220 protein-coding genes and 3 tRNA genes (1 of these 223 running past the window's edge) are annotated in these 224,270 nt (G+C 62.8%); 111 read left to right on the top strand and 112 right to left on the bottom strand.

What is annotated here, in order from left to right; genetic code table 11:
- Nucleotides 1-1,586 carry the 5' portion of a DNA polymerase I gene (gene polA, locus NKI25_RS08460; RefSeq protein ID WP_352998366.1) on the bottom strand. The gene continues 1,363 nt to the left of window position 1, outside the view, so only the first 1,586 of its 2,949 coding nucleotides appear in the window; the start codon lies at nt 1,584-1,586; the stop codon falls past the left edge of the window.
- Between the two features lie 448 nt (nt 1,587-2,034).
- On the opposite strand from polA, the gene NKI25_RS08455 reads away from it, so the two are divergent.
- The 5 genes from NKI25_RS08455 (at nt 2,035) to NKI25_RS08435 (ending at nt 7,797) form a co-directional block, all read left to right on the top strand.
- Nucleotides 2,035-3,420, top strand: a complete 1,386-nt coding sequence (locus tag NKI25_RS08455; protein ID WP_352577442.1) for a M20/M25/M40 family metallo-hydrolase — start codon at nt 2,035-2,037, stop codon at nt 3,418-3,420.
- Between the two features lie 103 nt (nt 3,421-3,523).
- The gene (locus tag NKI25_RS08450; RefSeq protein WP_254816792.1) at nt 3,524-4,144 is read left to right on the top strand and encodes a ribonuclease D; all 621 of its coding nucleotides are present in this window, start codon (nt 3,524-3,526) and stop codon (nt 4,142-4,144) included.
- 43 nt (nt 4,145-4,187) lie between these two features.
- Complete coding sequence (locus NKI25_RS08445; RefSeq protein ID WP_352998346.1) at nt 4,188-4,439, top strand: hypothetical protein; 252 nt, start codon at nt 4,188-4,190, stop codon at nt 4,437-4,439.
- A 291-nt stretch (nt 4,440-4,730) separates the two neighbouring features.
- Nucleotides 4,731-6,983, top strand: a complete 2,253-nt coding sequence (locus NKI25_RS08440; RefSeq protein WP_352998345.1) for a transglycosylase domain-containing protein — start codon at nt 4,731-4,733, stop codon at nt 6,981-6,983.
- Between the two features lie 61 nt (nt 6,984-7,044).
- Complete coding sequence (locus tag NKI25_RS08435; RefSeq protein ID WP_023675240.1) at nt 7,045-7,797, top strand: SDR family NAD(P)-dependent oxidoreductase; 753 nt, start codon at nt 7,045-7,047, stop codon at nt 7,795-7,797.
- A gap of 91 nt (nt 7,798-7,888) precedes the next feature.
- Here NKI25_RS08435 and NKI25_RS08430 read toward each other — a convergent pair whose 3' ends face one another.
- Nucleotides 7,889-8,338 carry a baeRF12 domain-containing protein gene (locus NKI25_RS08430; RefSeq protein ID WP_023675241.1) on the bottom strand — a complete coding sequence of 150 codons (450 nt, stop codon included), beginning with the start codon at nt 8,336-8,338 and terminating at the stop codon, nt 7,889-7,891.
- A gap of 440 nt (nt 8,339-8,778) precedes the next feature.
- Between NKI25_RS08430 and cysG the strand changes: the two genes are divergently transcribed.
- The 6 genes from cysG (at nt 8,779) to NKI25_RS08400 (ending at nt 14,518) form a co-directional block, all read left to right on the top strand.
- A complete protein-coding gene (cysG, locus tag NKI25_RS08425) occupies nt 8,779-10,230 on the top strand; it encodes a siroheme synthase CysG (protein ID WP_352577445.1) in 1,452 nt (483 codons plus the stop codon).
- Nucleotides 10,227-10,532: a DUF2849 domain-containing protein gene (locus NKI25_RS08420; RefSeq protein ID WP_352453967.1), complete on the top strand. Its 306-nt coding sequence runs from the start codon at nt 10,227-10,229 to the stop codon at nt 10,530-10,532. Before cysG ends, NKI25_RS08420 begins: the two co-directional genes overlap by 4 nt.
- Before the next feature lie 73 nt (nt 10,533-10,605).
- Complete coding sequence (locus NKI25_RS08415) at nt 10,606-12,276, top strand: nitrite/sulfite reductase (protein ID WP_352577446.1); 1,671 nt, start codon at nt 10,606-10,608, stop codon at nt 12,274-12,276.
- Nucleotides 12,251-13,015, top strand: a complete 765-nt coding sequence (locus NKI25_RS08410) for a phosphoadenylyl-sulfate reductase (protein ID WP_352620259.1) — start codon at nt 12,251-12,253, stop codon at nt 13,013-13,015. Before NKI25_RS08415 ends, NKI25_RS08410 begins: the two co-directional genes overlap by 26 nt.
- Nucleotides 13,016-13,223: 208 nt before the next feature.
- Nucleotides 13,224-13,760 carry a DUF934 domain-containing protein gene (locus tag NKI25_RS08405; protein WP_352453969.1) on the top strand — a complete coding sequence of 179 codons (537 nt, stop codon included), beginning with the start codon at nt 13,224-13,226 and terminating at the stop codon, nt 13,758-13,760.
- A gap of 137 nt (nt 13,761-13,897) precedes the next feature.
- On the top strand, nt 13,898-14,518 hold the full coding sequence (locus tag NKI25_RS08400) for a DJ-1/PfpI family protein (protein ID WP_352703057.1): 621 nt from the start codon (nt 13,898-13,900) through the stop codon (nt 14,516-14,518).
- Nucleotides 14,519-14,665: 147 nt separating this feature from the next.
- Here the strand turns inward: NKI25_RS08400 and NKI25_RS08395 are convergent, their stop codons facing one another.
- Together NKI25_RS08395 and NKI25_RS08390 are read right to left on the bottom strand one after the other, a co-directional pair.
- On the bottom strand, nt 14,666-15,688 hold the full coding sequence (locus NKI25_RS08395; protein ID WP_352832312.1) for a fatty acid desaturase: 1,023 nt from the start codon (nt 15,686-15,688) through the stop codon (nt 14,666-14,668).
- 127 nt (nt 15,689-15,815) lie between these two features.
- Nucleotides 15,816-16,019, bottom strand: coding sequence for a hypothetical protein (locus NKI25_RS08390; protein ID WP_023675249.1), 204 nt, complete (start codon nt 16,017-16,019; stop codon nt 15,816-15,818).
- Between the two features lie 236 nt (nt 16,020-16,255).
- Between NKI25_RS08390 and grpE the strand changes: the two genes are divergently transcribed.
- Complete coding sequence (gene grpE, locus NKI25_RS08385; protein WP_023675250.1) at nt 16,256-16,891, top strand: nucleotide exchange factor GrpE; 636 nt, start codon at nt 16,256-16,258, stop codon at nt 16,889-16,891.
- Between the two features lie 97 nt (nt 16,892-16,988).
- Here the strand turns inward: grpE and olsB are convergent, their stop codons facing one another.
- From olsB to NKI25_RS08350, 7 genes are all read right to left on the bottom strand, one after another.
- Nucleotides 16,989-17,864 carry a l-ornithine N(alpha)-acyltransferase gene (gene olsB / locus NKI25_RS08380; RefSeq protein WP_023675251.1) on the bottom strand — a complete coding sequence of 292 codons (876 nt, stop codon included), beginning with the start codon at nt 17,862-17,864 and terminating at the stop codon, nt 16,989-16,991.
- A 149-nt stretch (nt 17,865-18,013) separates the two neighbouring features.
- Nucleotides 18,014-20,302: a PAS domain-containing hybrid sensor histidine kinase/response regulator gene (locus NKI25_RS08375; RefSeq protein ID WP_352998344.1), complete on the bottom strand. Its 2,289-nt coding sequence runs from the start codon at nt 20,300-20,302 to the stop codon at nt 18,014-18,016.
- 88 nt (nt 20,303-20,390) lie between these two features.
- The gene (acuI, locus tag NKI25_RS08370) at nt 20,391-21,380 is read right to left on the bottom strand and encodes an acrylyl-CoA reductase (NADPH) (RefSeq protein WP_352644096.1); all 990 of its coding nucleotides are present in this window, start codon (nt 21,378-21,380) and stop codon (nt 20,391-20,393) included.
- A 51-nt stretch (nt 21,381-21,431) separates the two neighbouring features.
- A complete protein-coding gene (lspA, locus tag NKI25_RS08365; RefSeq protein ID WP_352588495.1) occupies nt 21,432-21,908 on the bottom strand; it encodes a signal peptidase II in 477 nt (158 codons plus the stop codon).
- A gap of 26 nt (nt 21,909-21,934) precedes the next feature.
- Nucleotides 21,935-22,798: a TrmH family RNA methyltransferase gene (locus tag NKI25_RS08360; RefSeq protein WP_352998343.1), complete on the bottom strand. Its 864-nt coding sequence runs from the start codon at nt 22,796-22,798 to the stop codon at nt 21,935-21,937.
- Complete coding sequence (locus tag NKI25_RS08355; RefSeq protein ID WP_023675256.1) at nt 22,799-23,860, bottom strand: RsmD family RNA methyltransferase; 1,062 nt, start codon at nt 23,858-23,860, stop codon at nt 22,799-22,801. It lies immediately after the preceding gene.
- Between the two features lie 88 nt (nt 23,861-23,948).
- Nucleotides 23,949-24,434, bottom strand: a complete 486-nt coding sequence (locus tag NKI25_RS08350; protein ID WP_023675257.1) for a DUF1772 domain-containing protein — start codon at nt 24,432-24,434, stop codon at nt 23,949-23,951.
- Nucleotides 24,435-24,540: 106 nt separating this feature from the next.
- Here NKI25_RS08350 and NKI25_RS08345 point away from each other — a divergent pair, with 106 nt between their 5' ends.
- Complete coding sequence (locus tag NKI25_RS08345) at nt 24,541-25,224, top strand: helix-turn-helix transcriptional regulator (protein WP_352468341.1); 684 nt, start codon at nt 24,541-24,543, stop codon at nt 25,222-25,224.
- A gap of 86 nt (nt 25,225-25,310) precedes the next feature.
- On the top strand, nt 25,311-25,679 hold the full coding sequence (locus NKI25_RS08340) for a VOC family protein (protein WP_352506606.1): 369 nt from the start codon (nt 25,311-25,313) through the stop codon (nt 25,677-25,679).
- 128 nt (nt 25,680-25,807) lie between these two features.
- Here NKI25_RS08340 and lhpI read toward each other — a convergent pair whose 3' ends face one another.
- The 4 genes from lhpI to sppA all read right to left on the bottom strand — a co-directional run bounded on the left by lhpI (nt 25,808) and on the right by sppA (nt 28,531).
- Nucleotides 25,808-26,776: a bifunctional Delta(1)-pyrroline-2-carboxylate/Delta(1)-piperideine-2-carboxylate reductase gene (gene lhpI / locus NKI25_RS08335; RefSeq protein WP_352633757.1), complete on the bottom strand. Its 969-nt coding sequence runs from the start codon at nt 26,774-26,776 to the stop codon at nt 25,808-25,810.
- Nucleotides 26,777-26,828: 52 nt separating this feature from the next.
- Nucleotides 26,829-27,161: a LapA family protein gene (locus NKI25_RS08330; RefSeq protein ID WP_352633755.1), complete on the bottom strand. Its 333-nt coding sequence runs from the start codon at nt 27,159-27,161 to the stop codon at nt 26,829-26,831.
- A 47-nt stretch (nt 27,162-27,208) separates the two neighbouring features.
- Nucleotides 27,209-27,493 carry an integration host factor subunit beta gene (locus tag NKI25_RS08325; protein ID WP_023675261.1) on the bottom strand — a complete coding sequence of 95 codons (285 nt, stop codon included), beginning with the start codon at nt 27,491-27,493 and terminating at the stop codon, nt 27,209-27,211.
- An 81-nt stretch (nt 27,494-27,574) separates the two neighbouring features.
- Nucleotides 27,575-28,531, bottom strand: coding sequence for a signal peptide peptidase SppA (gene sppA / locus NKI25_RS08320; RefSeq protein WP_352998342.1), 957 nt, complete (start codon nt 28,529-28,531; stop codon nt 27,575-27,577).
- A gap of 308 nt (nt 28,532-28,839) precedes the next feature.
- Here sppA and lptC point away from each other — a divergent pair, with 308 nt between their 5' ends.
- The 6 genes from lptC to ptsN all read left to right on the top strand — a co-directional run bounded on the left by lptC (nt 28,840) and on the right by ptsN (nt 34,081).
- Nucleotides 28,840-29,553, top strand: a complete 714-nt coding sequence (gene lptC / locus NKI25_RS08315) for an LPS export ABC transporter periplasmic protein LptC (protein ID WP_352633751.1) — start codon at nt 28,840-28,842, stop codon at nt 29,551-29,553.
- Nucleotides 29,540-30,139 (top strand): LptA/OstA family protein, encoded by a 600-nt coding sequence (locus tag NKI25_RS08310; RefSeq protein WP_023675264.1) that lies wholly within the window; start codon nt 29,540-29,542, stop codon nt 30,137-30,139. The genes lptC and NKI25_RS08310 overlap by 14 nt, the downstream gene beginning before the upstream one ends.
- Nucleotides 30,139-30,957: an LPS export ABC transporter ATP-binding protein gene (lptB, locus tag NKI25_RS08305; RefSeq protein WP_023675265.1), complete on the top strand. Its 819-nt coding sequence runs from the start codon at nt 30,139-30,141 to the stop codon at nt 30,955-30,957. The genes NKI25_RS08310 and lptB overlap by 1 nt, the downstream gene beginning before the upstream one ends.
- Nucleotides 30,958-31,154: 197 nt before the next feature.
- Nucleotides 31,155-32,681, top strand: coding sequence for an RNA polymerase factor sigma-54 (gene rpoN / locus NKI25_RS08300; RefSeq protein ID WP_352998341.1), 1,527 nt, complete (start codon nt 31,155-31,157; stop codon nt 32,679-32,681).
- A gap of 291 nt (nt 32,682-32,972) precedes the next feature.
- Nucleotides 32,973-33,557, top strand: coding sequence for a ribosome hibernation-promoting factor, HPF/YfiA family (gene hpf / locus NKI25_RS08295; RefSeq protein WP_023675267.1), 585 nt, complete (start codon nt 32,973-32,975; stop codon nt 33,555-33,557).
- 59 nt (nt 33,558-33,616) lie between these two features.
- On the top strand, nt 33,617-34,081 hold the full coding sequence (ptsN, locus tag NKI25_RS08290; RefSeq protein WP_023675268.1) for a PTS IIA-like nitrogen regulatory protein PtsN: 465 nt from the start codon (nt 33,617-33,619) through the stop codon (nt 34,079-34,081).
- Nucleotides 34,082-34,192: 111 nt separating this feature from the next.
- On the opposite strand, the gene NKI25_RS08285 is transcribed toward ptsN, so the two are convergent.
- Complete coding sequence (locus tag NKI25_RS08285; protein WP_023675269.1) at nt 34,193-34,450, bottom strand: BQ00720 family protein; 258 nt, start codon at nt 34,448-34,450, stop codon at nt 34,193-34,195.
- Between the two features lie 63 nt (nt 34,451-34,513).
- Nucleotides 34,514-34,939, bottom strand: a complete 426-nt coding sequence (locus NKI25_RS08280; protein ID WP_023675270.1) for an Hsp20 family protein — start codon at nt 34,937-34,939, stop codon at nt 34,514-34,516.
- A gap of 144 nt (nt 34,940-35,083) precedes the next feature.
- Here NKI25_RS08280 and NKI25_RS08275 point away from each other — a divergent pair, with 144 nt between their 5' ends.
- Entirely contained in the window at nt 35,084-36,025 is a 942-nt protein-coding gene (locus NKI25_RS08275; RefSeq protein ID WP_352453985.1) for a nucleoside hydrolase, read from the top strand.
- Between the two features lie 490 nt (nt 36,026-36,515).
- On the opposite strand, the gene NKI25_RS08270 is transcribed toward NKI25_RS08275, so the two are convergent.
- The 5 genes from NKI25_RS08270 to NKI25_RS08250 all read right to left on the bottom strand — a co-directional run bounded on the left by NKI25_RS08270 (nt 36,516) and on the right by NKI25_RS08250 (nt 41,041).
- On the bottom strand, nt 36,516-36,884 hold the full coding sequence (locus NKI25_RS08270; protein WP_245274634.1) for a hypothetical protein: 369 nt from the start codon (nt 36,882-36,884) through the stop codon (nt 36,516-36,518).
- Between the two features lie 52 nt (nt 36,885-36,936).
- Entirely contained in the window at nt 36,937-37,551 is a 615-nt protein-coding gene (locus NKI25_RS08265; RefSeq protein ID WP_292663261.1) for a LysE family translocator, read from the bottom strand.
- Between the two features lie 104 nt (nt 37,552-37,655).
- Nucleotides 37,656-39,116, bottom strand: a complete 1,461-nt coding sequence (locus NKI25_RS08260; protein WP_352998340.1) for an amidase — start codon at nt 39,114-39,116, stop codon at nt 37,656-37,658.
- Between the two features lie 6 nt (nt 39,117-39,122).
- A complete protein-coding gene (locus NKI25_RS08255; protein WP_352588331.1) occupies nt 39,123-40,031 on the bottom strand; it encodes a ribokinase in 909 nt (302 codons plus the stop codon).
- A 116-nt stretch (nt 40,032-40,147) separates the two neighbouring features.
- Nucleotides 40,148-41,041 carry a methylated-DNA--[protein]-cysteine S-methyltransferase gene (locus NKI25_RS08250; RefSeq protein ID WP_352644102.1) on the bottom strand — a complete coding sequence of 298 codons (894 nt, stop codon included), beginning with the start codon at nt 41,039-41,041 and terminating at the stop codon, nt 40,148-40,150.
- 162 nt (nt 41,042-41,203) lie between these two features.
- Here NKI25_RS08250 and NKI25_RS08245 point away from each other — a divergent pair, with 162 nt between their 5' ends.
- Nucleotides 41,204-41,971 (top strand): class I SAM-dependent methyltransferase, encoded by a 768-nt coding sequence (locus tag NKI25_RS08245; protein ID WP_352576236.1) that lies wholly within the window; start codon nt 41,204-41,206, stop codon nt 41,969-41,971.
- A 9-nt stretch (nt 41,972-41,980) separates the two neighbouring features.
- Here the strand turns inward: NKI25_RS08245 and NKI25_RS08240 are convergent, their stop codons facing one another.
- Complete coding sequence (locus NKI25_RS08240; protein WP_023675281.1) at nt 41,981-42,475, bottom strand: DUF2244 domain-containing protein; 495 nt, start codon at nt 42,473-42,475, stop codon at nt 41,981-41,983.
- 22 nt (nt 42,476-42,497) lie between these two features.
- Between NKI25_RS08240 and nth the strand changes: the two genes are divergently transcribed.
- A complete protein-coding gene (gene nth / locus NKI25_RS08235) occupies nt 42,498-43,319 on the top strand; it encodes an endonuclease III (RefSeq protein WP_023675282.1) in 822 nt (273 codons plus the stop codon).
- Nucleotides 43,320-43,353: 34 nt separating this feature from the next.
- Here nth and NKI25_RS08230 read toward each other — a convergent pair whose 3' ends face one another.
- The 4 genes from NKI25_RS08230 to NKI25_RS08215 form a co-directional block, all read right to left on the bottom strand.
- On the bottom strand, nt 43,354-44,865 hold the full coding sequence (locus tag NKI25_RS08230) for a tripartite tricarboxylate transporter permease (RefSeq protein WP_352588322.1): 1,512 nt from the start codon (nt 44,863-44,865) through the stop codon (nt 43,354-43,356).
- A gap of 9 nt (nt 44,866-44,874) precedes the next feature.
- Nucleotides 44,875-45,342 carry a tripartite tricarboxylate transporter TctB family protein gene (locus tag NKI25_RS08225; RefSeq protein ID WP_352998339.1) on the bottom strand — a complete coding sequence of 156 codons (468 nt, stop codon included), beginning with the start codon at nt 45,340-45,342 and terminating at the stop codon, nt 44,875-44,877.
- A 79-nt stretch (nt 45,343-45,421) separates the two neighbouring features.
- Complete coding sequence (locus tag NKI25_RS08220; protein WP_023675285.1) at nt 45,422-46,399, bottom strand: tripartite tricarboxylate transporter substrate-binding protein; 978 nt, start codon at nt 46,397-46,399, stop codon at nt 45,422-45,424.
- Nucleotides 46,400-46,581: 182 nt separating this feature from the next.
- On the bottom strand, nt 46,582-47,037 hold the full coding sequence (locus tag NKI25_RS08215; RefSeq protein WP_352998338.1) for a DUF2214 family protein: 456 nt from the start codon (nt 47,035-47,037) through the stop codon (nt 46,582-46,584).
- A 226-nt stretch (nt 47,038-47,263) separates the two neighbouring features.
- Here NKI25_RS08215 and NKI25_RS08210 point away from each other — a divergent pair, with 226 nt between their 5' ends.
- The 6 genes from NKI25_RS08210 (at nt 47,264) to NKI25_RS08185 (ending at nt 53,254) form a co-directional block, all read left to right on the top strand.
- Nucleotides 47,264-47,803, top strand: coding sequence for a GNAT family N-acetyltransferase (locus tag NKI25_RS08210; protein WP_352568213.1), 540 nt, complete (start codon nt 47,264-47,266; stop codon nt 47,801-47,803).
- 205 nt (nt 47,804-48,008) lie between these two features.
- On the top strand, nt 48,009-48,986 hold the full coding sequence (locus tag NKI25_RS08205) for a Bug family tripartite tricarboxylate transporter substrate binding protein (RefSeq protein WP_023675288.1): 978 nt from the start codon (nt 48,009-48,011) through the stop codon (nt 48,984-48,986).
- 158 nt (nt 48,987-49,144) lie between these two features.
- A complete protein-coding gene (locus NKI25_RS08200) occupies nt 49,145-49,678 on the top strand; it encodes a tripartite tricarboxylate transporter TctB family protein (RefSeq protein ID WP_023675289.1) in 534 nt (177 codons plus the stop codon).
- A 4-nt stretch (nt 49,679-49,682) separates the two neighbouring features.
- Nucleotides 49,683-51,206 (top strand): tripartite tricarboxylate transporter permease, encoded by a 1,524-nt coding sequence (locus tag NKI25_RS08195; RefSeq protein ID WP_023675290.1) that lies wholly within the window; start codon nt 49,683-49,685, stop codon nt 51,204-51,206.
- 15 nt (nt 51,207-51,221) lie between these two features.
- Complete coding sequence (locus NKI25_RS08190; RefSeq protein WP_352698507.1) at nt 51,222-52,406, top strand: CaiB/BaiF CoA transferase family protein; 1,185 nt, start codon at nt 51,222-51,224, stop codon at nt 52,404-52,406.
- Nucleotides 52,403-53,254, top strand: a complete 852-nt coding sequence (locus NKI25_RS08185; RefSeq protein ID WP_352465928.1) for a citryl-CoA lyase — start codon at nt 52,403-52,405, stop codon at nt 53,252-53,254. The genes NKI25_RS08190 and NKI25_RS08185 overlap by 4 nt, the downstream gene beginning before the upstream one ends.
- A gap of 78 nt (nt 53,255-53,332) precedes the next feature.
- Here the strand turns inward: NKI25_RS08185 and NKI25_RS08180 are convergent, their stop codons facing one another.
- From NKI25_RS08180 to NKI25_RS08120, 13 genes are all read right to left on the bottom strand, one after another.
- Nucleotides 53,333-53,842, bottom strand: coding sequence for an NUDIX hydrolase (locus NKI25_RS08180; RefSeq protein ID WP_352465927.1), 510 nt, complete (start codon nt 53,840-53,842; stop codon nt 53,333-53,335).
- Between the two features lie 130 nt (nt 53,843-53,972).
- A complete protein-coding gene (locus tag NKI25_RS08175) occupies nt 53,973-54,278 on the bottom strand; it encodes a hypothetical protein (RefSeq protein ID WP_023675294.1) in 306 nt (101 codons plus the stop codon).
- Between the two features lie 121 nt (nt 54,279-54,399).
- A complete protein-coding gene (locus tag NKI25_RS08170; RefSeq protein ID WP_023675295.1) occupies nt 54,400-55,092 on the bottom strand; it encodes a response regulator transcription factor in 693 nt (230 codons plus the stop codon).
- Nucleotides 55,089-57,830: a DUF4118 domain-containing protein gene (locus NKI25_RS08165; protein ID WP_352588308.1), complete on the bottom strand. Its 2,742-nt coding sequence runs from the start codon at nt 57,828-57,830 to the stop codon at nt 55,089-55,091. Before NKI25_RS08165 ends, NKI25_RS08170 begins: the two co-directional genes overlap by 4 nt.
- Nucleotides 57,831-57,883: 53 nt before the next feature.
- On the bottom strand, nt 57,884-58,453 hold the full coding sequence (kdpC, locus tag NKI25_RS08160) for a potassium-transporting ATPase subunit KdpC (RefSeq protein ID WP_023675296.1): 570 nt from the start codon (nt 58,451-58,453) through the stop codon (nt 57,884-57,886).
- Nucleotides 58,454-58,465: 12 nt separating this feature from the next.
- Nucleotides 58,466-60,559: a potassium-transporting ATPase subunit KdpB gene (gene kdpB / locus NKI25_RS08155; RefSeq protein WP_352998337.1), complete on the bottom strand. Its 2,094-nt coding sequence runs from the start codon at nt 60,557-60,559 to the stop codon at nt 58,466-58,468.
- Nucleotides 60,560-60,772: 213 nt separating this feature from the next.
- Complete coding sequence (kdpA, locus tag NKI25_RS08150; protein WP_352698511.1) at nt 60,773-62,476, bottom strand: potassium-transporting ATPase subunit KdpA; 1,704 nt, start codon at nt 62,474-62,476, stop codon at nt 60,773-60,775.
- A 25-nt stretch (nt 62,477-62,501) separates the two neighbouring features.
- Complete coding sequence (locus tag NKI25_RS08145) at nt 62,502-62,591, bottom strand: K(+)-transporting ATPase subunit F (protein ID WP_352588296.1); 90 nt, start codon at nt 62,589-62,591, stop codon at nt 62,502-62,504.
- A gap of 334 nt (nt 62,592-62,925) precedes the next feature.
- Nucleotides 62,926-64,407: a hypothetical protein gene (locus NKI25_RS08140; RefSeq protein ID WP_352465924.1), complete on the bottom strand. Its 1,482-nt coding sequence runs from the start codon at nt 64,405-64,407 to the stop codon at nt 62,926-62,928.
- A 113-nt stretch (nt 64,408-64,520) separates the two neighbouring features.
- Nucleotides 64,521-64,703, bottom strand: coding sequence for a hypothetical protein (locus NKI25_RS08135; protein WP_254816845.1), 183 nt, complete (start codon nt 64,701-64,703; stop codon nt 64,521-64,523).
- Nucleotides 64,703-64,891 (bottom strand): DUF3606 domain-containing protein, encoded by a 189-nt coding sequence (locus NKI25_RS08130; protein WP_023675302.1) that lies wholly within the window; start codon nt 64,889-64,891, stop codon nt 64,703-64,705. The genes NKI25_RS08135 and NKI25_RS08130 overlap by 1 nt, the downstream gene beginning before the upstream one ends.
- Nucleotides 64,892-65,123: 232 nt before the next feature.
- Nucleotides 65,124-65,354 (bottom strand): hypothetical protein, encoded by a 231-nt coding sequence (locus NKI25_RS08125; RefSeq protein WP_023675303.1) that lies wholly within the window; start codon nt 65,352-65,354, stop codon nt 65,124-65,126.
- 407 nt (nt 65,355-65,761) lie between these two features.
- Nucleotides 65,762-66,196: a DUF3597 domain-containing protein gene (locus NKI25_RS08120; protein ID WP_352998336.1), complete on the bottom strand. Its 435-nt coding sequence runs from the start codon at nt 66,194-66,196 to the stop codon at nt 65,762-65,764.
- Nucleotides 66,197-66,517: 321 nt separating this feature from the next.
- Between NKI25_RS08120 and NKI25_RS08115 the strand changes: the two genes are divergently transcribed.
- From NKI25_RS08115 to NKI25_RS08095, 5 genes are all read left to right on the top strand, one after another.
- Nucleotides 66,518-66,943 (top strand): cupin domain-containing protein, encoded by a 426-nt coding sequence (locus NKI25_RS08115; protein WP_352998335.1) that lies wholly within the window; start codon nt 66,518-66,520, stop codon nt 66,941-66,943.
- A 120-nt stretch (nt 66,944-67,063) separates the two neighbouring features.
- The gene (locus NKI25_RS08110) at nt 67,064-67,663 is read left to right on the top strand and encodes a YdeI/OmpD-associated family protein (protein ID WP_352465922.1); all 600 of its coding nucleotides are present in this window, start codon (nt 67,064-67,066) and stop codon (nt 67,661-67,663) included.
- Between the two features lie 462 nt (nt 67,664-68,125).
- Entirely contained in the window at nt 68,126-68,398 is a 273-nt protein-coding gene (locus NKI25_RS08105; protein ID WP_031211351.1) for a hypothetical protein, read from the top strand.
- A 268-nt stretch (nt 68,399-68,666) separates the two neighbouring features.
- Complete coding sequence (locus NKI25_RS08100; RefSeq protein WP_023675307.1) at nt 68,667-69,074, top strand: hypothetical protein; 408 nt, start codon at nt 68,667-68,669, stop codon at nt 69,072-69,074.
- Between the two features lie 382 nt (nt 69,075-69,456).
- A complete protein-coding gene (locus tag NKI25_RS08095) occupies nt 69,457-69,732 on the top strand; it encodes an Arm DNA-binding domain-containing protein (protein ID WP_352448286.1) in 276 nt (91 codons plus the stop codon).
- 111 nt (nt 69,733-69,843) lie between these two features.
- Here the strand turns inward: NKI25_RS08095 and NKI25_RS08090 are convergent, their stop codons facing one another.
- Nucleotides 69,844-70,149: a hypothetical protein gene (locus tag NKI25_RS08090; RefSeq protein WP_352998334.1), complete on the bottom strand. Its 306-nt coding sequence runs from the start codon at nt 70,147-70,149 to the stop codon at nt 69,844-69,846.
- Nucleotides 70,150-70,696: 547 nt separating this feature from the next.
- On the opposite strand from NKI25_RS08090, the gene NKI25_RS08085 reads away from it, so the two are divergent.
- From NKI25_RS08085 to NKI25_RS08070, 4 genes are all read left to right on the top strand, one after another.
- On the top strand, nt 70,697-71,005 hold the full coding sequence (locus NKI25_RS08085) for a hypothetical protein (protein WP_352998333.1): 309 nt from the start codon (nt 70,697-70,699) through the stop codon (nt 71,003-71,005).
- A 398-nt stretch (nt 71,006-71,403) separates the two neighbouring features.
- Nucleotides 71,404-75,072, top strand: a complete 3,669-nt coding sequence (locus NKI25_RS08080) for a hypothetical protein (protein WP_352998332.1) — start codon at nt 71,404-71,406, stop codon at nt 75,070-75,072.
- Between the two features lie 612 nt (nt 75,073-75,684).
- Nucleotides 75,685-75,984 carry a hypothetical protein gene (locus NKI25_RS08075; RefSeq protein ID WP_352998331.1) on the top strand — a complete coding sequence of 100 codons (300 nt, stop codon included), beginning with the start codon at nt 75,685-75,687 and terminating at the stop codon, nt 75,982-75,984.
- Nucleotides 75,985-76,225: 241 nt separating this feature from the next.
- Nucleotides 76,226-77,086, top strand: a complete 861-nt coding sequence (locus NKI25_RS08070) for a hypothetical protein (protein WP_352998330.1) — start codon at nt 76,226-76,228, stop codon at nt 77,084-77,086.
- Between the two features lie 7 nt (nt 77,087-77,093).
- On the opposite strand, the gene NKI25_RS08065 is transcribed toward NKI25_RS08070, so the two are convergent.
- Nucleotides 77,094-77,924, bottom strand: a complete 831-nt coding sequence (locus NKI25_RS08065) for a hypothetical protein (protein WP_352998329.1) — start codon at nt 77,922-77,924, stop codon at nt 77,094-77,096.
- A gap of 503 nt (nt 77,925-78,427) precedes the next feature.
- On the opposite strand from NKI25_RS08065, the gene NKI25_RS08060 reads away from it, so the two are divergent.
- From NKI25_RS08060 to NKI25_RS08030, 7 genes are all read left to right on the top strand, one after another.
- On the top strand, nt 78,428-79,039 hold the full coding sequence (locus NKI25_RS08060; protein WP_352998328.1) for a recombinase family protein: 612 nt from the start codon (nt 78,428-78,430) through the stop codon (nt 79,037-79,039).
- A gap of 796 nt (nt 79,040-79,835) precedes the next feature.
- On the top strand, nt 79,836-80,057 hold the full coding sequence (locus tag NKI25_RS08055) for a hypothetical protein (protein WP_352998327.1): 222 nt from the start codon (nt 79,836-79,838) through the stop codon (nt 80,055-80,057).
- Nucleotides 80,051-80,209 (top strand): ribbon-helix-helix protein, CopG family, encoded by a 159-nt coding sequence (locus NKI25_RS08050; RefSeq protein WP_352998326.1) that lies wholly within the window; start codon nt 80,051-80,053, stop codon nt 80,207-80,209. The genes NKI25_RS08055 and NKI25_RS08050 overlap by 7 nt, the downstream gene beginning before the upstream one ends.
- Nucleotides 80,206-80,490 (top strand): hypothetical protein, encoded by a 285-nt coding sequence (locus NKI25_RS08045; protein WP_352998325.1) that lies wholly within the window; start codon nt 80,206-80,208, stop codon nt 80,488-80,490. The genes NKI25_RS08050 and NKI25_RS08045 overlap by 4 nt, the downstream gene beginning before the upstream one ends.
- Nucleotides 80,487-80,936, top strand: coding sequence for a hypothetical protein (locus NKI25_RS08040; RefSeq protein WP_352998324.1), 450 nt, complete (start codon nt 80,487-80,489; stop codon nt 80,934-80,936). Before NKI25_RS08045 ends, NKI25_RS08040 begins: the two co-directional genes overlap by 4 nt.
- Nucleotides 80,937-81,276: 340 nt before the next feature.
- A complete protein-coding gene (locus tag NKI25_RS08035; protein WP_352998323.1) occupies nt 81,277-85,419 on the top strand; it encodes a tape measure protein in 4,143 nt (1,380 codons plus the stop codon).
- 3 nt (nt 85,420-85,422) lie between these two features.
- Nucleotides 85,423-85,722: a hypothetical protein gene (locus NKI25_RS08030; RefSeq protein WP_352998322.1), complete on the top strand. Its 300-nt coding sequence runs from the start codon at nt 85,423-85,425 to the stop codon at nt 85,720-85,722.
- Between the two features lie 126 nt (nt 85,723-85,848).
- Here the strand turns inward: NKI25_RS08030 and NKI25_RS08025 are convergent, their stop codons facing one another.
- The gene (locus NKI25_RS08025) at nt 85,849-87,186 is read right to left on the bottom strand and encodes a tyrosine-type recombinase/integrase (RefSeq protein WP_352998321.1); all 1,338 of its coding nucleotides are present in this window, start codon (nt 87,184-87,186) and stop codon (nt 85,849-85,851) included.
- 128 nt (nt 87,187-87,314) lie between these two features.
- Nucleotides 87,315-87,404: transfer RNA gene (locus NKI25_RS08020), tRNA-Ser, on the bottom strand.
- A 427-nt stretch (nt 87,405-87,831) separates the two neighbouring features.
- On the opposite strand from NKI25_RS08020, the gene NKI25_RS08015 reads away from it, so the two are divergent.
- The 3 genes from NKI25_RS08015 to NKI25_RS08005 all read left to right on the top strand — a co-directional run bounded on the left by NKI25_RS08015 (nt 87,832) and on the right by NKI25_RS08005 (nt 90,088).
- Complete coding sequence (locus NKI25_RS08015; RefSeq protein ID WP_023675308.1) at nt 87,832-88,155, top strand: hypothetical protein; 324 nt, start codon at nt 87,832-87,834, stop codon at nt 88,153-88,155.
- A gap of 65 nt (nt 88,156-88,220) precedes the next feature.
- Nucleotides 88,221-88,883: a peptide-methionine (S)-S-oxide reductase MsrA gene (msrA, locus tag NKI25_RS08010; protein ID WP_352633718.1), complete on the top strand. Its 663-nt coding sequence runs from the start codon at nt 88,221-88,223 to the stop codon at nt 88,881-88,883.
- Between the two features lie 215 nt (nt 88,884-89,098).
- A complete protein-coding gene (locus tag NKI25_RS08005; RefSeq protein ID WP_023675310.1) occupies nt 89,099-90,088 on the top strand; it encodes a BMP family lipoprotein in 990 nt (329 codons plus the stop codon).
- 85 nt (nt 90,089-90,173) lie between these two features.
- Here NKI25_RS08005 and NKI25_RS08000 read toward each other — a convergent pair whose 3' ends face one another.
- Nucleotides 90,174-90,383, bottom strand: coding sequence for a SlyX family protein (locus NKI25_RS08000; RefSeq protein WP_031194007.1), 210 nt, complete (start codon nt 90,381-90,383; stop codon nt 90,174-90,176).
- A 182-nt stretch (nt 90,384-90,565) separates the two neighbouring features.
- On the opposite strand from NKI25_RS08000, the gene NKI25_RS07995 reads away from it, so the two are divergent.
- Genes NKI25_RS07995 through deoA form a run of 6 tightly spaced genes read left to right on the top strand, consistent with a single transcriptional unit; the run spans nt 90,566 to nt 96,740 of the window.
- Nucleotides 90,566-92,098 (top strand): ABC transporter ATP-binding protein, encoded by a 1,533-nt coding sequence (locus tag NKI25_RS07995; protein WP_352454009.1) that lies wholly within the window; start codon nt 90,566-90,568, stop codon nt 92,096-92,098.
- On the top strand, nt 92,095-93,234 hold the full coding sequence (locus tag NKI25_RS07990; RefSeq protein ID WP_023675313.1) for an ABC transporter permease: 1,140 nt from the start codon (nt 92,095-92,097) through the stop codon (nt 93,232-93,234). The genes NKI25_RS07995 and NKI25_RS07990 overlap by 4 nt, the downstream gene beginning before the upstream one ends.
- Nucleotide 93,235: 1 nt before the next feature.
- The gene (locus tag NKI25_RS07985) at nt 93,236-94,207 is read left to right on the top strand and encodes an ABC transporter permease (RefSeq protein WP_352588275.1); all 972 of its coding nucleotides are present in this window, start codon (nt 93,236-93,238) and stop codon (nt 94,205-94,207) included.
- Between the two features lie 6 nt (nt 94,208-94,213).
- The gene (gene cdd / locus NKI25_RS07980; RefSeq protein ID WP_292657331.1) at nt 94,214-94,606 is read left to right on the top strand and encodes a cytidine deaminase; all 393 of its coding nucleotides are present in this window, start codon (nt 94,214-94,216) and stop codon (nt 94,604-94,606) included.
- Nucleotides 94,603-95,421, top strand: a complete 819-nt coding sequence (locus NKI25_RS07975) for a purine-nucleoside phosphorylase (RefSeq protein WP_352588272.1) — start codon at nt 94,603-94,605, stop codon at nt 95,419-95,421. The genes cdd and NKI25_RS07975 overlap by 4 nt, the downstream gene beginning before the upstream one ends.
- Nucleotides 95,421-96,740, top strand: coding sequence for a thymidine phosphorylase (deoA, locus tag NKI25_RS07970; protein ID WP_352588269.1), 1,320 nt, complete (start codon nt 95,421-95,423; stop codon nt 96,738-96,740). Before NKI25_RS07975 ends, deoA begins: the two co-directional genes overlap by 1 nt.
- A gap of 111 nt (nt 96,741-96,851) precedes the next feature.
- Here deoA and NKI25_RS07965 read toward each other — a convergent pair whose 3' ends face one another.
- The 3 genes from NKI25_RS07965 to NKI25_RS07955 all read right to left on the bottom strand — a co-directional run bounded on the left by NKI25_RS07965 (nt 96,852) and on the right by NKI25_RS07955 (nt 99,251).
- A complete protein-coding gene (locus tag NKI25_RS07965; protein ID WP_352588266.1) occupies nt 96,852-97,412 on the bottom strand; it encodes a TIGR02281 family clan AA aspartic protease in 561 nt (186 codons plus the stop codon).
- Between the two features lie 100 nt (nt 97,413-97,512).
- On the bottom strand, nt 97,513-98,142 hold the full coding sequence (upp, locus tag NKI25_RS07960) for a uracil phosphoribosyltransferase (protein WP_023675320.1): 630 nt from the start codon (nt 98,140-98,142) through the stop codon (nt 97,513-97,515).
- Nucleotides 98,143-98,276: 134 nt separating this feature from the next.
- Nucleotides 98,277-99,251, bottom strand: coding sequence for an adenosine deaminase (locus NKI25_RS07955; protein WP_352588263.1), 975 nt, complete (start codon nt 99,249-99,251; stop codon nt 98,277-98,279).
- Between the two features lie 167 nt (nt 99,252-99,418).
- Between NKI25_RS07955 and ubiE the strand changes: the two genes are divergently transcribed.
- The 3 genes from ubiE (at nt 99,419) to coaBC (ending at nt 103,363) form a co-directional block, all read left to right on the top strand.
- On the top strand, nt 99,419-100,195 hold the full coding sequence (ubiE, locus tag NKI25_RS07950; protein WP_352998320.1) for a bifunctional demethylmenaquinone methyltransferase/2-methoxy-6-polyprenyl-1,4-benzoquinol methylase UbiE: 777 nt from the start codon (nt 99,419-99,421) through the stop codon (nt 100,193-100,195).
- A gap of 70 nt (nt 100,196-100,265) precedes the next feature.
- Nucleotides 100,266-101,840 carry a 2-polyprenylphenol 6-hydroxylase gene (gene ubiB / locus NKI25_RS07945; protein ID WP_352998319.1) on the top strand — a complete coding sequence of 525 codons (1,575 nt, stop codon included), beginning with the start codon at nt 100,266-100,268 and terminating at the stop codon, nt 101,838-101,840.
- 65 nt (nt 101,841-101,905) lie between these two features.
- Entirely contained in the window at nt 101,906-103,363 is a 1,458-nt protein-coding gene (coaBC, locus tag NKI25_RS07940; RefSeq protein WP_352998318.1) for a bifunctional phosphopantothenoylcysteine decarboxylase/phosphopantothenate--cysteine ligase CoaBC, read from the top strand.
- Here the strand turns inward: coaBC and NKI25_RS07935 are convergent.
- On the bottom strand, nt 103,360-104,817 hold the full coding sequence (locus NKI25_RS07935) for an MFS transporter (protein WP_352755056.1): 1,458 nt from the start codon (nt 104,815-104,817) through the stop codon (nt 103,360-103,362). The two genes, coaBC and NKI25_RS07935, sit on opposite strands and share 4 nt — an antisense overlap.
- Before the next feature lie 1,059 nt (nt 104,818-105,876).
- On the opposite strand from NKI25_RS07935, the gene NKI25_RS07930 reads away from it, so the two are divergent.
- From NKI25_RS07930 to NKI25_RS07920, 3 genes are read left to right on the top strand one after another with little or no spacing between them, the layout of a single operon-like run.
- Entirely contained in the window at nt 105,877-107,391 is a 1,515-nt protein-coding gene (locus NKI25_RS07930; protein ID WP_352998317.1) for an efflux RND transporter periplasmic adaptor subunit, read from the top strand.
- A gap of 12 nt (nt 107,392-107,403) precedes the next feature.
- Complete coding sequence (locus tag NKI25_RS07925; protein ID WP_352998316.1) at nt 107,404-108,147, top strand: ABC transporter ATP-binding protein; 744 nt, start codon at nt 107,404-107,406, stop codon at nt 108,145-108,147.
- Nucleotides 108,148-108,184: 37 nt separating this feature from the next.
- Nucleotides 108,185-109,363: an ABC transporter permease gene (locus NKI25_RS07920; protein ID WP_352998315.1), complete on the top strand. Its 1,179-nt coding sequence runs from the start codon at nt 108,185-108,187 to the stop codon at nt 109,361-109,363.
- Nucleotides 109,364-109,510: 147 nt separating this feature from the next.
- Here the strand turns inward: NKI25_RS07920 and NKI25_RS07915 are convergent, their stop codons facing one another.
- The 5 genes from NKI25_RS07915 to NKI25_RS07895 form a co-directional block, all read right to left on the bottom strand.
- On the bottom strand, nt 109,511-109,984 hold the full coding sequence (locus tag NKI25_RS07915) for a DUF992 domain-containing protein (RefSeq protein WP_352588240.1): 474 nt from the start codon (nt 109,982-109,984) through the stop codon (nt 109,511-109,513).
- A 136-nt stretch (nt 109,985-110,120) separates the two neighbouring features.
- On the bottom strand, nt 110,121-110,966 hold the full coding sequence (locus NKI25_RS07910) for a tetratricopeptide repeat protein (protein WP_352588237.1): 846 nt from the start codon (nt 110,964-110,966) through the stop codon (nt 110,121-110,123).
- Nucleotides 110,967-111,127: 161 nt separating this feature from the next.
- Nucleotides 111,128-111,400, bottom strand: coding sequence for a 30S ribosomal protein S21 (rpsU, locus tag NKI25_RS07905; protein WP_023675331.1), 273 nt, complete (start codon nt 111,398-111,400; stop codon nt 111,128-111,130).
- Between the two features lie 263 nt (nt 111,401-111,663).
- The gene (locus NKI25_RS07900) at nt 111,664-112,050 is read right to left on the bottom strand and encodes an SET domain-containing protein (RefSeq protein ID WP_352454023.1); all 387 of its coding nucleotides are present in this window, start codon (nt 112,048-112,050) and stop codon (nt 111,664-111,666) included.
- 129 nt (nt 112,051-112,179) lie between these two features.
- Nucleotides 112,180-112,938: an SDR family oxidoreductase gene (locus tag NKI25_RS07895; protein ID WP_352755045.1), complete on the bottom strand. Its 759-nt coding sequence runs from the start codon at nt 112,936-112,938 to the stop codon at nt 112,180-112,182.
- Between the two features lie 196 nt (nt 112,939-113,134).
- On the opposite strand from NKI25_RS07895, the gene NKI25_RS07890 reads away from it, so the two are divergent.
- Entirely contained in the window at nt 113,135-113,875 is a 741-nt protein-coding gene (locus NKI25_RS07890; protein ID WP_352588231.1) for a hypothetical protein, read from the top strand.
- A 46-nt stretch (nt 113,876-113,921) separates the two neighbouring features.
- On the opposite strand, the gene NKI25_RS07885 is transcribed toward NKI25_RS07890, so the two are convergent.
- Complete coding sequence (locus NKI25_RS07885; protein ID WP_352588229.1) at nt 113,922-114,296, bottom strand: YrdB family protein; 375 nt, start codon at nt 114,294-114,296, stop codon at nt 113,922-113,924.
- A gap of 200 nt (nt 114,297-114,496) precedes the next feature.
- Between NKI25_RS07885 and NKI25_RS07880 the strand changes: the two genes are divergently transcribed.
- Genes NKI25_RS07880 through NKI25_RS07855 form a run of 6 tightly spaced genes read left to right on the top strand, consistent with a single transcriptional unit; the run spans nt 114,497 to nt 120,316 of the window.
- Nucleotides 114,497-115,750 carry a sarcosine oxidase subunit beta gene (locus NKI25_RS07880; RefSeq protein WP_352588227.1) on the top strand — a complete coding sequence of 418 codons (1,254 nt, stop codon included), beginning with the start codon at nt 114,497-114,499 and terminating at the stop codon, nt 115,748-115,750.
- Nucleotides 115,750-116,172, top strand: a complete 423-nt coding sequence (locus NKI25_RS07875) for a hypothetical protein (protein WP_352588224.1) — start codon at nt 115,750-115,752, stop codon at nt 116,170-116,172. The genes NKI25_RS07880 and NKI25_RS07875 overlap by 1 nt, the downstream gene beginning before the upstream one ends.
- An 8-nt stretch (nt 116,173-116,180) precedes the next feature.
- The gene (locus tag NKI25_RS07870; protein ID WP_292519105.1) at nt 116,181-116,477 is read left to right on the top strand and encodes a sarcosine oxidase subunit delta; all 297 of its coding nucleotides are present in this window, start codon (nt 116,181-116,183) and stop codon (nt 116,475-116,477) included.
- Entirely contained in the window at nt 116,474-119,467 is a 2,994-nt protein-coding gene (locus tag NKI25_RS07865) for a sarcosine oxidase subunit alpha (RefSeq protein ID WP_352588221.1), read from the top strand. The genes NKI25_RS07870 and NKI25_RS07865 overlap by 4 nt, the downstream gene beginning before the upstream one ends.
- On the top strand, nt 119,460-120,038 hold the full coding sequence (locus NKI25_RS07860; RefSeq protein ID WP_023675340.1) for a sarcosine oxidase subunit gamma: 579 nt from the start codon (nt 119,460-119,462) through the stop codon (nt 120,036-120,038). Before NKI25_RS07865 ends, NKI25_RS07860 begins: the two co-directional genes overlap by 8 nt.
- A gap of 53 nt (nt 120,039-120,091) precedes the next feature.
- Nucleotides 120,092-120,316, top strand: a complete 225-nt coding sequence (locus NKI25_RS07855; RefSeq protein WP_023675341.1) for a hypothetical protein — start codon at nt 120,092-120,094, stop codon at nt 120,314-120,316.
- Nucleotides 120,317-120,419: 103 nt separating this feature from the next.
- Here the strand turns inward: NKI25_RS07855 and NKI25_RS07850 are convergent, their stop codons facing one another.
- Nucleotides 120,420-120,659, bottom strand: a complete 240-nt coding sequence (locus NKI25_RS07850) for a DUF680 domain-containing protein (RefSeq protein ID WP_352588218.1) — start codon at nt 120,657-120,659, stop codon at nt 120,420-120,422.
- Between the two features lie 177 nt (nt 120,660-120,836).
- Nucleotides 120,837-121,478: a TetR/AcrR family transcriptional regulator gene (locus tag NKI25_RS07845; RefSeq protein ID WP_352588215.1), complete on the bottom strand. Its 642-nt coding sequence runs from the start codon at nt 121,476-121,478 to the stop codon at nt 120,837-120,839.
- Between the two features lie 343 nt (nt 121,479-121,821).
- Between NKI25_RS07845 and NKI25_RS07840 the strand changes: the two genes are divergently transcribed.
- Nucleotides 121,822-122,181: a hypothetical protein gene (locus tag NKI25_RS07840; protein ID WP_352998314.1), complete on the top strand. Its 360-nt coding sequence runs from the start codon at nt 121,822-121,824 to the stop codon at nt 122,179-122,181.
- 41 nt (nt 122,182-122,222) lie between these two features.
- Here the strand turns inward: NKI25_RS07840 and NKI25_RS07835 are convergent, their stop codons facing one another.
- The 3 genes from NKI25_RS07835 to NKI25_RS07825 form a co-directional block, all read right to left on the bottom strand.
- Entirely contained in the window at nt 122,223-122,717 is a 495-nt protein-coding gene (locus NKI25_RS07835) for a MaoC family dehydratase (RefSeq protein WP_031211357.1), read from the bottom strand.
- A 39-nt stretch (nt 122,718-122,756) separates the two neighbouring features.
- Entirely contained in the window at nt 122,757-123,572 is an 816-nt protein-coding gene (locus NKI25_RS07830; RefSeq protein ID WP_023675346.1) for an SDR family oxidoreductase, read from the bottom strand.
- A gap of 506 nt (nt 123,573-124,078) precedes the next feature.
- Nucleotides 124,079-124,906: a MurR/RpiR family transcriptional regulator gene (locus tag NKI25_RS07825; protein WP_023675348.1), complete on the bottom strand. Its 828-nt coding sequence runs from the start codon at nt 124,904-124,906 to the stop codon at nt 124,079-124,081.
- A 145-nt stretch (nt 124,907-125,051) separates the two neighbouring features.
- Between NKI25_RS07825 and NKI25_RS07820 the strand changes: the two genes are divergently transcribed.
- From NKI25_RS07820 to NKI25_RS07750, 15 genes are all read left to right on the top strand, one after another.
- Nucleotides 125,052-125,876, top strand: coding sequence for an N-formylglutamate amidohydrolase (locus tag NKI25_RS07820; protein ID WP_352998313.1), 825 nt, complete (start codon nt 125,052-125,054; stop codon nt 125,874-125,876).
- A 22-nt stretch (nt 125,877-125,898) separates the two neighbouring features.
- On the top strand, nt 125,899-127,461 hold the full coding sequence (locus NKI25_RS07815; RefSeq protein ID WP_352998312.1) for an amino acid permease: 1,563 nt from the start codon (nt 125,899-125,901) through the stop codon (nt 127,459-127,461).
- A 100-nt stretch (nt 127,462-127,561) separates the two neighbouring features.
- Nucleotides 127,562-128,932: a glutamine synthetase family protein gene (locus NKI25_RS07810; RefSeq protein WP_352588202.1), complete on the top strand. Its 1,371-nt coding sequence runs from the start codon at nt 127,562-127,564 to the stop codon at nt 128,930-128,932.
- 111 nt (nt 128,933-129,043) lie between these two features.
- Nucleotides 129,044-129,439, top strand: coding sequence for a helix-turn-helix domain-containing protein (locus tag NKI25_RS07805; protein ID WP_352588199.1), 396 nt, complete (start codon nt 129,044-129,046; stop codon nt 129,437-129,439).
- Complete coding sequence (locus NKI25_RS07800) at nt 129,423-129,848, top strand: type II toxin-antitoxin system VapC family toxin (protein ID WP_352588196.1); 426 nt, start codon at nt 129,423-129,425, stop codon at nt 129,846-129,848. Before NKI25_RS07805 ends, NKI25_RS07800 begins: the two co-directional genes overlap by 17 nt.
- Entirely contained in the window at nt 129,811-131,247 is a 1,437-nt protein-coding gene (locus NKI25_RS07795; protein ID WP_352998311.1) for an aldehyde dehydrogenase family protein, read from the top strand. The genes NKI25_RS07800 and NKI25_RS07795 overlap by 38 nt, the downstream gene beginning before the upstream one ends.
- A gap of 42 nt (nt 131,248-131,289) precedes the next feature.
- Complete coding sequence (locus NKI25_RS07790; protein ID WP_352588190.1) at nt 131,290-131,781, top strand: DUF2569 domain-containing protein; 492 nt, start codon at nt 131,290-131,292, stop codon at nt 131,779-131,781.
- A 38-nt stretch (nt 131,782-131,819) separates the two neighbouring features.
- Nucleotides 131,820-132,992: an iron-containing alcohol dehydrogenase gene (locus NKI25_RS07785; RefSeq protein WP_352588187.1), complete on the top strand. Its 1,173-nt coding sequence runs from the start codon at nt 131,820-131,822 to the stop codon at nt 132,990-132,992.
- A gap of 241 nt (nt 132,993-133,233) precedes the next feature.
- Nucleotides 133,234-134,340 (top strand): ABC transporter substrate-binding protein, encoded by a 1,107-nt coding sequence (locus NKI25_RS07780; protein WP_352588184.1) that lies wholly within the window; start codon nt 133,234-133,236, stop codon nt 134,338-134,340.
- 64 nt (nt 134,341-134,404) lie between these two features.
- A complete protein-coding gene (locus NKI25_RS07775) occupies nt 134,405-135,319 on the top strand; it encodes an ABC transporter permease (RefSeq protein WP_023675356.1) in 915 nt (304 codons plus the stop codon).
- Complete coding sequence (locus NKI25_RS07770; protein ID WP_352588181.1) at nt 135,316-136,107, top strand: ABC transporter permease; 792 nt, start codon at nt 135,316-135,318, stop codon at nt 136,105-136,107. The genes NKI25_RS07775 and NKI25_RS07770 overlap by 4 nt, the downstream gene beginning before the upstream one ends.
- Nucleotides 136,108-136,123: 16 nt before the next feature.
- On the top strand, nt 136,124-137,188 hold the full coding sequence (locus NKI25_RS07765) for an ABC transporter ATP-binding protein (RefSeq protein ID WP_023675358.1): 1,065 nt from the start codon (nt 136,124-136,126) through the stop codon (nt 137,186-137,188).
- A 169-nt stretch (nt 137,189-137,357) separates the two neighbouring features.
- Complete coding sequence (locus tag NKI25_RS07760; protein WP_352620344.1) at nt 137,358-138,908, top strand: cation:proton antiporter; 1,551 nt, start codon at nt 137,358-137,360, stop codon at nt 138,906-138,908.
- 89 nt (nt 138,909-138,997) lie between these two features.
- Nucleotides 138,998-139,912, top strand: a complete 915-nt coding sequence (locus NKI25_RS07755; RefSeq protein ID WP_352690468.1) for an endonuclease/exonuclease/phosphatase family protein — start codon at nt 138,998-139,000, stop codon at nt 139,910-139,912.
- 7 nt (nt 139,913-139,919) lie between these two features.
- Complete coding sequence (locus NKI25_RS07750) at nt 139,920-140,765, top strand: EamA family transporter (protein WP_023675361.1); 846 nt, start codon at nt 139,920-139,922, stop codon at nt 140,763-140,765.
- Here NKI25_RS07750 and NKI25_RS07745 read toward each other — a convergent pair whose 3' ends face one another.
- The 13 genes from NKI25_RS07745 to NKI25_RS07685 form a co-directional block, all read right to left on the bottom strand.
- Nucleotides 140,766-141,074, bottom strand: coding sequence for a Dabb family protein (locus tag NKI25_RS07745; RefSeq protein WP_352690471.1), 309 nt, complete (start codon nt 141,072-141,074; stop codon nt 140,766-140,768).
- A 10-nt stretch (nt 141,075-141,084) separates the two neighbouring features.
- Nucleotides 141,085-142,713: a GMC family oxidoreductase gene (locus NKI25_RS07740; RefSeq protein WP_352998310.1), complete on the bottom strand. Its 1,629-nt coding sequence runs from the start codon at nt 142,711-142,713 to the stop codon at nt 141,085-141,087.
- Nucleotides 142,714-142,725: 12 nt separating this feature from the next.
- Nucleotides 142,726-143,487 (bottom strand): 3-ketoacyl-ACP reductase, encoded by a 762-nt coding sequence (locus tag NKI25_RS07735; protein ID WP_352588169.1) that lies wholly within the window; start codon nt 143,485-143,487, stop codon nt 142,726-142,728.
- Nucleotides 143,484-144,998 carry a GMC oxidoreductase gene (locus tag NKI25_RS07730; RefSeq protein ID WP_352998309.1) on the bottom strand — a complete coding sequence of 505 codons (1,515 nt, stop codon included), beginning with the start codon at nt 144,996-144,998 and terminating at the stop codon, nt 143,484-143,486. The genes NKI25_RS07735 and NKI25_RS07730 overlap by 4 nt, the downstream gene beginning before the upstream one ends.
- A gap of 5 nt (nt 144,999-145,003) precedes the next feature.
- Nucleotides 145,004-146,119, bottom strand: coding sequence for an ABC transporter ATP-binding protein (locus NKI25_RS07725; RefSeq protein WP_352576144.1), 1,116 nt, complete (start codon nt 146,117-146,119; stop codon nt 145,004-145,006).
- Nucleotides 146,120-146,123: 4 nt separating this feature from the next.
- A complete protein-coding gene (locus tag NKI25_RS07720; protein ID WP_023675367.1) occupies nt 146,124-147,068 on the bottom strand; it encodes a carbohydrate ABC transporter permease in 945 nt (314 codons plus the stop codon).
- Nucleotides 147,065-148,024 carry a carbohydrate ABC transporter permease gene (locus NKI25_RS07715; protein WP_023675368.1) on the bottom strand — a complete coding sequence of 320 codons (960 nt, stop codon included), beginning with the start codon at nt 148,022-148,024 and terminating at the stop codon, nt 147,065-147,067. Before NKI25_RS07715 ends, NKI25_RS07720 begins: the two co-directional genes overlap by 4 nt.
- Nucleotides 148,025-148,168: 144 nt before the next feature.
- Nucleotides 148,169-149,422, bottom strand: a complete 1,254-nt coding sequence (locus tag NKI25_RS07710) for an ABC transporter substrate-binding protein (RefSeq protein ID WP_031194023.1) — start codon at nt 149,420-149,422, stop codon at nt 148,169-148,171.
- 59 nt (nt 149,423-149,481) lie between these two features.
- A complete protein-coding gene (locus NKI25_RS07705; protein ID WP_023675370.1) occupies nt 149,482-150,993 on the bottom strand; it encodes an aldehyde dehydrogenase family protein in 1,512 nt (503 codons plus the stop codon).
- 15 nt (nt 150,994-151,008) lie between these two features.
- Nucleotides 151,009-151,785, bottom strand: coding sequence for an enoyl-CoA hydratase/isomerase family protein (locus tag NKI25_RS07700; RefSeq protein WP_352620358.1), 777 nt, complete (start codon nt 151,783-151,785; stop codon nt 151,009-151,011).
- Entirely contained in the window at nt 151,778-153,379 is a 1,602-nt protein-coding gene (locus NKI25_RS07695; protein WP_352998308.1) for an acyl CoA:acetate/3-ketoacid CoA transferase, read from the bottom strand. The genes NKI25_RS07700 and NKI25_RS07695 overlap by 8 nt, the downstream gene beginning before the upstream one ends.
- Entirely contained in the window at nt 153,376-154,392 is a 1,017-nt protein-coding gene (locus NKI25_RS07690) for a Gfo/Idh/MocA family protein (RefSeq protein ID WP_352998307.1), read from the bottom strand. The genes NKI25_RS07695 and NKI25_RS07690 overlap by 4 nt, the downstream gene beginning before the upstream one ends.
- Complete coding sequence (locus tag NKI25_RS07685; RefSeq protein WP_352998306.1) at nt 154,389-155,444, bottom strand: LacI family DNA-binding transcriptional regulator; 1,056 nt, start codon at nt 155,442-155,444, stop codon at nt 154,389-154,391. Before NKI25_RS07685 ends, NKI25_RS07690 begins: the two co-directional genes overlap by 4 nt.
- A 242-nt stretch (nt 155,445-155,686) precedes the next feature.
- Here NKI25_RS07685 and NKI25_RS07680 point away from each other — a divergent pair, with 242 nt between their 5' ends.
- Entirely contained in the window at nt 155,687-156,841 is a 1,155-nt protein-coding gene (locus NKI25_RS07680; RefSeq protein ID WP_352998305.1) for a dihydrodipicolinate synthase family protein, read from the top strand.
- 155 nt (nt 156,842-156,996) lie between these two features.
- Nucleotides 156,997-157,959 carry a GDP-L-fucose synthase gene (fcl, locus tag NKI25_RS07675; RefSeq protein ID WP_352682495.1) on the top strand — a complete coding sequence of 321 codons (963 nt, stop codon included), beginning with the start codon at nt 156,997-156,999 and terminating at the stop codon, nt 157,957-157,959.
- Nucleotides 157,960-158,024: 65 nt separating this feature from the next.
- Here the strand turns inward: fcl and NKI25_RS07670 are convergent.
- Both NKI25_RS07670 and cpdR read right to left on the bottom strand, forming a co-directional pair.
- Nucleotides 158,025-158,099 (bottom strand) — tRNA-Val (locus NKI25_RS07670).
- A 104-nt stretch (nt 158,100-158,203) separates the two neighbouring features.
- Entirely contained in the window at nt 158,204-158,566 is a 363-nt protein-coding gene (gene cpdR, locus NKI25_RS07665; RefSeq protein WP_006199474.1) for a cell cycle two-component system response regulator CpdR, read from the bottom strand.
- A 153-nt stretch (nt 158,567-158,719) separates the two neighbouring features.
- Between cpdR and NKI25_RS07660 the strand changes: the two genes are divergently transcribed.
- From NKI25_RS07660 to NKI25_RS07650, 3 genes are all read left to right on the top strand, one after another.
- Nucleotides 158,720-159,661: an N-formylglutamate amidohydrolase gene (locus NKI25_RS07660; protein WP_352682493.1), complete on the top strand. Its 942-nt coding sequence runs from the start codon at nt 158,720-158,722 to the stop codon at nt 159,659-159,661.
- A 328-nt stretch (nt 159,662-159,989) separates the two neighbouring features.
- Nucleotides 159,990-160,763, top strand: coding sequence for a histidinol-phosphatase (gene hisN, locus NKI25_RS07655; protein ID WP_352682491.1), 774 nt, complete (start codon nt 159,990-159,992; stop codon nt 160,761-160,763).
- 100 nt (nt 160,764-160,863) lie between these two features.
- Nucleotides 160,864-161,373, top strand: a complete 510-nt coding sequence (locus NKI25_RS07650; protein WP_352682489.1) for a DUF1579 domain-containing protein — start codon at nt 160,864-160,866, stop codon at nt 161,371-161,373.
- Nucleotides 161,374-161,393: 20 nt separating this feature from the next.
- On the opposite strand, the gene NKI25_RS07645 is transcribed toward NKI25_RS07650, so the two are convergent.
- Entirely contained in the window at nt 161,394-162,365 is a 972-nt protein-coding gene (locus tag NKI25_RS07645; RefSeq protein WP_352998304.1) for an alpha/beta fold hydrolase, read from the bottom strand.
- Nucleotides 162,366-162,839: 474 nt separating this feature from the next.
- Between NKI25_RS07645 and NKI25_RS07640 the strand changes: the two genes are divergently transcribed.
- Nucleotides 162,840-163,304 carry an Hsp20 family protein gene (locus NKI25_RS07640; RefSeq protein WP_023675381.1) on the top strand — a complete coding sequence of 155 codons (465 nt, stop codon included), beginning with the start codon at nt 162,840-162,842 and terminating at the stop codon, nt 163,302-163,304.
- A gap of 89 nt (nt 163,305-163,393) precedes the next feature.
- On the opposite strand, the gene NKI25_RS07635 is transcribed toward NKI25_RS07640, so the two are convergent.
- Entirely contained in the window at nt 163,394-164,446 is a 1,053-nt protein-coding gene (locus NKI25_RS07635; RefSeq protein ID WP_352682485.1) for a threonine aldolase family protein, read from the bottom strand.
- 475 nt (nt 164,447-164,921) lie between these two features.
- Between NKI25_RS07635 and gltB the strand changes: the two genes are divergently transcribed.
- Together gltB and NKI25_RS07625 are read left to right on the top strand one after the other, a co-directional pair.
- Complete coding sequence (gene gltB / locus NKI25_RS07630) at nt 164,922-169,652, top strand: glutamate synthase large subunit (RefSeq protein WP_352998303.1); 4,731 nt, start codon at nt 164,922-164,924, stop codon at nt 169,650-169,652.
- Nucleotides 169,653-169,795: 143 nt separating this feature from the next.
- The gene (locus tag NKI25_RS07625) at nt 169,796-171,250 is read left to right on the top strand and encodes a glutamate synthase subunit beta (RefSeq protein WP_023675384.1); all 1,455 of its coding nucleotides are present in this window, start codon (nt 169,796-169,798) and stop codon (nt 171,248-171,250) included.
- 22 nt (nt 171,251-171,272) lie between these two features.
- On the opposite strand, the gene NKI25_RS07620 is transcribed toward NKI25_RS07625, so the two are convergent.
- Both NKI25_RS07620 and NKI25_RS07615 read right to left on the bottom strand, forming a co-directional pair.
- Nucleotides 171,273-172,520 carry an SGNH/GDSL hydrolase family protein gene (locus tag NKI25_RS07620; RefSeq protein ID WP_352633669.1) on the bottom strand — a complete coding sequence of 416 codons (1,248 nt, stop codon included), beginning with the start codon at nt 172,518-172,520 and terminating at the stop codon, nt 171,273-171,275.
- Nucleotides 172,521-172,546: 26 nt separating this feature from the next.
- A complete protein-coding gene (locus tag NKI25_RS07615; RefSeq protein WP_023675386.1) occupies nt 172,547-173,773 on the bottom strand; it encodes a lytic murein transglycosylase in 1,227 nt (408 codons plus the stop codon).
- A 207-nt stretch (nt 173,774-173,980) separates the two neighbouring features.
- On the opposite strand from NKI25_RS07615, the gene galU reads away from it, so the two are divergent.
- On the top strand, nt 173,981-174,886 hold the full coding sequence (gene galU / locus NKI25_RS07610) for a UTP--glucose-1-phosphate uridylyltransferase GalU (RefSeq protein ID WP_023675387.1): 906 nt from the start codon (nt 173,981-173,983) through the stop codon (nt 174,884-174,886).
- A 132-nt stretch (nt 174,887-175,018) separates the two neighbouring features.
- Here galU and NKI25_RS07605 read toward each other — a convergent pair whose 3' ends face one another.
- Complete coding sequence (locus tag NKI25_RS07605; protein ID WP_502896702.1) at nt 175,019-176,758, bottom strand: outer membrane beta-barrel protein; 1,740 nt, start codon at nt 176,756-176,758, stop codon at nt 175,019-175,021.
- Between the two features lie 177 nt (nt 176,759-176,935).
- On the opposite strand from NKI25_RS07605, the gene NKI25_RS07600 reads away from it, so the two are divergent.
- The gene (locus NKI25_RS07600) at nt 176,936-177,937 is read left to right on the top strand and encodes a KpsF/GutQ family sugar-phosphate isomerase (RefSeq protein WP_023675389.1); all 1,002 of its coding nucleotides are present in this window, start codon (nt 176,936-176,938) and stop codon (nt 177,935-177,937) included.
- A gap of 7 nt (nt 177,938-177,944) precedes the next feature.
- Here the strand turns inward: NKI25_RS07600 and NKI25_RS07595 are convergent, their stop codons facing one another.
- The 7 genes from NKI25_RS07595 to NKI25_RS07565 all read right to left on the bottom strand — a co-directional run bounded on the left by NKI25_RS07595 (nt 177,945) and on the right by NKI25_RS07565 (nt 185,838).
- A complete protein-coding gene (locus NKI25_RS07595) occupies nt 177,945-178,409 on the bottom strand; it encodes an NfeD family protein (RefSeq protein WP_023675390.1) in 465 nt (154 codons plus the stop codon).
- 10 nt (nt 178,410-178,419) lie between these two features.
- Entirely contained in the window at nt 178,420-179,370 is a 951-nt protein-coding gene (locus NKI25_RS07590) for an SPFH domain-containing protein (protein ID WP_352539357.1), read from the bottom strand.
- A 131-nt stretch (nt 179,371-179,501) separates the two neighbouring features.
- Entirely contained in the window at nt 179,502-180,566 is a 1,065-nt protein-coding gene (gene hemH, locus NKI25_RS07585; protein WP_023675392.1) for a ferrochelatase, read from the bottom strand.
- A 150-nt stretch (nt 180,567-180,716) separates the two neighbouring features.
- The gene (locus tag NKI25_RS07580) at nt 180,717-182,744 is read right to left on the bottom strand and encodes a 5'-nucleotidase C-terminal domain-containing protein (RefSeq protein ID WP_352568137.1); all 2,028 of its coding nucleotides are present in this window, start codon (nt 182,742-182,744) and stop codon (nt 180,717-180,719) included.
- Between the two features lie 189 nt (nt 182,745-182,933).
- Nucleotides 182,934-183,308: an outer membrane lipoprotein Omp10 gene (omp10, locus tag NKI25_RS07575; RefSeq protein ID WP_023720183.1), complete on the bottom strand. Its 375-nt coding sequence runs from the start codon at nt 183,306-183,308 to the stop codon at nt 182,934-182,936.
- A gap of 186 nt (nt 183,309-183,494) precedes the next feature.
- Nucleotides 183,495-184,940: a homospermidine synthase gene (locus NKI25_RS07570; protein ID WP_352568136.1), complete on the bottom strand. Its 1,446-nt coding sequence runs from the start codon at nt 184,938-184,940 to the stop codon at nt 183,495-183,497.
- A gap of 391 nt (nt 184,941-185,331) precedes the next feature.
- A complete protein-coding gene (locus tag NKI25_RS07565) occupies nt 185,332-185,838 on the bottom strand; it encodes a substrate-binding domain-containing protein (RefSeq protein WP_352568135.1) in 507 nt (168 codons plus the stop codon).
- Between the two features lie 158 nt (nt 185,839-185,996).
- Here NKI25_RS07565 and NKI25_RS07560 point away from each other — a divergent pair, with 158 nt between their 5' ends.
- Nucleotides 185,997-186,440, top strand: coding sequence for a DUF6640 family protein (locus NKI25_RS07560; RefSeq protein WP_352568134.1), 444 nt, complete (start codon nt 185,997-185,999; stop codon nt 186,438-186,440).
- A 98-nt stretch (nt 186,441-186,538) separates the two neighbouring features.
- Here NKI25_RS07560 and NKI25_RS07555 read toward each other — a convergent pair whose 3' ends face one another.
- The 6 genes from NKI25_RS07555 to NKI25_RS07530 form a co-directional block, all read right to left on the bottom strand.
- Entirely contained in the window at nt 186,539-187,477 is a 939-nt protein-coding gene (locus NKI25_RS07555) for a heme-dependent oxidative N-demethylase family protein (protein WP_352568133.1), read from the bottom strand.
- Complete coding sequence (locus NKI25_RS07550; RefSeq protein ID WP_352454072.1) at nt 187,474-187,761, bottom strand: YciI family protein; 288 nt, start codon at nt 187,759-187,761, stop codon at nt 187,474-187,476. Before NKI25_RS07550 ends, NKI25_RS07555 begins: the two co-directional genes overlap by 4 nt.
- A 17-nt stretch (nt 187,762-187,778) precedes the next feature.
- Nucleotides 187,779-188,441, bottom strand: a complete 663-nt coding sequence (locus tag NKI25_RS07545) for an aminotransferase class IV family protein (protein ID WP_352620392.1) — start codon at nt 188,439-188,441, stop codon at nt 187,779-187,781.
- On the bottom strand, nt 188,390-189,541 hold the full coding sequence (locus NKI25_RS07540; protein ID WP_352588086.1) for an aminodeoxychorismate synthase component I: 1,152 nt from the start codon (nt 189,539-189,541) through the stop codon (nt 188,390-188,392). The genes NKI25_RS07545 and NKI25_RS07540 overlap by 52 nt, the downstream gene beginning before the upstream one ends.
- Before the next feature lie 155 nt (nt 189,542-189,696).
- A complete protein-coding gene (locus NKI25_RS07535) occupies nt 189,697-190,485 on the bottom strand; it encodes a helix-hairpin-helix domain-containing protein (protein WP_352620394.1) in 789 nt (262 codons plus the stop codon).
- A gap of 391 nt (nt 190,486-190,876) precedes the next feature.
- Nucleotides 190,877-192,712 carry a M3 family oligoendopeptidase gene (locus tag NKI25_RS07530; RefSeq protein WP_352641179.1) on the bottom strand — a complete coding sequence of 612 codons (1,836 nt, stop codon included), beginning with the start codon at nt 192,710-192,712 and terminating at the stop codon, nt 190,877-190,879.
- A gap of 152 nt (nt 192,713-192,864) precedes the next feature.
- On the opposite strand from NKI25_RS07530, the gene NKI25_RS07525 reads away from it, so the two are divergent.
- The 3 genes from NKI25_RS07525 to NKI25_RS07515 all read left to right on the top strand — a co-directional run bounded on the left by NKI25_RS07525 (nt 192,865) and on the right by NKI25_RS07515 (nt 196,840).
- Nucleotides 192,865-194,442: a sigma-54-dependent transcriptional regulator gene (locus NKI25_RS07525; RefSeq protein WP_352616227.1), complete on the top strand. Its 1,578-nt coding sequence runs from the start codon at nt 192,865-192,867 to the stop codon at nt 194,440-194,442.
- Between the two features lie 359 nt (nt 194,443-194,801).
- Nucleotides 194,802-196,685, top strand: coding sequence for a peptidoglycan L,D-endopeptidase MepK (gene mepK / locus NKI25_RS07520; protein ID WP_352998302.1), 1,884 nt, complete (start codon nt 194,802-194,804; stop codon nt 196,683-196,685).
- Between the two features lie 81 nt (nt 196,686-196,766).
- A tRNA-Gln gene (locus NKI25_RS07515) sits at nt 196,767-196,840 on the top strand.
- Between the two features lie 53 nt (nt 196,841-196,893).
- Here NKI25_RS07515 and NKI25_RS07510 read toward each other — a convergent pair.
- The gene (locus NKI25_RS07510) at nt 196,894-197,532 is read right to left on the bottom strand and encodes a 2-dehydro-3-deoxy-phosphogluconate aldolase (protein ID WP_352998301.1); all 639 of its coding nucleotides are present in this window, start codon (nt 197,530-197,532) and stop codon (nt 196,894-196,896) included.
- On the opposite strand from NKI25_RS07510, the gene NKI25_RS07505 reads away from it, so the two are divergent.
- Both NKI25_RS07505 and trhO read left to right on the top strand, forming a co-directional pair.
- Nucleotides 197,522-197,683: a hypothetical protein gene (locus NKI25_RS07505; RefSeq protein ID WP_352588071.1), complete on the top strand. Its 162-nt coding sequence runs from the start codon at nt 197,522-197,524 to the stop codon at nt 197,681-197,683. The genes NKI25_RS07510 and NKI25_RS07505 overlap by 11 nt on opposite strands.
- An 18-nt stretch (nt 197,684-197,701) precedes the next feature.
- The gene (gene trhO / locus NKI25_RS07500; RefSeq protein ID WP_502897341.1) at nt 197,702-198,622 is read left to right on the top strand and encodes an oxygen-dependent tRNA uridine(34) hydroxylase TrhO; all 921 of its coding nucleotides are present in this window, start codon (nt 197,702-197,704) and stop codon (nt 198,620-198,622) included.
- A 22-nt stretch (nt 198,623-198,644) separates the two neighbouring features.
- Here trhO and NKI25_RS07495 read toward each other — a convergent pair whose 3' ends face one another.
- Nucleotides 198,645-199,004: a YybH family protein gene (locus tag NKI25_RS07495; protein WP_352682433.1), complete on the bottom strand. Its 360-nt coding sequence runs from the start codon at nt 199,002-199,004 to the stop codon at nt 198,645-198,647.
- Between the two features lie 255 nt (nt 199,005-199,259).
- Between NKI25_RS07495 and NKI25_RS07490 the strand changes: the two genes are divergently transcribed.
- Together NKI25_RS07490 and NKI25_RS07485 are read left to right on the top strand one after the other, a co-directional pair.
- Nucleotides 199,260-200,006, top strand: a complete 747-nt coding sequence (locus tag NKI25_RS07490) for a tellurite resistance TerB family protein (RefSeq protein WP_352682432.1) — start codon at nt 199,260-199,262, stop codon at nt 200,004-200,006.
- Between the two features lie 223 nt (nt 200,007-200,229).
- On the top strand, nt 200,230-200,985 hold the full coding sequence (locus tag NKI25_RS07485) for an SDR family oxidoreductase (RefSeq protein WP_023675411.1): 756 nt from the start codon (nt 200,230-200,232) through the stop codon (nt 200,983-200,985).
- A 23-nt stretch (nt 200,986-201,008) separates the two neighbouring features.
- Here NKI25_RS07485 and NKI25_RS07480 read toward each other — a convergent pair whose 3' ends face one another.
- Complete coding sequence (locus NKI25_RS07480) at nt 201,009-201,389, bottom strand: YciI family protein (protein ID WP_352702855.1); 381 nt, start codon at nt 201,387-201,389, stop codon at nt 201,009-201,011.
- 22 nt (nt 201,390-201,411) lie between these two features.
- Nucleotides 201,412-202,596, bottom strand: a complete 1,185-nt coding sequence (locus NKI25_RS07475; RefSeq protein ID WP_352488769.1) for a pyridoxal phosphate-dependent aminotransferase — start codon at nt 202,594-202,596, stop codon at nt 201,412-201,414.
- 83 nt (nt 202,597-202,679) lie between these two features.
- Between NKI25_RS07475 and NKI25_RS07470 the strand changes: the two genes are divergently transcribed.
- From NKI25_RS07470 to denD, 4 genes are all read left to right on the top strand, one after another.
- Nucleotides 202,680-203,366, top strand: coding sequence for a GNAT family N-acetyltransferase (locus NKI25_RS07470; RefSeq protein ID WP_352702853.1), 687 nt, complete (start codon nt 202,680-202,682; stop codon nt 203,364-203,366).
- Between the two features lie 114 nt (nt 203,367-203,480).
- Complete coding sequence (locus NKI25_RS07465; protein ID WP_352998300.1) at nt 203,481-204,464, top strand: cation diffusion facilitator family transporter; 984 nt, start codon at nt 203,481-203,483, stop codon at nt 204,462-204,464.
- A gap of 62 nt (nt 204,465-204,526) precedes the next feature.
- A complete protein-coding gene (locus tag NKI25_RS07460; RefSeq protein ID WP_352448198.1) occupies nt 204,527-204,733 on the top strand; it encodes a hypothetical protein in 207 nt (68 codons plus the stop codon).
- Nucleotide 204,734: 1 nt separating this feature from the next.
- Nucleotides 204,735-205,712: a D-erythronate dehydrogenase gene (gene denD / locus NKI25_RS07455; RefSeq protein WP_352702850.1), complete on the top strand. Its 978-nt coding sequence runs from the start codon at nt 204,735-204,737 to the stop codon at nt 205,710-205,712.
- A 25-nt stretch (nt 205,713-205,737) separates the two neighbouring features.
- Here the strand turns inward: denD and NKI25_RS07450 are convergent, their stop codons facing one another.
- From NKI25_RS07450 to NKI25_RS07435, 4 genes are all read right to left on the bottom strand, one after another.
- On the bottom strand, nt 205,738-206,874 hold the full coding sequence (locus NKI25_RS07450; RefSeq protein ID WP_502897340.1) for a nickel/cobalt transporter: 1,137 nt from the start codon (nt 206,872-206,874) through the stop codon (nt 205,738-205,740).
- A gap of 5 nt (nt 206,875-206,879) precedes the next feature.
- Nucleotides 206,880-207,548: a DUF1007 family protein gene (locus tag NKI25_RS07445; RefSeq protein WP_352564924.1), complete on the bottom strand. Its 669-nt coding sequence runs from the start codon at nt 207,546-207,548 to the stop codon at nt 206,880-206,882.
- Between the two features lie 86 nt (nt 207,549-207,634).
- Nucleotides 207,635-208,534: a LysR family transcriptional regulator gene (locus tag NKI25_RS07440; RefSeq protein ID WP_352588045.1), complete on the bottom strand. Its 900-nt coding sequence runs from the start codon at nt 208,532-208,534 to the stop codon at nt 207,635-207,637.
- A gap of 1 nt (nt 208,535) precedes the next feature.
- Nucleotides 208,536-209,735 (bottom strand): amidase, encoded by a 1,200-nt coding sequence (locus NKI25_RS07435; protein WP_352588042.1) that lies wholly within the window; start codon nt 209,733-209,735, stop codon nt 208,536-208,538.
- Nucleotides 209,736-210,297: 562 nt separating this feature from the next.
- Between NKI25_RS07435 and odc2 the strand changes: the two genes are divergently transcribed.
- Nucleotides 210,298-211,431: an ornithine/lysine decarboxylase gene (gene odc2 / locus NKI25_RS07430; protein ID WP_023675424.1), complete on the top strand. Its 1,134-nt coding sequence runs from the start codon at nt 210,298-210,300 to the stop codon at nt 211,429-211,431.
- Between the two features lie 208 nt (nt 211,432-211,639).
- Nucleotides 211,640-212,242, top strand: coding sequence for a GNAT family N-acetyltransferase (locus NKI25_RS07425; RefSeq protein WP_352588490.1), 603 nt, complete (start codon nt 211,640-211,642; stop codon nt 212,240-212,242).
- A gap of 54 nt (nt 212,243-212,296) precedes the next feature.
- Here NKI25_RS07425 and NKI25_RS07420 read toward each other — a convergent pair whose 3' ends face one another.
- Nucleotides 212,297-212,581, bottom strand: coding sequence for an SCP2 sterol-binding domain-containing protein (locus tag NKI25_RS07420; protein WP_352588487.1), 285 nt, complete (start codon nt 212,579-212,581; stop codon nt 212,297-212,299).
- Between the two features lie 336 nt (nt 212,582-212,917).
- Between NKI25_RS07420 and NKI25_RS07415 the strand changes: the two genes are divergently transcribed.
- The gene (locus NKI25_RS07415) at nt 212,918-214,651 is read left to right on the top strand and encodes a chloride channel protein (RefSeq protein WP_502896888.1); all 1,734 of its coding nucleotides are present in this window, start codon (nt 212,918-212,920) and stop codon (nt 214,649-214,651) included.
- Between the two features lie 57 nt (nt 214,652-214,708).
- Here NKI25_RS07415 and NKI25_RS07410 read toward each other — a convergent pair whose 3' ends face one another.
- Nucleotides 214,709-215,719, bottom strand: a complete 1,011-nt coding sequence (locus tag NKI25_RS07410) for a nucleoside recognition domain-containing protein (protein WP_352830137.1) — start codon at nt 215,717-215,719, stop codon at nt 214,709-214,711.
- A gap of 118 nt (nt 215,720-215,837) precedes the next feature.
- Here NKI25_RS07410 and NKI25_RS07405 point away from each other — a divergent pair, with 118 nt between their 5' ends.
- Complete coding sequence (locus NKI25_RS07405; protein ID WP_023675430.1) at nt 215,838-216,290, top strand: Lrp/AsnC family transcriptional regulator; 453 nt, start codon at nt 215,838-215,840, stop codon at nt 216,288-216,290.
- 237 nt (nt 216,291-216,527) lie between these two features.
- Nucleotides 216,528-216,926, top strand: coding sequence for a GFA family protein (locus NKI25_RS07400; protein ID WP_352785702.1), 399 nt, complete (start codon nt 216,528-216,530; stop codon nt 216,924-216,926).
- A 90-nt stretch (nt 216,927-217,016) separates the two neighbouring features.
- Here NKI25_RS07400 and NKI25_RS07395 read toward each other — a convergent pair whose 3' ends face one another.
- The 9 genes from NKI25_RS07395 to NKI25_RS07355 all read right to left on the bottom strand — a co-directional run bounded on the left by NKI25_RS07395 (nt 217,017) and on the right by NKI25_RS07355 (nt 222,981).
- The gene (locus NKI25_RS07395; RefSeq protein ID WP_352785704.1) at nt 217,017-217,580 is read right to left on the bottom strand and encodes a GNAT family N-acetyltransferase; all 564 of its coding nucleotides are present in this window, start codon (nt 217,578-217,580) and stop codon (nt 217,017-217,019) included.
- 200 nt (nt 217,581-217,780) lie between these two features.
- On the bottom strand, nt 217,781-218,059 hold the full coding sequence (locus tag NKI25_RS07390) for a GNAT family N-acetyltransferase (protein ID WP_352998299.1): 279 nt from the start codon (nt 218,057-218,059) through the stop codon (nt 217,781-217,783).
- 87 nt (nt 218,060-218,146) lie between these two features.
- On the bottom strand, nt 218,147-218,869 hold the full coding sequence (locus NKI25_RS07385; protein ID WP_352998298.1) for an MFS transporter: 723 nt from the start codon (nt 218,867-218,869) through the stop codon (nt 218,147-218,149).
- Nucleotides 218,870-218,886: 17 nt separating this feature from the next.
- Nucleotides 218,887-219,276, bottom strand: coding sequence for a hypothetical protein (locus NKI25_RS07380; protein ID WP_352998297.1), 390 nt, complete (start codon nt 219,274-219,276; stop codon nt 218,887-218,889).
- A 91-nt stretch (nt 219,277-219,367) separates the two neighbouring features.
- Entirely contained in the window at nt 219,368-219,802 is a 435-nt protein-coding gene (locus NKI25_RS07375) for a lipocalin-like domain-containing protein (protein ID WP_352576070.1), read from the bottom strand.
- Between the two features lie 58 nt (nt 219,803-219,860).
- On the bottom strand, nt 219,861-220,877 hold the full coding sequence (locus NKI25_RS07370; protein WP_352576068.1) for a zinc-dependent alcohol dehydrogenase family protein: 1,017 nt from the start codon (nt 220,875-220,877) through the stop codon (nt 219,861-219,863).
- A gap of 26 nt (nt 220,878-220,903) precedes the next feature.
- The gene (locus NKI25_RS07365) at nt 220,904-221,299 is read right to left on the bottom strand and encodes a (R)-mandelonitrile lyase (RefSeq protein WP_352576066.1); all 396 of its coding nucleotides are present in this window, start codon (nt 221,297-221,299) and stop codon (nt 220,904-220,906) included.
- 12 nt (nt 221,300-221,311) lie between these two features.
- Entirely contained in the window at nt 221,312-221,794 is a 483-nt protein-coding gene (locus NKI25_RS07360; protein WP_502897339.1) for a cyclophilin-like fold protein, read from the bottom strand.
- Complete coding sequence (locus NKI25_RS07355) at nt 221,791-222,981, bottom strand: MFS transporter (RefSeq protein WP_031211387.1); 1,191 nt, start codon at nt 222,979-222,981, stop codon at nt 221,791-221,793. The genes NKI25_RS07360 and NKI25_RS07355 overlap by 4 nt, the downstream gene beginning before the upstream one ends.
- Before the next feature lie 151 nt (nt 222,982-223,132).
- Between NKI25_RS07355 and NKI25_RS07350 the strand changes: the two genes are divergently transcribed.
- Nucleotides 223,133-224,026: a LysR family transcriptional regulator gene (locus NKI25_RS07350; RefSeq protein ID WP_023675440.1), complete on the top strand. Its 894-nt coding sequence runs from the start codon at nt 223,133-223,135 to the stop codon at nt 224,024-224,026.
- The last annotated feature ends 244 nt before the right edge of the window (nt 224,027-224,270 follow it).

Below are 224,270 nucleotides of genomic sequence, written 5' to 3'. Positions count from 1 at the left end.
GAACCGGCCAGTTCCTTCAGCGGAATGGTCGCGTGGCCGAGCCATTTATCGGCCAGCGCCTCCAGGCCATGGCCACCATGAGTGCCGGCCTCAAGCACGTAGGAGATCAGCATGGTGTCGTCATAGGGGCCGATCTCGATGCCGTGACGGCTCATGACGACAAGGCGGTATTTCATGTCGTGCACGATCTTGAGGACGGATTTGTCCTCGAGCAGCGGCTTGAGCAACGCCAGCGCGTCGCGGATCGGGATCTGGTTTTCGACCGCGCCGCCGCCGAGCAGGTCGCCATTGCCGTTTTTGTGGGCAAGCGGCACGTAGGCGGCGTGGCCGGGCGCGACGGCCATGGCAAGGCCGATCAGTTCGGCCCGCATCGGATCGGGCGAGGAGGTCTTAACGTCGAAGGCGACGATGCCTCTCTCCATCGCCTCGGCGATCCAGACCTTCAGCGTCGCGGCGTCGCGGATGCAGGCGTAGGCGCTGGTGTCGATCTTGCGGGCGGTGGCAGCCTCCAGGCGAAGCGCCGAAAGCAGGGATGGGGTGTCGCCTTGCTTGGCTGCGGCCTGGGCTTCGAGTGCCGCTTTGTCCGACGGCGGTGCGCTCTCGGCGGCCGCGGGCGCGCCAAAACCCATATCGGGGCCATGCGCGGTATCGGCACGCTCTATGGTGACGGGGGTGGCTGGAACGTCGCCCGCGTCGGTTCCGGTCGCTTCGGCCACGCGGCGGGTCAGCGTCGAGAATTCCATGGTCTTGAGAAAGCCGATCAGCCTTGGGCCGTCCGGCGCGTGCAACACGAACTCGTCGAGCCCCTCGGTCACCGGCACGTCGTTCTTCAGCGTCACCAGGTCACGCGAGATGCGCGCCTTGTCGGCATTGGCGATGATCGATTCGCGCCGCTTGTCCTGCTTGATCTCGCCGGCGCGGACGAGCAGCGTGTCGAGGTCGCCGAACTGTTCGAGCAATTGCGCCGCCGTCTTCGGCCCGATGCCGGGCACGCCCGGCACATTGTCGACCGAATCGCCGGTCAGCGCCTGCAGGTCGATCATTTTCTGTGGCGGCACGCCCCATTTCTCGATCACCTCGGGAACGCCGATCTGGCGGTCCTTCATCGGGTCGTACATGGCAACCGTTGGGCCGACCAGTTGCATCAAGTCCTTGTCGGAAGAGATGATGGTGGTGTCGGCGCTGGCTTCGCAGGCAAGCCGGCAATAGGTGGCGATCAAATCGTCGGCCTCGTAGCCTTCCGTCTCAAGGCATGGCAGGTTGAAGGCCCTGGTCGCCTGGCGGATCAGGCCGAATTGCGGGATCAAATCTTCCGGCGGCGCCGAGCGGTTGGCCTTGTATTCGGGGTAGAGGTCGTTGCGGAAGGTCTTCGACGAATAGTCGAAAATCACGGCGAAATGCGTCGGCACGATGCCGACATCGGTGTTGCGGGCGTCCTGCGTCAGCTTCCAGACCATGTTGCAGAAGCCGAGCACGGCACTGGTCGGCAGCCCGTCGGACTTGCGGGACAGCGGCGGGAGCGCGTGATAGGCACGGAAGATGTAACCGGAGCCGTCGACAAGGAAGAGATGATCGCCTTTTTTCATGGCACGAGGGATAGCGCGGCGCAGCGCCGCGGTCCATGCCAAAGGCGGCTTCCGCCAAGGGTTCCGGCAACACCCTGACAAATGGCGTGCGAGCTTGGCCGGCCCTGCCGGCGTGGCCGGAGCTTTGTTCGCTCACGCCTATGTTACAAAAGTGTAATTTTTGTGCCCTTGAATCGCCACGTTCGCAGACACAGATAAACGCCATCGGCAGTTTTCGCCGAAGTCCGGAGCAAGGCCCGTCCCCCGCCTATCCCGGACACTTGCGGCAGCCTATCCCCCCTCTCCGGGCTGCCGCATCGTTTCGAGTAAGGCCGCCGTGGTTCCCCCTCCACCACGGCGGCATTTTTTTGCCTTTCGACAAGATCCTGCCTTGTGGCCTAACGGTCGCGGGCTTTCCGTTTCGCCGTATGGGCTCTAGATTCGCCGCCAGAATCGAAAGGCCCGCCAGATGTCCGCAGTTTCCCCTGTTCTCGACCGCCTCGACAAGAACTTCGACCAGAGCCTGGAACGCCTGTTCGGCCTGCTCGGCATCAAGTCGATCTCCACCGATCCGGACTACGCCGCCGACTGCCGCAAGGCCGCCGAATGGCTGGTCGCCGAGCTCAAGCTGATCGGCTTCGACGCCAGCGTGCGCGACACGCCGGGGCATCCGATGGTGGTCGCGCATCACGATGGGCCGGCGGGCGCGCCGCATCTGCTGTTTTACGGCCATTACGACGTCCAGCCGGTCGATCCGATCGAGCTGTGGGAAAGCGACCCGTTCGCGCCGGCGGTTAAGGAGATCGAGCCCGGCCACAAGGTGATCACCGGCCGCGGCGCGGCCGACGACAAGGGCCAGCTGATGACCTTCGTCGAGGCCTGCCGCGCGTGGAAGCAGGTGCATGGCGGATTGCCGTGCCGAATCACAATCCTGTTCGAGGGCGAGGAGGAGTCCGGATCGCCGTCGCTGAAACCGTTTCTCGAGGCGAATGCGGATGAGCTCAGGGCCGATTTCGCGCTGGTCTGCGACACCGGCATGTGGGACCGCGATACGCCGTCGATCTGCGTCTCGCTGCGCGGGCTGGTCGGCGAGGAGATCACGGTGACTGCCGCCGACCGCGACCTGCATTCCGGGCTCTATGGCGGTGCGGCCGCCAATCCGATCCGCATCCTGGCAAAGATCCTGGCCGACATCCACGATGCGGATGGTCACGTCACCATTCCAGGTTTTTATGACGGCGTCGAGGAAACGCCGTCGCAGATATTGCAGTCGTGGCTGTCGCTCGGCGAGACGGCCGAGACCTTCCTCGGTCCGATTGGCCTGTCGATCCCGTCCGGCGAGAAGGGCCGCTCGGTGCTCGAACTGACCTGGGCGCGACCGACGGCCGAGTTCAACGGCATTATCGGCGGCTATACCGGCAAGGGCTTCAAGACGGTGATCGCCGCGCAAGCCTCGGCAAAAGTCTCCTTCCGCCTCGTCCACAAACAGGATCCGGAAAAAATCCGCGCCGCCTTCCAGGCATTTGCCAGGCAGCGCGTGCCAGCGGACTGCTCGGTCGAATTTCATCCGCATGGCGGCTCGCCGGCAATCCAGCTTTCCTACGACTCGCCCTTCCTCGCCAAGGCCAAGCAGGCGCTGTCCGACGAATGGCCGAAGCCAGCGGTGGTGACCGGCAGCGGCGGCTCGATCCCGGTGGTCGGCGATTTCCAGACCTATCTCGGCATGGAATCGCTGCTGGTCGGTTTCGGTCTTGACGACGACCGCATCCACTCGCCGAACGAGAAGTACGAGATGAGCTCCTTCCACAAGGGCCAGCGCTCCTGGGCGCGCATTCTCGAGGCGCTGACACGCTGAAATTGCGCCAGACTCAAGTTTTTGTTGATTTTTCGCCGGATCGCGGCAAGGACGGGCACGGTCCGTCGCGCATCGCTGCACGGGGCCGCGACCGGAGAAGACGATGAGCGACATACGTTTCCACAAAAACGATCTGCCCGGCCTGCTGCATTACGATGTCGGGGCGGTCGCCATCGACACCGAGACGCTGGGGCTGAACCCGCATCGCGACCGGCTCTGCGTCGTGCAGATCTCGCCGGGCGACGGCTCGGCCGACGTCATCCAGATCGCGCCCGGCCAGAAGAAGGCGCCGAACCTCGTCAGCCTGCTCAAGAACCGCAGCATCACCAAGCTGTTCCATTACGGCCGCTTCGATCTCGCCGTGCTCTACAACGCCTTCGGCGTCATGCCGGAGCCGGTGTTCTGCACCAAGATCGCGTCGCGGCTGACGCGCACCTACACCGACCGGCACGGGCTGAAGGACATCTGCTTCGAGCTTCTCGGGATCGGCCTGTCGAAGGCGCAGCAATCCTCGGACTGGGCCGCCGAGACGCTGTCGCCCGAGCAGCTCGAATATGCCGCCTCCGACGTGCTCTACCTGCACCGGCTGCGCGACGTACTGAGCGCGCGGCTGGCGCGCGACAACCGGACCAGGGAGGCCGATGCCTGCTTCCGCTTCCTGCCGACGCGTGCGAAACTCGACCTGATGGGCTGGGATGAAGAGGACATCTTCGCCCACAGCTGATGGCCCTCTGGCACTCTAACGCCGTCGGCCGGGAGGAACTGAAATGGCTGCGCGAAAACCAATCGAGACGGCACCAAGGGACGGCTCCAAGGTCACCGTCTACTGGCAGGACAGCGACGGCGTGATGAACGAGAGCATCGCGCAATACCGTTCGCTCGACCGGCTGAAGGCGGCCGGCGGCGACTGGGACGAAAGCGATGCCGGCTGGTGGGCCTATACTGACGGCCATACGCAAAGGAAGATCGAACCGATCAGCTGGCGCCCGGCCTCCAACGATCCGGATGCCGACGACTGAGGGTTGTCGCAACGGTCGAACTGAAGTGATTATTCTGAGGCAAAGCATATTTTGTTCTTGCTTTGTGCCGGCAGCTATGCTACTAATTTCGCTATGGTGCTCATTGGCTCCAACGACCCGCCCGCCGAGGCGGGTTTTTCATTTCCGGCTTTGGCGCTGTCGCGGGCCGCAGCCGTTCGGCAAGCGACTGAATACAGTTTATTTCGATTTCTCCCGACTTAACCCGCCTTTAAACCGCCGCATCTAGTCTTCAACCCCAACGCCATAGGCATGGGGAAGACAGCACAGCGCATGGCGAACCGGAAAGACAGCCGCATCGAGCCCAGCTTCGAGGCATCGCCGGGGGCGAGATCCTCGGCCGGTTTTTCAGTGAGCGAGGAGGACCGCGTCGTGCCGAGCAACCGAAAAGCCGCTGCAAAGCGCAAATCGTCCAAGGCCAAGCCGCCGCGCGGCGGGCGCGGCAAAGGCCGGCGCGGCGTGTTCGGCGTGCTTGCCCGGCTGTTCTACTGGTGCTTCGTGCTGGCCATCTGGGGCGGTATCGCCACTGCCGGCATCGTCGTCTATTACGGCGCGAAAATGCCGGCGGCCACCACCTGGGCCATTCCCGACCGCGCCCCCAACATCAAGATCGTCTCGGTCGACGGCCAGCTGCTTGGCAATCGCGGCATGAGCGGCGGCGAGGCCGTCGGCCTGCACGAAATGTCGCCCTATATTCCCGAGGCCGTTATCGCCATTGAAGACCGCCGCTTCTATTCACATTTCGGCATCGATCCGATCGGCCTTTCCCGGGCCATGGTGACCAATGTTCTGGGCGGGCATTTCTCACAAGGCGGCTCGACGCTGACCCAGCAGCTGGCCAAGAACCTGTTCCTGACGCCGGACCGCACGCTGGAACGCAAGGTGCAGGAAGTGCTTTTGGCGCTGTGGCTGGAGCACAAGCATACGAAAGACCAGATCCTCGAAATGTACCTCAACCGGGTTTATTTCGGCTCGGGCGCCTATGGCGTCGAAGCGGCCTCGCGCCGCTATTTCGGCAAGAGCGCGCGTGACGTCACGCTGTCGGAGGCGGCACTTCTCGCCGGCCTGCTCAAGGCGCCGTCGCGGCTGTCGCCGGCGCGCGACCCGAAGGCGGCCGAGCAGCGCTCGCAGCTGGTGCTCGCCGCGATGCGCGACGAGGGCAAGATCAGCGCCAAGGAGATGACAACGGCGATGAGCGCGCCGGCGACGCGTTCGCCGTCCTACTGGACCGGCTCGGAAAACTATGTCGCCGATACGATCATGGAAGAACTGCCCGACCTGATCGGCGACGTGCGCCGCGATATCGTCGTCGACACGACCGTCGATCTGACGCTGCAGAAGCTCGCCGAGCAATCGATCCGCCGGCTGATCGACCAGAGCGGCAAAAAACTCAATGTCAGCCAGGGCGCGCTGGTGTCGATCGACAATTCCGGCGCGGTGCGCGCGATGGTCGGCGGTTACGACTATTCGACCAGCCAGTTCGACCGCGCCTCGGAAGCGCGCCGGCAGCCGGGCTCGGCGTTCAAGCCGTTCGTCTATATGGCGGCGCTGGAATCCGGCCGTACGCCGGACAGCGTGCGCAACGACGCGCCGATCAAGATCGGCAACTGGACGCCCGACAATTACGGCGGCAAATATTTCGGCAAGGTGACGCTGGCGACGGCGCTGGCAAAATCGCTGAACTCGGTTGCCGCGCAGCTGACCATGGAAGTCGGGCCGAATGCGGTGGTCGAGGCGGCGCACCGCATGGGCATCCAGTCCGAGCTGACGGCCAACACCTCGATCGCGCTGGGCACCTCGGAAGTGACGCCGCTGGAACTGACCTCGGCCTATGTCCCCTTCGCCAATGGCGGTTATAAGCCCGACATCCATTTCATCCGCCGCGTCACGACGAGCGACGGCAAGGTGCTCTACGAAAACAATGGCGGCGGTGCGCCGCGGGTCGTCAATCCCGATGTCGTCGGCATGATGAACTCGATGATGACCGGCACGGTCGAGATCGGCACAGCCAGGAAGGCGGCGTTCGCCTGGCCGGCGGCCGGCAAGACCGGCACCAGCCAGAACTCGCGCGACGCCTGGTTCATCGGCTATACCGCCAATCTGACCACCGGCGTCTGGTTCGGCAATGATGACGGCAGCGCGATGAAGAAGGTCACCGGCGGCGCACTGCCGGCGCAGGCCTGGCACGAATTCATGGTCGCCGCGCATGAGGGCGTGCCGGTGCGGCCGCTGCCTGGAACCTGGAAGTCGACGCCGCCCGACACCATCGTCCCGGACGACATACCGTCCGACACGGCGCCGCCGGCGCCGGTCGCTTCCGTCGGCCAATCGGCGCCGCCTGCGGCAGCTACCCAGTCGGCTTCGCGTCCCGTGCGTCCTGCCGAGACGGTCGATGCCGGCGGCCTGGCCATGCCGGGCGTCGACGGCACCACCGGATCGATCAAGCACCCGGTGCCGCCCGGCAATGTCGGCGGCCCGGTCAAGAAGCGGCAGACGTCGATCCTGGACATCCTGACAGGCGGCTGAACAACAGGCCCCCTCGCCACCGCTGCCGCGTTCCGCTACATCTCCCGTTTGGAGACCGCGAATGGCAGAGACCGACACCAGAAAGACCATTGTGCTGACCGGCGCCAGCCGTGGCATCGGCCATGCCACTGTCAAGCGCTTTTCACGCGAAGGTTGGCGCGTCATCACCTGCTCGCGCCAGGCCTTTGCCGAGGACTGCCCGTGGCCGGCCGGACCTGAAGACCACATCAAGGTCGACCTCGCCGACCAGGAGGATGTCGGCATCGCAATCTCGGAAATCCGCCACCGGCTGGAGGCGCATGGCGGGCAGTTGCATGCGCTGGTCAACAATGCCGGCATCTCGCCGAAGCTCAAGGACGGCAACAGCCGCATGAACTCGATCGACACGCCGATGCATGTCTGGCGCGACGTCTTCCAGGTCAATTTCTTCGCCCCGATCATGCTGGCGCGGGGCCTGTTCAAGGAGCTGGCGTCGGCCAAGGGCTCGATCGTCAACGTCACCTCGATCGCCGGCACCCGCGTGCATCCTTTCGCCGGTACCGCCTATGCGACGTCGAAGGCGGCACTCGGCTCGCTGACCCGCGAGATGGCGCATGATTTCGGCCCGCACGGCATTCGCGTCAATGCGATTGCGCCGGGCGAGATCGACACCGCGATCCTGTCGCCGGGCACCGAAAAAATCGTCGAGACCATTCCGCTGAGAAGGCTGGGCACCACGGCGGAAGTCGCCGACATCATCTTCTTCCTGTGCTCGCAGCAGGCGTCCTACGTGACCGGCTCGGAAATACACATCAATGGCGGCCAGCACGTGTAGAAGGCTTTCCAGGCGAGCGAGCCGGCAGGATTTGTCAGCATCGCGGGCGGCGTGTTCAAGTCTGGCGGCGGTTGACGCCGCCGATGCCCGATCAGGTCGCCTGCAGCAGGTTCTCGATATCGGGTATGCTGTGGTTGGTCAGCGTCTTTGGAATTTCGGCCGTTATCTTGTCGGTGACCTCCTTGTGCAGTTTCCTGCGCATGTCGCCCAGCACCGGCGGCGGCGCGATCAGCACGATCTCCTTGAAGCTGCCGCGATGCGCGAGCTTGTAGAGCCTGTCGGCAATCTCTTCGGCAAAACGCTCCTTGCCGAGACGGTGCCAGTCGGTGTCCTCGACCGCACTGCGGTGGACGGAAGGGCCGTCGCTGTAGCGGCCGGGGCGGTCGGTGCCCTGTTCTCGGGTTGCCGGATTTTCCTGCTCCATCTCGTGCACGACCTGAAGGTCGGGATATTGGACGTCTCCACGGTTCTCGAGAAACAGCGCCTTTTCGCCATCTGCCACCACGATCCACAGTCCGCGTTTCAGTCTGACGTTGCTCATGGGGCGCTCCTTTTTTGATTTTTCGAGCCCATCGCCGGGCCTTTGCCGCAGGGGTGTGACCGGGCCTGGGTCCATAGAGCAAACGCGTGCCGAGGCGGGAATGTTCCGGCACTCGGACCCGGTATTCCGACAAGGGCCGGCGAGAGCGCCGGGCTGCCTTTGATGGCTCGGTCGGCATCCGGCGGCTTAATCTACTAAATTGATAGAATTTAGAAAAATCTGTTTTGTGGTTAGCTCCTCCGGCCGCTAGAAAGGCAGCGGATCAAGGGCTGCAACAGCAGCTTCAATCTGCTCCGCATTTGAATGTGGAATATTTTTCTCTTGGCCTTCATGCTTGCAGAAAAGAGATTGCCTGCTACGAAGCGATGCGCGAGTGGGTGCCTTCTGGTTTTTCGCGCCCCCGCGTAGAACTGACAAACGGTTCCAGGATTCCGCTCGTCATGCCGCAAGCCACGCCCAAGCTCAATGCCTTTCCCGTCTTCATGCGGGTCGAGGGCGAAGCCATAGCCATCGTCGGCGGCGCAGAGGAAGCGCTGGCCAAGGCGCGGCTGCTCGCGCAGTCGAGCGCTGTGCTGCGCATCGTCAGCGATGAAACAAGCCCGGAGCTGCTGGCCTTTATCGCCGAGACGGGGGCCGCCCACATCGCCGAGGCCTATGATGCAGCACATCTCAATGGTGCGGTGATGGTGTTTGCCGCCAGCGGCGACGAGGCGCTCGATCGCCGCGTTGCCGGGGATGCGCGCCGGCTGGGCATTCCGGTCAATGCCGTCGACCGGCCGGAGCTATGCGATTTCTTCACGCCGGCACTGGTCAACCGCGCGCCGGTCGCCATTGCCATCGGCACGGAAGGTGCCGGCCCGGTGCTGGCGCAGATGCTGCGCAGCCGCATCGACCGCATGCTGTCGCCCTCGCTCGGTCCGCTCGCAACTCTCGCCGCATCGTTTCGCGACACCGCCGAAAGACTGCTGCCGAAGGGCAATGCCCGCCGCCGCTTCTGGAGCGATTTCTTTGGCGGTGCACCGGCCCGCGCTGTCGAGGCCGGCGAGCTTTCGCAGGCGCATGATGCGGCCGTCGGCCTGCTGCTTTCGAAAGAACCGGCATCGGGCCATATCGCGCTTGTCGGCGCCGGTCCGGGCGCCGAGGACCTTTTGACGCTGCGCGCCCATCGCCTGCTGATGGAAGCCGACGTGATCGTCCATGACGCGCTGGTGCCGGAGGCGATCGTCGCCATGGGCCGTCGCGACGCCGAGCGCCTGCCGGTCGGCAAGCGCAAGGGCTGCCATTCCAAGAGCCAGGCCGAGATCAATGCGCTGCTGGTCGAGCTTGGCCGCGCCGGCAAGCGGGTCGTGCGGCTGAAGTCCGGCGACCCGCTGGTGTTCGGCCGGGCCGGCGAGGAGATGGCGGCACTTCGCGATGCCGGCGTCGCCTACGAAGTGGTTCCGGGCGTCACCGCGGCCTTCGCCGCCGCCGCCGATTTCGAACTGCCGCTGACGCTGCGCGGCGTGTCGTCGTCGATGGTGTTCACCACCGGCCACGACCTCAAGGGAAATTCGCTGCCAGATTGGGCAAAGCTCGCCATTTCCGGCGCGACGGTCGCCGTCTATATGGGCCGCTCGGTCGCTGCAGAGGTCGCCGGCCGGCTGATCGAAGCCGGCCTGTCGCCGGATACGGCCGTCGCCGTGGTCGAGAATGCCAGCCTTGCCAACCGCCGCCGTTTCCACGGCACGCTCGCCGACCTGCCATCGCTGGAGGCGCGTGCCGACCTCAGCGGCCCGGTGATGACCATCATCGGCGACGCGGTCGCCGGCGCCAATTTCGAACGGTCCGAGCCACTGGCGGCACACAGGCAGGAAAGCGTGGCCCGTGCTGCCGCGCAAGGAGTGAACCAATGAAAGTCCTGACCGCGAACCGCCTCGCCGACGGCATAGCCGTCTGGTACGCCAATGGCGGCTGGGCCGAGACTATCGACCATGCCGACATCGCCCATGACAAGGCGGCCGAGGACCGGCTGGAGGCGATCGGCGCCAAGGCCTCCGCCAACAACGAAGTGGTCGACGTCAACCTGATAGACGTGACCGTGGCCAACGGCACGGTCGAAGCGGTCCGGCTGCGTGAAAAGATCCGTGCCGCCGGCCCGACCACCCGCAACGACCTGGGCAAGCAGGCCCGTCCGCAAGCCGCACGCGCGGCATAGATGACCCAAGCATGATCCCGATCATGCTCGAACGAAGAAAATAACGGGCGGACGCGCCCGGAAAGACCTGAATATGTACCGTTACGATGAGTTTGACCACGATTTCGTCAAGGCCCGCGTCGCCGAGTTCAGCGACCAGGTCGCTCGGCGCCTTGCCGGCGAGATCACCGAGGACCAGTTCCGGCCGCTGCGGCTGATGAACGGCGTCTATCTGCAACTGCATGCCTATATGCTGCGCATCGCGGTGCCCTACGGCACGCTGAACAGCAAGCAGCTGCGTATGCTTGGCCACATCGCCCGCAAATACGACAAGGGTTACGGCCATTTCACGACGCGCCAGAACATCCAGTTCAACTGGCCGGCGCTGTCGGACATCCCGGCGATCCTGGCCGATCTGGCAAGCGTCGAGATGCACGCCATCCAGACCAGCGGCAACTGCATCCGCAACGTCACCGCCGACCACTTCGCCGGCGCCGCCGCTGACGAGGTTGCCGATCCGCGCCCCTATGCCGAAATCCTGCGGCAATGGTCCTCGGTGCATCCGGAGTTCTTGTTCCTGCCGCGAAAATTCAAGATCGCGGTGACCGGCGCCGAGCGCGACCGCGCCGCCATCCAGACGCACGACATCGGCCTGCACCTGAAGAAGAACGCCGCCGGCGAGCTTGGTTTCGCCGTCTATGTCGGCGGCGGCCAGGGCCGCACGCCAATGGTGGCCAAGAAGATCCGCGACTTCCTGCCCGAAGCGGATCTGTTGTCCTACTGCACGGCGATCCTGCGCGTTTACAACCTCTACGGCCGTCGCGACAACAAGTTCAAGGCGCGCATCAAGATCCTGGTCCATGAGACCGGCGTCGAGGAGATCACCCGCCAGGTCGAGGCCGAATGGCAGGAGTTGAAGGACGCCGAGCTGAGGCTGCCGGAAGAAGACATCCGCGCCATCGACGCCTACTTCGCGCCGCCGGCGCTTGTCGACCGGCCGGAAGGCGATGAGGCGGTCAAGCTTGCCCGCCTCGACTCCAAGAGCTTTTCCGAATGGCTGGACCAGAATGTGGTCACCCATCGCCATCCCGACTACGCGGCGGTGACCATCTCGCTCAAGGGCATCGGCGAGACGCCGGGCGATGCCTCCGACAGCCAGATGGAAGCGGTCGCCGACATTGCCGAAAAATATTCCTTCGACGAGCTGCGCGTCAGCCACGAGCAGAACCTGATCCTGCCGCATGTCGCGCGGGCCGACCTCAAGGCGGTCTATGACGCGCTTGTCGATATCGGGCTGGCGACGGCCAATTCCAACCTGATCAGCGACATCATCTCCTGCCCCGGCCTCGATTATTGCGCGCTGGCAACGGCGCGCTCGATTCCCGTGGCGCAGGAAATCTCGCGGCGCTTCGCCTCACTGGAGCGCCAGCGCGAGATTGGCGAATTGAAGCTGAAGATTTCCGGCTGCATCAATGCCTGCGGCCATCACCATGTCGGCCATATCGGCATCCTCGGGGTCGAGAAGAAAGGCGCCGAGCTCTACCAGGTGACGCTCGGCGGCTCGGCCGACGAGAACACCTCGGTCGGCGAGATCATCGGCCGCGGCTTCAGTTCGGAAGAGATCACCGACGCCATCGAGCAGATCGTCGAGACCTATCTCGGGCTTCGGCTGGACAGAAACGAAAGATTCATCGACGCCTACCGCCGTGTCGGTCCCGCGCCGTTCAAGGAGGCGCTCTATGCTGGCGAAGCCAAGGCCGCTTGACCGGATCGTCGACGTCGAGGCCGGCATCGCCGCCCAAGCGGCGGGTCTCGACGCGCTCTACGGCCATCTGAAGCCGCTGGAGATCATCGAGCGGTCGGCCCGGGAGTTCTTTCACGGCGAAATCGCCGCCGTCTCGTCCTTCGGCGCGGATTCGGCGGTGCTGCTGCACATGATCGCCGAGATCGACCGCACGCTGCCGGTGATCTTTCTCGACACCGGCAAGCATTTCGAGGAGACGCTCGGCTATCGTGACGCGCTGGTTGCCGATTTCGGGCTGAGCGATATCCGGGTGATCAGGCCCGACGATGCGGCGCTGGCAAGGATCGACCCGACCGGCAATCTGAACGAGACCGACACCGACGCCTGCTGCGACGTCCGCAAGGTCGAGCCGCTGGCGCGCGGCGTCGAGCCGTTCCGCGCCTGGTTCACCGGCCGCAAGCGCTTCCAGGCGGCGACCCGGGCAGCGCTGCCGGTGTTCGAGGCGGTCGGCTCGCGCATCCGCATCAATCCGCTGGCGCACTGGACGACATCGGACCAGGCCGGCTACATGCGCGCGCATGCGCTGCGTGAGAACCCGCTGGTCGCCTATGGCTATCTGTCGATCGGCTGTTTCCCATGCACGCAGCCGGTGCAACCGGGCGACGACGCGCGCAGCGGCCGCTGGGCCGGGCACGCCAAGACCGAATGCGGCATCCACTTGTCGGGGCTGGAAAGGTCGCTGACCGACGCCTCGCTTTAGGGTATGTTGATATTCAGCCGGCCTGCAAACGGCGGCTTCCTGCGCTTCCGGCGCTCACGTACCCAAAGTACGCTCCGCTCCGGTTGTCGGAAGCCACCCAGTTTGGTCGCTTCGCGCCCGCCGTCGGCTTCGGCTCGGCCTGACTGAATCTCGACACACCCTGGGGTGTTTTGAATTTGAGAATATTGTGGACTTGGGAATTTTCTTGATGAGCGACTTGATAGCCGAAAACGCCATGCGGCTATGGACACCGGATGGGTTCCGCGAGGACGAGTGGGTTCATGCCGAAAGCGCCGAGGCGCTGGTCGGCAATGGCCGTTTCATCCTGCCGTTGCAGGCGTTTCTCGGCCTCGATCCGGAGGTGCGGCGGTCGGCGAAGGAGCGCATCGGTGTGCTGCTGCAGCCCGGCGATCAGCTCGAAAAGATCGCAGGCCTGCTCGATCAGCTGTCGCTGGTGGCGCTGGCGTTTCCGGCGTTCAATGACGGCCGCTCGTTCTCCAAGGGCGAATTGCTGCGCAGCCGTTATCATTTTGCAGGCGCTATGCGCGCCACCGGGCAGGTGCTGATTGATCAGCTGCCGCATATGCTGCGCCTCGGCTTCGACGAATTCGAGATCTCGCACCCGGTGCTGCTGAAGCGGCTCGAGCAAGGTCGTACCGGCGGACTGCCGCTGTCCTACCAGCCGGCGGTGAAGCCGGAGGCCAAAGGCCCGAAATATTCGTGGCGGCGGGTGCGCGCCGGCTGATCTGCTCCAGGGGACCAGAAGCCCTATCTGGTCGGACCACATTCCCGATTCAGCCTTTTATTTTGCGCGTCTCCGCCTTAGGATAGGCCCATTATTTCGCGATCCGAATAAATGTGGCCACAAGGGAGGAACCGAGTATGGCTGGCAAGAAGATATTGATGCTCGTTGGCGAGTTCAGCGAGGAGTACGAGATTTTCGTCTTTGAACAGGCCATGCATGCGGTGGGCCACACCGTCCATGTCGTTTGCCCCGACAAGAAGGCCGGCGATATCCTGAAGACCTCGCTGCACGACTTCGAGGGCCACCAGACCTATACGGAAAAGCTCGGCCACGACTACATCCTCAACAAGACGTTTTCTGAGGTCAATCCGGCCGACTACGATGCCGTCTATGCGGCGGGCGGGCGCGGGCCGGAATATATCCGCATCGACAAGCGCGTGCAGGCGCTGGTGCGGCATTTCCATGAGACGGGAAAACCAATCTTCACCATCTGCCACGGCGTGCAGATCCTGATCGCGGTCGACGGCGTGGTGCGCGGCCGCGAAGTCGCGGCGCTGCAATATTGCGAGCCGGAAGTCACGCTGGCCGGCGGCATCTATATCGATGTTACGCCGACCGGCGCCCATGTCGACGGCAATCTGGTGTCGGCCAAGGGCTGGCCGGGCCTTGCCGCGTTCATGCGCGAATGCCTGAAAGTGCTGGGCACCGAGATCCGCCAAGGCGAGATCCTGATGCGCGACCAGCGCCAGGCGGCTTAAGCTCGGAATGTGGAGCCCGCCGCACCCCTAACGCATGTCGCGCAAAAGTGTTCAGCGGTTTTGCGATAACGGCATGCGTAAACAACAACCTAAAGCGCGTCGCATGAGGCCGGTCGAGCGCGACGCGCTTTAGATGCGGCGGTGCGTCTACACGGCCATCCGCGCTTCGCGGAACGATACCAGCTTGCTGCGGCTCTCGTCCCACAGCGCCAGCTTGACGCAGCGCAGGCTGTCGAGGAGTGTGACGCGGCCGATCTCACGCAGCTCCGGATAGTCCCTCAGCACTTCCGGAAGCCGGTAGCATGGCACCTTGGCCGAGAGGTGGTGCACGTGGTGGACGCCGATATTGCCGGTGATCCAGTTCAGCACCGGCGGCAGGTCGTAATAGGACGAACCGTGCAGGGCAGCGTGCTGGAATTCCCACTCGGAGTCCTTTGTCCACTCCGTCTCTTCGAACTGATGCTGGACATAAAACAGCCAGATGCCGGCCGATCCGGCGAGGATGACGATCGGCAAATGCACGACCAGAAACGCGCCGGGGCCAACGAACCAGATGAGCAGCGCGGCGATGACCGCGATCGCGAGGTTGGTCGACATCGACGACACCCAGGGGGTGAAACCGCCCCGCATCATGCCCAAGGGCAGTCTCTGCTCGAAAATGAAGATCCATATCGGGCCAAGGCCGAACATCACCAGCGGATGGCGATAAAGGCGATAGGCGAGCCGGCCTCGCCATGACAGTTGCCGGTATTCGGCGACGGTCAGTGTCTTGATGTCGCCGGTGCCGCGCTCGTCGAGGTTGCCGGCGCTGGCGTGATGGGTTGCGTGGGCGCGGCGCCAGCAATCGTAGGGCGTCAGCGTCAGCACGCCAAGCACGCGGCCGATCCAGTCGTCGGCATAGCGATTGGCAAAGAAGGAGCCGTGGCCGCAATCGTGCTGGATCATGAAGATCCGCACCAGAAAGCCGGCGGCCGGAAGGATGAGGACCAGACCCCACCAATGGCCATAGGCATAAGCGGCCGAAGACAATCCCCACAGCGTGGCGAAAGGAATGAGGGTGATGGCGAGTTCGACGGCGCTGCGACGCCTGTCGGGCTTTTTATAGCGCGACAGGATTTTCAACCAGGCGCGCTTGCTGTTTGCCACAGCTTCGGGGGAAATCATGTTCATTATGAAACATAGGCGGAGCAGGGCGCTGCCGCAAGGCGGCGATCACGCAAAGTTACTGCGGGTAAATGTCGCGCGATGGCGAGGAATTGGTGGCCGCAGTCGCCAGGCGCGTCGCCGGCAACGGCGCCTACCGACGGCGCCCGCCTGCGACCACCTTGGCTTCGACGCCGTCCAGGCGGTCGAGCAATTCCTTCAGACGGTCGGGAATATCGGACTCCGTGCGGAAGGCCGGCAAGGTGCGCAGAAAGCGCTTGGTCGCCTCGGTGCCGAGCTGGCGCCGGATATCGGCGGCGAGCCCGTCGCGTTTTTCGCCATTCCTGCGGGGCATCATCCAAAATCCTGTGTCGGCTTCGAAACTCTTCCAAGGGAGGAATGGTTCCCGCATTGTAGTATGCTGGCAAGCAAAGCCGTCGGGTACGGTAAAGTTTGAATTAAAATCGAAAGGTCTGCGCCGTCCGCCATCAAGCCGCGGCAGCGGCTGCAGTAGCGCTTGCCCCTTGATTTTTGGCCGCTAAACCTCGATATCGGGCGCAAATCCACACCATTCGAAAATGACGGGAAACGGCGATGAGCGACCAGGCAAAAGACGAACGCGCGCCCGATGAAGCCGAGAAGACCGAGGCTGCCGCGGAGCCAAGGGAAGGCGGCGTCGACGGCGACTATGAAGCGCTTGTGCGGCTTCTGAAGGAAAACGAAGAGCTGAAGGATCGCGCGCTGCGCGTCGCGGCCGACATGGAGAACTTGCGTCGCCGCACCGCCCGCGACGTCCACGATGCGCGCGCCTATGCGGTTGCCAATTTTGCCCGCGACATGCTTTCGGTGTCAGACAATCTGCGCCGTGCGCTGGATGCCATCCCGGAGGAGGCCAAGGCTTCGGGCGATGCCGGCTTCAAGGCGCTGATCGACGGCGTCGAGATCACCGAGCGCGCCATGCTGTCGGCGCTGGAACGCCACGGCGTGAAGAAGCTCGAGCCCGAGGGCGAGAAATTCGATCCGAATTTCCACCAGGCCATGTTCGAGGTGCCCAATCCCGACGTACCGGCAAATACGGTCGTGCAGGTCGTGCAGCCCGGCTATTCGATCGGCGAGCGTGTTCTGCGGCCGGCCATGGTCGGCGTCGCCAAGGGCGGCCCCAAGCATGTGGCAAGCGAAGCGCCGGTGGAGCCGGGGCCGGTCAACGAGCAGGCTGAGAAAGATGCGTGAATGGTGAATGGTTAGTAGTGAATGGTGAGTAGTGAGTAGCCAATTGCTGCTCCAGCAGTCAGTGCTATGTTCTATTCACTATTCACTATTCACTACTTCAGGCCGCAAACCGCTGCGCTTCTCCGCCATAATAATTGACGTAGCGGGCACCGATCTCCTTGACCGGCATAACCACGAACACGTCGACCGTCGAGAATTCACGATCAATGACGCAACCGTCGCCGATGCGCGCGCCGACGCGCAGATAGCCCTTGACCAGCGGCGGCATCGCGGCGATCGCCGCCTTGGTATTGACGGCCTCGATCGGCATCAGATCCATGGAACAATAGCGCCCGGCGACGGCGCGCACGTCCCAGGATGAATTCGTCCGGCAGTGGTGGGCAAGATAGGTCAGCGCCTCCGCATGTGCCGCCGGCACGGTGCCGTGGAACGACGCGCAGCCGGTCATCACGCCAATGCCGTAATGGTTGATATAGGCCCAGATGCCTTGCCACAGCGCCTCGATGGTGCGCTTCGAGCGGTATTCCGGCAGAACGCAGGAGCGGCCGAGCTCGAGGAAGCGCTGGCCGGGATGCCGCGCGATCAGCTTGGTCAGCTCGAATTCACCTTCGGAATAGAAGCCGCCGGCGGCCGCGGCAATCTCCTGCCGCAGCAGGCGGTAGGTGCCGACGATGCGGCGATGCTCGGGGCCGGAAAGCGAAGTATCGAAGACCAGCAGATGATCGCAGAGGGGATCGAAGCGATCGGCATCGCGGCGGTCCTGCATCTGGAACAGGTCCTTCCTGGCACCAAGCTCGTCGTAGAACACCCGGTAGCGCACTTCCTGCGCGGCAGCGATCTCGGCCTCGTTGCGGGCGAGCCGCACTTCGAGATTGCCGATGCGGCCGAGCGATGCGCCTTTTATGACGGCATCGGCGTTCCGGCCGACGAGCAAAGGCCCGCTGGCGTTCGGCCGAGCATCACATTCCGGCATGACTGTATGCACGAGTGATTCTCCTTCGAGCCATCCCTCTTGGCACGGGGATACGGTGTAGGTGCAACAGGATTGTGACAGTACCGTGATACGGCTCTGCGGGCAATACTTCGTCGGCTGGGTAATCTATCAACCGTCTATGTTGTGCCTCAGGCGGCCGCTTGCCCTTCGACCGCATGAACCAGGGCATCGGGGTCGAGCGGCTTGGTGACGAAGCCGCTGGCACCGTGAGCGAGCACGGCGTGGCGGGTCTTTTCCTGGCTGTCGGCCGACAGCACCATGATCGGCACCGGCGGCACCGCGGTCTCCTCCTCATGGCGGCGGATGGCGGCGATGGCGTCCAGGCCGTCCATGACAGGCATATGCAAGTCCATCAGCACCACGTCGTAACGGTGCTTGTGGCCGGTGCTGATGACCGCCTCGACGGCGGCCTTGCCGTTGCCGACCACTTTCACGCGATGCCCGGCCTTCAGCAGCGTGGCGCGGGCCAGCATGGCGTTGATGTCGTTGTCCTCGGCGATCAGCACCGACAGGCCCTGCTGGCGGGCGCCAATGGCGTGCCCCGCCTGCGCGCCGCGCCTTTGCAGTTGCGGCTCGGCGATGACCGGTGCATGGCTGGTCAAGAGCACGCGCAGCAGTGTCTCGCCGCGCACCGGCCTCGCCAGGAAGGTGGCGTAACCGTTGGCACGGAACTCGCCAAGCATGCCGCGGTCGGTCGGCGCGATCAGCGTCACTGCCTCGCAATCGGCAAATCCGCTCTGGCGCAGGCGCCTGAGCAGCCTGCCGTCGCTTTGCTCCATGGCAGCATCGATCAGAAGCACGTCACAGCCCTCGGCGAAAGCGGTGGCCTGGGCGGCGGCGGTGGCCAGATCGACCGTGCCGCCATTGGCGCGAATGGTGCGGGCGAGGGCTCCGGCCTCGACCAGGTTCTTCGACACGATCACCGCATGCCGGCCCGACAGCGCGTCCTGGCGGATCTGCGGCGCCTCGACGGCGGAAATAGCGGGAATATCGAAGACGAATTCGGACCCCTGGCCAAGCCGGCTCGACACAGAGATAGTGCCGCCCATGGCGGTCACCAGGCGCTTGGAAATGGCGAGACCGAGGCCGGCACCGCCATGCGCACGGGTCGAGGTGCCGTCAGCCTGTTCGAAGTCCTCGAAGATGCGCTCCATGTCCTCCTCGCGCAGACCGGGGCCGGTATCAGCGATGGTGAAGCGGATGCGGTCGGTGGTTTCGGTGCGGACGCGGGCGATGCTTGCCAGGACGCCGCCGCTGTCGGTGAACTTGACGGCGTTGCCGATGAGATTGAGCAGCACCTGCCTGACCCTGCCGGGGTCGGCGGTGATCAGCTGCGGCACGTCGGGTTCGACATGGCAGCCGAGGCCGATATCCTTGGCAAAAGCCCGCGCCGCCAAGAGTTCGATGACGTTGTCGGCGATCTCACGCACCGACATCGGCTGCGGTTCGGGATCGAAGCGGCCGGCCTCGATCTTCGAGTAATCGAGCAGGTCCTCGATCAGCGCCAGCAGCGCGCTGGCCGAGGTCGAGATGGCGCCGACATAGGTCCGCTGCTCGGGCGAAAGGCTGGTGTCGGCGAGAAGCCGGGCCATGCCCATGATGCCGTTCATCGGCGTGCGGATCTCGTGGCTGACGGTGGCGAGGAAGCGCGATTTGGCCTGGCTCGCATATTCGGCCCGCTCGCGGGCGGTGATCAGCGAGGATTCGGCGCGCTTGCGAGCGGTGATGTCGCGGGCGATGGCGCGATGCGAAACGGCGCCGCTGTCCTTGTCGCGCACCGACAGCTCGATCCAAGAGAACCAGCGTGGGCCGTCCGGCGTGCGAATGGCGACGTCGGTGGAACTCAGGCATTCATGGTCGGAAAACGCGGCGTCGGGGACGATGCCGACATCGATGCCTAGTTCGGCCAGGGTCTTGCCGGCAAGGTCGCGCTGGTCGGTTTCGACAAGGTCGGCGAAAACCTTGTTGGCGTAGACAATGTGGCCGTCGCGGTCACGATGGACGACGAGATCGCCGAGTGCATCGATCAGCCCGCGAAAGCGCTCCTCGCTCTCCTGCATCTCCCACATGCGGTCGGCCAGCGTCTCGATTTCGGCGCGGCTGCGGGCGGTCGTGGCATCGAGCACGGCCACCGCGCGGCGCTCGGTGCGCCTGTTGCGCAGATGCATGGCGAGCCCGGCGATGGCTGTCGCCAAAAGGCCGATGGTGATGAAGATCGGCGCCCCGGTCAGATGCGAAAAGCCTGCCAGCACGACGATGGCGACGAGCGTCAGGAAGGGCAGGCCTTCGCGGTTGGAGGCCGGCAGTTCCGGCGCCAGCGGTGGCGCGGCGACAAGCTGCCGTCCTGGCGCCGCGGGGGCCGTCCCGTCGGCCCGTTCGGCTGGTTCCGCCTCTCTGATGCCGGGTTCCGCAATCATACGGAACTCCTGCCAGACAGAGCTTATCGAAGGTTGTGGTTGATCGCTCGAATTTTAGCGGTCGCGCTCTTTTTTATCCCTTGGGGGCTCACATATCCACCACCACGCGGCCGCGGATCTTACCCTCGACGATGTCATGCGCGGCGCCGATGATGCCGTCGAAGCCGATGCTCGTCGACAGGCTGGCAAGCTTTGCGTGGTCAAGATCGGCGCCGATGCGGCGCCAGGCCTCGAGGCGGACCGCCTTCGGCGCCATCACCGAATCGATGCCGAGCAGCGAGACGCCGCGCAGGATGAAGGGGGCGACGCTTGCCGGCAGGTCCATGCCGCCGGCGAGGCCGCAAGCGGCGACGGCGCCGCCATAGGAGGTCATCGACAGAACGTTGGCCAGCGTGTGACTGCCGACCGCATCGACGCCGCCGGCCCAGCGTTCCTTGGCGAGCGGTTTTGCCGGCTGGGTGAGCTCGTCGCGTGAAATCACTTCCGCGGCGCCGAGGTCGATCAGATAGGGGCTTTCGGCAGCGCGGCCGGTCGAGGCGATGACGTGATAGCCGAGGCTGGACAGGATCGAGACCGCGACCGAGCCGACGCCACCGGCAGCGCCGGTCACCACCACCGGGCCGCGATCGGGCACGATGCCGTGGCGCTCCAGCGCGATGACGCAAAGCATGGCGGTGTAGCCGGCGGTGCCGACCGCCATCGCATCATGCGGGCTCATGCCGTCCGGCAGCGGCACCAGCCAGTCGCCCTTGACGCGGGCGCGTCCGGCATAGGCGCCGAAATGCGTCTCGCCGACGCCCCAGCCGTTCAATATGACCTTGTCACCCTTGCGCCAGCCAGGATTGGAAGACGAGATGACGGTGCCGGCGAAATCGATGCCCGGCACCAGCGGCCAGCGGCGGATCACCGGCGCCTTGCCGGTAATTGCAAGACCGTCCTTGTAGTTCACCGTCGTCGCCTCGACCGCGACAGTGACGTCGCCCTCCATCAGGTCTGCCTCGGTAAGCTCGGTCACCGCGACTGACTGGTTTTTCTCGGCGTCACGCGAAACGAGGATGGCTTTGAAGGTTTCGGGCATTTTTTCTCCTCGGGCTTGCAGATCAGAATGTGCGGCGCCAGGCGAGTGAGGTCAATCGCTCGACGCTCCGCGCCGCCAGCCAATGAGTTCGTCGAAGACGACCAGCACGGCACCGACCGAAATGAAGGCATCGGCGAGGTTGAAGATCGCGAAGGACCAGACCGGCGTGTGAAACAGAATATAGTCGATGACATGACCGTAGATAGCGCGGTCGATCAGATTGCCGAGCGCGCCGCCGACGATCAGCGCGAAGCCGATGCGGGCAAGCAGGTGGCCCGGCGGCGTGCGGGCCGCAAGGTAGAGCACGAAAGCGACCACCACAACCGCGACGACCACCAGGCCGGTGTCGCCGAAGGACGAAAACAGCGAAAACGCGATGCCGGTGTTGTAGGTGCGGTACAGCGCCAGGAAAGGCAGGAGATCGAGCTTTTCCTGAAAGGCAAGGCCGGTCTCGACCAGATATTTCAGCCACTGGTCGAGCGCTATCGCGGCGACAACCAGAAAAGCGTAGGGGCTCCAGGACTTCATAGTTTGCAGTTTCACGGTTTGGGACGTCACGATCGGGCATCCTCCGGGCCGAGCTTCAGCGCGCCGCGCCGGATCTCGAACAGCATGACGCCGGTGGCCACCGCAAGGTTGAGCGAATCGGCGCGGCCGGCCTGCGGTATCCGCAGCAGTTTGTCGCAGCTTGCGGCAAGCTCGTCAGGCAGGCCTTGCTGCTCGTTACCCATCATCAAAAGCACCGGGCCTTTTGAAAAATCGACCGAGCGGTAGTCGACCGCACCCTTCAGATGGGTGCCGGCGACGAGGCCGGGAAAGCTCGTTCGCCAGGCGAGAAAAGCTTCGGACGACGCCTTGGCGACCGGCACGGCGAAAATCGAGCCCATGGTGGCGCGCACCGTTTCGACCGAAAAGGGATCGGTGGTCTCGCCGACCAAGATGACGCCCCTGGCCCCGACAGCGTCGACCGTGCGGATGACGGCGCCGAGATTGCCGGGGTCGCGGACGCGGTCGAGCGCCACCCAGACGTCGCCGTCACGGGCGCGGATGTCCTTCAACGGCAGGAATTTCTGCGAGAACACGCCGACGACCATTTGCGGATTGTCGCGGCGGGTGATGGCGACCAGCACTTTTTCCGAAACTTCAAGGACGGTGCCGCCGGCGGCGACCGTGCGCGCCGCGATCTTTTCAACCGCCGTATTGCCACGTCCGGCCTTGGCGAAGACCAATGTCCTGATCGACCAGCCGAGATCGAGCGCGTCGATGACCAGCTTCAGGCCTTCGGCCATGAAGGCATTCTGCTGGTCACGGAATTTCTTCAGCGCGAGCGCCTTGATGTCCTTGACCAGCGGGTTGGCGAGGCTGGTGACTTCCTTCACCTGCCCTGGCGCGCCCGCGTGCCGTTCGTACGCACTCATTCAGGCCACCCAGCGTGAGAACAGCGAGGTCGACAGCGCCCGACCGGCAGATTTCTCGCGGATGATCAATTCACCCGACTCGACCGTGCCGCCCATGCCGGCGAAGGTGTCGCGCATCACGGCATGGATGGCGAAAAAAGAGGCGCGGATCGAATAGGCGGTCAGCACAACAGCGAGCGGCTTCGGCGTCAGGATCGCGCGGCAGATATCGGTCAGCGCCGGCAAATCCTCGAACAGCTGCCAGACCTCGCCCTTCGGTCCGCGGCCATAGGCGGGCGGGTCGAACAGGATGATGTCGTAGCGGCTGCCGCGGCGCTCCTCGCGTTCGGCGAATTTCACGGCATCATCGACGATCCAGCGGATCGGCTTTTGCGACAAGCCCGCCATTTCTTGGTTTTCGCGCGCCCAGCCGATCGCCTTCTTGGAAGCATCGACGTGGGTGACCTCGGCGCCGGCACGCGCCGCCACCAAGGAGGCAAGGCCGGTGTAACCGAACAGGTTCAACACCTTCACCGGCCGTTTTGCCGCCGCGATCAGTCCGGCCATGTGGTCCCAGTGCGAGGCCTGCTCGGGAAAGACGCCGACATGGCGAAACGAGGTGAAGCGGCCGAGATAATCGATGCCGTCATGCTTCATCGGCCAGGTCTCGCCGAGCGGCGTCTTGGGGAAACGCCAGCGGCCGATGCCTTCCTCGTCGGTATCGCCGGTGAAAATGGCGTCGGCGCGCTCCCAGTCCCTGGCCGGCAAAGCCTTTTGCCAGATCGCCTGGCCCTCCGGCCGAACGATGCGGTAGGGGCCGTATTGCTCGAGTTTTTCTCCGGCGCCGCTGTCGAGCAGCGCGTAGTCCTGATTGGGGCCGACCTCGAGGATCAGCGGCAGATGTTCGGCAGGCAGCGCGCCATCGCGGCGGGATAGAGGGCGCGGCGTGGCTTTCGGCTCGGACCGGTCCTGCAGTTTAGGCTCCGAACCGGCGGTCAGGCCGGCGTCGCGCCGCCGCGGCTGCTCCGCCCCGCCCTTCGCGGGCGGGCGGCTGTCGCGGCGTTTGTCGCGAAAAGGTTTCAAGAAGGCGCATCTCCGGAAGGCGGCTCGCCGCTTCTGCCACAGCACATTGACCGGCGCAACAAAAGGGCTGCCGACGTGTGCAACCGGATCAGCCGCGCCTGATCGAAAGCAGGCCGACTGCGAGCGCTATGAAACCAACGGCCTTGAAGCCGGTGACGACCATATGGCCGGTTTCCCAGCTGCTCCGGACACTTTCGAAATTGTCCGGGATCGGTCCAGGCACCCAGGTGGCCAGGACATCGTTTGCCGGTTTGACCAGGGTAAACCACGCCACGAGGGCCATCAGATAAAGCACGGTGGCGGCCAAAATCCACCAGAATGCCGGGCGGTCGCTGCGCAGCATCCAGGCGAGAAGCCCCGGACAGGCGATCGCGGCCACGTCCAGCGGTGCGCCGACAATCGCGAAGAATTGGAACTGAGCGTTGAAGACAGTGGTTTCACGCCAGAGCGAAGGCGGCCATCTGGTCAGCCGCGGCACCGATTCCAGCACATGGGCGAAGGATGGTCCGAGGCTGAGCGCAGCGACGATGGCGGTCAAAACCGACCAGAACAACAGGAACCCGCGTATATCCATAATGGCCGGACAACGGCGTCAGGGCGCAGACGTTCCCGTCCGCCACCATGTCGCTTGCCGCCGAAAGTGCTGGGGCTCTATCGTGATTGAAACCAGGTCATGATTCATGTCCCGTGCTGAACGCCTGCTCGACCTGATCCAGATCCTGCGCCGGCATCGCCGGCCGGTCAGCGGCCGCAGCCTTGCGGGCGAAATGGGTGTGTCGATCCGCACGCTCTATCGCGATATCGCCACGCTGCAGGGGCAGGGCGCGCCGATCGAGGGCGAGGCGGGGTTGGGTTACGTGCTCAGGCCCGGTTTCATGCTGCCGCCCTTGATGTTCACCGATGAGGAGATCGAGGCGATCGTGCTCGGTTCGCGCTGGGTGGCCAAGCAGCCGGACTGGCGGCTTGCGAACGCCGCCACCGACGCGCTGGCCAAGATCGCCGCGGTGCTGCCGGACGATTTGCGCGAAGAGCTCGATGCCTCGACGCTGCTGGTCGGGTCGCGCACCGAGGTCACCGAAGGCATCGATCTCGGTGTGGTGCGGCAGGCCATCCGCGAGGAGCGCAAGCTGAGCTTTGTCTATCGCGACGCCGGCGGCGCTGCCTCCGAGCGCACCGTCTGGCCGTTCGCACTCGGCTTCTTCGACAAGGTGCGCGTCGTCGCGGCCTGGTGCGAGATGCGCCAGGATTTCAGGCACTTTCGCGCCGACCGGATATCCGGTCTCAATGCCACCGAGATGCGCTATCCGCGCCGCCGTCAGGTGCTGCTCAAAGAATGGCGGGCGACGCTCGACACGCCAAGCTAAGGCTGCTGCTCAGTTGAGACTGCTGCCAGAATCTGGCAGTGGCATACGCTATGCTCCTCCAGTCGAAACCATCTGGAGAGCAATTCATGACACCGCCGAATTTCGTCATCCTCTATGTCGACAAGCCTGAGCAAAGCGGCGCCTTCTATAGCGCGCTGCTTGGGCGGCAGCCGGTCGAGACCTCGCCGACCTTCGTGCTGTTCGTGCTCGACAACGGCTTCAAGCTCGGCCTCTGGTCGCGTCACACCGTGGAACCGGCCGCCGCGGCAGCAGGCGGTGGCGCCGAGATCGTCTTTGCGCTGGACACGCCGGGTGCCGTCGACGCCACCCATGCCGAGTGGGCCGGCCGCGGGCTGAAAATTCTGCAGACGCCGACCGACATGGATTTCGGCCGCACCTTCGTCGCGCTTGATCCCGACAGCCACCGGCTGCGGGTTTATTGGCAAAGGGAGTAAGGCAGTAGGGGAGTAGGGCAGTAGGGGAGTATGTGACAGGAAATATAGCTGGCGCGGCGCCGCACGATCAGTACAGTTTCCTACTGCCCTACTGCCCTACTGCCCTACTGCCCTACTGCCCTACTGCCCTACTGCCCTACGCTTGCGCGATACACGGCAATGCCAGCGGCGAGGTCCTCGAGGGCTGCGCCGACCGACTTGAACAGCGTGATCTCGTCGTCGTTCTGCCGGCCTTTTTTCTGGCCGCGCGTGAGTTCATAAAGGTCGGCGACGATGGCTTCCGGCTTCAACACGCCGGAGGCCAGCGGCTGGACGATGTCACCGGCTTCCTTGGTGGCGCCGGCGCGGGTATCGACATAGACGCGGGCGCGTGCAATCGCGTCGTCGTCGCTTTCGCGCATCGCCGGCGTGAAGCCGCCGACCAGATCGACATGGGTTCCGGGCTTCAAGAGGGCGCCCCTGATCAGTGGCGTGGTGGTGATGGTCGCCGATGACACAATATCGGCCTGGCCGAGTTCGGCGTCGAGATCGCCTGCGGCTTCGGCCGCAAAACCCTCGGCACGCAATTTTGCCACGACCTTTTCGGCATTGGCCGGCGTGCGGTTCCAGATGCGGATGTTCTTGATCGGACGCACCGCCGAATGCGCCCTTGCAAGGAATGGCGACAGCGCACCGGCACCGACCACCAGCAGCCGCGAGGCGTCCTTGCGGGCCAGATAGGAGGCGGCCAGCGCCGAGGCACAGGCGGTACGCCACTGCGTCAGCCGCTGGCCGTCGATCAAGGCCTGCGGCTCGCCGGTGGCGCCGTCGAGCAACAGGTAGAGACCCATCACCGCAGGCTTGCCGACGGCATTGTTGTCGGGCGACACGGTGACGATCTTGACGCCGATATGGCCACCGGCCGAGGTGCCGGCGGCGTTGAAGTCCGTCCAGGCCGGCATCAAAAGCAGGGTCGAGGCGGCGCCGTCGGGCCGCTCGACCGTGTGATGGTGCCTGACCGGCTGCACGGCGCCGTCGCGAAAAGCGGCGCGCAATGTCTCGACCAGCCCGGGAAAGGTCAGCGCGCGGTCGACCTCGGCGGCGGAAATGGTCAGCATGAAAGGCTCCGTGGAGAACTAGGCCAGCTGCGCTTCAGGCCCGAGCCGCGGCTCAGTTCGTCGGCTTCGGCAAGGCCGGGCCCTGCGACGCGGTGGGCGCGCGGCTGACCGCCTGGCGCAGGTTCTCGGCCTCGGCGCCGCGCTGGCGCGCCAGCTTGCGGTAGCGGCCCTGCTTGATCCAGGTCGCCAGGCTGCCGACGATCATGCCGATGGCCAGCGCCAGGAACAGGAAAATGAAGAGCGGCACGGTCAGCGTCAGCGCCGGATTGCCGGGATTGAACGGATCGAGTGTGAAGGCCACCGGTTCGCGGTTGGCTACGGCCAACGCAATCAGGATGACGGCCAGCGGCACGAAAACCACGATGAGAATGAAGCGATTGAACATGTTTTTCCGTTCGGAAGCAAATGCACCAGCGGTGGCGGGCGCCGCGCCTATTTGCCTCCGTTCAGCCTTTCACGCAATTCCTTGCCGGTCTTGAAGAACGGTACCCATTTCTCCTCGACCTCTACGGATTCGCCGGTGCGCGGGTTGCGCCCGGTGCGGGCAGGGCGATTTTTCACCGAAAACGCGCCGAAGCCGCGCAACTCGACCCGGTTGCCCTCGGCAAGCGCGTCGGTGATTTCATCGAAGATGGCGCTGACAATGTTTTCGACGTCGCGCAGGAAAAGATGCGGATTACGCGTGGCGATGATCTGCACAAGTTCGGATTTGATCATGAAAAGGCTCCCCGTAAAAGCAGTGCCGCCGAAATTATCAGAATGATTTTATTTGGTTTTTCACTCGTCCCAAGCGGTTCCTCAAGGGTGCCAGACGGAAACGAGACCGTCAAGAAACAAGCGGTCCGCTCCAATTTCGTGAAGCACGTCGCCGCCATGGCCGGCCAGGCCAAGCGCAGCACCGACGGTCTGCGCCATCGCCTTGGAGAACAGGAAACCACCACGTTTTTCCGTGTCCTTCCATTCCACCACCTTGAGCTTGGCATCGACACCCTTGCCTGCAAGCCAGTCGATTGCTTCGGCCTCGCCGCCGACCGCGTCGATCAATCTTTTGGTGACCGCCTGCCGGCCGGTGAAGATCGACCCGTCTGCGAGCGCCAGCGCCTCCGGCTTGGTCATGTTGCGGCGCTCGGCGACGATGCCGACGAACCAGTCGTAGCTGTCGAGGATGAGCTTGCGGACCATGGCGCGCTCATCCTCATTGGTCGGCTTGAAGGGAGAAGGCGAGGCCTTCAAGGGCGAGGATTTCACCTCCTCCAGCTTGACGCCGAGCTTGTCCATGAGGCCGCTGACGTCCGGGTACTGGATCAGCACGCCGATCGAGCCGACGATCGAGGATTTGCGTGCGACAATATGGTCGGCCGCGGTGGCGATCATGTAGCCCGCCGAAGCCGCGAGCGTGCCGACCTCGGCCACCACCGGCTTGTCGGCAGCGAGCTTGCGCACTGCCTCGTAGATCGATTCGCCACCGACGGTGGTGCCGCCGGGTGAATCGATCGACAGGATCACAGCCTTGACGCGCGGCGACTGACGGATGGCCTCCAGCCGCTTGATCAGTTCTTCGTCTTCGGTGATGGTACCTTCGATCTTGACCTTGGCGATGTGGTCGACAGCCGCGCCGGTGAAGTCGTCACCATAGATCCACGCCGAAAAGGCGATCAGCCCGGCTGCGGCGACGATAATCGCCGCGACACGCCAGAATGTCAGCTTGCGGCGCAAGCGGCGGCGGTCGATCAGGTCGTCGGCTCTCAATGCCATGGTCAGCCTCGTAGTCGGTGGGAGCAGATGCTTTTAAAGCAACCATTCGCGCCCGGCTACCGTTTCCTGACGGCCTTGCGGCAAAGGCCGTCTTAGGCATTCGCGGCAAGCCTCAACCTGTCACGTTCTACAGGCTCTAACACTGTGCGCCCATATCTGGTATGAGGTACAGGCTGCGCTGGGGCCATTTTCATTGTACAGAGGCGGCTGTCACATTTTTGCGGTTTTCCTCGGCTTGTGCTTGCTTGAGGGCGCCGGCACCCCACCTATAGGGCGGCCTGGCGGGCAGGGGTTTAGAAGAAGCAGTCATGTTAGCGGGACCAATCGAACCGACCAACACCGAGACGGAGTTGGCTCCCAAGGCCGCAGGCCGGGCGCGGGTCGACGCGTTTGACATTGCGCAGCGTCATTCGCGCCTGGTCCGTATCCTCAAGCTGGCCGTGCCGCTGGTCGCTGCCGTGATTGCGGTCGCGTTTCCGGTCTATTCCTATCTCATGGCTCCCGCTGCAATCGAGGTGCAGGCCGACGGCGGCGCCTTTGCCGATGGCAAGCTGGTGATGGCCAACCCCAAGCTCAACGGCTTCACCAAACAGAACCTGCCCTATTCGATGACAGCCCTGCGCGCCATACAGGATGTCAGCAAACAAGGCATCATCGATCTGGAAGGCATCAAGGCCAAGCTGCCGATTGCGGCCGACAACACGGCCGCCATCGATGCCACGCACGGCACCTATGATCGCGACGGCAACACGCTCAGCCTGACCAGCGATGTGACCGTGTCGACCACGGATGGTGTGGTGGCAAAATTCAAATCAGTCTATCTCGACATGGGCGAAGGCACTATGAAGACAAGCGAGCCCGTCGATGTCAGCCGCGGCGGGTCGCGGATCAGGGCGGATTCGATGTCGGTCCAGGACAATGGCAAGGTCCTGGTTTTCGAGAACAAGGTGCGCGTCGACATCGATCCCGCCAGTTTGAAGGCGGCAGAGGCAAAGAGCGGAGAGACCAATGCGGTTCAGTAGTTCGGCACGGCGCCTCGCCGCGATTTCGGCGTTGCTAACCTTGGGGCTGACCTTGGGGACGGCGCCGTCGCTGGCGCAGTCCAAGGCCACCAGCCAAATGTCCGGCCTCAGGCTGTCGGGCGACAAGCCGATCCAGATCGAAAGCGACAAGCTCGAGGTGCGCCAAGCGGAAAGCGTTGCCGTCTTCACCGGCAACGTCAACGTCGTCCAGGGTCCAACTGTGCTCAAGGCCGGCAAAATGACGGTCTATTACGTCAGGGATGCAGGCGCCGCCAAAAGCGCCCAGCCGGCGGGTGCCGCGGCAATGACCGGATCCGCCAACATCGACCATCTCGAGGTCGACGATAAGGTCTACATCAAATCGGACAATCAGGTTGCCACCGGCGACCGCGGCACTTTCGACATGAAGACCGAAGTGCTGGTGCTTTCGGGCAGCAAGGTCGTGCTCTCGCAAGGCGACAACGTGCTTGTCGGCTGCAAGCTCACTGTGCAGATGAAGAGCGGCCTTGCCCAGGTCGACGCCTGCGGCGGCCGCGTCATGATGTCGATCACGCCGCCGGCGAAGTCTGGAGCAGCGAAACCCTGATGACCGGCATATCGTCGCTGCTGGCGCGTCTTCCAGGGCGCGCCGCCAGCCAACTTGCGGCACCGGCCAGGGTCACCGTCGAAGCGGCAAAGTTCAAGGGAACCTTGATCGCCAAGGGGCTGACCAAAAGCTACAAGGGCCGCAAAGTCGTCAGCGGCGTGACGCTAGGCGTGCGCGCCGGCGAGGCGGTTGGGCTGCTCGGCCCCAACGGCGCCGGCAAGACGACCTGTTTCTACATGGTGACCGGCCTGGTTCCGGTCGACGAAGGCACCATCGAAATCGATGGCTTCGACGTCACGTCGATGCCGATGTATCGCCGCGCCCGTCTCGGCATCGGCTATCTGCCGCAGGAAGCGTCGATTTTTCGCGGCCTGAACGTCGAGCAAAACATCCGGGCCGTGCTCGAAGTGGTCGAAAAGAGCCGCAAGGAGCGTGAGCGCCTGCTCGACGAATTGCTCGAGGAATTTCATATCAGCCATCTGCGCAAGGCTCCGTCGCTGTCGCTCTCCGGCGGTGAGCGGCGACGCCTCGAAATTGCCCGCGCCTTGGCAACCCGCCCCGCCTACATGTTGCTCGACGAACCTTTCGCCGGCATCGATCCGATCGCCGTCGCCGACATCCAGCAGCTCGTGCGCCACTTGACGGCACGTGGCATCGGCGTTCTGATCACCGACCACAATGTCCGCGAGACACTTGGCCTGATCGACCGCGCCTACATCATCCATGCCGGCCAGGTGCTGACCCATGGTCGAGCCGACGAAGTGGTCGCAAATGCCGATGTGCGGCGGCTTTATCTCGGCGAGGGATTTACGCTCTAAGTGCGAAATTCCGGCTCGAGCGGGATTTCCGGCGTAGTCCAGCAGCTTTTTCTTCAATTTTCTGCCTGAAAACGCGCCGACAGGCGAGTTTTACCGCTCCTCGCCTTGACAAGCAAAAGCCGGGCCAGTTTCTATGCTGGCCTGGAAAATTCCTTCCAGCAGTGCGGGTGCGTAGACGGAGCGTTTGAAACCGAACCATGGCGTTGGCGGCAAAACTACAGCTACGACAGTCGCAGTCGCTGGTGATGACGCCGCAGCTGATGCAGTCGATCCGCCTGCTGCAGTTCACCCATCTCGAGCTGGAACGCTTCATCGACGACGAGATCGAACGCAATCCCCTGCTGGAACGCGCCGAACCGCAGGAGGACGCCGCCAGCGACCAGGCGCAGAAGGGCGACGCCGCATCGGAACCGGCTGCCGACGGCGACTGGTTCGAGGCGGAAACGGCGTGGAGCGCCGAGGCGATCTCGGAAAAGCTCGATACGTCGCTGGAAAACCTGTTTCCTGACGATCCTGGTACGAGCGAGCGGCTCGGGCCCGACCTGACGGCACAATGGAAATCGGCGTCCGGCAACGGTTCCACCTCTTCCTCCGACGGCTTCGACGTCGCGGATATGGCGGCGGCGGCCATCACGCTGCGCGACCATGTCGGCGAGCAGGTGGCGCTCGCCTTTGCCGCTCCGGCGGCGCGCCTGATCGCCGGCGAGCTTGCCGACGGCCTCGACGAGGCCGGCTACATGCGTGCCGACATGGCCGAGATCGCCGCCCGCCTCGGCACGGACGCTACGGCGGTGGCAACGGTCCTGGCGGTCTGCCAGACATTTGAGCCCGCCGGCATATTCGCCCGCGACCTCGCCGAATGCCTGTTGCTGCAGCTGGCCGTGCGCGACCGGCTCGATCCGGCGATGAAGGTGCTGATCGCCAATCTCGAACTCCTGGCACGGCGCGATTTCCAGACGCTGAAGCGGATTTGCGGCGTCGACGAGGAGGATCTGCTCGACATGCTGGCCGAGATCCGGGCGCTCGACCCGCGGCCTGGAATGGCGTTTTCGCGCGGTGCCAGCGATGCGATCGTGGCCGACGTCGAGGTGCGTGCAGCCAATGACGGCAGCTGGACGGTCGAGCTCAATGCCGAGACGCTGCCGCGCGTGCTGGTCGATCACATCTATTTCGCCCAGGTCACGCCACATGCGAAAAACCAGGCGGAAAAGGATTTCCTTGCCGAATGCCTGCAGAACGCCAACTGGCTCACGCGCAGCCTCGACCAGCGGGCGAAGACCATTCTCAAGGTGGCCTCTGAGATCGTGCGCCAGCAGGACGCTTTTCTCGTCCACGGCGTGCGGCACCTGAAGCCGCTCAACCTGCGCACGGTGGCGGACGCCATCGGCATGCACGAATCAACGGTCAGCCGGGTCACGGCAAACAAATACATGCTGACGCCGCGCGGTGTGTTCGAGCTGCGCTATTTCTTCACCGCCTCGATCGCTTCGTCAGGTGGCGGCGATGCGCATTCGTCGGAAGCGGTGCGCGACCGCATAAAGCAGCTGATCGACGAGGAGAAAGCCATCGATGTGCTTTCCGACGATGCCATCGTGGACATGCTGCGGGAAAGCGGCGTCGACATCGCCAGGCGCACGGTGGCCAAATACCGGGAAGGCATGAACATACCCTCTTCGGTGCAGCGGCGGCGCGAAAAACGCGCTTTGGCCAGCGCCGGCCGTTGATCTCCGGCGGAATTTCCACAGCTTTCGCCCTTCATTGACAAGCGGCGACGAAGTGGCTAGAAGCCCGCCCGCATGAGACGGGCTGGCGAGTGGATTTGAGTTGGCCGATGCCCGCACGAGAGATGGTCCGTCACGACGTAGGCCACGGGACGGCCAAGAAGGCGGCTTGTGATCAACCGGAAAGTTCGGATCTAAAATCGGCGCAAGTGACGCCGCAAAAGCTTGTGCGCGCGGACCACGAGTATAAACTCGGGACAGTTTGAAGCCTGAGCAAGGAAGGTCAGTTTTCAGATGACACTGCGCATATCGGGAAAACACATGGATATCGGCGATGCGTTCCGTACGCGCATCAACGACCGTGTCGGGGAAGTGATCGGGAAATATTTCGATCGGGGCTTTTCAGGGCAAATCGTAGTCGTCAAATCGGGGTCGCGCTACACGGCCGATTGCATGATCCGGCTGGACTCCGGTGCTTCGCTGCAGGCGACCGGCGATGCCCAGGATCCAACGCTTGCCTTCGATACCGCGGCAGACCGTCTGGAAACGCGCCTCAGGCGCTACAAGCGCCGGCTGAAGTCGCACAATTCAGGCAATAGCAACGGCGAGCTCACCGACGTCGCCTATACGGTGATGGCGCCGCTTGCCGACGACGAGGAGGACATACCGGAGAATTTCGCGCCGGCCATCGTCGCCGAATCGACTATGACGCTGCGGACCATGTCGGTGGCGTCAGCGGTGATCGAACTCGACACCAAGGACAGCCCGGTCCTGGTCTTCCGCAATGCCGGAAATGACCATCTCAACATCGTCTATCGCCGGCCGGACGGGAATATCGGCTGGATCGACCCGTCCACGGCCAAGGTCGCGCAGGGGTAAAGACCAGCCGCACGCGAGCGTGGGGACTGGCGACGGCAGGCGAACAAGGGATTTCAAGCATGGATCTGAGCGATCTCGTCAGCGTTCCGGCAATCATGCCGGCGTTGAAGGCGAACTCCAAAAAGCAGCTGCTGCAATTGCTGTCCGAAAGGGCGGCGGCGATTTCCGGCATTCCGGAGCGAGAGGTGTTCGACACCATCCTGCAACGCGAGCGGCTCGGCTCCACCGGCGTCGGCAACGGCATCGCCATTCCGCACGGCAAGCTGGCTGGGGTGAAGCGGATTGCCGGCGTTTTTGCCCGGCTGGAGACACCGGTGGACTTCGAGGCCCTCGATGATCAGCCGGTCGACCTGGTGTTTCTGCTTTTGGCTCCCGAAGGTGCCGGCGCCGATCACCTCAAGGCGCTGTCGCGCATCGCGCGGGTGCTGCGCGACGCCGACACGGTTGCCAAGATCAGGGGCACGCGCGACGCCGTGGCCATCCATGCGCTGCTGTCGGACACGCAGGCCTCGCACGCCGCTTGAGGTTTTGATTAAATCCATTGAAGGGCCGCCGTGAGCGGCCCTGTCCGTTTCCAACCAGATCGCTGCGCCGTATTTGTCAGTCGATGGCGCCAATGTTGGTGGATAGCGACGTTAGTGGATAGCGACCGGGGTGAGATCGTTTTCCAGCGCGCCAGCCAGTGCCCGGTCGCGAGCGTCCGAAAGCAGGATCGGCTGGCCATTAGCGGCAAACAGGGCCCACAGTTCCAGACCCGGCGCGATTTCGCCGAGGCCCGGGAAACGGCCGCGCAGATCGTCGCTCGACACTTTCCTGAGATAGGCGACCGAACCTTCGCCGAGATGGGCGAATTCGCCGCTGGTCATGATGATATTCTCGTTAGTTCTGGTCATTTCAAGCCTCCTTGCCGCGAGACGCCGCTCAAGGCCATCCCGCATGAGAGCTATCGGCAAAAATCAGTCTTTCACCGATATGTTTATTTTTCGTACCAGCCGTTCAGATTCCGGCCGATCGAGATCGATCGACAGAAGGCCGTTCTTCAATTCCGCCGCAATCACCCGCATGCCGTCGGCCAGCACGAAACAGCGCTGGAACTGGCGCGCGGCGATGCCGCGGTGGAGGAATTCGCGCTCGGTGTCGTCGTTCTGACGGCCGCGCACGACCAACTGGTTCTCCTCCGTTGTGACATCGAGATCGCTTTCCGCGAAACCGGCGACGGCGAGCGTGATACGCAGCCTTTCGGTTTTGCCGTCGGCACCGCTGAGGCGCTCGATGTTGTAGGGAGGATAGCTGTCACCGGACTTTGCCAACCGCTCCAGCGTCTTTTCCATGGAATCGAAACCGAGGAGAAGCGGGCTGGAAAAAGGCGTCATTCGGCTCATGTTACAGTGTCCTCTCAAGAGCGACATAAAGTGGAAAAACCCGGATGGCATTTTTCCCGATGGTCTTGATATGGTCCGCCGCCCGGCAGACTTCAAGCCGTCACACGTCCCGCCCAAAAAGACTTGCCAAAACAAGGAATTGAAATGCCCCAATCCCGCAGGATCATCATCGACACTGACCCCGGCCAGGACGATGCCGTCGCCATATTGCTGGCGCTCGGCAGCGCCGAGCTGGAGATCGTCGGCATCACCGCGGTGGCCGGCAACGTGCCGCTGAAACTTACCGAAAAAAACGCCCGCAAGATCTGCGAGCTGGCCGGCCGGCCGGACGTCAAGGTCTATGCAGGCGCCATCCGGCCGCTGGCGCGCGAACTGGTCACCGCCGAGGAAGTGCATGGCAAGACCGGCCTCAACGGGCCGCAACTGCCCGAACCAAAGATGAAACTGCAGGAAGAGTATGCGGTCGATTTCATAGTCGAGACACTGATGAGGGAGGAGAGCGGCACGATCACGCTTTGCGCGCTCGGGCCGCTCACCAACATTGCGTTGGCGCTGATCCGCGAGCCGAAAATCGCGCCGCGCATCAAGGAAATCGTGCTGATGGGCGGCGGCTTCTTCGAGGGCGGCAACGTCACGCCGACCGCCGAGTTCAACATCTATGTCGATCCGCATGCCGCCGATGTCGTGTTCAAATCCGGCATTCCGATCGTGATGATGCCGCTGGACGTCACCCACAAGGCGCTGACCACCGCCAAGCGCACGAAGGCCTTCCGCAAGCTCGGCACCAGGGTCGGCACGGCCACCGCGGACATGCTGGAATTCTTCGAACGTTTCGACGAGGAGAAATACGGTACCGACGGCGGCCCGCTGCACGATCCTTGCGTGATCGCGTATCTGCTGAAGCCGAAGCTGTTCAAGGGTCGCAATTGCAATGTCAGCGTGGAAACCGCCTCGGAGCTCACCATGGGCATGACGGTGATCGACTGGTGGGGGGTGACCAAGCGGCCGAAGAACGCCATGGTGATGCGCGACATCGACCATGATGCGTTTTTCGCGCTGTTGCTGGAAAGGCTGGGGCGGCTTTAGGGCTGCTCAGTAGTTGAGCAGGCGGTAGGTGGTGGTACCGTCCTGGCGTTGCTGTTCTTCGATCGATACTTCCGATCCGATCATGTGGGGTGTTTCCACCTCACCATCGACAAATATCCGAGCGTTGCCGTCATGGAGGCGGACTTCATATCTATAATAAAGTCCATGTCCGACGGAACCTTTCGGATTTAGAGGCATCGTCGCAACATCTTCGACGGTGCCTCCTACGAGTTGTGTGCCAGTGATCGGACTGTTCTGCCTAGTTACAATCGGCACAGCGATCGCGAGAGCGAGCGCGCACAAGATTGTGATGCCAACAACTCTGTCGCGAAACTCTTCCCGAAGCAAAAGAATGCGGGTTCTAAGAGAAATATTTGTCGGCCCCATACCTTAGAGTTGAGTAGCATAGGGGCTTTGTTCAAGAGCGATTCCCCGAAAAAGCCATGTCACTCGCTTCACCTTTGAAAACAGCTTATCGATCGATCGTCGTTCAATTTGCAAACCGGTAAAAGACGAAGCCATTGTCGCGCGTGACGCGCTCGATGCCGACGCGCGAGCCGATCAGATGCGGGAGGTCGTCGTAAACGAGGACCGTCGAACCGTTCTCAAGGACCAGCAGATATTGGATATTGCGCCCTTTACCCTGTCCACTTTTGATCGTTGCATCGACCGGGTCGACCGACCGGATCGGACTTGCGTCATTCGCCCATTTGTTCAGAGCCGACGGAACCATCGCCGCGAACAAAGCGATGGACAGGATCACGCCAAACGCGTTCCTTTTCAAATCCGCGTAAGTCCACGGCATAGACATGAATCCCCAACTGTTGATCCATGTGGTGGCCTGAAGGCCGACTTTCAATCGGCCTTCCTATTCCAGGATGTTGCTGTTGGCGTCGCCGGGCTCGCGGCCGTTACTTCGCCTTGGAAAACGCCAGCCACAGGCCGCCGCCGACCAGGAAGCTGCCGCTGATCCTCGACAAGAGCTTGACGCGGCCGGCCGACAGCAGACGCCCTGCGCGGCCGGCGGCCAGCGCGTAGGTCGAATCCGAGACTGCGGCGAAGATCATCGCGGTGAGACCCATGACGCCGATCTGTAGTGCGTAATTGCCTTCGGGAGCGATGAACTGCGGAAAGAAGGCGCCGAAGAACACCAGCGTCTTTGGATTGCTGATCGCCACCAGCAGCCCCTGCAGGAAGAAGCCGCCACGCGGCCTTTTTGCCGTTCCGTCGGCGTTAAGCTTGCCTTTCGAGCGGAACATCTGCACGCCCATCCAGATCAGGTAGGCGGCGCCGATCAGCCGGACCCACTCGAACCAGTGGCCCATGCCCGCGATCAGCGAAGTCAATCCGATGCCGACGATGGCGATCATGATGGCCAGCCCGGCCTGGGTGCCGGCGACATTGGCGAGACCGGCGCGCGAGCCGTGGCGGATGCTGTTGGCGATGATCAGCGTCACCGTCGGCCCCGGCACCAGGATGATGACGATGCAGGCGACGACGTAGGTGGCGTAGAGTTCCAGCGACATTTTTTCCCTCCACAGAATGCCGCTCGTGCGGCGCGCTGTCGCGATCAATGCATGGCGATGAGTTGCGTGCAAGTCGGCGAGGCGCCGACAATGCGGAGTTGATTTCAGCAGGCGCCGGCCTGCCATGGCAGCGTTGCCTCATAGGCGGCAGCCGCCCTCAGCACGGAGAGGTCACCGCGCGGTCGCCCGATCAATTGCATGCCCATTGGCCTGCCCCTGGCGTCGAAGCCCGCCGGTACGTTGACCGCCGGGCAGCCGCCCAGCGTGGCGAGCGCTGAGACCTGCATCCAGCGATGATAGCTGTCCATGGCACGCCCGGCCACTTCCCTTGGCCAGTGGGTGACGACATCGAAGGGAAAGACCTGTGCGGCTGGCAGCGCAACGAGATCGAAACGCTCGAAGAGCGACAGCAGCATTCGATGCCAGGACGAGCGCCTCACCGTGGCGGCGTGGATCTGCGGCGCGGTGAGGCGCAGTGCATGTTCCACCTCCCAAACGGCCTCCGGCTTCAGCAGACTTCGTTTCAGGAGATCGTCGTAATGCGCCTTGAGTGCACAACCGCTGCTCGCCTGGCGAAGCGTTACAAAGGCTTGCCACAGCGCTTCGAAGTCGAATTCCGGCATCAGCGGCTCGGCCTCGAAGGATACATCCGCGAACCGGCCGAGTGCTGCCTCGCAAAGCTGTAGAATGCCTGCTTCAACCGGCAGATGGCCGTTAAGATCGCCGAGCCAGGCGATGCGCCCGCCGGCCGCCGGTGCTTCCAGCCCTTCGAGGAACGAGCCTGGTTTATCATGCGACAGCGGCGCGCGAGGATGATAGCCGGCCTGAACGTCGAGCAGCAACGCCATGTCACGCACGTTACGCCCCATCGGCCCTTCGACGCCCATTTGCGCAAGAAACACATCAAGGTCAGGGCCGGCCGGCACCAATCCCTGCGATGGACGGAAGCCATAGACATTGTTGTAGGCAGCGGGATTGCGCAGGGAACCGCCAAAATCGCTGCCATCGGCAACGGGAACCATGTCGAGCGCCAGCGCGACCGCCGCACCGCCGCTCGAGCCGCCGGCGGTCAGCGCCGGGTCAAATGCGTTGAGCGTCTGTCCGAACACGGTGTTGTAGGTGTTGGAGCCGAGCCCGAATTCGGGAACGTTGGTCTTGCCGATGATGATCGCGCCGGCCTTGCGGGCGCGCTCGACGAAGAAGTCGTCTTCCTCAGGCACAAAATCGGCGAAGATCGGCGAGCCGAAGGTGGTTCTCAGGCCGTTTGTCAGCGCAAGATCCTTAATCGCGATCGGCAGGCCGAACAGCGATCCGGTATCTCCTCCTCGCGCCAGATGGGCGTCAGCGCTGTCGGCCTCGCGCAGGATGTCGGCACGCTCACGCAATGAAACGATAGCGTTGACCAGCGGGTTCACCGCCTCGATCCTGTCGAGGAATGCCGCGACCACTTCGCGCACCGAAAGCTGCCGGCGCCTGATCTTCCCGGCAAGCGCCACGGCAGACAGGCGGCAGATGTCGCCGGCGGGCGGCACCGCATGCTTGGTCGTCGGGCGCATGGCTGTCATCCGGCTTCAGCCTGTAGATTTCTGCAGGGCGGCATCGACGTCCCTGGCCAGCGGGATGGCCGGCTGTGCACCGGCTTTCAGGCAGGCCAGCGAACCGGCTGCGGCAGCGCGGGCAAGCGCCTGGTCGAGCGGCAGGCCGGCTGCCAGCCCGGCTGCAAAATAGCCGCAGAACGTGTCGCCGGCACCGACCGTGTCGAGCGGGGTGATCTTCAGCGCCGGAACCATCAGGAGATCGTCCGGCGTTGCCGCCAGAACGCCGTCCGAGCCAAGCGTGACGACGATGGTGCGGCCGGTTCTCGCGGCATAGTCGCGCATCCGTGCCGGGCGGTCGCGGCCATTCAACGACAGCGCCTCGCCATAGAGGTCGAACTCGGTTTCGTTGGCGACGAGATAGTCGGCCTTGCCGAGGAAGCCGGCCGCGTCGCCATGGAAAGGTGCGGTGTTGAGCACGGTCATCGCGGCGGCTGTCCTTGCCGCGTCGAGTGCTGCCTCGACGGTCTGCAGCGGGATCTCCAGTTGCAGCAGCACGACGTCGCCGTTTTTTACGAAAGCCTTGGAAAGGTCACCCGGCACGACCGAATCATTGGCGCCCGGCACAACGGCGATCACGTTCTCGCCGTCGGCGCCGACCATGATCAACGCGGTACCGGTCGAGGCAAAGGTCTCGCCGACGCCGGACAGGTCGATCTTGCCGTCGCGCAGCAGCGCGAGAGCGTCGCTGGCGAAGCTGTCCTTGCCGACCGCGCCGACCATGCGCACCTTGGCGCCGGCGCGGGCGGCGGCCAGCGCCTGGTTGGCGCCCTTGCCGCCGGGGGCAGTAGCGAAACCGGAGCCGCGCACGGTCTCGCCGGGACCGGGCAAGCGGTCGACACTGGCGATGAGATCGAGATTGATGGAGCCGATGACGACGATCAAGAAGTGCCTCCCGCTAGCGCATACCACTCTAATTGCGCGGGAAGCTACTCCGTAAGATCGCTGCTTGTCACCCTAGCGGTCCTTGCATCGCTCCAATCGTTCCATTCGTTGGCTATTCAAGAAGAGACCTGTCCCGCCTCCCAGCCGAGGATGGCGCGTTTGCGGGTCAGGCCCCAATGGTAGCCGGTGAGTGCGCCGGACTTGCCGAGAGCCCGGTGGCACGGCACGACGAAGGACATCGGATTGGCACCGACCGCGGCACCGACAGCCCGGCTGGCGCTCGGTGCGCCGATGCGCGCGGCGATCGAGGAATAGGTGCAGGCCTGGCCCATCGGAATACGCAGCAAGGCCTCCCAGACACGGACCTGGAAGTCTGTGCCGATCATGACGACGCGCAGCGGCTGGTCGGCGCTCCACAGCGACGGATCGAAGATGCGCGCGGCATAGGGCGCCGTCGCCGCCATGTCCTCGACATAGGTCGCATTCGGCCAGCGGCTGGACATGTCGGCAAAGGCCGCACGCTCGCCGCCGGGATCGTTGAAGGCGAGGCCGGCAAGGCCGCGGTCCGTCACCATGATCAGCGCGATGCCGAAAGGTGAGATATGATAGCCGTAGCGGATGGTGAGCCCTGCGCCGCGGGTCTTGTAATCGCCCGGCGACATCGCTTCGTGGGTGACGAACAGATCGTGCAGCCGGCCTGGGCCGGACATGCCGAGTTCGAACGAGGTTTCAAGCAGCGGCATGCCGGCATCGAGCAGCTTGCGCGCATGATCGAGGGTGACGGCCTGCAGAAAAGCCTTGGGCGACAGGCCGGCCCAGCGGGTGAACAGCTTCTGCAGCCCGGTCGGCGTCTCGCCGACCTCCTCGGCCAGCACTTCCAACGAAGGCTGGTCGCGATAGTCGAGGCTGATCTTTTCGATGGCACGACGGACGATTTCGTAGTCTCCACCTTCAGGCGTGATGTCTTTCTGAAGGATTGCTGTCGTTTTGAGAGGCATTTGGGCGTTCATGGCAGTATCTCCTTGAGTGCGAATATCGTCCTTCGCGGCGCCGATCACCACCCGAAACTTGCTTTCCCGCAGCATGTACCCAGATAGAGTCGGCTTTGAATGGGAAGGACGGTCGTGGCTGGTGAAAAAGTAAACTTGACCGGGGCAAAGGAGACTTTGCTTTTGACACTTTACGGCAAGGCGCTGGAGAGCCGGCTGCCCAATTCGCTGCTCAGGGACTACTTTGCCGACGAGGCGGTGCGCAACATCGATTATGATTTCTCACGGCTCAAGGTCGACAACAATCTCGGCATCGGTCTAGCAATCAGGGCAAAGACGCTGGACGTCTGCGTTCAGGACTTTCTCGCCCGAAATCCTGACGCCATCGTACTGCATCTCGGGTGTGGGCTCGATACGCGCATATTCCGTATCGACCCGCCAGCCGGCGTGGACTGGTTCGACGTCGACTATCCCGAAGTCATCGATCTCAGGCGCAAGCTCTATCCAGTGCGGGATCACTACCATCTGATCGCTTCGTCGGTCACCGAACCTGGATGGCTGAACAAAGTACCTCGGGATCGCCCGGCCATAGTCGTGGCGGAAGGCCTGACTCCCTACCTGGGTGCCGAGGAGGGGCAGCAACTGTTTTCTCGTTTGGTGGGACATCTTTCGAGCGGCGAACTGGTTTTCGATGCCTATAGTCGCCTGGGACTGAAGATCATTCGCCTCAATTCCTCCTTCCGCGCCACCGGCGCCGAGGTCCACTGGAGCATCGAGAACCCGCATGAATTGGAGCGAGCCGTTCCGAAGCTGCGGTTCGTCGAGGACATCCCTGCCTATAAGCCGGAACATGCCGCTCGCATGCGCTGGTTCGCGAAACTGTTCGTTCGCCTTTGGAAATACATTCCAGCATTGCGCAAGATCGGCAGGCTGTTGCGCTATCGGTTCTGAAACGCTGGCTCAGCGCGCCTTGGCGGCTGCCAGAGCGCGCGAAAATGCGGTGGCAAAACTTTCGCGGTCGGCAGGGTTGAGGAAGCCGCCGATCGAGACGGTTTTTCCTTGCGCCTCGACCGCCATTCTGGTGATGCCGATCTCGGCGTGGCGGGCGATCGAAAAGCGCGCCCAGAACGGATTGAAGCGGTGTGCTTCCGATTTGCCTGACGGGGCAGTCTTGCGGATGTCGAGGCTGGTGCGCGACACCGATACCTCCTCGCGAGCCCGGGCGGCACGATAATTGGCGCGGAAGGCGATGTAGACGGCGATCACGTCGAGGCCGAAGAAGCCGAACACCGGCCAGGCGCCGCGCGACAGAAAAAAAGCTCCGGTCACCAGCCAGCCGAACAGCAGGGCGCCCATCAGGATGGCAAAGCCGGTCTTGCCCAGCGACCGGTGCGGTGTCAGCAGCGCCTGGAAAAATGGCTCGTCGGCCTGAAATGAGGCGTTTGTGTCGCTCATTGGGGAATATTATAGGAAGGCAATGACAAGCCCCAAGCCCAAAAACTCTTCTGCGCTAAAAAAAGACCTGTTGCCCGGCCGCCGCGACGGCTCGAACGTCAAGCCGCGTCCGCGGCCGGCGAGATCGCGGGCGCTTTACAGCGCGGCCGAGGTGCATGAGATTTTCCGGCGCTTTTCCGTTCAGCGGCCGGAACCGAGGGGCGAGCTCGAACATATCAACGCCTTCACGCTGTTGGTGGCGGTGGTGCTTTCGGCTCAGGCGACGGACGCCGGCGTCAACAAGGCGACGCGGGCGCTGTTCAAAATCGCCGACACGCCGCAAAAGATGCTGGCGCTAGGCGAGGCCAAGCTCGGCGACCATATCCGCACCATCGGGCTATGGCGCAACAAGGCCAAGAACGTCATCGCGCTGTCGGAGGCGCTGATCCGCGACCATGGCGGCGAGGTGCCTGAGGATCGCGATCAACTGGTCGAGCTGCCGGGTGTCGGCCGCAAGACCGCCAACGTCGTGCTCAACGTGGCATTCGGCCAGCATACGATGGCGGTCGACACGCACATCTTCCGCATCGGTAACAGGCTCGGCCTGGCGCCGGGCAAGACGCCGGAACAGGTCGAGCAAGGTTTCCTGAAGATCATTCCGGATGAATATATGCGGCACGCGCATCATTGGCTGATCCTGCACGGCCGCTATGTCTGCAAGGCGCGCAAGCCGGATTGCCCGGCCTGCGTCATCGCCGATATCTGCAAGGCCAAGGAAAAGACGACCAGCGTGCCTGCACCGCTGGTCGAGATCGCGCCGCTCGGGCCAGTAGAAGCGGCTACTGAGTCAGTGCCCGGCAAGTGACTCTGAAGTTCCTCGTATGTGGCGCCGTCCACATTCAGGAACTCTCCTCGACGAACACCTCCTCGCGCTTCTTCCTGACCGCGGGGAGAAACACGATGACGAGCACGGCAAGCGCGATGAGGAGCAGGCTGGCGCTGATCGGCCGCGTCACGAAGGTGCTCGGATCGCCGCGCGAGAGGATCATGGCGCGGCGTAGGTTTTCCTCGAGCAGCGGGCCGAGCACGAAGCCGAGCAGCAGCGGCGCAGGTTCGCAGCGCAGCTTGGTCAGGAGGTAGCCAAGCAAGCCGAAGAAGGCGACGGCATAGAGGTCGTAGACGTTGGTGTTGACGCTGTAAACGCCGATCGAGCAGAACGCCATGATGATCGGGAAGAGCACATAGTAGGGGATGGTAAGAAGTTTCACCCAAAGCCCGATCAGCGGCAGGTTCAAGATGATCAGCATCAGATTGCCGATCCACATCGAGGTGATGATACCCCAAAACAGTGCAGGCTGTTCGATGGCGACATTGGGGCCGGGCACGATGCCCTGGATGATCATCGCGCCGATCATCAGCGCCATTACCGGGTTGGCCGGAATGCCGAGCGTCAGCATCGGGATGAAGGAGGTTTGGGCGCCGGCATTGTTGGCCGATTCCGGTCCGGCGACGCCTTCGATGGCGCCCTTGCCGAATTCCCCGGGATTTTTCGAGACACGTTTTTCGACGGTGTAGGAGGCAAAGGCGGCAAGGATCGCGCCGCCTCCCGGCAGGATGCCGAGCGCCGAACCGATGATCGTTCCGCGCACGATGGGAGCCGCCATGCGCCGAAAATCTTCGCGGGTCGGCATAAGGCCGGAGATCTTTCGGATCAGCACGGAACGCTCATGCTCGTTTTCGAGGTTGCGCAGTATCTCGGCGACGCCGAAGACACCGACCGCCACTGCGACGAAATTCAGCCCGTCGGCATATTCGCGGATACCGAGTGTGAAGCGGGGCGTACCGGTGTAGATATCGGTGCCGACAAGTCCCAGCAGCAGGCCGAGCACGACCATAGCCAGCGCCTTGACGATCGAGCCGTGGGCGAGCGCGACGGACGAGACCAGGCCGACGATCATCAGCGAAAAATACTCGGCCGCGCCGAATCTCAGCGCTATCGCCGTCAGCGGTGGGGCAAAGATGGCGACGAGGAAGGTCGACACCGTGCCGGCAAAGAACGAGCCTATCGCCGCGGTCGCCAGGGCTGCTCCGGCGCGGCCGTTCCTGGCCATCTGATAGCCGTCGATTGCGGTGACGGCCGACGAGGATTCGCCGGGCATGTTGATGAGAATGGCGGTGGTCGAGCCGCCATACTGCGCGCCGTAATAGATACCGGCGAGCATGATGAGAGAGGAAACCGGGTCGCCGATCTGGAAGGTGATCGGCAACAGCATGGCGATGGTTGCGGTGGCACCGATGCCGGGCAGAACGCCAATCAGCGTGCCGAGAAGGACGCCGATCAGGCAGAAACCGAGGTTTGCCAAAGATGTGGCTGTCGAAAAGCCGAGTGCGAGGTTGTTGAGGAGTTCCATTTCATCTCCTCACAACGACAGTGGCAACCACGGGCCGAAACGCCGAAACGGCAGGCCGAGTGCGTAGCTGAAGACGACGAATGCGAACAGCGTCAGGCCGGCTGACAGCACGAGTGCAGTCAGCGGCTTCATACGGCCGCTACCGAAAGATGCGATCAGCGCCGTCAGGAAGATCGACGGGATGAAGCCGAGGCCGCGCACCGTCAGGCCGAAGAAGATCGGAGCAGGCAGGATGAACAGCATGCCGCGCCACGCAATGTAACCGATCGGCTCACTCTCGAAGCGCACTGCCTCGACTAGGATGACGGCGCCGAGCAGAATGAGCACGATCGCCAGAACCAGGGGGAAATAGCCCGGCCCCATGCGAAAGGCGGTGCCGATTTCGAGGCCCAGCGACTCCAGCGCGAAAAAGGCGCCAATAAAGATCAACAGCGCGGCGCATATGCCGTTGGTTCTGTCGATTGCGAAAGGTTTCATGGCGTCCTCCCGGCCCGCCTCACGGGCGTGCCGATGCCGGTGTAAAAACGGGGCGCTGGCGGCGCCCCGTTGAAAACCTTTAGTCGGCGTACTGGCCGGCCGCTTCGATGATCGGCTTCCAGCGCGCAATCTCACTTTCCAGCTTGGCCTTGAGCGCGGCCCGCGTGGCATCGGCCTCGGGCGACGGCTTGGTGCCGAGTTCGGCAAATCGGGCGACGACGTTCTGGTCCTTCAGCGCCACCTGCAGAGATTTCGACAGGCGTTCGGTGATCTCGGCCGGCGTGCCCTTGGGTGCATAGATGCCGTGCCAGATGCCGACCTGCACCTGGGGAAGACCGGCCTCTATCGTCGTCGGCACGTCCGGCAGCACGTCTAGCCGTTGCGGCGAGGTTACGGCATAAGCCTTGATCGTGCCGCCCTGGATCTGCTTGGTGGTATTGGTCGTCTGGTCGCACATGATGTCGACCTGGCCGCCGAGAAGATCGGTCATGGCCGGGCCGGTGCCCTTGTAGGGTACGGTGACCAGCGGCGTGCCGATGGCGCTCATAAACAGCATGCCGCACAGATGCGAGGCGGCACCGATCCCGGCATTGGCAACGGTGATGCTGTCCTTGTTGGCCTTGGCGTAGTCGACCAGCCCCTTCAGATCGGTCGGCTCGAGGTCCTTGCGGCCGACGATGGTCATCGGCACCTCGGTGACGAGGCCGACATATTCGAATGCGTTCAGCGTGTCGTAGGCGAGCTTTCTGTAGAGCGTAGCACTTGTCGCCATGCCGATGTGATGGAGGAGCAGCGTGTAGCCGTCAGGCTCGGCATTTGCGACGCGGCCGGCGCCCAGTGTGCCGCCGGCGCCGCCGACATTCTCGACGATGACCTGCTGGCCGAGGTCCTTCGACATGGCTTCCGCGACAAGACGCGTGACGGTGTCAGTAGGGCCGCCGGCCGAAAACGGCACGACAATGGTGATGGTGCGTTCGGGGTAGGTCTGCGCGCCAGCGGCCGGTGGGTAAAGCATGGCGGCCGCAGCGACAGCCAGCGCGGCGATGAATTTTCGCATCGTGTTTCCTCCCAGGATATGATTGCCAACCGCTGCGCGGATTCCTCTAAAACCGACTGTAGATGGAGCAATAACTAGCGCAACCCGACAAATGACAATCGGGCTCAAACGGCAAACTGCACGTCTATCCGCGCAAATGAGTGGGAAGGATGGGCCGTGCGATGCCCTTCCTCCAACCTATGCTAGTAGCCATAGCCGCGCGCCATCGCCGCCGCGAACACCGGGATCAATAGGAAGATCGATGCCTCGGTGCGGACATAGGTGAGAACGGACGCTAGCTCCGCCGCAGGCACCTGGAAGCCGGGACTGGCGCTCGCCTGCCTGTTCCAGGACAGGAATCGGACGGTCGGGATAATCGACAACAGGCCGACAATTGCGAAAGCGGCCATCTTTGCCCAGAACATCCAGTTGTAGACGTAGAATTCCCAGCCCTTGAGACCATAGATGACGCGGCCGATGCCGGCGACGATGATCAGCATGGCGATGATGCCGTAGTGGCGATCGATGCCGACAAGCCGCTTCAGCGTCGCGGCGGACAAGTCGCTGCGGATCAGGACGAACTCGGCGCCGATGATGCCTGCCAGCGAAAACACCAGCAGATGATGGAAAATGGCAAGCACAAGGTCGGTGGTGTCCATGCTGTTCCCCTCTGTCGGACGGCAGCGCCGAAACCCAACGCGCCTGAACCAGTACTGGAGAAAAACTAACACCGCCTGGCAGGATTCACATCAGCCTGGAAGATGATCTACACAGCCTTGGCTCTTGTTTTTCGCAACGGATTTGGATTTCCCGTCTCGAGCGTGTCGCTGTCCCCACTTTTGGAAGACCTGCATTAGGCACCGGCAACACAACCGAGACATGACCATGGCCAGTCCGCATACAATTGTCGCCCCAGTGATTGAGACCTCGCGCACGGTCCTGCGGCCGCACCGGCTTGACGATTTCGACGCCTACGTCGCGATGTGGGCCGATCCCGTCGTCACCCGCTTTATCGGCGGCAAGCCGCGCACGCGGGAGGAAAGCTGGATGCGCTTCCTACGCCACGCCGGCCTGTGGTCGCTTCTGGGCTACGGCTTCTGGGCGATCGAGGAAAAGGCCACCGGCCGCTTCATCGGCGAGGCCGGCTTTCACGATCTGAAACGCGACATGACGCCCTCGATCGAGGGCATTCCGGAGACCGGCTGGGCTCTGGTTGCGGGCGCGCATGGCCACGGGTTGGCCAGCGAAGTCGTCGCACGGGTGCTTGCCTGGGGCGATGAGGCATTTGCAGCCGCGAAGACCGTCTGCATCATCGATCCGGAAAACACCGGCTCGCTGAACGTCGCGGCAAAATGCGGTTATGGCGAAGTGCTGCGAACCGTCTACCAAGGCAAGCCGACCATCCTGCTGGAGCGGCAGCCCTGACGGACGCTGTCTGGCCTCTGCCTGCCACGTCGTCCGGCGTCGAGTTCGCCTGCCTGAAGATCGCACAGGCCGATTGTGCCGCATGCGGCGTGTTCTGTCTTTGACAGGAAGACGCAAACTCTGCATGAATTTTATCGAGCGGGTCTGAAGTCAGGCCACGTTTCTGGCAGGCACCGGAGGAGGTGTCGCGATTTGGAGGAATCCCATGCTGAACAGACGCCGATTCTTGATGAGCACCGCTGCAGCAGGTGCTGCCGGACTGGCGGCATCGCATTTTATCCCCGCCTTCGCGCAGGACGCACCGCAGCTGCAGATTTTCGTGCCGGCGGCGCCGGGCGGCGGCTGGGACCAGACGGCGCGCGCCATGGACCAGGTGCTGCGCGGCGAAAAACTGATCTCCGGCTCGCAGATCACCAATGTCGGCGGCGCCGGCGGTACTGTCGGCCTGCCGCAATTCGTCAACCAGTGGAAGGGCAAGGGCAATGCGCTGATGTTGGCTGGCATGGTCATGGTCGGCGCGATCATCGCCAACAAGGCGGCTAACAACCTTACCGAGGTCACGCCAATCGCCCGCCTCACCGGCGAGTTCGAGGCGCTTGTGGTGCCGGCCGCCTCGCCATTCAAGACTGCGGCCGACTTTGTTGCCGCCCTCAAAGCCGACCCGACGCAGGTTCCGGTCGCCGGCGGTTCGGCTGGCGGCTCGGACCACATCTTGTTCGGCCTCATCGCCAAGACCGTCGGTGTTCCGGCCACCAATCTCTCCTATGTGCCGTTTGCCGGCGGCGGCGAGGCGCTCTCGGCGCTGCTCGGCAACCAGGTCGCAGCCGGCATCTCCGGCTATGGCGAGTTCGCCGAACAGGTCAAGGCGGGTGCGCTGCGGCTGCTGGCCATCTCCGCGGATAAACGCCAGGAGGGAATCGATGCGCCGACGATGAAGGAAGCCGGCATCGATGTCGAGCTGTTCAACTGGCGCGGCGTCTTCGCACCGCCCGGCGTCTCGGACGCCGACAAGGCAGCAATGATCAAGCTGATCGAGACCATGGCCAAGAGCGACGCCTGGGCCACCGAATGCAAGAACCGCAACTGGACGCAGATCCTGCTCACCGGTGACGATTATGCGAAATTCGTCGCAGAAGACACGGCCCGCATCGGGACGATCCTCAAGGACCTCGGCCTAGCGTGATGCTCTCGGCAAGGGGCGGCAGCCTGCGCCAACCCTTGCCGACTTTCGCCAGCCGCATGGACATACGCGGCGCCGGAGGTGAAACTACGCCGGGATCGGCCGAGTGAGACCGGTCCAAGGAGAACCGGCCCCAAGGGACCGACATTGGGAGGACGATGATGAGCACCAGCGACCAGCCGGCGCCGCCGCGCCTTGCAGTACCCGAACTGCTGATCGGCGTCGGGCTCCTCGCCTGTGCCGGTGCGGTTGCCTGGCAGACGCTGGCAATCCCGGTGTCGCCGCTCTATTCCAAGGTCGGTCCGACCGTCTTTCCCTACATCACCATGACCGGGATGGTGATCCTGTCGCTGCTGCTCATCATTGCCGCCTTGCGGGGCGGCTGGCAGCCGGAGGACGAAAAGGAGACGCCGACCGACTGGAAGGCGATGGGCATCGCCGCCCTCGGACTGATCGCCAACCTGGTGCTGATCCAGCCGCTCGGCTTTACCGCGGCATCTGTCATCATGTTCGTTCTCATCTGCCACGGTTTCGGCAGCCGGCGTCCGCTGCGTGACGTGCTGCTCGGGCTGATCCTGGCGCTGGCCGCCTATTTCGGCTTTGCCAGGGCGCTTGGCGTCAATATCGGCGCCGGCTTCATCGAAAACCAGCTGAACGCGATCGTCGATTCGGTCGTTGCCATGCTGAGGGGCTGACGCCATGGAAACGCTCGGCCATCTCGCGCACGGATTTTCGGTCGCCTTCTCGCCGATCAATCTCATATGGTGCCTGGTCGGCACCACGCTGGGGACTGCGATCGGCGTGCTGCCCGGCCTCGGGCCGGCACTGACCATCGCGCTGCTGTTGCCGATCACCTATCAGGTGGCGCCGGAGGCATCCTTCATCCTGTTTGCCGGCATCTACTACGGCGCCATGTATGGCGGCTCGACGACATCGATCCTGCTCAACACGCCTGGCGAAAGCGCCACCATCGTCACCGCGCTGGAAGGCAACCGGATGGCCCGCTCCGGCCGTGGCGGTGCGGCCCTGGCGACCTCGGCGATCGGCTCCTTCGTCGCCGGCACGCTGGGCACGATCGGCGTTGCCTTCCTGGCGCCGATCGTCGTCAAATTCGCGCTGGCCTTCGGCCCGGCCGAATATTTCTCGCTGATGGTGCTGGCCTTCATCACGGTTTCGGCGGTGCTCGGCTCGTCGTCGGTGCGCGGCCTGACCAGCCTGTTCGTCGGCTTCGTCGTCGGCATGATTGGCGTCGACCTGCAGACGGGGCAGCCGCGCTTCACCTTCGGCATGAGCGAATTGCTCGACGGCGTCGACGTCATCGTCGTCGCCGTTGGCCTGTTCGCCGTTGGCGAGACGCTTTACATGGCCTCGCGCCGCTATGCCGGCAAGGACGACATCGTGCCGTTGAAAGGGTCGCTCTACATGACCGCGGCCGAATGGTCGCGCTCGTGGAGGCCATGGCTGCGCGGCGCCCTGATCGGCTTCCCGATCGGCGCCATGCCGGCCGGCGGCGCCGAAATCCCGACCTTCCTCTCCTATGCGATCGAGAAGAAACTCTCCAGACACAAGGAGGAGTTCGGCACGGTCGGCGCCATCGAGGGCGTTGCCGGGCCGGAAGCGGCCAACAATGCATCCGCGGCCGGCGTGCTGGTGCCGATGCTGACGCTCGGCCTGCCGACCTCGGCGACGGCCGCGATCATGCTGTCGGCGTTCCAGAGCTACGGCATCAATCCGGGGCCGCTGCTGCTGACGACGCAGGCCGACCTGGTGTGGGGGCTGATCGCCAGCCTGTTCATCGCCAATGTCATCCTCGTCGTCCTCAACCTGCCGCTGATCGGGCTCTGGGTGCGATTGCTGAAGATCCCGGCGCCGCAGCTCTATGCCGGCATCCTGGTGTTCGCCACGGTCGGCACCTACGGCATCTCGCAATCGCCGATCGACCTCGTCATCCTCTATCTGCTCGGTGCCGCCGGTTTCCTGATGCGGCGTTTCGATTTCCCGACCGCGCCCGTCATCATCGGCATGATTCTCGGGCCGCTTGCCGAAACGCAGTTCCGCCGCGCGATGACCATCTCGAATGGCGATTGGACGGTGTTCTACAAGCATCCGCTGTCGCTGACGCTGCTGACGCTGGCCTTCATCGGGCTGGTTGGACCGCATATCTGGGCCTACATCGAGCACAGACGCATGCGTGGACCGGAGCACGTGCCGGGCGATGCCTGAGCTGTTCGTGACGTCATGACAGACCTGCTTTCCGGCATCCGCATCCTTGACCTGACCAATGTGCTGGCCGGCCCCTATTGCGCCTACCAGCTGGCGTTGCTCGGGGCCGACGTCATCAAGGTCGAGACGCCGCAAGGCGGTGATCTGGCGCGCCAGCTCGGCGCCTCGCCGGAGCTCAACCGGGCGGGCATGGGCGCTTCGTTCCTGGCGCAGAATGCCGGCAAACGCTCGGTGGCGCTCGATCTCAAGCAGGAGGCCGACCGCGAACGCTTCCTCGATCTGGTCGCTTCGGCCGACGCGCTGGTCGAGAATTTCCGCCCCGGCGTAATGGACCGGCTGGGGCTTGGCCATGCCAGGCTGAAGGAGGTCCGGCCAAGCCTTGTCTATTGTGCGATATCGGGCTTCGGCCAGACCGGGCCGATGCGCGACAATCCAGCCTACGACCAGATCATCCAGGGTCTTTCCGGCATCATGAGCATCACCGGTACACCGGAAACGGCGCCGCTGCGTGTCGGCTATCCGGTTGCCGATACGCTTGGCGGGCTGGTCGGAGCGTTCGCCATTACCGCCGCATTGGTCAAGCAGAAGACGACAGGCGAGGGCGCGTTCCTGGACGTGTCGATGCTCGAATGCACGCTTTCTGCGCTCGGCTGGCCGGTGTCGAACTATCTGACGGCGGACGTCGAGCCGCAGCCGATGGGCAATGAAAACATGACGGCCGCACCGTCTGGCGCGTTTCGCACCGGCGACGGCTTGCTCAACATCGCCGCCAACAAGCAAGAGCAGTTCGTCACACTGTGCCGGTTGATCGGCCGGCCGGAGTTGGCGGCGGATGTCCGCTTTGCCGAGCGCGAAACGCGCAAGCAGAACCGCATCGCATTGAAGGCGTTGATTGAGGACGCCCTGGCGAGCGGCTCGGCCGCCGCCTGGGAGGAGACGTTCAATCGCGCCGGCGTGCCGGCCGGCCGGGTGCTGACGATCCCGCAGGTTCTGCAGGAGCAACAGGTGATCGAGCGCGGCATGACGGCGCGCTTCCAGGCTGTGTCCGGAATGGACAAGCCGCTGACCGTGGTGCGCGGCGGCTTCATGGTCGATGGCAAGGCACCTTTGCCGAGCAGGCCGCCGCCGGGGCTGGGCGAGCATATGGACGAGGTTTTTGCCGACCTGCCGCCACGCGCCAAGAAAAGAGCGAAGGCATGAGCGGAACGCAAAACAAGACTGGTCGCGCGCGCGGCGAGGAATGGTGGCAGACCGGCATCATCGAGATGCGCCCCGGCGTCATCCGGCTGCGCGGCTATGAAATCCAGGATCTGATCGGTCGCGTCAGCTTTCCGGCAATGATCTGGCTCATGCTGCGCGGCGAAACGCCAAGCGAGGAGCAGGCGGCGCTGCTTGGCATCGCGCTGGGTGCTGCCGTCGACCATGGGCCGCAGGCGCCGTCGATCGCCATCGCCCGTATGGCGATCACCTGCGGCGTCGGCATCAACAGCGCCATGGCATCAGCCGTCAACGTGCTTGGCGATGTGCATGGCGGCGCCGGCGAACAGGCGCTTTCCTTCTACGGAGACATCGCTGCCGAACTGGACGCCGGCATGCCGCTTGCGGACGCCGTGTCGGCGCGGCTCGATCGTTTCCTTGCCGGGGAAAACGGTTATGTGCCCGGGCTCGGCCATCGTTTCCATCCGGTCGACCCGCGGGCGCCCCGCCTCATCGAGCTAACCCGCGACTTTGCCGCGCGCGGCATCGTCAGCGGGCGCTTCGCCGATATCGCCGAGGCGATCGAGGCCGAGGTGGCGCGGCGCAAGGGCAAAAAAATCCCGCTCAATATCGACGGCGCCACGGCCGTCATCTACGGCGAGCTCGGCTTTCCGCCGCCGCTGACGCGCGGCCTTTTCGTGCTGTCGCGCTCGGTCGGCATCCTCGCACATGCGTGGGAACAGTCGCAGGAAAGCGACCGCAACAAGGGGCCGCTGCCGCGCGAATGGCTGTGGGCCTATACCGGCACGCCGGCGCGGCCTCTGCCCGAGGAAGACGATGGCAGTCAGTGAGGCATCGGTTCAAGAGACGGCGGCGGCGGGCGCTGGAACCAATTCCATCCCGACACAGTCGGGGCAGGCCTCCATCTTCTATTGAGCGGGATCTTTTCCGAACGCCGGACCCTGCTTTTTGGGATTATGCTCCAGCTCGGCAATCCTGATGTTCCTCACCAGCGTCGAAAGATCCGGCTCGTCGATGAGCAACGCCGCGTCGGCTGGTGCCAGCCACGCACGCTGACGCCTCTTGGATTCCTGCCAGTCGGCAAGTTCCTCGGTTACCTCCAGCAAATAGACGACGACGTCGACACGGACGAAGCGGTTCGCCAGCCGCTTCCAGTAGCAATAGGTGCCGGCCGGCTGTTTCAGTGTCTTGCCGAGAACGCCGGCTTCTTCCTGTGCTTCGATGGTGGCCGCCTTGCGGCCGCTCTTGCCCTTCATCGGCCAGCCCTTCGGCACAATAAAGCGCCTTGTCGTTCGCGATGTGACCAGCATCACCTCGACTTCGCCATGCTCGTTCAGCCGAAACGGAATCGCCGCGACCTGGCGAATCCGGTCGCCCTCCCTTGCCTTGCGTACGACCTTCTTCTTGCTGGCTGCCATTCGATAATCCAGTCGAGGCGGTGCCCAAACGGCAAGGGCAGCGTTGCAAAGTCGGCCGCTTTCAATGGGGCGCAAGCGGAGCGGTTTCCACAATATATAAGTCGGCTAAATAAATGGAAAGGGCCGGTCGTCAGCGGCAGGTGCTGACAAAGCCGCTCCCCGACGGCAGCAACTGGCAAGTTGGCCTCATCTGCGGCACCTCCTGCCGTTGCGGTGTTGGGATTTGGCGATCCTGGGCACGGTACTGCTGTTGCTGCTGCTGGTATTGCTGCCGCCGCAGCCTGTTCTCCAACATCTGCAACTGGTCTTGCTGGATCAACACGTTGCGGTCGGCGGGACTGACGACCTGTGCCGATGCAGCAGGATTTACGCCCGACAGCATCGCCGCGGTCAGCATTGCCGACCCTAAAAACGTCAATAGACGAAGCCGTGACATCCATTCATTCCCGCACAAAACCGATCTTTCCTTAATATAGGGCTTTTGTCCGACGACACCATGGCCGCCGCTGATTTGAAGCGGATTGGAAGAGGCATTTCGGCTTCGGATGCTCCTCGCGTCAATCGACTTCGCGCAGCCGGTATCCGACGCCGGTCTCGGTCGTGATATAGCGGGGCTGGTCGGGCGTCTTCTCAATCTTTAGCCTGAGTTGCCGGACATAGACTCTGAGATATTGAACGTCGGTGGAATCGCCCCAGACCTGCTTCAGCAGGAACTGGTGGGTGAGAACCTTGCCGGCGTGCTGCACCAAGGTGCGAAGAATGTCGTATTCCTTCGGCGAGAGCTTTATCTCCTTGTCCTCGACCTTGACGACGCGCTTCACCAGATCGACGGAGAGGTCGCCGGTTTGGAACACCGGTCTCTCACCCTGCTGCTGAAACTTGTGGCGAAGCGCTACGCGGATGCGTGCGACAAGCTCGTTCATACCGAACGGCTTGGTGACATAGTCGTCGGCGCCGAGTTCGAGGGCGGACACGATGCCGGCCTCATCAGTGCGGCTGGAAAGAATAACCACGGGAATGTCCAGGCCATCATCCCGCCATTTGCGCAGCAAATCATGGCCGCTCATGCCGGGGAGGCCGAGATCGAGCAGGACAAGGTCCGGCTTTTCCGTCTCGATGAGTTCAATCGCCGCCCTGGCGTTCGGCGCCTCGCTGATCGCATAGCCTTGGCTGCCAAGCCCGACGCGAAGCAGTTTCCGGATCGGCGGTTCATCGTCGACCACCAATATCCTGACGTCCAGGCTCGTCATGCCAGATCGTCCATATTTTGATGGCCCGCATCGGGTTCGCCGAGGTTGGGCAGTTCCGCCGGCACCAGTTGCATCCTGATGGTGAAAACCGCCCCCGAGCGGTCGGACCTGTTTGCCGCCGAGAGCGTCCCGCCCATCGCTTCGATGAAGCCGCGGCAAATCGACAGGCCGAGCCCCGTGCCGGCACGCACCTGGTCACCCTTGCGCACACGGTAGAAAGTGTCGAAAACGCGCTCTAGATCCGCTGGCGGAATGCCTGGTCCCTCATCCATGATCTGCAGGATGACGAAGCCGTTGTCGGCCCAGGCTTGCAGGCGGATCGTCGAACCTGGCGGCGCGTATTTTGCAGCATTGTCGAGGAGGTTGAACAGCACCTGTTCGAACAGAACGGGGTCGACCCGCAACATCGGCAGATCCGATGGAATGTCGATCTCGGTCTTATGCTCGCCGACGATTTTGCGGGCCCGATACAGAGCTGAACCGACAATGTCGCCGAGATAGTGAAACGCATAGTTCGGCTCCATCGTGCCGGATTCGATCTTGGTCATATCGAGCAGATTGGCAATGAAGCGGTTAAGCCTCTCCGCTTCATCGAGCACGGTCGACAGCAGTTCCGTCCGGTCCTGCTCGGGAAGTGCGGCCTCGAAGTCCCTGAGTGTTCCGGCCGCGCCCATGATGGCGGCAAGCGGCGTCTTCAAATCGTGGGAAATGGAGGTGAGCAAGGCCGAGCGCAGACGGTCTGCCTCGGCCGCGAGCTTGGCCCGGTCAACATCGGCGACGAGCTGGATGCGCTCGATGGCGACCGCCGCCTGGTCGGCGAGCGCATCGAGCAGACGCTGCTGCTCGGGTGTCAGCAGCGGACCTTGCTTGTCGTTGTCGAGGCCGACAACGCCCACCGCCGTGCGTCCGGTCCGCAAGGGCAGATAGAGGCGCTTTGCTCCGGGCAGCGTGTCGGCGCCGCGCCCGGCGGCGCGGTTATGCTCCCAGGCCCAGCGGGCTGCTGCGATGTCGGCCTCGGCCAGCGTGTCGTCGGGTGGGTAGCCGGCTTTGACCGCAATTGTGCCGTTCTCCGGCAGAAGCAGCACCACGCGCAGCTTCAGCATCGAGGCGATCTGGAAGGCAGTCGCCCAGAGAACGTCATCAAGCGTCCCAGCGCCGGCGAGCTTCTTTGAGAAGAGATAAATATCTTCTGTGGCGCGTGCCCGCGAGCGCGCAGCGACCGCCTGACGCTGCACGCGCGCTGTTAGATTGCTGGCAATGACCGCAACAACCAGGAAGACAGCCAGCGCAACGATGCTCTCCGGATCCTCGATCGTCAGCGTGTAGCGTGGTTCCAGGAAGAAATAGTTGAAGGCAATGGCGCTGATGAGGCAGGCATACAAAGCCGGCCAGAGACCGCCGGTCACCGCCGACGTCAGGACCCCAATGAGAAAGATGATCGCCAGATTGCGGACGTCGAGAAACTGGTCGAGAAGAACGGCGAAGGCGAGCGAGCCAACAACATAGGCCGTGGCCCTGAGATAGGGCCAGATCTCGAACTGCCACTGCTCGTCCGCCGCCTTGACGGTCCTCGACGTCGCCTCGGCGTTGCGTTCGTTTCCCGAAATGACATGGACGCTGATGTCGCCGGCATTGCGGATGAGATCGTAAGTGAGCGAGCCTTCGATCAATTCCCGCCAGCGCGATCGGGTCGGCCTGCCGATCACGATATGGGTGAAGTTGTTCGCCGTCGCATGCCGAACGATGTCTTGCGCGACGTTCTGACCCGGAATGGTCGTCACCTCGGCACCGAGCTGCTCGGCAAGGCGCAGCTGCGTCGCCAGCCGATCCTTGTCCTCCTCGGGCATGGCCGCTGAATGAGGGGTATCGACATGAAGCGCCGTCCAAGGGGCGCGGAGCCGGTCGGCCAACCTCCGCGCATAGCGTACACGGGCCGCCCCGCCCGGACGCGCATCGACGCAGACGAGAACCCTTTCCCCCGCCGCCCAAGGCCCGGGTATCGCGTGGGCCTGCATGTGGGTCAGCAACTGCTCGTCGACCCGCTGGGCAGTGCGGCGGAGCGCCAATTCCCGGAGCGCCGTCAGATTGCCCGGCGAGAAATAGTTCTCGATGGCGCGCTGGGCTGTGCTGGGGATGTAGACCTTGCCTTCCTCAAGCCGCTTGATCAGATCGTCGGGGGTGAGGTCGATGATCTCGATGTCGTCGGCCTGGTCGATTATGGAGTCGGGGACAGTTTCCCGCACCCTGACGCGGGTGATCTGCGCCACGACATCGTTCAGGCTCTCGACGTGCTGGATATTCAGCGTCGTGTAGACATCGATGCCGTGCGTCAGGATTTCCTGGACGTCGAGATAGCGCTTGGGGTGACGGCTGCCGGCGACGTTGGTGTGGGCGAGTTCGTCGACCAGAACTAGGGCCGGGTGCCGGGCGAGGATGGCGTCGAGATTCATCTCCTCAAGGATCCGCCCCTTGTAATCGATCTCAAGGCGAGGAATGACCTCGTAGCCTTCGACCAGCGTCTGGGTTTCCTTGCGGCCGTGCGTCTCGACGATGCCGATCACCACGTCGACCCCGTCGGCCAGCCTGGCGCGGCCCGACATCAGCATCTCGTAGGTCTTGCCGACACCGGGGGCGGCGCCGAGAAATATCCTCAGGCGACCGCGCTCCTCCCGCTCGGCGTGCTCAAGCAGCGCGTCGGGAGAGGGCCTGGTTTCGGCGGTGCGGCTGTCGTCTGGCATAAGGGTCAATCATGAACGGCGCCGGCTTCGGTGTCGATCCCGGCGCCGGTCCTTCACTGTTTCATCGCATCGTCCAGCGCAAGGTTGAGGGCCAGCACATTGACCACCGCCTCGCCGATGAATCCCAATTCGCGATCTTCGACATGGCTGTCGACAAGCGATTTGATCCTGGATTCATCGACGCCCCTGGCCTTGGCCACCCTGGCAACCTGAAAATAGGCCGCATCGGGGCTGATATGCGGATCGAGGCCGCTGCCGGACGTGGTGACCAGATTCATCGGTACCGGCTGGCTCGGGTTTTCGGCTCTCAGCTTTTCGGCGTCGCTCTTGATCCTGTCGATGAGCTTCGGGTTGGTCGGGCCGAGATTCGAGCCGCCCGAGGCGGCGGCATTGTAGCCGTCGCCGGCAGCCGACGGGCGGCCATGGAAGTAGCGGTCGCTTTCGAAAGCCTGGCCGATCAGCTCGGAACCGACGAGCTTGCCGTCCTTCTCGATCAGGCTGCCATTGGCCTGGCGCGAAAACAGCGCCTGGGCAATGCCGGTCATGCCGATCGGATAGACCAAACCCGTCAGAATGGTGAAGAAGACGATCATGACGATCGCGGGCCTGATTTGATTGAGCATCGACGTGGTTCCTTAGGCGAGACCGAGAGCGGTGATGGCCATGTCGATCATCTTGATGCCGACGAAGGGCACTACGACGCCGCCAAGGCCATAGACAATGAGATTGCGGCTGAGCAGCGCACCGGCGCCGACCGCGCGGTATTTGACGCCCCTCAGCGACAGCGGGATCAGCGCAATGATGATCAGCGCGTTGAAGATGATGGCCGAGAGGATAGCGCTCTGCGGCGTCGCCAGATGCATGACATTGAGCGATTGCAGCGGCCCGGCGGTCTGGCCCGGGGCGATGTAGAAGACGGCGAATATTGCCGGGATGATGGCAAAATACTTGGCCACGTCGTTGGCGATGGAGAAGGTGGTCAGCGAGCCACGCGTCATCAGGAGCGCCTTGCCGATTTCGACGATCTCGATCAGCTTGGTCGGATCGCTGTCGAGATCGACCATGTTGCCGGCCTCGCGCGCCGCGACCGTGCCGGTGTTCATGGCAACGCCGACATCGGCCTGCGCAAGGGCCGGCGCATCGTTGGTGCCATCGCCGCACATCGCGACCAGTTTGCCTTTGGCCTGCTCGTCGCGGATCAGCTTCAACTTGTCCTCGGGCGTCGCCTGGGCAAGGAAGTCGTCGACGCCGGCTTCCGCCGCGATCGCCGCCGCGGTCATCGGATTATCGCCGGTGATCATCACCGTGCGGATGCCTATGCGGCGCAATTCGGCAAAGCGTTCTGCGATGCCGCCCTTGACGATGTCCTTCAGATGGACGACGCCGAGCAGGCGCCCGTCGCGCTCTACCGCGAGTGGAGTGCCACCCGATTTGGCGATCTCGTCGGCGATCGCCTGAAGGTCGCGGACGGTGTCGCTGCCGGGGCGCGTACTGCCTGTGGCAACGGTCGAGAGGTTGACGTGGGCAAGTACCGCATCGACTGCGCCCTTGCGGACCGAGGAGCCTTCCAGATCGACACCGCTCATGCGGGTTTGCGCGGTGAAGGGCACGAAAGTCGCATGCAGACTTGCCATGTCGCGGGCGCGGATGGCGTATTTTTCCTTCGCCAGGACGACGATCGAGCGGCCTTCCGGCGTTTCGTCGGCAAGCGAGGCAAGCTGAGCCGCGTCGGCCAGTTCTTGTTCGGTGACGCCCTTGACCGGACGAAATGCCGTCGCCTGACGGTTGCCCAGCGTGATGGTTCCGGTCTTGTCGAGCAGCAGCGTGTCGACATCGCCGGCCGCCTCGACGGCGCGGCCCGACATGGCGAGCACGTTGAAGCGCACCAGGCGGTCCATGCCGGCAATGCCGATAGCCGACAGCAGGGCGCCAATTGTGGTCGGAATCAGGGTAACGAACAGGGCGACCAGCACGGTCACCGAGATATAGCCGCCCGAATACGAGGCGAAGCTCGGGATCGTCGCCGTCGCCAGCACGAAGATCAGCGTCATGCCGACGAGCAGGACGTTGAGCGCGATCTCGTTGGGTGTCTTCTGGCGCTCGGCGCCCTCGACCAGCGAGATCATGCGGTCGAGGAACGTATGACCGGCAGCCGCGGTGATGCGCACGCGGATCCAGTCGGACCAGACCTGCGTGCCGCCGGTCACCGCCGAACGATCGCCTCCGGATTCGCGGATGACCGGTGCGGATTCGCCGGTGATGGCCGCCTCGTTGACCGACGCCACGCCTTCGACCACCTCGCCGTCCGAGGGGATGATGTCGCCGGCTTCGACAAGCACGATGTCGCCGACCTTCAGGCTGGTGCCGGGCACCAGTTTGAACTTGCTGCGGTCGCCACCGTTCAACAGCTTGGCCTGCGTCTCGGTTCGCGCCCGACGCAGCGAGTCAGCTTGCGCCTTGCCGCGGCCTTCGGCCACCGCTTCGGCGAAATTGGCGAAGAGCACGGTGAACCACAGCCAGATGATGATCTGCAGCGTGAAGCCAAGATCGCCGCCGCTGGTAACGAGATCCTTGACGAACAGCACGGTGGTGAGCGCCGAGACGACGGCGACGACAAACATTACCGGGTTTCGCATCAAGGTGCGCGGGTTCAGTTTTCTGAAGGAACCGCCGATAGCGGGCCACAGAATGCGGGTATCCATGATGCTCACGGATTTCGACGGGCTCATTTGGTAGCTCCAGTGTCGATGTTGTTGACCGGTCGATCGTGTGCCGAACGAAGGTGCGGCGGCCCGTAAGCCAGCAGCCAGATCATGATCAAGGCTGCCGCAATAGCGAGGAATGTGGACAGCGTCGGGAAAGGAGGAGGCGTTTTCTCCCCCTCCGGCTCGGGGCGATGCCGGACCTTTCGAGGTATGATCTCGAACCAGGGCATCGTCGTTTCAGAATGTCTGACCGTGAATCATCGCCAGGTGCTCGACGATCGGTCCGACCGCCAGGGCCGGGAAGAAGGTCAGGCCGCCGACGATCAGGATGACACCGGCCAGCAGCCCGACGAACAGCGGACCGTCGGTCGGGAAGGTGCCGGCGGAGGCAGGGACGGTCTTCTTCGCAACCAGCGAGCCAGCAATCGCCAATGCCGGAATAATGACCAGGAACCGGCCCATCAGCATGCCGATGCCGAGCGTTACGTTGTACCAGGGCGTGTTGCCGCTGAGGCCGCCAAAGGCGGAGCCATTGTTCGCCGCGGCCGAGGTGTAGGCATAGAGAACCTCGGAGAAGCCGTGCGGGCCGGCATTGGCGATGGAAGCAACGCCGGTCGGCAGCACCACCGCGATAGCGGTGAAGATCAGCATTGCAAGCGGCAGGCAGAGCACGGCCAGCATAGCCATCTTGACCTCCTTGGCCTCGATCTTCTTGCCGAGATATTCGGGCGTGCGTCCGACCATCAGCCCGGCGACGAAAACGGCAATGACGATGAACATCAGGATACCGTAGAAGCCGGCGCCGACGCCGCCGACAATGACCTCGCCGAGCTGCATGTTGATGATGGGGATCATGCCGCCGAGTGCGGTGAAGCTGTCATGCATGGCGTTGACCGCGCCGCAGGATGCGGCCGTGGTGATGACGGCAAACATTGCCGACAGGGCGATGCCGAAGCGGCTCTCCTTGCCCTCCATGTTGCCGCCGTCGACGCCCAGCGCATGGACGAGCGGATTGCCGGCGGCTTCCGCCCAGTAGCAGACGGCAACGCCGGCGATGAACAGCACGCCCATAGCCGACAGAATTGCCCAGCCCTGGCGCTGGTTGCCTACCATGCGGCCGAAGACATTGGTCAACGCCGCGCCGAGGGCGAAGATCGTCACCATCTGGATCAGGTTGGAGATTGCATCGGGATTTTCGAAGGGATGCGCTGCATTGGCGTTGAAGAAACCGCCGCCATTGGTGCCGAGCATCTTGATGGCAACCTGGGAAGCGACCGGCCCGACCGCGATAGTCTGTTGGGCGCCTTCGAGCGTCGTCGCGTTGACGTAGCCAGCGAGCGTCTGCGGCATGCCGAGATAGACATAGACCAGAGTCAACACGATGCAAAAGGGCAAAAGCAGGTAGAGCGTGCCGCGGGTCATATCGACCCAGAAATTGCCGATCGATTTGCCTGAGGCCCTGGCAAAGCCGCGGATCAATGCGACCGCAATGGCGACGCCAGTCGCCGCCGACAGAAAATTCTGCACGGTCAAGCCGGCCATCTGCACGAGATAGGACATCGTGCTTTCGCCGCCGTAGTTCTGCCAGTTGGTGTTGGTCATGAAGCTGGCGGCGGTGTTGAAGGCCAGCCCAGGTTCGACGGCGGTCATGCCGGCCGGATTGTAGGGCAGGCCGCCTTGCAGCCGTTGCAGCGAATAGAGCACCAGGAAGCCGGCCAGGTTAAAGAACAGCAGGGCCGCCGCATAGGAGGTCCAGTGCTGCTCCTCGCGCTCGCTGGTCCCTGATATGCGGTAGAGCCCGCGCTCGAGCGGGGCCAGAATTGACGACAGGAATGTGCGCTCGCCGCTGAAAACGCGATGCATGTAGCCGCCGAGCGGCTTGGCCAGCAGAACGACGATCCCGCAATAGACGAGGATCTGCAGCCATCCGTTGATTGTCATGGGGTTGGCTCCTTGCCAGCGGAGATCAGAAGCGTTCCGGGCGAACGAGGGCGTATGTCAAGTAGGCGAGAAGAAACAAGGTCACGGCGCCGCCGAGGATATAGTCTAAAAGCATGTTGCGATCCCCTAAACTTACAGCTTGTCGCAAGCTTTGATGTAGCCGAAGCATAGAGCAAAGAACGCGATTCCAATCGCGACAACAACTATGTCCACCGCGCGTTTTCCTTATGTTGTATTTGTTTGTTTACTTTAACAAACTATCCAAACCCGTCGCCGCATCATATCGGCGGCTGGATACACCGCTCCTGTGAATATGGATCAAAGCGCCATAAAGGTTCGAGACGGGACGCGGAGCAAAGAAATCAAAATCCCATAAGGATTTCGCCGCCTCGGCGCTGGCCGAAGCTTCAGGGGGGGAAGTGCGCACCGGCGCGCGAAGCTGCCGGGGCTCAGTCCGCGCGGGTGTAGATCACCGCGTAATCGTCCGCATAGGCCCGCTTCCAGCCCAGTTCGTCGAAGAACGGAATGCGGCTGTCGTCGGCGGTCAACAATGCCCAGCCTATCGTATATTTGTCGAGTTGGGCTTTCAGGATCGGCTTGCCCCGGCTGTGCCCCGTCTGCTCATCCGTTTCCGTAAAGCCATTCAGGAAGAGCTGATCCGCGCGGCCGTCGATAAACGTCCTGATGCCATGGAAAATCAGCGTACCGCCGAAATCGTAGGAGTTCAGCAGATTGCCCGACAGATTATGGGTTTGGACAAAGGCCAGTGCGTCCCTCGCCGAGGTCTTCTGGCTCGGCGCGACCGGATAGGTCGTGAAGGCGGCAGCCGCCAAAACCAGCAAAACGGCAAGTCCAGCGCAAATCCTGGAAAATTGCCGTGCGAAAAATTGTTCAAGTCCGTCGCGCTTTTCCGCCGCCCATTTCTCGGCTGAAAGCACTGGATATTGTTGCGCGACCTCGACGGCAAGGACCACCGGCACGAGAAGAAAGAACAGATACATGAACCGTATGTGGGTGAGATAGACGTGCAACGTAAAGACAAGGAACAGCGCCTTGGCCCAGCCAATGCGCAATCTCGACACGAGCAGCCCGAAAAACGCCGCCAGCAGGACCACCTCCTGGAGGGTGTGCCGCGAGGCGTCGAAGGGTTGCCACTCCGCAATGTAAGGCACCGCCTCATTGCCATAGGCCACGGTGAATGTGGCGAGTATGGCCTTGACGCCATAGGGATTGAGCAGGCTGACCAGCGGGCAAAGCAGCCCGAAAGCGATCCACTTGGCCAGCAGCCGGGGGTTCGACAAGCGCGTGCGCATGACGAGATCGAGCCCGGCGAAGGCGGCGATGACGAAACCGAAGGTGAAGGTGGCATGGAGATTGGCCCACAGGCAAAGCAGCGTCAGCAGCCACAAGGGCGGTGCTTTCTCGTTGCGTGCGGCCTGGAAAAGACCGGCGGTCCAGACGACGATGATGGGCAAGGTAAAGATGTGCGGCCGGGCGACATAGATTGGCCCGATCAAGAGCGCGAGAACCAGCGTCAGTCCTATCGCCAGCGTCGGCTTCAACCACGCGCTGAGATACCACGAGGTCAAGAAAGCCGTCAGCGCGATTACTGCAGTCGCCTGCAGCACCACGCCGTTCCAGCCGCCGGCTTGAAAGGCAATTGCAAGGAGAACCTGGCTAAGCCATTCCTTAGCGATCCATGGCTGGCCGGCAAAAGTGTAGGAATAGATGTCGACGGTGGGGAATGTGCGGCTTGCCAGCATATCCATGCCGACCTTGATGTGCCACCAGCTATCGGGATCCTGCAGGAGGGAGGTGGCAAAGGCGAGGAGCGCCGCCGCCATCACGACCGCCGCCAGCAGGCAAAACATCAGCCTCACATGCCGTATGTCGTCTATCGACGGCCTCGCCTCACCAGATATCCCGCGCATATGGCATCCCTGAGCCGCGATAGCGGAAGGGATAGGCCGAATTTGTTAGAAAACCGATAAGCTGCAGGATTGCGGCCACAACCCTGTGCCGCGCGTCCAACCGGCTCGGCGGCTCAGCCCTCGGCCTTGAAGTTCTTGGCTTCCTTCTCGACCTTCGGGCTGTCCTTGCCGTGCTTGCGCATCAGATCCTTCGCCTGCTTCGGCGAAACGTCGGTGGTTTCGGCCAGGCGCAGAGCCTCCTTTTCGTCCGGATCGCGCGTCTTGCGGTCGGCCATTGCGGTTTTCTTGTCAGCCATTACGACGCTCTTATGCTTTCGGCGATTTCGTTCAGCACCTTGCGGTCGGTGCCGTGGCGCTTGATCAGCGTGCGTGCCTGATCCGGGGTGATGCCCGCTTCCTCGGCGAAGTGACGTACCTCGTAGTCTTCGCCGCCCGCCATTCGTGAGCGGTCGCGACTGTCGGTCTTGGTTTTGTCGTCGGCCATGGCAGCTCTCCTCATCTCGACGAGAGCATAACGGGCAAGATTTCAGCGAGTTCCTTCGAGCGTGTCGCCCAGTTGCCTGCCCTCGGGCATGACCGGGCATGCGCGGCGGTTTGCTCAAAGCAGGGGCTTGGCGTCAGGCCGGCCTTCGCGCACAAACAGGCTGGCCTCTTTGGCGGCGCTGCCAACCGCCCGCCACTGCTCCTGGGCGCAGCCTGGTATTCGTTCCGGATTGCTAATGGGAGCGATGGTCGAACACGACGCCCATGGTCCTACCAACGGCCGTCATGACGATAAGCTCGACCAGATCGTCGTCACTGTTGCCGCAGGCCGGGGCCGTCCTGCGAACGATGTCCAGCATCGCCCTCGTCGATATGGTGTCGCCGGCACCGAACCGTGAAAGCGCAGATGAAACAAGCTCTTGGGCCGTCAAGTCGGCGACGGTCACCCGCTGCACCACGTTCATTGGCTTCCTCCCACCATGAACCCTCTCCCGGGAGAATGATACGCCGAACGTCGCGTTTCGCCAGCGAAATGGTGGTCCTACCAGCGCGTGGGCAGCGACCGAAATCGTCGGTTTTGCGGGAGGCAATCCGGGCGCGAGGCGGCAGCGCTTTTGTGCCATGCGACTTCGCCATAGACCCAATCCCGGCGGCCGGGATCGGTCTCAATTTTATTTACTGGCAGTCTGATGCTTGGCAGTGTGGTCTGCTCGGTTGCGGCCGAAGCCAGCGCAGCAAGAACCACGGTGCGGGCAGGACCGGGACGGTTCGTCGTTTCACGGAAACGCCGAACCGGTCTGTCTTTTTGTTTGACGCAATTCCGGACGGAAAACCGTTCACACGTTTTCCTGGAATTGCTTGTCTTGTGACTCTAGGCGGCCAGGTCGCTCGGAAGCTTGCCGCCATTCTCGGCCAGCTTTTTCATCAGTGCGTCGTGCAGCCACGGATTCATCGTTACAGTGTCGTTCATATCGCCGGTGTAGTTCAGCTCGTGGGCAAGCTCCTTGCGGGCGCCGAGGCTGCTGTCGATATTCAGAGCCTTCATCAGGTCGACGATCGAATTCTTCCAGTTGAGTTTCTGCCCCTTCGCGGCCACCGCCTTGTCGAGAATGGCAGCGATGTCCGGGGCAGAGGACGGCGCGGCCGGCGCGGCCGGAGCCGGGGTTGCAGCCGGGGCGGATCGGGTAGGCGCCGTCGGCTGGGTGGCCGTGCTCGAAGCAGGCGCGGGAGACGGTTGCGCCGGCGGCGCTTCGGCCGCAACCGCGTTTCCGAAAATCGCACCTTTGATACTGTCGAAAATGCCCATTGCTATCTCCTGTGTTGGCTCGACGGTGTGTTGCCTTGACGGTCGGTGGGGCGACCGTTGCCGAATGCCGCATTGAGCGCCCTGGTTGTACCGGACCACGAACGCAACGCAGGGGCAACTTAAAACTGGCTAAAAGGTAAAGGCTTGGTTGCATTGGGGAATCGGCTCAGTGATCCGGCCCGAGAGTAGAATAGGTCGGATCGCGGCCCGACAAATCGTCACGCGCAATGGGCGAGGGAACGGTCAGCAGCCAGTTTTGCTGACGCAGACCAGAAAAATCATCTAGATTCGTGTTCGCAATTCGCTGAGAGGAACGAAGCCATGACAGCAGTCGTCGCATCCGACAGGCTCGAACGTTCGCTGGTTTGGGCAGAGGACGATCCGTCGGTCAAATGGGCCGGCGCTTTCGCGGTTTACGGCGGGCACGGCACCACCCAGTCCTCGGTCATTGTCTACGAGATCGAGCCCGGCAAGCGGCTCGGCTGGCACAGCGACGCCACCGAAGAGACGCAATACATCATCGCCGGCACCGGCGAGCTACACATTGAGGACGGCACCACCCACCCGGTCGGGCCCGGCAGCGTCCTGGTACTTCCGACGCCGGTCAGGCACGACCTCGTCAACACCGGCACCGAAACCCTGCGCGCCGTCGCTTTCTTTGCGGCGGCGATGTTCACGCAGACATTCGACAACGTCATGCTGCCGCCGAAATCCCATGTCCTCGGCACGCCCAATCGTGCGGGCTGAATGCGTGCCGGCGAGAATCACCAGGCCTGCGGATTGCGGACTCGGAGCTGAGATGAGCGCGCGCGCGGCCGGCAAGCGGTTTGGCGTCGTTACGCGCTCGCGTCATGGGCGGACCGGCTGATGGCGCCCGTCAAGGTCGACCCCGCCAAGGTGCGCGAGTTCAGGGATGCCGAAAGCTTCCATGCCTGGCTTGGCGAGCATCACGACAGTGAGGACGAAGTCTGGATCAAGATCCATAAGCTCGATTCGGGACTGCCGTCGATCACTCCGAAGCAAGCCATCGACGTGGCGTTGTGCTGGGGCTGGATCGATGCGGTGCGCAAGGCCTTGGACGGCAAAAGCTACCTGCAGCGCTACACCCCGCGCGGCAAGAAGAGCACCTGGAGCCAGATCAATGTCGACAATGTCGCCCGGCTGATCGAGGAGGGCCGGATGACCGAGCACGGGCTGAGGCAGGTCGATGCGGCCAAGGCCGACGGCCGCTGGGCGCTCGCCTACAAGAGCGGCAAGGAGATGAAGATCCCCGACGACCTCCAGGCGGCAATAGACGCCGAGCCCAAGGCGAAAGAGATGCTGGCAAAGCTCAGCGGGCAAAACCGCTTCGCACTCGCCTTCCGCATCCACAACATGAAAACCGAAGCCGGACGCAAGAAGAAGATCGCGGCGTTCGTGGAGATGCTGAAGCGCGGCGAGACGATCTATCCGCAGGGCAGAAAGTAACATCTGACGAGGCGTGCCGGCGCTGCGTCTTGTGCTTGTCCCTGTCGGCGAGCCCCGAATGCGGCCGGATCGCTGCTCAGGCCCACCTTCGATCCAGGCGATGTCGCCGACGATTTGTTTTCGACGAGCGTCGCCCGGCACTTCGACACCAGCTCTCATTCGTTTAGTTGATGCAGGAAAAAGTCTCGTCCTCACAGTCGGCATAGTATATTAGCAGGCGCTGTTATGAGGTTTTTGCCCGTTCAGGAGCCGACTGGCACGTGGGCCGTGTTTGATGCGACCGTGGACGTGCCTGCGGATTTCGCTGGCAGTTGCCTTATCGGCTTGCCGCGGGAGCGGGCGGAGTGGCTCGCAGCAAGAGCCAATCGAGATGCTGCAAAAGGCACTTCGATTTGCCGGTTGTCAGCTGCCGGACCGGCACAAGCCGCGGTTCTTAGACTTAGACCGATAGGAGAGATTTCGATGATGCAAGAAAGGGTAATGGCGGCTGCGTTGGCAGCCAGGAATCAGGAAGCGGATATTCGTGGTGTCTTCGACATCACCAACAAAACCGATGCGCCAATTGGCCCCCGCCGATTGGGCGAGGCTATCCACTTTGTCGCCAATGCACCTATCGTTGGCTATGATGTTCACGCCGCCGTCATCAGATATGGCCCACTCGGAACCCCCAGCCTCAGAGCAACAGATTGCGCACAGCTGTGGGAGAAGTTCGGCGAGGCCTTGCTGCAACACTGACGGGCAGACCTTTGGCGCGTATGGTACCACCATCGTGCAGGACACTTTCCTGGCGAGAACGACATGAAGCCTGCCCGGTAATGTTGCAATTAAATTAGCGTGAGTGCATATTTTTTGCTGGCTGGGCTCGCAACCGGCCAGGCCCGGCGGCCGGCCGCCAACGGGCTGTCAGGCCGGCGACAAATGGCTCCGCAGGCCCGACGGTCCCTTGGCAAGATCGCCGGAACCACAGCATGATGCGGCGGCAAAACGGGTTTGGGAGAATGACATGCCTAAGGTTTCGGAACTCTTTTTCAAGACAGCCATCATCTTTCTTATTCTGGGAATTGCAGCTGGCCTGCAGATGGCAATTTCAGGCGATCACGGCGCGTTTCCGGCTCACGCGCACATCAACCTGCTGGGGTGGGTCACCAGTGCAATATTCGGCGGCTATTATGCGCTGAATCCGGCGAAGGCTGCCCGCAGGAGCGCCATGATCCACTACGGCGTCTACAATCTCGGCCTGGTCGTGATGCTGCCGGCTCTTTACCTGATGCTGCAGGGAAACCCGGCGCTCGAGCCGATCGTCGCCACCGGCTCAATGATTGTCGCTGTCGCCGTGCTGATCTTTGCCTTCGTGGTTTTCTCCGCCGAAACAGAGCGCTCGGTCTCGGGAATACAAGCGGTCCCGCGCTAGACGGGGCGGCGATGGCGCCGAGTCGACCAAGCCCGTGCTTCTGGTGAAGCGCGGGCCGATTGGTTGTAGGCTGATCTGAGGTAAGGGTGCGGCGAAGATGAAAGCCGCTCCGTAGCCTTCGCGCCCCCTCTGCCTGCCCCAAGATACCTGCACCGCAGCGGCAGTAGCCGTCCAGCGTCCCTTTAGGCTGGCGAACCGGTGAGATTTATCTGGCGGAGAGAGCGGCAGCCAGTCGGCTGTTCGTCTGCGGCCAATGACGTCCAATAACGCTTTGAAATCAAGTCGTTAATTTTTCAGTTCGTCCAACGACATTCATTGCCGTCCAACAAAATCGCCGATACAATGTGGGTGAAAATGTGGGGTGGGGTGAGTTGGGCGGACGATGCAAAAATCGGGAAAGCACCCGGACAAGGCGCTAAGCGCGATCGAGGTGCGGCAGGCTAAGACTCCGGGACGATATGCCGATGGCAATGGCCTTTACCTCGTCGTGGACCCGTCGGGAGCGAAGCGTTGGCTCCTCCGGATCATCGTCCAAGGCAGGCGTAGAGACATCGGATTGGGCGGCACGTCGATCATCTCGCTCGCCGATGCACGAGAAACCGCGCTAGCTTACCGCAAGAAGAGCCCAAATTTCGTGCGCGCAAACCGGATTCGATGACAAAATTTGCAGGCCGCGAACGCAAAATTCTACCCGCGCGAAGCACTATCAGAGGCAAAAATCAGCATGCAGAACAGCCAAAAATCGCTGCGCGGGCCCCAAGTGTCCCCTCTATTTGATCGTCAATCGATCGGTTAAATGCAACAATAGAAACAGCGCAAAGGACACAGTAACGGCAGCGAGAACTGCGATGCACGCCTTTCTTTCGGTCGGCTTGGCGTATCGCATCAGCATCAAGAGACCAAAAATGGAAGCCAGCGGAATCAGGTATTGCCTGACTAATTCGGGCTCCCCAATCCAAGCTCCGGGTACATCGTAGCGGAACATGTGCCAGATCAGTGAAGCAGTCAGTGCCGCATGCATCAATGCCAGCAGCCCAAGTACAGCGATGGCAATCCACTTCAGTATCGTCACCATCTTTCGCTCCCCACAGGATCGGGCGACAGGTCAACACGCCCGCCAAAATCAAAGCCTCTCCACACACCCGCCAACGTCGCCGTCGTCCCCGTAGTGACAGGACCATCCGGCCCCAGACTCACATAGTTGGAGAGGCGCTCAACTTCGCTCCACAATGAAGCGCTCTTGCTAGAGATAGCGTCCAGAGAAAGCCTGTGACAGCCATTTTAATCCACACAATTATGTGGGGCAAAAAGTGGGTCAAATACTGCGAGCCATGAAATTTATTAGGTATTTCAGCAATTTGGCGAGGCAACTGGCGGAGAGAGCGGCCGCCAGTTGCATAACTACGTGTAGTGATTTCAATAACTTAGCTGTTTTGCCGGAGCCAAAACCAGAGCAGAAACCAGAGCAAGAATTGCCCACCACCTACAGTAGGGGGTGCGCGCCGCCGTTTTCGTGAGCACCGTTGACGTGCCGACCCTCGCATTCTGAAAGCGATCGACGGCGATATTGATGACTGTTATATGGTATTCTCGGAAACGAGGCGATAACGGGAGTCCTCAGATTGAACACCTCAAATGTTTGGAATTTAAAACGAGTCGATCTCGACAGAATCTCCAGTATTATTTGGAGAATTGCCTTGCTGCTATTTGGCCTGAAATTCATATTGGATATAGTGGCTTCTGTTTTATTCATCTACACTCTAGGTGTGCCTGGAATGGATGCCCACAAAGGCACAGTTCTCGGCGCTGTCTTGGGTGAACTATCGACGGCAGTCACCATGTTGCTTCAGCTTCTAGCGTGGCGCTTTGCCCTCGAAGTCGGCCTTCGCCTTGCTGGTGAGGCCAAGCGTAGTGAAGTAGGCACGTCTTAGAGAATCATAGAGAATGACAAACTCGCTCCGCAACGCTCTCAGAGTTCGGCTATCAAGCGTTTCTAACTAACTTTTTTGTAATGTGTTCAATCAGTTAAGCACGAGCGTTTCTAACTCATCCGTTGTTAGTTTCAAAACACTCCACTATGTGTGGGGGGCTGTTTGTGTTCCATGCAATCCGGTGCTGCCTTTCTCTTCGGAGTTTGGCAGCACCAAGCAGGACCAGATAGCAAGCGTCCAGAGTAGCGCAGCGGGGCTGCATTTTCGGCGCTCCCGCCTGCGATTGTCTTGGAACAAACAGCAAGTTCCTCAAGATCGCGGCTTCGACCTAGCGACCTGTAGCGCATGAGCGCTCCGGGCAACGCGAACGTATGTCTGCGATTATGAGGATTTATCTAATGCCTGCTAACAACGTTGTTCCCCTCCGCCAGCCCGCAAATGCGGGGCTTGCCAATGATAACGCCGACCAGCCGCTGGTCGGTTTCACGCTTTACTTCGATCCCGACGATCCCGCGCTTGCCAATCTCCTCGCACGGCCATTGGAGCCGAGCGCCAAATCGACAACAATTAAGGGCAAGGTCGCCCTGTCATACTGCTTTTCGGACGGCGAGGAGATCGAGGAGCTTTGTGCGGCTTTGGAGCCGGGCGAGGACGACGATTATCTGCTGATCAAGATCGTTCCCAAGGTTGCCCAGAGCGAGGCGCGAGACCGGCTATATACGGTTGCGGTGGTGAGGGATGGGTTGTTCCCTGCCGAGGTGGACGAGCCTGAGTTGAGCGCAGAAAGTGCGCTCGTAGGCAGTGTCGGATCGCTCGATGCCGGACCCACGGAAATGATCAACGATGCGGAGGTCTACGGAGAGATTTCCGACGCAATCTGGCGTAAGAAGCTCTTCGTTTCGACCGCCAAGAAGCGCGAAGACAAGTTTTTCAAAGTGTCGCCGGAACTCAGTTTCAGCGACATTTTGGTTTCCAACCTGTCGAAGATTCGTGTCGGCGTTAAAGACGGCGCGTGCCTTGTGCCGGGCGTGCTCGTGGACGGCAGACGCCTGAATCAGGCTGTCACGAAACTCTACATGATGGGGCTCGACGTGGATTCTGGCGCGAGCATGGAAGACACCATGCGAAAGCTCCAGACTATGGGGCTGTTCTTCGTCGCCTACACCACCCACTCGCATGGCACCACGACGTTGGGGGTCAAGAAGGACAAGTTCTTCAAGTGGGCGGATGACAATGGGCACCCGACCGAAGCGTCTGTCGAGACTGTCAAGCTTTTCTTGGCAAACGAAGGCAAATACACCGAGGACGTGATCGCCTCAGTCTCGAACGTGAACACGTCGCACGAGACCAGCGGCATCCAGTTGATCATCACCACCCGGCCGATCGACAAGTTCCGTCTATTGTTCATCCTTGAACAACCATACGTCATCGCTGAGCAGGAAGGCGCGCAGAAAGATGCCATCCGTGCATGGGGTGATATGATCCTCGGCATGGGCTCCCTGCTGGGCATCAGCGTCGATCGCGCGGCGAGGGATTGTTCCCGGCTCTTCTACCTGCCTTCCAAGGCCAAGGGCTCCACGTCAGCCCGTGTTATCGTCTCGGCCGGCCGTGCGCTTGATTGGCGCTCCCTGCCACGCGTGACCGTAACCGGCACCGTATCCTCCGACCCGTTCGACCAAGCTGCCAGCATCATGGGCGGGAAAATCCGTGGCCAAATCCTGTCGCCACAGAAGGGGTTGCATCTCCAGAAGTGGGCGTCCGAACGCGCACATGGGTTCCAGATCAGTTCGGTGTTCAAGGATCACTGTGATGATCGCATCCGTGTCGAGACCGGTCCCGGCAAGTACACGGTCGAATGCCCGTTCGACGACGACCACAGCAATGCCGGCGATCCTGACGATCCCGGCTGCTTCATTCAAGACGCCGGCATGGATGCCGAGAGCTTCACGTTCCGTTGTTCGCATGATAGCTGCGCCGGCCACGATCGCTTGGCCATGCTTGAAAAGGCAATGGTGGACGGCTGGTTCACCGACGACGTTCTGACCGATCCGGCCTACGACATCAGCGGAGCCGATGAGGAGGAAGAAGGCGAAGAGACGACCGCAGAAGAGCAACCCCCTCAAGAGGAGGCCGAGGAAGAGGTAATCGAGGGTGGCACAGCGACCACGGCCGACATTGCTAGAGCCATGGACCTCGCCAACAAGGCGGTGGTCGGTATGGCCTCGGACAAGATCAGCGCCATCCTCAAGCAGCTTCTCCCTATGGGGCAGTTCGACCGCGTGCGGATCATCAAACTGCTGGCGATGAAGGCGAAAATCCCGGCCGCGCAGTTGGAGTCACTGTTCAAGGCAATCGAGTTGAAGGCATCGCCGATTGTTGACGACAAGCCTTTCGACCCGGCCAAGACCGCCAAGCAGTTCAAGAAACGGTTCAAGTCACTTCACAATGAGAAGCGGCCGATCGTGGTGCCAAGCGACGATCACGAAGTCGCGTCCTTGCGCCACCTGCTCCATGAACTGGACCGGGCGAACCGTGGCGACGAAGCCGCTGGCATCAAGCCTGCTCATACCTTGTTCGACTTCGGCGGCAATAAGGTCCGCATCAGCAAGGATACGAACGGCAAGCGTGTGATCAAAGACCTGTCGCGCGCCACCATGCGCAATGCGGCGAGTGAGCTTCTGTGCGTATGCAAGATGATCGACTCGAACACTCAGACAGAAGCGTTCCTGTCTGACTTGATGAGTGACCAGTTGATCGTCGATCCGCGCCTGCCTCTGCTTCCCCTCTCTCAGTTCAGCAATCATCCGGTGTTCGATCGCGATGGAAACCTGCTTCGGGAAACCGGCTACAATCCACCGACCGGGCGCTACATCAACCTTGATGGGCTCGACCTCTCGAAGATCAAGAAGCACTACAACGATGTTGAATGGGCGGATGTCGAGAAGGCTGTCGCCGCGCTCTGGCGCGTGTTCGGCGATTTCCGCTGGATGGGATATGCCGACGATGACGGCGGCGCGGGCGCGCGGATGTCATACGCTCACTATATCGCCCTCCTGATCACGCCCCTGATCCGGGAGATAATTACCAAGAATGTGATGCTGTTCGGAATCGACAAGCCGGATGCCGCATCGGGTGGCACTCTTCTGGGAAAATGTGCGAGCATCCTGTTGGCGGGCACCGCGCCGGATCAGCTTCAATGGCCGCGTGGTCGTGATGCCGACGATGAATTGGGCAAGAGGTTGATTGGCGCGCTCAAGCGTAGCCCTGCCGTTCTCGTTATCGACAACGTGCATGGCGTGATCGCCGGCAGCCTCATTGCCTCATTGGCGACCGGGCGCGTCTCCCTTCGGCCTACGCATAGCGTCGATCTGTTCGACGGTGAGCTTCGTTGCCCCGCCGTGTTCATCGGCAATGGTCTTGCATGGTCCGATGAGAACGCTCGCCGGGTTCTCCCCATCCGTATCGATCCGACAGAAGCCGACGAGGGAGGCAACAAGAACTTCAAGGTCAAGGAGGCACTGGACGATTACCTTTTGAAGAATCGTTCCGAGTTCTTAGGGCACCTGATTACGATCGTGCAGTGGTGGTTTAAGCAGGGTCGTCCTCTGGCTGCGAAGACCGTCGAGTCGTTCGAAGAGTTCGTCAGCATCATGAGTGGCATCCTGAAAGCGGCCGGCATCCCAGGCTGGCTCGAAGGGCTCGACGCGTTCACCTCCAACACGAAGAAGAGTCAGTCCGACGAGATCGGCATCCTCCAGACGCTCGCGAAGGAGTTCAAGTTCGACACCGAGTCCACCACCGAGTTCGTCATGGAAACGACGATACCGCATTTGTTCAAGGAACTGGAGGGAGGCACCAGTTCATACACGCGCTATGAAGCACGGTTCGCACACCTCGCCGGTTGCGTCCAGAACGGCAGCGTATCGCTTCTGTCTCTCGCCAAGACGCTTGGCTATCTCAAGGGTAAGCCGCGCAAGATCGAACACGAGGGGGAGACGGTCAAAGTTCGGCTCACCAAGCGTGACAGCGATGGTAAGCACCTCTGGAAGATCGTGAGGGTGACATGACCGCAGTGCGGATAGTGCGGATAGAATTGCACCATAGGTAGCTACCGCTAGGGGGTATATATATGACCACCTATCTCACAAGCGGTGGGGTGGGTGGTGATGTGCCCTTTTAAAGGGTCATATATATACCCCTCTCTATAGCTAAGTTTACCCCATTCTATCTGCTCTATCTGCACTGAGTGTAAATCTGAATCTGAACACAACATTGAAAGTTCACGAGCCGGGATCACCGGAAGCCTACCGGCTGGTCCCACCCGTGTGCATTCGCACGCCTCTGTCACCGTGAGGTCGAGTGCAGAAGCAGACCGCGATAGCCAAGTGCGATGGTGACGACCTTACCCACCAGACGGTCGAGTGGAGAGACCAAACCCTCGTAGCAAATCACCAAGGCGAAACAAAAAGCTGCTGTGAAAAGCGGGTATCGCAAAGTTTAGGGCTTGCTAAGCCCGTTCTCTTTACGTTCGAATGCAAACGGCGGTGATTCCTTCCCGAACCACCGCCGTCAATGCAACCAAGCCACAGGACGGCTAGGCACATGAGAACGATCGCCAGACTAAACCTACCGGTGAATCCGTCAAGCCGTCCTGTGGCCACACACAAGGACTTTTTGATATGGCTACATACTGGTTGAGTTTCCGGCTCCAAGTCGACGGAACCTACAACGAACGATACAAAAACCTCACCGACACCGTGCGGAAGCTTTCGACAAAATGGTGGGTGGAGGCTTCGTCCTTCATCGTATTCGCGTCGGCGTCAGAGATCGACCGCATTGCATCTGCAATCTCTGACGTAATTTACAACGATACGGATGTGGCAATCCTTGGCATGCCAGATTTCAAGTCCGCGCGCTTGATTGGTCATCACGAGGACAACGATATTTTCGAACTGATCCCCTTCATAAAGAAGGCCTGACGAACACCGTTTCCCTTCCCGATCCTACGATTGGGAGGGGGTTTTTGCCGAGGTGCCGCTTCAGTTTACGGCTGGCAGCGGCTTATGACCCGGCAGACAAAGCCATCATCGACGGCGAGGCGGTATTAGGTAGCAAATGCACCTAAGTGCACGGCTCGTATACGTAGCGCATACGCTATACAATCCGTGCGCAGGATCATTGGTTTCCGGCACAAGGCCTAGCCGCGACGGGGGGAAGGGCATGATCAAGCGGGCTGCGCTTTGGACAGCAATTATTGCTGCGGGATTGATCGGCTATGCGGCAAAACACGCCTACGGCATGTCCGATCAAGCCATCTATCTGGCTGTGACGGCTATAGGGCTGGTCATAGTCAGTTTTCACTTTGACAGGCGAGTGGCCGCGCTAGAAGAACGTGTGATTCATAAGGATTACAGCGGCATCAAAGTAGCTATCCAGGATGGCGAGCGCCACAAGCCTCAGCACGAGCCGCCGAAGTCACTGATCGATGGAGGCGCGGTCCAATCGTTCATTACTGCCGCTCATGAGGTTCTCTTCGAGGATTTCAGGTGGTTTGGTGCTGTGCTCAACCAGCATGTTGCGGAGGCGTGGGCTATCGAGGAACTGAACGACACCGATGTCAGGGGCATCGAGGGCCCCGAGGTCGGAAGGCGATATCAAGTTTATTACAATGCCTGCAAGATGGGAACGATGCAGGTTACTGTCGGCGGACATGAATGGATTTTTCGACCAGAAGCATTCGCGGAAAATCGACAAGCACAAGTCGAGATCGATCTAAATTACCTTCGCTTCGTGCCCTTTGATGCCGCCGAGAGCTTAATCAGTTCGATAGTACTATTCATAGCCCCATTCGGTGATGATGGTGAGGAAGCCCGCTCCAAAGCGGCGAGCGTTGCTGCCGCTGCTCTGACTGGACATCTTTGGGAGTCGGTCAGAACTCCCGATATCGACACATCGTTTGCGTTCCGGACGGGAGGCCCATACGAACTCCTGAGGCACACGACCGATCACTGGAAGGCCAACGGCATCGATCCGCTCGAGAAATGGGGGGGTGATCGGTCGTGGGGCAATGAAGAGGCTTAATTCAAGCCTACCGGGCATCAAGGTAGTCCCGCTTCTGAAATACCGTGTCTGAACGGTAGAATGATTCAGAAATCTTTGCATCGTCGTGATGGAATGTGCCGTATACGCCGTACTCGCCTGTTTTCTTGAAAATGATGCCAAGTTCATTCTCTGCCCCGTCATAGGGCAGCCGAAAAACCTCTATATCGATGTCGTCTAGTGAGTTCCTCTGTTCACGGGCCTCTTTAGAGCCGTAGCGGTCGATGGCACCTTGCAGCGCATAATACCGGGCGACGGCCTGTACAATATGGTCTTTGAAGGTCCGATCTTTGCAGCGCCGCTCCGTCTTGCGCAGGATTTGAAATTCCTCTTCGGTGAATAGTCGGAAGGGCGAATGATCTCTGTCCAGCAGCCGAGGTAACAGCATCATCTTTGAGATTTCGAGATATCGCTCCACGAGTTCATCATCTGATGCCGACCATCTGGCGTCGCTGTACGGAACAAAATGTCGGGTGCCGAGCAGGTCAAATTCGGAAAAGGACTTATGTTTCAAGGTAAGCGCTTTGAGGTCGGCCGAGGTTCTTTCCCTGCCTGCTGTGACCAACTCGTCCTGGTAACGCCAACCTTTCTCGTAGGTGCGGACCATCAGGTCGGGATCGACGTTCAGCAGGATGTTGCTGATCTCTCGTCTGAGGACTTCGAGATACCGTTCTTCCGCTTCATTGACGTTTCGTCGAAGCGCGGCCTTGTCGGCTTGCGCGTTTTGCCCGTCACCTTTGGCGATCCGGCCGCGCAAGAACCATCCGACCGTTATGCCGACCATTGCCGCGACAAGCCATTGTATCTGCTCCCCCATCATTACCCCCGTCGATACCGTCAAAGGAATTAGACAATCCAAGCTGCTAAAGCCGGACAAAGTATCTGAATGTCTACCATAACCCGAAATACGTTCTTTGAGACCTACTGATGGCGGTCTAGCGGCCCCGATAAAAAATTGCCATAAAAAGTTCGACGCGGAATCTGATGTGCCCGACCGCCTGCCAGCCCTAATCCATAACCCCATGGTTATATGTGTATCTTGTGCCTGATGTGGTGCTAGCATACCACATTTGCGATCGTTAAAATTTGAATCGAATTGTCTGCACTCAACCCCGTCGAACGTTAACCTTACCCCTCAAGGTAAACGCCGGCCGGCCCATCGCGGGACCTCGCATTCTGCAAACCTGCCAGTCCTTGAAAGCCCCAGAAATCCGCACCTCTGAGTGTCCACAAATGTTTACTTTATGGACACTTCTCGATTGACGTACCCTTCGCCGTACACTACGGTCTGTCCACAACAGTTTTAAAGAGAAGGGTACGAGCATGGGTGAGATTGTAGGATATTGCCGGGTGTCGTCGCGGTCGCAGGACTACCAGACGCAGGTGGACCGCCTCACGGCCGCTGGCGCGACCAAGATTTACAAGGAGAAGATGTCCGGCTTGGACGATGAGCGCCCGGAACTTGCCGAGTGCATGCGCTACCTCCGGGACGGTGACACGCTGATCATCACCAAGCTTGACCGCTTGGCCCGCTCGACGCTGCACCTGCACAGGATCGTCGCAGAGCTTGCTGGGAAGCGGGACAAGAAGAACCCGGAGAGCACCGGCGTTGGCTTCAAGGTGCTTGACGACCCGTCGCTGGACACGACCAGCCGGACGGGCAAGCTGGTCTTCGGCATTCTCGCCAGCATCGCCGAATTCGAGACTGAGATTCGTCGTGAGCGCCAGATGGATGGCATCGCGCGGGCCAAGGCGGCTGGCAGGACGGGCGGAAGGCCGAAGCGCCTCACGGACGATATAGAAGCTCGTGTAGCGGCTCTGAGGGCCGATAAGATGTCCATCCGCCAGATCGCTGCGGACATCGGCTTCTCCAAGGCCACGGTCCAGAAGATCATGGAGAAGCAGGCAGGCGAGGCCGTCGCAAAGGCCGCGTAGCCTTCCACGTCATCATCCACGACATGAGGCCGGGGTTAACGTCCTGGCCTTTGCTGTCTGGCTTGTGCCTCGGTAGATGTGTGCAGAGAGCCCGGCGCGGACCAAACAGGTAGGGGTGGGGGCTCCATTTTATTCGCGCTGTATTCAAGGTCGTTAACCTCTCAGAATGCGACCTTATGGAACCAACCCGTACGTATCCCCAAATCCACCGGAGGCCGCCTAGTGAGTTCGCCGGTAAAGAGTCGGATTCTGCACGGAGTTTAGTTCTGCATGCAACTGCACTCATCCCTCACAAACACTCTGCACTCAACCTAATTACTTAAAAGACCTTTCAAAACTCGCTCCCTGACCAGCGGCATGTCACTAGAGACTGGCCAATAAAAGGTTGAGTGCAGACCGAGTCATGCAGAGATCAGATTGGTTAATCGCACCACCATTCCCATATATCCGAGGCACCACCCATTATCTTTGGGCCACTGTCAAGCTTTCCTTGACAGAACGTATTGTTCTCTGTTACCATCACCATACTCAGGGACCTTGGCCATAGTGGTACTATGCGCCTCTCGGCTGGTAGCCGCTACGTCTCGATTCCCCAATTAACGAGAACCACTATGACTACTAGTAAGAATTCGATGCGCCCTTCGGGCAGCATCAGCAAAAGCATCACGCTCCCTGAACATCAGGTTGACTATATTGATGCTCTAGCCCTGAGAGACTTGGTGCCATTTACGGCGGCGCTCCGTCTAATTGTCGAAAGGGACTTCGTTACCCACGGCGGCAAGGTGGGGACCCTCGTATGACAATCGGCCGAGGCGTCAGCCACAATAGATTTGTAGTCTCCATCACGGATTCGCAGTTGAAGTTCGTCAACCGCCAAGCCGCAATCATCGGGCTTGGTCGCGCTCATGTTTTTCGCAAGGCTCTGGCGCTGTTGCAGGACAAGGTCTCGGCAGACGCCAAGGCAGCGCGCGCGGCGGCAATCGAAGCCGAGATCGCGGACAATGAAGGGGCATGCTGATGACCAAAGTAACCCAGACAGTCGGCGTGATAATGCCCGCTGACCTCGTGTACCGTCTAGCGCAGCAGTGCCGGCTGGAAAGGGTATCGCGAGGCGACGTAGTACGCAGGGCCGTGAACCAATATCTCGCCGAGCAGGAAGCGGGCCGATGACCATCTCGCAAGAAGGCTTCCAGCGCATCGTCATCGCTGTATCAGAGTCCATGCACCGGGCTATCGAATCCGCCTGCGCCAATGCCGACAAAGGCGACTGGTTGAGACTCGCATTGCAACGTGCGCTCGACAGCGAATGGACCAGCGAAGGAGCGTCAATGGTCGATCGCGTCGATACCGCAGCAAAGGCTGATGGACTCGATCGCACCGAATGGTTGCGGCGCGCCGCGCTAGAGAAGCTCGCCAGAACGAAACTACAGCGAAAAGGACCGCACCAATGAATAGCCGACAGGGCGAACTGCTCCAGCTTCATGGACTCACCGAGAAGACACTTCCGGCCGCCGACCCGAATATCCGACTCGAGTTCGATAACCGGAAGGATCACGTTGACGCCCCGGAGCCGGTTATCGAATTCAATTCCCTACAACGGGAATACCTCGGAGGCCGGCCGTTGTCGCAGATGACCGAGTCCGACCAGAAGAACATCGAATGGCTGGGCACTCTCAAGCCCAAAGCCGAAGAGCCGGCCGAGGCACCCGTCGAAGAGCCTAAGACCAGTGTCCCGCTAGTGCTCGACGGCCAAGCCCTCTGGGCAAACGCGCATCCTGATATGCGACTGGCCGTGTATGAGGCTTGGACCCGTTACAAGGTAAACCCGGCACGTGCTTCGGAATCCGACACACTCATGGTGGAGCCATGGCTGACGCGGGGCAAGCCGCAGAAATAAGCGAAACGAGTGTCGCGCCTGACACCCCGCAAGCGTGACCTACTCGGCGGCGACTGGTGCGGGTCCTTCGCCAGTCGCCGCACCGAAATCCCTCGAAAGCGCGCTATCCGTTTTTGAGGAGCCCGGCCGGCTCCGTTCCGAAGCAGACACTTCGCCGCCTGCCGGGCATCTAATCAACCGATCCCCGAAGCTTAGGCATAGACTTCGGGGTTAGCCGGCCACCTTGCCGTTCCCCCTCCCGGCAAGGTGGCCGAGCCCTCAACCATAAGCCTCCGGCGCGGTGCGCCTCACTCCCGACAGTACCTAATCGTCACGCGCTCTCGCAGCGCACGGGAGTCCCATGTCAGATTTTCAAATCCAGATTGGCGTCGATAGCCGCAAGGCTCAAACCGGCGTCACACATTTCACCCGCTCCGTTTCGGATTCCCTCAAAGCCCTTCGGCAGTTCGACTCCGTGTCGAAGAGCGCCTTTGCGTCTCTCGACAAGCTCGGCCGCACCAATTTGGGCAGCCTCGCCAAGTCAGCCAGGGGGACCGCACAGGCGCTCGAAACCCTGAACAAGGTCAAGGTTTCAAAGGCGCTCGTCACCAATCTCCAGACCCTCCAGAAGGCCCTCGCCAACTTCCGCTTCAATGCTAATGCGATGAAGGCCGTACCGATTGCCTTGGCGAACTTGAACCGTATCCGCATCGACGGCCGGCTCGTCACGTCACTCAATCAGATCAAGGCTGCTCTGGTGGGTTTCAAAGGCCCTCCGCTCGCTGCCGTTCGCAACCTCAACGCCCTTGTCGCCGGGCTTGCCGTAGCCAATCCCGCTCGCATCAATGCTGCCGCCGCAGCGCTATCGCGCCTCAATGGTCTAAGCCTTCGCGTGGGTCGGGGGAGCATGCCCGATTTCTCAAAATCGACGAATTCATTGCGTGGCTTCACGTCGCAGATGACGGCCTCCAGTTCGGTTGCCAACCTGCTCCGCAGCGCGCTTGCTGGCGTCTCCGCAATCGCGCTCGGTCGCTCCGTCTACAACTCGGGAACTGCCTTTGCATCGCTCCAGCGGACGCTAGGAGCCGTGGCCTCGTCGGCCGGCGAGGTCCAAGACCAGTTGTCATTCCTCCAGAACCTGACCGGCGCGATGCCGATCTCGCTGGACGCTGTCACCGGGGCTTACGGCAAATTCGCCGTGGCAGCGCGGCTGTCTGGCGTGACGGTCGGTGACACCGAACGCATCTTTGCCGGATTCAGCACCGCCTTTGCCGCCATGGGCGTGGGCGCAGAAACCCAAGAGCGCGGCTTTGTTGCCCTCGAACAGATGATGTCGAAGGGCAAGATCAGTTCCGAGGAGCTTCGCCAGCAATTGGCTGAAGCACTTCCCGGAGCCATGAATCTCCTCGCCGAGTCCTTGGACGTATCGGTCGCCAAGCTTTCGAAGATGCTGGAGGCCGGCGAGGTTACGTCGGACTCCTTGATCAAGATGTCCGACCTGCTGAAATCTCGTTTCGGGCCTTCCATGGCAGCGGCTATGAACAGTTCGGCCGCCCAGATCGTGAGCCTGCAAAATTCGTGGACCGACCTTCAGCGCATCCTGTTCAACTCCGGCTTCTCATCCGGCCTAGCAGCGATGGCGAAGCAGCTTTCCGAGGTCTTCCGCTCGGATGATGCCAAGCGTCTCGCGGCCGACCTCGGCGCTGCATTGGGCAGCTTGGCGCGCGGTCTCAGCGCCGTCGTCAAGGTGCTTGTCGATAACCGAGATGCCGTGCGGAAGTTCTTCGACGCCTTCAAAATATACGCCGGCGTAATGGCTGCGGCTGCGGCGCTCAAGGTGCTCGGCATGTCGGTCGGTGCGGTTCTACCAATCCTGACCCTTACCGCACGATCCTTGAGCCTCCTCGGCAAAGGCCTGCTTTTGATTGCCTCGGGTGGTATGTTCAGAGCCATCGCGGACGGCGTGGCAATCTTGACGAAGCGCCTTTGGCTGATCCCGGTGGCGATCGGTGCAGCCTTGGCCGCATTGGACCAGTTCGCCAACAACGGCGCATGGACCGATAAGGCGATCTCTTTCGTAACCGATTTCTCCAAGAAACTGATCTCGGCAAGCGAGGCAGGTTTCTCCAGCATAATGGGCGCGCAAGGCCCATTTGGCGACCAGTTTGCCACGGCAATGAAGCAGGCGGATGATTTTGCCAAGCAAATAGACGATGCCAATCTTCTGAACTCTGACGCCATGCAGCGCAACGCGGCTCGTGAAGCCACCAATGCAGCCGCCAAGCTCTCTGCCCTCACAGATGCCCAGCAAGCCGTCTGGGATGAGGTCAACGCCGTTGGCAAGGCTAACGACGAGTACCAGAAACAGCTTGTCCTCCTTGACGCTATCGCTCCCAAGAAAGGCATTGATGCCGCACCGTGGAAAAAGGCGCTTGCTGTCAAGACTCTTGATGACCGCAATCCGGCTGGAGCACTTGCACGTGACCACGGCGACGATCTCGCCAACCTTCGCGCCAAGACAGGCGAACAGAAGGCCCTCAACGATGCCCAGAGGGATTACAACGACCTCCTTAAGAAAGGTCAGGACATCGGCGCTTCCGGCCTTGCCGCTTTGCAGGATTATTACCGTGGTGTCGGTCGTATGACCGGAGAAATTGGTAATGGCATCGAGCGCTGGACCACGTCTGTCGGCGACTTCAACGACTCAATCCAGAACGCGATCAAGGATGGCATTGGTGGACTGTCCGACGAGCTAACCAATTTCGTGACCGGCGCGGAGTCCGACTTCGCAGGACTGGCGCGTTCGATCCTTAAGACGTTCGTCCAGATCAGCCTCAACAGCCTGCTCAAGGACATGTTTGCCGGGCTCGGCATGGATGGTCAGACCAACGGCGGCAGCATGGCAGACGCTGCTCTCGCGAAGCTCGCCAACATCGGCAGCACGATCTCAACCGCCATGACCAACGTCTACACGGCCGGTCTATCCATCAATGGCCTACCGGTCGATGGCGGCCTTGGCCCTATGTCCATGATCACCCGTGCACCCTTGGCCGATATACCTGGCAGCAGCGTCGCCCCACGCATGCCGCTGGCAACCGATCGCTTTCCAATCGAGCCGGGCAGAGCCTTGCCGGCAGGATGGGCAGCAACTGGCCCGATCGGCGCGAACACCACAGCCAAGACCAATCGCATTGGCTACGTCGATCCTGAACGCTTCGCGCCGGGCATTACACCGAACAATGGTGATCTGGCACGTGCCGGCGAGTCCATCGGGGCTGGGTTCACCAAGGTCATTGCCGCCGGCAACAACACGACATCGTTCATGCGGGCGGATGGCAGCACCGTCCGCCGCGACGGTACGTTTGCTTGGCGCAACAACAACCCCGGCAATATCGAGGCCGGCAAGTTCACTGCATCACAACCCGGCTATCTGCCCGGTGGTGGTCGGTTCGCCGCCTTCGACACACTGGAGCATGGCCGCGCTGCCCGTGAGAACCTTCTGTTCAATTCGCCCGGCTACAGGAACAAGACGCTGGAGGCTGCGGTCGCTAAATATGCGCCGCCGTCCGAAAACAACACCCGCAATTACACTGACCAGCTTGCCGCCGCTGCCCGTGTCAGCACCCAGACCCGCATGTCCGACATGACGGCTGAACAGCGTCGTGCACTGATGGCAAAGCAGGAAGCGGTCGAAGGTTTCCGTGTGGGTCGCGAGACCCAGTTGTCTCCACCACGCATCGATCCCGCAACGACCCAAGGCATTGATTTTCTGAACGCCAAATTGAAGACAATCGGCACGACGGCTACGGCAACTGCTCCGGCCGTCGATACCATGCGCGCCGCTAACCAGAACCTCGCCACGGCCTCTACGATGACAGGCGTTCAGGTCCAGACGGCTGGCACGTTGGCAGGAAGTGCCTCGCCGCAATTCCAGCAGGCCGGAACCTCGATACAGCAGGCCGGCATGGCGGCGTCTACGGCGGGCTCACAGGCGCAAGCCGGCGCATCCGGTGTCGGCGGCTTCGGACAGGGCATCAGCAGCCTGCTAGGCCCTCTGGCGTCCGCTATTCCGGGTCTCGGACAGTTCGGTGGCATGATCATGCAGCTTCTCCAATCCATGATGGGCGGAGGGGGCATTGGCAGCATGCTCGGCGGCCTGTTTGAAGAGGGCGGCTATTCCACGTCGCCACTGACGCGGGCCTCTCTGCCAGCCGGCGTTTGGTCGAACGCACCACACTATGCGGAAGGCACGGCCAACACCTCGGGCGGCATGCCTGCGGTGCTGCACCCTAACGAGGCCGTGATCCCGCTCACTCGTGGTCGGGAGATTCCAGTGGACCTTGGGAACGATAACCGGTCGAACGATCGCAGCCGCGAACGTCCCGTCCAGTACAATACGTTCAATCTGAACGGAATCCGCGACTTCGATACCTTCAAACGGTCGAAGCAACAGACCCAGCGACAGATGCTTAGCTCAATGCGGCGCGCCGAGATGAGGGCCTAAACCATGCTGCTACGTGCTGAATCTTGGCTGACGAGCGGTCCCGATCACAATTGTCTTCGGCAGGCGCTTGCACCTGCGTTCTGGGTCAGTGAAGACGGTATGACGCCGCTTGGTGTGGATTGGGACTATGGTTTTTTCACTGTCCTAGTCTCGGCGCTCGAAGGCGATGCCTTCGTGGCGATTAGCTCTTCCGAAACCGTCGATGCCGAGATGGCCGGGCACCTGGTCCTCGAAGGCCAGACGGCCCGTTTTCGGGTTCTCGGCGGCAGCATATGGGCGAAGGAATTTCATCAGAACGGATAAGCTCCGTCTCGCACCGGAGCTTGTTTGGGGCCGCATCGTCTCACGCCGATGCGGCCTCTTTTTTGTCTGCACGTAATCGACGACCGATCACGAAGGCGAGGGGGCGATTGCAGCAGCGCGGAAGGCTCAATAGGCGATAGCCGCTAAAAGCTCGCTGGCATGCTCCAGCGAGCCGCCTTCGCCGTAGCGCTGCCGACCACCAAGGCTATGACCCATCAAATCGCGGCGGATGCGCTCATCGATCTTGGCGCTAAGCATGCGATCCTCGAATGCATGACGAAGGCTATAGAGCGAGTGCTTGGGTGTCTCCAGCAAGCCGTTCTCCCGAAGGAACTTGTTCACGGTATCCGAAATTTTGTCCCGGAACCGATAGGTCGGAAAACCGTTCGGGAAGTTCCGCAAGGCTTCTAAGCTGATCCCCACGAGCGGGATGGTCCGCTTGGAATCCTTATTCTTGGTCTTCTTGCCTTCCGCCTTGATCTCGATGTGCGGCACATTCGCGTCGAGGCGGATGTGGTGCGGGAGCAGGCCGACGATCTCAGAGGGCCGGGCTCCAGTGTTCACCATCACATGCACGACGGCGCGCGCCTCTGCATTCAACCCGTCCAACGCACCCGCCGCAAGCAACTTGTCCTTTATCCACTTTTCCGAGAATGACGGGCGTTTGGTGTCCTCGTCATCATCCTCTTTGAACGTGAGCTTGCCGAACGGGAACACAATGCCGAGGCGCTTCTTTTCCTCGACAAGCCGCAAGGTGCTTTCGACAAAGCCGATGTCCTTGTTGGCGCTCCCCGGCGACATGTCCTCTTTCTCAATCCGCTTGTTCCACCAGTCGCGGAAGTCAAGCATGTGGTCGCGGGTGATCTCGGCAATGGCCTTGTTGCCGACCACCTCAATGAAATTGGTGATGGCCTTCATGCGTGGGTTCTTCCATCGCCGGACCTGATCTTCGCTCATCCCGCGAGTCTTTTCGGCCGCGTATTCCCAATAGAGTTCCAGCGCACGGCTAACGGTGATCGCCGGCTCTTTGGCCATGCCGAGCAACGCCGCAGCCTCCAGCATGTCAGGCGCACCGTTTGGCTTGGTAGCGGCCTCGACACGATCCAGAAGTTCATGCCGTGGCAGCTTGGCAACCCGATCGGCCGTCAACCAGCGATAGCCTCGCGCCTTGGCAAGCCGTTGCGCGGCATCGAAAGCCTTCTCCGCGTCTGTGGTGTCACCGTCCAGTTTGGCTTCCCATGCCGCGATAAGTTTGTCCCAGACGCCGGGTGCTTTCTGTTGCGCCGAGGTCTCGGAGTCGGTGTTGAGGCAAATCCAGACCTCTTTGCGGGAATCGACGGTGCGATAGCGCACGGGAACATCGCGGACGATGTAGAGCGTGCCGCCCTTGCCGCGCCGCCTGAGTTTGATCTGTTTGCCCACACTTTGCCCCGTAAAAGCCGTTAGCGGAGCCGTCGCCGCCATGAAACCATAGCAGAAACCATAGCAGAAACCAGAGCGAAAAATGAAAATGGTTACCGGGCGCTCAGGCCGAAGGAGGCAAATAAGCTAATTATTTCAAGTTGTTGAGCGAAGATTGGGTGGTTAAAATGTGGCGGAGAGAGCGGGATTCGAACCCGCGTTACGGTCTCCCGTAAACACACTTTCCAGGCGTGCGCCTTCAACCACTCGGCCACCTCTCCATCCTTTAGCATTTTCGCCGCGGCCGGTTTCGCCGCGCGGGTTGGGGAGATGCCTCTCCTGTGGGATTCCGGCCGGAATTCCGGCCGTGGGCGCCGTCAACCAGCGGATACCCTTTCCCCGCACCCGAGCCGTCAAAGCAACAGGCGCGGGGCTCATCTAGTCGATCCGGTGCCGAATGCCAAGACATAACGGCAGTCTATTCGCTTTGCCGGATACGGATGCTCAGCCCATGCCGCTGGGGCACCCGTTCGGAGCCTATCGAAACGATCGGCGGAGGTTGTGCTTGCCGTCCGGCGCACCACCGGTTCCGGCGAACCGGCGGTCACGGGTTCAACTTCACGTGTCGCGATTGCGGATAAAGCGCGCAGGTCCTATTTAACAGTCCGACACGACATTCTGATAAACTCCTGGGGAGGAAGGGTCCGGATGTTCCGCTTCGTCTTTCGTCTCGCTGCAATGGTCGCGCTTTCGGTTTCGGTCATCATGGCCGTGCTCGATGCGACCCGCTCGGTGGCGGCTTCGGCGCTGGTGATGACCCCGCTCAACACCAGCTGGCTCGCTGTCTCGCCGGATACGCGCAGCGCCTTCGAAAGCTTCGTCCGCGATAAGATCAACCCGCTGCTGTGGGACGGTGCCATCGCCTGGGTGCTCAGCCAGCCCGGCTTTGCCGTGTTCGCGGTCCTGGCGTTCATTCTTTATGCCATCGGTTACAGGCGGCAGCGCCCCAGCGGGCGGTTCGCCGCAACCTGACATTTCCAGCCTGACCCGGTGTTCCGTACCGGGGAGGCTCAACCAAGAAGAAAAGGAACCCACACATGTTTCTCAGCGACATGCTGAACAAGAAGCTCAACCTGCCGAAACCCTCCGAGGCGTTGCCCGGCCGCGACCGGCCGATCCCGACCGCATCGAAGCACTTTGTCTCGAACAGGCCGCTCAAGGGTCCTTATCCCGAAGGGATGGAAACGGCGATGTTCGGCCTGGGCTGCTTCTGGGGCGCCGAGCGCCTGTTCTGGCAAGTCAAGGGCGTCTGGGTCACGGCGGCCGGCTATGCCGGCGGCGTCACGCCCAACCCGACCTATCAGGAAACCTGCACGGGGCTCACCGGCCATGCCGAAGTCGTGCTCGTCGTCTACGACCCCAAGATCGTGTCTTATGCCGAGCTCTTGAAGCTGTTCTGGGAAAGCCACGACCCGACGCAAGGCATGCGCCAGGGCAATGATGTCGGCACCACTTACCGCTCGGCGATCTATACGCTCAACGACGCTCAACACCAGGCTGCGATCGCCTCGCGCGACGCCTACGAGGGTTCGCTGCGCGGCGCCGGACGCGGCAAGATCACCACGGAGATCGCGCCGGCGCCGGAATTCTACTTCGCCGAGGAAGACCACCAGCAATATCTGGCGAAGAACCCCTACGGCTATTGCGGCCTGCAGGGAACCGGCGTCTCCTGCGCCATTCCGGCCGCCGTCTCCGCCTGATTTTATGCTCCTGACGCAAGGAATATGCTGTGGCGCCGCGATGCGGCGCCATGCTTTTCCAAAGGGTCAAAATTCCACGTGAATTTTGTTTCGGGCCGTGCCAGATTGACCCGAAGCGGGAGGAAGACACTCCTGCCCGACGCCATATGCCTGCCGGAGAACCGGGCCGGCATGCGGTGCATAATGGACAAATAACCGACAGGGGTGTGGATCACATGAAACGTATCGTTCTCGGCCTTATGGCCGCAGCTGCAATGGTTCTTCCGGCCTTCGCCGCGGACATTCAACCCGCGATCCTCTATGATCTCGGCGGCAAGTTCGACAAATCGTTCAACGAGGCGTCGTTCAACGGCGCTGAAAAGTTCAAGACCGAGACCGGCATCCCCTATGTGGAATTCGAGGTCAGCAACGCCACCCAGCGCGAGCAGGCGCTGCGCCGTTTCGCCGAGGACGGTCGCAACCCCATCGTCATGGCGGGCTTCTCGTGGGCTGACGCGCTTGACAAGATCGCCACCGAGTTCCCCGACACCAAATTCGCCATCATCGACATGGTCGTCGACAAGCCCAATGTCCGCTCGCTGGTCTATAAGGAGCAGGAAGGCTCCTACCTCGTCGGCGTGATGGCGGCGATGGCTTCCAAGACCAAGAAGGTCGGCTTCGTCGGCGGCATGGACATTCCGCTGATCCGCAGGTTCGGCTGCGGCTATGTCGGCGGCGCAAAGGCGGCCGGCGCCACCGACGTCATCCAGAACATGACCGGCGATACGCCGGCAGCCTGGAACGATCCGGCCAAGGGCGGCGAGATCGCCAAGACGCAGATCGACCAGGGCGCCGACGTGGTCTACGCGGCGGCAGGCGGCACCGGTGTCGGCGTGCTGCAGGCAGCGGCCGACGCCGGCAAGCTCGGCATCGGCGTCGATTCCAACCAGAACGGCCTGCAGCCCGGCAAGGTGCTGACCTCCATGGTCAAGCGCGTCGACGTTGCCGTCTACAACACCTTCATGGATGCCAAGGACGGCAAATTCACGGCCGGCGTTAACGATCTCGGCCTCAAGGAAGGCGGCGTCGACTACGCCATGGACGACAACAACAAGGCGCTTGTCGACGATGCAATGAAGGCGGCGGTCGAAAAAGCCAAGGCCGACATCATCGCCGGCACCATCAAGGTGCACGACTACATGTCGGACAATGCCTGCCCGTATTGATCGATTGCCGTTATTGATCGACTGGTACTGCTGAACTGACGAGCCGCCGGGTGAAAGCCCGGCGGTTTTGTCTTGTCGGCCCGCCTCACCAGTGCGGCGGCTTTGTCACCGGCACGTCGGGTGCGGCCTGTTCCTCCAGCGCCAGGAAGCGCTCGGCCAGCGCGTCGAGCTTGCGCTGCATGCGCTCGATCACCTTCCACTGCTCGGCGATCTGGCCGGACAGTTCCTCGATGGTCTTCTCCTGCTCGGCGGCGCGGATTTCCAGCGTCGTCAGCCGGTCGTCGGGCATGGTCATGTGAAATCCTCGATCAGGCGATTGTGCAGGGGTGCGGCCACGTTGGAAATTGACAAGCATGGCGGGATTTGTCGAGAGTGAACCCTGCTCCGGCCAATTGGTACGGACCCAATTGGCACAGACTGGGCGTCATGCTAGGCGTTTGACCAAGCGGTAAAAAAATAACAGTGGGAACAGGCTGCATGGCGCAAGCCGCAATCGAGCTGATCGGCATCGACAAGAGCTTTGGCGCCGTGCGCGCCAACCGCGACATCAATCTGGAGATTATGCGCGGCACTATCCATGGCATAGTCGGCGAAAACGGCGCCGGCAAGTCGACGCTGATGTCGATCCTCTATGGTTTCTACCAGGCCGATTCCGGCGAAATCCGTGTCGGTGGGCAGCCGGCATCGATCAAGACACCGAACGATGCGATCGCGCTCGGCATCGGCATGGTGCATCAGCATTTCATGCTGGTCGACAATTTCTCGGTGCTGGAAAACGTCATTCTCGGCGCCGAAAGCGATGCGCTGCTGAAGAAGAGCATCGCCAAGGCGCGTTCCGAGCTGGAGCGGCTCGAGCGCGAATACGGGCTCGAAGTCGATCCGGACGCCATCATCGAGGAGTTGCCGGTCGGCCTGCAGCAACGCGTCGAAATCCTCAAGGCGCTCTATCGCGGCGCCGAGATCCTGATCCTCGACGAGCCGACAGGCGTGCTGACGCCGGCCGAGGCCGACCACCTGTTCCGCATCCTCAGGCAGCTGAAGGAGCAGGGCAAGACGATCGTGCTGATCACCCATAAGCTGCGCGAGATCATGGCGATCACCGACACCGTCTCGGTGATGCGCCAGGGCACGATGGTGGCGACCAGGGAGACCAAGAAGACCACGGTCGAGGAACTGGCCGAGCTGATGGTCGGCCGGCGCGTGCTGCTGCGCGTCGAGAAGGGCGAGGCGAAGGCCGGCGGCGTCAAGCTCGCGATCAAGAACCTGACGGTGAAGGATTCCCGCGGCGTCACCATGGTCGACGACGTCTCTTTCGATGTCCATGCCGGCGAGATCGTCGGCATTGCCGGCGTCGCCGGCAACGGGCAGTCCGAATTGCTCGAGGCGATTTCCGGCATCAGGCATGCCGTTTCGGGCTCGGTCATGCTCGACGGCAAGCCGATCGACCTCACCGGCGCCGCCGACCCTGGCGAGCTGCGCGAGCGCGGCCTTGCCCATGTGCCGGAGGACCGCCATCATGTCGGGCTGGTGCTGGCCTTCGAGGAGAACGAGAATTCGATCCTCGGCTACCAGGACGACGAGCGCTATCTGAAGGGGCCGTTCCTTGACATTGACGCCATCCGTAACGATGCCCGGGACAAGATCGTCAAATATGATATCCGCCCGACGGACTGCCGCCTCAAGACCGCCAATTTCTCCGGCGGCAACCAGCAGAAGATCGTGCTTGCGCGGGAAATGGAACAAGATCCCGGCGTGTTGATCGTCGGCCAGCCGACGCGCGGCGTCGATGTCGGAGCCATCGAATTCATCCACAAGCGCCTCATCGCCATGCGCGACCAGGGCAAGGCGGTGCTGGTGGTTTCGGTCGAGCTCGACGAGATACGCTCGCTGTCCGACCGCATCCTGGTGATGTTTGCCGGCCGCATCGTCGGCGAACGCGGCCCCGACGCGACCGAGGGCGAGCTCGGCCTGCTGATGGCCGGCGTCGAGCAGCGCGAGGCGGCGGAATGAGCACTCCCTATGCCAAGCTGCCGGCCTGGGCCGACTACGTCCTGATCCCGCTGATCAACCTGTTCGTCGCCTTCGTCGTTGCCGGCTTCGTCGTCATATTGGTTGGCGAGAACCCACTGCGCGCAGCCGTCGTCCTGGTCGAGGGTGCCTTCGGCCGCGGCCAAGGCATCGCGTTCACGCTTTTCTATGCCACCACCTTCATCTTCAGCGGGCTTTCGGTGGCGGTTGCGGCGCATTGCGGCCTGTTCAACATCGGTGGCGAGGGCCAGGGCTATATCGCCGGTCTCGGCATTGGCATTGTTTGCCTGGCCTTCGACAGCGTGCTGCCTTGGTGGCTGACCTTCCCGATCGCCATTATCGCCGCCGCGGCGATGGGCGCGCTGTGGGCGCTGATCCCGGCCTATCTGCAGGCCAAGCGCGGCTCGCACATCGTCATCACCACCATCATGTTCAATTTCATCGCCGCCAGCGTCATGGTCCGTGCGCTGGTCGGGTACTTGAAGCCCCCCGCCTCGATGGCACCGCAGACCCGCACCTTCCTCGAAGGCGCGCAACTGCCGAAGCTCAACTGGGTCATCGAGTTGTTCGGCGCCAAAATCCGTTCGGCGCCATTCAACGTCAGTTCCCTGCTGGCGCTAGCCATGGCCTTCCTGGTGTGGGTGCTGATCTGGCGCACCAAGCTCGGCTACGAGATGCGCACCTATGGCCACAGCCCGAAAGCGGCGCGCTATGCCGGCATTTCGGAGATCCGCATCATCATTATCGCGATGATGATCTCGGGCGCGCTAGCCGGCATGATGGCGCTCAACCCGACGATGGGCGACCAGCACAATGTCGCACTCGAATTCGTTTCGGGCGCCGGTTTCGTCGGCATCGCGGTGGCGCTGATGGGCCGCCTGCATCCGGTCGGCATCGTCATGGCGGCAATATTGTTCGGCATGCTCTACCAGGGCGGCGCCGAACTCGCCTTCGAGATGCCGGCGATCAGCCGCGACATGATCGTTATCATCCAGGGCCTCGTCATCCTGTTCGCCGGCGCGCTCGAGCATATGTTCCGGCCCTACGTCCAGGCGTTGTTCGCCTCGCTCAGCCCGAAATCGGTCGGCATGGAAGCGGTCAAGGGGAAGGGCGCCTAAGATGGATTTCTTCAACGCCATCGTACAGGTCCTGGACTCGACCATCCGCCTGTCGGTGCCCTTGCTGCTCGCCTGTCTCGCCGGCCTCTACTCGGAGCGGGCCGGCGTCTTCGACATCGGGCTCGAGGGCAAGATGCTTGCCGGCGCCTTCGCCGGTGCGGCCGCCGCCTCGGTCTTCCACTCGGCCTATCTCGGCCTCGGCATGGCCATCCTCATTTCGGTCGCCTTCGCGCTAATCCACGGCTTTGCCTCGATCACCCATCGCGGCAACCAGATCGTTTCCGGCGTCGCGATCAATTTCATTGCCGCCGGATCGACGATCATGCTCGGCCAGGCCTGGTTCCAGCAAGGCGGGCGCACGCCGGCGCTGGCCGCCGGCGAGCGGTTCGAGGCAATCATCTGGCCGGGCGCGGAGGCGTTCAGGAGCGTGCCGATCCTCGGGCCGATCTATTCGGAACTCATCTCCGGCCATTCCGTGCTGGTCTATCTCGCCTTCCTGGCCGTGCCGTTCACCTGGTGGGTGCTGTTTCGCACCCGCTTCGGCTTGCGCCTGCGCGCCGTCGGCGAGAACCCGGCCGCGGTCGACACCGCCGGCATATCGGTCGCCTGGCTGCGCTACCGGGCGCTGATCTGCACCGGCGTGCTCACCGGCATTGCCGGTGCCTATCTGTCGATGGTGCAGAATGGCGGCTTCGTGAAGGACATGACCGCCGGCAAGGGCTATATCGCGCTGGCCGCGCTGATCTTCGCCAAATGGAAACCGGTCAACGCCATGTTCGCCTGCCTGCTGTTCGGCTTCCTCGACGCGGCGTCGATCCGCCTGCAAGGCACGCCGCTGCCGCTGATCGGCAAGGTGCCGGTGCAATTCATGCAGGCGCTGCCCTATGTGCTGACCGTCATCCTGCTTGCCGGGTTCATCGGCAAGGCAATCCCGCCGCGCGCCGGCGGCGTGCCTTATGTCAAGGAACGCTGATCTATCATGGCTCATGATCTGTTCGAAGCGGCGAAAGCCGCCATGGCCAAGGCCTATGCGCCCTATTCGAAATTTCCGGTCGGCGCGGCGTTGCGCACCGAGGACGGCCGTGTCTTTGCCGGCGCCAATGTCGAGATCGCGTCCTATCCGGAGGGCTGGTGCGCCGAAACCACCGCACTTGCCAACTACATCATGGGCGGCGGCGGCAAGATCACTGAAATCGCCGTGATCGCCGAACGCGTGGCAAAATGCTCGCCCTGCGGCGGCTGCCGGCAGCGGCTGGCGGAATTCTGCCGGCCGGAGACGAAGTTCTATCTCTGCGATGATAGCGGCGTGGTTGAGACCGTGACCATGGGCGAGTTGCTGCCATACGGGTTTGAAGGCGATGTGCTGAAATGAAGGAAGCGCTCGATCACCTCGTCGAAAGGCTGGACGGGCTGGCGCCGACCACCGCCTTGGTGCTGGGGTCAGGGCTTGGCGGGCTTGTCGACCAGGTCGAGGATGCGGTGCGCATCTCCTACGCCGACTTGCCGGGGTTTCCCCGAAGCGGCGTCAGCGGCCATGCCGGCGAGGTGGTGGCCGGGCTCTTTGCCGGCACGCCGGTGCTGATGCTGTCCGGCCGGGCGCATTATTACGAGCACGGCAACGCGGCGGCGATGCGGCCGGCACTCGAGGTGCTCGCCGGCCTCGGCATCTCCGGGCTGATCCTCACCAACGCCGCCGGTTCGGTCGATCCCGGGATGGGCCCGGGCTCTGTGATGCTGATCACCGACCACATCAATTTCTCGGGCTCCAACCCGCTGATCGGCGAACCGAGCGACCGCCGTTTCGTCGGCCTGACCGAAGCCTACGACGCCGGTCTCCGCTCCGCCATCGAGCAGGCGGCGAAGGCCACCGGTACCACGCTGCACAAGGGCGTCTATATGTGGTTCTCCGGCCCATGCTTCGAGACGCCCGCCGAGATCCGCATGGCGCGCGTCATGGGCGCCAACGCGGTCGGCATGTCGACGGTGCCGGAGGTCATTCTCGCCCGCTTTCTTGGGCTGCGCGTCGCCGCGTGTTCGGTCGTGACCAACCTTGCCGCCGGCATGACCGGAGCCGAGCTGTCGCACCAGGAGACCAAGGACATGGCGCCGGTCGGCGGCGCGCGGCTGGCGACCATTCTGCAGCGTGTTTTTCAGGACGGGCTTCCGGAGCACAGGGTCGACGCCTGATGCTTCCCCAGGAAATCATCCGCCGCAAGCGCGACGGCCAGAAGCTCTCGGCTGAGGAGACAGCGTTCTTCATCGAGGGTCTGACCGCCGGCACAGTCACCGACGCGCAGGTCGGCGCCTTTGCCATGGCGGTGTTCTTCAACGGCATGAGCCGCGACGAGGCGGTGGCGCTGACTATGGCGATGCGCGATTCCGGCGATGTGCTCGACTGGTCGGATCTGCCCGGCCCGGTCACCGACAAGCATTCGACGGGCGGCGTCGGCGACAATGTCTCCTTGATGCTGGCGCCGATCGTCGCTGCCTGCGGCGCCTATGTGCCGATGATTTCCGGCAGGGGTCTGGGCCATACCGGGGGCACACTGGACAAGATGGATGCGATCCCCGGCTATATCAGCCAGCCGGATGTTGCGCGGTTCCGCAAGACCGTGCTCGAAACCGGCTGCGCCATCATCGGCCAGACCGCCGATCTGGCACCCGCCGACGCCAGGCTCTACGCGATCCGCGATGTGACGGGAACGGTCGAATCGGTGCCGCTGATCACCGCCTCGGTCCTGTCGAAGAAGCTGGCCGCCGGCCTCAATTCGCTGGTGCTTGACGTCAAGGTCGGCAACGGCGCCTTCATGGAGAAATCGCGCGACGCAACCGCACTGGCCAACAGCCTGGTCGACATCGCCAATGGCGCCGGCCTTAAGGCCTCGGCGCTGGTGACCGGCATGAACGAGCCGCTGGCGTCCGCCGCCGGCAATGCGGTCGAGGTGCGCAACGCCGTCGATTTTCTCACCGGCCGCTTTCGCGACCGGCGGCTGGAGGACGTGACGCTGGCGCTGGCCGCCGAGATGCTGCAATCGGCAGGCCTTGTGTCGTCCAACCAGGACGGCCTGCGCCGCGCCGCCGAAACGCTGGCCGGCGGCCGCGCCGCTTCCATCTTCGCGCGCATGGTGGCGGCACTGGGTGGTCCCGTCGACTTTGTCGACAATCCGGAAAAATATTTGCCGAAAGCGGCAACGGAATTCGCGGTCAAGGCGAGCGCGAACGGCTTTGTCACCGGCATCGCGACCCGCGAGATCGGGCTTGCCGTAGTCGGGCTTGGCGGCGGGCGGACGCGGCCCGACGACAGGATCGATCACGCCGTCGGCATCACCAGGCTGTTGCCGGTCGGCGCTGAAGTGCGGACCGGCGAAGCGCTGGCGCTGGTCCATGCCCGCAATACCGGGGATGCCGAAGCGGCCGCGGCCGCCGTGCTTTCGGCCTATACGATCGGCACTTCCAAACCGGCCACGGAGAAAACCGTCATCCGGCGGATCCTGCCGCGCGGGTAGAGCCATTCCGACGGTATCGGATGGGCTCTATCTTTCTTTGGACCACGATCTTGTCCGAAGACCGGTCCCCAAACTTTTCGCTGGCGCGGACCTGCGGTTCGGGATCACGTTCTACTGAACCAGCAGCAGCGTGCCGTCTTCGACCTGGTATTTTTCGAGCCGCTGCAGAAAGCTCATGCCGATCAGGTTGGTGTGCAGCGCCCTGTCGTCGAGCACGACGGCCTCGACGCCCTCGACGGTGATCCTGCCGATCTGCAGGCGATCAATCGTCACCACGGCGGCCTTGATCGCCCCATTGGCGGTGTTGACCTGATGGCTGAAGTCCGTCGAATTGAGCGAGATGCCGATCCTGCGCGCGGTCGAGGTGTTGATGGCGACGAGCGTGGCACCGGTATCGATCATGCCGTCGATCTGGCGGCCGTTCAACTTGAACACCGACATGAAATGCCCGCGCGCGTCCGCGGTGACGACGACCTTGCGGCCGAGCGGCTGCGGCGTTGTGGGCCTGTCCGGGACGGCGGCGAGATTCAGGTCGGTTTGTCTGTCGGCCGGCCTGGCACCGATGGCGGATTTCAACAGCCGCTCGATTACCTGTGAATTGGACTGATACACGATCGGCAGCGATGCCGACGTTCCGGCAAACACGCCAAGGATGAGGAGCTTGCGCAGCATGGACCGGCCTTTGTGGTTGCCGATCCTTAGTCCGACATGGTGATTGCCGCTTTAACGAGTGCGGAAACCAGCCGTTTGCGTAAACAATCGGTAAACGGATCTATTTGGTGCCGTACATGCGGTCGCCGGCATCGCCGAGACCCGGCATGATGTAGCCCTTTTCGTTGAGCTGGCGGTCGATGGAAGCGGTGAAGACCGGAACATCGGGATGCGCCTGGGTAAACCGCTCGAGGCCCTCTGGTGCCGCCAACAGGCAGAGGAAGCGGATGTTGGTGGCACCGCGGCCTTTCAGCTTGTCTATCGCCGCGATCGCCGAATTGGCGGTCGCCAGCATCGGATCGACGACGATCACCAGCCGGTCGGCGAGGTCGCCCGGCGCCTTGAAGAAATACTCGACCGCTTCCAGCGTCTCATGGTCGCGATAGAGGCCGATATGGGCGACACGCGCCGCCGGCACCAGATCGAGCAGGCCTTCGAGCAAGCCGTTGCCGGCGCGCAGCACCGAGGCGAAGACCAGTTTTTTGCCCTCCAGCGTCGGCGCCTCCATCGTCTCGATCGGCGTCTCGATCGTAGTCGTCGTCAGTTCCAGGTTGCGGGTGACCTCGTAGCCGAGCAGCAGCGAGATCTCGCGCAGCAGCCGCCGGAAGCCGGCCGTCGAAGTTTCCTTCTTGCGCATGATGGTCAGCTTGTGCTGGACAAGCGGATGGTCGACGACGGTAACGCCCTTCATGGTGTTCTCCAACTGCGCAGGTGAATAGTGGATGGTGAATGGTGAATAGTGAATAGTGAACTGGTTTGCGAGTCCTTGGTTGCGCGGAAAACTCGCGGTTGACGAACCGAAGCGCCGGGTTCACCATTCACCATTCACCTGCCCTTGGCGCCGAGCCTGCCCAGCAGCACCGCCCTGGTCTTCCTGTCGACGAAGGCTGCCTCGATGGCCGTCCTGGTGACGGCGGTGAGCGCCTTGTCGTCCATCGCAAAATGCTCGGCAGCGATGTCGTATTCGCGTTTCAGCGAGGTCCAGAAATAGGGCGGGTCATCGGAGTTGAGCGTCACCTTGCAGCCCGCCGCCTTCAAGGCGGGAAAGGGATGGTCAGCGAAGCTGTCAAAGATTTTCAGGGCGATGTTGGAGCCGGGGCAGCATTCGAGCACGACGCCTTCGTCGGCGATGCGCCGCACAAGCTCGGGGTTCTCGATGGCGCGCACGCCATGGCCGATGCGAGACGGGCGGATGTGGTCGAGTGCCGCCTCGACGCTCTCCCAGCCCATCAATTCGCCGGCATGGACGGTGATGCCGAGGCCGGCCTCGCGGGCGATCTCGAAGGCCCTGACATAATCTTCCAGGTCGCCTATCCGCTCGTCGCCGGCGACGCCGAAACCGGTGACCAGCGGATGCCCGCAGCGGGCGGCGAAACGCGCCGCCCGCTCGATCGATTCGACACCGAAATTGCGCACGCCGGTGACGATCATGCGGCCTTCGATGCCGGTCTTCGCCTTGGCGCGGGCCATGCCTTCGCCGAGCGCGTCGGTATAGGCCTTCGGCGACAGCCCGGCCTTGCTGGCATGGTCGGGCGAGGTGAAAACCTCGGAATAGATGGCGCCGTCGCGGGCGAGGCTGGTCAGGTAATGGTCGGCCAGCCGCGCATAGTCTTCTTCGGTGCGGAACAGGTCCGACGAGAAGTCGTAGGCGGCGAGGAAAGAGGTGAAGTCGTGCCAGACGAAGGAGCCGTCCTGGATGTAGGGCGAGGCATCCTTGCCGTATTTCTCAGCCTGGCGGAGGACGAGTTCAGGCGCCGCTGCCCCTTCGATGTGGCAGTGCAGTTCTGCTTTCAAAGGCATTCAATTATCCCGTCAGGCTTTTTCTTATGACGCAGGTTCCTGTCGGAAAACCGTGTGACACTTTTCCGGAACCTGCTTCGAAGCGCGGCCGAACACCGCGCCTTAAACAATAGCGCCCGCACCATCGATCGGCTATGGTCCCGCCGATTTTATGGCGGATCAAAACGATGTCGGTTGAAAGAACCACGGCTGCGGGCGGCATGGAAACCTCCTATGGTTTCAGGCGGGTAGGGCCACGCGACAAGCAGTCCCTGGTCAATGACGTTTTCCACAAGGTGGCGAACCGCTACGACCTGATGAACGACCTGATGTCGGCCGGGTTGCATCGGTTGTGGAAGGACGCCATGGTCGCCTGGCTCAATCCACCGAAGCGGCCGGGCTGGAGCGTTCTCGACGTTGCCGGCGGCACCGGCGATGTCGCCTTCCGCATCGTCGAGGCGAGCGGCAGGCACGCTCATGCAACGGTTCTCGATATCAACGGCTCGATGCTCGCCGTCGGCCGCGACCGGGCCGAGAAAAAAGGCCTGTCGGCAAATACCGATTTCGTCGAAGCCAATGCCGAGGAACTGCCTTTTGCCGACGCCACTTTCGACGCCTACACCATCGCTTTCGGCATCCGCAACGTGCCGCGCATCGATGTGGCGCTTGCCGAAGCCTATCGCGTGCTGAAGCCTGGCGGGCGCTTTCTCTGCCTTGAATTCTCCGAGGTCGAGATGCCGCTGCTCGACAAGGTCTATGAGGCATGGTCGTTCAACGCCATTCCGCGGATCGGCAAGGTGGTGACCGGTGATGGCGAGCCCTATTCCTATCTGGTCGAATCGATCCGCAAGTTTCCCAATCAGCAGAATTTCGCGGCGATGATGTCGCGCGCGGGCTTCGAGCGCGCCTCGTTCCGCAATTATTCCGGCGGCATCGCCGCGCTCCACTCGGGCTGGAAGCTTTGAGGCTGGCCCGTATCTTTCGTACTCAATGTGCTCTTCGCCGGTCTAGGAAATCGGCGAGGCAAAGCCAGCCATGAGCAGCATCGGCGCTGGTTTCAGGCTCGTACGGGCCGGCTGGGTGCTGGTCCGCGAGGGTGTCATCGCGGCTTTGCCCGGTGACGAGCTCTTCGGCTTGCCGAAATTCGGCTGGCGCATGGCCCGGCTGTTCACCCGCCGTCGCGCGCTTGCCTATGAGCGCGGCGACAGGCTGGCCAAGGCGGTCGTGCGGCTCGGCCCGTCCTACGTCAAGCTCGGCCAGTTCCTGGCGACACGGCCGGATGTCGTCGGAAACGATATCGCGTTTGATCTCGCCATGCTGCAGGACAAGATGCAGACGTTTCCGAAGGCCGAGGCTGTCGCCGCGATAGAGGCCTCGCTCGGACGCAAGGTCGACGAGCTCTATGTCAGTTTTGGCGAGGCCGTCGCCGCCGCCTCTATCGCCCAGGTTCATACCGCCGAAGCCCTGCAGGACGGCGTCATTACCCGGGTAGCAGTAAAGGTCATCCGGCCGGGCGTGCGCCGCCGGTTCTTTCGCGATCTCGAGAGCTATTTCCTCGCCGCCCGGCTGCAGGAAAAATACATCCCGTCGTCGCGCCGGCTGCGGCCGGTCGAGGTGACGGAGACACTGGCCCAGACGACCAAAATCGAAATGGACCTGAGGCTGGAGGCGGCGGCTTTTTCGGAGCTCGGCGAGAATACCAAGGACGATCCCGGCTTCCGTGTGCCGTCGGTCGACTGGGAGCGCACCGGTCGCGACGTGCTGACCATGGAATGGGTCGACGGCATCAAGATGAACGATATTGCCGGCCTAGCCGCCGCCGGCCACGACCTGAAGGCGATTGCCGCCAACCTCGTTCAGTCGTTTCTGCGCCATACGCTGCGTGACGGTTTCTTCCACGCCGACATGCACCCGGGCAACCTGTTTATCGAAGCCGACGGCACCATCGTCGCCGTCGATCTCGGCATTGCCGGCCGGCTCGGCAGGAAGGAGCGCCGGTTCCTCGCCGAAATCCTCTACGGCTTCATCACGCGCGATTACCAGCGCGTCGCCGAAGTTCATTTCGAGGCCGGCTACGTGCCGCGCCAGCACAATGTCGCGGCTTTCGCCCAGGCGATCCGGGCGATCGGCGAACCGATCCACGGCCAGCCGGCCGAGACCATCTCGATGGCCAAGCTGTTGACGCTGCTGTTCGAGGTGACCGACCTCTTCGACATGGCGACGCGGTCCGAACTGGTGCTGCTGCAGAAGACCATGGTCGTTGTCGAAGGCGTCGCCCGCACCCTCGACCCGGCCTTCAACATGTGGAAGACGTCGGAGCCGGTGGTCAGCGGCTGGATTGCCCGCAATCTCGGCCCGCGCGCCCTGCTGGCCGATGCGCGCGACGGTGCCAACGCGCTGCTGGCGCTGGCCCGTCAGGCACCGGACCTCGCCGCCCGTACCGAGCGGCTGTCGCGTGAGATCGACCTGATGGCCGAAAACGGCCTGCGCTTCGACGAGGGGACGGCGGACGCGATCGGCAAAGCCGAGGCGCGCCACACCCGCTCCGGCCGGCTGGCGCTGTGGGTGATCGCGCTGACGCTGGTGTATATCGCCTGGCGTATATTCTAGCGCTTGTTGCAAAGTGATTGCATTGCTATCATTGCACTCAGCAATTCCGGGCAAGGTGCAATCAGATGGCCAGCATCACGATCCGCAACCTTGATGACGAGGTCAAGGACCTGCTGCGCCGACTGGCGGCGGAGAATGGCCGGTCGATGGAAGACCAAGCGCGGGTGATGATCCGCGCAGCGGTCGAAGGTCAGTTCGGTTCGGCCGGTCGCATCGACCAGATCGAGAAAACACTGCGCGAACTGACGAGTTCGCAGAGTCCAGCAACGCCGGTGGTCGCCGTCTCCAGCCCGCGAGGCATCCTCTCCGGCAAGCGCATCCTGCTGATCATCGGCGGCGGCATCGCCGCCTACAAGGCGCTCGACCTGATCCGCCGGCTGCGCGAGCGCGGTGCTTCGGTGCGCGTGGTGATGACCGCGGCGGCGCAGGAGTTCGTCACTACGCTGTCGGCCGGGGCGCTGTCGGCCGACCACGTCTTCACCGAATTGTTCGATCGGCAGGACGAGCACGACATCGGCCACATCCGGCTGTCGCGCGAAGCCGACCTTTTGGTCGTGGCGCCGGCCACCGCCGACCTGATGGCAAAGCTCGCCAATGGCCACGCCAACGACCTTGCCTCGACCGTGCTCATCGCCACCGACAAGCGAGTTTTGATGGCGCCGGCGATGAACCCGAAAATGTGGGCGCATCCGGCGGTCCGCCGCAACCGCTCGATGCTGGGCAAGGACGGCGTCGCATTCGTCGGCCCGGCGAAGGGCGAGATGGCCGAGAGCAACGAGGTGGGCGAGGGCCGCATGGCCGAGCCGCTGGAGATCGTCGCCGCGATCGAGGCGCTGCTCGACAGCCGGCCAAAGCCGCTGACGGGCAGGAAGATCATCGTCACTTCCGGACCGACGCATGAAGCGATCGATCCTGTCCGCTACATCGCCAACCGCTCGTCGGGCAAGCAGGGGCACGCCATCGCGGCGGCGCTGGCCAGGCTCGGCGCCGACGTGCGTCTCGTCTCCGGCCCGGTCGGCATTGCCGATCCGGCCGGCGTCGCCACGCTGCACGTCGAAACGGCCGTCGAGATGAAGGACGCGGTCGAGCAGCTGCTGCCGGCCGACGCGGCAGTGTTCGTCGCGGCTGTCGCCGACTGGCGCACACAAAGTTCGGCCGGGGAAAAGATCAAGAAGGTGGCGGGCGAGGGGCCACCGGCGCTGCAGATGGTGGAAAATCCCGATATTCTTGCCGGTGTCGGGCATCACAAAAAGCGGCCGATGCTGGTGGTCGGTTTCGCCGCGGAGACGCAGGATCTGGTCAGGAATGCCGAGGCCAAGCTCGCAAAAAAGGGTGCCGATCTTATCGTCGCCAATGATGTCTCGCATGAAGATGGTTCTCCGGGCGTGATGGGCGGCGACCGCAACAAGGTGCGAATCGTCTCGAAGGCCGGCGTCGAGGAATGGCCGGAGATGAGCAAGGACGAGGTGGCGACGCGGCTCGCGGCACTAATCGCCGACCGGCTGAAGACGGTCGTTGTCTAGTCAATCTCCCCCACGGAGATTGACAGCTTCGCCGGCTTCGTGTCGGTCGCCCCCGAAATCCGCAAGGCGGCGAGGCATCCCAGGATGCCGAGCGGTATGAAGGCGAGGAACAGCCAGGCGGCGACGTTCGCCGCGGCCTCGCGGTTCAGGCCTTCGGAAAAGCCGCTGGCGTTGGCGACGATGCCGGTCAGTGCCGCACCCACGGCATAGCCGATGCGCTGCATGGTCGGCACGGCGGCCGAGGCGATCGTCTGCTCGCCTTCCTTGGCCGATGCCACGATGACACGCGTGACGAACGGCCAGGCTATGCCGAAGCCGCCGCCTTGCAACAAAGCACAAAACAGGATCAGCGGGATCGAGCCGGCCGGCACCGTATAGGCGAAACCGGCGACGCCCGTGGCGACCATCAGCGCCCCGCCGACGATGATCAGCCGCTCGCGCTCCGGTGGCGCATTGGCGACGAGGATCGACAGGATCGACCAGGCGATCGATTCGGCGGCGATGATGTAGCCGGTGGTCAGGATCGGAATGCCGTGCAGGCTGGTCAGAAGCAGTGGTCCGTAGACCGCGAACGAGCAGGTCGCCACCGAAAACGCCGCGACCATGGTCATGCCCGCGCCGACCGACGAGCGCCATGAGAACAGCCGCGACGGGAACAGGCGCGAGCGCGGCTTCAGTGCGTCGATATAGATAAACAGCGCCAGGCCGATCAGGCCGAGGGTGAGCAGCAGCGACGAGCGCAGCAGGGCGATGTCGACGCCGGCAGTGGCAATCAGCACGACGCTGCCGGCGAGGCAGCCAAGTGCCGCAAAGGGGAAGGGCGGCGCCGAGCCGCCCGTCGCCTGCGGCCTCGTTGCTTCAGGCGTATCGAGCACGAGGAAGCTTGCCAGCGCCATGGCCGTGCCTCCCAGGGTGAAGACGCCGAAGGCCCAGCGCCAGGACGAGAATTCGGTCATGACCGCGCCGAGCACTGGCCCGCTGAAGGCGGCGACACCCCAGATCGCCGACATGACGCCGAAAAGCTGCGGCCAGATCGCGCGGGCAAACAGCCGCTCGACCGAGACGAAGGCCAGCGACACCAGCGCGCCGCCACCGAGCCCTTCGATCAGGCGGCCGCAGAGGAACAGCGGCATCGAAGGCGCGGTGGCGCAGACCAGCGCGCCGGCGGCATAGAGCATTGTGGCGACCATCATGTTGGTACGCAGCGCGACATAGCTCACCAGCCGTCCGGCGGCCGCACCGGCAACGATGGCGCCGAGCTCGTAGATCGCCAGCGACCAGCCGACCAGTTGCACGCCGGCAAGTTCGCCGACCATGGCCGGCATGACCGTTGCTACCATGGTTTCGTTGGTGGCGTGCAGCAGAATGCCGAGGCTGATGAAGCAGAAGCGCGCCAGATCGCCGCTCGCCCACAGCGCGCGCCAATCGACCCCGTTTGTGCTTGTTTTGGTCATCCAGTCCCCCGAGCTTCCCTAGACGCTGGTCTAAAATATTGGAGCGCTCTTCGTCTCCAGATGGGCACGCGGCGCTTCGGGGACGGCTTGTAAAACCTCAACCGCAGTTGAGTTCAAGCGGTTTCCGGTGTGCTGAGATGATGATGTAGGCGGGAAGCCAGGGTGATCGTGCATCTCGGCTCCACGATCAACCCGCTCTGCGGCGCAACTGATACTGGTTGACGCCGATTGCGATGTTCACGCCGTTCTACCAATCGATTTAGCAGCACCTCAACCGACGTATATCCCAGATACTGGTTGCCAGCTTCCGCAAATATGGTTAATATATTAGCAAGAAGAAATATTCCCGCTTACAGTCGTACTGGAGCACGACAATGGGCGCTGCCGATTTGCGCAGGCCAAGTATTGCGGCGATTCTGTGCGCCGCAGAGGGCCCTTCATCCGAAAGAGTCTTGTCACCCGAAAGAGTCTTGGGAGGCCCGGCGGCTTAAAGCCGTTGCTGGCGGCCTCATAACTTCCGCATCCCCCACAGCATAATCGATCGAGCCGAATCGAGGGCTTTGTTGCGCCCTCATGCTGCCGACCAGTGCCAGAGATGGCCTGCGCAGCACACTCTAGCTCTGGCAAAATCGGAGGAGAACATGATTATCAGACATAGTGGTTTAAAGGTGGCCGCGGTTGTCGCCTTCTGGGGCGGAACACTGTTGCTCGGAACAGGCGGAGCGCTAGCGCAGACCTGTCCCGGCGTATCGCAGACACAGTGCGAAGACTTCTGCGCCGCCGGGGGATCCACGGTGGCGTCTTGCACGAAGACCGGCGCCACTCCGGACTGCGTGTGCAATGAGACCACGAAGGATGTGAATGGCAATGCATTCGGCACGGCAACGCAGGATACGGCTGAAGGCCAAGGCAACATTGGCAACAAGACCGAGACGGCCTGCGAGGGTAATCCCGGCCACTGTAAGTAGTAATATCCGAAATTTCGAATAAACATCTATGTATTTGGCTGTTGACGGGTTTATTCTATAGGTTTGTAGAATTCCTCTGCGGCACTGCCAAGTGCAGATAAAAGAGCTGGAAGGGATTACCTTTCCCTTCCGGCTCAGAGGTGGTCAGAACATGATGCGCAGCGTTTTGTTCGTTACGGTAATCCTCGGCGCGGCGGTAACGCCCGGGAGTTCCATGGGACCGACACCATCGGCGACTTCCGGCCAGGTTTTGTCGGCCTTCAATCAGCTCTCAGCTCTCCTCGAGCCGTCCTCGATCCGGCCCGATACCCCCGCCTATCGCACGCAAGCCGTGGAGCGCGGCGATATCGTCACAACGGTGCAGGCGGCTGGCACGCTGAACGCGCTAGTTATGGTGGAAGTCGGTTCTCAGCTCTCGGGTCGGGTGAAGGAACTCTATGTCGACTTCAACTCCAAGGTCACCAAAGGCCAGGTCATAGCCCGGGTTGAGCCGGAGATTTACGAAGCGAGAGTAGCGCAAGCCCTTGCCGAACGGGAGATGGCGCAAACGCAGGTTTCGGTACATCGGGCGCAGATCGAGCGGGCCAGGGCAGAGATGGAGACCGCCGAGGCCAGATATGATTCTGCCGCCGCACAGACTACACGCGCCGAAATCGCGCTCGATGGTGCGGCGCAGGAAGTGAATCGCAAACGTTCCCTGGCTAAGCAGAAGATCATCGCGGTGGGTGAATGGGAGCGGGAGAATACCGCGCACAATTCTGCCAAGGCGCAGGCGACTGCCGCCCAGGCCGAGGAACTGTCGCAATCGGCAGTCGTTCGAGCCGCCAAGGCGACCCTCAACATGGCAGAAGCGGAACTCGCCAACACGCTTGCCCAGGTGAAGCAGAAGGAAGCGGTGCTTCAGCAGGCCCAAATTGATCTTGACCGCACCTATGTACGCGCGCCGGTCACCGGCACGGTGGTCAATCGCGCCGTCAGTGGCGGTCAGACCCTGGCGGCTAGCCTGCAGACCCCGATACTGTTCACCATAGCTCAAGACCTGACTGAGATGCAGGTGGAAGCTTCTGTGGTGGAAGCCGACATTAGCCGTTTTGCGCTCGGGCAGCCGGTTACTTTCACTGCCGATGCCTATCCCGACCGAATTTTCACCGGCACGGTAAAACAGATACGCAAGGCACCGCAGGTCGTTCAAAACGTCGTCACATACATAGTGGTGGTCGGTACGCAAAATTCCGATGAGCTGCTGTTGCCCGGCATGACCGCCAATCTGAGCGTGGTAATGGCTAAACGACAGGGGATCTTGAAAGTGCCCAATGCGGCCCTGCGTTTTCGGCCGCCGAGTGATACCGGGGACGAGGCGCGATCGACCGCGCCGGCCATTGCCAAAACGGGCGTAGAGGCGGGAAGCCCGGGCGAGGTATTTGTATTTGGGCCAGACCGCGAGCCGAAGCTTGTTTTGCTCCGGCTTGGAATCACCGACGGTCGTGCAACAGAGGTGCTGGCAGGCGACCTGACTGAGGGGCAGCAGGTCATTACGGGGCTTGCCACTGCTCCGCGTCGGGACGATGACGCGTCTTCCGTCCTGGTCAAGTTCCGGTTGTGGTGAGGTCAGGTATCCATGGCTCTGATTGACGTCGACCGGCTGCGCCATTGCTACCGTGTTGGCGGAGAGCCGGTGTGGGCGCTCGAAGGGGTGACCATGACGATTCAACGAGGCGAATTCGTCGCGGTGATCGGATCTTCAGGATCGGGCAAGTCTACCTTCATGAACATACTGGGCTGCCTCGACAGTCCGAGTGAAGGCCGCTATCGGCTGAACGGGGTAAACGTCGGTGGACTCCATCACGATGAACTCGCTGCGATCCGCAATAGGAACATCGGTTTCGTGTTTCAGTCGTTCAATCTGCTGCCGCGGGCCAGCGCACTAGAAAATGTGGAACTGCCGCTTGTCTATCGCCGCATGCGGGCTGGTGAGCGGCGGCGCGCAGCGCTGGCGATGCTGGCCAAGGTAGGGCTCGCCGATCGGGCCAGACATACTCCTGCCGAACTCTCGGGCGGACAACAGCAGCGCGTTGCCATTGCCCGCGCCCTGGTGACGGAGCCTTTACTTTTACTGGCCGATGAACCCACTGGTGCGCTCGACAGCCAGACAGGGCTGGAGATCATGGCAATTTTCCGCCGACTCAATGGAGAGGGCCTGACCATTGTGCTGGTCACCCATGAGGCTGAGATAGCTGCCCATACGGATCGCATTGTAGCCTTTCGAGACGGCCGCGTTCTGTCAGACACCCCTGTCATACAGCAGGTCCGACCTTTGGATGACACTCGCCGTCTAGCGCTGGCGTACAACAATGTCCGGTAGCACAAGAACCGCCCTGCGATCATTACGCTCCCATCATATGCGCAGCGCGCTCACCATGTTGGGCATCATCATCGGTGTGGCCGCTGTCGTGGTGATGATCGCGATCGGGGTTGGTGCGCGCGAACGGATCACTGCGCAGATCCGCAGCCTCGGCGCCAACCTCATCAGCGTCAGTCCGGGCAGTGCGAAGATGGGCAGCGTCCGGCTTGGGGCCGGTGGCGCGCCGCGGCTGAGTGAAGAGGACGCGGCGGCGATCGGAATGGAAATCCCCGGCGTCGTGGTGGCGGCGCCACTCCTCTACGCCCGCGAGCAGTTCACGATCGGCTCCGCCAATTGGCAAGGCGTGCTTCGCGGCGTGACGCCGGAATATTTCTCAGCGCGCGAGTGGAGGGTTATTGCCGGGCAGGAGATGACCCCGGAGGACAACAACCGCGTCGCCAACGTGGTGCTCCTCGGAACGACGATGCGGGAGAAGTTGTTCGGAAAAGCCGATCCGCTAGGCGCCGCGATCCGCATCCGCGACGTGCCGTTCACGGTGATCGGACTGCTGGAGCGGAAGGGCCAGAGCGTGTGGGGCGATGATCAGGACGATGTGGCACTTGTGCCGCTGAGGACGGCGCGACGTCAGTTCATTGGCACGAGCCGTGCCAATCCGACCTTCGTACACAACATCACCGTCAAGTTCGCCGATTGGACCTCGGCCGAGGGCACGATGGCAGCGATCCGCCAACTCCTGTGGCAGCGTCACCGGTTGCGGACAGGTCAGGAAGACAGCTTCATGGTGAGCAACCTCGCCGAAGCTGCGAATGCCGAAGGTTCGACCACACGCGTGGTGTCGCTGCTGCTTTCGGCGGTGGCCTCAATTTCGCTGGTCGTGGGCGGGATCGGCATCATGAACATCATGCTGGCGACGGTGACGGAGCGGGTCCGCGAGATCGGACTGCGGCTTGCGGTGGGCGCGCGACGGCGAGATATCCTTGCCCAGTTTCTCGTTGAGGCAGCAACGCTTGCCCTGCTCGGGGGTATTCTAGGTGCTGGTATTGGGATTGTTGCTGCAATCGCCGTTGGGTCTATCGCTCAATGGCCGGTGATCATCGATCTCAGCGCCATCCTGCTGGCTATCGGCTTTGCCGCGGCTGTAGGCGTCTTTTTCGGCTACTATCCCGCCCGCAAGGCCGCAAGCCTACAGCCGATCGAAGCGCTGCGCGCAGAATGAGTTTGGCGCCACCGCGCGATCATCGGTCAATTTCGAAGCCGCACGGCGCCCAATCAAAAGGCTGCCACGCGCCGGCGACTACGCGGCGCGGAACCGTCCTATCCCGGCGCATGATGAAAGGCCATGGGCCGTATTTGCCAGAGGCCGCTATTTGAACGAATGGATCAGGTCCAGCGAAGTGACGGCGACCGCCAGGTTGACGCCGGTCTGTGCCTGGACACTGAGCGGCTGCAGCGAAAAGGCGCTGTCGAGGCCGCCGACCAGGAGATTGGCGCCGCCACCGGTGACCACGCTGGCCTCGGCGTTCACGCCATAGTAGCTGCCGGCAAGGTCACCTTCATCGTGGTTGCGGGTCGCCGCCAGAACCGCCCATACCAGCTGGCCCTGATGCGTCCGGCCGACATCGACGCCGAGCTTGGAAATCACCCCTGTATAGACTTCAGAGGGGCCGCCACGATGCGGACGAAAGACACAGGAGACACCCTTGTTGGAGGTGACGAGATAGGCCGTGCCGCCGTCGATGGTGCAGTCGAGCACGCCGAGCTGGAGCCTGCTGGCGCTGGCGGGAGCGGCAACGACGGTCGTGGCGAGAGCAGCGGCACAAGCGAGTTTCTTGATCATGGCAGGGTCCTTTCGAAATTGCCTTGTACAAACGGCTGAGCACGCCGAGCGTTCCGCCGAAAACTTGGCGCCAGCAAAGCGAAGCTAAACGCAGGGTTGTCGGAGTGCGGAAACGGAGGCCCGATTAACCGGCCGCTCAGCCGGCACTGGTGCGGGCCAGGCCGTCCTTGGCCGGCTGGTAGGTCGGATTGAGGTGCACGGCCTCGCGGTAGGATTTCGCGGCCCTGACCTTGTCGCCGCGCCGCTCGTAGATCAACGCCTGGTTGGACCAGGCCTCGGCATTCTTGCCGTCGAGCTTGATGGCCACGTTGAAGTCGGCGAAGGCATTGTCCTCGTCGTTCATGGCAAGGTAGGAGAGGCCGCGCCCGTTGTAAGGCTCGGAGGCATCCGGCGCCAGCGAAATGGCGGTCGAGAAATCCTCGATGGCAAAGGCGTGCTGGCCCTGACTCTGATAGATCAGGCCGCGATTGTGATAGGCGCGCGCATCGGTCGTGTCGAGCTGGATGGCTTTCTGGAAATCGTTGAAGGCTTCCTGGACCCGGCCCGCCCTGCGGTAGAGATTGCCGCGGCCGATATAGGCGGCGTCATAGTTGGAATTGATCTGGATCGAGCGGTTGTAGTCGGCAAGCGCGCTTGCCTGATCACCGAGGAAGCGCTGGATGAGCGCCCGGTTGGAATAGGCCTGGTAGAAATTCGGATTGAGCTGGATGGCGGTGTTGAAGTCCTTGAGCGCCGCCTGGTACTGGCCGCCGCGGCCATAGGCCGAGCCGCGCACATTGTAGGCTTCCGGATCCTGGGGGTTGCGCTGGATCACCGCCGACAGTGAGGAGATGTTCTCGGTCGAGGCTTGCGCCTTGTCGATGTTGTTGAACTCGCCGGTCGGAACGCTCTGGCAGCTGGCAAGCGCCATCCCGGAAAGCAGGGCTGCCGTCAGGGCGAGGCCGCGCCACGCGGTTCTGCGCTCTACGGTGATTGCGTCCATGTCTGCCCTGTCCTTACTGCGCCGTCTGGTCCGTTCCCCCTCCGAACCGGCATCTCTCCCAACCGGTCCTCTCGGACCGGGTCGAACTCACAACAAAAAGGTGGCGGCGATTCCGCATCGCGCCACCTTGGATATCCTTGGAAAAGGACGAAAAATTGACGTCAGAACCGCGGCGGACGCGGAGCACCGGCACCGGCAGCACCGGCCGCGACCGGACGCGGCGTCATCGGCAGCAGGCCTTCACGCTGGGCGCGCTTGCGGGCCAGCTTGCGGGCACGGCGCACGGCTTCCGCCTTTTCACGGGCGCGCTTCTCGGAGGGCTTTTCGTAATGTCCGCGCATCTTCATTTCGCGGAAGATGCCTTCGCGCTGCATCTTTTTCTTGAGCGCGCGAAGCGCCTGATCAACATTGTTGTCGCGGACGAGTACCTGCACGTGCAATCCTGTCTTTCGGTTTGAAATCAACAGGCAAGCGGCCATAGCCGCAAGCCTCCGCGGCGCGTTACACCACGAATTGGGGCGGCTGATAGCAGAATCAAGGGGCGCTGTCCACAGCCGATTGAGAGGCGGTGCCGATCCCGAAACGAGAAACCCGCCTCGGCGGCGGGTCTCTGGTGAATCAGCACCATACGCAATTTAGTAGCATAGCTGCCGGCACAAAGCAAGAACAAAATTCGCCTTGGGTCAGATAGGCGCGGCTATGCCGTGGCCAGGTGGAGCTGCTCGAAACCCTCGAAGAACTCGCCGTAGTCGCAGGTTATCTCCTCGCCGGCGGCGATGTCGCGGGTCGCGGTGGCCCCGCCATATTGCGAAAAGTCGGTGTTCGGCTTGTCGGCGTGGTTCATGAAGCGGCCATTGTCGACCTCATAGACCATGAAGCCCGGCCGGTCCGGACTGGGATAGGCATATCTGTCGAGCAATTCCTTGAGGTGCGGCGGCGCCGTCTCGTATCTTTCCATCGGGATCAGCCGGTCGAAGTCCGGATCGAGCCGCCAGATCTGCGCCCCTTTCCGGATCGGCTCGGCGGCGAACACGCCGACGCCTTCGATTGCGCTTGCAGCGATATACGTCCTGATCAGCAGCATGTTTCCAACCCGTTTTCGAGGAGAAGACGGAATCGTCAAATCGCCGGGAAAAGCAAGACCGGTTTTTCCGGCATTGCGGCTGGCGGGCTGACATTGCGGCTGGCGGGCCGACGCCAACCGCGAAACGCTTCACGTGCGGGTGATCGAGACACCGCCGTCGGCGAACAGTGCCGTGCCGGTGGTGAAGCTCGATGCATCGGAAGCCAGGTAAAGCGCCGAGCGGGCGATCTCCTCTGGCTCGGCGACGCGCTTCAAGGCATGCAGGTTTTCGACGAACGCCCGCGATTCAGGTGTGTTGAATGTCGCCGAAGGCGTGTCGGTGCCGCCCGGCAGCAGCGCGTTGACCCGGACGCCCTTGGCGCCAAATTCGGCGGCCAGCACCTGCGTCAATCCGATCAGTCCGGCCTTGCTCGCGGCATAGCTGGTCATGCCGGGCATGCCGAGCGTGTGGCCGACGAAGGTCGAGGTGAAGATCAACGACCCGCCGCCGCGTTCGACCATCGCCGGCACCTGGTATTTCGCGCCGAGAAAGGCGCTGGTCAGATTGGTATCGAGCGTCTCGCGCCAGCCCTTCAGCGACAGCTCAGAAACCGGCCCCATCCTGCCGACCGAGCCGGCATTGTTGAAGGCGATGTCGAGCCCGCCGAATTTCTCGACCGCCAGGTCGACCAGGACTTTCGCGTAGGCTTCGTCGCGGACGTCGCCGGCAAGCGCAATGGCGGTGCCCTCGGCGTCTTCGATTTCGGCAACCAGCGCATCGAGTTCCGCCCGGCGGCGGGCGGCGACGACGAGCCTGGCGCCTTGCTCGGCAAAGAGTTTTGCCGTGGCGCGGCCGATCCCGGAACTGGCGCCGGTGACGATGGCGACCTTGTTGGTGAGTGCGAACATTTTCTGCATCCTTTTTTCGCGCCGGCTCTGGCCGGCAATCGGGATGCTTGGTCGCAAATCGGGGCGGCGCGAGCCACCCGATACCTGCGCTGCCCTCGACAGCCCTTCTTGACGTCCGCTTGCCACCAGGCTACGGATCGTCATCCAAAACTCGCGGGTGGACGCGCCACCCATTCCAATGACCCCCCAAGACATAATGAGCAGGTTGTTGGCCCCCGGCTTCGAGGGCGACAGCGAGTTGACGTCCGCCCTTCAATCGGAATTTGGCAAAGGCTTTCCGATAGAAAATCTCCGGCCGCTGCTGACGTCCGGCAACCTTCATACCCAAGCCGCCGCCGCTTTCTTGGTGGCCGAAGCCAGTCCCAAAACAAGCTACAAGATGAATTGCGTTGTCGCGGAAATAGCCGATCTGCTCGACAGCGAATCTTCGGGCATCCGGTGCGACGCGATCGAGGCGCTTCTAGGGTGCACCACGCCTGCGGACGGCACCATTCTCGGCCGCGTGATGCTGCGGCTGGATGACGAACATGCCGGCGTTCGGTGGAGGGTCGTCCAATTCATCTGCCTTGCACAGCGCTGGCAGCTAAGGCTTGCGGTGGAAAATGCCGCCGCGCTTCGTCTGGACTCAGCTTTCACGACACTGGTCGACGCCTATGGTCACTATGTCATGCCGAGTTCCAAGGACCTGCCACGGTTACTCGAACATCCGGATGCGGTTTTGCGGCGCTTTGCGGCGGCAGTGGCGATCAGGCCACGCGAGGTGATCGTCGAGCGCTTCGTTGCCATGGCGGAGCAGTCGAACGACGCGGAAGTTCGCAAAATCGCGGCCGATTGCCGTGAGGGTTATTTGCGATCGATCTATGCAATCGGGCCGTGCATCGTAAAGCGTGCTCCGGCTGACCCAACGAAAAGCGAAGCTCAGAACAGCGACCAGTGAAAGCACGGCGCAAACGGCAAGCGCCGTCGCAAACGGTGCAAGGCCACTATTGCCTAAGCAGCCAGCCGAGCCGATCGAGCGAAAATGCGTAGCTGACGGCGATCAGCAGGGCGACGGCCATGCCGGCCGTCGTGTAGCCGGCCAGGTGGAATCCGGCAGCGCCGCCGAACAGGATGACGAGTTCGAGCACCAGCCGCAAACCGCCCGGCACCGGAACCGGCGCCCGCCCCGAGCGGCTCGGATCGTTCGGCACCGCGAAGATTCCCCAGAGCGCGGCGGCAACGAACGGCAATGCCACGGCAAGGATCCAGCGCCACATGCCCGCTGAGAGGCTCCAGCCCGCCATGCCGAGGCCGAGCAAAGCGGCGAGCTCCAGCAAGAAGCGCAATGTCAGATTCCACCAGACGTTAGCCACCGCCATAATCCTCCGATCGTCAGGCGACGGATAGCGGTGGAAGGCAATTGCATCAACCTGCCCGGATGCGGCTTTTTCACCACGGCGCAAAACGGCAAGCGCCGTCGCAAACAGTGCAAGGCTGGCAGCACGGTTTCGCTAGTGATACAAGCTCGCGCGCCGGGGCTGGCTGATCTGCCCTGCCGCCATTTGCGAGGCCTGCGACGTTGAAGAAATACTCGGTATTCGCCATCGCCCGCGAGGCCATGCGCGGTCATAGAGGCTGGGAGGAACAGTGGTCCTCGCCGGAGCCGAAGAAGGAGTACGACGTCATCATCGTCGGCGCCGGCGGCCACGGCCTGGCCACAGCCTATTATCTCGCCACCGTGCACGGCATCACCAACGTCGCGGTATTGGAAAAAGGCTGGCTCGGCGGCGGCAATACCGGGCGCAACACCACCATCATCCGCTCGAACTATCTCTACGACGAGAGCGCCGGCATCTACGACCATGCGCTGAAGCTGTGGGACGGGCTCAGCCAGGAGCTCAACTACAACGTCATGTATTCGCCGCGCGGCGTCATGATGCTCGCCCACAACATCCATGACATCCAGGTGCTGAAGCGGCACGTCCACGCCAACCGGCTGAACGGCATCGACAATGAATGGCTGACGCCGGAGCAGGCCAAGGAATTCTGCCCGCCGCTCAACATTTCGCGCGATGCACGCTACCCGGTTATGGGCGCCTCCCTGCAGCGCCGCGGCGGCACGGCGCGCCACGATGCGGTCGCCTGGGGCTATGCGCGCGGCGCCTCGGCGCGTGGCGTCCACATCATCCAGAATTGCGAGGTCACCGGCGTCAAGCGGGCGCCGAACGGCGCGGTAACCGGTGTCGAGACGACGCGCGGCTTCATCGGCGCCAGGAAGGTCGGCGTGGTTGCCGCCGGGCATTCGTCGGTGATCATGAACATGGCCGGCGTGCGCATGCCGCTGGAAAGCTATCCGCTACAGGCGCTGGTATCGGAGCCGGTCAAGCCGGTGGTGCCTTGCGTGGTGATGTCGAACACGGTGCATGCCTATATCTCACAGTCCGACAAGGGCGAGCTGGTCATCGGCGCCGGCACCGACCAGTATGTCTCCTATTCGCAGACCGGCGGCCTGCACATCCTCCAGCACACACTCGACGCGATCTGCGAGATGTTCCCGATCTTCACCCGTATGAAGATGCTGCGCTCATGGGGCGGCATCGTCGACGTGACGCCGGACCGTTCGCCGATCCTGGCCAAGACGCCGGTGCCCGGCCTCTATGTCAATTGCGGCTGGGGCACAGGCGGCTTCAAGGCGACGCCGGGTTCGGGCCATGTCTTTGCCCATACGATCGCCAGGGACGATCCGCACCCGATCAACGCGCCCTTCACCATCGAGCGCTTCCGCACCGGCCGCCTCATCGACGAGGCGGCGGCGGCAGCGGTGGCGCACTGATGATGACCGAGATGGCCATCGCTATGCCGCTGATGCTCGCCGGCGAGCAAGGCCTGTTCCATATCCCCACGCCAGAGGAGGTGCGCCTGCAGCCCATCAGCCGGGCCGGCAATGAAGCAGATTGGCCGTTTTCCGTCGACGAGGGTGTACTCGCCTGCGCCTGGAGCGCCGGTCAGAGAGTGGTCACCTTTATGGAGAACCGGCCAGCCGATCTCGAGGAAGGCGAAAAATTCGAGCGGCGCTACGTCATCGTGACGACCGAACCGATGACGCTTTCGGTCGGCAATATGGCGTATCGCGACCTTTTCCGCCCGGTAGCCAGCATCGAGGAGCGCATCCGGCTGGTGGCGCCCTTCGTGACGATGGGCCAGAGGCTTTGCGACCAACCTGCCGGCGCTCGCGTCGGCCACGGCGAACTGTAGGACCGACCATGCTTCTCATCCGCTGCCCCTATTGCGAGGAAGAGCGTCCGGAGCTCGAATTCCGCAACGCCGGCGAGGCGCATATCGCGCGTTCCCCAAACATCGCCGGCGAGAGCGACGACGATTTTGAAAAGTTCTTTTTCATCCGCTCCAATCCCAAGGGGATCATCTATGAGCGCTGGCGGCACATGCATGGCTGTGCGCGGTTCTTCAATGCCGTGCGCGACACCGTCAGCGACAGGTTCCTGATGACCTACAAGGCCGGCGAACCGAAGCCCACCAAGCTGCCGGGAGCCGCCAAATGAGCGCCACGTTCCGCATTGCCGGCGCCGGGCGGCTCAAACAGGCAAAGATAGCTGGCTTCAGCTTCGACGGCCGCCCCTATACCGGCATCGAGGGCGATACGTTGGCCTCGGCGCTGCTTGCAAACGGCGTCCATCTCGTCGGCCGCTCGTTCAAGTACCACCGGCCGCGCGGTTTTCTGTCGGCCGGCGCCGAAGAGCCGAACGCGCTGGTCGAGATCAAGCGCGACGCGGCACGCAAGACGCCGAACGTTCGTGCCACGGTGCAGGAACTCTATGACGGATTGACCGCACAGTCGCAGAACTGCTGGCCGTCGCTCGCTTTCGACATCGGTGCCGTCAGCAGTATTGCCTCGCCGATGCTTTCGGCCGGCTTCTACTACAAGACCTTCATGTGGCCGAAGGCCGCGTGGAAAAACCTCTACGAGCCCAAGATCCGCGCCGCCGCCGGTCTCGGCGTCGCTCCTGACCAGCCGGATCCCGACCACTATTCGGCGCGCTTCGCCCATTGCGAGGTGCTGGTGCTTGGCGGCGGTGCCGCGGGCATCGCCGCGGCATTGGCCGCGGCCGAGACCGGCGCGCGCGTCATCCTTGCCGACGAGCAGGCGGAATTCGGCGGCAGCCTGCGCTTCGAGAGCGGCGCCAGGATCGAAGGCCAGGACGGTTTTGCCTGGGCGCAGTCCGCTGTTGCCAAGCTCCGGACGATGGACAATGTCCGCGTGCTGCCGCGCACCACCGCCTTCGGCTATTACGCGCAGAATTTCGTCGGGCTGGTCGAGCGCGTCAGCGACCATCTGCAGAATCCCGGCCGCGACCTGCCGCGCGAGCGGCTGTGGCAGGTTCGCGCCAACCGCGTGGTGCTGGCGACCGGCGCCATCGAGCGCCACATGGTGTTTGCCGAAAACGACCGGCCCGGCATCATGCTGGCGTCGGCGGCGCGCACCTATCTCAACCATTACGGCGTCGCCGTCGGCAGGAATATCGGCGTCTATACGGCGAACGATTCCGCCTATGCGGCGGCGATCGACCTGAAAAAGGCCGGCATCAACGTGGCGGCGATTGTCGACCTGCGCGACAACCCGACCGGGCCGGCGATCGACGAGGCGAGGGCGCTCGGCATCGAGGTCAATTTCGGCCGCGCGGTGATCCGCGCCGGCGGCAAATTGCGGGTGTCGTCGATGACTGTGCAGCCGAAGAATGGCGGCGGCGAACGCACCATGCCGGTTGACGCAATCCTGATGTCGGCCGGCTGGACGCCGTCGGTGCATCTGTTCTCGCAATCGCGCGGCAAAGTTGCCTTCAATGACGAGAGCAAGCGCTTCGTGCCCGGAATTTATGCGCAGGACTGCGTCTCGGTCGGCGCCTGCAACGGCACCGACGGGCTGTCGGCGACGATCGACGAGGCCTACGCGGCCGGCGCCAAGGCGGCCAAGGACGCCGGCAGCAGGCCGGCCAAGGGCACCAAGCCGAAGGTCGACGCCGGCGAGAGCTGGTCGCGCGGCATGCTGGGTGCAGCACCCGGTGCCGGATCGGATACGACGGTCAAGGCCTTTGTCGACTTCCAGAACGACGTCACCGCCAAGGACATCCGCCAGGCAGTGCATGAGGGCATGCGCTCGATCGAGCACGTCAAGCGCTTCACCACCAATGGCATGGCGACCGACCAGGGCAAGACCTCCAACATGCACGGCCTGGCGATTGCCGCCGAGACGTTGGGCAAGCCGATCCCGCAGGTCGGGCTGACGACGTTCCGGGCGCCCTATACGCCGGTGACATTCGGCTCGATCGTCGGCCACGCGCGGGGTCCGCTGTTCGACCCGACCCGCAAGACGGCGATCCATCCCTGGGCAGAGCGTCAAGGCGCGATGTTCGAGGATGTCGGCCAATGGAAGCGCGCCTGGTATTTCCCGAAGCCGGGCGAGGACATACATGCGGCCGTCGACCGCGAATGCGTCACGGTGCGCAAGACGGCCGGCCTGTTCGACGCCTCGACGCTGGGCAAGATCGAGGTGGTCGGGCCGGATGCGGCCAAATTCATGGAACTGCTCTACACCAATCCATGGGAGAAGCTCGAGCCCGGCCGCTGCCGTTACGGCATCATGCTGCGCGAGGACGGCTTCATCTATGACGACGGTGTCGTCGGCAGGCTTGCACCCGACCGTTTCCATGTGACGACGACGACCGGCGGCGCGCCGCGCGTCATGAACCATATGGAAGACTATCTCCAGACCGAGTTCCCGCATCTCAACGTCTGGCTGACCTCGATCACCGAGCAATGGGCGGTGATTGCCGTGCAGGGACCGAAGTCTCGCGACATCATTGCGCCGCTGGTCGAGGGCATCGACATGTCGGATGAGGCGCTGCCGCATATGTCGGTGCGCGAAGGCCGGATCTGCGGCGTGCCGACCAGGCTGTTTCGCATGTCGTTCAGCGGTGAGCGCGGCTTCGAGATCAACGTGCCGGCCGATTACGGCGAGGCAGTCTGGGAAGCGCTATGGGCCGAGGGCCAGAAGCATGGCGCCTGTGCTTACGGCACCGAGTCCATGCATGTGCTGCGCGCTGAAAAGGGCTACATCATCGTCGGCCAGGATACCGACGGCACGGTGACGCCGAACGACGCCGGGCTCGACTGGGCGGTCGGCAAGAAGAAGACCGACTTCGTCGGCATTCGCGGCATGGCGCGGCCGGATCTGGTCGCCAAGGGCCGCAAGCAGCTTGTCGGCCTGAAGACCAGGGATCCCAAGGTGGTGCTGGAGGAGGGCGCGCAGATCGTCGCGGACCCGAAGCAGGCAATCCCGATGAAGATGATTGGCCATGTCACCTCGAGCTATTGGTCGCAAAATTGCGGCCGCTCGATCGCGCTGGGGCTGGTCGCCGGCGGCCGCGATCGCACGGGCGAGACGCTCTATGTGCCGATGCCGAACGGGGTGATCGAGGTGGAGGTCACCGGCATGGTGTTCTTCGATGAGAAGGGGGAGCGCCTCAATGGCTAAGGCCGCTTTGAAAACCGACGCCGCCGGACCCTCAGTCGAACGCCGTCCGGCTCTCGCCGGCCAGTCGCTTTCCGCCGCCGGCGTTACACTTGCCGTGCTGCCGCCGGCCGAGCGCATATCGCTGCGCGCGCCGGAAGCCTCGATTGCGGCACTTTCGAAAGCGCTCGGCGTCGTTCTGCCGCAAAGGCCGAAAACCTCGGCGGCAAAGGCCGGACGCACGGCCTTGTGGCTCGGGCCGGACGAATGGCTGGTCATCGACGAGAGCGGAAAAGATCCGCTCGCCGACTGCGCAAGCATTTCCGTACTGCATTCGGCGGTCGGCATCTCGCACCGCAACGTCGCCATATCGGTTACCGGTCCGGCTGCCGCGGCGACGATCAATGCCGGCTGCCCGCAGGATCTGTCGCTCGACGCCTTTCCGGTCGGGGCGGCGTCGCGTACCATTCTCGGCAAGGTCGAAATCGTGCTGTTGCGCACGGCGGCCGACGCGTTCCGCGTCGAATGCTGGCGTTCCTTTTCCGATTATGTCTTTACTTTTCTGTCGGAGGCAGCGCGCGACGCGGCAGCATAGGCATGTTCGCCGCGCCCGACCGTTCTGCGACAGCGAGCCGAGGGAGAATGCAAATGCCGCCGAACTCCGCGCCGAAGTCGCCGGTCAAGACGCCGGCCGTGCGCTCTTTCGAAGACGAGCAGCGCACTGGGACGGATATCGAAGAGGAACTCGAGGAAGGCCTCGAGGATACATTCCCGGCCAGCGATCCGGTGTCGATCACCGGAACGGCCATTCCCGGCGCACCGGCAAGACCCGGCAAGCCCAAAAGCGTGGTGGGACAGAAGCGCAAGAAGTGATCTGCGCGGGGTGACAAAAAGCAGGGCTGAGGCCGGCACGATGGGCGGCCGGAAATTGCTGCCGCCCTTTCGTTTCCTCACCGCGTATTGTCGCCCGATCGGCTCAGAAGCTGCTTGGCACGATCCACGGGTCGATGCCGATGCCGAGCCTCGGGCCCTTGCTGCCGGCCTTGTGGGCCGCGGCATCGGCCTTTTCAAGCGATCCGGTTGGCGCGCAATCAAGCTTAGCACCGGTTTTGGTGTCGACGCAGGCCGCTTCTTGCTTGGCTGGCTGACTGCTGCCGGCAAATGCGGCGCCAGAGAGCGCCAGCAGGGCGGCGAGCGTGAGGATTGCCTTCTTCATCGTCGGTCTCCGGTTCAGCTATTGAATTTCTCGTACATGTACGGCATTGCGCACAGATACGCCCTGGCCTCCCGGTGTTCAAGCAAAATCGTACGCGTACGGAGAATTGCCGAACGCTCGGCGCCGCAGCGCAGATCGGTCGGAGAAGATCCTGCAGATCGGGAGGAGCGCCGCTCTTCAGCAGTTGACCGGCGGCGTGAGCGGCGCAATCTCGTGCGCGGCGATGGCTTCGAGCATGATGTCGCCGATCCGTGTGATGAACGTCGTCTGGTCGCCGAACGGGTAGAACGGGAAGGTGATCAGCAGCGAGATGGCGCCGTGGCCGACCGCCCACAGCATGGCGGCGATGGCGCGTGGATCGCCTTTGAGCCTGCCGGCGGCAACGCAGGCTTCGACCCTCGCGATCAGCATTTTCATCGCCGGGTTGCCGCTCTCCATTTCGGCGAAGGTCTTTCCGGCTGGCGGCCTGACTTTTTCGGTCATGAAGACGGTGCGGTATTCGTTGGGATTTTCCAGCCCAAAGGCGGCGTATTCGACAAGCACCGCCTTGAGCGCCTCGATCGGGTCGTCGGCCGTATGATTTGCGATGCGCCTGGCCAAGGTCTCGAAGGCATCCTCGGCCAGCGCGAACAGGATGTCCTGCTTGTCGGCGAAATAGGAATAGACCGACATCGGCGCATAGCCAACGCGCTTGGCGAGCTTGCGGATGGTGAGGCCGTCATAGCCTTCTTCCTGGACAAGCTTGTGCGCGGCGTCGACAAGTTCGGAACGCAGTTCGGCCTTTTGTTTTTCGCGGCGCTCCTGGACGCTTAGCTGCAACTTTCCACTGCCTTATGACTGATGGCTGGATGCAGCATATATACGCTGTACGGCGTCGGGCAAGGGTGGCACGAAGCAGAAGCTTGACTGTCGTATGGCTGGCGATCGCGCTCGGCTTCGCCATGGAAGCTCTCATTCTGACCGTCAGATTTGCGGCAGGTGCCTACCCCGCGACGACGCAGGTTCTGATCGAACTGGCGCAAGGCGTGACCTGGTGGTTCTTGGTCTGTGCCGGCGTCAGCCTCGGCACGGCGCTCACCAAGGTGCGCGCCTCGCTCGGTGGCCTGATCGGTGCGATTTCGGCGCCACTGGCGATGGGCATCGCCAAAGGACGCAAAAGGTTATGGTCAGCGCGCTGGACGCGGCGGCAAAGCCGGCCATCCTGTCGCTCACGACCCTGGGTGTGCTGCGGGCGATCGAATACGGGCTGCTCGGCTGGACACTGGCGTCGCTGGCATCGAAGGAAGAACCGCGTCCGCTCCATTTCGCGCTGGCAGGCGCCCTGATAGGCGCGGTATTCGGCGGCGGCATCACGGTGCTGACCATCGAGACGGCCGCGGCAAATGACGCTGCTCTCGCAATGCCACAGGCGATCGCAACCGGCCTCAACGAGATCGTGTTCCCGATCGGTTGTTCACTGGTCGTCTACATTGCGCTGCAGGTCAGCCGTCACATGAAGTACGTCGCGGCCGAAGCTAAATAGATTTGGCACAGATAGATTTGGGCTTCTCCGCCTGACGAGAGTCAGACCGCTTCCGGCTGGCGTTCGATCAGCGTCAGCGTCAGCCAGCGCGCGGTCAGCGCCGGTTTTTTCGAGCCCTCGATCTCGATCGTCACGTCGTGCGCCGTCTGCACCCACCCCGACGGCCTGACCTTGACGTCGGCCAGCACGAAACGGGTGCGGATGCGCGAGCCGGTCTTCACCGGCGCCAGGAAGCGCAGCGAATCGAAGCCGTGATTGACGCCCATCTTGCTGTTTTCCAGCGGCGGCATGGTTTCGAAGGTCATCGCCGACAACAGCGAAAGCGACAGGAAGCCATGCGCGATGGTGCCGCCGAACGGCGTTTCGCGGCTGGCGCGTTCCGGATCGCAATGGATGAACTGATGGTCGTCGGTGGCGTCGGCGAACTGGTCGATCATGCGCTGGGTGACGACCCGCCATGGCGACACACCGACTTCCTTGCCGACGTTGGCCAGAAGCACATCGAGACTGATCGGTTCCACGCTGATGTCCTCCATCTTCACCCCCGGCATTTCACTCGCCGGATGGCGTGCGTCTCATTCCTTGAACAATGTCAGCCCGTGTTGCACCGACTGCCCGCCATCGATCGGCAGGATGGCGCCGGTGACATAGCTGCCGGCCCGGCTGCACAAATAGAGCGTTGCGCCGGCAATGTCATCCGGTGCGCCGATGCGGCCGATCGGAACGTGGTTGCCGATATGTCTTGCCTGGTCCTCGGTGCCGGTGGCGAAGGCCGTCATCCGGCTCTGGAAAGGGCCAGGCGCAAAGGCGTTGACGGTGATGCGGCGGGCGGCGAACTCGATTGCCAGGATGCGCGTCAGGTGGTGAACCGCGGCCTTCGAGGCCGAGTAGGAGTAGGCATCTTCGGCTAAAGGCTGCGTGCCCATCACCGATCCGAGGTTGATCACCCGGGCCGGGTCGGCGTCGCTGGCCGCGGCCTCGAGCAGAGGCAGCAATTCGCGCGTCAGGTGGAAGACCGAGGTGACGTTGACGCCGAACACCTTGGCCCAGGCATGGTAGGGAAAGCTTTCCAGCGGCGCGCCCCAGGAGATGCCGGCATTGTTGACCAGGATATGCAGCCGCTCGGTCCGCGCCCTGACCTCGGCCACAAGCGCCGCAATGCCGGCCTCGCTGGAGACGTCGCCGGCAAAACCTTCCGCCCGGCCGGATGCGCCAAGGCCGTTCAACTCGCCCGCTACCCTGACGCAATCCTCGCTCTTGCGCGAGGCGATCATCACCGCGGCGCCGGCCATGACCAGAGCGGTCGCCGCCATGCGGCCGATGCCGGTCGCGGCGCCGGTGACCAGCGCCGTCTTGCCGGCGACTGAGAACAGCTCGTCCAGATAGCTCATCGAATTCCTCCGTGCAGTTCACCGCGCTTTGGTTCAGGAAGCGGCTTCGCGTCGACAAGGCTAGCCGAACTTCGATCATGCTTGCCATGGGTAAAGTAGCTGGGGTGGGGCACGCTTTAGCGGCTGAATGGTTAAGCCCGAAATGCAAGGTGGTCATTCGGCCGTGACATGGGTCGGATGAATGATGCGGCCGTGCCCGTTAGCGAGCACCTTGGTAAGCTGTTCATTTCGCGCGTGAACCAGTCGTCGTTACTCCTCCGCCCCAGCCGCAGGCGGGTCTTGAGGAGTTGGGAGGTGGCCGAGCAGTGGGGCGGGACTGACATTCGTATTCGTGGACGGGGACTATGCTTTCGGGGGGAAAGCCATGGGTAAGAAACAACGCACCGTCCTGCTGGCAGCGGTTTTTGCGACTGTCTTTGGCGTCTTTTTGCTGATCCTGATCCTGCAGATGATCAGTTTTTTAGAGGACTAGACCGAAGCGAAACGCGTCCCTTTCCGGAGGGGCTCTACCGCAGGCTTTCCAGCTCGCGGATGCGTTTGGCGCCGTCGGCCTCGAGCTGCCTTGTGACGGCGCCAATCAGCGCTTCGGCAACGACGAAAAGGGCGGCGGATGAGTCCCAGGCCGAAGGCACGGCGGTGCGCCCGGCGATGACGTGGCGGGCGAAGCGGGCGATCGGCGACAGCCACTGGTCGGTAAACAGCACGATCTGCACGCCACGCTGGTTGGCCGTCTCGGCAAAGCGGACCAGGCTGTCCTGGTAGCGCCTGATGTCGAAGATCACCAGCACGTCGCGCTTACCCATGTCGATCAGTCGGTCGCGCCAGACGCTTTCCTGCCCGCCGAGGTGAAAAACGTTGGGCTGGATGATGGCGAGGTGGGCGGCCATGTAGCGCGCCAGCGGGTCGGTGAAGCGGCCACCGATCAGGAATGTCTTGCCGCGCCGGTCGGCAAGCTTGGCGACGATGTCGGCAAGCTGTTTGTCCGAGAGATGCCGGAAGGTCTCGCGCATGTTGTCGAGGGTCGCCTCCAGCATCGGCGACACGGCGCTGCTGCCCGGCGATGGCGGATTGAGCGTGCGCGAGGCCGGCGACTGCAATTGCGCCGCCAGCTCGTCTTGCAGCGTCGACTGGAATTCCGGATAGTTCTGGAAGCCGAGCCGGGCGACGAAACGCAGGATCGTGGGCGATGATACGCCGGCCGTAGCCGAGAATTCGGCGACCGTCTTCAGCCCGATCAGCGGATAGCTGGCGATCAGCGCTTGCGCTGCGCGCCGCTCGCCTGCCGGCATGGTGCCGATGCGGTCGGAGATCAGTTCGGCAATGCTGGAAACCATGTTTTTCCCCACCCTGGCCGTGCCGTTAGCGCATTATCGAAATCGCGTTTGACAAAGCCGGCCAAACTGTATGAAATCATCCGCAGGGACGCAATGAGGCAAAATACGTAACATACGATACAGCGCTCCCCGGGGACAGCAGACAATGGAGACAGCACGGCCCGCCAGCCTTGCATCGCCTGAAACCGTAAGGGTGACGAACCCCGGCGGATCGAGCCCCTTCGTGCTGACCTGCGACCACGCCTCAAATTTCCTGCCACCGGAATTCGGAACGCTCGGCCTTGCCGCCGAGGATCTTTCCCGCCACATCGCCTGGGATCCCGGCGCCTTGCCGGTGGCGCGCCGCATGGCCGAGGCGCTCGATGCGACGCTGGTCGAGACCTGCATCTCGCGGCTCGTCATCGACTGCAACCGCCCGCTCGACGCGCCGGACCTGATAGTGACGGTCAGCGCCAGCGAAAAAACCGTGGTCCCGGCCAACCAGGGACTTTCGGCCGACCAGCGGGAGGCGCGCATCGCGCTGGCGTGGCGACCGTTTCACGAGCGGATCGCAACGATCGTAGACGAGCGCCTGGCGGCCGGGCGGGAGACCAGGCTGGTCTCGATCCATTCCTTCACGCCGCTCTACAAAGGCAAAAGCCGGCCCTGGCACATCGGCATCATCCATGACGAGGACCGCCGGCTGGCGGCGCCGCTGATCGGGGCGCTGAAGCGGCTCGCCGGCGTCACCGTCGGCGTCAACGAACCCTATTCGCCGGCCGACCGGGTCTATTTCACGCTGGAACGCCATGCGCGCTCGCGCGGGCTGCCTTGCGCGATGATCGAAATCCGCAACGACGAGATCTCCGGCGCGGCCGGGCAGCGGAAATGGGCGGATCTGCTCACCGGCATTTTTCTCAATCTGGAGCCCGAGGCGGCCAATGGCCCCAGACCAAGCGCAGTCGGAAAGTCAGTTCAATCGGCCAGCTAAGAAACCAAAAGGGGACTTCAAAATGGTAGCACCGGGTTACAGTGAAGTTGATAAGAAGGAGGACCTGAAAGTTCTCCATGGAATGGGCTATGCTCAGGAACTTTCTCGAAGCATGAGCCGCTTCTCGAATTTCGCGATCTCGTTCTCGATCATCTGCATTCTCTCAGGCGGCATCAATTCCTTCGCGCAAGCGACATCGTCCATTGGTGGCGCGGGCGCTGGTATCGGCTGGATCGTCGGCTGCATGGTTTCGGGACTTTTCGCGCTCGCCATGGCCCAGATCGCCTCTGCATTTCCGACCGCGGGCGGCCTCTATCACTGGGCATCTATTCTGGGGAACCGTTTCACTGGCTGGCTGACCGCATGGCTCAACCTGCTCGGCCTGATCACCGTGCTCGGTGCGATCAACATCGGCACGGCTTTCTTTTTCGTCGGCACTTTCGGCGCAGCCTTCGGCATGACCGGCACGCCTGGTGAGATCGTCGGGTTTGTCGCCTTCATCACGGTGTTGCAGGCGCTGCTCAATCATTTCGGCATCAGGTTGACGGCTATGCTGACGGACGCCTCCGGCTTCCTGATCCTGGCAACGACAGCCGTGCTGATCGTCGCTTGCCTGGTGTTTGCGCCAGCGATCGACATCACGCGGCTGTGGACGTTCACGAACTATTCGGGCGAGGCGGGGGGCGGTGTTTTCCCGCAGTCCGATTCCATGACGTATCTCTTCCTGCTCTGCCTGCTGCTGCCGGTTTACACCATCACTGGCTATGACGCGTCGGCGCATACTTCGGAAGAAACGTTGAGGGCGGCCCACTCGGTTCCGCGGGCAATCGTTTCGTCCGTACTCTGGTCGTCGCTGATCGGCTGGGTGATGCTGTGCGCGATCGTACTGGCGATTCCGGATCTGGCGGCCGGCGCCAAGCAGGGCTGGGGCGTGTTCTTCGCCACGATGGACGCAATCTTGCCGGCGTGGCTGAAGACACTGCTCTATCTGGGCATTCTGATCGCGCAGTTCCTCTGCGGTCTGGCAACGGTCACCTCTGCCTCGCGCATGCTTTTCGCCTTTTCGCGTGACGGCGGCATGCCGGTCGGCTCGGCCTCGCTAGCCAAGGTCAGCCCGACCTGGCGCACGCCGGTCAATGCGATTTGGACGGCTGCTGTGCTCGAGGTCATCTATGTCTTTCTTGCCCAGTTCATCTCGGTCGGCGGCACGAACATCTATACCATCGTCGTCAATTCGACATTGGTGTTCCTGTTTCTGTCCTTCATTATTCCGATCGTGCTCGGCATGATGGCTTTCGGAACGGAGAAATGGCCGAACCCCGGCCCATGGAATCTCGGCGCCGGCCTGTTCAAGCTGTTTTGCATCCTGTCGGTCATCGGCATGGCGATCATCTTCTACATCGCCATCCAGCCGCCGAACGACAAAGTGCTCTATATCACCCTGGGCTTCATTGTGCTGACCGCGGTGCTTTGGTTCGGTTTCGAGAACCGCCGCTTCCAGGGTCCGCCCATCGGCGACCAGATCGCAAAGCGCCAGGCGGCGATCAAGGCAGCCGAGATAGCCGTCGGCGAAGCCGGCGCCTGACGCTCTCTGATGACCATGGCCGGCATCGTGCCGGCCATGGATTTCCGTTTCCTTTTCAAAGTGACAAGCCCGAAACGACAAGCGCTGGAGTGCCAAAGGAATGGCCGGAAATTTCTCGTTCGATCAGTTGAAGCAAGCGGTCTCCAGCGGCGAGGTCGACACGGTGCTGGCCTGCATCGTCGATATGCAGGGCCGGCTCGCGGGAAAGCGGTTCCTGGCCCGTTATTTCGTCGATTCCGCGCATGACGAGACGCATGGCTGCAACTATCTCTTGGCGGCAGACATCGATATGGAACCGGTGCCCGGCTACAAGGCGGCGAGCTGGTCGAAGGGTTATGGCGATTTCGTCATGAAGCCGGACCTTGCGACGCTGCGGCTCGTTCCGTGGCTGGAGAAGACGGCGCTGGTGATCTGCGACGTGCTCGACCACCATACCCATGACGACCTGGCGCATTCGCCGCGCGCCATGCTGAAGAAGCAGGTCAAGCGGCTGCAGGATCGCGGCTATATCGGCTATTTCGCTTCCGAGCTCGAATTCTATCTGTTCAGCGAAACCTACGATTCCGCCCGCAAGAAGCACTGGCAGGGCCTCGAGACGGCATCGCCCTACATCGGCGACTACCAGATCGGCATCACCACCAAGGAAGAAGGCGTCATGCGCCGGCTGCGCAACGAGATGGAGGCGGCCGGCATCCCGATCGAGAATTCGAAGGGCGAGTGGGGGCCAGGCCAGGAAGAGATCAATGTCCGCTACGCCGAGGCGCTCGACATGGCCGACCGCCACGTCATCCTGAAGAACGGCGCCAAGGAAATCGCCGAGTCCGAAGGCAAGGCGATCTCGTTCATGGCCAAGTACAATTACGGGCTCGCCGGCAATTCCAGCCACATCCATAATTCGCTGTGGAGCGCCGACGGCAAGACGCCGTTGTTCTACGACAAAAATGCCGAGTGGACGCTGTCGACACTCGGCCAGCAATGGGCGGCCGGCCAGCTCAAATATGCCAAGGAATTCACCTGGTTCCTGGCGCCCTACATCAATTCCTACAAGCGCTTCCAGGCCGGCACCTTTGCGCCGACCAAGATCATGTGGAGCGAGGACAACCGCACCGCCGGCTTCCGTCTTTGCGGCGAGGGCACCAAGGGCATCCGCATGGAATGCCGCATCGGCGGCGCCGATTTGAACCCCTATCTGGCTTTCGCCGCGCTGATCGCGGCCGGGCTTGCCGGCATCGATGAAAAGCTTGAACTGCAGAAGCCCTTCGTCGGTGATGCCTACCAGGCCTCGCAGCTGCCTGAAATTCCAAAGACATTGCGCGACGCCACCGCGACGCTGGCGGAATCGAAAATGCTGAGGCAGGCGCTCGGCGACGATGTGCTGGAACATTACGTCCACACGGCACACTGGGAACAGTTGGAGTACGACCGCCGGATTACGGACTGGGAACTGCACAGGGGGTTCGAGCGGTATTGACGGCGTTGCGCTTTACGCAATATTGTTGCGGTTATCGCACCAGCAACACGCAGGAGGCAGCGTTTGCCCAAAGGTAGAGCCCATGTCGACAAGGCGTGGTTCATGAGTCGAATGAACGAGCGCAAGCTCACGGTACGCAGCATGGCCGGCCGCATGAACATACACTACAGCGCCTTGTCGCGGACACTGAACGGTGAGCGGCGTATGCAGGTCGACGAGATACGCAAGATTGCTGAAATTCTCGACCGGCAGGAAAGCGAGATATTGGTGCACCTGGGAAGTTCCAATGATGCGGCGAAGCCACCGGAGCCTGATCGCCGGTCTGGTTTCAAGGAGGGGCAAGTGGATTTCGTGGACGACATGAACGGCAACAAGGAAGAGTACATCGTGCCGCCTCGGGGTGCCGATCCGTTGTTTGGATGCATGGCCGGGACGCTCACCCTGCTTCCGGACGTCGACTATACCGCGCCCGCCGATCCGGATTGGGGCAATGTCTATGACGAGTGAGGGGGTTCTGCTCGACACATGCTTCATGCTGTGGCTGTCAACGGAGCAGCCGGTCACGAGGGCTGCGGTCGAGAAGGTGACCAGCGCACGCAAAAATGGCAGCGTGATCGCCGTTTCCGTGATGTCCGCCTGGGAAATCGGCATGCTTGTAGCCAAGGGCCGGTTGCCATTCATCAAGTCACCGCTCGCATGGTTCGAACGGTTCGTGCAGACCGGGGCAGCGAGCGTCGAGGGGATCGACAGTGAGCTTTTGGTCGAGTCTTCGTTCCTGCCCGGCGTCGTTCACAACGATCCAACGGATCGGATCATCATAGCCACGGCGCGCTCGAAAGACCTCGAGATCATCACCCGCGATCGCGCAATCCTTGCCTATGGCGCGGCCGGCTTCGTCAAAACAGTGCCTTGTTGATTTGGAGACCTCCTTGGAAACCGTGAAGATAAAATCCCCCGTCGACGGTTCGATCTATGCCGAACGGCCTCTTGCCACCGACCAGGCGATCGGTGCCGCGGTCGAACGTGCCAAGGCGGCGCAGGAGAAGTGGGCTGAGACGCCGGTCGTCGAGCGCGGCAAATACATGCTTGCCATGCTGGAAGCGCTGGTCGCCATGACCGACGAGATCGTGCCGGAGATCGCCTGGCAGATGGGCCGGCCGGTGCGCTATGGCGGCGAGTTCGGCGGCGTCAGGGAACGCGTCAGCTACATGGTCGAGATCGCCGAGGCGGCCCTGAAGCCGGTCATGGCCTCCAATCCGAAGGACGGCTTTCGCCGCTATGTGAAGAAGGTGCCACTCGGCGTGGTCATGGTGATCGCGCCGTGGAACTATCCCTATCTCACCGCCGTCAACACCATCGTCCCGGCGCTGATGGCGGGCAGCGCCGTCATCCTCAAGCATGCGACACAGACATTGTTGGTCGGCGAACGGTTTCAGCAGGCGTTTGATAAGGCCGGCCTGCCCAAGGGCCTGTTCCAGAACCTCGTCCTGAACCACGCGCAGACTGAAAGGCTGCTCGGCTCCGGCAAGATCGACCATGTCAACTTCACCGGCTCGGTCGCCGGCGGCCGCGCCATCGAAAAGGCGGCGGCGGGCACCTTCATGACGCTCGGCCTCGAACTCGGCGGCAAGGATCCGGCCTATGTGCTGCCGGACGCAAAGATGGACCATGCCGTTGCCAATCTGGTCGACGGCGCCTTCTACAATTCCGGCCAGTGCTGCTGCGGCATCGAACGCGTCTATGTCCACGAGAAGGTCTACGATGAATTCGTCGAGGGCTTCATTGCCGAGACCAGGAATTACGTCGTCGGCAATCCGCTCGACCAGGCGACCACCATGGGGCCGATGGCGCAGGCGCGCTTCGCCGACCTGATCCGCGAGCAGAAGGCCGAGGCGTTGCGCAAGGGCGCCAGGGCACACATCAATATGAAGGTGGCCAACGACAGGCAAGGTTCCCCCTATCTGGCGCCGGAAGTGCTGACCCAGGTCGACCACCAGATGAGCGTCATGCGCGAGGAAAGCTTTGGCCCGATCGTCGGCATCATGAAGGTGCGCAACGACGAGGAAGCGATCGCGCTGATGAACGACAGCCCCTATGGGCTGACGGCCTCGATCTGGACGCGCGACACCGGCCATGCGGCGGCGATCGGCGATCGCGTCGAGACCGGCACCGTGTTCATGAACCGCTGCGACTATCTCGACCCGGCGCTGGTCTGGACCGGCGTCAAGGACACCGGCAAGGGCGCGGCACTGTCGGCCATCGGCTACGACAATCTGACCAGGCCGAAATCATACCATCTGCGCGAGGTGATCTAAGGTGGCGATCGACAAGCATGCGATCGCTGTTGAGGGGGAGTAATGGCGGATACACAACAATCGGCGCTGCCAGATCGTGAGGGTCCCGAGAGTATCGGCGGATGGCTTGTCCTGCCGATGCTCGGGTTGATGCTCACGCCGATACTGGGGTTGGTACAACTGCACAATTCCGACTATCTCGGCATGTTACAGAACTGGCAGGCCTACAGTTTGTCCCAAGGTGTGCTGATTCTTGCCGAATTGGTGATATCCGGCATACTAAACCTTACGGCCCCGGCCCTAATATTGTTCTTCATGTTCAAGCGCTGGCAGATATTCCCCGGCTGGTACATGATTTGGGCATTCGCGATGCCGGTATATGCCGTTCTCGATCCATGGGCTGTGCATCTGGCTTTTCCCACCGTCGTTCCAGAATTGGCCGATGCGTACGACGCAGACACCGTGGGCGGAATTTCGCGCTCGATATGGGCCGCAGTCATCTGGGTTCCGTACATGATGCGGTCGGAACGTGTGGCCAACACCTTTGTGAACTAATGACATCCAAGAGCACGAAAGCAGTCAAGAAGGTCGAAATGACAAAACTCGTTTCCAAATGGAATTACCCGACGACCGTCCGCTTCGGCGCCGGACGCATCAAGGAGCTGCCGGAGGTGCTGGCGGCGACCGGCATCAAGCGGCCGCTGTTCGTCACCGATCCGGGACTGGCCAGACTGCCGGTGGTGGCCTCGACGCTGAAGATCCTCGACGACGCCAAGGTGCCGTATGGCGTATTTTCCGAGGTCAAGCCGAACCCGGTGGATTCCAACCTGACCGCCGGCATTGCCGTGTTCAAGAAGGGCAAGCATGACGGCGTCATTGCCTTTGGCGGCGGCTCGGCGCTCGATCTCGGCAAGCTCATCGCCTTCCAGGCCGGGCAGACACGGCCGGTCTGGGATTTCGAGGACGTCGGCGACTGGTGGACACGCGCCGATGCCGATGCGATCGCGCCGATCATCGCCGTGCCGACCACGGCCGGCACCGGCTCGGAAGTCGGCCGCGCCGGCGTCATCACCAATGAAGCGACCCATACCAAGAAGGTCATCTTCCATCCAAAGCTTTTGCCGGCGATCGTCATTGCCGATCCGGAGCTGTCGGTCGGCATGCCGGGCTTCATCACAGCCGGCACCGGCATGGATGCGCTTGCCCATTGCCTCGAAGCCTATTGCGCGCCGGGCTATCACCCGATGGCCGACGGCATCGCCGTGGAAGGCATCAGGCTGGTCTTCGAAAACCTGCCGAAAGCCTATGCCAACGGCAAGGATCTGGTCGCCCGCGCCAACATGATGAGCGCCGCTGCCATGGGAGCGGCCGCCTTCCAGAAAGGGCTTGGAGCGATTCATTCGCTGTCGCATCCGATCGGCGCGCTCTACGACACCCACCATGGCATGACCAACGCCGTGTTCATGCCCTATGTGCTGGCCTTCAACCGAGAGGCGATCGAGCCGCGCATAGCCCGGCTCGCCGCCTATTGCGGCATCAAGGGCGGCTTCGACGGTTTTGCCAAGGCTGTTGTCAAGCTGCGCAAGGAGCTCAAGGTGCCGCACGCGCTGCCCGGCCTGATCAAGGGCCTCGACATGGACAAGAAGCGCAAGGGCCTGATTGCCGACATGGCGGTGGTCGACCCGACCGCCGGCGGCAACCCCGTCAAGCTGACCAAAAAGGCGGCGCTGACGCTGCTCGAAAACGCCATCGCCGGCACCGTCTGAGACAATTTTCGCATCGGAAATCGACTTGGGAAAGAGGCAAAGGAAAGGGGGAAAGATGAAAGGCAAGATCGAAACTAGTTAGCCGGAAAAAGAATCGCGAAGCGATTGCTACAGCCGGTTAAAAAGAGTTTACTTTTTCATACTGCGGGGCATCGCTTTCACAAAGTTTTCATCTGGCTGTCACACGAAAACGATACCGCATCGCAGGCGTCCAACGGCGTCAGTTCAACGGAGAGAACACATGTTCAAATTCACGGGAAAACTGCTTTCCCTTTCGGCCGTCGCCCTGATGGCGACCTCTGCCATCTCGTCGGCCCAGTCCATGGATGAACTGGTCGCCGCAGCCAAAGCTGAAGGCCAGCTCACCACCATCGCGCTGCCCCATGACTGGTGCGGCTACGGCGCGGTCATCGACGGCTTCAAGGCGAAATATCCGGAAATCACAATCAACGAACTCAACCCGGATGCCGGCTCCGGCGACGAGGTCGAGGCGATCAAGGCCAACAAGGACAACAAGGGCCCGCAAGCGCCCGACGTCATCGACGTCGGCCTGAGCTTCGGCCCGACCGCAAAGAAGGATGGCCTGATCCAGGCTTATAAAGTATCAACCTGGGACTCGATCCCGGACAGCGCCAAGGATGCCGAAGGCTTTTGGACCGGCGACTATTACGGCGTGCTTTCGTTTCTGGTGAACAAGGACCTGGTCAAGGAAGCGCCGGCCGACTGGGCCGACTTGCTGAAGCCGGAATTCGCCAATACCGTGGCGCTCGCCGGTGACCCGCGTGCTTCGAACCAGGCCATCCAGGCAGTCTATGCCGCCGGCCTTTCCGGCGGTGCGGCTGCCGGCGAAGCCGCCGGCACGGCTGGTCTCGACTTCTTCAAGAAGCTCAACGCCGCCGGCAATTTCGTGCCGGTCATCGGCAAGCCCGCGACGCTTGCCCAAGGCCAGACGCCAATCCTGGTGACCTGGGATTATAACGCGCTTGCCGGCCGCGATACGCTGAAGGGCAATCCGCCGGTCGACGTCGTCGTGCCGAAGACCGGTGTCGTCGCCGGCGTCTATGTTCAGGCGATTAGTGCCTACGCGCCGCACCCGAATGCTGCCAAGCTATGGCTGGAATATCTCTATTCCGACGAAGGCCAGATCGGCTGGCTGAAGGGCTATTGTCACCCGATCCGCTTCAACGACCTCGCCAAGAATGGCAAGCTCCCGGCTGACGTGATGGCCAAGCTGCCGCCGGCCGAGTCCTATGCAGCCGCGGTGTTCCCGACGCTCGACGAGCAGGGCAAGGCCAAGGAAGCCATCACCAAGAACTGGGATGCCGTCGTCGGCGCCAACGTCAAGTAAGACTTGAGATCAGCCGGGCGGCTTAGATCGCCGCCCGGCATACCTCCAGGACGGTAGCCGGCGCATGACCGATATCTCGTTGTCCGATCACGCTGTTGCCGGGAAGACCGCGCCTCCTGCCGACGCCCGCAGCATGAGGCTGCCGACGCAATGGCTTGGCGTTGCGCCTTTCTTCATCTTCGCCATCATGTTCTTGATCCTGCCCACGCTCTATCTGATGCTGGGCGCATTCCGGAACGATGCCGGCGAATTCACTTTCGAAAACATAGCGGCCTTGGCGCAGCCGTCGATCGTTGCCGCCTACTGGATCTCAATCAAGGTCAGCCTCGCCTCGTCGCTGATCGGTGCTTTCGCGGGACTTGCCATTGCCATCGCCATCGTCCGCGGCGGGCTGCCGGAGTGGATACGCTCGGCGACACTGACCTTTTCCGGCGTGGCCTCCAATTTTGCCGGCGTGCCGCTGGCCTTCGCCTTTCTCGCGACGCTCGGCCGGCTCGGGCTCGCCACGGTGCTGCTCAACGTCTTGGTCGGCTTCAACATTTATGCCCATGGTTTCAACATCCTGTCGTTCTGGGGCCTGACGCTGACCTATGTCTATTTCCAGATCCCGCTGATGGTGGTGATCATCGTGCCGGCGATCGATGGGCTGAAGAAGGAATGGGGCGAAGCGGCGGCAACGCTTGGCGCGACCCAGGCGCAGTTCTGGCGCATGGTCGTCATTCCGGTGATCTGGCCAAGTTTCCTCGGCACCGTCATCCTCTTGTTCGCCAACGCCTTCGGTGCCATCGCCACCGCTTACGCTCTGACCGGCTCCTCGCTTAACATCGTCCCTATCCTGCTCTACGCGCAGATCCGCGGTGACGTGCTGCACAATGCCCATCTCGGCTACGCCATCGCCTTCGGCATGATCGTCATCACTGGGCTGGCCAATGTCTTCTACATCTGGTTCAGGACGCGCTCTGAGAGGTGGCTCAAATGAAGTCCGGCAGATTCTGGGCCTGGATCGTCTTCGCGCTGGGCGCGGCCTATTTCTTCATTCCGCTGATCGCGACCGTGGAATTCTCCATGCGCATGCGGCGCGGCGCGTATTCCTTCGATGCCTATCAGGTCGTGCTCGGCGATCCCCGCTTCCAGGCGACCTTCATCTATTCGGTGGTCGCCGCCATCTTCACCATCATCCTTGGCGTGCTGGTGGTGGTGCCGGCGGCGTACTGGATTCGTCTGCGGCTGCCGCAGCTAAGGCCCGTCGTCGAGTTCATCACGCTGTTGCCGCTGGTCATCCCGGCCATCGTTATCGTCTTCGGCTACATCAGAATGTACGGGTCGAACTCACCGCTGCCGTTCCTGGCCAGCGACACAGGAGCCAATGCCTTGCTGGTCATCGGTTATGCGACACTGGCGCTGCCCTATATGTATCGCGCCGTCGACACCGGGCTTCGCACCATCGACGTGCGGACACTGACTGAGGCGGCGCAGATCCTCGGCGCCGGCTGGGGCACGATCATCGCTCGGGTCATCCTGCCGAACGTGCTGATCGCGGTGCTGTCGGGCGCCTTCCTGACCTTCGCCATCGTCATCGGTGAATTTACCATGGCCAGCCTGCTCAACCGGCCTGCTTTCGGACCCTATCTGCAGAACGTCGGCGCCAATCGCGCCTACGAGCCGGCGGCGCTTGCCATCATCGCCTTCGCCATCACCTGGGGCTGCATGTCGCTGATCCAGATCCTGTCGCGCTTCGCGCCGCGATCGGCGAACCGTCCGAACTGACCCGAAAGAAAAAGCCATGACCGAGCCATTCCTCTCAATCCAGCATGTGCGAAAATCCTTCGGCCCCATCACCGTGGTGCAGGATTTCAACCTCGACGTCGAGCCGGGCGAATTCGTCTCCTTCCTTGGCCCGTCGGGCTGCGGCAAGACGACGGTGCTGCGCATGGTCGCCGGTTTCGAAGAGCCATCCGCCGGCAAGATCGTCGTGGCCGGCAAGGACATCACCCGGCTCAAGCCCAACCAGCGCAATGTCGGCATGGTGTTCCAGGCCTATGCGCTGTTTCCGAACCTCACCGTGGCGCAGAATATCGGCTTCGGGCTGAAGGTCGCCGGTATGCCGAAGGCCGATGCCGACAGGCGCGTTGCCGAGATGCTCGACATCATCAAGCTGCCACAGATGGGCGACCGCTATCCCTATCAGCTCTCCGGCGGTCAGCAGCAGCGCATCGCGCTGGCGCGGGCGATTGCGCCCAAGCCGAAACTGCTGCTGCTCGACGAGCCGCTGTCGGCGCTCGACGCCAAGGTGCGCGTGTCACTGCGCGAGGAAATCCGCTCGATCCAGAAGAAGCTCGGCATCACCACCATCTTCGTCACCCACGACCAGGAAGAGGCGCTGTCGATCTCCGACCGCATCGCCGTCATGTATGGCGGCAAGGCCGAGCAGGTCGGCACGCCGTTCGAGATCTACAACCGGCCGGCAACCAAATTCGTCGCCAATTTCGTCGGCACGCTGAACGTGCTCGAAGGCACGGTCACCGACGCCGCTTCGGGCAAGGTGCGCGTCAACTCGCAAGAGGTCTCGCTCAAGGGCAAGCTCAACGGCTCGAAATCCGGCGACACGCTGTCGCTGGCGCTGCGGCCCGAGGCGATCTCGCTCGGCCGACACCCCGGCCGCGATTCCAGCCTTTCGGGCGAAATCGCCGAGGTGCATTTCCTCGGCTCGGTCATCCGGGTTCGCGTCGGCATCGGCGGCAGCACGGTCTCGCTCGACACGTTCAACAGTCCGGCCACACCGCCGCCGGCCGTCGGCGAAAAGGCCGAGATTTCGTTCTCGTCGGGCGACATGCTGGTGCTGCATTAGGAGAAGAGTGAATGGTGAATAGTGAATAGTGAATAGTAAGAATGCGCTTTACGCGCCGAAATTCCTCTGCAAGCAACCATTCACCATTCACCATTCACCATTCACGAGCAGCCAAAGCCGTCGCCGTTTTTGCAGTGCCAATCGCCCGGCTTCACCGCTACGATAAGGCATGGCGCTTTTTGAACTCACCCTTGTCCTGCTTCTCATCGCGGTCGCCCTGACCGCGCTGTCGCGGCGTCTGCAGATTCCCTATCCGTCATTGCTGGCGCTGGCCGGCGCCGGCATCGCCTTCCTGCCGTTTGCCCCGACCATCGAGATCGACCCAGAGCTGGCGCTCGCTCTGTTCATCGCGCCGGTTCTGCTCGACGCGGCCTATGACACGTCGCTGCGCGATCTCAACCGCTACAAGGTTTCGCTCATCCTGCTGGCGCTTGGCGCCGTCATCTTCACCACCGTGACGGTCGCGCTGGTCGGCTGGACGATGGCAGGCCTGCCCATTGCCGCGGCCATAGCGCTCGGCGCGATCGTAGCGCCGCCCGATGCGGTGGCGGCGGCGGCCGTGCTCGGACAGTTCAAGGTGCCGCACCGCATCACCGCCATCCTGGAAGGCGAGAGCCTGCTCAACGACGCCACGGCGCTGCTGATCTACAGGATGTCGGTTTCCGCAGCCGCCGGCTCCATCCTGTTGAGCAGTGCCGTTCCAATGATCCTGCTGTCGACGGTCGGCAGCCTTGCCGCAGGCTATGTGCTCGGCCGGTTGTCTCTCGCCATACTCGGCCGCATCGACGACCCGGCGAGCGGCACCGTGGTGCAATTCGCCTCAACCTTCGGCGTCTGGATCCTGGCCGACAGGATAGGGCTTTCTGCCATCATCACGATCGTCGTCTATGCCATGACGATCGCACGTACATCGCCGCGCCGCATGCCGGCAAGGAATCGTGTCAGCTCCTACTCGGTCTGGGAGACGGCGGTGTTCGTGCTCAACGTGCTGGCCTTCGTTCTGATGGGCCTGCAAGCGCGGTCGATCGTCGGTCGACTTGCCGAGCAAGGGCAAAGCGAGGCGTTCGTCTTTGCCCTGGCTGTGCTGGCCGTCGTCATCGTATCACGGCTCGTCTGGGTGCTGGGCTGCGGCGCGATCCTCAGAGCGCTGGCACGTCTGGGCGACGAGGACAGGCGGAAGGACGCACCGACATTCCGCGGCGGCGTGCTCATCGGCTGGTGCGGCATGCGCGGCCTGGTGACGCTTGCGGCAGCCTTCGCCTTGCCGGCCGACTTTCCCGGCCGTGATCCGATCGTGCTCGCCGCTTTCACGGTCGTGCTCGGCACATTGGTGCTGCAAGGCGTCAGCCTGAAACCGTTGCTGCTTCTGCTCAATCTCGACCTCGACCGGACGGTCGACCGGGAGGTGGCGCAGGCGCGCGTCGCCATCATGCAGGCGGCGCTGGACGTGCTCAGCGGCAAGACATCGAGCGCGGCCGGGGCGGTGCGAGAGCAATATGCCGCCCAGCGCGCCATCGCCGAAAACCCGGAGGATGCCCAGGCGGCGACCGAGTATGACAGATTGCGTCTTTACGCCATCAAGAGCCAGCGGGATGCGCTGGAGCGTTTGCGCATCGACGGAACGATCGGCGACGAAGCCTACCACCGCCTTGAGGAAGAAATCGACTGGTCGGAACTGGCAGCATCCCCGCCCGGTCGGTTCCAGCCGCTGACCACTTAGCATCTGGCCCAAGCTCCCTCCGCCCGGCTGCACATTGCAAGGCTGTCAGCGAACGGCTACTGCCAGCAGGAAACTGAGCCGGATAAGCAATGAAGCTGGTCAGCTATAACATCCAGTACGGCTTCGGCAGCGATGGCCGCTACGACCTGGCGCGTTGTGCCAAGGTCGTGGCCGGCGCCGACATCGTCGCCTTGCAGGAGGTGGAACGGCACTGGTTGCGCAGCAACGAGGACGACCAGCCGGAACTTCTTTCGCAATTGCTGCCCGACTATCATTGGGTCTACGGGCCGGCCTTCGACATGGATGCCAGCCACCGGCGTGAAGGCCGCATCGTCAACCGGCGGCGGCAATTCGGCACCATGGTTCTGTCTAAGCTTCCGATCGTCTGGTCGCGGCTGCATACGCTGCCGCTCAGGCGCACGCTGCGGCCGCTCAACACCCGCAATGCCGCACTCGAATGCATGATCCGCACCCCTGCCGGTCCGGTGCGGGTGCTGTCGTTGCATCTGGCGCATATCGCGGCCGAGGAGCGGCTGGAGCAGATCGACTATTTGCTGGCCGAGCATCGCCGCGCGCCGTCCGAGGGCGGCCCATGGAGCGGCGCCGACGACGAGCCGGCGCGCAACTGGAGCAATGGCGAACAGGAGCCAGAAAACCCCGTAGCGGCGATCTGGTTGGGCGACTTCAACATGGAGCCGGATAGCGCCGAGTACCGGCGCATTGTCGGCAGCGCGCCCTATCATCGCGGTGCCGCCTATCTCGACGGTTTTGTCGATGCCGCCGCCGTCGCAATGGAACCGACAGCGGATTTCCACACCCATGTGAAGACTATCGATGGCAGGCTGGCAAAGCGCCGGCTCGACCATTGCTTCGTCGGCGGCATGTTTGCCGGGCGCGTGCGCTCGGTCAGCGCCGATATCGACCAAATCGCTTCCGACCATTTTCCGCTCTGGGTCGATATCGACCTGGAGACGCCGATCGTCATCGGGACGGGCGGCGGATGAACCGCCGATGAGCCTGTTTGTCTTTTTCGCGGTGCTCGCCGCCGCTTCCATGCATGCGATCTGGAACGCGCTGGTCAAGGTCCATCTCGACCGTTTCCTGTCGATCACACTGATGACGCTCGGCATGGGTGCCGCTGCGCTGGTGACGTTGCCTTTCGTCGAGGTGCCGAAGCCGGAAGTGTGGCCATACATCCTCGCCTCGGTTGTCTTCCACATGGGCTACAGGACGTTCCTGATCGGCGCCTACAAGGCCGGCGATTTCGCCCAGACCTATCCGCTGGCGCGCGGCACCGCGCCATTGCTGGCCGCTTTGGGGGGCGTTGTGGTGGTTGCCGAGATGCCGGCGCCGCTCGCCATTCTCGGCATCCTCTTGTTGTCGGCGGGCACGCTGGTGCTGTCGTTTCGCGGCGGCGCGCATCTGGAGAAATTGAACCTGCGCGCCGTCGGCTTCGCGCTGGGCACATCGATCTTCATCGCCAGCTACACGCTGTCGGACGGCAGCGGCGCGCGGCTGGCCGCCACCGCGTCGAGTTATGCCGCCTGGCTGTTCGTCTGCGATGCGCTGTGGGCGCTGGTGCTATGCGTCGTCTTTCGCGGCCCACAGGCGCTGCCGGTGCTGGCGCGCGACTGGAAGGCCGGAATCTACACCGGCGTGCTCAGCGGCGGCGCCTACTGGATCGTGATGTGGGCGATGACCAAGGCGCCGATCGCCTCGGTGGCGTCGCTGCGCGAAACATCGATCCTGTTCGCCATGATGATCTCGGTGTTCGCGCTCGGCGAGAAGATGACGGCATGGCGAGGTGCCGCGGTGCTTAGCATCGTTGCCGGCGTCGTTGCGCTGAGAATGGGATAGTCACGCGATCTCCAGGTCAAACACCATCAGCCCGTCGGTGCCTTCGAGCGCCGCGACCAGTTTTGCGCCGGCTCGCTGATGCGCTTCATGCTCCAGATAGGCATCGCGTGCCGCAGCGTCGCGAAAGTCGATGGTGAAGCCGTGCGTGAAGCCGCGGGCGAAGGGTTCCGGGCTGGTATTGGCGCTGAATTCGACCCTGCCCATGCCGTCGATCACCGCCCGCAACGCTTCGAGATCGGCATGGATTGCCGCGCGCTCGGCGTCGGCGACATCGTTGCGAAATCTGACGAAGACACAGTGCCTGATCATTCTTTGTCCCTCATGCCGCTTGGTTGGTGGAAAACACCGCCGGCGGCAGCGGCTCGCGGCCAAGGATCAGATCGGCGCCTTTTTCGCCAACCATGATCGTCGGGGCATTGGTGTTGGAGGAGGGGATGCGCGGCATCACCGAGGCGTCGCAGACGCGCAGGCCCTCGATACCGCGCAGCCTGAGATCTGGCGTCACCACGCTCATTGCATCGTAGCCCATGCGGCAGGTGCCGACCGGGTGGTGGTCGGTCTTGGAACTGCGGCAGGCGTAGTCGAACAGCTCGTCGCCGCTCTGCAGGTCGGGTCCCGGCAATATCTCGCGCAGCACATAGGGCTGCAGCGCCTTCTGCCGCATGATCTCGCGCGCCAGCCTCAGCCCCTTGATCGACATATCGCGGTCATAGGGATCGGACCAATAGTTCGGATCGATCAGCGGGCGGTCGGCCGGATCGGCGCTGTTCAGCCGCACCGTGCCGCGCGAGTGCGGACGCAGGAAGGCCGAGTTCAGTGTCACGCCCGGATTGTTCAGCTTCTCGACGCCGGCCTCGATGCCGGAGCCGAGGCCGAGATGCAGCTGGATATCGGGAGAGGCGGCGGTCGGATCGGCGTACCAGAAGCCGCCGGTCTCGAACAGGCTGGAGGCTACCGGGCCTTTCTTCAGGAGCAGATACTGCAGGCCGGCCCAAGCCGTCCAGTGCAGCTTGGCGTAGTTGTCGTAGGTGTGATCGCCGGTGCATTCGGCGATGACGAACAGGTCGAGATGATCCTGCAGGTTGGAGCCGACGCCGGGCAGATCGTGCACCGGTGTCACGCCGACCGCCTTCAGATGGTCGGCCGGGCCGATGCCCGACTGCATCAGAAGCTTCGGCGAGCCGATAGCGCCGGACGAGACGATCACCTCGCGCTCGGCGCGCAGGATCGTTGGCTGGCCGCCCGGCCTGTCGACGATCTCGACGCCGACGGCGCGGCCCTTGTCGACGACGATGCGTGTCACCAGAACGCCGGTCCTGATGGTGAGATTCTTGCGCTCCCGGATCGGCCTGAGATAGGCGACCGAGGCGGAGGAGCGCTTCGCGTCCTTCTGCGTCAACTGATAGTAACCGACGCCCTCCTGGGCTACCCCGTTGAAGTCGGGATTGAAGGGGATGCCCATCTCCTGTCCGGCACGGAAATAGGCCTCGCAGATCGGCAGCGGCGCGATCGGGTTCGACACGCCGAGCGGGCCTTGGTCGCCGTGGAAATCGTTGGCATAACGCTGGTTGTTCTCCGCGCGCTTGAAATAGGGCAGCACGTCGCGATAGCCCCAGCCGGCAAGGCCTTCTTCCTTCTCCCAGGCGTCGTAGTCGCGGGCGTTGCCGCGCGTGTAGATCTGGGCGTTGATCGAAGAGCCGCCACCGATCACCTTGGCCTGCGTGTATCGGAAGACACGGTCCTGCATGTGCTTTTGCGGCACCGTCGACCAGCCCCAGGCGGCGATGCCCTTGGTCATCTTGGCGAAACCGGCCGGCATGTGGATCAGCGGATTCCAGTCCTTGCCGCCGGCTTCGAGCAGCAGCACCTGATGCGACGGATCTTCGCTCAGCCGGTTGGCGAGTACGCAGCCGGCCGGGCCGGCGCCGACGATGATGTAGTCGGTCATGGCGTCACCTGTTCATAGCCTCGGCACCGACAGCGCGCCGTCGACATTGATGACCGAGCCGGTCGAAAAGCCGAACTTGCCACCGGCGAGTGCTGCCACGGCGGCACCGATATCTTCGCTCTCGCCCCAGCGCATCGCCGGCACCAGCCCGCCGTCGATCAGCCCGTCATATTTGGCGGTCACACCCGTGGTCATGTCGGTGCGGATGATGCCCGGGCGCACCTCGAACACCGCGATGTTTTCGGTGGCAAGCCGCAGCGCCAGGTTCTTCACCCACATCGAAAGCCCAGCCTTGGAGATGCAGTAATCGGAACGTTCCGGCGAGGCCATGGCGGCGCTGACCGAGGTGATGGTGATGATCGATCTCGCACCATCGCTTGGCAGGCCGAGCATCGCTTTGGCGACGGCCTGGCTGAGGAATACGGTGCCGCGCAGATTGATGCCGAGCACCCGGTCGAAATTTTCGGGCTTGAGCTCGAGCAGATCGCCGCGCAGGACGGCGCCGATGCCGGCATTGTTGACCAGGCAGTCGATGCGGCCGAAGGCGCTTGTCGCGGCATCAATCAGCGCTGCGTGGCCGTCGAGGTCGGCGATGTCGCTGCTGGCATAGGCGAACTTCGCGCCGCGCCCTGTGATGTCGGCGGCGAGCCCGTCGGCGGCTTCGTCGGCAAGGTCTGAGAGGAGGATGTCGAAGCCTGCGTCGGCCAGCGCCTCGGCGCAAGCAAGGCCGATCCCGCGCGCGCCGCCGGTGACGATCGCTGCCGGGCGGCTCATGTTGCAAGCTCCGTCTTGCGGATATGATCGGCGACGCGCAGCGCCTGTGCGGCGATCGACAGCGCCGGATTGACGGCGGCCGAATTCGGCAGGAAGCCGGCATCGACGACGAACAAATTGCTGTGGTCGAAGGAGCGGCAGAACGGGTCGAGCGGCGAGGTCGCTGGATCGTTGCCCATCTTCACGGTGCCGCATTGGTGCGAGGGCGTGCGCTTGTCGAACGGCCGCGACAGGACGATCGGATAGCCGCAGGCGCGGAAATTCTCGCGCATCACCTTGGTCAGTCCGTCGAGCGACTGCATGTTGGAGCGCCGCCACTGCATGACGATGTCCTTGCCATCGACCATGATGCGGCTCTCGGCATCGGGCAGGTCCTCGCACATCAAATACCAGTCGACGGCGTGGCCGGCCATGAAATCCAGCGCGAATTTGGGCGCGCGCCTGACATTGGCCTTGAGGATGTTGCCGTCGATCTTGCCTAGAAGCTGGACGTTGCCGAGCGGTTTGCCGCCCTTGCCGTCGGATAGATAATAGTCGTTCAGCATCAGCGTCTTCTGGTAGACGGATTTGTTCCTGCGGCGCGGATCGATCGCCAGCATGGCGCTCGAATTGTGGTTCATGAAGTTGCGGCCGACCTGGTCGGAGCGGTTGGCCAGGCCTTTGCCACCGCCTCTGCCCTGAGGGGTGGGCGAGCGCAGCAGGATGGCGGCGGAATTGACTGCGCCGGCCGATAGGATGACCAGCTTCGGCGCGACTTTCTTCAGCGTACCGTTCTGTCGATAATGGACGGTGATGATCGTCCTCGCATCCGGCGATGCCTCGAGATATTCGACATGGGCGCCGGTCTCGAGCTTGATCTTCTGGTCGGCAAGGGCAGCGGCCAGCGGTCCCGTTTGGGCGTCGACCTTGCCGGGCCCGGTGTTGGGAAACGCGTCCCACGGCGTGCTGCCGTCTTTCAGCCAGGCTTCGATGTCGACGCCGAGCGGCAGCGATGCCGGGTGCAGACCGAGGCTCCTGAGCTCGGCGCGGGCACGCGCGATCGGCGGCTCGTCGGGCACCGGCCCGAAAGGGTAGGGCATCGAGTGGAACGGCTCGGTCGGGTCATCACCCAGCGCACCGCGCACGCGGAAAAGCTGCTCGGCCCTGGAATACCAGGGCTCGAATTCCTCGTAGGAAAACGGCCAGGCCGGCGAGACGCCGCCATAATGCTCCATCTCCGAAAAGTCTTCCCTGCGGTAGCGGATCAGCACCGCGCCGTAGAATTTCGAATTGCCGCCGACATAGTAGTAATTGCCCGGGTTGAACGGCGCTCCGCCGGCCTCAAGCCACATCTCCTTCGGCCGATAGTGACCATCGACGAAGATGGCTCGGGTGTCGCGTGTGTGCGGCGTTGCTGGCAGTGGTTCGCCGCGCTCCAGCATCAGGATCGAGGCGCCACCGCCGGCAAGGCCGGAGGCGATCGTGGCGCCGCCTATGCCGGAGCCGATGATGACGATGTCGGGATTTGTCATGGCCGTTAGACGATGCGTTTCTCGGTCGCCGGATCGAAGAACACCGCCTTGGTCAGGTTGAAGGCGAGCGGCGTGATCGTGCCGGGCTGGATTTTGGCATCGGCGCGCAGCCGTGCCACCACCGCCTTGCCGCCGAGATTGGTGACCGCGAACGTATCCGAGCCGGCCGGCTCGATGACCTCGATGTGACAGTCGGCGCGGGCGATGTTCGAGGCGTTGCGTTCGGCACCCTCGGGATCGGTCAGTGCTTCCGGGCGAACGCCGAAGATGATCGGTTTTCCCTGGAATGCCGACAGGCCGGCCGGCGCATTGCCCAGCGGCAGCGAGATCGGCTGGCGCGCCTCGCGCTCCATGACGACGGAGAAGCCGCTGCCGTTGCTGCCGATCGTCGCCGGGATCAGGTTCATCGCCGGCGAGCCCATGAAGTCGGCAACAAACAGGTTGACCGGATTGTTATAGATTTCGGCTGGCGTGCCGAACTGCTGCACCTCGCCGTCGCGCATCACCGCGATCTTGGTGGCCAGCGTCATCGCCTCGATCTGGTCGTGGGTGACGTAGACGATGGTGGTGCCGGTGGTGGCGTGCAGGCGCTTGATCTCGATGCGCATGTCGACACGCAGCTTGGCATCGAGATTGGACAAAGGCTCGTCGAACAGGAACAGCTTTGGATCGCGCACCAGCGCCCGGCCCATGGCGACGCGCTGGCGCTGGCCGCCGGAGAGCTGGCTTGGCTTGCGCTTCAGCAAATGGCCGATCTGCAGGACCTTCGCCACCTTGTCGATCGCCTTCTGGCGCTCGCCGGCCGGCACGCCGCGCATCTCCATGCCGAAGGCGATATTGCCGGCAACCGTCATGTTCGGATAGAGCGCGTAGCTCTGGAAGACCATGGCGATGTCGCGCTTGGAGGGGTGGAGATCGTTGATCGTGCGTCCGTCGACGCGGATTTCCCCTTCGGTGATGGTTTCCAGGCCGGCAATAGTGTTGAGCAGCGTGGACTTGCCGCAACCGGAAGGCCCGACCAGCACGAGGAAGCCGCCCTTTTCCAGGTCGAGGTCGATGCCTTTCAGGATCTCGACCGCTCCGAAACGCTTCTTCAGCCCGTCAATTTCCAGAAAAGCCATGCGATTATCCTTTGACGGCGCCGGCCATCAGGCCGCGCACGAAATAGCGGCCGGCGAGCACGTAGACGAGGAGCGTCGGCAGCGCGGCGATCATCGCCGCCGCCATGTTGACGTTGTATTCGACGACGCCGGTCGAGGTGTTGACGACATTGTTCAGCGCCACCGTCATCGGCATCACGTCGCCTGAGCCGGCATAGGCGGAAGCGAAGAGGAAGTCGTTCCAGATGTTGGTGAACTGGTAGATCACCGTCACCACGATGATCGGCAGCGAGTTGGGCAGCATGATGCGCCGGAAGATCTGGAAGAAGCTGGCGCCGTCGATCTGCGCCGCCTTCACCAGCTCGTTCGGAAACGCTTCGTAATAATTGCGGAAGAACAGGGTGGTGAAGCCGATGCCGTAGACGACGTGAACGAACACCAGGTTCACGGTCGGATTGCCGAAGCCGAAGGTGAGGCCGGTCGCGTTCTGCAGCTTGACGCCGAACCGGCCGAGGCTGCCGAGGATCGTTGCCATCGGCAAGAGGACGGACTGGAACGGAATGAAGCAGGCAAACAGCATCAGCCCGAACACCAGCGTCGCCCCGCGAAAGCGCCACTTCGTCAGCACATAGCCGTTGAGCGCGCCGAGCAGGGTCGAGATGATGACCGCCGGAACCACCATCTTGATCGAGTTCCAGAAATAACCCTTCATGCCGACGCAGGTGAGACCCGAGCAAACCTCGCTCCACGCCCTTATCCAAGGTGCGAAGGTCGGCTCCTGCGGCAGCGCCAGCATGTTGCCGTTCTGGATTTCGTCCATGGTCTTGAACGAGGTCACCAGCATGACGAACAGCGGCATCAGATAGAACAGCGCGAATAGCGCCAGCAGCCCGTAGATGACGATACGGTTGACCGTCCTGGCGCTGATACCGCCAGTGCTCTGGCGAGCAGGAGTGGCCACGGCGCTCATCGCGGCTTCTCCCGAAGCTCGGAATAGAGATAGGGAACGATGATCGCGGTGATGGTCATCAGCATGATCACGGCGCTGGCGGAGCCGACGGCCATCTCGTTGCGCTTGAAGGTGTACTCATACATGAAGTTGGACGGCAGCCAGGCCGAACCGCCCGGCCCGCCGCTGGTCAGCGCGACCACCAGATCGTAGGATTTGATGGCGAGATGCGCGAGGACGATCAAGGCGGACAGGAAGATCGGCCGCAGCAGCGGGATGACGATGCGACGGTAGAGCTGGAAGGTGGTGGCGCCGTCGATCTGCGCCGCCTTCAGGATCTCGCCGTCGATGCCGCGCAGGCCGGCCAGGAACATCGCCATGATGAAGCCCGACGCCTGCCAGACGCCGGCGATGACCACTGTGTAGATGACGAAATCCTTGTTCTTGATCCAGTCGAAATGGAAGCTCGTCCAGCCCCATTGGTGCAGCGTCTGCTCGAGGCCGAGGCCGGGGTCCAGAAACCATTTCCAGGCAACGCCGGTGACGATGAACGACAGTGCCATCGGGTAGAGGTAGATCGGCCGCAGCACACCTTCGCCGCGGATCTTCTGGTCGAGCAGGATCGCCAGGAACAGGCCGAGCGCCAGGCAGATGGAAATATAGAGGAAGCCGAAAATCCCCATATTGGTGATCGACGTGTACCAGGAGGACGGCGGATCGCTTTCGAAAGTCCAGCGCCATAGCCGCTGATAGGCGCGTGGCCCGGTGATCGCATAGGAGGGAAAGGTCTTGGAATTGGTGAAGGACAGATAGATCGTCCACAGGATGAAGCCGTAGACGAAGACGATAGTGGCGGCGAAGCTCGGCGCCAGCACGAGCTTCGGCAGCGCGTCCTGAAGGCGCGAGCGCACCGTGGCGCCCGGACGGGCATCGTGCTCCGGCGTCAGCGTGATACTGGTTTCAGCAACTGTGCTCATCTGTCCATTCCGTATGGCGGGTCCGGAATTCTGCTGTCTCGGGCTCTGCGGCACGAAAGCGTGCCGGTCGGCGCAACCGCAAAACCTCGCCGCAGGGGATCTCCCCGGCTTGCGCCGGGGAGATCATTCACATGGGCGGGTGCCTTACTTGGCGTCTTCGATCGCGCTGACCAGTTGGGTCACGGCCTCGTCCGAGGTCTTGATCTGGCCGTGCACGAATTTCGAGACGACATCCTTGTAGGCGTTGGCAACCGCGGGAGGCGCGCCATAGCCCTGCGCCAGCGAACCGAACAGCGTGCCGCCTTCATTGGCGGCCTTCAGGTCGGCCATGCCCTTCTTGCCGCAAGCGTCGAAATCGGTGTCCGGCACGTCGGTGCGGGCCGGAACAGAGCCCTTGACGACGTTGAAGGCCGACTGGAAGCTCTTCGACAGCGTGGCGGTGGCCAGGGCGATCTGGGCGGCCTTGCGGTCCTCCGGAACGTTGAACATGCCGAACATGTCGGAGTTGTAGACGACGCTGCCGTCGGTGCCCGGGAAGCGGTAGCACAGGAAGTCGGTGCCCGGGACCTTCTTGGCGGCGTTGAATTCGCCCTTGGCCCAGTCACCCATCACCTGCACCAGCGCATCGCCCTTGATGACCATGGCGGTGGCGAGGTTCCAGTCCCGGCCCGAGAAGTTCGGGTCGACATAGGTGACGAGCTTGGCGAGATTGTCGAACGACTTCTTCATCGTGTCGGACTTCAGCGACTCCTCGTCGAGGTCGTTGAAGGCCTTCTTGTAGAACTCAGGCCCGCCGGTCGACAGCACGACTGAGTCGAACATTGTCGCTTCCTGCCAGTTCTGGCCGCCCAGCGCGAGCGGGATGACGCCCGCCGCCTTGGCTTTGTCCAGCAACGCAATGAAGTCGTCGAAGGTCTTGGGCTCGGTGCCGCCGATCTTGTCCATCACCGCCTTGTTGATCCATAGCCAGTTGACCGAGTGGACGTTGACCGGAGCCGCGACCCACTTGCCGTCATAGACGGAGAATTTCTGCAGGGCCGCGGGAACGGACTTGTCCCAGCCTTCCTTTATCGCCGTCTCGGTCAGGTCGCCCATAACGCCGGCTGCGGCGTAATCGAGCACGGTATAGCCAAGCATCTGCGAGGCGGTCGGGTAGTTGCCCGCTGCCACCATCGCCTTCAGCGCGGTCATGGCGGCGTCGCCGCCGCCGCCGGCCACCGGCACGTCCTTCCAGGCAAAGCCTTCCTTGGCCAGATCCTGCTTGAGCACGTTCAGAGCGGCAGCTTCGCCGCCCGACGTCCACCAATGCAGCATCTGGACTTCCTTGACGTCCTCGGCATGGGCCGCGAACGCAACGCCCGATGCGAGAGCCGTCCCGATAAGCAGTTTGCGCAACATGTACTTCCTCCCTTGTTGAACTTACACGACCGGCGGATGCCCACCGGGTTCTTCCCAACTCAGCCGACCCACCATCCGGTGCGCTGGCCGCGATGAAACTGGATTGTCTTTTCCTCGGTATAATCCTCGACGGCGCGCTTGCCGAGTTCGCGTCCGAGACCGGACTGCTTGTAGCCGCCGAAAGGCAGTTCGGGGTAACCCTCCATGAACGTGTTCACCCAAACGGTTCCCGAACGCACATTCCGCGCCACCGACATGCAGGTATCGATGCTGGCGCTCCACACGCCCGCCGATAGACCATAGGGCGTGTTGTTGGCGATGTGCAACGCCCTTTCAATCGATTCAAAAGTCAGCACCGAGAGCACCGGACCGAACACTTCCTCGCGTGCAATGGCCATGTCTTCGGTGACGTCGCGAACGATGGTCGGATCAAGATACTGGCCGGCGCTCGAAGCAAGCTGATTGCCGCCGCTACAGATCCGGCCGCCGCCGTTTTCCGCTGCCGTCACGTAGCCGGTGACCTTGGCCATATGGTCGGCGGAGATCATCGCGCCGACCTTGGTGCGGTCGTCGAGCGGGTCGCCGACAACCACCTTGGCGGTGAGGGCTTTGACGGCGCCGAGGAACTCGTCGGCGATCGCCTCATGGACGATCAGCCGGCTGCCGGCATTGCAGCATTCGCCGGCATTGAAGAAGCCGCCGAACACCGCCGCGTCGGCGGCGGCCTCGAGGTCGGCATCGGAAAAGACGATCTGGCCGTTCTTGCCGCCGAGCTCCATCGCGACTTTCTTCAGCGAGTTGGCGGCAGACGCCATGGTCATCTTGCCGACGCGGGTGGAGCCGGTGAACGACACCATCTCGACCAGCGGATGGCTGACCATCGGTGCGCCGACATCGGCGCCCAACCCGGCAAGGATGTTGACGACGCCGTCCGGCAAGCCGGCCTGCATCAGGATCTCGCCGAGCACAAAGGTCGAGGCCGAGGTCATCTCGCTCGGCTTGACCATCGCCGTGCAGCCGGCGGCGAGCGCGAAGGGTAGTTTCTGGCTGACGATAAGGAACGGGAAATTCCACGGCGTGATGATGGAGACGACGCCGATCGGTTCGCGCAACACGACGCCGAGCATGGCATCGCCGAGATTGGCGTAGCTTTCGCCGTGAAGCGTCCGCGCAAGTGCCGCGGCATAGCGCCAGATGTCGACGGCGCCGCCGATCTCGTCGCGCGCCTGCGCAATCGGCTTGCCGGATTCCAGCGCGTCGAGCCGGGCAATCTCGTCCAGCCGCGCCTCGATCAGGTCAGCAGCCTTGAGCAAGATCGTGGCGCGTTCGGCGGCCTTCATGCGCGGCCACGGGCCGGTCTCGAAGGCCTTGTGCGCGGCCTGAACCGCAGCCTCTACGTCCGCCGCGCCGGCGTGTGCATAGCGCGAGACGGTGAAGCCGTGGCCGGGGCTGCTACGCTCCAGTGTGCGGCCGTCCTGGGCGTCGACGAACCTGCCGCCGATCAGCAGCCGGTAGCTTTTCGGCGCTGCGGCTGCCTCGGCGGGCATGGCGATGTTGAGGGGTGCGTTCATGTGATTTCCAGGTCCCTAAGATCTCGAGAACGCCGGCTTCTGCTTGGCCTTGAAAGCCTCGACGCCGGCTCTGAGATCGCTTGTCAGCGCGATGAAGCCGCTGGCCAGCGCTTCGGTCGCGGCAGCACTCTCTTCGCCCTCGGCGATGGCAATCATCAGCTTGGCGGCTTCGGTCGCGAGCGGGCCGCGCTCGGCGATCTTGCCGGCCCAGGCCTTGGCTTCGGCGAACGCCTTGCCGGTCTCGACCACCCGGTCGACAATCCCCAGAGCAAGAACCTCGGTAGCCAGAAACACCTCGCCGCCGAGCGCCATCCGCCGCACTGCCTGCGCGCCGAAGCGGCGCACGGCGCGCTGGGTGCCGGACCAGCCGGGAACGACGCCGATCGAGGTTTCGGGGAACCCCAGCTTCACCTGTGTTTCCGCCACGCGGAAGTCGCAAGCGGCCGCCAGTTCGAGCCCGCCGCCCAGCGCATGGCCGGCAAGCACGGCGATCGTCGGCTGCCGCAGCCGCGCCAGCCGGTCGAAGACGCGATGGCCGTAGCGCACCCATTGCACCTGGAAATCGGCGGCGCTCATTTCCGCCCAAGCCTCGACGTCGCCGCCGGCGCAAAAGCCCTTGCCTTCGCCGCAGACCAGCACGACGCGGACGCCGGTTGCTGTCTCGGCCTCGTCGAGTGCCGCTTCCAGCGCCCGCAGCATCGGAATATCGAGCGCGTTGAATTTCTCCGGCCGGCGCAGCGTGACAATGCCGATGGCGCCGTCGGTTTCAAAGGTTACCAGACGCTCAGCCATGTGCGCCTCCAAGCGACGCGCCGCCATTGAGCGATAGGCCGATCGGCCGGTCCCGGTAGAGCGCATCCGGCGTCACTTTCAGGTCGTTGGCGACGGCGAGCGGGATCTCGGCCTGCGCCAGCACATCGCGCTCGAGGTCGATGCCCGGCGCCAACTCGGTCACCATCAGCCCCGCAGGCGTCAGCTTCATCACGCAGCGCTCGGTGACATAGGTGATATCCTGTCCCTGCGCGACGGCACGCTTGCCCGAGAAGGAGATATGCTCGACCTCGCCGACGACTTTCTTGACCTTGCCCTCCTGGTCGATGCGGATGCCGCCACCGGCAAGCGACAACTTGGCGCCGGCATTGAAGAAACCGGAAAAGACGATCTTCTTCGCCCGCGCGGTGATGTCGACGAAGCCGCCGGCGCCGGCGGTGACATGCGGCCGCGCCGAAAGCTTCGAGACATTGACAGAGCCGTGGCGGTCGATCTGCAGGAAGGACAGCAGCGAGGCGTCGAAGCCGCCGGCCTGGAAATAGATGAACTGGTGCGGCGAAGGCATGAAGGCGTCGGCATTCGACGAGCAGCCGAACTTGAAATCGAGCAGCGGCACGCCGCCGACCGCGCCCTGTTCGATGACCCAGGTGACCTTGCCGTGCTGGCCTTCCTCGAGCAGGATGCGCGGCACATTGGCCGAGATGCCGAAGCCGATATTGACCGCCATGCCGTCGGCAAGCTCCATGGCGACGCGGCGCGCAATGACCTTCTGGACGTTCATCTCGGCGTTGCGAAAGCTCGACAGTGGCCGGAAGATCTCGCCGGAGATGGCCGGATCGTAAGGCGTCAGCGTCGTCTGCAACTGGTCGGGCGCCACCACGATATGGTCGACCAGCACGCCGGGCACGCGCACATTGTGCGGCTTCAGCGTGCCGTTCTCGACGACGCGCTTGACCTGCGCGATGACGATGCCGCCATTGTTGCGGGCGGCCAGCGCCTGTTCGAGGCCGCCGAGATAGGCACCCTCATGCTCATAGGTAAGGTTGCCGCGCTCGTCCGCCGTGGTGGCGCGGATGATCGCGACCTGCGGTACGATCGAGCGGAAATAGAGCCATTCCTCGCCGTCGAACTGCTGCACCGAAACGATCGGCTCGCTGGCGGCAGCATTCATGGCGCAACCCTGATGGCGCGGGTCGGCAAAGGTATCGAGCCCGACCTTGGTCAGCACGCCGGGGCGCTTGGCCGCGGCCTCGCGATGCATGTCGAACAGGATGCCGGACGGCACGTTATAGGCGGCGACCGTATTGGCGCCGATCATCTTCCAGATCTGCGGCGGTTCGGAAGATGACGGCCCGGACGGATAGGAGCCGCACAAAGTGCGCTTCAACAGGCCGGGCTTGGCTAGATGGTCGATGCCCTTGATGCCGTACATGTCACCGGCGGCGATCGGGTGCAGCGTCGTAATGTCCTTGGGATGGCCGTCGGCGTCGAAGCGCTCGCCGATCGCGGCAAGCACCGCATCCGGGCAGCCGAGGCCGCTCGACGACGACACGGAAACGACCACGCCATCCCTAATCAGGCCGGCAGCCTCAGCCGCGGAAACGAGCTTGCTCACGCTGCGCTCCCGAGCTTCGGGTCGATGGCAACGGCCTTGCCGGACCTGGCCGATTGCAATGCCGCTTCGGCTGATGTCAGCGACCAGACGCCGTCCTCGCCGGTGGCGGAAGGCTGGCCCTCGCCGCGGATCGCCGCGTGGAATTGGCGCAGCGAACGGGCATAGAGGTCTTCGCGGTCGAAGCTCAATTCCTCCTCACCCTGTGCCGTGCGAAGCAACACCGAGCCGAGCGGGTTCTGCGTCATCACATCCTTGGCGATCAGCGAGCCTTCGCTGCCATGCACCTCGAAGCCGGTGCCGGCGAATTTGGTGGTGAAGCCCTCATGCGATTGGGCAATGATCCCCGATCCGAAGCGCCAGAGGCACATGGCGCCGTCTTCCAGCCCGCCGGCGGCCATGCCGGCCGACTGCGTCAATGCCGCGATCTCGACGGGATCGTCGCTGAGCACGAAGCGCAGCGTGTCGGCATCGTGGACGGTGATGTCGAGCACCACGCCGCCGCCGGCGTCCGGCCTGGTGATGCGCCAGCCCTGCAGGTTTTCCGGCAGATAGACGGAGTGGAAGACGCGCGCGGCGATCGGCCTGCCGATGCGGCCGGCAGCGATCGCTTCGCGCATCGCCCGATGCGAGCCGGCATTGCGCAGATGGTGATTGGTGCCGAGCACGACGCCGGCGGCCCTGGCCGCCGCGACCATCTTGCGCGCGTCGGCGCTGGTCAGCGCCAGTGGTTTTTCGCAAAGCACATGCTTTCCCGCCTCGATGGCGGCGAGTGCCTGTTCGAGATGCAATTCGTTGGTGGTCGAGATGTAGACGGCGTCGATATCGGATTTGAGCAGGGCGTCGAGCGTCGAGATCGCCGCCGGAATGCGGTTTTCACTGGCGTAAGTGGCGGCGCGCTCCGGGCTGGAGCTCATCACCGCGGCGATCTCGCCGTCCTTCTGCGCGCGGATGGCGCCGATCATGAACTGTCTTGCGATCGTGCTGGCGCCGATCAGCCCCCAACTGACGGTCATGCCGCGTCTCCCATTCCTGCGCAGCCATGCTCCTTGCGATCGGGGCCGCAGCTTTCCCTGACCACGAGGTTGACGGCGCCGATATGATCCTCGGCGCGCGTGGTGCGCGATTGGATCATCTTCAGCACGACATGGGCGGCGCGCTCGCCGAGACCGGCGGTGTTCACCGCGACGCTGGTCAGCGCAGGCATATAGTGCTCGGCCTCGGCGACGTCGTCGAAGCCGACGACGGCAAAGTCCGCGCCGGGTTCCAGGCCGCGCTTGCGCAGCCCCAGCAAGACGCCGAAGGCGACCGCATCGTTGAAGCAAAGGGCCGCGGTCGGCGGCGCGGCCATGGCAAGTGCGGTATCCAGGCAGGCAATACCGCCCTTGCGGCTGGTTTCGCCCTCGAAGACCAGCCTGTCGGCCAGCGCGATGCCGAGCGCTTCACAGGCCTCGCGAAAGCCGCCCAGGCGCTCGTGATAGACGACAAGGTCGGACGAGCCGCCGAAGAAGGCCAGCCGGCGATGGCCCTTGCCGATCAGATGGGCGGTGGCGAGATAGGCGCCGCGATGATTGTCGGGCGTGATCACCGGGATACGGCTTTCGGGAAGCCGGCGCATGACGAAGACGACCGGAACGCCTGCGGTCTCAAGGCGACGGAACGCGCCAGGCGTGGTGCCGCGCGCCGGCGACACGACGAGCCCGGCGACACCCTGCTCCATCAACGATTTCAGAACCTCTTCCTGGCGCACCGGGTTTTCAGCCGTATTGGCGATGAAAGGCACGACGCCGGCCGACTGGAAGACGCGCTCCATGCCGACCGCGAGCTCGGCGAAAAACGGATTGGTGAGATCGTTGATGACCATGCCGATGACGTTGGAATGGGCCTTGCGCAGATTGGCGGCGCCGCGGTTGTAGACATAGCCGACGTCCTCGATCGCCTTGCGCACCTTGAGCGCGGTTTCGGGCCGGATCAGCCCGCTGCCTTGCAGCACCAGCGATACCGTCGATTTGGACACGCCCGCCTCACGGGCTATGTCGAGTATCGTTGCCTTGGCCCGGCTGGCCATCCAGATCTGTCCTCCCGGTGGTTTCTTGTGCGATTTTATTGGAACGATCTAATCCCTGGGGCGCATTTGAGTCAATCGCGTTTTTGCGAACCCGGGAAAAATGCGGCTCGGTGGCGCAATCCGCCGGCAAGCAGGGCTTTCGGCTGCTGCGATGCAGCAATTTTCGCTGCACGAGGCAGGGGGCAAAATATCTTGATTTGTTGGAACGTTCCATTTAATAGGCGTTGGTAAGGGAGAGAGCCATGGACATCACCTTGCCCGGGGAAGGCGCCGGCCGTGTCCGCTGCCGGCTTATCGGCCAGCCGGTGCAGCCTGTGGCCGGCGCTCGCTTCTCGCGCATCGCCTACGCCGCCGCCCATGTAGTTGCCGATCCCCTCGCCATGACCGATCCGTGGTCGAGGCCCGCGGTCGACTGGGACAAGACGATGGCGTTTCGCCATCACCTCTGGCGGCTTGGCTTCCGTGTCGCCGAAGCGATGGACACCTCTCAGCGCGGCATGGGTTTCGACTGGGCGAATGCCAAGGAATTGATCCGCCGCTCGATCGCCGAGGCGCGCAGCGTCGAAGGCGCCGATCTTGCGTCGGGCGCCGGCACCGACCATCTGGCGCCGGGGGGCGCCAGATGGCTAGACGATGTCATCGCGGCCTATGAAGAACAGCTCGGCTTCATCGAAGGGCTTGGTGGCAAGGCGATCATGATGGCCAGCCGGGCGCTGGCGGCGGTCGCCAAAGGCCCCGACGACTATATCGGCGTCTACGACCGCATCCTGTCCCAGGCCTCCGGCAAGGTCATCCTGCACTGGCTGGGCGACATGTTCGACCCGGCGCTGAAAGGCTACTGGGGCAGCAGCGACTTCGAAACTGCGCTGGAGACAGTGGTCGCGATCATCGAACGCCATGCCGGCAAGGTCGAAGGCATAAAGATATCGCTGCTCGATGCCGGCAAGGAGATTGCGCTCAGGGACCGGCTGCCTGAGGGCGTGCTGATGTTCACCGGCGACGATTTCAATTACCCCGAGCTGATCGCCGGCGACGGCGACAGACATTCGCACGCGCTGCTCGGCATTTTCGATGCCATCGCGCCGGTCGCCAATGCGGCGCTGGCAAAGCTGGCCGACGGCGACCGCGCGGGCTACGACGCGCTGATGGCCCCGACAGTGCCGCTGTCGCGCAAGATCTTCGAGGCGCCGACCGAATACTACAAGGCCGGCATCGTCTTCATGGCATGGCTGAACGGCCACCAGGAGCATTTTTCGATGGTCGGCGGCATGCAATCGGCACGCGGCATCCGTCACTATGCCGATGTCTTTCGCCTTGCCGACCAGGCAGGGTTGCTGGCCGACCCCGAACTCGCGATTGCCAGAATGACAAGCCTCTGCGCGGTAGCAGGCATCTGATCGCAAACGCTGTCCGATCCAAAGTCAGGTTCGGTAGCTTGCGATTTGCCTTGTCTGGGCAAATCTGTATGCGGTATGCGTCTGGCAACAGAGAAGCCGATCCGGCGCTCCGCCGGCCAACTGGCATAGCTGCCGTTCTGCATTGGGGTAAGCTGATGACCTTCGACCTTCAGGGCAAGCGCGTTTTCGTGGCCGGACATCGCGGCATGGTCGGCTCGGCCATCCTGCGCAGATTGGCCGACGAGGATTGCGAAGTCCTGACCGCCTCGCGCGCCGAGCTCGATCTTCTCGACCAGGCCGGCGTGCGGCGCTGGATGGCCGACCGCAAGCCGGATGCAGTGGTGATGGCGGCGGCCAAGGTCGGCGGTATCCTGGCCAACAACAGGCTTCCGGTCGATTTTCTGCAGGACAATCTCGTCATGCAAAACAATGTCATCGACAGCGCCTTCCGCAACGAGGTGCAGAAGCTGCTGTTTCTCGGTTCATCCTGCATCTATCCCAAATTCGCGGCGCAGCCGATCTCCGAGGACGCCTTGCTGACCGGGCCGCTCGAGCCCACCAACGAATGGTATGCGATCGCCAAGATCGCCGGGCTGAAACTGTGCCAGGCCTATCGGCGCCAGTACGGCGTCGACTACATCTCGGCGATGCCGACCAATCTCTACGGTCCGGGCGACAATTTCGACCTCAATTCCAGCCATGTCGTGCCCGCTCTGATGCGCAAGGCGCACGAGGCCAGGCGCGCCAGCCGCAAGAGCCTGGAGGTGTGGGGATCAGGCACGCCGATGCGTGAATTCCTGCATGTCGACGACGCCGCCGACGCGCTGGTCTGGTTGCTGAAGAATTATTCGGGCGACAGCCACATCAATGTCGGCTCGGGAGAAGACATCACCATTGCCGATCTTGCCCGCACCATCGTGTCGGTCGCTGGCGCCGATGCTGCGATAACGTTCGATGCGACGAAGCCGGACGGCACGCCGCGCAAGCTGATGGACGTGTCGCGTCTGTTCGCCACCGGCTGGCGCCCGCGCTACTCGCTGCGCAGCGGATTGGAACAGACCTATGCCTGGTTTCTGGAGCACGTCGAGACCGGCGATCTGCGCCTCGGTGCGGCCTGAGGCTGGAATTGGCCGGGAACGTCAGTCGACGAAAAATACCGACGCCAATTGAGGGACTATCTGGATGGTGGGCGTGACAGGGATTGAACCTGTGACCCCTGCAATGTCAATGCAGTGCTCTCCCGCTGAGCTACACGCCCATCCGAAGCCGCGCATACACCATTTTTGGTTCGGCACGTCAATAGCGGGAAAAGCGAAAGAATGGCTGGCTTGCCGGGTCGGTCAAGACGCGAGAAAAAACGCGTCAGGCGGCCTGCAGCATCTTTTCGACTTCGTTGACGAGGTCGCGCAGGTGGAACGGCTTCGATAGCACCTTGGCGTCTTTCGGCGCCTTGGAATCAGGGTTCAGCGCGACGGCGGCGAAGCCGGTGATGAACATCACCTTGAGGTCGGGATCGATCTCCGTGGCGCGACGGGCGAGCTCGATGCCATCCATCTCGGGCATGACGATGTCGGTCAAAAGTAGCGAAAAAGGTTCCTCGCGCAGCCGCTCATAGGCACTGGCGCCATTGTCGAAATCGCTGACCTGATAACCGGCGCGCTCCAGCGCCTTGACGAGGAACCGGCGCATGTCGTCGTCGTCTTCCGCCAGCAGAATGCGTGCCATCTTGTCCCGTCCGAATCACCCAACCGACAATGCCGTGCGGCAAGCCCGTTAACCATGCTGTATATGAGGAGGCGACGGTAAACATCAAGTGAACGTTGGGCGCACAATCCTGTTTTGGCTTGCGCTTCGGCGGCTGGACATGCGGGCGGCGAGGTGGCACTTTCCTATCATGATGCATTGGTATTTCCGGGTTCGTTCAAATTGAAAACGGCAGCCGAGGATTTTTCGGTCGTTCCACCCTTCGAAATCCGATCGGGCGCCGAACAGCGCGTTCCCTTCCTCTTCAACTCGCCGCATAGCGGCCGCTACTATCCGGACCGGTTCATGGCTATGGCCAAGCTGGACCGCAACGCCATCCGCCGCTCAGAGGACTGCTATGTCGAGGAATTGTTCGGCGGCGCCGTCGCGCTCGGAGCGCCGATGCTGGCGGCAAACTTCCCGCGCGCCTATCTCGACGTCAATCGGGAGCCGTGGGAACTCGACCCGCGCATGTTCGCCGAACCGGTGCCGTCATTCTGCAACATCCGCTCGGCGCGGGTGGCTGGCGGGCTCGGCACCGTGCCCAAGGTGGTCGGCGAGGGGCTCGACATCTATTCCGGCCGCTTGCCGCTGGCGGAAGCCGTGGCGCGCATCGAAGCGGTCTACAAGCCCTATCACGAGACGCTGAAACGGCTTTTGACCAGAACCCATGCGCGCTTCGGCTACGCCGTGCTGATTGACTGCCACTCGATGCCGGCAAGCATAAGGGTCGGCGACAGCGGATTGCGGCCGGATTTCATCGTCGGCGACCGTTTCGGCATCTCGGCCGCGGCGGCGTTGACCGAGACGGCGATCGGCCTGCTCACCGGCATGGGCTACAGCGTCGCCCACAACAAGCCCTATGCCGGAGGCTTCATTACCGAGCACTATGGCCGCCCCGTGCGCCATCTGCATGCGCTGCAGATCGAGGTCAATCGCGGGCTCTACATGAATGAGCGGACGTTCCAGAGATCGGCTGGTTTCGACGCACTGGCCGACGATCTGGCGCGGTTTTCGGCCGAACTGATGGCGATGCCCGATCACAATTTCATGGATCTGCCGCTGGCCGCCGAATAGCCGCGGAATCGCGGTACCCGCCGCTCATGCGGCAGCGTAAAAAAAGACCGCATCGTTTGCACGACACGGTCGAAGTCTAGGGAGGAAACGCCCAAGGAGGGCATGGACAGGAACCCCTGTCCGAGAACAAACGTATTGTGCGCTGCACAAATGTCAAGGCGCGTTCCGGCTTTTTTAATTCACTGTGAAGTGGAAATTGCATTTCCATGACGGCGGCGTTGCATTCGAGCAACAGTTGGCGCCATGCGAAAGGCTCCGAACGCCTTTGTTTCGGCATAAATCCGTAGGCAAACGGGTATCTCCAAACATGCTGGAGCGGGAGAATCAGTTGGACATCAGCATCGAGTTCATGCGGCGCATTGCGCGTGCCGCCGCAGCCGAGACCTTGCCGCGCTTCCGCAACCAGGGCGCGGTCACCAACAAGGAGCGCGGCAGCTTCGACCCGGTCACCGAGGCCGACCGCGAGGCCGAGCGCGCCATCCGGGCGCTGATATCAGCGCAGTACCCCGATCACGGCATTCTCGGCGAGGAACATGGCGGCGAAAACATCTCCAGCCGGCATGTCTGGGTGATCGATCCGATCGACGGCACGCGCGCCTTCATTTCCGGCCTGCCGGTATGGGGCACGCTGGTCGGACTGACGGTCGACGGCAATGCGGTCGCCGGCATGATGTCGCAGCCCTTCACCGGCGAGCTGTTCTACGCCAATGCCTCCGGCTCGCATTATGAAGGTCCCGGTGGCCCGCGAAGACTCGCGACGCGCAAGACGACGAATCTCGCCGAGGCGACGCTGTTCACCACCACGCCGGCGCTGTTCAAGGGAGACGCGCGCCTGCGCTACGACCTGTTCGAGCAACAGGTCCAACTCGCCCGCTACGGCACCGACTGCTATGCTTTCGCCATGGTGGCGGCGGGCAGCGTCGATATCGTCGCCGATCCCGGATTGAAGCCCTACGACATCGTCGCGCTGATCCCGATCATCGAGAAGGCGGGCGGCGTTGTCACCACTTTCGAAGGCGGGCCGGCGGAAGAGGGCGGCGACATCCTGGCGGCGGCGACACCGGAGCTGCACGCAGCAGCAATGGCGGCGCTGCGCGGCTGAGATTGGGCATACTGCCCAGGCGAGATCGTTGCCATACCTCCTGACAGGATGATGTCAGTTGGCATGCGCTATGGAACGCTGTCAGCCGGGAGGATCATAGATGCCGACGCAGCCAGCAGCCAGCCATTCCGATGCTCCGGCGGACGGGCGGGCCGATTTCGATTTCTTCTTCGGGCGCTGGACCGTCGGCCATCGAAGATTGCAGAAGCGGCTGCAGGGCGACGGCAACTGGGATGTGTTTGGCGGCACGTGTGACGTGCGGCCGATCCTTGGCGGCCTCGGCAATATCGACGACAATTGGATTGAATTGCCCGACGGGCCCTATCGCGCCGCCACCCTGCGGACCTTCGACCCGGCGGCGAGGCAATGGTCGATCTGGTGGATCGACGGCCGCAATCCGTCGACCATCGATGTTCCGATGCGCGGCACTTTCGTGGCGGACGTCGGCACGTTCCTGTGTGAAGACGTCTTCGACGGCCAGCCGATCCAGGTTCGCTTCCTGTGGTCGCGGATCACGGACAGATCGGCACGCTGGGAGCAGGCTTTTTCGCCGGACGGCGGCAAGACATGGGAGACCAACTGGATCATGGATTTTGCCCGCACGAACTGAAGCCGGACAAGGTATGTGGCTCAGACGTCGCCGGTTCCGGGGATGAAGGCATCGAATGCCGCAAACAACTGCTCGCGATAGAGGTCGGCTTCCTGGAGGATCTCATGGCGGGCGCCGTCGATCATCACTAGCGAGCCGACGCGCAGACGTCTCGCATAGGCTTCGACTGCCCTGGTCGAGACGACCTGGTCGGCGCCGGCGGCGATCATCAGCAAGGGCACGTGGATCTTGGCCATGAAATCGGGGTCGCTGACGATCAAGGATGCCTCGGTGGCCGCCTTCAGCCAGCGGATCGTTGGTCCGCCGAGCGCCAGCTGCGGATAGGTTTCGTAGATCAGCGTGTTGCGCCGATAGCGTTCCGGGTCGCTGGTCAGCTTGTTTATGGCGAAGGGCACCGATTCCTTGGGCCGCGGCCCCCATGCGGCATAGAGTCGGCCAAGGCCGAGAAGGCAGAACAGCGAACAGGTGCGGCGAACGGTTTTTATCGAAACCGGCAGGTCGGGCACGGTGAAGAATGGTGCGATCAGCACCATGCGGCGCACGCGGTTCGCCATTGAGCGCGCGGCGAGCAGCGCGATCACCGCGCCGGCCGAATGGGCCAGTATGTAGTAGGGTCCTCGGCAATCGGGCAGCACGATCTCTTCGAAGAACTGCTCCAGATCGCCGGTATAGTCGAAGAAGCTCTGGACGTAGCCGCGCTGTCGGTCGCCGATCATCCGGTCGGAAGCGCCCTGGCCGCGCCAGTCGAGGGTTGCCACGCCAAAACCCCGGTCGGCAAGGTTGCGAATGGTCTCGAAATACTTCTCGATGCATTCGTTGCGGCCGGTCAGGACGACCACGGTGCCCTTCATCGGACGGCTAACCGCGGCAAACAGACCATAGCGGATCTTCTTGCCGTCGCGCGTGGTGAAGAAGCCGCCGGCTGCGTTTTCCGGCAGCGGATTGCCTGGAGTCTCATGGAAAGGCGGCGTCTGGTGGAAGAGATCGGTCATACGGTGTTTGGTTTGGGATCGGTGCCGGCATGGGCGCAAGTTAGGCATAGACGCCCATGCGCCAAAAGCAAAGGAATTCGGGACGCCGGAGGTCGACCGAGGCAGCGGAGAAATAAGGCCGGAAGCAGCCTTGGGCGTACTTCCGGCCTCTGTCGACCCGGGAGGAAGGGACGTTACACCCGGTTCGGCCTCGTCGTGTCGCCTTTTCCGGCGACCTGTTCGTGATCTCGAGAACAGTTTTAGTGCCGCCTGGCTGAACGCTCGCCGAAGCCACGGTTCATCTGCCGTTCATCGGCATCGGGACGTGGGCCGGGACCGGTCCCGTTCGGACGCGGGAAAATCTTGAAATGCCGTCGCCGGCTTCCCAAATTTGTCATGCGGTCGCCAATGTCGGGGCCGCTGGCCAATCCGGAACGCCGTCACGGGTTTCGCACCGGCCATACGCAACCTTGTTGCTCAACAGGAGAACACACCATGCGTCACGTTGATTTTTCCCCGCTCTACCGTTCGACCGTCGGTTTTGACCGGTTGTTCACCATGCTCGATTCGCTTGCGCAGCCGGAAGGCCAGACGTATCCGCCTTACAACATCGAGCGCACGGGCGAGGATGCCTATCGCATCTCGATGGCTGTGGCCGGCTTCTCGGAAGATGAGATTTCGATCGAAGCTCACCGCAATGTGCTGACCGTCAAGGGTGAGCGCAAGGAGGAAGGCAATGGCGAAGGCTCCGAACTGCTCTATCGCGGTATCGCCAGTCGAGCCTTCGAGCGCCGCTTCCAGCTTGCCGATCACGTCGAGGTTGTCGGCGCCGCGCTGAAGAACGGCCTGCTCTTCGTCGACCTCAAGCGCAACATCCCCGAAGAGCTGAAGCCGCGCAAGATCGCGATCACCTCGGCTCCGGCCAAGGCCAAGCAGATCGAGGCCAAGACTGCCGCCTAAGCCAGGCAGCTAAACTCCGGGACGCCAACTCCCCGGGAAGAAAGGGCGGTGCAGCAATGCGCCGCTCTTTTGCTGGTGGGCAAGGCTTGCTATCCGGCGAGCAGGTAGCCGAAACGGTCGACCTCGTCGGGCGTGGTCGCGAAGCTGGTGACAAAGCGATAGAGCGCTTCGTCTTCGCCAATGTAGCCGTCGTAGCCGAGCGGCCTGTGCCAGTCGTGGAAGGCCGCCCCTGCCGCTTGCATTCTTTCGGCCTCGGCCTTTTTCATGACTGCGAAGACCTCGTTCGCCTGCGGCAGCCAGGCCAGCCGGGCCGAAGGGGAATCTTCTATCGCCGCGGCAAGCCGTGCCGCCATCGCATTGGCGTGCCGTGCTGTGTCGAGCCATAGCCCACCCCTGAAATAAGCATCGAATTGCGCGGCGATGAAGCGCGATTTCGAGAACAGCTGGGCCGCGCGCTTGCGCAAAAAGGCCAATTCCTTGGCTCGCTCGAGGTCGAACAGCACGATCGCCTCGGCGCACCAACAGCCATTCTTGGTGCCGCCAAAGGAGAGGATGTCGACACCGTGCTTCCAGGTCATTTCGGCCGGCGTCGTTTCCAGCGCGACGAGCGCATTGGCAAAGCGGGCCCCATCCATGTGCAGCGGCAATCCGTGCTGCTTTGCGATCGCCGAAATCCTGGCGATTTCGTTCAGCGTGTAGACGGTGCCGACTTCGGTCGACTGGGTGATCGAAACGGCAACCGGCCGCCCGGAATGGACGTTTTCGGGTGCGAAACGGTCCACCGCCCGTTCCAGATTGCCGGCATCGATCCTGCCGAGTGCGCCTTCGACTGTATAAAGCCGCGAACCGCCGGTGAAATATTCCGGTGCACCGCATTCGTCCTCGATGACGTGCGATTCGCGATGGCAGAAGGAAATGCCGCCTGGCTTGTTATAGGTAGTCAGCGACAGCGAATTGGCAGCGGTGCCGGTGGCGACGAAAAACACCGCGACCTCGCATTCGAAGATTTCATTGAAGCGCTGGTAAACGGCCTTGTCGAGGGCACCGTCGCCATAGGCGGTGGAGAAGCCGTCGGCATGGCCCGACAGGCCGGCAGCGATACGGGGATGGGCGCCTGCCCAATTGTCGGAAGCGAAAATCATGCGTCTGCCTATGCTGGGGAAATCGATGCGAGCTTGGCCGCTTTCGCATGCCGGCCGCAAGTGGCAGATGCCGAAAATCCGCTAAAGCCAGCGAAACGCATGAGCGTAGATGCAGCGACTGAAGGCTACGCTGACACGGCGTTCCGCGCAATTTTCTGTCGCGAAAGCCTCAAGAATTTTGTGAATCGGTCTTGTGTGCATCCAAAATTTCTGTCATAAAAATTTAGGACAGTAGTGCTGTCTTATTTTGTCGCACAAAACTGGCCGCATTGGCATATGATTGCGCCTCTGCGGCATTGCCGCGAGCGACAGCTAGACAGCCTGGCTCCGGCCTGTACGAATACCATATGCGAACGATGCGGAAAGCCGCACGGTCGGCAAGAATTTCGCAAGACGTGCCGCAAGATTGAAAGGGGAGCCACGCGCTTCCCGACGGAAACCAGCGCCCGAAGGGGACGGAACGGAGGACAGGACGATGACGGACATGACGCCATCTGCGACGAAGGCCGCGCAGACGAAAGCGGCAGCCGTCAAAAATCCGTCCCTGACCAATATTGGGCGAACCAGCACCGGCTATGCCGCGCACGGCCTCTATGATCCGCGCAACGAGCATGATGCCTGCGGCGTCGGCTTCATCGTCAACATGAAGGGCGTGAAGTCGCACCAGATCGTCGAGGACGGCCTTGCCGTGCTCGAAAACCTGACGCATCGCGGCGCCGTCGGCGCCGATCCGCTGATGGGCGACGGCGCCGGCGTGCTGGTGCAGCTGCCGGACCGCTTCTTCCGCGAGGAGATGGCCAAGCAAGGGGTCGAACTGCCGAAGCCCGGCCACTATGCCGTCGGCCATGTGTTCATGCCGCGCGACCCGGAGCTGCAGGCGCATATCGAAGGCATCATCGCCGAGGTGGCGCAACTCGAGGGCCAGCCGCTGCTCGGCTTTCGCGACGTGCCGGTCGATAATTCGTCGCTGTCCAAGGCGCCCGACATCGCCGCTTCCGAGCCGGTGCACCGGCAGGTATTCCTGGGCCGCGGCGCCGAGATCGAGAACGACGACGATTACGAGCGGCGGCTCTACATCCTGCGCAAGGTCATTTCCGGCCGTATCCACGAGGAGACCAAAGGCGTCGACAACGGCTTCTATGTCGTCTCGATGTCGTCGCGGACCATCGTCTACAAGGGCATGTTCCTGGCCTATCAGGTCGGCGCCTACTACAAGGACCTCACCGACCCGCGTTTCGAGACGGCGCTGATCCTGGTCCACCAGCGCTTCTCGACCAACACGTTCCCGTCGTGGAAGCTGGCGCATCCCTACCGCATGGTCGCCCACAATGGCGAGATCAATACGCTGCGCGGCAACGTCAACTGGATGGCGGCGCGGCAGGCCTCGGTCGATTCCGAACTGTTCGGCAACGACATCTCGAAGCTGTGGCCGATCTCCTATGAAGGGCAGTCCGACACCGCCTGCTTCGACAATGCACTCGAATTCCTGACGCAGGGCGGCTATTCGCTCGCCCACGCCATGATGATGCTGATCCCGGAAGCCTGGGCCGGCAACAAGCTGATGGGTCAGGACCGCAAGGCCTTCTACGAGTATCACGCAGCCCTGATGGAGCCGTGGGACGGGCCAGCGGCGGTTGCCTTCACCGACGGCCGCCAGATCGGTGCCACGCTCGACCGCAACGGGCTGCGGCCGGCGCGCTACATCGTCACCGATGACGACCGCGTCATCATGGCCTCGGAAGCCGGCGTGCTGCCGGTGCCGGAGGAAAGGATCGTCAAGAAGTGGCGGCTGCAGCCCGGCCGCATGCTGCTGATCGACCTGGACAAGGGCCGCATCGTTTCCGACGAGGAGATCAAGTCGGAGATCGCGACCAGGCACCCCTACAAGAGCTGGCTCGCCAACACACAGCTCATCCTCGAGGATCTGAACCCGGTCGAGCCGCGCGCCCTGCGCAGGGATGTCTCACTGCTCGACCGCCAGCAGGCGTTTGGCTACACCCAGGAGGACACCAAGCTGTTGATGTCGCCGATGGCGACCACCGGCCAGGAAGCGGTCGGCTCGATGGGTACCGACACGCCGATTTCGGCAATGTCGGACAGATCGAAGCTGCTCTACACCTATTTCAAGCAGAATTTCGCACAGGTCACCAATCCGCCGATCGACCCGATCCGCGAGGAGCTGGTGATGAGCCTGGTGTCCTTCATCGGGCCGCGGCCCAACATCTTCGATCTTGTCGGCAATTCGCGCCGCAAGCGGCTCGAAGTGCGCCAACCGATCCTGACCAATGGCGATCTGGAGAAGCTGCGCTCCGTCGGCCACACCGAAGACCGTTTCGACACCAAGACGATCGACATCACTTACGGTTCGAATGAAGGCGCGGCCGGCATGCAGGGCGCCATCGACCGGCTATGCGAGCGCGCCGAGGCGGCGGTCGCCGGCGGCTACAACATCATCATCCTGTCGGACCGTCAGCTCGGCCCGGACCGCATCGCCATTCCGGCACTGCTGGCGACTGCGGCCGTGCACCATCATTTGATCCGCAAGGGATTGCGCACGTCGGTTGGGCTCGTCGTGGAATCCGGCGAGCCGCGCGAGGTGCATCATTTCTGCTGTCTCGCCGGCTACGGCGCCGAGGCGATCAATCCCTATCTCGCTTTCGACACGCTGCTCGACATGCACAAGCGTGGCGAATTGCCGGCGGAGGTCGATGCCTACGAAGTCGTCTCCCGCTACATCAAGTCGATCGGCAAGGGCATCCTGAAGGTCATGTCCAAGATGGGCATCTCGACCTACCAGTCCTATTGCGGCGCGCAGATATTCGACGCCATCGGGCTCAAGTCGGACTTCGTGCAGAAGTACTTCACCGGCACGGCGACGCTGATCGAAGGCGTCGGGCTGGACGAGATCGCCGCCGAAACGGTCAGCCGCCACACCGACGGCTTCGGCAACGACCCGGTGCTGCGCAACAGCCTCGAGGTCGGCGGCGAATACATGTTCCGCATGCGCGGCGAGGCCCATATCTGGTCGCCCGACGCAGTGGCGACCTTGCAGCACGCCGTGCGCCAAGGCTCGTGGGAGACGTTCAAGGACTATTCCGCCCAGATCGACAGCGAGACGGCGCAGGCGCAGACCATTCGCGGCCTGTTCAAGATCAAGCTTGCGCAAGAGACCGGGCGTAAGAAGGTCAAGCTCGACGAGGTGATGCCGGCGGCCGATATCGTCAAGCGCTTCTCGACCGGGGCGATGTCCTTCGGCTCGATCTCAAGGGAAGCGCACACGACACTGGCGCGCGCCATGAACGCCATCGGCGGCAAGTCGAACACCGGCGAGGGCGGCGAAGAGGCCGACCGCTATCTGCCACTGCCGGGCGGCGGCAAGAACCCCGAACGCTCGGCAATCAAGCAGGTCGCTTCGGGACGCTTTGGCGTCACGGCGGAATATCTGGTCAATTCCGACATGATGCAGATCAAGGTCGCGCAAGGGGCGAAGCCCGGCGAGGGCGGCCAGCTGCCGGGCCACAAGGTCGATGCGACCATAGCAAAGGTCAGGCACTCGACGCCGGGCGTCGGCCTGATCTCGCCGCCGCCGCATCACGACATCTATTCGATCGAGGATCTGGCGCAGCTCATCTACGACCTGAAGAACGTCAATCCGGCGGCCGACGTATCGGTCAAGCTGGTCTCGGAAGTCGGCGTCGGCACGGTTGCGGCCGGCGTCGCCAAGGCGCGTGCCGACCACATCACCATATCAGGCTATGACGGCGGCACCGGCGCTTCGCCGCTGACCTCGCTCAAGCATGCCGGCAGCCCGTGGGAGATGGGCCTTGCCGAGACGCACCAGACGCTGGTGCTCAACGGCCTCAGGTCGCGCGTCGCGCTGCAGGTCGATGGCGGCCTGCGCACCGGGCGTGACGTCATTATCGGCGCACTGCTCGGCGCCGACGAGTTCGGCTTTTCGACCGCGCCGTTGATCGCGGCCGGCTGCATCATGATGCGCAAGTGCCATCTCAACACCTGCCCCGTCGGCGTCGCGACACAGGACCCGGTGCTGCGCAAGCGCTTCAAGGGCACGCCCGAGCACGTCATCAACTTCTTCTTCTATGTGGCGGAAGAGGTGCGGGCGCTGCTTGCCGAGATGGGCTACACCCATCTCGACCAGATCATTGGCGACACCGACCTTCTGGAAAAGCGCGAGCTGATCCAGCACTGGAAGGCACGCGGGCTCGACTTCAGCAAGATGTTCTACAAGCCCGATGCGCCGCACGAGGCGGTGCACTGGACCGAGCGGCAGAAGCATCCGATCGACGACGTGCTCGACCGCAAGCTGATCGAACTCGCAAAGCCGGCGCTCGAAGCCAGGCAGCCGGTCAGTATCGAACTGCCGATTCGCAACGTCGACCGTTCGACCGGCGCCATGCTGTCGGGCGAGGTGGCAAAGCGCTTCAAGCACAAGGGCCTGCGCGAGGACACGATCTCGGTCAAGCTCACCGGCACGGCCGGCCAGTCCTTTGGCGCCTTCCTGGCGCGCGGTGTCTCGTTCGAACTGGTGGGCGCTGCCAACGACTATGTCGGCAAGGGCCTGTCGGGTGGCCGCATTGTCATCCGCCCGCCGGAGAACACGAAAATCGTTGCTGCCGAGTCCATTATTGTCGGCAATACCGTGCTCTACGGCGCAACCGAGGGCGAGGCCTATTTCTGCGGCGTTGCCGGCGAGCGTTTTGCCGTGCGCAATTCGGGTGTCGCCGCCGTCGTTGAAGGCGTCGGCGACCATGGTTGCGAATACATGACCGGCGGTATCGTCGTCGTCATCGGCCAGACCGGCCGCAACTTCGCCGCCGGCATGTCGGGGGGCGTCGCCTATGTGCTCGACGAGGCGGGTGATTTCGCCGAACGCTGCAACATGGCGATGGTCGAGCTGGAGCCGGTTCCGGAAGAGGACGACCTGATGGAAAAGCTGCTCCACCATGGCGGCGATCTCGACCATAAGGGCCGTGTCGACGTATCCGGCGATATGACCAGCCATGACGAGGAGCGGCTCTACCAGCTGATCTCCAACCACGTCCACTACACCGGCTCGGTACGAGGTCGCGAAATCCTCGACGACTGGGCGACTTTCCGGCCGAAATTCCGGAAGATCATGCCGGTCGAATACCGCCGCGCGCTGATCGAGATGGAGCGGATGCGCATGAACGTGGCGGCGGAATAGATTTGGAAATTGCCGGGAGGCCGTGCGTCCCGGCAACCCTCTTCATCAACAATCCTGACCTCGGACTGAAGGTTGCCACAGCTGCCTTATGAGGTTAACGGGTGCGTCGCCAGGCGTGCCTTCCGGACAGTAGGGACTGGACTATGGGCAAGGTAACAGGGTTTCTCGAGATCGACCGGCAGGTGCACAAGTACCAGCCGGCTTCCGACCGCATCCGGCATTTCCGCGAGTTCACGCTGCCGATGTCGGACAAGGAGGTCGAGAAACAGGCCGCGCGGTGCATGGATTGCGGCATTCCGTATTGCCATGGACCGACCGGCTGCCCGATCCACAACCAGATCCCGGACTGGAACGACCTCGTCTACAATGGCGACTGGGAAAACGCGATCCGCAACCTGCATTCGACCAACAATTTTCCGGAATTTACCGGCCGCATCTGCCCCGCACCTTGCGAGGAAGCCTGCACGCTGAACCTCGAGGATATTCCGGTCGCCATCAAGACGATCGAGCAGGCGATTGCCGACAAAGCCTATGAAACCGGCCATATCCGGCCCTATCCGCCGGAACGGAAGACCGGCAAGCGCGTCGCGATCATCGGCTCGGGGCCGGCAGGCATGGCGGCTGCCCAGCAACTCGGCCGCGCAGGCCATGACGTTCACGTCTATGAGCGCGAGAGCCGGCCGGGCGGGCTGATGCGCTACGGCATCCCCGATTTCAAGATCGAGAAGCATTATATCGACCGGCGCATCGAGCAGATGCAGGGCGAAGGTGTCAGCTTCCATTGCGGCGTCAATGTCGGCGTCGACAAGCCGGTCGCCGAACTGCTCGCCGAATATGATGCCGTGCTCTATTGCGGCGGTTCCGAAACGCCGCGCCCGGCCAACATCCCGGGCGACGATCTCGACGGCGTGCACGACGCCATGCCCTATCTGGTGCAGCAGAACAAGCGTATCGGCGGCGAGCCGATCCAGTCGGTCGCATGGCCGTCGCGCCCGATCGTCGCCGGCGGCCAGCATGTCGTCGTCGTCGGCGGCGGCGACACTGCCTCAGACTGCGTCGGCACCGCCTTCCGCCAGGGCGCGGTGCGCGTCACCCAGCTCGACATCCGGCCGCAGCCGCCGGAAAAGGAAGACAAGCTGTCGGTCTGGCCCTACTGGGCGACCAAGATGCGCACGTCATCGTCGCAGGCCGAAGGCGCCGAGCGCGAATTCCAGGTGGCGACGCTTGAATTCATCGGCGAGGACGGCCAGCTGACCGGGGTCAAATGCTGCGAGGTCGACGAAAAGCGCAAGCCAATCGCCGGCACCGAATTCGTCATCCGCGCCGATCTCGCGTTCATCGCCATCGGCTTTGCCGGGCCAGCCGCTCGCGGGCCGGTCTCGGAACTCGACGGGCAGATGAAGATCGTCACCGACAGCCGCCGTTCGAAGAATGTCGAGGCCAATGACCGGGACTACAGGACCAGCGTCGAAAGGCTCTATACGGCGGGCGACGTGCGGCGCGGCCAGTCGCTGGTCGTCTGGGCGATCCGCGAGGGCCGCCAGGCGGCGCGCGCCATCGACGAGGCGCTGATGGGATCGAGCGTGCTGCCGCGCTGAGCCCGTTCCGAAGAGGTTCTGTTTACTGGCGGATCGCCGTCGTCGTATCGGATGCGGCCGCCGTCGCAGGCTGTGTCTTGGGTGGCCACGAGAAATCGTCGGCACGGCCCGGTGAGGCGTCGGGCGCCTTGCCCTCGATGACAAGCCTTTCGCCCGGCAAATGCTTGTCCGCTTTTGCCGGCGGGGCGGCGCCGAGAAGTTCCGAGCCGCCGTCCAGCGCCGGATCGCTGAGCAGCATCGGCACGGTGCGATCGACAGCTATCGGTGCGGCAGCAGGTGACGGCGCCTCGACGGGAGCGCCGGCCGGGGCAGACGCTGTCACCACGCTTCCCGGCGCGGCCAGCCCAAGGATCTTCATCAGCGGCTTTTCGGTATAGAAGGCGAGCTTGCGCTTGCCGGCCTTCGACATGTTGATGCCGTCGTCGGAGCGCAGGCGCACCGATTGGCCGTTGATGTCCGGTCCGCTGGTGATGAAGGCGCCGTTCTCGTCGACGAACCCGTCCCAGACGTCGACGAATTCGCCGCCGTGGCTTTCGGCGGACGAGCGGAAGATGTCGTTGAAGGCCAGCATGTCGGAGGTCATTTTCGAGACCCGGAAGGCCGGCATGCCAACCCACAGATACGGCACCTTGGTTGCTGCGATGGCCTTGCCGAACGCTTCGGTCCGGCGCTCGTATTCCTTGGTCCAGTTTTCGGATCGCGGCTGCTCGCGCACATCGCCGACGCGCATCTGCTGCCGGTCGTTGGATCCGAGCATGACGACGACGGCTGCCGGTTTTTCGGCAGCGATCAGCGACTTGACCTGGTCTGGCCAGTTGTAGACATCGTCACGCACGAAGCCGGACGATCCGTTGGCACGGACGACGATCCTGACGCCGGTGTTCTCGGCAAAGGCGGCGTCGAGCCCCTCAGCCAGCCCAGACGCCATGAAATCGCCGACCACCAGAACGACGCGTGCATCCGGCGCCTTCTCGGCCACCGGGGTTGTCGGCTCGGCCGGCGGCGGCCGGCGAACTGACCGGGGCTTTCTCAGCTTGGGCCTGGGCTTTGTTCTCTGGAATTCTCTCTGGAATTCGGGCGGCGGCTGCTCAAACCGCTCGCTTCTGCGCGGAAACAACAGGTCGCGCAGCGACCAGCCACGACTTTCCGGCTCCTGCGCCATGGCCGAGGTATGAAAGGCACTGGCGGCGCCGACTGCCAGAACGGCGATCGCCAGAACCAGGATCGGCACGCGACGAACGATTAACCGGATGCGCGCAGCCGAAACCAATCACCCTCTCCATCCCGCAACCGGCTCTAGTTCTGCCTGAGCCATTTGAGCACTTCCTTGCTCGGATACCCGTCCTGGGTCAAGCCGGCCTTTGCCTGGAAGGCCATGATGGCGGTTTTCGATCCGTCACCGATCTTGCCGTCGAACTTGCCGTCGTAATAGCCGTGCTCGGAAAGTCGCTTCTGAAGCTCCTGCCTTTCCTCGAAGGAGAGCTTGGTAAACGGTCGCTTCCAGTCCTGCACAAGCCCGCCATAGCCGGCAATTTCGTCGGCAAGAAGGCCCACGGCGAGCGCATATTTGTCGGCATTGTTGTAACGCTTGATGACCGAGAAATTCTTGATCATCAGGAAAGCCGGCCCGCCGCGGCCGCCGGGCAGCTTCAACGTCGCCTTGTCCGCACCGTTCTTGAACGGCTTGCCGTTGGCACGGCTGACCCCCAGCGCCTGCCATTGCGACAGCGACTTCGAGCCTCCGGGCAGCTTCTTGCCGTCCGGAAGGCTGACCTCATAACCCCAGGTCTTGCCTGCTTGCCAGCCGTTCTTCCTCAGCAAATTGGCGGCTGTCGCCAGTGCGTCGGGAATCGAATTCCAGATGTCGCGCTTGCCGTTGCCGTCCATATCGACCGCATAGGACTGGTAGCTGGTGGGGATGAACTGGGTATGGCCCATCGCGCCGGCCCATGAGCCGCTGAGATGGCTTTCGTCGATGTCGCCGGTCTGCAGGATCTTCAGCGCCGCGATCAGCTGGGTGCGGGCAAATTTCGCTCGCTTCGGGTCGGCATAACCAAGCGTCGCCAGCGAGCGCACCACATTGCGCATGATATCATCGCGCTTGAGGGTTTCGCCGTAGTTCGATTCCATAGACCAGATGGCCAGCAGGATGTAGCGGTCGACGCCGTATCTTGCCTCGATCCTGTCCAGCCAAGGCTTCCATTTCCTTGCCATCTGCTGGCCGACGGCGACCGACTGGTCATGGACGCGGTTGTCGAAATAATCCCAAGCGGGTGCGGTGAATTCGGGTTGAGTACGGGCCTTTTCCAGCACCACCGGGTCAGCATCGTTGATGCCCTTGAATGCCTGGTCGTAGACGGAGCCGGAAACGCCGCTCGCCACGGCGGTAGCACGGAAGCTGGCGACCCATTGGCGGAAGCCGGCATCGGCAAAAGCCGACCCGCTGGGCATGAGCAAGGCAAGCGAGAGGCTGGCGGCCGTCAGGACGCTGGTGAAGCGCCTTGCGGCGTTGCGAACGGACATCTTTTCCTCCTTCTTCATCTCAGGAAGACTATTCATCGCCGAACCCGGTTAGCATTTGGTTTACCATAGGTGTCGTCCGGGGTGAAAAGATGCGTCAATGCTTTACCAGCTGAGATTTCTGACCCGCCGTTCAGTAATCCTCGATTTCGGCATGAAAATGTCTCGAATCGGGATTGCCGAACAGTCATGCAAATGGATAATTGGCACATGAAGAGAGTTCGCAAGGCAGTGTTCCCGGTTGCCGGTCTCGGCACGCGCTTTCTCCCCGCCACCAAGGCCATTCCCAAGGAAATGCTGACGGTCGTCGACAGGCCGGTCATCCAGTATGTGGTCGATGAGGCGCGCGAAGCCGGGATCGAGCATTTCATCTTTGTGACCGGCCGCAACAAGGCGGTCATCGAGGATCACTTCGATGTCCAGTTCGAGCTCTACGACACGCTTGCGCAGCGCGGCAAGGACGACCAGCTCGCCCGCCTGCAGCGGCTGCAGCCGGCGCCGGGGCAGACCAGCTTCACCCGCCAGCAGGTACCGCTCGGCCTTGGTCACGCCGTCTGGTGCGCGCGCGAGCTCGTCGGCGACGAGCCCTTTGCGCTGCTGTTGCCCGACATGATCATGCAGTCGGAAAAAAGCTGCATGAAGGACATGGTCGAGCTTTACGCCGAGACCGGCAACAACATCGTCGCCGTGCAGGAATGCGATCCGGCCGAGGCGCACAAATACGGCATTGTCGGCCGCGGCGAGGACGCGCATCACGGTTTCCGCATCACCGGCATGGTGGAAAAGCCGAAGACCGGCACGGCGCCGTCGAACCTCTACATCAACGGGCGCTATATCCTGCAGCCGGAGATATTCAAGATACTCGAAGGTCAGGAAAAAGGCGCCGGCAACGAGATCCAGCTCACCGATGCAATGCTGAAGCTGCAGAAGCAACAGTCCTTCTACGGCTACCACTACCGCGGGCGGACGTTCGACTGCGGCTCGCCCGAAGGCTTCGTTGAGGCCAACGTTGCCTTCGCACTGTGGCGCAGAGACATGAATGCCAGCATGGCCGGTGTCATTCGCACGCTTCTCGACGAACTCGCGCCGTCAGAACGCCGCGGCGTAGCCTTGTAGTTTCAACACCGGTTGCCGCGCTGATCGGCTAAAGCGCGCCGCGTTCGACCGGCCTCATGCGACGCGCTTTAGGTTCTTGTTTTACGCAAGTCGTTATCGCAAAACCGCTGCACACTTTTGCGCGACATGCATTTAGCGCTGCAACTTCAAGCCGACGAAGATACTGTTGGCCGTGTAGTCGCGCCCAACCAGGTTGCTGGTCAGTTTTTCAGTCCTGGCGCGGGTGGTGAGCCCGGTGTAGCGGTTCAGCCACCACGTCAGCCCAGCCTCGGCGCTCAGCGTCAAATCATGATCGTCGGAGCCGGTATAGTCGCGCCATTCAAGGCCGAGAGCGGCATTTCCGGTCAGGTTGGCGCGGATCTGCCGCTCGCCGGTGAGGCTGCCGGAATAGAGCATGTCGCCGCTTTCGCCCGCATTCGTCGTGTTCTCGGCGGTCGTCTGTGCGGTGAGCCCGATCGTGGTGCCGCGTTCCGGCGACCATTTGAGATCGGCATTGACCGTCGCGCCCGAAATAGCCGGCAGGGCATCGTCGTCGATAGCTTCGCGCAGCCAGCCGACCGAGAACTCGCCGCTAAGCTTCTCGCGGAGATCGAGCTCGACGCCGGCCCGTGCGCCAAGCCTGGTCGAGGAGCGCTGGAAGCCGTTTGGATCGACGCGCAAATCATAAGCGCGCCGGCCGATCTCGATTTCGGTGAACGGGGTGATGGCAGGCGAGATCTCGTAACCGGTACGCAAAATGGCCGTGTAGAGCGTCGAGTCGCGGCCCTTCTGCGACAGCGATCCGCCCGACGAAAGCTTGGCGTCGCCAAAGATGTCGTGCTCGACCGCGCCAGTCAGCGCGAAGCGCATTTTGCCGGCATCCTTCTCGACGGCGAGACTGCCGTTCACGGTCTGGCGCACCGGCTGGCCAACGGCGCCGACGACCGCGTCCGGCGCCGAGGCCGATTCGGGCAAGGCCTCATAGCCCAGCTTGGCGATGGCGCGCAGATCATTGTCGAGATCGATGTTGAGTGTGCCGTCGACGCGGCCTTGCGCCTCGTGAATGTCATAGCCGGACAAGGTTTCGCGGAAGATGCCATAGCCCTCAACCGTCGCCGAATTCTCCCGCCAGTCGGAGACGGCGTTGAAGCGCAGCGTCGTTTCCGACAGCAAGGCCGGCTTGCCGAGGCTGCTCGAATCGGCGTTTGTCGAAGACGTCAGGCCTTGCTCGAGCGTCGGCCGGATCACGAAGGAGCCGAGCTTGATGCCGGTGGCGGCGAACGGGTCGTCCTCGTTCTTGTTGTCCTGGCCTTCGATGGCTTCGGTGCGCTCGGCGCCGGGGTCGAGCTTGAGCCTCTCGGCGGAATCGATGGTGACGGCACGGCGGTTGACCGTATCCTGCTCGTCTATGGCGGCGGTATCGGTGTCGTCGGTCGCCGCCGCGGCTGCAGTCGCGGTTCTCTTGCGCTTCTGGCTGTCAGCGGTCTCGTCTTCGGCGTTGGCCGCATTGGCGGCGCGTTGCGTCGCGCTTGGCCGCCGTCGGGGGGGCGGAGCAGGGTTGTCGGGAAATGGATCGCCGATGGCCGCTGGTTGATCGAAAGTGCCGCCGGTTTTGGCCGCCTCGCCCGTGCCGTCGTCAGGCAACGCCCCTTGGCTGGCCGGGCGATAGGTAGGCAGCGGCGTATTGTCGTTGGCGGTTGCAGCAGCCTGCGCGGCTTGGGTTCCGGCTATGCTCGATTGCCTGATCTTGTACTGCTGGTCGTCCAGGATTGTCGATTCCGAAACCTCGCCGCGCAGCTCGGTTTCCTGGGCGCAAAGCAGTGCCGGCCGCGACAACGCAAAGACACTGGTTGCCAGCAGCAAAGCGCAGACCGCCTTGCCCTTTCGTCCCATTTTGTTTTGAGGCTGAAACCCGGACATCGGCACCACTGCTTGCGCGGCGCACGCGCGCCATACTTACGAAACCGTAAATGGGGATGGTTAACGGAGCGTTGAGGCATAGCCCGTCAGGAGGTTCGGGACGGCAATTCCGTTGGACAGGCGCGCGCCGAAGCGCTAATCGCATCGTCCATGGACGTGAAATCCCCAGACAGGAAGCGGCATGACGGGCAGGCCGCGATTGCCTCGGCGCTGAGAACCGTGGCGACGGAGCAGGCCGGCGTCGCGGCACTGGCAGACGCTCTCGAAAACGGGCTGGCCGAGCCGTTCGCACGAGCCGTCGGCATGGTGTCGCAGATCGATGGCCGCGTCATCGTCACCGGGGTCGGCAAAAGCGGCCATATCGGCTCGAAGATCGCCGCAACGCTAGCCTCGACCGGCACGCCCGCCTTTTTCGTCCACCCTGCCGAAGCCAATCACGGCGACCTTGGCATGATCGCCAGAAACGACGCCATAATCGCGCTTTCGTGGTCGGGCGAAAGCCTTGAGCTCAAGGGCATCATCGCCTATTCGAGGCGCTTCTCGATCCCGCTGGTCGCGGTCACCGCGGGTGAAAAATCGGCTCTGGCGCGCGCGGCCGACGTTGTGCTTCTGCTGCCGCGAGCACCGGAAGCCTGCCCGCACGGGCTTGCGCCGACGACCTCGACACTATTGCAAATGGTGATGGGCGATGCGCTGGCCATAGCGCTGCTCGAGGCACGCGGCTTCACCCCGGACCATTTCCGCACGTTCCATCCCGGCGGCCAGCTCGGAGCCAACCTGACGCAGATCCGCGAGATCATGCATGTCGGCGACAGGCTGCCGCTGGTGTCGTCAGGTACCGGCATGCGCGAGGCAATCCTCGAATTGTCGCGCAAGGGGTTTGGCTGCGTGGCCGTGACTGCCGCGGACGGCAAGCTGATCGGCATCATCACCGATGGCGACATCAGGCGCCATATCGGCAGCGATCTCCTGGCAATGAGCGTCGATCAGGTGATGACCAGAGAGCCGAAAATGGCCGCGCCCGACACGCTTGTTGCGACGGCGCTGCAGACGATCAACGACTCGGCTATCACCAGCCTGATGGTGGTCGAAGGCAGGCGGCCGATCGGGCTCGTCCATCTGCACGACCTGCTGCGCATCGGTGCTGCCTAGCGGGCTTCTAGACCGCCTCGACCGTCAGTTCCAGGTCGGTATCAGCGGCGCCCGTCACGCGCACTTGCGTGCCGGCCGGCAGGTCAGGACCGGAGACGCGCCACAACGTGTCGCCCAGCTTTACGCGGCCGCGCCCGTCCTTGATCGGCTCGGCAAGGGTCGCCGTCCGGCCGACCATCTGTGCGCCGCGACGGTTGAGCAGGGGCTGGTCGGTTTCATCATGGCGCCCGCCCACCAGCCGCTTGCCGACATAGGCCGAGACCAGCGACAGCGCGAGGAAGGCGAGGACCTGGACTTGCCAGGTCCAGAAACCGGCATCCCAGATGAGCAGTGAGACGACGCCGATCAACAGCGCGGCAATGCCGATCCACAGCATGAAAATGCCCGGCGCGATGACCTCCATTACCAGCAGGACGAAGCCGAGGACCATCCAGCTCCACGGGCCGAGTTCGGAAACAATGCGGTCGAGCATGGCTGTGGCCTCAGGTTTCGCTCGGACGAACGACCGGCGGGCGGGCGGCCTGTCGTGCGGCACCGGCGGTGCCTTCGCTTCGGAAAACTTCCTTGGCGATTTCGCCAATACCGCCGAGCGTGCCGATCAGCGATGAGGCCTCCATCGGCATCAGCACGAGCTTGCTATTTGTCGCTGAGCCGATCCTGGTCAGCGCTTCGGTGTATTTCAGCGCGACGAAGTAGTTGAGCGCCTGCACGTCGCCTTTGGAAATCGCCTCCGACACCACCTGCGTGGCGCGTGCTTCAGCCTCGGCCGAGCGCTCGCGCGCCTCGGCATCGCGGAAGGCGGCTTCCTTGCGGCCTTCGGCCTCCAGGATCTGCGATTGCTTGAGGCCTTCGGCGGCGAGGATCTGCGCGCGCTTATTGCGCTCGGCCATCATCTGTCGGCCCATCGATTCGACGAGATTGGCCGGCGGGTTGATGTCCTTGATCTCGACACGAGTGATCTTGATGCCCCAGGGATGCGCCGCCTCGTCAACGACGCGCAGCAGGCGCTCGTTGATGGCGTCGCGGTTCGACAAAAGTTCGTCGAGGTCCATCGAGCCCATCACGGTGCGGATGTTGGTCATCGTGAGATTGAGAATCGCATTCTGCAGGCCGGAGACCTGGTAGGCGGCCTGCGCCGCGTTGAGCACCTGATAGAAGGCGATGCCATCGACGGCAACGGTGGCATTGTCGCGGGTGATGATCTCCTGCGTCGGAACGTCGAGCACCTGCTCCATCATGTTCATCTTGGCGCCGACACGGTCGACGAAAGGCACGATCAGGTTGAGGCCTGGGTTCAATGTCTTGGTGTAACGGCCAAAACGTTCGACGGTATAATTATAGCCTTGCGGAATTGTTCGAATGCCCTTGATAAGCACCAGCACGACAAGGGCGACAAGAACAAGAAGCGCGATATCAAAACCACTGAAACCCATTTGGCTCTCCCCTCAAAGGCCGGCCATGTTGGATATTCCACGCGACCGATTCCCATCAAACACTTAAGTGTGTTTCAGCAATGTTACAATCAGGTGATCACGGATTGCGGGTGCATAGACGGGTGATCTGTTCAGGCCCAGCCGGACAGCTCGCGCCGCACCATCGCCTCGATCACCGCCATGCCCTCGGCACTGTCGTTGAGGCAAGGGATGTGTGCGAACTTTTCGCCGCCGGCATGATGGAAGGTCTCGGACGCTTCCCTGCCGATCTCGTCCAGCGTCTCGATGCAGTCGACGGAAAATCCTGGATTGACGATGGCGACCGATTTCACGCCTTCGCGCCCTAGTCTTTCGACCGTCTTGTCGGTGTAGGGCTGCAGCCACTCCTGCGCGCCGAAGCGCGACTGGAAGGTGGTAATCAGCTTGTTTTCATCCCAGCCGAGCTTTTCGCGCAGCAGTCGGGTCGTCTCGAGGCAATGGGCCTGGTAGGGGTCGCCCTTATCGGAATAGGGTTTCGGAATGCCGTGATAGGAAGCGATGACAATTTCCGGTTCGAATCCGAGGCTCGCCAGATGCTTTTCGATCGAACGGGCGAGCGCCTCGATATAGGCCGGCTCGTTGTAATAGGGTGGCACGCTGCGAATGGCCGGGGCGCGGCGCATCTTCATCAGCGCGCGAAACAGCTGGTCGTTGGCAGTCGCAGTCGTCGTCGCCGAATATTGCGGATAGAGCGGGAAAGACAGGATGCGGTCGCAGCCTTGCTCGACCAGTCTCTCGGCCACGCTCTCGGTCGAAGGGTTGCCGTAGCGCATCGCCCAGTCGACGACGACATTGGGTAGCTCGCCGAGCGCGAGCCCGAGCTTCTCGGCCTGGGCGCGGGTGTAGGTTCGCAGCGGCGACTCGTTGCGCTCCCGGTTCCATATCCTGGCATAGTTGGCCCCTGATTTCTTCGGCCGGGTGGTGAGGACCACGCCGTAGAGGATCGGATACCAGATCGCCTTGTTGAGCTCGATGACGCGCGGATCGGACAGGAACTCCCGGAGGTAGCGCCACATCGGCTTGAAGCCGGTGCCGTCCGGGGTGCCGAGATTGATCAGCATGACGCCGACCTTGCCGGTCCTGACCAGAGGGCGCCCTGCCGACGGCGAGGCGGCAGTCTTCTCGGCTTTGATTTCAGCAGGGTTGGCAAGCGTCATGAGGTTCTCCAACACCGCGAACCAACGGTGCCGCGGCGAAAGTAGCGATGCCGCGCCGGTTTTCAAATGCTGCGTCTGGCCGCACCTTATCCCAGAAATGCAACACCCGCCCGGTCTGCCGGGCGGGTGCATTGCGTTCCTGCGGCTGGATTACTTCGAGGCCGCCGGGATCGTCAAGGTTGCGCCGACCGGAAGGCGGCGTGGCTCGTAGGCTTTGTTGGCATCGGAGATTATTTTCCATTTGGTGCCGTCGCCATAAGCCTTCACCGCGAGATCCCAATAGGTATCGCCGGCGACGATTACATGGCTGCTTTCGGCCGGTGCCGGCTCAGCCGGAGCAGGGGTCGCCGGAGCCGGTGTGGCCGGAGCCGCAGGTGCCGCCGGCTGGGCCGGCTCGGCGGGTGCGGGTGCCGGCGCTGTTTCAGCCGGGACGGCCGGTGGTGTTTTGGAAATGTCGCCAGAGCCGGCCGGCATTTCGGGCATTGCCGGCTCAGCAGGCTTTGCCGGCGCAGCCTCAGCAGGCTTTGGCGGTTCGGCAGGGTTGGCAGGTTCTGCGGCCGGGGCCACGGTCGCGGCGATCTCGGTGATGCGGCCGTCGAGCTTCGGCGTATAGGGCCGGTGCGCGCCTAGGTAGTCGGCGACGACCTGTTCCAGCCCCGGGCCGTAATCATAAGCGTTCTTGGCCTTCTCGGCGAACACCTTGTAGCCGTCGCCGCCCTGGCGGACATAGTTGTTGGTGGCGACCAGGTAATCCTTGTCCGGCTTAATCGGCGTCCAGGCGCCGCCTTCCATGACCTCGACCGATTTGACGCGTCCGTTAGGCGGCGCCGATTTGTCGAACGCATATTTCAGGCCGGCAACCTGCGGGAAGCGCCCGGCGCCGTCCTCGACCTGGCTGAGGCCGCTTTCGAGGCCGGCAACCAAATCCTTGCCGGAGATCTGGAAGGTCGCCAGCGTGTTCTGAAACGGCAGGACGGTGAGAACCTCGCCCATGGTGACGGTGCCCTGGTCGATGGAGGCGCGCAAGCCGCCGCCATTCGAGATGACGATCTCGACACCTTGGCCCTTGACCCGGTCGAGGACGGCGTCGGAGACCAGATTGCCCATCTCGCATTCGCGGGCGCGGCAGTTTTCGCGACTGCCGTCGATCGCCTTGGTGGTCTCGGCGACTTCCTTGTTCTTCAAGGCCTCGATCGGCGCGCCGAGTTCCTTGATGCGAGCAAGCACGGCGGGGTCGGGCGTGATCGATTTGTCGAGATGGATGGGATCGCCGCTTGCCTCCTTGACGACGCCGTTGTCGTCGAACACGACCTTGAACTCGCCGAGATATTTCGAATAGGACGCCGCCTGCACGACAGGCACTTTGTAACCGTCCGGATTGTCGACCATCGTCGGATATGGGCCTTCCGCCTTGGGGTCGGTGTTGGACAGCAGCGAATGGCTGTGGCCGCCGACCACCACGTCGATGCCCGGGATATTGGCGATCACGTCGCGCTCGCGCTTGTAGCCGATATGGGTGACCGCGATGATCTTGTTGACGCCCTCTCGCTTCAGTTTCTCGACCTCGGCGGTGATCGACTTGACGTCATCTTCAATGGCGATGTTCGGGCCAGGCGAGGCAAGCTCCGGCGTGTCGTTGGTGACCGCGCCGACAATGCCGATCTTCTGGCCGCCGACCTCGACCACGATCGACGGCTTGACGCGGTCGCCGAGCTTGGATTGCGCATTGGCCTTCACATTGGCGCCGAGCACCGGAAACTTGATCATGTCGAGGAACGGCACCAGCGCCGACTCGCCATCGTCGAACTCATGGTTGCCAAGCGCCTCGGCGTCGAATTTCATCTGGTTGAGGAATTCGCCCTCGGTCTTGCCCTTGTAGGTCGTGTAGAAGAGCGAGCCCTGGAAATTGTCGCCGGCGCTGAGCAGCAGCACGTTCTGGCCCTCCAGCTTCTTGCGCTCCTGCGCAATCGCGGTGACCAGGCGGGCGGCACCGCCGACGCATTCGCCCTTGGTCTCCTCCTCGGCCGAGCAGGTCGATTCGTACTTGTTGTTGCTCTCGATGCGGCTGTGCCAGTCGTTGATGTGCAGGATGTTGAGCGTGTAGTCGGCAAAGGATACCCCAGCCGACAGGCCAAGCGCCGATGCCGACAGCGCGGCGATGGCAGCAATCTTCTTCATTCTCGTCTCCCGGGTGACTTGACCAGTGGCGTTAACGCTCTTGTTTGACTGGGATGTAACAGCCCTCTCAGGCCATGTTCACATCGCGTTTCAGTCGATGCAAGCTGAAATCGGCATCAGCTTTGCCGGCGCAAGAAGACGGCGGCTTGAAGCCGCCGCCCTTGTGCAAAGTAAATTCGGAATCGGATTTCAGGTGCGCCTGGTCAGCACAAAATTCTGTCCGCTCGCGCTGGTGCAATTGAGCTGGCTGGTGGAGACCATCAAGCAGTTGAAGCTGATTGGCGTCTGGCGGATCAGCGAAGTGCCATGGATCTCGACCGAGGTGCCGCCGGTCATGGTGTAGCTGCCATCGGCAAGCTTCTGGCCGGTGTCGGTTGCGACGGTCGCGAAGCTGCCGCCCTTGAAGGTGGACAAGCCCGTGCCCTGCGCGTCGATCCAGGAGCCTTCAACCCCTTTGGCGGTGATCACCGGCGGCTCGCCTGGGCCGGTTGTCGTGCAGGCCGCCAACGCGACCGTAGCGGCCGCGGCAATGCCAGCCGAAAGCAGTCTTTGCGCAATCGTCATCTTCAAGATCCTCTCCTCTCGCATCGGCCCAAAATCGATCCGATTTTCGGAAAGCACGATGCGCACATTCAAAGTGCTAGAGCGTACTTTGTGCGTCCAAATGGACGCACGTCGCTCTAGGCCGCCCCTCTTCAATCGCCCGATTTCCGGGCGATTGCAAGCTGGCGGAGTGTCGAGGCAACGCTGCTATCGAACGAGGATGTTGCGGAATTGCCACGGGTCTTTGGTGTCGAGATCCTCGGGAAACAGACCAGGCCGATTGTCGAGCGGTGTCCAGTCGGTATAATAGCTCCTGACCGGCCCGAGATATGGGTTCTGCACGTCGAGGCAGCGCTTGTAATCCATCTCGTCGGCTTCGACGATGCCGGCCTCGGGATTTTCCAGCGCCCAGACCATGCCGGCCAGCACCGCCGACGTGACCTGCATGCCCGTAGCATTCTGATAGGGCGCCAGCTTGCGCGCCTCGGCCAGCGATAGCTGCGAGCCGTACCAGTAGGCGTTCTTGGCGTGGCCGTAGAGCAGCACGCCGAGTTCGTCGACGCCATCGACCAGTTCATTTTCGTCGAGCACGTGATGCACGGGCTGAGCCTTGCCGGCGACACCGAACATCTCGTGCAGCGACAGCACTGCGTCGTTGCAGGGATGATAGGCGTAATGGCAGGTCGGCCGGTATTGCACCTTGCCCTTCTTGCCGCGCAAGGTGAAAAAATCGGCGATCGAGATCGCTTCGTTGTGTGTCACCAGGAAACCGTATTGCGGGCCGGGCGTCGGACACCATGTGCGCACGCGTGTATTGGCGCCGGGCTGCTCCAGATAGATAGCGGCCTTCGAACCGTTCTTGTGGCTTTTGGCGTTCTTCGGCATCCACGCCTCATGCGTGCCCCAGCCGAGCTCGGCCGGCTGCAGCCCTTCCGAAATGAAGCCTTCGACCGACCAGGTGTTCCAGAACACGTTCATCGGCTTGGGCTTCTTGGTGCGCTGGGTGTCGCGCTCGGCGATATGGATGCCCTTGACGCCGGCCTTCTTCATCAGCCTGGCCCAGCCTTCGCGATCGTGCTGCGCGGGTTCCGAGAAGTCGAAGCCAAGATCTGTGGCGAGATTGACCAGTGCCTGCTTGACGAACCACGAGACCATGCCCGGATTGGCGCCGCAGCACGAGATCGCCGTGGTGCCGCCCGGGCTCTTCGCGATTTCAGTACGTACGGTCTCGCGCAGCGCATAGTTGGTGCGTGAGGCGTTGTCGGCCTTTTCGTCGAAATAAAAGCCGAGCCAGGGCTCGACCACCGTGTCGATATAGAGGACACCAAGCTTGCGGCAGAGCTTCATCAACTCGAGCGAGGAAGTGTCGACCGACAGGTTGACGCAAAAGCCCTGGCCGCCGCCATTGGTCAAAAGCGGTGTCAGCAGCTTCTTGTAGTTCTTTTTGGTCACTGCATCCTGCATGAAAGTGATGCCGCGCTCGTCAAGCAATTTGCGGTCGGCGTCGCGCGGGTCGATGACCGTCATGCGCGACTTGTCGAATTTGAAATGGCGCTCGATCAGCGGCAGCGTTCCCCGTCCGATCGAGCCGAAGCCGATCATCACGACAGGGCCGGTGATCTCACCGTAAACGGGCCAGTTTTCATTCGCCATTTATCGATTACTCCCTCAAAAAACGCTTCGGAACAGCGGCTTGGCCGCGGCGCGACAAACCATAGATCATTGTCACAATAAAGCGAAAAGCGGACGGCCGGCGTTACACCGCGCCATCCCGGCTACGGCTCGACCAGTCTTGCGAATTCAGGCTTGAAGAGGTCACGTGCCTCGGAGACCGGCAGGTCCAGCAGATCGTCGGCGCAGGCCTCGGCTCCGCCTCAGCTGCTATCGACAGTACCAGGATCGCGGCCATGAACGTGACCGGCCTGCCAAGATGCTGGATCATTGTTCCCCCAAGCCACAAGTTACAGTTGTCTTCCGCCGACAGTCACGGTCGGCTGTCAGGCCCTTATAGTCAAGTTGTGCCCCGTTCAGTGCCAGACGCTGCTCAGCGAAAAGACGCTGCCAGCGCCGCCCCAGATGCGGATGGCGCATCCGCGCGTTTCAGCGGATTTTTGCCCTCGGCGCGGCTGTGGAGGCTCGAACCACCAGTTCTACCGGCAGAACGACCTGGCGGGGGGGCTTCATTGTCAATAACCATTCGGGCGGCAAGCCTGCCTTTTCCGATCACGTCTTGCGCCACAGTGGTCATCGGAGGCGTGGTGCGTGCGGATTCAGCAGTCCCATCGAAGCCAACGACCGATACGTGGCCCGGCACGCCGATGCCGCGGCGAACCGCCTCGTCCAGTATTGTGATCGCCTGCCAATCCGACATGGTCAGGATCGCGGTTGCTTCAGGCGCCCTGTCGAACACCACTGCTCCGGCAGATGGCTCGCCTGGGATCGTCTCGAGGATCGGGACATCGTCGATCGACAAATTCGCCTCCGCCAAACCCTGTTTGAAACCGTCGAGCCTTTCATCGTCGAGCGGGAAGCCGGCCAGAAGCGGGCGCATTGCCTGTCCGGGCACGTGGACAATCGGTGGGCCGGGAGTCCGTCGCACCGAAAGGATGGCAGGGGATCGTCCATAATTATGCGCGGCTGGCCGATGGGCAGCTCTTCTGTGCCCAGGGTGCCATTCAAGTCGTTCCGGCGTGAGGGGAGGAAAATGCGATGGAACTCGCTTATGACAGTCATCTGCTTGCTCGAATTCTGCTAAGCGTCGCGACTGTGGGTTACGGTGTAGCGACGATCAAAGCCGACTTGAACGCCACACATGCAACCAATCCGTTGTGGACCCCACACGCCCGGTTTCATGTCGTCTGGCAGGTGCTGAGCTACACCGGAGTGGCGCTGATTGCGCTCGGACTTATCTGGATCAAGGGACAACTCGAAGCCGAGCGGCTCTATCTCGCCGGGGGATTGGCCGCGGCTATGTATGGAGCATTCTTCGCGGCCATGCTCTCGCGGCCGATCTATGGCGGCGTGCTGTATGACGAGAACGGCTATCTGCCGTTCCGGCCGCCGTTTGGACCGGCGGGCTGGCGGTGGGACGTCAACGTCACCGTCTTTACCGCGATGTCCGCGATCCTGCTGCTGGGCCTGGCTGCGATTTAGGGCAATTCCAGGAAAGGTGTGAAACGGTTTTCCGTCCGGGATTGCGCAGAAACAAAGAGATAGAGCGGTTCGGCGTTTCCGTGAGACGATGAACTGCTCTAGGACAGCGCCAGCGCCCTGAGCCACGCGACCAGCCGGTCACGGTCGGCGGTCATCCCCTTGTAGTCGAGTTGTGCCTCGTCCAGCGCCAGAAGTTGTTCGGCCAAGGACGCCGCGAGCGCCGCGCGGTCGGGGTGGCGTTCCAGCACGGCGAGCGGGTCGAGATGGATGCGGATGGTGAAGAGTACGTCGCCCGAAACGGGGAGCTTTCTCAGCGTCTGCCGCTCGACCCGGATAAAGACATGGGCGTCGATGTCGCCGTCCGGGAATCTCGACGGGCGACTGCTGGCGCGGTCGATACGTTCGAGGTTGGAGAGCGGATGGTAGAGCGCGTCGCCCGCCTGGATCGACCAGTTGTAGCGCTCGACGGCTTGGCCCTGGAGGCCGTCGAACATGCGGTTGATGAGATCGGCCGGGCGTGTGCCCGGGCCGAAACCCGGTACCGGCGCGTGGATCTGCTGCAGCGGCTTGCCGAATTTTTCGATCAGCGACCATGACGAGGGGAAGCAGAGCGAGCCGGCCGCCAGACGCCAGCCGCTGTCGTCGCGGCGCATCAGGATCAAATCCTCCTGCACAAGCAGCGAGGCCGCGACAAGCGGCGCATCGCTGAAAGAAGCTGCGGTGCCCGAGCCTTCGAGATCGTCGGTGCCGCCGATCGCCTCGATCGCATTGTCGGTACGCCTGTGGGTCTCAGGAAAGTTCGCCGCCAGATGCGCACCGAGCAGATCGAGCACTTCGCGCTGGGCGTCGCGCGTTGCTTGCTCCTCGACAAAAACCTTGTCGGGAATTTCCGCGTAAAGCCGGCGTTTCTCGGCAAGATAGGGCAGCAGATATTCGTCGACCTCGATCCAGCTATCGAGATTGAGCGGCTTCAGCCCGATGGTGAACAGTTTCGACGAGCCGTCATAGGGTGTGTGGGTCGGTGTGCGGAAACTCATGCTTCTTTGTAGGCTTCCAGTGCGGCGGCGGCCATTCTCGCCGTGAATTCGGTGATTTCGTAATCGGCGGCACCTGCCTTGGCGAAGGGATCGTCCGCCAGTCTGGCATCGAGTTCCTCGCGTGGACCGCGCGCGATGATGATGCCGCCGGTCCTTGGCCGCTTTGGCCCGGAGGCGACAAAGATACCTTGCGCATAGCAGGCCTTCAGCCACTCGACATGCGCTTGCTGCAGGCAGTCGATCTCGGTCAGCGGCACCTTGTAGTTCAGCGAAACCACGAACATTGTTGTCTCCAGATGCTTCAGCCCAGCCGCGCCGGGATCAATCCGCGCAGCGAGTTGCCGACGAACAGCGCCTTGGCCGATTGCAGTTCGTTCCACGTGTAGAGCGCTTCACCGGCGCGGCCTTGATCCAGCAGTTCGCCGCGCAGGACGCCAGGCAGCAGGCCGCAATCGAGCCGCGGCGTGGCCAGCACGCCGTCGCCGAAATCGGCAAAGACGTTGGTGATCGTGCCCTCGCAGATTTCGCCGCGCTCATTGGCGAGCAGCACCTCGTCGGCGCGGCTGGCGAGATATTCGGCGCGGGCGCGCGTATAGGGTTGTCGGCGGCTGGTCTTGTGACGCAGCAGCGTGTCGCTCGAATCAAGCCGCACCCGTGCCAGTTGAAGTGTCCAGACCTTGTCTGCGGCGAGCGGCTCGTAAGGCTGCGCCGAAACCGCGACTTCGCCCTTGCGCGACAGGACGAGGCGAGTGCGCAATGCGATGTGCTGGGGGCCGACCGCATTCATCAGTGCTTCGCCGACCCTTTGCGGATCGCAGGCGAAACCGAGTTCGCTTGCCGAGCCGTAGAGCCGCGCGAGATGGCGGTCGAAACGGAGGAAACCCGAGCCGGGTTCCCAGCGCATTGTTTCGATCAGTTCGAAATCGGCAGTGTTCCCGTCGCGAAACGGGCTTTCAGCAGACACTCCTGGTACTCCTCTTCGGCTGTCGAATCGAAGACGACGCCACCGCCGACATTGTAGACCGCCTCGCCATTGGCAAAGAGCGAGATGGTGCGGATCGCCACGGAAAAGCGCATCCGGCCGCCGGGCGCGATCCAGCCTATGGCGCCGCAATAGACATCGCGCGGGCCACTTTCCAGCTCGCGCAGGATCTCCATGGCGCGGATCTTCGGTGCGCCGGTAATCGAGCCGCAGGGGAACAGCGCGGCGAAAATCTGGCGGATGGCGAGGCCGGGCAAGAGTTTCGCCCGCACACGGCTCACCATCTGGTGGACGGTCGGGTAGCTCTCGATGCGGAAAAGCTCCGGCACATCGAGCGTGCCAACCTCGCTGATCAGTGAAATATCGTTGCGCAGGAGATCGACAATCATCCGGTTCTCGGCCTGGTTCTTCTCGTCGTTGCGCAAGAACGCTTTCAGGCGATCGTCCTCGGCTTTTGTTGCCCCGCGCGGCGCGGTGCCCTTCATGGGATGCGTCTCGATCATGCCTTCCGCGTCCACCTCGAAGAACAGTTCGGGCGAACGCGACAAGACGATCGGATCGCCGAGCGCGACCAGGGCCCCATACTTCACCGGCTGGCGTTCGGTCAGCGCGTTGAAGGCGACCAGCGGATCGCCCGACCATTGCGCATGGACCGGAAAGGTCAGATTGCCCTGGTAGCAGTCGCCCTTGCGGATGTGGTCATGCAGCCTGGCAAAGCGTTTGGCGTAGTCGTCCGAAGACCAGGCTGCCTTGGCGTCGAAGATTGGGCCGTTGCTAGCCGGCAGATCGCCTGGCGCGACCGTCTCCTCGACCGGCGCATCGAACACGCCGAGGCAGAAAAGCGGGGCGCGGCGGCCGGCCGGCAGCAGCGGAACGAGCTTGGGTTCGAGCAGGTAACCGGCCTCGTAGGAGAAATAACCGGCCAGCCATTTGCCGCCGTCATGTGCAGCCTGCGCGGCTTCCAGCGCCGGCAAAAAATCCGCCTCGCCATGCGCTGCGATTATCTCGGCCGGCCGGTCGAAAACGAGCTGCCGCGCGGTCTCGTCGTTCCTGAAAATTGCAAAGGGCAGGGGCAGGGACATAAGGCTCGGATGCTGCGGTCACCAGCGATCGATCTATATGGGGGCTCGACCGTGCGCAATCGAGGGAACGGCGTCTCAAGACGCAAAGGCGCGGCGGCAAAAACAAAAGCGGCGCCCGAGGGCGCCGCCTTGTTCCAGATGCCGCCTGCGATGGATCAGGTGTTGCTGGCTTCTCCCGCGGTCGGGAAGCGGCGCGCAAATTCCTTTTCGTCGCCGGCGGCAAGCAGTTTCGCCTGCTCGATCCAGCGTTCACGTTCGATGCGGCCGTCGAAATTCAACGTCGCCTCGATCCGCTTGACATCGTCGGGCGTCCAGGCGGCGATCTGGGCATAGGTCGTGACCCCAAGCCCTTTGAGCAGCCGCTCGTTGGTCGGGCCGATGCCGATCAGGCGACGCAGATCGTTGGCTTTGCCTGCCGCGGTGGCTGTTGCCTTGCCGGTCGCGGCTTTCTTTGCAGATGGCGCGGCCTTGCTTGCCGCTGGCGCGGTCGTCGGCGCGGCGCTCGCTTTCGATGCAGGCGGTTTCGGTGTTGCCGTTTTCGCGGCACTTGCGCGTGGCGCGGTCGCGGCCTTCGCCGTTGCAGATTTCTTCGGCGCCGGTTTGGCCGGTGCGGATGTCGACATCAGCGTTGACGGCGCCTGCATCGCCGCCTTGGTCGCGCCGGTCTTGGCGGCTGGCGCCTTGGCTGTTGCCGCCTTCGCGGTTGGCGCCTGGGTGGTTTTCGCCTCGCCCAGCCGGCGTTCGAGATCGGCGCGGGCGCGGCCGCATGCATCCAACTCACCGGTCAGACGGTCGCTATCGGCCCGCAATCTGTCGCGTTCGCTGCGCGTGCGGTCTAGCTCGCCGCGCAAACTGTCGAGTTCGCCACGCAGGCGTCCCCAAATGAACCAGCCAACCAACACACCTACCAGGAACGCCAGGAGCATGTAGAAAAAAGTGCCCATTGTCTTTCTCTCTCCAGTCCGATCCGTCCGCCCTGGCCTGTAGAGCCATGACCTCGGCGAAGGACCATTCGATGGTGGTTCCGCAATTTGCAGAACAGCCGGCTTCGATCGAGCCGTCGGCGACCGGTTTGCCCCTGGCCAACAGCCGTTGTCGCATCCGCCGACACGCCATGACAGGTCGGGATTTTCCGACCGGATCCATTCGTGCCCGGCTGAGCTTGAGGGCGGACGCTATCATACAGCTTACGGGAATCTAACGAAAAACTTCCATGGAAAGTTATTTAAGAACAAATAACCAAGACAAGAATAGAACCATCGCCAATATGCATTGCTGCTAAACTGTTCTGGAAAACCCGGTCATCCGGTGTTGCGCATCACCCAGTGTTGCGCATCAATTGTCCAGTGCTTCCAGCTCGTCGATCAGTCCGCTGATCACGCCAAGCCCAATCTGCCAGAAGGCAGGGTCGGCCGCGTCGAGGCCGAACGGCGCCAGAAGCTCGGAATGATGCTTGGTGCCGCCGGCGCGCAGCATGGCAAAATATTTCTCCTGAAAGCCGCGCTCGGCGTTCTGGTAGACCGCGTAGAGCGAGTTCACCAGGCAATCGCCGAATGCGTAGGCATAGACGTAGAAAGGCGAGTGGATGAAATGCGGAATATAGGTCCAGAAAACCTCGTACCCCTCGCGCAGCTTGATCGCCGGCCCGAGGCTTTCCGCCTGCACTTCCAACCAGAACTGGCCGAGCTTGTCGGAGGTCAGTTCGCCGCTCCTGCGCTCGGCATGCACCTTGCGCTCGAACTCGTAGAAGGCGATCTGGCGCACGACCGTGTTGATCATGTCCTCGACCTTCTGGGCGAGCATGGCCTTGCGTTCGCGCTTGTCGGTGGTCTGCTCGAGCAGCGAGCGGAAGGTCAGCATTTCGCCGAACACCGATGCGGTTTCGGCCAGCGTCAGCGGCGTCGATGCCATCAGGGCGCCCTGGCCGCCGGCCAGCACCTGGTGCACGCCGTGGCCGAGCTCGTGCGCCAGCGTCATCACGTCGCGCGGCTTGCCCATGTAGTTGAGCAGCACATAGGGATGCGCCGAAGGCACGGTCGGATGGGCAAAGGCGCCAGGCGACTTGCCAGGTCTCACCGGTGCATCGATCCAGCTGCGGTCGAAGAAAGTTCTGGCGATCTCCGCCATGTCGGGCGAAAAGCGCTGGTAGGCGGAAAGCACGGTGTTCTTGGCCTCGTCCCAGCCGATGACCGCCTGTGGGGTCTCGGGCAATGGCGCATTGCGGTCCCAGTGGTTCATCACCTCCATGCCAAGCCAGCGCGCCTTCATCGCGTAATAGCGATGCGACAGGCGCGGATAGGCGTCGCGAACCGCGGCGGCGAGTGCATCCACCACGCTGCGTTCGACGCGGTTGGCGAGATGGCGGGAATCGGCAATGTCCTCGAAGCCGCGCCAGCGGTCGGAAATCTCCTTGTCCTTGGCCAGCGTGTTGGTGACCAGCGTGAAGACGCGCAAATTCTTGCGGAAGGTCGTGGCCAGCGCCTCGGATGCCCGGCGGCGCACCTCGCCGTCGGCATCCTGAAGGCGATTGAGTGCCGGCTCCAGTGTCAACTCCTCGCCGTCGACGTCGAAGCGCAAATCGGTCATCGTCTCGTCGAACAGGCGGTTCCAGGCCCCGCGCCCGGTGATCGATTTTTCATGGAAGAGCTGCTCGATGCGGTCTTCGAGCTGATAGGGCTTGTCCTTGCGCAGATCGAGCACCCAGGGCCGGTAGTGGGCGAAGGCGGGATCGGCGGCGAGTGCGGTTTCGATCGCGCTATCGTCGATGAGATTCAGCTCGAGCGCGAAAAACAGCAGGTGCGCGCTGGCATCGGTCATCTTTTCCTGGATGTCGCCATAGAGCTTGGCGCGTTGCGGATCCGACGTGTTGCCGGCATAGACAAGCCCGGCATAGGAGACGATCCGGCCGATCAGCTCCTCCAGCGCTTCATAGGCCTGAAGCGCCTCGCCAAGCCTGCCGGCGCTGCCACGCCCGGCCTCGGCGGCGAGCGTGCCTTTCCAACGGCTCTCGAAGGCGATGGCATCGACGGCGGCCTTGGCGATGTCGCGCTTCAACTCGGGCGCTTCCATGCCCGAATAGAGATCGGCCAGATTCCATTCCGGCAGGTCGCCAAGCTCCGCCACGCCCTGACCGGGCGCCGCCGCCAGCTTTCGAGCAAAAACCATGCGCATTGCCGATCCTTCCAGACACAAAAATTCGAGGAAACGAGAAGCCGGTCAAATCCTAAGGAATTCATTCACCGGGTTTTTTGAAAGCTTATTTAGAACCCTGTGCCAAGATGATCCATAGGGCGCATTCTCGGGCGGGCACGGTCGGATCAGTCATGGCAGCTTCCATACTCATAGTCGATGACGATCCCGTGCAGCGCAGGCTGCTCGAGGCGGCGGTGACGAAATTCGGCCACACCGCGATCGTCGCCGATGGCGGCGAGGCCGGTCTCGATCTCGTCGACGGGCCCAATGCGCGCGACGTGTCGGTGGTCATCCTCGACCTGATGATGCCGGGCCTCGATGGCATCGGCGTGCTGAAGGCGATGCGCGAGCGCGGCATCCACATTCCCGTCATCGTGCAGACCGCGCAGGGCGGCATCGAAACCGTCGTTTCGGCAATGCGTCACGGCGCCTTCGATTTCGTCGTCAAGCCGGCCTCTCCCGACAGGCTGCAGGCGTCGATCGGCAACGCCCTCAAGGTCGAAGCGCTCGAAGGCGAAGTGAAGCGCTCGTCACGGCAGCGCGGCGGCCATCTGACGTTCAAGGACATGATCACCCACAGTCCGGCGATGGATCGGGTGATCCGGCTCGGCCGCAAGGCGGCGGCGTCCAACATTCCGATCCTGATCGAAGGTGAATCCGGCGTCGGCAAGGAACTGGTGGCGCGCGCCGTCCAGGGCAGCGGCGACCGCCGCTCGAAACCCTTCGTCACCGTCAATTGCGGCGCCATCCCAGACAATCTGGTCGAATCGATCCTGTTCGGGCACGAGAAGGGCTCGTTCACCGGCGCCACCGAAAAACATACCGGCAAGTTCGTCGAAGCGCACACCGGCACGCTGTTCCTTGACGAAATCGGCGACCTGCCGCTCGACGTGCAGGTCAAGCTGTTGCGCGCCGTACAGGACGGCGAGGTCGATCCGGTTGGCGGGCGCTCGGCCGTCAGGGTCGACATCAGGCTGATCTCGGCAACCCATCGCAACCTGCTGCAGCAGGTCAAGGACGGCAAGTTCCGCGAGGACCTGTTCTATCGGCTGAACGTCTATCCGATCTTCGTGCCGCCATTGCGCGACCGTCGCGACGACATCCCCTATCTGGTGGAGCACTTCATGGAGAAGGTGGCGCCCGCCGATCCGCGCCACCGCCTGCGAGGCATCTCGGCTGCGGCGCTTGCCATGCTGCAGGCCTATGACTGGCCGGGCAACATAAGGCAGCTCGAAAACGCCGTCTTCCGGGCCTCGGTGCTCGCCGACGGCGACATGCTGACCGAAGAAGAATTCCCGCAGATCCGGGCGCAAGTCGAGGGCACGGTCAATCTCGATTCGGGTATCGCCTTGCCAGCTCCAGGGTGGCCAGCTTCAGGGGGGCCAACTCCAGGGTGGCCAGCTTCCGGAGTGGCTTCGGGCAGCCAGCCGCGCGACAACATATCGGCCGCTGGCGGCATCGCAGCCGCCGACGCCGATGCACCAGCCAAGCCTCGTTTCGGCACGCTGCGGGCGCTCGACGAGCGCGGCAATGTGCGTGCGCTGGCCGACGTCGAACTCGAAATGATCAAGCTCGCCATCGATCACTATAACGGCCAGATGAGCGAAGTCGCCCGCCGCCTCGGCATCGGCCGGTCGACGCTCTACCGCAAGCTCAAGGAATACGGCATCGACCCGGAAACCGGCCGCGTCGAACGGCTCGCTTCCTGAGTCACAGGGCCAAGCCGGTTCTCATCCGGACATCATTCCACGCAACTGCGCCTCGAAATGATGTGTTCGCCACAGTGTTCACGTATTAAGGCGGACGGTAACAGATCGTGTTTCGAGCTGGCGCCAAAACATGATCTAAACCAGCGGTTTACCAAGATATCCTGCGCAATATTTTTGGCGGGATATCGCCACCGTGTTACCGCATTTCGGCTTCAATAAGCGATGATTAACCATTAGGATCGATATTCGGATGCACACACCACGCATCCGTTTGGTCAAATCCGGGGACAAAACGGCAGCCTGCAAGGCCTTTTGATTTGAACAGAATCGAACGACACGAAAACGGGCGGCATTATCACATGAGCGTCTGGCCGAGATGGCTGGCAGCGGTGATTGTTGCCGTCGGGTTCCTTGCAGCGGCGGCAACCGGCGCCAGCGCCGAGACACGTTCGCTGAAGCTCTATCATCTCCACACGCATGAAAAGGCGGAGATCGTCTACAAGCGTAATGGCCGCTACGACCAGGCGGGCTTGCGAAAGATCAACATCATCCTGCGCGACTGGCGCCGCAACGAGCCGACCAAGATGGATCCGCGCCTGCTGGACCTGGTCTGGGAAGCGTATCGGGAGAGCGGCGCCACCGATTACATCCAGGTCGTCTGCGGCTATCGTTCGCCGGCCACGAATTCGATGTTGCGCAGCCGCAGCAGGGGCGTCGCCGAAAAAAGCCAGCACATGCTCGGCAGGGCGATGGATTTCTATATTCCCGGCGTGCCGCTGAAGAAGCTGCGCGACGTCGGCCTCAGGATGCAGGGCGGCGGCGTCGGCTACTATCCCAGCTCCGGCTCGCCCTTCGTGCATATGGATGTCGGCAATGTACGCCACTGGCCCGGCATCAGCCGCCAGGAACTGGCGCGCGTGTTCCCCAACGGCAAGACGTTGCATGTGCCGAGCGACGGCAAGCCGCTGCCTGGCTATCAACAGGCGCTCGCCTCCTACAAAGCCCGCAAGGGCGCCGGCGCGCCGGCCATTGAACTCGCCAGCGCAAGCGGCGGTGCCAAAAAATCCCGTGGGTTCCTGGCAGCCCTCTTCGGCGGTGGCGACGACGAGGCGGACGACAGCGCCGACGTGGCGATGGCCGAGCCGGCGCCAAAGCCCCGTAACGTGAAGCCGGCGCCGTCCGCCAAGAGCAGCAACCTGCCTGGCATTGCCATCGTGGCGCCTCAGGATGCTAAGCGCGCCGAGATTCCGGAAGTCGCCGATGCTCCGGCGCCTGCGCCTGAACCGGAGAACGACACGCCGGAGACGATCATCGCGGCATTGCCTGCGCGCAGCATCCCGCTGCCGGATTTTGCTCCGCGTCCGAAGACCGACGTCGGCGCCCAGCCGCCTGAAAACGTTCCATTCGGCGTGGCGGATGCGGCTGGATCGACTGAACAGGCGGTGGCGACCGCGCAAGCGCCGGCAAGCGTGGCGCCGGCCGGTGTGGCACCGGCAAATGTTCCGTTCGGCATAGCAGACCCGTCTGCTGCGGCCGGCCCGGTGCAGGTCGCTGCAAACAACATTCCCGTGCCGAGCTGGCGGCCCGATCATTCGCTGCCGGCCGATCTTTCGCCGGCGGGTCTTGCGCCGCAGGACAAGCAAGTGTTGCTGGCGCTGGCGAGTGCGGCCGAGCGGAGCAACACCGCCACCGACGCATTCTCGGTATTGCCGTCGGCGCGGCCCGACAGTTCCCAGCCCGACGAGGTCAAGGCCGTTCTGGAACGGGTCAGCGCGACCGACGAATACAAGGTCGCGTCGCTTTCCGAGCAAGCATCGGTGTTCGAGGAACCGGCGAGCGACGACGGGGCATCGCGCGACGGGGCATCGCGCGACGGGGCATCGCCGCGCGAGGCCATCGTTGCCCGCCCGGCCGGCTCCGATCCGGCCGCCGTCATCGGTGCAGGCGTGAAGACCACACGCAAGGAACCCAGGGCCACCGCCCGCGACCTGAAGCCCGGCCCCAAGCCGGTGGTGGTCGCCGCCGCGCCGCAGGCCGCCCGGTGGGCGCTGCACAGCGGTGAGTATGTCGCAACCGTTTCAGATGCGACAACGGCGCCGCGCTACGCCTACGACTTCGTCCGTACGGCACCGAGCGAGGTCTATACGATAGGCTTCCAACCGGGCAACGAGATGGCCGACGCAAACCGGTTCACCGGCAAAGCCGTCAAGTTCATGTCGGTGGCCCGCTTCAAGACCGAGTAGGCCGCGCTGGGCACCTCGCGCGGCCTCCACCGCCGGCACTGGCTTCCTTCATCCAGGGATGCTAACCACTGGTCGGCATTCTCCCGCTTCGTCTAATGGTAGGACAGCGCCCTTTGAAGGCGTGAATCGTGGTTCGAGCCCATGAGCGGGAACCAGCCGGCGAACCAGATCGGCCAGATCGGCGGCGGTTTTCTTCATGCAGAAGGTGCTAGCGCCCGAGCTTGCTCGCAGCGCGCGCCAAGGCTTCGATCTCGTCCCATTTGCCGGCCTTGACCAGATCGTCCGGCGCCACCCAGGAACCGCCGACGCAGATGACGTTGGGCAGGCTGAGGTAGTCGGCGGCGTTCTTGCCGGTGATACCGCCGGTCGGGCAGAATTTCACGTCGGCAAGCGGCGCGGCGAAAGCCTTGAGCGAGGCAATGCCGCCCGACTGTTCGGCCGGGAAGAATTTCAGAAAGCGCAGGCCGGCTTCGCGGGCGGCCATGACCTCTCCCGGCGTAATGGCGCCGGGCAGCAACGGCACGTCGCTGTCCTTGGCTGCCGCGAGAAGCTCGCGGGTGATGCCGGGGCTGACGATGAACTTCGAACCGGCGGCCGCCGCCTCGCCGAACTGGCGGGCGTCCAGGATGGTGCCGGTGCCGACGACCGCGTCTTCGACCTCGCCTGCCACCCGGCGGATCGCCTCCAGCGCGTCGGCGGTGCGCAGCGTGATCTCGATCACCGGCAGGCCACCGCTGGCCAGCGCCCGGGCCAGCGGCACCGCGTCGGCGGGATTGGCGATCTTCAGCACCGGTATGACCGGCTGGCCGTTGAGGAGCGACAGGAGCTTTTCGGTCGTGCTGGGCATTCGTCGTCTCTCCTCTGTTGATCAAGTCGACCGGTTAGCAGAAGGCGGTTTTTCTGTCCACGAAACGCGGCGTGTCGCGATGTCACGCGTGGTGTTCGAAACCTTCCGCGATCAGACCGCTCCCGGCTCTGCCTTGATCCGGCTGTCGTGAGCGTTTAGTGGCTTGGTGATGACACTTCCCAGCCAAGCCTTCCGCGTTGCCGCGCTTTACCGCTTCGCCCGGCTCGACACCTTCGAGGCGCTGCGCGCGCCGCTCGCCGCCTTCTGCTGCGCACGCGGCATCAAAGGCACGCTGCTTTTGGCGCGTGAGGGCATTAACGGCACGGTCGCCGGCAGTGAAACGGCAATCGCGGCGCTCATCGATCATCTCGAATCCATCGACGGTCTCGCCGGCCTCGAGATCAAATACAGCAGCGCCGCAACGATGCCGTTCCATCGTATGAAGGTGCGGTTGAAGCGCGAGATCGTCACCATGGGCGTGGACAATATCGATCCGGCGGCAGGTGCAGGCACCTATGTAGCGTCGGCCGACTGGAATGCACTGATCTCGGATACGGGCACCATCGTCATCGACACGCGCAACGCCTACGAGGTGTCGCTCGGCACCTTCAAGGGCGCTGTCGATCCTACCACCAACAGCTTCCGCGAATTCCCGGCCTGGGTCGAGCAGCATCGGCATGAGCTCGAGGGGCGCAAGGTCGCCATGTTCTGCACCGGCGGCATACGCTGCGAGAAGGCGACGGCCTATGTGAAGTCGCTCGGCTTCGAGGATGTTTTCCACCTCAAGGGCGGCATTCTGAAGTATCTCGAAGACGTGCCCGCCGAACAGAGCCTCTGGCAAGGCGAATGCTTCGTTTTCGACGAGCGCGTTTCGGTATCGCACGGGCTGCTCGAAGGCGACGCCGAACTCTGCCGCGCCTGCCGGCATCCGCTGGCCGCAGAAGACCGGCTGTCGCCGGAATATGCCACCGGCATCTCATGCCCGCATTGCTTCGATGCCCGCTCGGACGAAGATCGCGCCCGCTACGCCGAGCGCCAGCACCAGGTCGAGCTGGCGCAAGCGCGCGGCGATCGCCATATCGGAAGTTAGCTTCACGTTAAGCAACTTCACGTCAAGCAACAGAGAAGCGATCGATGACCCACAGCCATGTCCCGTCGTTCTGCCGGCGCGCGACCTCGGTGGTGATGGTACCATCGGGAAGCCGGGTCGAGGTGAGCGCCAGGTCGCCATTGACGACAGCCGGGCGCTGATCTCCGGACTGAAATTTTCGGCCGGTTGCGGTGATCTCCGCGAACAGCCCCCGGATGGCTTCGCGGCCGAACGTCAGTTGTCCGCCACCGCTGTCGATGACTGCATGGGGCTCAAAAAGCGCGGCCATGCCGTCAATGTCTCCGACCCACTGCCGCGAAATCAGCAGGCGCTCCAGCTCCTGGGGATCGCGTGCCGGCTGGCGGTCTGTCTCATCGGTCATGCCAGGCTCCTCCCAAGCGACGTGCCGCGACATTACTCGAAGTCGAAGCTGGTTTCGACACGCGTTTTTTGGCGCGGATGGAGGCTGCAGCACTTTAATTTCCGCGTGAAATCCCAGCAGACCTCCATTCGAGCTCATGCGTGGCAGCGGGCAAAAGGATGCGCCGCGTCATTGTAATGTCAAACTGCGGGACCTAGGTCTTCGACGTGCAAACCTGCCCGCGCACCTTCGGCCGGGCCAATTCTGGAGGCATAGATGTTCGATCCCAAGAAGCTCCTCGACGATCTGCTCGGCTCGCAAATTCCCGGCACCGGATCGACCGTCCGCGACAAGGCCGGGCAGGCGGTGCAGATGGCCAAGGACAATCCGCTTGCCGCCGGTGCGCTGGCCGCGGTGCTGCTCGGAACCGGCCCAGGCCGCCAGGTCACCGGTGCGGCGGTGAAGCTTGGTGGGTTGGCTGCGATCGGCGGCCTCGCTTACAAGGCCTACCAGAACTACAAGAACGGCAACGTGCCGGCCAAGACGCAAGCTGCAGGCGAACCGGAATTGCTGCCGCCGCCGGCCGATACCGCGTTCCATCCGTCGCAAGCGCCGCAGGGCGAAGACGAATTCACGCTGACGCTGGTCAGGGCGATGATCTCGGCGGCGAAGGCCGACGGTCATGTCGATGACGAAGAGCGGCAGAAGATCGCCGGCAAGCTCAGCCTCGCCGGCGTCGGCGCCGAAGCGGAGAAATTCCTGATGTCGGAACTCGAGGCGCCGCTCGATCTGGATGTGCTGATCGCAGGGGCCAAGACCGATGCGCAAAAGCTGGAACTCTACACCGCCTCGCGTCTTGCCATCGATCCGGACACGCGGGCCGAACGCGGCTATCTCGACCTGCTTGCCGGCCGTCTCGGCCTGCCGGACGCCCTGGTCGATCATGTCGAGGCGACGGTGACGGCGGCGAAGGTGCCGGCAGCGGGCAGCACGGCCAAGCCGGTGAGCGGTTCGCGCTGGTAGCTTGAAAGTAGGGCGGCGGAAACCCGGTGCGCCGTTGGCGTTAGCTTCTCGTTAATCCGGTGGGCGCATGATTCAGGCAGTCGGATCGGCTTTCCTCCTCCCAAGCCCGGTTCGGATCAGGGGCGGTCGCCAATGACCGCCCTTTTTGTAGCACGCGCCGTTGCGCCGGCTTGCCATGGTTCCCGTCATTTGCGATGCCTCATCCCTTTCAGGGAGTACAGCCATGACCGACTCTAAAACCGCCATCGTCACCGGCGCCGGTACGGGCATCGGCAAAAGCGTCGCCACGGCGCTGCTCAAGGCCGGCTGGAACACGGTCTTCTGCGGTCGCCGCAAGCCGGTGCTGGAGGATGCGATCGCCGCGGCCGGGCCGACGCAGGCCAAGGCATTGGCCTTCGCCTGCGACATCAGCAAGGCCGATCAGGTCGACGATCTGTTCGAGACGGTGGCTGCGGCTTTCGGGCGCGTCGACCTGCTCTTCAACAATGCCGGCACGAGCTACAAATCGACGTTGATCGACGACATCCCGGTCGACGTGTGGAACGACATCGTCGGGGTCAATCTCACCGGCTCGTTCCTATGTGCTCGCGCCGCGTTCGGCGCCATGCGCAGGCAGCAGCCGATGGGCGGCCGCATCATCAACAACGGCTCGGTATCGGCCTATGCGCCGCGGCCGGGCTCGGTGCCCTATACGGCGACCAAGCACGCCATCACCGGGCTGACCAAGACGCTGGCGCTGGACGGCAGGCCCTTCGACATTGCTTGCGGCCAGATCGACATCGGCAACGCGCTGACCGACATGGCGCAGGCGATGACGGTCGGCGTGCCGCAAGCCAACGGCACCATTGCCGCCGAAGCGGTGATGGATGTCGAGCGCGTCGCCGATGCCGTCCTCCATATGGCCAGCCTGCCGCTCGACGCCAACGTGCTGTTCATGACCGTGATGGCGACGAAGATGCCATTTGTCGGGCGAGGCTAAATTGGTCTCAACCCGGTCCTAAATCAGGGCCGGGTGACCGGAAGCGGCACGCCGGGTAAATATAGCGAAATCGGGCGGATTTCGTAGACGGCGGTCGGATTGACGCGGCGAAGGTCGCGCGCAATGTCGATGGCGGCGTCACGGGTGGCGCAGTCGACGACATAGAGCCCCAGCAATTGTTCCTTGGTCTCGGCGAAGGGGCCGTCGATAACCATTCCGGTGCCTGGCCCGCGCAAGGTGCAGGCGTCTTGTGTCGCGCCGAGCCGGGCCGCCGGCCCAAGGGTGCCTTGCCGGTAGAGCCGATCGTTGATCTGGAGAAGATCGGTCATCAGCGCCGCATCCTGCTCAGGCGTCAGTGCCGTAATCGCTTCTTCCTCGTGATAGGCAAGAATGGCATAGAACATCTGGCTTCTCCTTTCGTCGTCCTCACTTCGCCAGGAACGCCTCGATCCGCTCCAGCGCGCGCAGGATGTTCTCCTCGGAATTGGCGTAGGACAGCCTGACATAGCCTTCGCCGAGAATGCCGAAATCGGGGCCGCCGATCAGCGCCACGCCGGCATCCTCGAGCAGAGCCGAGGCGAGCTTCTTGGCCTTCCAGCCGGTCTTGGAAACATTGGGGAAGGCATAGAAGGCGCCTTTCGGCGTAATGCAGGAAACGCCGGGCAAGGCATTCAACCCCTCGACCACGACCTTCCTGCGGCGGTCGAAGGCGCGCATCATCTTGTCGACATCGTCCTGCGGGCCGTCGATGGCGGCTATGCCGGCATACTGGCTCGGTGCGTTGACGCAGGACCAGCAATTGACCGCGAGCTTGCGCACCTTGTCGTAGAGATGCGCGCCCTTGTCGCCATTCGGCCAGATCGACCAGCCCATGCGCCAGCCGGTCATCGCCCAGGTCTTCGACCAGCCGTTGAGCACGATCAGCCGGTCGCGGATTTCAGGGAAGGCGAGCAGCGAGCAGTGCGTCTCGCCGTCATAGGTCATCACGTCGTAGATCTCGTCGGAGAGGATGGCGACGTCCGGGTGCGCTTGCAGCCCCCTGACCAGCTTTTCGATCTCGGCGCGAGGCGTGACGCCGCCGGTCGGATTGGCGGGCGAGTTGAGGATCAGCAGCCTGGTCTTCGGGGTGATCAGCGCCAAGGTCTCCGCAGCCGAAAAGGCAAAGCCGTTCTCCTCGCGCATCGGCACCGGGATGGGGGCAGCACCGGTGAACTCGATCATCGAGCGGTAGATCGGAAAGCCGGGATCGGGATAGAGGATTTCGGCACCCGGCTCGCCGAACATCAGGATGGCCGCGAACATGGTCGGCTTGCCGCCGGGCAGGATCATCACCGCTTCCGGCGAGACTTCGACGCCGGTGGTGGCCAGCGTGCGGCGGACCACCGCTTCGCGCGTCGCCAGCAGGCCGTTGGCCGGCGTATAGCCGTGATGGCCGTCGCGCAGCGCCTTGATCGCGGCCTCGACGATGTGCTGCGGCGTCTTGAAGTCGGGCTGGCCGATGCCGAGATTGACAATGTCGCGGCCCTGGTGGGCAAGTGCCGTGGCACGCGCCAGCACCGCGAACGCATTTTCCTCGCCGAGGCGGTCGAAGGCCGAAATCGTGTGGAGCATTTTTCCCGTCCGTGTGGTTCTTTCAGCGAGCGTGCGTTTTTGTGAGCGTCCGCCCGCAAAAGTCAAACGGATTGGAGTTTTCGGTGTCGGAAAATCTCAAGAATTGGCAACCGCGCCCGCGGCCCGAACGCAAGGTGCTGGAGGGGCGCACTGTCAGGCTGGAGCCGCTCAACGCCGAAAAGCACGGCGACGGCCTGTTTGAGGCCTCGTCGGTGGCCGATGTCGACGGCCGCTTCGCCTGGCTGCCAGACTACCCGCCGGAGAGCCGTGCCGCCTTCCAGCCATGGCTGGACAAGGCGGAAGCCAGCGAAGACCCCCTGTTTTTTACCGTCATCGACAAGGCCAGCGGCAAGGTCGCCGGGCGGCAGACGCTGATGCGTATCGACGCCGCCTACGGCGTCATCGAGATCGGCAACATCTATTGGGGCCCGCTGATCTCGCGTAAGCCGGCGGCGACGGAAGCGCAGTTCCTGTTCATGAAGTATGTCTTCGACGAGCTTGGCTACCGCCGCTACGAATGGAAATGCAACAATCGAAACGAGCCGTCGAAGCGCGCGGCGGAACGTTTCGGCTTCACGTTCGAGGGCATTTTCCGTCAGCATCTTGTGGTCAAGGGCGAAAACCGCGATACCGCGTGGTATTCGATCATCGACAAGGAATGGCCTGATCTGCGCAGAGCCTATGAGGCGTGGCTCGATCCGGCTAATTTCGACAGCGATGGCCAGCAGAGGCGGCGGCTCGAGGATTTTCGCGCCGAGTTCGGCGCCTGACCATGCTCCCGAAAAGTGGAATCCGGTTTTCGGAAAAGATCATGGTCAAATAAAAAGATAGAGCCTCCATCCCGATTCTGCCGGGATGGACCAGGCTCTAGCAGGAGCTCATAGATGGCGCATTCCCACGACCACGCTTCGCAGGGCCACGACCACAGCCATGGCGCAGGTCATGTGCATGGCTCGACCGACAAGAAGCGCGTGCTGATCGCTGCCTGCCTGACCGCCGGCTTCATGGTCGCGGAGACGCTAGGCGCCATCTTCACCGGTTCACTGGCCCTGCTGGCGGATGCCGGCCATATGCTTGCCGATTGCGTCGCGCTCGGCCTTGCCTGGTATGCCTTTCACCTTGCGAGCCGGCCGGCGACCGTGCGCCTCACCTACGGCTTCGGCCGGGTCAAGACGCTGGTCGCCTACACCAACGGCATCGCCATCTTCGCCATCGCGCTGTGGATCGTCTACGAGGCTTGGGGCCGCTTGCAAGCGCCGGCTCCGGTGCTCGGCGGGCCGATGCTGGTCGTCGCGATCGCCGGCCTGCTGGTCAATCTCGGCTCGTTCTACGTGCTGCATGGCGGCGACCGCGGCAGCCTGAACATGCGCGGCGCCATCCTGCACGTGCTCGGCGACCTGCTCGGCTCGGCCGCGGCGATCGTCGCGGCGCTGGTGATCCTGGCGACGGGCTGGACGCCCATCGATCCGATCCTGTCGATGCTGGTCTCGCTGCTGATCCTGTCCACGGCCTGGTCGCTGATGCGCGAGGCAGCTCACGTCCTGCTCGAGGGCGTGCCGGCAAGCCTCGACCGCGACCTGATCGCGAGGGACATCGAAGGCTCGGTCAAGGGCGTGCGCGAGGTGCATCACATGCATGTCTGGTCGCTCGACGGCTCCAGCAACATGGCGACGTTGCATGCCTGCCTCAATGACGGCGTCGACGCGCATATGGCGGTAAGCGCGATCAAGAAGCGGCTTGCGGCGGAACATGGCATAGCCCATGCCACGGTCGAACCGGAATTCGGCCGATGTGCCGACAGCCATGAGCATGATGACGAGCACGAGCATGCGCATGATACGCCACCGCACCGCGGCCATTATCATTGACTTCGGGAGTTCCTGGCATTGGCAACGATCGACATGAACTCTCGCCACCCTGGCGCCGCGTGATGGACCGCGACACCCGCAATGCGGCGATCGGCGCCGCCTGGGTTTTGCTGCTGTTCGGCATCGCAGCCTATTATCTTCCAACCGTGATGCTGGCGGTCGGCAAGGTCTCGACGGTTCTTGCCGGCGTCGTCGCGGCGATCTTCATGGTAGCAATCTTCGTCGTGTTCTGGCTGCGTAGCCGCAGCCAGCGCAAAAAGGGAAAGTGACATGCGCATTCTGATTACCGGCGCGGCAGGCATGGTCGGCCGCAAACTCATCGCCAGGTTGGCCAAGGACGGGACGCTCGGCGGCCGCAAGATCGCCGCGCTCGATCTTCACGATATCGTGCCGCCGCAAGCGCCGGTGCTCGAAGGTGTCAGCATTACCCTCCACACCGGCGACCTTGCCGCACCGGGAGCGACCGCAAATCTGGTCGCGCCGCGCCCCGACGTGATCTTCCATCTCGCCGGCGTGGTGTCGGGTGAGGCGGAGGCCAATTTCGATCTCGGCTATCGCGTCAATCTCGACGGCACAAGGGCGCTGTTCGATGCCATCCGCTTGGCCGCCTATACGCCACGCGTCGTCTTCACCTCGTCGATCGCCGTGTTCGGCGCACCGTTTCCCGACATCATTCCGGACGAGTTCCACCCGACGCCGCTGACCTCCTACGGCACACAGAAGCTGATCGGCGAGGCGCTGCTTGCCGACTATACGCGCCGCGGTTTCTTCGACGGCATCGGCATCAGGCTGCCGACCATCTGCGTCAGGCCGGGAAAGCCGAACAAGGCGGCCTCAGGGTTCTTCTCCGGTATCATCCGCGAGCCGCTGAGCGGCCATGAAGCGATCCTGCCGGTGCCGCGCTCGGTCGTCCACACACACGCCAGCCCGCGTTCGGCGGTGAATTTCCTGATCCATGCGGCTCAGATCGACGGCGCCGCCGTCGGACCGCGCCGCAACCTGACGATGCCGGGTGTTGCCGTCACTGTCGGCGAGCAGATCGAGGCGCTGGAACGTGTCGCCGGCGCCAAGGCGGCCAAACTGATCCGCGAGGAGCCCGACGAGACGATCTGGGCGATCGTCAAGGGCTGGCCGACACGCTTCGAGGCGCGGCGCTCGAGGGAGCTTGGCTTTGCCGCCGAAACGAGCTTCGACGAGATCATCCGCGTCCATATCGAGGACGAGTTGGGGGGCAATATCCCTAGTTAAAGCGCCCCGATCGGACGCAACGAGGTCAGGCGCCAGTCAGGCTGGCCGAGAGCAGCAGCAGGCCGAACAGGAAGACGAAGGCGGCGCCGCCGATCTCGACGATCGAATGGATGCGGTTGCCCATGCGGCCATCGCCGGCGAAATACACCGCCCAGTTCTTCGCGGTCACCGCAAGCGTCGCCAGGGCCGAGACGGTGATTGCGGTGCCGAGCGCCATGGCCAGCACCGAAAGGATGCCGCCGAACCACAGCCCATTCAGCAAGGCGAAGCTCAGCACGATCAGCGCGCCTGAACAGGGGCGGATACCGACGGCAGCCACCGCCGACCAGGCCGTGCGCCAATCGAAGCGATCACCGGAAAGCAGCGCCGGGTCGGGCGCATGCGAGTGTCCGCAGGTGTCGCAGACCTCGCCCGCCGCGTGGCTGTGGTGATCGTGCGCAGCATGGGCGTGGTCGTGGGCGCCGTGATCGTGATGGTCATGCGCATGATCGTGGTGGTCATGCGCATCAAGCGCGTGGGAATGTGCCGCATGGGCATGTGAATGGCCGGCATGTGAATGGCCGGCATGGGCAGCCGAGAGGCTGTAGCCCGGATTTGCGCCGAACAGGCGAAGGATGGCCGGGCCGGCCTTGCGCCACAGCAGCCAGGCGCCGAACAGAGTGACGAAGACATAGCTCATGATTTCGAGGAACCATGCGGCGTCTGTCATCGAGACAGCAGTGCCGCGCAGCAAGAAATAGGCGACCAGCATCACCATGATCGCGGTCAGCGCCTGCAGCAGGGCCGAGACGAAGGACAGCATGATGCCGCGCCGGAGCGCCACTTCATTGGCCACCATGTAGGAAGAGATCACCGCCTTGCCGTGACCGGGGCCGGCGGCGTGGAAAATGCCATAGGCAAAGGACAGGCCGATGAGCAGCCACAACTTGCTGCCGTCCTGGCGCATCGCCTTCATCGCGCCGGCAAGCGCATGATAGAATTCCTGCTGGCGCAGATTGATCCACATCAGGATGTGGGCGAACGGGCCGGTGGCGGTTGGAGCCATGCCGTCATTGGTGCCGATGCCGAGTGAACTCTGGGCGTGGGCGGTGCCGAGAAAGTGCGTCATCACAAAGGCGACGGCCAGAAGACCGAATGCCAAACGCAGGGACGGTTTGGTCACTGGATCTATCCTTCCGGCTGACAGGTCAGTTCAAGCTTGGTGGCAAAGATCTTGCTCATGTCGGTGCCTGTCGGATCGTTGAAGAAGGCCTCGGTCAGGGTCTTCTGGTTCTGGGCGATCGCCTCGTCCGGGTTCGGGCGGACAACCTTGCTGGTGCAGGTCGGCGGCAACCCATCGACCTGCAGATTGGCATCCTCGGTGAAATCGATCGCGGTGTAGAAGGTCGGGTCGTAGACGCCGATATCTATCTTGCCGCTCAGTTTGATCGGCACCTTCGGTTCAGATTCAAACAGGATGATCAACTGGTCATTGTCGAAATTGGCCATCAAATGAGGCGGCGGGGTCATTGCCACGTCCTTGCCGTCGACGGTGACGAGCTGGAAATAGTTGAACTCGGCAAGCGAGGCATGGACGGTGTCGGCGACATCCTTCAGCTCTTTGTCGTCGAGTTTCAGGTCGGAATTCTTGTCGAACTCCATCATCACCGTGCTCGAAAACAAATCATCGAAGCGCCAGACATGGCGCAATGCCTTCACAGTTTGGTGATCCGGGCCGAGGACCACTTCGAGGCGGGCTTCAGCGAAGACGTGGGGATGCACCTCAGCCGGTCCGACGGCGGCAAACGTCGCGGTCAAGGCCGAAGCCAGCATCATTGCTTGCCGTTTCAGGTGCATTCTCGGTCGCGATTCAATCGGCTTCGGTGAATTGCCGACAGTTACCAGAAAGCGGGCGAAAATGGGACCGCAACGCGGCTGAAAGCTCATGCGTTGTCCAGCGTCTTGAACCACTGCACCAGGAAGTCGACGAAAACGCGAACTTTTGCAGGCAGATAGCGCCGGTGCGGATAGACAGCAAAAATGCCGCCGCCGGGCAGAATGCGGTCATCCAGCGCAGTCACCAGCTTGCCGCTTTCGATGTCGGGCGCGGCGATAAAATCCGGCAGGATGGAAAACCCCAGTCCAGCCACGGCGGCCGCCCTCGCCGCCATCGGGCTGTTGACCTCGATCGGGCCGGAGACCGAAACACTCACCGTATCGGCACCGTCGCCCTTGAACGGCCAGTTGGTGAGCCAGCGGCCATTGGTGTCGATGATGCAAGGCACGCGGGCAAGGTCTTGCGCCCTGACCGGCATGCCGTGCTTGGCGATCAGTTCGGGAGACGCGCAAAGCCGTACCGAAAACGGCGCCAGGCGCCTGGCGATCAGTGAGGAATTTTCCAGCCGCGAAATGCGCACTGCCAGATCGAAACCCTCTTCGACCAGATCGACGAAGCGGTCGTCGAGATGAATGTCGAGCACGATGTCGGGATGCTGCTTGGCGAAGTCGATCAGCGATTGGCCGATCGGCGCGTCGGCAAAGGTGCGCGGCGCCGACAGCTTGATCCTGCCGCGGACGTCGCCGGAGGATTCGCGCACCGCATCGGCAAGGCTGTCGACCTCGCGCACGATCTCCGAGGCGCGCCGGTAATAGGTGTGGCCGGCTTCGGTCATCGAGAACTGCCTGGTGGTGCGGTTGAGCAGTAGCGCGCCGAGCTCGTCCTCCAGCTCGCGCACATATTTCGACAGCAGCGCCTTCGAGCGGCCGATCTTGCGTGCCGCCGCCGAAAAGCCTTCGGCCTCGACGACATCGATGAAGGCGCGCATGCGGGTCAGCGTATCCATGTCATGCGCCTCCTTGGTGGGCTGAAAGGATGCGGGCGGCGAGCGTAATCAACTGCCGGTCGCTGTTCTTCGGGCCGAGCAGCGAAAGACCGAACGGCGCCCCGCCGGTCTTGCCGAGCGGCAGCGTGATCTGCGGAAATCCAGACAGGCCGGAAAGACACAGCAATCTCAGCGCGCGCTCGCGATAGATCTGCAAATCATCAAATAATTCGGCCTTGAGCGGCGCGGCACCCGGAGCGGTCGGAAGCACAAGAACGCCGTCCTCGCCAAGCAGGTCGGTAAGCTCGAGGCGAAACGAAACGCGACGTTCCGTTTCGTGCTGCGCGGTTGCCGGGCCGACGGTCGCGCCATGCTCGAAGCGCTCCTTGACGCCGGGTCCCAGCATGCGGTCGCCGCCAGCGATCCAGGCGCCGTGGCTTTGCCAGGCTTCATAGCCTTGCAGCTTGCGGAAGCACCAATAAAGATCGTCGGTGGAATGCGACAGCGGGCCAACGCTGCGCGGCGCGCCCAGCACCGAAGCGACACTGCGGACCATGGCGCGATATTCCTCGGCCTCCAGCGGGCCGAGCACGAGGCTGTCCAGCGCGTCGAGGGCAAGAGGGCGTACCAGTTCGTGGCGGTGCGGATCGTCGCCGAGCAGCACCGTGCCGACCTTTTCGTAGGTGACGATATCCCTGGCAAACCAGCCGAACGTGTCCAGCGAAGGCGCCAGCGGCATGGCGCCGTCGAGCGAAATGCGGCCATGCGTGGTCCTGAGGCCGATCAGGCCGCAGAAGCTTGCCGGCGCACGGATCGAGCCGCCGGTGTCGGAGCCGGTGGCGATATCGGCCAGCCCGCCGGCGACTGCAGAAGCAGAACCCGAGGACGAGCCGCCGGTGACGCGGTCGGGTGCCGCCGGATTGATCGGCGATGGGAAATGCGCGTTCAGCCCCAGCAGGGAAAAGGCGAGTTCGTCGGTCTGCGTCTTGCCGACGAAGCGGGCGCCCGAATCAAGCAGCGTCTGGACGGCCGGCGCGGTGGCCGTGGCCGGCGAGGCTTCGCGGTATTTCTGCGGATTGCCGCAACCGGTGCGGTACCCGGCGACGTCGAAGATATCCTTGACGGCCAACCGCAAGCCGGCAAGCGGGCCGGATTGCGCATTGGTAACAGGGACTTGATCAAGATCGAGAAAAGCGTTCAGCGGGCCGCGAGTGCCTGTCATGCGTTCGATATCCGGGTGTGCTTGCCGCAGCATTGTTCTTCTGGTCCCGCAGCATTGTTCGATGCCACAAATTTTACAACCTGCGATACGATTTTTATTGATTGTGAAATCTTTCGATCTTATATCGCGCTTGCCCAAAGTCGCACGTGCCTGTGGGTGTCCGCCGATCCTCGAATGGTGAGGGCAATCGGTAAGGTAACTGGAGCCATCCCCTCCAGTCGGTTTAGCGGCCAACCGCCAACCGAGGACACCTTGAAGCAACGACGGTGCGGGCCTTTCTGGTGTTCTGCCGGTCGTCCAAAGACCGGGGTTACTGAAGAGGCACACCTTCATTGCCGGCAGTGCGGACGGGTCTCCCATCCAAGCCAAGGCAGACAAAGCGAACCGAGGCCGGGCAAGGCCAAGGTTCACCGCCGCGAGACGGCGCTTCATGGTTCCGGGGTCTCCACCGGCTGGTTCCATGGATTTCCGTCCCGCCTTTGTCCACCGCGTGTTCGCGAGGCCGAGAGCCCGCGTCCGCAAGCCTTTGTGCGCGCCGAAAGGCGCTGATGGAGAGACCCCGATGGCTACCCAGCGCATCCTTGACTTTCTCGCCACCCGACGTCCGAACGGCCCGTGCCTCGTCGTCGACCTCGATGTCGTGCGCGACAATTTCCGCGCCTTCGAGAAGGCGCTTCCCGATTCCAAGATCTACTATGCGGTGAAAGCAAATCCGGCGCCGGAAATCCTGCGCCTGCTTGCTGCGATGGGCTCGTCCTTCGACACCGCTTCCGTTGCCGAAGTCGAGATGGCGATGGACGCCGGTGCGCCGGCGGACCGCATCTCCTTCGGCAACACCATCAAGAAGGAGCGCGACATCCAGCGCGCCTACCAGCTCGGCATCCGGCTGTTTGCGGTGGACTGCGTCGAGGAGGTCGAGAAGATCGCCCGCGTCGCTCCCGGCGCCCGTGTGTTCTGCCGCGTCCTGACCGACGGCGAGGGTGCCGAATGGCCGCTGTCGCGCAAGTTCGGCTGTGTGCCGGCGATGGCGGTCGACGTGCTGCGCCATGCCAGGGCGCTCGGCCTCGACGCCCATGGCGTATCATTCCATGTCGGCTCGCAGCAGACCGACCTGACCGCCTGGGATCGCGCGCTGGCCGACGCCAAGAAGGTGTTCGCGACGCTGGCCGACGAAGGCATCGTGCTGAAGATGGTCAATATGGGCGGCGGCTTCCCGACCCGCTATCTCAGGGATGTGCCGGTGGCGCAGGCCTATGGCCAGGCGATCTTCTCGGCGCTCAGGAAGCATTTCGGCAACGCCATCCCCGAGACGATCATCGAGCCGGGCCGCGGCATGGTCGGCAATGCCGGGGTGATCAAGTCGGAGGTCGTGCTGATCTCGAAGAAGGCCGATAACGACAATGTGCGCTGGGTGTTCCTCGACATCGGCAAGTTCGGCGGTCTTGCCGAGACCATGGACGAGGCGATCCGCTATCCGATCGTCACCGCGCATGACGGCAGCGAGACCGCGCCTTGCGTGCTCGCCGGCCCGACCTGCGATTCGGCCGACGTGATGTACGAAAAGACGCCGTACCCGCTGCCCTTATCGCTGACCATCGGCGACGAGGTGCTGATCGAGGGCACCGGCGCCTACACGACGACCTACGCCTCGGTCGCCTTCAACGGCTTCGAGCCTCTCCGATCCTACGTGATCTGAGGGCTCGCAAGAGTTGCTCAGATCATCCCCGGTGGGCGCCTGTCGCCCGCCCGGGCTCGCCTGTGGAACAATCCGCTTGTGAAGGATCGCGGAAATGAACATTGCAGATCTCATCGTTGAAGGCGTGGGAATCTCCCCCCTCGAGGGGGAGATGGCCGCGAAGCGGCCAGAGGGGGTCGGTTCGACTGGACTCGGCCTCCTGCCGCAGATGGAGGCCGGCGCTTCACGCGCGACAACCCCCTCTGTCGCCTTCGGCGACATCTCCCCCTCGAGGGGGGAGATTGCGGTCGTCGCCGAAACCGCCGCCGACGTCCCGGCTCGCGAGGCTTTGCTCGATCGCGCCATGGGGCCGAAGCGCCGGAAGAAGTCGTCGGAAAAGCTGCGGCGCGGCCGCCGGCCTTCGGAGGGCCTGGCCTTTGTCGCGCGCGACGCGTCGGGCACTGTTGCCGGCACGGTGCGGCTGTGGGACGTGGTGCTGGGCGAGGGCAGCACGGCAGCGCTGCTGCTCGGCCCGCTTGCGATCGACCCGGCGCTGAAAAATGCCGGCATCGGCTCGGCGCTGATGCGCCATGCGGTCACTGAGGCCGAGCGGCTTGGCCATGCGGCGATCCTGCTGGTCGGCGACGCGCCCTATTACGAGCGCTTCGGGTTTTCGGCCGCAAAGACCGGCTCGCTGGCCATGCCGGGGCCTTACGAGCGGCACCGCCTGCTGGCGCGGGAACTGGTTGTCGGCGCACTCGACGGCGCGCAAGGCACGCTGAAGGCGGCAGGGCGCAAGCTGAAGGCGCAGAGACTGCCGCTCGCTGCCTGATGGTTCGAAGCAAGCCGCCCGCCATCGTGCGGCGGCTTGTTTCACCTCAAGCGATCAGCCGATCAGTTGGCTGAGCGCCATGGCGACGCTCATGTCGCCTTCGACCTTTATCTTGCCGGACATGAAGGCCATGGTCGGGTTGAGGTCGCCTGATATCAGCGAGTCCAGATCGTCGAGCGAAAGCTTTATGGTGCAGTCGGCCGGCCCGTCGATGGTCGAGACATCAGCGCCGTCGATGACGATGACACCGTCGCCGCCGGTATCGAACTTCACGGAACGGTCGAACCCGGCACTCGCCACGCGCGCGCTGATCTTGTCGGCAATTTCCTGAACGCCCATGGCGGTTCTCCTCGTCTCGTTGCGTTTGTCGCTCATTGGCACTTCGATCCGGGACACTTCGATCTGGCCGAAGTCGCCGTCTTGCGCATTTCGCGATCACGGTCGCCGGCGCATATAGCTTCGGGTTGACGTTTACGTCAACGCGGCTCCCCGAGATGAAGATGGGGTTTATCGCCGCAGCATCACGCGGGCATGACACCTCGGCGGCCTGCATGTTGCCACGCGATGTTGCCGAGGGTATCAGGCACCCACGAATATCGGCGAGCCGCCCCGGTGCTTTCCAGAAACGAACCGCCCAGAAACGAACCGCAAGTCTATGCCCGCCGGTTGCGCGCGGTGCTGATCAGATCGATCCCGCTGCTCGAGGCGCGCGGTATTGCCGTCGTCATTCTGGCTGCCCTGGTCGGGGTGATGGCGGGTGCGCTGGTCACCGGCATGAGCGGACTGGTGCAGGTCCTGCACGGGCTTATGTTCGGCGTTCAGCCCGGCGGTCGGCTTTCGGCGATGTTTTCGCTGCAAAGGCCGGAGCAGGCGCTGATCCCGGCGATCGGCGGCATCCTGCTCGGGCTGACGGTGATCTGGCTGAGAAAGCGGAAGTTCCGCACGCCGGTCGATCCGATCGAAGCCAACGCGCTTTATGGCGGCCGCATGTCGCTGACCGACACCTTCATCATCGCCGGGCAGACGATGATCTCGAGCGGCTTCGGCGCTTCGGTCGGGCTCGAGGCCGGCTATACGCAGGTGGGTTCGGGCCTGGCGTCGCGGCTGGCGCGCTTGTTCAGGCTGCGCCGCAACGATGTCCGCATCCTGGTCGGCTGCGGTGCCGCCGGCGCGATCGCCGCCGCCTTCGACGCGCCGCTGACCGGCGCCTTCTACGGTTTCGAGCTAGTCATCGGCATCTACTCGGTCGCCAATGTTGCGCCGGTGATGGCCGCCGCGATCTCGGCCTCGCTGACCGCAGAGGTGTTCGGCGGCGTGCCGTTTCCGCTGGAGCTCGCCGGTCTGCCGCAGCTCACCGTCAGCCAGTATTTGCCGTTCATGCTGCTCGGGCTTCTGGGCGGCGGTGCTTCCATCGCCATCATGCATCTGGTGAGCCTGATCGAGCGCCTCTTTGCCCGGCTGTCGATCGACGCCTCGCTGCGCCCCGCCTTCGGCGGCGTGATGGTCGGGCTGCTGGGGCTGGTCACGCCGCAGGTCCTGTCCAGCGGCCATGGCGCGCTGCACCGCGAATTCGCGATGAATTACGGGCTGGCCGTGGTGGCCAGCGTCTTCGTGCTGAAGCTGGCGGCCTCGGCGATCTCGCTCGGCTCCGGCTTCCGCGGCGGCTTGTTCTTTGCCTCGTTGTTTCTCGGCGCGCTGCTCGGCAAGATGTTTGCCGGCGCGATGGCATTCGTCTCGCCGGCGACCGGCATCGACCCTGCCGTCGCCGCCGTCGTCGGCATGACCTCGCTCGCCGTCGGCGTCGTCGGCGGCCCGTTGACGATGACCTTCCTGGCGCTGGAATCGACCCGCGACCTGACGCTGACCGGCGTGGTGCTGGCCGCCTCGCTCATGGCGGCGATCCTGGTGCGCGAAACGTTCGGCTATTCCTTCTCGACATGGCGCTTTCACCTGCGCGGCGAAACGATCCGCAGCGCGCATGATGTCGGCTGGATGCGGAGCCTGACTGTCGGCTCGATGATGCGAAAGGATGTCCGCACCATCGACGCCTCGACGACGCTTGCGGAATTCCGCAAGCAGGTGCCGCTCGGTGCCTCGCAGCGCGTCATCGCGGTTGACGCCGACCTGCATTATGTCGGCGTGCTGATCGTCGCCGAATTGCACAGCCATTTGTCGGATGACGAGATGCCGGTGCTGTCCTTCGCCAAATTCAGGGATGCGGTGCTGGTGCCGAGCATGAACGTGCAGACGGCCGCCGAGACCTTCCAGCGCGCCGGCGCCGAGGAATTGGCGGTGGTCGAAGATTTCACCGATCGCAAGGTGGTCGGTCTGCTGACCGAAGGCCACCTGATGCGGCGCTATGCCGAGGAACTCGACAAGGCGCGGCGCGATCTGTCGGGAGAGGGGTAGCCGCGTCCTGTCCCGATAGCGATGCGACACACATGTCGGCTGCTGCGTAAGGAGGGCTCACGTCAACGGCCCGCTAATCGCGGGCTCCGAAATCCGATTGCGCGGACTGTCTTCTTCCTTGTGGAAGAGTGTCTTGAAGAAAAGAGCGTCGGGAACCGCCTTGATTACTTTTGCGATCACGGCGGTCGCGAGCACGGCAAACGCTAGGCGACCGAGAAGCACGCTCGTAACATCAGCGCCAAGTGTGACAACGACCAACGTATCCTCAATGAGGCTATGGGCAAAACCCATGAACACGCAGGCAAGGAATATCTGACGCGGCTCGGCGCTAGGCGTGCGCGCCTCGCGGATCAGCAGTCCTGCGCCATAGGAAATCCCGAGAAACAGGCCAACAGCGGCGAAAGGTACCGTCTGCTTTTCGATGCCGGCGAGCCGAAAGAGCGGTGCAAGCCCTCTGTTCATCCACTCCAAAATGCCCGACATCTTGAGAAGCTCGATCACCCAGCTCAGCGCAAGCAGAACAACGAGCATGATGCCCAGGGTTTTGAGCGTACCCAGGAGAAAGCCGCCCCAGTCGGTGCTTTCATTCGTCGGCATCCACGCCGGCTTCACCGGTCCTGACAGCCATCCGGTCACGGCGAATATCTGATGCAGAAGGACAGCAAAGACCAAACCCCCGCCAATACGAAGCGCCGCGGTGACCAGGAAGCTCGGCCCGGCCCTCTGAATGATCCGTTGCTCGATCGGAATGGCATGTGCAAACAGCAAGAGAGCCGAAAGAACCGTCATGTCGGCAGTGCTGAGCGCCGAAACCGGAACCAAGGTGAGTACGATCACAAGCGCGCCCCAGATCCCGACCAGCAATCCCGTCAGCCAGGCAAAGGCGAGTTCAGGTGGCAACCCCACCTGCAACATGAGCGGGGAGAAGAACGGAGAAATCGCCTGGATGACGCCAAGGTCCTGCAGCAGCCGCGTGGCAATCGCAACCGGAACGATCACGCGAACCAGTTCCCAATAGATTTCAAGCGTCTCCAATGTCTTGCGATAGAAGGCGGCGCAAATTGCCATCATGCTGCTCCATCATTCCTGGAGCCGTCTGAGTAGCGTGAGACGCTTCGCATTTGTGGTCAAAGTTTGCGATTCCGTGCAATAAAATTGCAACGCACCGACGATGAGCGCGACCGACATGGACAAGATCGACAGAAGGCTTCTCAACCTGCTCCAGGATGATGCCTCACGAACTAACGCCAAACTGGCGGGGTTAGTCGGGCTTTCCCCTTCGAGCTGCCTGCGCCGCATACGACGACTGAAGAAGAGCGGTGTCATCAGCCGCGTTGTCGCGCTTCTCGCACCGGCAAAGGCTGGCCGGGGCTTGAAGGCGATCGTCGCCGTCGAACTGGAGCGTCATGGCGAGCAGTATATGAGGGACTTTCTCGAGTTGGCCGCTCAGGAACCGGCCGTCACTCAGGCCTACAGTGTGAGCGGCGAAACCGACGCCGTCCTCATGCTCCGCCTGACGGATATGGAAGAGTTCGATGCGCTGTGCGAGCGACTGTTCCGAGACCGAAGCAACGTCGCGCGATACCACACGATGTTCGTGATCCGAACGGCCAAGGAAGTGACCGCAATTCCACTGTAGTGTTCGGGTTGCGATAGACCTGCCAGGCCCTGAATTCAGCGGCCCGGCGGAGAAACTCTACGAACATTTCAATATGCCGAAAGGGGGTAGTGAAGGCAGCTTGGAGGCAACGCCTCGCGCACGCGAGGACAATCGCCAGCGCCGAATGTCGGAATTGGGCGCCAGCTCGACGCATTTCATGGCGCCTCCCTCACGCCCAGGCATGAAGCTGTCCTTGTTGGCTCAAGGAGAATTTGCATGCGTGGTCATTGCTTATGTGGCGCTATTGCCTTTGAAGTCGATGGCCCGGCACAGGCCTGCGTGGTCTGTCATTGTGAAAGTTGTCGGCGGCAATGTTCTGCGCCGATGACCTCCTATATTGGCGTCTTGAACGGCCAATGGCGATGGCTGGGCAAGCTACCGAAGGTATTCAACTCTTCTCCCGGTGTGGAAAGAACATTTTGCGATCACTGTGGCACGCCGCTGTCCTTCCGCCCAAAGAACATGTCTGATGTCATGCATTTTTTTGCGGCAGCGATGGAGGAGCCAGAAAAATTTGCACCTACGCTGCATGTCGCTTTTGAGGAGAAGCTCCCTTGGTTGAAACTCGCCGACAACCTGCCGACTCGTTTTGGGCCTGACTATACGAAAGACTAGGAGCTGCTCGCATCGAGACAAACGGTGGAAGCTGCGGACAGCATCCGGAAGCGAGATGATGCCTCCGTCCGTTCAAACGGCGGTCGAACATTATCGATCGCGGCTGCTCTCGACCTGCTTGAGCGGCAGCAGGTAGGCGATGATCTGCTGATCGCCGAGTGCTGGATCAAAGCCAATAATGTCGGAGGCGAAAAGGTCGTGGGCGGGGCGTCTCTCGAAGCCAAGGCTTTCATACAGCTTGTATGCAGACGTCATGGACGAGGCAATGTGAAGCGCAAGGCCGCCTGAGCCCTGCAGACGCGCTTGCATGACGCACCATTCGCAAAGCGCGCGGCCATATCCGCGGCCCTGTGCCGAGGGAACAACCGCGAGAGTCCTGAGGCCTGCCAGCCCGGGCGGCCAGCCCATGCCGTCAAAGGCGGCATCGGCGTAGTAGGTGACCGTCCCGACGAGGCGTCCCTCGGCTTCGAGCACCGCGACGCTAGCTTTCGCCCATCTCCCCGCGACATCCCGCGCATCCTTGACGTAGGGCTCGAAGATGTGCGGTGCCAGAACGGGCCGTAACGATGCGAAAGCCTCTGAGACGAGCAACCCAATTCCATCCAGTTCCTGACGGCTTGCCAGGCGGACGCGTGGCTTGGATGCGATCTGCATGCATGTCCTCACTGCTCCAGTAATTCGACCGTATGTAGGGCTCCCTCCGGCTGGCTGGACTTCGCCCGGCTTCGGCCGTCGGCCGTATCCCGCAGCGCGATTCACCCGGAGAGGTTCGCCTGCCACAATAATGACCGGCAGCAAGATTCCAACGGACCTGAGCCGCCGAGCCGCGACGACGAGTTAATCGGCGGAGCACCTCAAACTTTCGGTAACAGTTTGCTCATGCTTATGCGCTCCTCGACCTCGTATCCGCACTTTCGGTAGAACCCAAGAACCGTCGAATTGGAAGCGACAATTTGGAGGTTGATCTTTATGCAACCAAGGCCGGCGAGCCGCCTTTCGGCCTCATGGATGAGGGCCTCGCCGATCCCTTTTTGGCGATGGGACTGCAAGATAGCGATGCGCGATATCCACCCTCGATGGCCGTCATACCCGGCCATGATCGATCCGACGACCTGATCGGCCTCTATCGCCACCAAAAGCAGGTTCGGCTGATGCCTCAGCTTCTCGCGAAGCGGGAGCGATCGTAGTTGCGCGACATCTCGAGCCCAGACTATCCGGCTCTATAGTGGAGCGTTACGGCGACCCAGCAGCAGAGCGATGCCCAACGCCGGAAGCGTCGCCGTCGCGACGGCGAAGAAGACGAATTGCAGCCCGGCCGACCCAGCGACCAAGCCGAGCGCCGGACTGCCGAAGCCGAGCGCCACGTCGAGGAAGACGGTGTAGAGTCCCATGGCCAGGCCGCGGCTGCGTGGTGGAAGATGGGTTACGGCCTCGGCACCGAAACCGGGATAGACCAGCGAGTAGCCGAGGCCAGTCAGGCCCGCTCCGATGGCGGCGAGAACGGGCCCAGGCGCAAGCCAGATCAGCATCAGCCCTGCCGCCTCGACCGCCACGAAGATCACGGCGACGCGCGCGCCCCCTAACCTGTCAGGCAGGTGGCCGAAGCACAGCCTTGCCGCGATCAGCGACGCGGCATAAGTGGTGAAGGGAAGCCAGACCGGCTGCCAGCCGCGTTCGGCAAAGAGCAGCGCGCCAAAGGACAGGATCGCGCCATAGCCAAGGCTGCTGAAAGCAGCTCCGACGCCGGGAAGCCAGACCGCTTGCGCCACGCTCGTCCATGACTGTCGTGCGGCGCTCGCGGCGAGGCTGGTGCCACGCATAGGCAGGATGGCAAGCAGCGTCGCAAGCGGCAGGCCGACCGTCGCGAGTGCGATCGCGGCGAAGCCGCTCGCCGCGTAAAGCGCAGATCCGATCGGCGCGCCTAGCGCGAGCGCCGCGAACATCGCCGTGCCCACCCAGGCTAAGACCTTTCCGGAGTTTGTCCGCCCGCAAGGGAGAGGCCCCAGGCGACGCCGCCTGTGATGATGAAGCTCTCAGACGCGCCCAGTACCGCCCGCCCGGCGAAGAGCGCCGATGCGGACGCTACCGGCCGGTCGAGCAATGCCAGCGAGCCGAGGTAAATGAACCCCGCCAGGACAGCGGCAATGAGGCCGACGACGACGGCCCGCTTGCCGCCGCGCCCATCGGCATAATTTCCGGCTCCAATGCGCGACAGCATCGAGGCGACGAACTGGCTGCCCGTCACCAGCCCGACTGCGAAGGGGCCGAAGCCGAGCTGCTGGTGAAGATGCAGCGGCAGGACGGGTAGCGCCAAGCCGATCAGGAGGAAGCCGGCGAAGACAGCCGCCATGATTGGCACCAGTTCCGCCATCGCGCCATTTCGGTCAGAAGTCCGCGCCATTGTGGCCACCGATAACACGTTGACAGCCGGGCTGTTCCGATCAGTAACGTTCGTAGGTCACGCGCCAGCCTTCGGCCGGATTGTCCGGCGTCAGGACCAGTTTGTTGTCCGAGACTTCGAATTTGCGTTTCATGCTCTTCCCGACAAGGTTGCGGACCAGGGAGGACTCGATCGTGATGACGAAGGTCTTGTCCTGGTCGTTGATGGCGACCGGCCCGTAATAGGCTTCGTAGCCATTCGCCGTGTAAGGCGTGTCCGGCGCCTTAGCGTCGGGGTTCTGGGCCTGCACCGAGAGGGTGCCGGCCTCGGTGAAGATGACCTGGCCGGAATATGGCACGGGCTTGAGGTTTCCCTCGGCACCGGCCTCGAGCGACCTCATGCGCCATGCGCCGATGATCGGGGACTCTTGGGAGAAAGCCGGCGTGGCGACCGAAAGCGCAAGCGCAAGGGCAGCGATCTTCAATCTCATCGTCATATGTCGTTGTTCTTTTTCTCGTTTGTGGGTGCGGACAGGCCGTCCGCCCAATCTTCGCTTACACCGAAAGCATGACCTTGATGGCGCGCCGCTCGTCCATGGCGCGGTAGCCTTCAGCGACCTCGGCCAACGGCAGCTTGAGGTCGAAGACCTTGCCGGGCTTGATCCTGCCCTTGAGCACACGGTCCATGAGGTCGGGCAGGAAGCGGCGCACCGGCGCGGGGCCGCCCAGCATGCGCTTCTGGCCGAAGAAGAGATTCTGGCCATCGAAGCTCACGCCATGCGGCACGCCGACATAGCCGATGGTGCCGCCGGGGCGAGAGCAGGCCAGCGCCTGGTCGAAGGATTCCGCCGTGCCAACGCATTCCAGCACCGAGTCCGCGCCGACGTCCTTAGTGAGCCCTTTGATCCGGGCCACACCTTCCTCGCCGCGCTCAGCGACGATGTCGGTCGCGCCGAATTCGCGGGCGAGTTTTTGGCGGCTGGCGTGCCGGCTCATGGCGATGATGCGCTCAGCGCCCATCTCCTTGGCCGCGAGGACGCCCATCAGGCCGACCGCACCGTCGCCGACCACCACCACCGTCGATCCTTCTCGGACCTCGGCTGCGTCGGCCGCATACCAGCCGGTGCCGAGCACATCGGACACAGCCAGCAGGTCAGGGATGAGTTCGGCCGGCGGCACCTCGGCGGTGGCGACCAGTGTGCCATCCGCCAACGGCACGCGGGCGTAAGGCGCCTGCGCGCCCGACATGAACTCGCGCTGCACACAGGACGACTGGAAGCCGAAGCGGCAATGCGGGCAGGTATTGTCGGAGAGGCAGAACGAGCCGACGACGAACTGGCCGGGACGGACCGTGCCCACCTCTGCGCCGACCTCGACGACGATGCCACAATATTCGTGGCCCATATGCATCGGGCCGTTGACCGGCTGCAGCCCGCGATAGGGCCACAGGTCCGAGCCGCAGATGCAGCTCGCCGAGAGCTTGATGATAGCATCCGTCGGGCGAAGGATCCTTGGGTCTTCGACTTCCTCGCAGCGGATGTCGCCGGGCTTATGAAGAACGGTTGCGAGCATTTTGCTTTCCTTTCGTTCAATCGATGTCAGGCGCCGTAGTCGGCGTCGCTGACGTGTTCCAGCCAGTCCACCACCTTGCCGTCTTTGACCTCCTGGAGGGCAATGTGGATCATGGCCGTCTCGGGTGAGGCACCGTGCCAATGCTTCTCGCCGGGTGCGAACCAGACAACGTCACCGAGACGGATCTCCTCGACCGGCCCGCCCTCGCTCTGAACGAGGCCGAGGCCGGAGACGACGATCAACGTCTGTCCAAGCGGATGCGTGTGCCAGGCGGTGCGGGCGCCCGGCTCGAACGTCACCTGCGCGCCCTGCACGCGCGCGGCGTCGAACGGGTTGAACAGCGGATCGATGCGGACCGTGCCGGTGAACCAGTCGGAAGGCCCCTCGCCAGACGGCCTGGTGCCTGCGCGAAGAATATCCATGGTGATCTCCTGTCAGATGCGTTCGATGCGAAGCGGGAACTTGCCGCTTACGTGTAGGGCCTCTTCGCCCGCGTCGAAGCGGCCGAGCCTGATCAGCCCGGGATGGCGGTAGTCGGCGTAGAACATGGCCAGATTGCCCCAGGGCATGAAGTAGCAAAGGTCGTATGGCCGCTCGTTGCCGAACGGGCCGCTGCCCTCCTCCGTCAGCTTGCGCGGCAGATAGGCAATCTTCTCGTTATGCGCGTAGTCGTCGATGGTGAGATCGAGCGGCAGCATGGTGAAGAAGTCGCGCGCCGACGGATTGTCGTAGAGCGTGGCGGTCATGGTCCGGCCATTGAAAATCATCTTGATCCTCATGTCGGTGGGCTCCTGGCTGCCTGGGTTGCTGCCCTGCTGGCTGCGGGCGGCCCGCGGCAGGACCGTTGCCGCGAGCGCGCCGCCGAGCAACGCGCGGCGGCTGAGGTCCGGACGGTCGATCGTCATGGCTGCCGTCATGGCTGCGACCTCCGGGCCAAATGCGATGCTGCAAAGGCGGCGAGCGCCGATCCACAGAGCAGCACCGCGCCGAAAATGAATGCACCCCACCAGCCGACCGTATCGAAGAGCGTGCCGCCGATCGCGGCGCCGCCTGTAATGGCGAGCTGGATGACTGCCACCTGCAGCCCGCCGCCGGCCTCTGCGTCGTCCGGCAACGTCCGGCTGAGCCACGTGCCCCAGCCAACGGGCGCGGCCGTGCCGAAGAAGCCCCAGGCAACGAGCAGCAGCGCTGTGGGAACCGGCAAGGCACCGAGGGCGATGAGCGCAGCTGCCAGCGCGGCCATGACCAGCGGGATGACGATGAGGATGCTGAACAGGCGCGTGCGCAAAAGCCGGCCTATGCAGAGGGTGCCGAGCACCCCGGCCAGCCCCATCGCCAGCAGGATCGCCGAAAGCGCGGCGATGTCGACCCTAGTGACGCTCTCGAGGAAGGGCCGCAGATAGGTGAAGAGCGCGAACTGGCCCATGAACAGCATCATGATCGACGCCATGCCGGTGGCGACAGGAAGACGGCCGAGGAGCGCCAGCGGATTGCCTGGACGCTTCCTCCGGCGCGGGGGCAGCGCCGGCAGGCTTGTCCACTGCCAGACCAGCGCCAGGAGCCCAAGCGGCACGACGAGGAAGAAAGCGCCGCGCCAGCCGACATAGGCGCCAAGAAAACTGCCCAGCGGCGCGGCGATGGTGGCCGCAATGGCATTGCCAGCGTTTAGCATGGCGAGACCCTTCGGAACCATGTCTTGCGGCACGAGGCGCATGACGATCGCGGTCGACATCGACCAGAACCCGCCGATCGCGATGCCGAGCAGCGCCCGGCCGACCATGAGGAACGCGTAGTTCGGCGCGAAGGTGACAGTGAGCCCGGACACGATGAGGAGAAGGGTGAAGCCGGTCACGACCAGTCGGCGGTCGATCCGGCGCGTGAGGCCGGCGACCAGCAGGCTGGTCACGACGGCGAAAGCGCCCGAAATCGAGATCGCCTGTCCCGTGCGGCCCTCGGTGATGCCGAGATCGGCCGCTAGCGGCGACAGCAGGCTGACCGGCATGAATTCCGACGCGATGAGCACGGAAACACACAGAGCCATCGACAGCACCGCGCCCCATGCGGCGCGGTCTTCGACAAGCCTTGTGTCGTAGGTCGTTTCCATAATTGGCATCCTTGCAAGGCGACGGGGGTGGATCAGCCGCCCATCCCCGTCACCATGCTGGAAGATATTGCAGAGGAACCCATTCTATTAGACTGAGTAATTCGCATGGACTTATCTGCTTATGATATAAATGTCCGACGGGAGGTGCCCTATGCAGCGCGATGGCATGAAGGATTTGCTCTGGTTCGTGGCGGTCGCCCGGGAGCGCAGCTTCACCAAGGCGGCGGCCAAGCTCGGAACCTCGCAGTCGACCCTGAGCTCGACAATCAAGGAGCTTGAAGCTCGTCTTGGCGTCCGCCTGCTGACGCGTACGACGCGGAGCGTCGCTCCGACCGAGGCCGGCGAGCGACTTTTCCAATCTCTTGTTCCCCGCTTCGAGGAAATCGAAGCGGACCTCGCAAGCCTGGTGGCCTTTCGCGACAAGCCCTCCGGAACGGTCCGTATCACGCTTTCCGACCATGCGCTCCAGACGACCGTCTGGCCGAAGCTGCAGCCCTTGCTCAGCGACTATCCTGACGTGTGCGTCGAACTCTACAGCGACAACGGCATGAAGAACATTGTGGAGGAGCGCTTCGACGCAGGCGTGCGGCTTGGTGAGAGCATCGACAGGGATATGATCGCAGTGCGCATCGGGCCGGATTGGAGGCTCGTGGCCGTGGCTTCGCCGGAGTACTTTTCCCGCCATCCGGTTCCGACCGCACCGCAGGATCTGGTCGATCATGACTGCATTAATATGCGGCAGGCGACGTTCGGCGGATTATATGCCTGGGAATTCGCCAGGGATGGCCGCGACCTTCGTGTGCGGGTGGAAGGCCAACTCACCTTCAATTCGTCCATTCCCATGATCGAGGCTGCGATAAGCGGTTTCGGGATCGCCTATGTCCCAGAAAACCTCGTCAGCCACCACATCGCCAAGGGATGCCTTAGGCTCGTGCTTGACGACTGGAGTCCGCCATTTGCGGGCTATCACCTCTACTACCCGAGCAGGCGACAGCTCTCGCCTGCGATGGCGGTGATCATTGAGACGCTCCGCCATCGCATCTGACTCCCAAGACTGTGCCTATGAATCATGAAGCTGACATTGGTAAATGGTAGGTTCTGACCCAAGCCATTTGACTTCTACGCTGCGGGCGGCTGCTTTCGCCTCAAAGCAGACGTGTAGCTCGCTCGCCTCTATGCCTGTGATTGTGATGGGTTTCGGATGCCGGCCGTCTACTGAGATGGCGTGGCTCGAGGCCGGCGTCCGGAAGCCTCCAGGGAAGGAACCCGCGGGGTGGAGATTTCGGTTT

This window comes from Mesorhizobium sp. M0808, assembly GCF_040320025.1.
In the GTDB taxonomy this organism is placed as follows: Bacteria; Pseudomonadota; Alphaproteobacteria; order Rhizobiales; family Rhizobiaceae; genus Mesorhizobium.
The sequence above is the reverse complement of the archived record's forward strand: the minus strand, read 5'-3'. Positions and strand labels throughout refer to the sequence as shown.

What these genes read in the sequence shown, in the direction of transcription:
- NKI25_RS08455 (WP_352577442.1), top strand. Translation starts at nt 2,035, where the DNA reads ATGTCCGCAGTTTCCCCTGTTCTCGACCGCCTCGACAAGAACTTCGAC.
- NKI25_RS08450 (WP_254816792.1), top strand. Translation starts at nt 3,524, where the DNA reads ATGAGCGACATACGTTTCCACAAAAACGATCTGCCCGGCCTGCTGCAT.
- NKI25_RS08445 (WP_352998346.1), top strand. Translation starts at nt 4,188, where the DNA reads ATGGCTGCGCGAAAACCAATCGAGACGGCACCAAGGGACGGCTCCAAG.
- NKI25_RS08440 (WP_352998345.1), top strand. Translation starts at nt 4,731, where the DNA reads ATGGCGAACCGGAAAGACAGCCGCATCGAGCCCAGCTTCGAGGCATCG.
- NKI25_RS08435 (WP_023675240.1), top strand. Translation starts at nt 7,045, where the DNA reads ATGGCAGAGACCGACACCAGAAAGACCATTGTGCTGACCGGCGCCAGC.
- NKI25_RS08430 (WP_023675241.1), bottom strand. Translation starts at nt 8,338, where the DNA reads ATGAGCAACGTCAGACTGAAACGCGGACTGTGGATCGTGGTGGCAGAT.
- cysG (WP_352577445.1), top strand. Translation starts at nt 8,779, where the DNA reads ATGCCGCAAGCCACGCCCAAGCTCAATGCCTTTCCCGTCTTCATGCGG.
- NKI25_RS08420 (WP_352453967.1), top strand. Translation starts at nt 10,227, where the DNA reads ATGAAAGTCCTGACCGCGAACCGCCTCGCCGACGGCATAGCCGTCTGG.
- NKI25_RS08415 (WP_352577446.1), top strand. Translation starts at nt 10,606, where the DNA reads ATGTACCGTTACGATGAGTTTGACCACGATTTCGTCAAGGCCCGCGTC.
- NKI25_RS08410 (WP_352620259.1), top strand. Translation starts at nt 12,251, where the DNA reads ATGCTGGCGAAGCCAAGGCCGCTTGACCGGATCGTCGACGTCGAGGCC.
- NKI25_RS08405 (WP_352453969.1), top strand. Translation starts at nt 13,224, where the DNA reads ATGAGCGACTTGATAGCCGAAAACGCCATGCGGCTATGGACACCGGAT.
- NKI25_RS08400 (WP_352703057.1), top strand. Translation starts at nt 13,898, where the DNA reads ATGGCTGGCAAGAAGATATTGATGCTCGTTGGCGAGTTCAGCGAGGAG.
- NKI25_RS08395 (WP_352832312.1), bottom strand. Translation starts at nt 15,688, where the DNA reads ATGAACATGATTTCCCCCGAAGCTGTGGCAAACAGCAAGCGCGCCTGG.
- NKI25_RS08390 (WP_023675249.1), bottom strand. Translation starts at nt 16,019, where the DNA reads ATGATGCCCCGCAGGAATGGCGAAAAACGCGACGGGCTCGCCGCCGAT.
- grpE (WP_023675250.1), top strand. Translation starts at nt 16,256, where the DNA reads ATGAGCGACCAGGCAAAAGACGAACGCGCGCCCGATGAAGCCGAGAAG.
- olsB (WP_023675251.1), bottom strand. Translation starts at nt 17,864, where the DNA reads ATGCCGGAATGTGATGCTCGGCCGAACGCCAGCGGGCCTTTGCTCGTC.
- NKI25_RS08375 (WP_352998344.1), bottom strand. Translation starts at nt 20,302, where the DNA reads ATGATTGCGGAACCCGGCATCAGAGAGGCGGAACCAGCCGAACGGGCC.
- acuI (WP_352644096.1), bottom strand. Translation starts at nt 21,380, where the DNA reads ATGCCCGAAACCTTCAAAGCCATCCTCGTTTCGCGTGACGCCGAGAAA.
- lspA (WP_352588495.1), bottom strand. Translation starts at nt 21,908, where the DNA reads ATGAAGTCCTGGAGCCCCTACGCTTTTCTGGTTGTCGCCGCGATAGCG.
- NKI25_RS08360 (WP_352998343.1), bottom strand. Translation starts at nt 22,798, where the DNA reads ATGAGTGCGTACGAACGGCACGCGGGCGCGCCAGGGCAGGTGAAGGAA.
- NKI25_RS08350 (WP_023675257.1), bottom strand. Translation starts at nt 24,434, where the DNA reads ATGGATATACGCGGGTTCCTGTTGTTCTGGTCGGTTTTGACCGCCATC.
- NKI25_RS08345 (WP_352468341.1), top strand. Translation starts at nt 24,541, where the DNA reads ATGTCCCGTGCTGAACGCCTGCTCGACCTGATCCAGATCCTGCGCCGG.
- NKI25_RS08340 (WP_352506606.1), top strand. Translation starts at nt 25,311, where the DNA reads ATGACACCGCCGAATTTCGTCATCCTCTATGTCGACAAGCCTGAGCAA.
- lhpI (WP_352633757.1), bottom strand. Translation starts at nt 26,776, where the DNA reads ATGCTGACCATTTCCGCCGCCGAGGTCGACCGCGCGCTGACCTTTCCC.
- NKI25_RS08330 (WP_352633755.1), bottom strand. Translation starts at nt 27,161, where the DNA reads ATGTTCAATCGCTTCATTCTCATCGTGGTTTTCGTGCCGCTGGCCGTC.
- NKI25_RS08325 (WP_023675261.1), bottom strand. Translation starts at nt 27,493, where the DNA reads ATGATCAAATCCGAACTTGTGCAGATCATCGCCACGCGTAATCCGCAT.
- sppA (WP_352998342.1), bottom strand. Translation starts at nt 28,531, where the DNA reads ATGGCATTGAGAGCCGACGACCTGATCGACCGCCGCCGCTTGCGCCGC.
- lptC (WP_352633751.1), top strand. Translation starts at nt 28,840, where the DNA reads ATGTTAGCGGGACCAATCGAACCGACCAACACCGAGACGGAGTTGGCT.
- NKI25_RS08310 (WP_023675264.1), top strand. Translation starts at nt 29,540, where the DNA reads ATGCGGTTCAGTAGTTCGGCACGGCGCCTCGCCGCGATTTCGGCGTTG.
- lptB (WP_023675265.1), top strand. Translation starts at nt 30,139, where the DNA reads ATGACCGGCATATCGTCGCTGCTGGCGCGTCTTCCAGGGCGCGCCGCC.
- rpoN (WP_352998341.1), top strand. Translation starts at nt 31,155, where the DNA reads ATGGCGTTGGCGGCAAAACTACAGCTACGACAGTCGCAGTCGCTGGTG.
- hpf (WP_023675267.1), top strand. Translation starts at nt 32,973, where the DNA reads ATGACACTGCGCATATCGGGAAAACACATGGATATCGGCGATGCGTTC.
- ptsN (WP_023675268.1), top strand. Translation starts at nt 33,617, where the DNA reads ATGGATCTGAGCGATCTCGTCAGCGTTCCGGCAATCATGCCGGCGTTG.
- NKI25_RS08285 (WP_023675269.1), bottom strand. Translation starts at nt 34,450, where the DNA reads ATGACCAGAACTAACGAGAATATCATCATGACCAGCGGCGAATTCGCC.
- NKI25_RS08280 (WP_023675270.1), bottom strand. Translation starts at nt 34,939, where the DNA reads ATGAGCCGAATGACGCCTTTTTCCAGCCCGCTTCTCCTCGGTTTCGAT.
- NKI25_RS08275 (WP_352453985.1), top strand. Translation starts at nt 35,084, where the DNA reads ATGCCCCAATCCCGCAGGATCATCATCGACACTGACCCCGGCCAGGAC.
- NKI25_RS08265 (WP_292663261.1), bottom strand. Translation starts at nt 37,551, where the DNA reads ATGTCGCTGGAACTCTACGCCACCTACGTCGTCGCCTGCATCGTCATC.
- NKI25_RS08260 (WP_352998340.1), bottom strand. Translation starts at nt 39,116, where the DNA reads ATGACAGCCATGCGCCCGACGACCAAGCATGCGGTGCCGCCCGCCGGC.
- NKI25_RS08250 (WP_352644102.1), bottom strand. Translation starts at nt 41,041, where the DNA reads ATGAACGCCCAAATGCCTCTCAAAACGACAGCAATCCTTCAGAAAGAC.
- NKI25_RS08240 (WP_023675281.1), bottom strand. Translation starts at nt 42,475, where the DNA reads ATGAGCGACACAAACGCCTCATTTCAGGCCGACGAGCCATTTTTCCAG.
- nth (WP_023675282.1), top strand. Translation starts at nt 42,498, where the DNA reads ATGACAAGCCCCAAGCCCAAAAACTCTTCTGCGCTAAAAAAAGACCTG.
- NKI25_RS08230 (WP_352588322.1), bottom strand. Translation starts at nt 44,865, where the DNA reads ATGGAACTCCTCAACAACCTCGCACTCGGCTTTTCGACAGCCACATCT.
- NKI25_RS08225 (WP_352998339.1), bottom strand. Translation starts at nt 45,342, where the DNA reads ATGAAACCTTTCGCAATCGACAGAACCAACGGCATATGCGCCGCGCTG.
- NKI25_RS08220 (WP_023675285.1), bottom strand. Translation starts at nt 46,399, where the DNA reads ATGCGAAAATTCATCGCCGCGCTGGCTGTCGCTGCGGCCGCCATGCTT.
- NKI25_RS08215 (WP_352998338.1), bottom strand. Translation starts at nt 47,037, where the DNA reads ATGGACACCACCGACCTTGTGCTTGCCATTTTCCATCATCTGCTGGTG.
- NKI25_RS08210 (WP_352568213.1), top strand. Translation starts at nt 47,264, where the DNA reads ATGGCCAGTCCGCATACAATTGTCGCCCCAGTGATTGAGACCTCGCGC.
- NKI25_RS08205 (WP_023675288.1), top strand. Translation starts at nt 48,009, where the DNA reads ATGCTGAACAGACGCCGATTCTTGATGAGCACCGCTGCAGCAGGTGCT.
- NKI25_RS08200 (WP_023675289.1), top strand. Translation starts at nt 49,145, where the DNA reads ATGAGCACCAGCGACCAGCCGGCGCCGCCGCGCCTTGCAGTACCCGAA.
- NKI25_RS08195 (WP_023675290.1), top strand. Translation starts at nt 49,683, where the DNA reads ATGGAAACGCTCGGCCATCTCGCGCACGGATTTTCGGTCGCCTTCTCG.
- NKI25_RS08190 (WP_352698507.1), top strand. Translation starts at nt 51,222, where the DNA reads ATGACAGACCTGCTTTCCGGCATCCGCATCCTTGACCTGACCAATGTG.
- NKI25_RS08185 (WP_352465928.1), top strand. Translation starts at nt 52,403, where the DNA reads ATGAGCGGAACGCAAAACAAGACTGGTCGCGCGCGCGGCGAGGAATGG.
- NKI25_RS08180 (WP_352465927.1), bottom strand. Translation starts at nt 53,842, where the DNA reads ATGGCAGCCAGCAAGAAGAAGGTCGTACGCAAGGCAAGGGAGGGCGAC.
- NKI25_RS08175 (WP_023675294.1), bottom strand. Translation starts at nt 54,278, where the DNA reads ATGTCACGGCTTCGTCTATTGACGTTTTTAGGGTCGGCAATGCTGACC.
- NKI25_RS08170 (WP_023675295.1), bottom strand. Translation starts at nt 55,092, where the DNA reads ATGACGAGCCTGGACGTCAGGATATTGGTGGTCGACGATGAACCGCCG.
- NKI25_RS08165 (WP_352588308.1), bottom strand. Translation starts at nt 57,830, where the DNA reads ATGCCAGACGACAGCCGCACCGCCGAAACCAGGCCCTCTCCCGACGCG.
- kdpC (WP_023675296.1), bottom strand. Translation starts at nt 58,453, where the DNA reads ATGCTCAATCAAATCAGGCCCGCGATCGTCATGATCGTCTTCTTCACC.
- kdpB (WP_352998337.1), bottom strand. Translation starts at nt 60,559, where the DNA reads ATGAGCCCGTCGAAATCCGTGAGCATCATGGATACCCGCATTCTGTGG.
- kdpA (WP_352698511.1), bottom strand. Translation starts at nt 62,476, where the DNA reads ATGACAATCAACGGATGGCTGCAGATCCTCGTCTATTGCGGGATCGTC.
- NKI25_RS08145 (WP_352588296.1), bottom strand. Translation starts at nt 62,591, where the DNA reads ATGCTTTTAGACTATATCCTCGGCGGCGCCGTGACCTTGTTTCTTCTC.
- NKI25_RS08140 (WP_352465924.1), bottom strand. Translation starts at nt 64,407, where the DNA reads ATGCGCGGGATATCTGGTGAGGCGAGGCCGTCGATAGACGACATACGG.
- NKI25_RS08135 (WP_254816845.1), bottom strand. Translation starts at nt 64,703, where the DNA reads ATGGCTGACAAGAAAACCGCAATGGCCGACCGCAAGACGCGCGATCCG.
- NKI25_RS08130 (WP_023675302.1), bottom strand. Translation starts at nt 64,891, where the DNA reads ATGGCCGACGACAAAACCAAGACCGACAGTCGCGACCGCTCACGAATG.
- NKI25_RS08125 (WP_023675303.1), bottom strand. Translation starts at nt 65,354, where the DNA reads ATGAACGTGGTGCAGCGGGTGACCGTCGCCGACTTGACGGCCCAAGAG.
- NKI25_RS08120 (WP_352998336.1), bottom strand. Translation starts at nt 66,196, where the DNA reads ATGGGCATTTTCGACAGTATCAAAGGTGCGATTTTCGGAAACGCGGTT.
- NKI25_RS08115 (WP_352998335.1), top strand. Translation starts at nt 66,518, where the DNA reads ATGACAGCAGTCGTCGCATCCGACAGGCTCGAACGTTCGCTGGTTTGG.
- NKI25_RS08110 (WP_352465922.1), top strand. Translation starts at nt 67,064, where the DNA reads ATGGCGCCCGTCAAGGTCGACCCCGCCAAGGTGCGCGAGTTCAGGGAT.
- NKI25_RS08105 (WP_031211351.1), top strand. Translation starts at nt 68,126, where the DNA reads ATGATGCAAGAAAGGGTAATGGCGGCTGCGTTGGCAGCCAGGAATCAG.
- NKI25_RS08100 (WP_023675307.1), top strand. Translation starts at nt 68,667, where the DNA reads ATGCCTAAGGTTTCGGAACTCTTTTTCAAGACAGCCATCATCTTTCTT.
- NKI25_RS08095 (WP_352448286.1), top strand. Translation starts at nt 69,457, where the DNA reads ATGCAAAAATCGGGAAAGCACCCGGACAAGGCGCTAAGCGCGATCGAG.
- NKI25_RS08090 (WP_352998334.1), bottom strand. Translation starts at nt 70,149, where the DNA reads ATGGTGACGATACTGAAGTGGATTGCCATCGCTGTACTTGGGCTGCTG.
- NKI25_RS08080 (WP_352998332.1), top strand. Translation starts at nt 71,404, where the DNA reads ATGCCTGCTAACAACGTTGTTCCCCTCCGCCAGCCCGCAAATGCGGGG.
- NKI25_RS08075 (WP_352998331.1), top strand. Translation starts at nt 75,685, where the DNA reads ATGGCTACATACTGGTTGAGTTTCCGGCTCCAAGTCGACGGAACCTAC.
- NKI25_RS08070 (WP_352998330.1), top strand. Translation starts at nt 76,226, where the DNA reads ATGATCAAGCGGGCTGCGCTTTGGACAGCAATTATTGCTGCGGGATTG.
- NKI25_RS08065 (WP_352998329.1), bottom strand. Translation starts at nt 77,924, where the DNA reads ATGATGGGGGAGCAGATACAATGGCTTGTCGCGGCAATGGTCGGCATA.
- NKI25_RS08060 (WP_352998328.1), top strand. Translation starts at nt 78,428, where the DNA reads ATGGGTGAGATTGTAGGATATTGCCGGGTGTCGTCGCGGTCGCAGGAC.
- NKI25_RS08055 (WP_352998327.1), top strand. Translation starts at nt 79,836, where the DNA reads ATGACAATCGGCCGAGGCGTCAGCCACAATAGATTTGTAGTCTCCATC.
- NKI25_RS08050 (WP_352998326.1), top strand. Translation starts at nt 80,051, where the DNA reads ATGCTGATGACCAAAGTAACCCAGACAGTCGGCGTGATAATGCCCGCT.
- NKI25_RS08045 (WP_352998325.1), top strand. Translation starts at nt 80,206, where the DNA reads ATGACCATCTCGCAAGAAGGCTTCCAGCGCATCGTCATCGCTGTATCA.
- NKI25_RS08040 (WP_352998324.1), top strand. Translation starts at nt 80,487, where the DNA reads ATGAATAGCCGACAGGGCGAACTGCTCCAGCTTCATGGACTCACCGAG.
- NKI25_RS08035 (WP_352998323.1), top strand. Translation starts at nt 81,277, where the DNA reads ATGTCAGATTTTCAAATCCAGATTGGCGTCGATAGCCGCAAGGCTCAA.
- NKI25_RS08030 (WP_352998322.1), top strand. Translation starts at nt 85,423, where the DNA reads ATGCTGCTACGTGCTGAATCTTGGCTGACGAGCGGTCCCGATCACAAT.
- NKI25_RS08025 (WP_352998321.1), bottom strand. Translation starts at nt 87,186, where the DNA reads ATGGCGGCGACGGCTCCGCTAACGGCTTTTACGGGGCAAAGTGTGGGC.
- NKI25_RS08015 (WP_023675308.1), top strand. Translation starts at nt 87,832, where the DNA reads ATGTTCCGCTTCGTCTTTCGTCTCGCTGCAATGGTCGCGCTTTCGGTT.
- msrA (WP_352633718.1), top strand. Translation starts at nt 88,221, where the DNA reads ATGTTTCTCAGCGACATGCTGAACAAGAAGCTCAACCTGCCGAAACCC.
- NKI25_RS08005 (WP_023675310.1), top strand. Translation starts at nt 89,099, where the DNA reads ATGAAACGTATCGTTCTCGGCCTTATGGCCGCAGCTGCAATGGTTCTT.
- NKI25_RS08000 (WP_031194007.1), bottom strand. Translation starts at nt 90,383, where the DNA reads ATGACCATGCCCGACGACCGGCTGACGACGCTGGAAATCCGCGCCGCC.
- NKI25_RS07995 (WP_352454009.1), top strand. Translation starts at nt 90,566, where the DNA reads ATGGCGCAAGCCGCAATCGAGCTGATCGGCATCGACAAGAGCTTTGGC.
- NKI25_RS07990 (WP_023675313.1), top strand. Translation starts at nt 92,095, where the DNA reads ATGAGCACTCCCTATGCCAAGCTGCCGGCCTGGGCCGACTACGTCCTG.
- NKI25_RS07985 (WP_352588275.1), top strand. Translation starts at nt 93,236, where the DNA reads ATGGATTTCTTCAACGCCATCGTACAGGTCCTGGACTCGACCATCCGC.
- cdd (WP_292657331.1), top strand. Translation starts at nt 94,214, where the DNA reads ATGGCTCATGATCTGTTCGAAGCGGCGAAAGCCGCCATGGCCAAGGCC.
- NKI25_RS07975 (WP_352588272.1), top strand. Translation starts at nt 94,603, where the DNA reads ATGAAGGAAGCGCTCGATCACCTCGTCGAAAGGCTGGACGGGCTGGCG.
- deoA (WP_352588269.1), top strand. Translation starts at nt 95,421, where the DNA reads ATGCTTCCCCAGGAAATCATCCGCCGCAAGCGCGACGGCCAGAAGCTC.
- NKI25_RS07965 (WP_352588266.1), bottom strand. Translation starts at nt 97,412, where the DNA reads ATGCTGCGCAAGCTCCTCATCCTTGGCGTGTTTGCCGGAACGTCGGCA.
- upp (WP_023675320.1), bottom strand. Translation starts at nt 98,142, where the DNA reads ATGAAGGGCGTTACCGTCGTCGACCATCCGCTTGTCCAGCACAAGCTG.
- NKI25_RS07955 (WP_352588263.1), bottom strand. Translation starts at nt 99,251, where the DNA reads ATGCCTTTGAAAGCAGAACTGCACTGCCACATCGAAGGGGCAGCGGCG.
- ubiE (WP_352998320.1), top strand. Translation starts at nt 99,419, where the DNA reads ATGTCGGTTGAAAGAACCACGGCTGCGGGCGGCATGGAAACCTCCTAT.
- ubiB (WP_352998319.1), top strand. Translation starts at nt 100,266, where the DNA reads ATGAGCAGCATCGGCGCTGGTTTCAGGCTCGTACGGGCCGGCTGGGTG.
- coaBC (WP_352998318.1), top strand. Translation starts at nt 101,906, where the DNA reads ATGGCCAGCATCACGATCCGCAACCTTGATGACGAGGTCAAGGACCTG.
- NKI25_RS07935 (WP_352755056.1), bottom strand. Translation starts at nt 104,817, where the DNA reads ATGACCAAAACAAGCACAAACGGGGTCGATTGGCGCGCGCTGTGGGCG.
- NKI25_RS07925 (WP_352998316.1), top strand. Translation starts at nt 107,404, where the DNA reads ATGGCTCTGATTGACGTCGACCGGCTGCGCCATTGCTACCGTGTTGGC.
- NKI25_RS07920 (WP_352998315.1), top strand. Translation starts at nt 108,185, where the DNA reads ATGCGCAGCGCGCTCACCATGTTGGGCATCATCATCGGTGTGGCCGCT.
- NKI25_RS07915 (WP_352588240.1), bottom strand. Translation starts at nt 109,984, where the DNA reads ATGATCAAGAAACTCGCTTGTGCCGCTGCTCTCGCCACGACCGTCGTT.
- NKI25_RS07910 (WP_352588237.1), bottom strand. Translation starts at nt 110,966, where the DNA reads ATGGACGCAATCACCGTAGAGCGCAGAACCGCGTGGCGCGGCCTCGCC.
- NKI25_RS07900 (WP_352454023.1), bottom strand. Translation starts at nt 112,050, where the DNA reads ATGCTGCTGATCAGGACGTATATCGCTGCAAGCGCAATCGAAGGCGTC.
- NKI25_RS07895 (WP_352755045.1), bottom strand. Translation starts at nt 112,938, where the DNA reads ATGTTCGCACTCACCAACAAGGTCGCCATCGTCACCGGCGCCAGTTCC.
- NKI25_RS07890 (WP_352588231.1), top strand. Translation starts at nt 113,135, where the DNA reads ATGAGCAGGTTGTTGGCCCCCGGCTTCGAGGGCGACAGCGAGTTGACG.
- NKI25_RS07885 (WP_352588229.1), bottom strand. Translation starts at nt 114,296, where the DNA reads ATGGCGGTGGCTAACGTCTGGTGGAATCTGACATTGCGCTTCTTGCTG.
- NKI25_RS07875 (WP_352588224.1), top strand. Translation starts at nt 115,750, where the DNA reads ATGATGACCGAGATGGCCATCGCTATGCCGCTGATGCTCGCCGGCGAG.
- NKI25_RS07870 (WP_292519105.1), top strand. Translation starts at nt 116,181, where the DNA reads ATGCTTCTCATCCGCTGCCCCTATTGCGAGGAAGAGCGTCCGGAGCTC.
- NKI25_RS07865 (WP_352588221.1), top strand. Translation starts at nt 116,474, where the DNA reads ATGAGCGCCACGTTCCGCATTGCCGGCGCCGGGCGGCTCAAACAGGCA.
- NKI25_RS07860 (WP_023675340.1), top strand. Translation starts at nt 119,460, where the DNA reads ATGGCTAAGGCCGCTTTGAAAACCGACGCCGCCGGACCCTCAGTCGAA.
- NKI25_RS07855 (WP_023675341.1), top strand. Translation starts at nt 120,092, where the DNA reads ATGCCGCCGAACTCCGCGCCGAAGTCGCCGGTCAAGACGCCGGCCGTG.
- NKI25_RS07850 (WP_352588218.1), bottom strand. Translation starts at nt 120,659, where the DNA reads ATGAAGAAGGCAATCCTCACGCTCGCCGCCCTGCTGGCGCTCTCTGGC.
- NKI25_RS07840 (WP_352998314.1), top strand. Translation starts at nt 121,822, where the DNA reads ATGGTCAGCGCGCTGGACGCGGCGGCAAAGCCGGCCATCCTGTCGCTC.
- NKI25_RS07835 (WP_031211357.1), bottom strand. Translation starts at nt 122,717, where the DNA reads ATGGAGGACATCAGCGTGGAACCGATCAGTCTCGATGTGCTTCTGGCC.
- NKI25_RS07830 (WP_023675346.1), bottom strand. Translation starts at nt 123,572, where the DNA reads ATGAGCTATCTGGACGAGCTGTTCTCAGTCGCCGGCAAGACGGCGCTG.
- NKI25_RS07825 (WP_023675348.1), bottom strand. Translation starts at nt 124,906, where the DNA reads ATGGTTTCCAGCATTGCCGAACTGATCTCCGACCGCATCGGCACCATG.
- NKI25_RS07820 (WP_352998313.1), top strand. Translation starts at nt 125,052, where the DNA reads ATGGAGACAGCACGGCCCGCCAGCCTTGCATCGCCTGAAACCGTAAGG.
- NKI25_RS07815 (WP_352998312.1), top strand. Translation starts at nt 125,899, where the DNA reads ATGGTAGCACCGGGTTACAGTGAAGTTGATAAGAAGGAGGACCTGAAA.
- NKI25_RS07810 (WP_352588202.1), top strand. Translation starts at nt 127,562, where the DNA reads ATGGCCGGAAATTTCTCGTTCGATCAGTTGAAGCAAGCGGTCTCCAGC.
- NKI25_RS07805 (WP_352588199.1), top strand. Translation starts at nt 129,044, where the DNA reads ATGAACGAGCGCAAGCTCACGGTACGCAGCATGGCCGGCCGCATGAAC.
- NKI25_RS07800 (WP_352588196.1), top strand. Translation starts at nt 129,423, where the DNA reads ATGTCTATGACGAGTGAGGGGGTTCTGCTCGACACATGCTTCATGCTG.
- NKI25_RS07795 (WP_352998311.1), top strand. Translation starts at nt 129,811, where the DNA reads ATGGCGCGGCCGGCTTCGTCAAAACAGTGCCTTGTTGATTTGGAGACC.
- NKI25_RS07790 (WP_352588190.1), top strand. Translation starts at nt 131,290, where the DNA reads ATGGCGGATACACAACAATCGGCGCTGCCAGATCGTGAGGGTCCCGAG.
- NKI25_RS07785 (WP_352588187.1), top strand. Translation starts at nt 131,820, where the DNA reads ATGACAAAACTCGTTTCCAAATGGAATTACCCGACGACCGTCCGCTTC.
- NKI25_RS07780 (WP_352588184.1), top strand. Translation starts at nt 133,234, where the DNA reads ATGTTCAAATTCACGGGAAAACTGCTTTCCCTTTCGGCCGTCGCCCTG.
- NKI25_RS07775 (WP_023675356.1), top strand. Translation starts at nt 134,405, where the DNA reads ATGACCGATATCTCGTTGTCCGATCACGCTGTTGCCGGGAAGACCGCG.
- NKI25_RS07770 (WP_352588181.1), top strand. Translation starts at nt 135,316, where the DNA reads ATGAAGTCCGGCAGATTCTGGGCCTGGATCGTCTTCGCGCTGGGCGCG.
- NKI25_RS07765 (WP_023675358.1), top strand. Translation starts at nt 136,124, where the DNA reads ATGACCGAGCCATTCCTCTCAATCCAGCATGTGCGAAAATCCTTCGGC.
- NKI25_RS07760 (WP_352620344.1), top strand. Translation starts at nt 137,358, where the DNA reads ATGGCGCTTTTTGAACTCACCCTTGTCCTGCTTCTCATCGCGGTCGCC.
- NKI25_RS07755 (WP_352690468.1), top strand. Translation starts at nt 138,998, where the DNA reads ATGAAGCTGGTCAGCTATAACATCCAGTACGGCTTCGGCAGCGATGGC.
- NKI25_RS07750 (WP_023675361.1), top strand. Translation starts at nt 139,920, where the DNA reads ATGAGCCTGTTTGTCTTTTTCGCGGTGCTCGCCGCCGCTTCCATGCAT.
- NKI25_RS07745 (WP_352690471.1), bottom strand. Translation starts at nt 141,074, where the DNA reads ATGATCAGGCACTGTGTCTTCGTCAGATTTCGCAACGATGTCGCCGAC.
- NKI25_RS07740 (WP_352998310.1), bottom strand. Translation starts at nt 142,713, where the DNA reads ATGACCGACTACATCATCGTCGGCGCCGGCCCGGCCGGCTGCGTACTC.
- NKI25_RS07735 (WP_352588169.1), bottom strand. Translation starts at nt 143,487, where the DNA reads ATGAGCCGCCCGGCAGCGATCGTCACCGGCGGCGCGCGCGGGATCGGC.
- NKI25_RS07730 (WP_352998309.1), bottom strand. Translation starts at nt 144,998, where the DNA reads ATGACAAATCCCGACATCGTCATCATCGGCTCCGGCATAGGCGGCGCC.
- NKI25_RS07725 (WP_352576144.1), bottom strand. Translation starts at nt 146,119, where the DNA reads ATGGCTTTTCTGGAAATTGACGGGCTGAAGAAGCGTTTCGGAGCGGTC.
- NKI25_RS07720 (WP_023675367.1), bottom strand. Translation starts at nt 147,068, where the DNA reads ATGAGCGCCGTGGCCACTCCTGCTCGCCAGAGCACTGGCGGTATCAGC.
- NKI25_RS07715 (WP_023675368.1), bottom strand. Translation starts at nt 148,024, where the DNA reads ATGAGCACAGTTGCTGAAACCAGTATCACGCTGACGCCGGAGCACGAT.
- NKI25_RS07710 (WP_031194023.1), bottom strand. Translation starts at nt 149,422, where the DNA reads ATGTTGCGCAAACTGCTTATCGGGACGGCTCTCGCATCGGGCGTTGCG.
- NKI25_RS07705 (WP_023675370.1), bottom strand. Translation starts at nt 150,993, where the DNA reads ATGAACGCACCCCTCAACATCGCCATGCCCGCCGAGGCAGCCGCAGCG.
- NKI25_RS07700 (WP_352620358.1), bottom strand. Translation starts at nt 151,785, where the DNA reads ATGGCTGAGCGTCTGGTAACCTTTGAAACCGACGGCGCCATCGGCATT.
- NKI25_RS07690 (WP_352998307.1), bottom strand. Translation starts at nt 154,392, where the DNA reads ATGACCGTCAGTTGGGGGCTGATCGGCGCCAGCACGATCGCAAGACAG.
- NKI25_RS07685 (WP_352998306.1), bottom strand. Translation starts at nt 155,444, where the DNA reads ATGGCCAGCCGGGCCAAGGCAACGATACTCGACATAGCCCGTGAGGCG.
- NKI25_RS07680 (WP_352998305.1), top strand. Translation starts at nt 155,687, where the DNA reads ATGGACATCACCTTGCCCGGGGAAGGCGCCGGCCGTGTCCGCTGCCGG.
- fcl (WP_352682495.1), top strand. Translation starts at nt 156,997, where the DNA reads ATGACCTTCGACCTTCAGGGCAAGCGCGTTTTCGTGGCCGGACATCGC.
- cpdR (WP_006199474.1), bottom strand. Translation starts at nt 158,566, where the DNA reads ATGGCACGCATTCTGCTGGCGGAAGACGACGACGACATGCGCCGGTTC.
- NKI25_RS07650 (WP_352682489.1), top strand. Translation starts at nt 160,864, where the DNA reads ATGCCGACGCAGCCAGCAGCCAGCCATTCCGATGCTCCGGCGGACGGG.
- NKI25_RS07645 (WP_352998304.1), bottom strand. Translation starts at nt 162,365, where the DNA reads ATGACCGATCTCTTCCACCAGACGCCGCCTTTCCATGAGACTCCAGGC.
- NKI25_RS07640 (WP_023675381.1), top strand. Translation starts at nt 162,840, where the DNA reads ATGCGTCACGTTGATTTTTCCCCGCTCTACCGTTCGACCGTCGGTTTT.
- NKI25_RS07635 (WP_352682485.1), bottom strand. Translation starts at nt 164,446, where the DNA reads ATGATTTTCGCTTCCGACAATTGGGCAGGCGCCCATCCCCGTATCGCT.
- gltB (WP_352998303.1), top strand. Translation starts at nt 164,922, where the DNA reads ATGACGGACATGACGCCATCTGCGACGAAGGCCGCGCAGACGAAAGCG.
- NKI25_RS07625 (WP_023675384.1), top strand. Translation starts at nt 169,796, where the DNA reads ATGGGCAAGGTAACAGGGTTTCTCGAGATCGACCGGCAGGTGCACAAG.
- NKI25_RS07615 (WP_023675386.1), bottom strand. Translation starts at nt 173,773, where the DNA reads ATGTCCGTTCGCAACGCCGCAAGGCGCTTCACCAGCGTCCTGACGGCC.
- galU (WP_023675387.1), top strand. Translation starts at nt 173,981, where the DNA reads ATGAAGAGAGTTCGCAAGGCAGTGTTCCCGGTTGCCGGTCTCGGCACG.
- NKI25_RS07605 (WP_502896702.1), bottom strand. Translation starts at nt 176,758, where the DNA reads ATGGGACGAAAGGGCAAGGCGGTCTGCGCTTTGCTGCTGGCAACCAGT.
- NKI25_RS07600 (WP_023675389.1), top strand. Translation starts at nt 176,936, where the DNA reads ATGGACGTGAAATCCCCAGACAGGAAGCGGCATGACGGGCAGGCCGCG.
- NKI25_RS07595 (WP_023675390.1), bottom strand. Translation starts at nt 178,409, where the DNA reads ATGCTCGACCGCATTGTTTCCGAACTCGGCCCGTGGAGCTGGATGGTC.
- NKI25_RS07590 (WP_352539357.1), bottom strand. Translation starts at nt 179,370, where the DNA reads ATGGGTTTCAGTGGTTTTGATATCGCGCTTCTTGTTCTTGTCGCCCTT.
- hemH (WP_023675392.1), bottom strand. Translation starts at nt 180,566, where the DNA reads ATGACGCTTGCCAACCCTGCTGAAATCAAAGCCGAGAAGACTGCCGCC.
- NKI25_RS07580 (WP_352568137.1), bottom strand. Translation starts at nt 182,744, where the DNA reads ATGAAGAAGATTGCTGCCATCGCCGCGCTGTCGGCATCGGCGCTTGGC.
- omp10 (WP_023720183.1), bottom strand. Translation starts at nt 183,308, where the DNA reads ATGACGATTGCGCAAAGACTGCTTTCGGCTGGCATTGCCGCGGCCGCT.
- NKI25_RS07570 (WP_352568136.1), bottom strand. Translation starts at nt 184,940, where the DNA reads ATGGCGAATGAAAACTGGCCCGTTTACGGTGAGATCACCGGCCCTGTC.
- NKI25_RS07565 (WP_352568135.1), bottom strand. Translation starts at nt 185,838, where the DNA reads ATGCGCCCGCTTCTGGCCGGCTTCCCGCTCGACGATGAAAGGCTCGAC.
- NKI25_RS07560 (WP_352568134.1), top strand. Translation starts at nt 185,997, where the DNA reads ATGGAACTCGCTTATGACAGTCATCTGCTTGCTCGAATTCTGCTAAGC.
- NKI25_RS07555 (WP_352568133.1), bottom strand. Translation starts at nt 187,477, where the DNA reads ATGAGTTTCCGCACACCGACCCACACACCCTATGACGGCTCGTCGAAA.
- NKI25_RS07550 (WP_352454072.1), bottom strand. Translation starts at nt 187,761, where the DNA reads ATGTTCGTGGTTTCGCTGAACTACAAGGTGCCGCTGACCGAGATCGAC.
- NKI25_RS07540 (WP_352588086.1), bottom strand. Translation starts at nt 189,541, where the DNA reads ATGTCCCTGCCCCTGCCCTTTGCAATTTTCAGGAACGACGAGACCGCG.
- NKI25_RS07535 (WP_352620394.1), bottom strand. Translation starts at nt 190,485, where the DNA reads ATGGGCACTTTTTTCTACATGCTCCTGGCGTTCCTGGTAGGTGTGTTG.
- NKI25_RS07530 (WP_352641179.1), bottom strand. Translation starts at nt 192,712, where the DNA reads ATGCGCATGGTTTTTGCTCGAAAGCTGGCGGCGGCGCCCGGTCAGGGC.
- NKI25_RS07525 (WP_352616227.1), top strand. Translation starts at nt 192,865, where the DNA reads ATGGCAGCTTCCATACTCATAGTCGATGACGATCCCGTGCAGCGCAGG.
- mepK (WP_352998302.1), top strand. Translation starts at nt 194,802, where the DNA reads ATGAGCGTCTGGCCGAGATGGCTGGCAGCGGTGATTGTTGCCGTCGGG.
- NKI25_RS07510 (WP_352998301.1), bottom strand. Translation starts at nt 197,532, where the DNA reads ATGCCCAGCACGACCGAAAAGCTCCTGTCGCTCCTCAACGGCCAGCCG.
- trhO (WP_502897341.1), top strand. Translation starts at nt 197,702, where the DNA reads ATGACACTTCCCAGCCAAGCCTTCCGCGTTGCCGCGCTTTACCGCTTC.
- NKI25_RS07495 (WP_352682433.1), bottom strand. Translation starts at nt 199,004, where the DNA reads ATGACCGATGAGACAGACCGCCAGCCGGCACGCGATCCCCAGGAGCTG.
- NKI25_RS07490 (WP_352682432.1), top strand. Translation starts at nt 199,260, where the DNA reads ATGTTCGATCCCAAGAAGCTCCTCGACGATCTGCTCGGCTCGCAAATT.
- NKI25_RS07485 (WP_023675411.1), top strand. Translation starts at nt 200,230, where the DNA reads ATGACCGACTCTAAAACCGCCATCGTCACCGGCGCCGGTACGGGCATC.
- NKI25_RS07480 (WP_352702855.1), bottom strand. Translation starts at nt 201,389, where the DNA reads ATGTTCTATGCCATTCTTGCCTATCACGAGGAAGAAGCGATTACGGCA.
- NKI25_RS07475 (WP_352488769.1), bottom strand. Translation starts at nt 202,596, where the DNA reads ATGCTCCACACGATTTCGGCCTTCGACCGCCTCGGCGAGGAAAATGCG.
- NKI25_RS07465 (WP_352998300.1), top strand. Translation starts at nt 203,481, where the DNA reads ATGGCGCATTCCCACGACCACGCTTCGCAGGGCCACGACCACAGCCAT.
- NKI25_RS07460 (WP_352448198.1), top strand. Translation starts at nt 204,527, where the DNA reads ATGGACCGCGACACCCGCAATGCGGCGATCGGCGCCGCCTGGGTTTTG.
- denD (WP_352702850.1), top strand. Translation starts at nt 204,735, where the DNA reads ATGCGCATTCTGATTACCGGCGCGGCAGGCATGGTCGGCCGCAAACTC.
- NKI25_RS07445 (WP_352564924.1), bottom strand. Translation starts at nt 207,548, where the DNA reads ATGCACCTGAAACGGCAAGCAATGATGCTGGCTTCGGCCTTGACCGCG.
- NKI25_RS07440 (WP_352588045.1), bottom strand. Translation starts at nt 208,534, where the DNA reads ATGGATACGCTGACCCGCATGCGCGCCTTCATCGATGTCGTCGAGGCC.
- NKI25_RS07435 (WP_352588042.1), bottom strand. Translation starts at nt 209,735, where the DNA reads ATGACAGGCACTCGCGGCCCGCTGAACGCTTTTCTCGATCTTGATCAA.
- odc2 (WP_023675424.1), top strand. Translation starts at nt 210,298, where the DNA reads ATGGCTACCCAGCGCATCCTTGACTTTCTCGCCACCCGACGTCCGAAC.
- NKI25_RS07425 (WP_352588490.1), top strand. Translation starts at nt 211,640, where the DNA reads ATGGAGGCCGGCGCTTCACGCGCGACAACCCCCTCTGTCGCCTTCGGC.
- NKI25_RS07420 (WP_352588487.1), bottom strand. Translation starts at nt 212,581, where the DNA reads ATGGGCGTTCAGGAAATTGCCGACAAGATCAGCGCGCGCGTGGCGAGT.
- NKI25_RS07410 (WP_352830137.1), bottom strand. Translation starts at nt 215,719, where the DNA reads ATGGCAATTTGCGCCGCCTTCTATCGCAAGACATTGGAGACGCTTGAA.
- NKI25_RS07405 (WP_023675430.1), top strand. Translation starts at nt 215,838, where the DNA reads ATGGACAAGATCGACAGAAGGCTTCTCAACCTGCTCCAGGATGATGCC.
- NKI25_RS07400 (WP_352785702.1), top strand. Translation starts at nt 216,528, where the DNA reads ATGCGTGGTCATTGCTTATGTGGCGCTATTGCCTTTGAAGTCGATGGC.
- NKI25_RS07395 (WP_352785704.1), bottom strand. Translation starts at nt 217,580, where the DNA reads ATGCAGATCGCATCCAAGCCACGCGTCCGCCTGGCAAGCCGTCAGGAA.
- NKI25_RS07385 (WP_352998298.1), bottom strand. Translation starts at nt 218,869, where the DNA reads ATGTTCGCGGCGCTCGCGCTAGGCGCGCCGATCGGATCTGCGCTTTAC.
- NKI25_RS07380 (WP_352998297.1), bottom strand. Translation starts at nt 219,276, where the DNA reads ATGGCGGCTGTCTTCGCCGGCTTCCTCCTGATCGGCTTGGCGCTACCC.
- NKI25_RS07375 (WP_352576070.1), bottom strand. Translation starts at nt 219,802, where the DNA reads ATGACGATGAGATTGAAGATCGCTGCCCTTGCGCTTGCGCTTTCGGTC.
- NKI25_RS07370 (WP_352576068.1), bottom strand. Translation starts at nt 220,877, where the DNA reads ATGCTCGCAACCGTTCTTCATAAGCCCGGCGACATCCGCTGCGAGGAA.
- NKI25_RS07365 (WP_352576066.1), bottom strand. Translation starts at nt 221,299, where the DNA reads ATGGATATTCTTCGCGCAGGCACCAGGCCGTCTGGCGAGGGGCCTTCC.
- NKI25_RS07360 (WP_502897339.1), bottom strand. Translation starts at nt 221,794, where the DNA reads ATGACGGCAGCCATGACGATCGACCGTCCGGACCTCAGCCGCCGCGCG.
- NKI25_RS07355 (WP_031211387.1), bottom strand. Translation starts at nt 222,981, where the DNA reads ATGGAAACGACCTACGACACAAGGCTTGTCGAAGACCGCGCCGCATGG.
- NKI25_RS07350 (WP_023675440.1), top strand. Translation starts at nt 223,133, where the DNA reads ATGCAGCGCGATGGCATGAAGGATTTGCTCTGGTTCGTGGCGGTCGCC.